Origin of the sequence: Cellulosimicrobium sp. NPDC057127, assembly GCF_042670945.1 — a bacterium.
Lineage (GTDB): Bacteria > Actinomycetota > Actinomycetes > Actinomycetales > Cellulomonadaceae > Cellulosimicrobium.
The window spans coordinates 1-195439 of record NZ_JBHUUP010000008.1 but is presented as its reverse complement, the minus strand read 5'-3'; the positions used below and the strand labels follow the sequence as shown (position 1 = coordinate 195439).

Annotated in this window: 167 protein-coding genes, 3 tRNA genes, 2 pseudogenes and 1 riboswitch; of the genes and pseudogenes, 76 read left to right on the top strand and 96 right to left on the bottom strand. The window is 74.0% G+C overall.

The window, feature by feature from the left end; translation table 11 throughout:
• Positions 1-67: 67 nt before the first annotated feature.
• On the bottom strand, positions 68-1567 hold the full coding sequence (locus tag ACFTZA_RS10320) for a dicarboxylate/amino acid:cation symporter (protein WP_378193777.1): 1500 nt from the start codon (positions 1565-1567) through the stop codon (positions 68-70).
• A gap of 256 nt (positions 1568-1823) precedes the next feature.
• Positions 1824-1895, bottom strand: coding sequence for a putative leader peptide (locus ACFTZA_RS10315; protein ID WP_366246654.1), 72 nt, complete (start codon positions 1893-1895; stop codon positions 1824-1826).
• Positions 1896-2091: 196 nt separating this feature from the next.
• Here ACFTZA_RS10315 and ACFTZA_RS10310 point away from each other — a divergent pair, with 196 nt between their 5' ends.
• Positions 2092-2391: a hypothetical protein gene (locus ACFTZA_RS10310; protein ID WP_378193775.1), complete on the top strand. Its 300-nt coding sequence runs from the start codon at positions 2092-2094 to the stop codon at positions 2389-2391.
• A gap of 54 nt (positions 2392-2445) precedes the next feature.
• Here ACFTZA_RS10310 and ACFTZA_RS10305 read toward each other — a convergent pair whose 3' ends face one another.
• From ACFTZA_RS10305 to ACFTZA_RS10280, 6 genes are all read right to left on the bottom strand, one after another.
• Entirely contained in the window at positions 2446-4410 is a 1965-nt protein-coding gene (locus ACFTZA_RS10305) for a penicillin-binding transpeptidase domain-containing protein (RefSeq protein WP_378193772.1), read from the bottom strand.
• A gap of 192 nt (positions 4411-4602) precedes the next feature.
• Positions 4603-7218, bottom strand: a complete 2616-nt coding sequence (locus ACFTZA_RS10300) for an MMPL family transporter (protein ID WP_378193769.1) — start codon at positions 7216-7218, stop codon at positions 4603-4605.
• A 17-nt stretch (positions 7219-7235) separates the two neighbouring features.
• Entirely contained in the window at positions 7236-7958 is a 723-nt protein-coding gene (locus tag ACFTZA_RS10295) for a TetR/AcrR family transcriptional regulator (RefSeq protein WP_378193765.1), read from the bottom strand.
• An 85-nt stretch (positions 7959-8043) separates the two neighbouring features.
• The gene (locus tag ACFTZA_RS10290) at positions 8044-9270 is read right to left on the bottom strand and encodes a MalY/PatB family protein (RefSeq protein ID WP_378193761.1); all 1227 of its coding nucleotides are present in this window, start codon (positions 9268-9270) and stop codon (positions 8044-8046) included.
• Positions 9271-9279: 9 nt separating this feature from the next.
• Positions 9280-10125: a hypothetical protein gene (locus ACFTZA_RS10285; protein WP_378193758.1), complete on the bottom strand. Its 846-nt coding sequence runs from the start codon at positions 10123-10125 to the stop codon at positions 9280-9282.
• 63 nt (positions 10126-10188) lie between these two features.
• Positions 10189-10953 carry a DedA family protein gene (locus tag ACFTZA_RS10280; protein ID WP_378193755.1) on the bottom strand — a complete coding sequence of 255 codons (765 nt, stop codon included), beginning with the start codon at positions 10951-10953 and terminating at the stop codon, positions 10189-10191.
• A gap of 119 nt (positions 10954-11072) precedes the next feature.
• Between ACFTZA_RS10280 and ACFTZA_RS10275 the strand changes: the two genes are divergently transcribed.
• Complete coding sequence (locus tag ACFTZA_RS10275; RefSeq protein ID WP_378193752.1) at positions 11073-11735, top strand: pentapeptide repeat-containing protein; 663 nt, start codon at positions 11073-11075, stop codon at positions 11733-11735.
• A 75-nt stretch (positions 11736-11810) separates the two neighbouring features.
• Here the strand turns inward: ACFTZA_RS10275 and ACFTZA_RS10270 are convergent.
• The 4 genes and pseudogenes from ACFTZA_RS10270 to ACFTZA_RS10255 form a co-directional block, all read right to left on the bottom strand.
• Positions 11811-12041: pseudogene (locus tag ACFTZA_RS10270) on the bottom strand (recombinase family protein); the annotation flags it as partial.
• A gap of 115 nt (positions 12042-12156) precedes the next feature.
• Positions 12157-14049 (bottom strand): hypothetical protein, encoded by a 1893-nt coding sequence (locus tag ACFTZA_RS10265; protein WP_378193749.1) that lies wholly within the window; start codon positions 14047-14049, stop codon positions 12157-12159.
• Positions 14046-14726: an ABC transporter ATP-binding protein gene (locus ACFTZA_RS10260; protein WP_378193747.1), complete on the bottom strand. Its 681-nt coding sequence runs from the start codon at positions 14724-14726 to the stop codon at positions 14046-14048. The genes ACFTZA_RS10265 and ACFTZA_RS10260 overlap by 4 nt, the downstream gene beginning before the upstream one ends.
• Complete coding sequence (locus ACFTZA_RS10255) at positions 14719-15261, bottom strand: PadR family transcriptional regulator (RefSeq protein ID WP_378193744.1); 543 nt, start codon at positions 15259-15261, stop codon at positions 14719-14721. The genes ACFTZA_RS10260 and ACFTZA_RS10255 overlap by 8 nt, the downstream gene beginning before the upstream one ends.
• A gap of 378 nt (positions 15262-15639) precedes the next feature.
• Here ACFTZA_RS10255 and ACFTZA_RS10250 point away from each other — a divergent pair, with 378 nt between their 5' ends.
• From ACFTZA_RS10250 to ACFTZA_RS10230, 5 genes and pseudogenes are all read left to right on the top strand, one after another.
• Positions 15640-16062: a hypothetical protein gene (locus ACFTZA_RS10250; protein WP_378193741.1), complete on the top strand. Its 423-nt coding sequence runs from the start codon at positions 15640-15642 to the stop codon at positions 16060-16062.
• A gap of 418 nt (positions 16063-16480) precedes the next feature.
• Complete coding sequence (locus ACFTZA_RS10245; RefSeq protein ID WP_378193738.1) at positions 16481-16708, top strand: hypothetical protein; 228 nt, start codon at positions 16481-16483, stop codon at positions 16706-16708.
• Positions 16701-16943, top strand: a complete 243-nt coding sequence (locus tag ACFTZA_RS10240) for a hypothetical protein (RefSeq protein WP_378193734.1) — start codon at positions 16701-16703, stop codon at positions 16941-16943. Before ACFTZA_RS10245 ends, ACFTZA_RS10240 begins: the two co-directional genes overlap by 8 nt.
• Positions 16944-17105: 162 nt before the next feature.
• Positions 17106-17309, top strand: coding sequence for a hypothetical protein (locus tag ACFTZA_RS10235; RefSeq protein ID WP_378193731.1), 204 nt, complete (start codon positions 17106-17108; stop codon positions 17307-17309).
• Positions 17310-17442: 133 nt separating this feature from the next.
• Positions 17443-17877: pseudogene (locus tag ACFTZA_RS10230) on the top strand (GNAT family N-acetyltransferase); the annotation flags it as partial.
• Positions 17878-18012: 135 nt separating this feature from the next.
• Here the strand turns inward: ACFTZA_RS10230 and ACFTZA_RS10225 are convergent.
• Positions 18013-18777 carry an SAM-dependent methyltransferase gene (locus ACFTZA_RS10225; protein ID WP_378193728.1) on the bottom strand — a complete coding sequence of 255 codons (765 nt, stop codon included), beginning with the start codon at positions 18775-18777 and terminating at the stop codon, positions 18013-18015.
• 300 nt (positions 18778-19077) lie between these two features.
• On the opposite strand from ACFTZA_RS10225, the gene ACFTZA_RS10220 reads away from it, so the two are divergent.
• The 3 genes from ACFTZA_RS10220 to ACFTZA_RS10210 are packed head-to-tail and all read left to right on the top strand — an operon-like array spanning position 19078 to position 21034.
• Positions 19078-19659, top strand: a complete 582-nt coding sequence (locus ACFTZA_RS10220) for a SigE family RNA polymerase sigma factor (protein ID WP_378193791.1) — start codon at positions 19078-19080, stop codon at positions 19657-19659.
• Entirely contained in the window at positions 19656-20786 is a 1131-nt protein-coding gene (locus tag ACFTZA_RS10215) for a hypothetical protein (RefSeq protein ID WP_378193725.1), read from the top strand. The genes ACFTZA_RS10220 and ACFTZA_RS10215 overlap by 4 nt, the downstream gene beginning before the upstream one ends.
• Complete coding sequence (locus ACFTZA_RS10210; RefSeq protein ID WP_378193722.1) at positions 20783-21034, top strand: DUF2510 domain-containing protein; 252 nt, start codon at positions 20783-20785, stop codon at positions 21032-21034. Before ACFTZA_RS10215 ends, ACFTZA_RS10210 begins: the two co-directional genes overlap by 4 nt.
• Positions 21035-21481: 447 nt before the next feature.
• On the opposite strand, the gene ACFTZA_RS10205 is transcribed toward ACFTZA_RS10210, so the two are convergent.
• On the bottom strand, positions 21482-22231 hold the full coding sequence (locus ACFTZA_RS10205) for a helix-turn-helix domain-containing protein (RefSeq protein WP_378193719.1): 750 nt from the start codon (positions 22229-22231) through the stop codon (positions 21482-21484).
• A 232-nt stretch (positions 22232-22463) separates the two neighbouring features.
• Here ACFTZA_RS10205 and ACFTZA_RS10200 point away from each other — a divergent pair, with 232 nt between their 5' ends.
• From ACFTZA_RS10200 to ACFTZA_RS10180, 5 genes are all read left to right on the top strand, one after another.
• On the top strand, positions 22464-23123 hold the full coding sequence (locus tag ACFTZA_RS10200) for a DUF4097 family beta strand repeat-containing protein (protein WP_378193717.1): 660 nt from the start codon (positions 22464-22466) through the stop codon (positions 23121-23123).
• A 95-nt stretch (positions 23124-23218) separates the two neighbouring features.
• Positions 23219-24049, top strand: a complete 831-nt coding sequence (locus ACFTZA_RS10195; RefSeq protein ID WP_378193714.1) for an ABC transporter ATP-binding protein — start codon at positions 23219-23221, stop codon at positions 24047-24049.
• Positions 24046-24810 (top strand): ABC transporter permease, encoded by a 765-nt coding sequence (locus ACFTZA_RS10190; RefSeq protein WP_378193711.1) that lies wholly within the window; start codon positions 24046-24048, stop codon positions 24808-24810. Before ACFTZA_RS10195 ends, ACFTZA_RS10190 begins: the two co-directional genes overlap by 4 nt.
• 260 nt (positions 24811-25070) lie before the next feature.
• Positions 25071-25493: a VOC family protein gene (locus ACFTZA_RS10185; protein WP_378193708.1), complete on the top strand. Its 423-nt coding sequence runs from the start codon at positions 25071-25073 to the stop codon at positions 25491-25493.
• The gene (locus ACFTZA_RS10180; RefSeq protein ID WP_378193705.1) at positions 25465-26418 is read left to right on the top strand and encodes an alpha/beta fold hydrolase; all 954 of its coding nucleotides are present in this window, start codon (positions 25465-25467) and stop codon (positions 26416-26418) included. Before ACFTZA_RS10185 ends, ACFTZA_RS10180 begins: the two co-directional genes overlap by 29 nt.
• Here the strand turns inward: ACFTZA_RS10180 and ACFTZA_RS10175 are convergent.
• Entirely contained in the window at positions 26405-30016 is a 3612-nt protein-coding gene (locus ACFTZA_RS10175; protein ID WP_378193702.1) for a LamG-like jellyroll fold domain-containing protein, read from the bottom strand. The two genes, ACFTZA_RS10180 and ACFTZA_RS10175, sit on opposite strands and share 14 nt — an antisense overlap.
• Positions 30017-30209: 193 nt before the next feature.
• Between ACFTZA_RS10175 and ACFTZA_RS10170 the strand changes: the two genes are divergently transcribed.
• Positions 30210-30935 carry a VIT family protein gene (locus ACFTZA_RS10170; protein ID WP_378193700.1) on the top strand — a complete coding sequence of 242 codons (726 nt, stop codon included), beginning with the start codon at positions 30210-30212 and terminating at the stop codon, positions 30933-30935.
• A gap of 47 nt (positions 30936-30982) precedes the next feature.
• Positions 30983-32401: a DNA polymerase IV gene (locus ACFTZA_RS10165; protein WP_378193697.1), complete on the top strand. Its 1419-nt coding sequence runs from the start codon at positions 30983-30985 to the stop codon at positions 32399-32401.
• Between the two features lie 161 nt (positions 32402-32562).
• Here the strand turns inward: ACFTZA_RS10165 and ACFTZA_RS10160 are convergent, their stop codons facing one another.
• Both ACFTZA_RS10160 and ACFTZA_RS10155 read right to left on the bottom strand, forming a co-directional pair.
• Complete coding sequence (locus ACFTZA_RS10160; RefSeq protein ID WP_378193694.1) at positions 32563-32973, bottom strand: UBP-type zinc finger domain-containing protein; 411 nt, start codon at positions 32971-32973, stop codon at positions 32563-32565.
• A complete protein-coding gene (locus ACFTZA_RS10155) occupies positions 32970-33662 on the bottom strand; it encodes a hypothetical protein (RefSeq protein ID WP_378193691.1) in 693 nt (230 codons plus the stop codon). The genes ACFTZA_RS10160 and ACFTZA_RS10155 overlap by 4 nt, the downstream gene beginning before the upstream one ends.
• Before the next feature lie 314 nt (positions 33663-33976).
• Here ACFTZA_RS10155 and ACFTZA_RS10150 point away from each other — a divergent pair, with 314 nt between their 5' ends.
• From ACFTZA_RS10150 to ACFTZA_RS10130, 5 genes are all read left to right on the top strand, one after another.
• Positions 33977-34120, top strand: a complete 144-nt coding sequence (locus tag ACFTZA_RS10150; RefSeq protein ID WP_378193688.1) for a hypothetical protein — start codon at positions 33977-33979, stop codon at positions 34118-34120.
• A gap of 164 nt (positions 34121-34284) precedes the next feature.
• Positions 34285-37224, top strand: a complete 2940-nt coding sequence (locus tag ACFTZA_RS10145; RefSeq protein ID WP_378193685.1) for an AAA family ATPase — start codon at positions 34285-34287, stop codon at positions 37222-37224.
• Positions 37225-37260: 36 nt separating this feature from the next.
• Entirely contained in the window at positions 37261-38094 is an 834-nt protein-coding gene (locus ACFTZA_RS10140; RefSeq protein WP_378193682.1) for a 2,3-bisphosphoglycerate-dependent phosphoglycerate mutase, read from the top strand.
• A gap of 118 nt (positions 38095-38212) precedes the next feature.
• Positions 38213-40456, top strand: coding sequence for a SpoIIE family protein phosphatase (locus ACFTZA_RS10135; protein WP_378193679.1), 2244 nt, complete (start codon positions 38213-38215; stop codon positions 40454-40456).
• Between the two features lie 65 nt (positions 40457-40521).
• Positions 40522-41649: a sigma-70 family RNA polymerase sigma factor gene (locus tag ACFTZA_RS10130; RefSeq protein WP_378193676.1), complete on the top strand. Its 1128-nt coding sequence runs from the start codon at positions 40522-40524 to the stop codon at positions 41647-41649.
• A 12-nt stretch (positions 41650-41661) separates the two neighbouring features.
• Here the strand turns inward: ACFTZA_RS10130 and ACFTZA_RS10125 are convergent, their stop codons facing one another.
• The 6 genes from ACFTZA_RS10125 to ACFTZA_RS10100 form a co-directional block, all read right to left on the bottom strand.
• Positions 41662-49362 (bottom strand): DUF5979 domain-containing protein, encoded by a 7701-nt coding sequence (locus tag ACFTZA_RS10125; protein ID WP_378193673.1) that lies wholly within the window; start codon positions 49360-49362, stop codon positions 41662-41664.
• A gap of 112 nt (positions 49363-49474) precedes the next feature.
• Entirely contained in the window at positions 49475-51364 is a 1890-nt protein-coding gene (locus tag ACFTZA_RS10120) for an alkyl/aryl-sulfatase (RefSeq protein WP_378193670.1), read from the bottom strand.
• Between the two features lie 34 nt (positions 51365-51398).
• Positions 51399-51881: a DUF1269 domain-containing protein gene (locus ACFTZA_RS10115; protein WP_378193667.1), complete on the bottom strand. Its 483-nt coding sequence runs from the start codon at positions 51879-51881 to the stop codon at positions 51399-51401.
• A gap of 53 nt (positions 51882-51934) precedes the next feature.
• Positions 51935-52282, bottom strand: a complete 348-nt coding sequence (locus ACFTZA_RS10110; protein WP_378193664.1) for an SHOCT domain-containing protein — start codon at positions 52280-52282, stop codon at positions 51935-51937.
• 49 nt (positions 52283-52331) lie between these two features.
• Positions 52332-52763 (bottom strand): DUF6325 family protein, encoded by a 432-nt coding sequence (locus tag ACFTZA_RS10105; RefSeq protein WP_378193661.1) that lies wholly within the window; start codon positions 52761-52763, stop codon positions 52332-52334.
• A gap of 66 nt (positions 52764-52829) precedes the next feature.
• Positions 52830-53237, bottom strand: a complete 408-nt coding sequence (locus ACFTZA_RS10100; RefSeq protein ID WP_378193657.1) for a hypothetical protein — start codon at positions 53235-53237, stop codon at positions 52830-52832.
• 138 nt (positions 53238-53375) lie between these two features.
• Here ACFTZA_RS10100 and ACFTZA_RS10095 point away from each other — a divergent pair, with 138 nt between their 5' ends.
• Entirely contained in the window at positions 53376-54647 is a 1272-nt protein-coding gene (locus ACFTZA_RS10095; RefSeq protein ID WP_378193654.1) for an AI-2E family transporter, read from the top strand.
• A 27-nt stretch (positions 54648-54674) separates the two neighbouring features.
• Here ACFTZA_RS10095 and ACFTZA_RS10090 read toward each other — a convergent pair whose 3' ends face one another.
• The gene (locus ACFTZA_RS10090; RefSeq protein WP_378193651.1) at positions 54675-55346 is read right to left on the bottom strand and encodes a GAP family protein; all 672 of its coding nucleotides are present in this window, start codon (positions 55344-55346) and stop codon (positions 54675-54677) included.
• A 90-nt stretch (positions 55347-55436) separates the two neighbouring features.
• Positions 55437-55934 carry a DUF1269 domain-containing protein gene (locus ACFTZA_RS10085; RefSeq protein WP_378193648.1) on the bottom strand — a complete coding sequence of 166 codons (498 nt, stop codon included), beginning with the start codon at positions 55932-55934 and terminating at the stop codon, positions 55437-55439.
• Between the two features lie 131 nt (positions 55935-56065).
• Here ACFTZA_RS10085 and ACFTZA_RS10080 point away from each other — a divergent pair, with 131 nt between their 5' ends.
• The 4 genes from ACFTZA_RS10080 to ACFTZA_RS10065 all read left to right on the top strand — a co-directional run bounded on the left by ACFTZA_RS10080 (position 56066) and on the right by ACFTZA_RS10065 (position 61432).
• On the top strand, positions 56066-57781 hold the full coding sequence (locus ACFTZA_RS10080) for a SulP family inorganic anion transporter (protein ID WP_378193645.1): 1716 nt from the start codon (positions 56066-56068) through the stop codon (positions 57779-57781).
• A 119-nt stretch (positions 57782-57900) separates the two neighbouring features.
• On the top strand, positions 57901-58596 hold the full coding sequence (locus ACFTZA_RS10075) for a hypothetical protein (protein WP_378193642.1): 696 nt from the start codon (positions 57901-57903) through the stop codon (positions 58594-58596).
• 80 nt (positions 58597-58676) lie between these two features.
• Positions 58677-60665 (top strand): sensor histidine kinase, encoded by a 1989-nt coding sequence (locus tag ACFTZA_RS10070; RefSeq protein ID WP_378193639.1) that lies wholly within the window; start codon positions 58677-58679, stop codon positions 60663-60665.
• Positions 60662-61432, top strand: coding sequence for a response regulator (locus tag ACFTZA_RS10065; protein ID WP_378193636.1), 771 nt, complete (start codon positions 60662-60664; stop codon positions 61430-61432). Before ACFTZA_RS10070 ends, ACFTZA_RS10065 begins: the two co-directional genes overlap by 4 nt.
• 130 nt (positions 61433-61562) lie before the next feature.
• On the opposite strand, the gene ACFTZA_RS10060 is transcribed toward ACFTZA_RS10065, so the two are convergent.
• Positions 61563-61943 (bottom strand): VOC family protein, encoded by a 381-nt coding sequence (locus ACFTZA_RS10060; protein ID WP_378193633.1) that lies wholly within the window; start codon positions 61941-61943, stop codon positions 61563-61565.
• Between the two features lie 176 nt (positions 61944-62119).
• Here ACFTZA_RS10060 and ACFTZA_RS10055 point away from each other — a divergent pair, with 176 nt between their 5' ends.
• Together ACFTZA_RS10055 and ACFTZA_RS10050 are read left to right on the top strand one after the other, a co-directional pair.
• On the top strand, positions 62120-63145 hold the full coding sequence (locus tag ACFTZA_RS10055) for a 5'-3' exonuclease H3TH domain-containing protein (RefSeq protein ID WP_378193629.1): 1026 nt from the start codon (positions 62120-62122) through the stop codon (positions 63143-63145).
• A gap of 92 nt (positions 63146-63237) precedes the next feature.
• The gene (locus ACFTZA_RS10050; RefSeq protein ID WP_378193626.1) at positions 63238-64647 is read left to right on the top strand and encodes an FAD-binding oxidoreductase; all 1410 of its coding nucleotides are present in this window, start codon (positions 63238-63240) and stop codon (positions 64645-64647) included.
• Here the strand turns inward: ACFTZA_RS10050 and ACFTZA_RS10045 are convergent.
• The 9 genes from ACFTZA_RS10045 to ACFTZA_RS10005 form a co-directional block, all read right to left on the bottom strand.
• Positions 64611-65600 carry a PfkB family carbohydrate kinase gene (locus tag ACFTZA_RS10045; RefSeq protein ID WP_378193623.1) on the bottom strand — a complete coding sequence of 330 codons (990 nt, stop codon included), beginning with the start codon at positions 65598-65600 and terminating at the stop codon, positions 64611-64613. The genes ACFTZA_RS10050 and ACFTZA_RS10045 overlap by 37 nt on opposite strands.
• Before the next feature lie 28 nt (positions 65601-65628).
• Positions 65629-65973, bottom strand: a complete 345-nt coding sequence (locus ACFTZA_RS10040; RefSeq protein WP_378193620.1) for a DUF3140 domain-containing protein — start codon at positions 65971-65973, stop codon at positions 65629-65631.
• Positions 65974-66086: 113 nt separating this feature from the next.
• Complete coding sequence (locus ACFTZA_RS10035) at positions 66087-66767, bottom strand: response regulator (RefSeq protein WP_378193617.1); 681 nt, start codon at positions 66765-66767, stop codon at positions 66087-66089.
• Positions 66764-68131 (bottom strand): sensor histidine kinase, encoded by a 1368-nt coding sequence (locus ACFTZA_RS10030; protein WP_378193614.1) that lies wholly within the window; start codon positions 68129-68131, stop codon positions 66764-66766. Before ACFTZA_RS10030 ends, ACFTZA_RS10035 begins: the two co-directional genes overlap by 4 nt.
• 29 nt (positions 68132-68160) lie before the next feature.
• Positions 68161-68979: a hypothetical protein gene (locus ACFTZA_RS10025; RefSeq protein WP_378193611.1), complete on the bottom strand. Its 819-nt coding sequence runs from the start codon at positions 68977-68979 to the stop codon at positions 68161-68163.
• An 11-nt stretch (positions 68980-68990) separates the two neighbouring features.
• The gene (locus tag ACFTZA_RS10020) at positions 68991-69893 is read right to left on the bottom strand and encodes a hypothetical protein (RefSeq protein WP_378193608.1); all 903 of its coding nucleotides are present in this window, start codon (positions 69891-69893) and stop codon (positions 68991-68993) included.
• Positions 69890-70834 (bottom strand): ABC transporter ATP-binding protein, encoded by a 945-nt coding sequence (locus ACFTZA_RS10015; protein WP_378193605.1) that lies wholly within the window; start codon positions 70832-70834, stop codon positions 69890-69892. Before ACFTZA_RS10015 ends, ACFTZA_RS10020 begins: the two co-directional genes overlap by 4 nt.
• 210 nt (positions 70835-71044) lie before the next feature.
• The gene (locus ACFTZA_RS10010; RefSeq protein ID WP_378193602.1) at positions 71045-71569 is read right to left on the bottom strand and encodes a hypothetical protein; all 525 of its coding nucleotides are present in this window, start codon (positions 71567-71569) and stop codon (positions 71045-71047) included.
• A gap of 46 nt (positions 71570-71615) precedes the next feature.
• A complete protein-coding gene (locus tag ACFTZA_RS10005; protein ID WP_378193600.1) occupies positions 71616-71807 on the bottom strand; it encodes a hypothetical protein in 192 nt (63 codons plus the stop codon).
• Between the two features lie 168 nt (positions 71808-71975).
• On the opposite strand from ACFTZA_RS10005, the gene ACFTZA_RS10000 reads away from it, so the two are divergent.
• The 7 genes from ACFTZA_RS10000 to ACFTZA_RS09970 all read left to right on the top strand — a co-directional run bounded on the left by ACFTZA_RS10000 (position 71976) and on the right by ACFTZA_RS09970 (position 76927).
• On the top strand, positions 71976-72338 hold the full coding sequence (locus ACFTZA_RS10000; protein ID WP_378193597.1) for a hypothetical protein: 363 nt from the start codon (positions 71976-71978) through the stop codon (positions 72336-72338).
• Positions 72339-72422: 84 nt separating this feature from the next.
• Entirely contained in the window at positions 72423-73523 is a 1101-nt protein-coding gene (locus tag ACFTZA_RS09995) for an RDD family protein (RefSeq protein WP_378193594.1), read from the top strand.
• 62 nt (positions 73524-73585) lie between these two features.
• On the top strand, positions 73586-74368 hold the full coding sequence (locus tag ACFTZA_RS09990) for a deoxyribonuclease IV (protein WP_378193592.1): 783 nt from the start codon (positions 73586-73588) through the stop codon (positions 74366-74368).
• Between the two features lie 5 nt (positions 74369-74373).
• On the top strand, positions 74374-74802 hold the full coding sequence (locus ACFTZA_RS09985; RefSeq protein WP_378193589.1) for a VOC family protein: 429 nt from the start codon (positions 74374-74376) through the stop codon (positions 74800-74802).
• A gap of 102 nt (positions 74803-74904) precedes the next feature.
• Positions 74905-75579 carry a YceI family protein gene (locus tag ACFTZA_RS09980; RefSeq protein ID WP_378193586.1) on the top strand — a complete coding sequence of 225 codons (675 nt, stop codon included), beginning with the start codon at positions 74905-74907 and terminating at the stop codon, positions 75577-75579.
• A 5-nt stretch (positions 75580-75584) separates the two neighbouring features.
• On the top strand, positions 75585-76130 hold the full coding sequence (locus tag ACFTZA_RS09975; protein WP_378193583.1) for a sigma-70 family RNA polymerase sigma factor: 546 nt from the start codon (positions 75585-75587) through the stop codon (positions 76128-76130).
• Positions 76127-76927 (top strand): anti-sigma factor family protein, encoded by an 801-nt coding sequence (locus tag ACFTZA_RS09970; RefSeq protein ID WP_378193580.1) that lies wholly within the window; start codon positions 76127-76129, stop codon positions 76925-76927. Before ACFTZA_RS09975 ends, ACFTZA_RS09970 begins: the two co-directional genes overlap by 4 nt.
• 30 nt (positions 76928-76957) lie before the next feature.
• Here ACFTZA_RS09970 and ACFTZA_RS09965 read toward each other — a convergent pair whose 3' ends face one another.
• Together ACFTZA_RS09965 and ACFTZA_RS09960 are read right to left on the bottom strand one after the other, a co-directional pair.
• Positions 76958-78853 (bottom strand): cation:proton antiporter, encoded by a 1896-nt coding sequence (locus tag ACFTZA_RS09965; RefSeq protein WP_378193577.1) that lies wholly within the window; start codon positions 78851-78853, stop codon positions 76958-76960.
• 56 nt (positions 78854-78909) lie between these two features.
• Complete coding sequence (locus tag ACFTZA_RS09960) at positions 78910-79641, bottom strand: DUF2306 domain-containing protein (RefSeq protein ID WP_378193574.1); 732 nt, start codon at positions 79639-79641, stop codon at positions 78910-78912.
• A gap of 221 nt (positions 79642-79862) precedes the next feature.
• On the opposite strand from ACFTZA_RS09960, the gene ACFTZA_RS09955 reads away from it, so the two are divergent.
• The 4 genes from ACFTZA_RS09955 to ACFTZA_RS09940 all read left to right on the top strand — a co-directional run bounded on the left by ACFTZA_RS09955 (position 79863) and on the right by ACFTZA_RS09940 (position 82275).
• The gene (locus ACFTZA_RS09955) at positions 79863-80282 is read left to right on the top strand and encodes a hypothetical protein (protein WP_378193571.1); all 420 of its coding nucleotides are present in this window, start codon (positions 79863-79865) and stop codon (positions 80280-80282) included.
• A gap of 1 nt (position 80283) precedes the next feature.
• Positions 80284-80520 (top strand): helix-turn-helix transcriptional regulator, encoded by a 237-nt coding sequence (locus ACFTZA_RS09950; RefSeq protein ID WP_378193568.1) that lies wholly within the window; start codon positions 80284-80286, stop codon positions 80518-80520.
• A 28-nt stretch (positions 80521-80548) separates the two neighbouring features.
• Complete coding sequence (locus tag ACFTZA_RS09945) at positions 80549-81526, top strand: NAD(P)-dependent alcohol dehydrogenase (protein WP_378193564.1); 978 nt, start codon at positions 80549-80551, stop codon at positions 81524-81526.
• Positions 81527-81759: 233 nt separating this feature from the next.
• Positions 81760-82275, top strand: a complete 516-nt coding sequence (locus ACFTZA_RS09940; RefSeq protein ID WP_378193562.1) for a DinB family protein — start codon at positions 81760-81762, stop codon at positions 82273-82275.
• 11 nt (positions 82276-82286) lie between these two features.
• On the opposite strand, the gene ACFTZA_RS09935 is transcribed toward ACFTZA_RS09940, so the two are convergent.
• From ACFTZA_RS09935 to ACFTZA_RS09895, 9 genes are all read right to left on the bottom strand, one after another.
• Positions 82287-84230: a zf-HC2 domain-containing protein gene (locus ACFTZA_RS09935; protein WP_378193559.1), complete on the bottom strand. Its 1944-nt coding sequence runs from the start codon at positions 84228-84230 to the stop codon at positions 82287-82289.
• A 150-nt stretch (positions 84231-84380) separates the two neighbouring features.
• Positions 84381-84758, bottom strand: a complete 378-nt coding sequence (locus tag ACFTZA_RS09930) for an SHOCT domain-containing protein (protein WP_378193556.1) — start codon at positions 84756-84758, stop codon at positions 84381-84383.
• Positions 84759-84788: 30 nt separating this feature from the next.
• On the bottom strand, positions 84789-85121 hold the full coding sequence (locus ACFTZA_RS09925) for an SHOCT domain-containing protein (protein WP_378193553.1): 333 nt from the start codon (positions 85119-85121) through the stop codon (positions 84789-84791).
• 30 nt (positions 85122-85151) lie between these two features.
• On the bottom strand, positions 85152-85649 hold the full coding sequence (locus ACFTZA_RS09920; protein ID WP_378193550.1) for a DUF6325 family protein: 498 nt from the start codon (positions 85647-85649) through the stop codon (positions 85152-85154).
• A gap of 116 nt (positions 85650-85765) precedes the next feature.
• Positions 85766-88129: an arylsulfatase gene (locus tag ACFTZA_RS09915; RefSeq protein ID WP_378193547.1), complete on the bottom strand. Its 2364-nt coding sequence runs from the start codon at positions 88127-88129 to the stop codon at positions 85766-85768.
• Positions 88130-88279: 150 nt separating this feature from the next.
• Positions 88280-90517 (bottom strand): AAA family ATPase, encoded by a 2238-nt coding sequence (locus ACFTZA_RS09910; protein WP_378193544.1) that lies wholly within the window; start codon positions 90515-90517, stop codon positions 88280-88282.
• Positions 90518-90569: 52 nt separating this feature from the next.
• Positions 90570-90908, bottom strand: a complete 339-nt coding sequence (locus ACFTZA_RS09905; RefSeq protein ID WP_378193542.1) for a carboxymuconolactone decarboxylase family protein — start codon at positions 90906-90908, stop codon at positions 90570-90572.
• Positions 90909-91000: 92 nt separating this feature from the next.
• Positions 91001-92383 carry a hypothetical protein gene (locus tag ACFTZA_RS09900; RefSeq protein WP_378193539.1) on the bottom strand — a complete coding sequence of 461 codons (1383 nt, stop codon included), beginning with the start codon at positions 92381-92383 and terminating at the stop codon, positions 91001-91003.
• 171 nt (positions 92384-92554) lie between these two features.
• Positions 92555-93424 carry a DNA/RNA non-specific endonuclease gene (locus ACFTZA_RS09895; RefSeq protein WP_378193536.1) on the bottom strand — a complete coding sequence of 290 codons (870 nt, stop codon included), beginning with the start codon at positions 93422-93424 and terminating at the stop codon, positions 92555-92557.
• A 169-nt stretch (positions 93425-93593) separates the two neighbouring features.
• On the opposite strand from ACFTZA_RS09895, the gene ACFTZA_RS09890 reads away from it, so the two are divergent.
• The 4 genes from ACFTZA_RS09890 to ACFTZA_RS09875 all read left to right on the top strand — a co-directional run bounded on the left by ACFTZA_RS09890 (position 93594) and on the right by ACFTZA_RS09875 (position 97285).
• Entirely contained in the window at positions 93594-93839 is a 246-nt protein-coding gene (locus ACFTZA_RS09890) for an acyl carrier protein (RefSeq protein WP_378193534.1), read from the top strand.
• Between the two features lie 181 nt (positions 93840-94020).
• On the top strand, positions 94021-95100 hold the full coding sequence (locus tag ACFTZA_RS09885) for an acyl-CoA dehydrogenase family protein (RefSeq protein WP_378193532.1): 1080 nt from the start codon (positions 94021-94023) through the stop codon (positions 95098-95100).
• Positions 95094-96518 carry a PIG-L family deacetylase gene (locus tag ACFTZA_RS09880; RefSeq protein ID WP_378193530.1) on the top strand — a complete coding sequence of 475 codons (1425 nt, stop codon included), beginning with the start codon at positions 95094-95096 and terminating at the stop codon, positions 96516-96518. Before ACFTZA_RS09885 ends, ACFTZA_RS09880 begins: the two co-directional genes overlap by 7 nt.
• A complete protein-coding gene (locus ACFTZA_RS09875; RefSeq protein ID WP_378193527.1) occupies positions 96515-97285 on the top strand; it encodes a glycosyltransferase in 771 nt (256 codons plus the stop codon). Before ACFTZA_RS09880 ends, ACFTZA_RS09875 begins: the two co-directional genes overlap by 4 nt.
• Positions 97286-97294: 9 nt before the next feature.
• Here the strand turns inward: ACFTZA_RS09875 and ACFTZA_RS09870 are convergent, their stop codons facing one another.
• Positions 97295-98266 (bottom strand): LacI family DNA-binding transcriptional regulator, encoded by a 972-nt coding sequence (locus ACFTZA_RS09870; RefSeq protein WP_378193524.1) that lies wholly within the window; start codon positions 98264-98266, stop codon positions 97295-97297.
• 152 nt (positions 98267-98418) lie between these two features.
• Between ACFTZA_RS09870 and ACFTZA_RS09865 the strand changes: the two genes are divergently transcribed.
• The gene (locus tag ACFTZA_RS09865; protein WP_378193520.1) at positions 98419-99270 is read left to right on the top strand and encodes a hydrolase; all 852 of its coding nucleotides are present in this window, start codon (positions 98419-98421) and stop codon (positions 99268-99270) included.
• A gap of 3 nt (positions 99271-99273) precedes the next feature.
• Here the strand turns inward: ACFTZA_RS09865 and ACFTZA_RS09860 are convergent, their stop codons facing one another.
• Together ACFTZA_RS09860 and ACFTZA_RS09855 are read right to left on the bottom strand one after the other, a co-directional pair.
• The gene (locus ACFTZA_RS09860; RefSeq protein ID WP_378193518.1) at positions 99274-100050 is read right to left on the bottom strand and encodes a DinB family protein; all 777 of its coding nucleotides are present in this window, start codon (positions 100048-100050) and stop codon (positions 99274-99276) included.
• A 100-nt stretch (positions 100051-100150) separates the two neighbouring features.
• Positions 100151-100810 (bottom strand): LysE/ArgO family amino acid transporter, encoded by a 660-nt coding sequence (locus ACFTZA_RS09855; protein WP_378193516.1) that lies wholly within the window; start codon positions 100808-100810, stop codon positions 100151-100153.
• A gap of 69 nt (positions 100811-100879) precedes the next feature.
• On the opposite strand from ACFTZA_RS09855, the gene ACFTZA_RS09850 reads away from it, so the two are divergent.
• Together ACFTZA_RS09850 and ACFTZA_RS09845 are read left to right on the top strand one after the other, a co-directional pair.
• Positions 100880-101815, top strand: coding sequence for an ArgP/LysG family DNA-binding transcriptional regulator (locus ACFTZA_RS09850; RefSeq protein WP_378193513.1), 936 nt, complete (start codon positions 100880-100882; stop codon positions 101813-101815).
• 130 nt (positions 101816-101945) lie between these two features.
• Positions 101946-102581 (top strand): putative glycolipid-binding domain-containing protein, encoded by a 636-nt coding sequence (locus ACFTZA_RS09845; RefSeq protein ID WP_378193510.1) that lies wholly within the window; start codon positions 101946-101948, stop codon positions 102579-102581.
• Positions 102582-102589: 8 nt separating this feature from the next.
• Here ACFTZA_RS09845 and arfB read toward each other — a convergent pair whose 3' ends face one another.
• Genes arfB through ACFTZA_RS09830 form a run of 3 tightly spaced genes read right to left on the bottom strand, consistent with a single transcriptional unit; the run spans position 102590 to position 104505 of the window.
• Positions 102590-103027: an alternative ribosome rescue aminoacyl-tRNA hydrolase ArfB gene (gene arfB / locus ACFTZA_RS09840; RefSeq protein WP_378193507.1), complete on the bottom strand. Its 438-nt coding sequence runs from the start codon at positions 103025-103027 to the stop codon at positions 102590-102592.
• 33 nt (positions 103028-103060) lie between these two features.
• A complete protein-coding gene (locus tag ACFTZA_RS09835) occupies positions 103061-103831 on the bottom strand; it encodes a hypothetical protein (RefSeq protein WP_378193504.1) in 771 nt (256 codons plus the stop codon).
• Positions 103828-104505 carry a SigE family RNA polymerase sigma factor gene (locus tag ACFTZA_RS09830; RefSeq protein WP_378193501.1) on the bottom strand — a complete coding sequence of 226 codons (678 nt, stop codon included), beginning with the start codon at positions 104503-104505 and terminating at the stop codon, positions 103828-103830. The genes ACFTZA_RS09835 and ACFTZA_RS09830 overlap by 4 nt, the downstream gene beginning before the upstream one ends.
• Positions 104506-104747: 242 nt before the next feature.
• Here ACFTZA_RS09830 and ACFTZA_RS09825 point away from each other — a divergent pair, with 242 nt between their 5' ends.
• Positions 104748-105374, top strand: coding sequence for a superoxide dismutase (locus tag ACFTZA_RS09825; RefSeq protein ID WP_378193498.1), 627 nt, complete (start codon positions 104748-104750; stop codon positions 105372-105374).
• 324 nt (positions 105375-105698) lie between these two features.
• Positions 105699-106589, top strand: a complete 891-nt coding sequence (locus ACFTZA_RS09820; protein ID WP_378193496.1) for a septum formation family protein — start codon at positions 105699-105701, stop codon at positions 106587-106589.
• A gap of 40 nt (positions 106590-106629) precedes the next feature.
• Here the strand turns inward: ACFTZA_RS09820 and ACFTZA_RS09815 are convergent, their stop codons facing one another.
• A complete protein-coding gene (locus ACFTZA_RS09815) occupies positions 106630-107373 on the bottom strand; it encodes an SDR family oxidoreductase (RefSeq protein WP_378193493.1) in 744 nt (247 codons plus the stop codon).
• Positions 107374-107538: 165 nt separating this feature from the next.
• Positions 107539-108249 carry a metal-dependent transcriptional regulator gene (locus tag ACFTZA_RS09810; protein WP_378193490.1) on the bottom strand — a complete coding sequence of 237 codons (711 nt, stop codon included), beginning with the start codon at positions 108247-108249 and terminating at the stop codon, positions 107539-107541.
• Between the two features lie 241 nt (positions 108250-108490).
• Here ACFTZA_RS09810 and clpX point away from each other — a divergent pair, with 241 nt between their 5' ends.
• On the top strand, positions 108491-109852 hold the full coding sequence (gene clpX / locus ACFTZA_RS09805) for an ATP-dependent Clp protease ATP-binding subunit ClpX (protein WP_378193487.1): 1362 nt from the start codon (positions 108491-108493) through the stop codon (positions 109850-109852).
• A gap of 164 nt (positions 109853-110016) precedes the next feature.
• Here clpX and ACFTZA_RS09800 read toward each other — a convergent pair whose 3' ends face one another.
• Complete coding sequence (locus ACFTZA_RS09800; RefSeq protein ID WP_378193484.1) at positions 110017-111846, bottom strand: lipase family protein; 1830 nt, start codon at positions 111844-111846, stop codon at positions 110017-110019.
• 71 nt (positions 111847-111917) lie between these two features.
• On the opposite strand from ACFTZA_RS09800, the gene ACFTZA_RS09795 reads away from it, so the two are divergent.
• On the top strand, positions 111918-112505 hold the full coding sequence (locus ACFTZA_RS09795) for an AAA family ATPase (RefSeq protein WP_378193480.1): 588 nt from the start codon (positions 111918-111920) through the stop codon (positions 112503-112505).
• On the opposite strand, the gene ACFTZA_RS09790 is transcribed toward ACFTZA_RS09795, so the two are convergent.
• From ACFTZA_RS09790 to ACFTZA_RS09755, 8 genes are all read right to left on the bottom strand, one after another.
• Entirely contained in the window at positions 112474-112902 is a 429-nt protein-coding gene (locus ACFTZA_RS09790; protein WP_378193477.1) for a (deoxy)nucleoside triphosphate pyrophosphohydrolase, read from the bottom strand. The two genes, ACFTZA_RS09795 and ACFTZA_RS09790, sit on opposite strands and share 32 nt — an antisense overlap.
• 75 nt (positions 112903-112977) lie before the next feature.
• Entirely contained in the window at positions 112978-113205 is a 228-nt protein-coding gene (locus ACFTZA_RS09785; RefSeq protein ID WP_378193788.1) for a LuxR C-terminal-related transcriptional regulator, read from the bottom strand.
• 436 nt (positions 113206-113641) lie between these two features.
• A complete protein-coding gene (gcvH, locus tag ACFTZA_RS09780; protein WP_378193474.1) occupies positions 113642-114019 on the bottom strand; it encodes a glycine cleavage system protein GcvH in 378 nt (125 codons plus the stop codon).
• Positions 114020-114099: 80 nt separating this feature from the next.
• Positions 114100-115299: a glycine cleavage system aminomethyltransferase GcvT gene (gene gcvT / locus ACFTZA_RS09775; protein ID WP_378193471.1), complete on the bottom strand. Its 1200-nt coding sequence runs from the start codon at positions 115297-115299 to the stop codon at positions 114100-114102.
• Positions 115300-115390: 91 nt separating this feature from the next.
• Positions 115391-118525 carry an aminomethyl-transferring glycine dehydrogenase subunit GcvPB gene (gene gcvPB / locus ACFTZA_RS09770; RefSeq protein ID WP_378193785.1) on the bottom strand — a complete coding sequence of 1045 codons (3135 nt, stop codon included), beginning with the start codon at positions 118523-118525 and terminating at the stop codon, positions 115391-115393.
• Between the two features lie 137 nt (positions 118526-118662).
• Positions 118663-118764, bottom strand: a riboswitch (glycine riboswitch).
• Between the two features lie 113 nt (positions 118765-118877).
• Positions 118878-119741: a formate/nitrite transporter family protein gene (locus tag ACFTZA_RS09765; protein WP_378193468.1), complete on the bottom strand. Its 864-nt coding sequence runs from the start codon at positions 119739-119741 to the stop codon at positions 118878-118880.
• Positions 119742-119932: 191 nt separating this feature from the next.
• Entirely contained in the window at positions 119933-121315 is a 1383-nt protein-coding gene (locus tag ACFTZA_RS09760) for a lactate dehydrogenase (protein WP_378193465.1), read from the bottom strand.
• Between the two features lie 19 nt (positions 121316-121334).
• Positions 121335-122255, bottom strand: coding sequence for a LysR family transcriptional regulator (locus ACFTZA_RS09755; RefSeq protein WP_378193462.1), 921 nt, complete (start codon positions 122253-122255; stop codon positions 121335-121337).
• A gap of 218 nt (positions 122256-122473) precedes the next feature.
• Between ACFTZA_RS09755 and ACFTZA_RS09750 the strand changes: the two genes are divergently transcribed.
• Positions 122474-122803, top strand: a complete 330-nt coding sequence (locus tag ACFTZA_RS09750; protein WP_378193460.1) for a hypothetical protein — start codon at positions 122474-122476, stop codon at positions 122801-122803.
• Between the two features lie 22 nt (positions 122804-122825).
• Here the strand turns inward: ACFTZA_RS09750 and ACFTZA_RS09745 are convergent, their stop codons facing one another.
• Genes ACFTZA_RS09745 through ACFTZA_RS09735 form a run of 3 tightly spaced genes read right to left on the bottom strand, consistent with a single transcriptional unit; the run spans position 122826 to position 126317 of the window.
• Positions 122826-123695 (bottom strand): endonuclease/exonuclease/phosphatase family protein, encoded by an 870-nt coding sequence (locus ACFTZA_RS09745; protein WP_378193457.1) that lies wholly within the window; start codon positions 123693-123695, stop codon positions 122826-122828.
• Entirely contained in the window at positions 123692-124882 is a 1191-nt protein-coding gene (locus ACFTZA_RS09740) for an aminotransferase class I/II-fold pyridoxal phosphate-dependent enzyme (RefSeq protein WP_378193452.1), read from the bottom strand. The genes ACFTZA_RS09745 and ACFTZA_RS09740 overlap by 4 nt, the downstream gene beginning before the upstream one ends.
• Positions 124883-124934: 52 nt before the next feature.
• Positions 124935-126317: a polysaccharide deacetylase family protein gene (locus ACFTZA_RS09735; RefSeq protein WP_378193449.1), complete on the bottom strand. Its 1383-nt coding sequence runs from the start codon at positions 126315-126317 to the stop codon at positions 124935-124937.
• A 9-nt stretch (positions 126318-126326) separates the two neighbouring features.
• Here ACFTZA_RS09735 and ACFTZA_RS09730 point away from each other — a divergent pair, with 9 nt between their 5' ends.
• Entirely contained in the window at positions 126327-127010 is a 684-nt protein-coding gene (locus ACFTZA_RS09730; RefSeq protein WP_378193446.1) for a DUF1992 domain-containing protein, read from the top strand.
• A gap of 27 nt (positions 127011-127037) precedes the next feature.
• On the opposite strand, the gene ACFTZA_RS09725 is transcribed toward ACFTZA_RS09730, so the two are convergent.
• On the bottom strand, positions 127038-127598 hold the full coding sequence (locus ACFTZA_RS09725; RefSeq protein ID WP_378193443.1) for a low molecular weight protein-tyrosine-phosphatase: 561 nt from the start codon (positions 127596-127598) through the stop codon (positions 127038-127040).
• Between the two features lie 151 nt (positions 127599-127749).
• On the opposite strand from ACFTZA_RS09725, the gene ppk2 reads away from it, so the two are divergent.
• Together ppk2 and ACFTZA_RS09715 are read left to right on the top strand one after the other, a co-directional pair.
• Positions 127750-128658, top strand: a complete 909-nt coding sequence (ppk2, locus tag ACFTZA_RS09720) for a polyphosphate kinase 2 (protein ID WP_378193440.1) — start codon at positions 127750-127752, stop codon at positions 128656-128658.
• Between the two features lie 78 nt (positions 128659-128736).
• The gene (locus tag ACFTZA_RS09715; protein ID WP_378193437.1) at positions 128737-129642 is read left to right on the top strand and encodes an SDR family oxidoreductase; all 906 of its coding nucleotides are present in this window, start codon (positions 128737-128739) and stop codon (positions 129640-129642) included.
• A gap of 365 nt (positions 129643-130007) precedes the next feature.
• Here ACFTZA_RS09715 and ACFTZA_RS09710 read toward each other — a convergent pair whose 3' ends face one another.
• Positions 130008-130835 (bottom strand): class I SAM-dependent methyltransferase, encoded by an 828-nt coding sequence (locus ACFTZA_RS09710; protein WP_378193434.1) that lies wholly within the window; start codon positions 130833-130835, stop codon positions 130008-130010.
• A gap of 204 nt (positions 130836-131039) precedes the next feature.
• Between ACFTZA_RS09710 and ACFTZA_RS09705 the strand changes: the two genes are divergently transcribed.
• Genes ACFTZA_RS09705 through ACFTZA_RS09690 form a run of 4 tightly spaced genes read left to right on the top strand, consistent with a single transcriptional unit; the run spans position 131040 to position 134342 of the window.
• A complete protein-coding gene (locus ACFTZA_RS09705; RefSeq protein ID WP_378193431.1) occupies positions 131040-132047 on the top strand; it encodes a WXG100 family type VII secretion target in 1008 nt (335 codons plus the stop codon).
• Positions 132044-132862, top strand: a complete 819-nt coding sequence (locus ACFTZA_RS09700; RefSeq protein ID WP_378193428.1) for a hypothetical protein — start codon at positions 132044-132046, stop codon at positions 132860-132862. The genes ACFTZA_RS09705 and ACFTZA_RS09700 overlap by 4 nt, the downstream gene beginning before the upstream one ends.
• The gene (locus tag ACFTZA_RS09695; protein ID WP_378193425.1) at positions 132859-133620 is read left to right on the top strand and encodes a hypothetical protein; all 762 of its coding nucleotides are present in this window, start codon (positions 132859-132861) and stop codon (positions 133618-133620) included. Before ACFTZA_RS09700 ends, ACFTZA_RS09695 begins: the two co-directional genes overlap by 4 nt.
• A gap of 29 nt (positions 133621-133649) precedes the next feature.
• A complete protein-coding gene (locus ACFTZA_RS09690) occupies positions 133650-134342 on the top strand; it encodes a hypothetical protein (protein WP_378193422.1) in 693 nt (230 codons plus the stop codon).
• Between the two features lie 7 nt (positions 134343-134349).
• Here the strand turns inward: ACFTZA_RS09690 and idi are convergent, their stop codons facing one another.
• Entirely contained in the window at positions 134350-134949 is a 600-nt protein-coding gene (idi, locus tag ACFTZA_RS09685; protein ID WP_378193419.1) for an isopentenyl-diphosphate Delta-isomerase, read from the bottom strand.
• Between the two features lie 107 nt (positions 134950-135056).
• Here idi and ACFTZA_RS09680 point away from each other — a divergent pair, with 107 nt between their 5' ends.
• Genes ACFTZA_RS09680 through ACFTZA_RS09670 form a run of 3 tightly spaced genes read left to right on the top strand, consistent with a single transcriptional unit; the run spans position 135057 to position 138189 of the window.
• Positions 135057-136178, top strand: a complete 1122-nt coding sequence (locus ACFTZA_RS09680) for a FecCD family ABC transporter permease (RefSeq protein ID WP_378193416.1) — start codon at positions 135057-135059, stop codon at positions 136176-136178.
• Positions 136175-137272, top strand: a complete 1098-nt coding sequence (locus ACFTZA_RS09675; protein WP_378193412.1) for a FecCD family ABC transporter permease — start codon at positions 136175-136177, stop codon at positions 137270-137272. Before ACFTZA_RS09680 ends, ACFTZA_RS09675 begins: the two co-directional genes overlap by 4 nt.
• Positions 137273-137304: 32 nt before the next feature.
• On the top strand, positions 137305-138189 hold the full coding sequence (locus ACFTZA_RS09670; protein ID WP_378193409.1) for an ABC transporter ATP-binding protein: 885 nt from the start codon (positions 137305-137307) through the stop codon (positions 138187-138189).
• 121 nt (positions 138190-138310) lie between these two features.
• Here ACFTZA_RS09670 and ACFTZA_RS09665 read toward each other — a convergent pair whose 3' ends face one another.
• The 9 genes from ACFTZA_RS09665 to ACFTZA_RS09625 all read right to left on the bottom strand — a co-directional run bounded on the left by ACFTZA_RS09665 (position 138311) and on the right by ACFTZA_RS09625 (position 161644).
• Positions 138311-140248, bottom strand: coding sequence for an OmpL47-type beta-barrel domain-containing protein (locus ACFTZA_RS09665; RefSeq protein ID WP_378193405.1), 1938 nt, complete (start codon positions 140246-140248; stop codon positions 138311-138313).
• A 35-nt stretch (positions 140249-140283) separates the two neighbouring features.
• Positions 140284-142539: a glycoside hydrolase family 127 protein gene (locus ACFTZA_RS09660; RefSeq protein WP_378193402.1), complete on the bottom strand. Its 2256-nt coding sequence runs from the start codon at positions 142537-142539 to the stop codon at positions 140284-140286.
• A 49-nt stretch (positions 142540-142588) separates the two neighbouring features.
• A complete protein-coding gene (locus ACFTZA_RS09655) occupies positions 142589-145759 on the bottom strand; it encodes a family 43 glycosylhydrolase (protein WP_378193399.1) in 3171 nt (1056 codons plus the stop codon).
• Positions 145760-146278: 519 nt separating this feature from the next.
• Positions 146279-150802, bottom strand: a complete 4524-nt coding sequence (locus ACFTZA_RS09650) for a TIM barrel protein (protein ID WP_378193396.1) — start codon at positions 150800-150802, stop codon at positions 146279-146281.
• Between the two features lie 386 nt (positions 150803-151188).
• The gene (locus ACFTZA_RS09645; protein WP_378193393.1) at positions 151189-155910 is read right to left on the bottom strand and encodes a discoidin domain-containing protein; all 4722 of its coding nucleotides are present in this window, start codon (positions 155908-155910) and stop codon (positions 151189-151191) included.
• Positions 155911-156226: 316 nt separating this feature from the next.
• On the bottom strand, positions 156227-158110 hold the full coding sequence (locus ACFTZA_RS09640) for a glycoside hydrolase family 127 protein (RefSeq protein WP_378193783.1): 1884 nt from the start codon (positions 158108-158110) through the stop codon (positions 156227-156229).
• A 236-nt stretch (positions 158111-158346) separates the two neighbouring features.
• On the bottom strand, positions 158347-159255 hold the full coding sequence (locus tag ACFTZA_RS09635; RefSeq protein ID WP_378193390.1) for a carbohydrate ABC transporter permease: 909 nt from the start codon (positions 159253-159255) through the stop codon (positions 158347-158349).
• Position 159256: 1 nt separating this feature from the next.
• Complete coding sequence (locus ACFTZA_RS09630) at positions 159257-160162, bottom strand: carbohydrate ABC transporter permease (RefSeq protein WP_378193388.1); 906 nt, start codon at positions 160160-160162, stop codon at positions 159257-159259.
• Positions 160163-160372: 210 nt separating this feature from the next.
• Positions 160373-161644 carry an ABC transporter substrate-binding protein gene (locus ACFTZA_RS09625; RefSeq protein WP_378193385.1) on the bottom strand — a complete coding sequence of 424 codons (1272 nt, stop codon included), beginning with the start codon at positions 161642-161644 and terminating at the stop codon, positions 160373-160375.
• A gap of 359 nt (positions 161645-162003) precedes the next feature.
• Between ACFTZA_RS09625 and ACFTZA_RS09620 the strand changes: the two genes are divergently transcribed.
• Complete coding sequence (locus tag ACFTZA_RS09620; RefSeq protein ID WP_378193382.1) at positions 162004-163035, top strand: LacI family DNA-binding transcriptional regulator; 1032 nt, start codon at positions 162004-162006, stop codon at positions 163033-163035.
• Between the two features lie 160 nt (positions 163036-163195).
• Here ACFTZA_RS09620 and ACFTZA_RS09615 read toward each other — a convergent pair whose 3' ends face one another.
• From ACFTZA_RS09615 to ACFTZA_RS09605, 3 genes are all read right to left on the bottom strand, one after another.
• Positions 163196-164554: a permease prefix domain 1-containing protein gene (locus tag ACFTZA_RS09615; RefSeq protein ID WP_378193379.1), complete on the bottom strand. Its 1359-nt coding sequence runs from the start codon at positions 164552-164554 to the stop codon at positions 163196-163198.
• Entirely contained in the window at positions 164554-164928 is a 375-nt protein-coding gene (locus tag ACFTZA_RS09610; protein WP_378193376.1) for a PadR family transcriptional regulator, read from the bottom strand. The genes ACFTZA_RS09615 and ACFTZA_RS09610 overlap by 1 nt, the downstream gene beginning before the upstream one ends.
• 166 nt (positions 164929-165094) lie before the next feature.
• Positions 165095-166678, bottom strand: a complete 1584-nt coding sequence (locus tag ACFTZA_RS09605; RefSeq protein WP_378193373.1) for a polysaccharide lyase family 1 protein — start codon at positions 166676-166678, stop codon at positions 165095-165097.
• A 291-nt stretch (positions 166679-166969) separates the two neighbouring features.
• Here ACFTZA_RS09605 and ACFTZA_RS09600 point away from each other — a divergent pair, with 291 nt between their 5' ends.
• Together ACFTZA_RS09600 and ACFTZA_RS09595 are read left to right on the top strand one after the other, a co-directional pair.
• Positions 166970-167341: a hypothetical protein gene (locus tag ACFTZA_RS09600; RefSeq protein WP_378193370.1), complete on the top strand. Its 372-nt coding sequence runs from the start codon at positions 166970-166972 to the stop codon at positions 167339-167341.
• A gap of 78 nt (positions 167342-167419) precedes the next feature.
• On the top strand, positions 167420-168007 hold the full coding sequence (locus ACFTZA_RS09595; protein WP_378193367.1) for a hypothetical protein: 588 nt from the start codon (positions 167420-167422) through the stop codon (positions 168005-168007).
• Here ACFTZA_RS09595 and ACFTZA_RS09590 read toward each other — a convergent pair.
• Entirely contained in the window at positions 167922-168857 is a 936-nt protein-coding gene (locus ACFTZA_RS09590; RefSeq protein WP_378193364.1) for a sigma-70 family RNA polymerase sigma factor, read from the bottom strand. The two genes, ACFTZA_RS09595 and ACFTZA_RS09590, sit on opposite strands and share 86 nt — an antisense overlap.
• A 116-nt stretch (positions 168858-168973) precedes the next feature.
• On the opposite strand from ACFTZA_RS09590, the gene ACFTZA_RS09585 reads away from it, so the two are divergent.
• Entirely contained in the window at positions 168974-170311 is a 1338-nt protein-coding gene (locus tag ACFTZA_RS09585; RefSeq protein ID WP_378193361.1) for an FAD-binding oxidoreductase, read from the top strand.
• Between the two features lie 27 nt (positions 170312-170338).
• On the opposite strand, the gene ACFTZA_RS09580 is transcribed toward ACFTZA_RS09585, so the two are convergent.
• Both ACFTZA_RS09580 and ACFTZA_RS09575 read right to left on the bottom strand, forming a co-directional pair.
• Positions 170339-170977, bottom strand: coding sequence for a hypothetical protein (locus tag ACFTZA_RS09580; RefSeq protein ID WP_378193357.1), 639 nt, complete (start codon positions 170975-170977; stop codon positions 170339-170341).
• A 282-nt stretch (positions 170978-171259) separates the two neighbouring features.
• Positions 171260-171343 (bottom strand) — tRNA-Leu (locus tag ACFTZA_RS09575).
• A gap of 275 nt (positions 171344-171618) precedes the next feature.
• Between ACFTZA_RS09575 and ACFTZA_RS09570 the strand changes: the two genes are divergently transcribed.
• From ACFTZA_RS09570 to pknB, 7 genes are all read left to right on the top strand, one after another.
• Complete coding sequence (locus ACFTZA_RS09570; protein ID WP_378193354.1) at positions 171619-172326, top strand: FhaA domain-containing protein; 708 nt, start codon at positions 171619-171621, stop codon at positions 172324-172326.
• 10 nt (positions 172327-172336) lie between these two features.
• Positions 172337-172837, top strand: coding sequence for an FHA domain-containing protein (locus ACFTZA_RS09565; protein WP_378193351.1), 501 nt, complete (start codon positions 172337-172339; stop codon positions 172835-172837).
• Positions 172838-172843: 6 nt separating this feature from the next.
• Positions 172844-174211, top strand: coding sequence for a Stp1/IreP family PP2C-type Ser/Thr phosphatase (locus ACFTZA_RS09560; protein ID WP_378193348.1), 1368 nt, complete (start codon positions 172844-172846; stop codon positions 174209-174211).
• Positions 174211-175797 (top strand): FtsW/RodA/SpoVE family cell cycle protein, encoded by a 1587-nt coding sequence (locus ACFTZA_RS09555; protein WP_378193345.1) that lies wholly within the window; start codon positions 174211-174213, stop codon positions 175795-175797. The genes ACFTZA_RS09560 and ACFTZA_RS09555 overlap by 1 nt, the downstream gene beginning before the upstream one ends.
• Positions 175794-177263, top strand: a complete 1470-nt coding sequence (locus tag ACFTZA_RS09550; RefSeq protein ID WP_378193342.1) for a peptidoglycan D,D-transpeptidase FtsI family protein — start codon at positions 175794-175796, stop codon at positions 177261-177263. Before ACFTZA_RS09555 ends, ACFTZA_RS09550 begins: the two co-directional genes overlap by 4 nt.
• Positions 177260-178762, top strand: coding sequence for a protein kinase (locus ACFTZA_RS09545; protein WP_378193339.1), 1503 nt, complete (start codon positions 177260-177262; stop codon positions 178760-178762). The genes ACFTZA_RS09550 and ACFTZA_RS09545 overlap by 4 nt, the downstream gene beginning before the upstream one ends.
• 118 nt (positions 178763-178880) lie before the next feature.
• Positions 178881-180968 (top strand): Stk1 family PASTA domain-containing Ser/Thr kinase, encoded by a 2088-nt coding sequence (pknB, locus tag ACFTZA_RS09540; RefSeq protein WP_378193335.1) that lies wholly within the window; start codon positions 178881-178883, stop codon positions 180966-180968.
• A gap of 134 nt (positions 180969-181102) precedes the next feature.
• On the opposite strand, the gene ACFTZA_RS09535 is transcribed toward pknB, so the two are convergent.
• The 4 genes from ACFTZA_RS09535 to ACFTZA_RS09520 are packed head-to-tail and all read right to left on the bottom strand — an operon-like array spanning position 181103 to position 183493.
• Complete coding sequence (locus ACFTZA_RS09535) at positions 181103-181753, bottom strand: aminodeoxychorismate/anthranilate synthase component II (RefSeq protein ID WP_378193332.1); 651 nt, start codon at positions 181751-181753, stop codon at positions 181103-181105.
• A complete protein-coding gene (locus ACFTZA_RS09530) occupies positions 181750-181980 on the bottom strand; it encodes a hypothetical protein (protein ID WP_378193329.1) in 231 nt (76 codons plus the stop codon). The genes ACFTZA_RS09535 and ACFTZA_RS09530 overlap by 4 nt, the downstream gene beginning before the upstream one ends.
• Positions 181977-182756, bottom strand: coding sequence for a class E sortase (locus ACFTZA_RS09525; protein WP_378193326.1), 780 nt, complete (start codon positions 182754-182756; stop codon positions 181977-181979). Before ACFTZA_RS09525 ends, ACFTZA_RS09530 begins: the two co-directional genes overlap by 4 nt.
• The gene (locus ACFTZA_RS09520; protein ID WP_378193323.1) at positions 182753-183493 is read right to left on the bottom strand and encodes a DUF881 domain-containing protein; all 741 of its coding nucleotides are present in this window, start codon (positions 183491-183493) and stop codon (positions 182753-182755) included. The genes ACFTZA_RS09525 and ACFTZA_RS09520 overlap by 4 nt, the downstream gene beginning before the upstream one ends.
• A 263-nt stretch (positions 183494-183756) precedes the next feature.
• Between ACFTZA_RS09520 and ACFTZA_RS09515 the strand changes: the two genes are divergently transcribed.
• Positions 183757-184011 (top strand): cell division protein CrgA, encoded by a 255-nt coding sequence (locus tag ACFTZA_RS09515; protein ID WP_378193320.1) that lies wholly within the window; start codon positions 183757-183759, stop codon positions 184009-184011.
• A 159-nt stretch (positions 184012-184170) separates the two neighbouring features.
• Here ACFTZA_RS09515 and ACFTZA_RS09510 read toward each other — a convergent pair whose 3' ends face one another.
• Complete coding sequence (locus ACFTZA_RS09510; RefSeq protein WP_378193317.1) at positions 184171-184995, bottom strand: rhomboid family intramembrane serine protease; 825 nt, start codon at positions 184993-184995, stop codon at positions 184171-184173.
• Between the two features lie 114 nt (positions 184996-185109).
• Positions 185110-185649 (bottom strand): peptidylprolyl isomerase, encoded by a 540-nt coding sequence (locus tag ACFTZA_RS09505; protein WP_378193314.1) that lies wholly within the window; start codon positions 185647-185649, stop codon positions 185110-185112.
• 146 nt (positions 185650-185795) lie between these two features.
• Here ACFTZA_RS09505 and ACFTZA_RS09500 point away from each other — a divergent pair, with 146 nt between their 5' ends.
• The gene (locus tag ACFTZA_RS09500) at positions 185796-186923 is read left to right on the top strand and encodes a hypothetical protein (protein ID WP_378193311.1); all 1128 of its coding nucleotides are present in this window, start codon (positions 185796-185798) and stop codon (positions 186921-186923) included.
• 67 nt (positions 186924-186990) lie between these two features.
• On the opposite strand, the gene ACFTZA_RS09495 is transcribed toward ACFTZA_RS09500, so the two are convergent.
• The 6 genes from ACFTZA_RS09495 to gyrB form a co-directional block, all read right to left on the bottom strand.
• A tRNA-Ala gene (locus ACFTZA_RS09495) sits at positions 186991-187066 on the bottom strand.
• A gap of 40 nt (positions 187067-187106) precedes the next feature.
• Positions 187107-187226 (bottom strand): DLW-39 family protein, encoded by a 120-nt coding sequence (locus ACFTZA_RS09490; RefSeq protein WP_378193308.1) that lies wholly within the window; start codon positions 187224-187226, stop codon positions 187107-187109.
• A 28-nt stretch (positions 187227-187254) separates the two neighbouring features.
• Positions 187255-187328, bottom strand: a tRNA-Ile gene (locus tag ACFTZA_RS09485).
• A gap of 152 nt (positions 187329-187480) precedes the next feature.
• On the bottom strand, positions 187481-188395 hold the full coding sequence (locus tag ACFTZA_RS09480) for a DUF3566 domain-containing protein (protein ID WP_378193305.1): 915 nt from the start codon (positions 188393-188395) through the stop codon (positions 187481-187483).
• Complete coding sequence (gyrA, locus tag ACFTZA_RS09475) at positions 188392-191034, bottom strand: DNA gyrase subunit A (protein WP_378193780.1); 2643 nt, start codon at positions 191032-191034, stop codon at positions 188392-188394. Before gyrA ends, ACFTZA_RS09480 begins: the two co-directional genes overlap by 4 nt.
• A 141-nt stretch (positions 191035-191175) precedes the next feature.
• Positions 191176-193416, bottom strand: a complete 2241-nt coding sequence (gene gyrB, locus ACFTZA_RS09470; RefSeq protein ID WP_378193302.1) for a DNA topoisomerase (ATP-hydrolyzing) subunit B — start codon at positions 193414-193416, stop codon at positions 191176-191178.
• A 408-nt stretch (positions 193417-193824) separates the two neighbouring features.
• Between gyrB and ACFTZA_RS09465 the strand changes: the two genes are divergently transcribed.
• On the top strand, positions 193825-195372 hold the full coding sequence (locus tag ACFTZA_RS09465; RefSeq protein WP_378193299.1) for a hypothetical protein: 1548 nt from the start codon (positions 193825-193827) through the stop codon (positions 195370-195372).
• Positions 195373-195439 lie beyond the last annotated feature (67 nt).

Below are 195439 nucleotides of genomic sequence, written 5' to 3'. Positions count from 1 at the left end.
CGTCCGCCCCGGGCGAAGGCGCGGACGTGGTGACGCCAGGCGTCATCCGGTCGCCACTTCTGCGCACTCAACGCCGGGTACTCGCGCCCGCCACCGGCTCGGTCCGGTCCGCGGCGTCCGGCGTCGTCCCCGCCTCGGCGGACGCGTCGCCCTCGACCGGGGCGTCGTCGTCCGCGAAGAGGTCCTCCGCCGACGCCGACTCGTACTTCTCGACGTCGAGGATGCCCTCGCGCTTGGCGACGATCGTCGGCACGAGCGCCTGCCCCGCGACGTTCACCGCGGTGCGGCCCATGTCGAGGATCGGGTCGATCGCGAGCAGCAGGCCCACGCCCGCCAGCGGCAGGCCGAGGGTCGACAGCGTGAGCGTCAGCATGACGACCGCTCCCGTGAGGCCCGCGGTCGCGGCGGACCCGACGACGGACACGAACGCGATGAGCAGGTAGTCCGCCACCGACAGGTCGATGTTGAAGATCTCCGCGACGAAGATCGCCGAGATCGCCGGGTAGATCGAGGCGCAGCCGTCCATCTTCGTCGTCGCGGCCAGCGGCACGGCGAACGACGAGTACTCGCGCGGCACGCCGAGATTGCGCTCCGTGACGCGCTCCGTGAGCGGCAGCGTGCCGATCGACGAGCGGGACACGAACGCGAGCTGGATCGCCGGCCACGCGCCCTTGAAGTAGCTGGCGATCTTCAGGCCGTTGGCGCGCAGGAGCACCGGGTAGACGACGAACAGCACGAGCGCGAGGCCGACGTAGACCGCGGCGGCGAACCACGCGAGCGAGCCGAGCGAGCCCCAGCCGTAGGTGGCGATCGCGTTCCCGATGAGGCCGAGCGTGCCGAGCGGCGCGAGGCGGATGATCCACCACAGCACCTTCTGGATGATGGCGAGCGCCGAGCGGTTGAACGCGAGGAACGGGTCAGCCTTGGAGCCGGACTTGAGCGCCGCGATGCCGATGACGAGCGCGACGACGAGGATCTGGAGCACGCTGAAGCTCACCGAGGTCTCGGCGGAGCCGGTGAGGGCGCCGTCGTCGCTCTGCTCCAGGCTCGTGCTCGCGCCGAGGCCGAGCACGTTGCCGGGGATGAGGCCGGTGAGGAAGTCGAGCCACGAGCCGGAGCGGCCGACCTCGGAGGCGTCGTCGAGCGAGACCGACGCGCGGTTGCCGGGCTGGAACAGCAGGCCCAGGCCGATGCCGACGGCGACGGAGATCGCGGCCGTGATGGCGAACCACAGCAGCGTCTGGCCGGCGAGGCGGGCCGCGTTGGTCACGGTGCGCAGGTTGGCGATGGACGCCACGATCGCGGTGAAGATGAGCGGCGGGACGATCGCCTTGAGCAGCGTGACGAACGAGCTGCCGATGGTGGCGAGCGTCGTCGTCAGGCCGTTCGGCGTCTCGTCCGGGCCCTTGCCCATGGCGAGCGCGATCCCGCCGAGCGCCACGCCCAGCGCGAGGCCGAGGAGGATCTGGGTGCTGAACGACGGGAAGCGGCGGCGCTTCTTCACGGGCGCCGACGTCGCGTCGGCGGAGGACGCCGGCGCGGCGGGCTTCGAGGGGTTCGAGGACACGGAGGGACCTTTCGGGTGGCGTGCGGGTGCACGGGCGCGCGGCGCGACCGGGCTCGGGAGAGGCTCTGCTGTCGTCGTGACCGTCGTCGTGTCGGCACGGCACGCCGCCGGAGCAGCGCGTGGTGCTGACACGCGCAGGCCGCGGCCGAGGTGTCAGCACCAGACACCACTCCGGTGGCGCGTGGTGCTGACAGGCGGCCGGGCGCGACGGCGCTACCCGAGTGAGGGCGGGCGCCGGGTCAGCGACGACGAAGGGTCAGCGACACAGAGCGCTGGCGACTCGACGGAGGTCGACGTCGCGGCGCTCGGTGAGGTACCACGTGGGCACGCTGACGGACACGGGTCTCCCGAGGGTCGCTGAGCGGATCGCTGGGCTCACGGGCACGATCGTCGCCCGCGGCACCCGATCTTACCCAGGTGGTCCCAACGCACCGTCCTGCCGTCTCATTCCCGGCGTGCGCGCCCGCGCCATCGGTCTAGGGTCGGCGGCACCGGCGCAGGACGTCCGTTCTGGAGGTGTGCGCATGCGCAGGAAGGTCACCGCGGCCGCCGTGGCCGCCACCGGGACGTGGACCGACCCCGACGGCGTCCGCATGCCCGCGGGCGAGGTGCACGCGTGGGAGCGGGGCACCAACCAGACGGTCTGCGGGCTCCAGCTCAGCCGTCAGGGTCTCGCGCGCTTCCCGCACGTGACGTGGGCCGACGTGCAGCCCACCACGGGCCGGGACGCGGACGCCGTCACGTCCGTGTGCCGCCGCTGCGCGGCGGGGACGGGCGCGCGGCGGGACGAGAAGCCGTGGCGGCGCGTCGACCCGCGGCCCTGACCTCGACCCGCGACGCGGACCTCGGCCCGGCACCGCGGCCGCACGTCCGGCGGCTCAGCCCTGGTTCGGGGCGTCGAGGAACGCGCGCATGAGCGGGCCCGCCGTCGTGGACCCGCCGTCGCCGGTCTCGACGAAGACCGCGACCGCGAGGTCGCCCTGGACCGCGATCATCCACGCGTGGGCCTGCGTCCCGTCGCCGTACTGGGCGGTGCCGGTCTTGGCCCCCACCTCCTCGGGCAGGTCCGCCAGGAGGTCCGCCGACCCGTCGGTGACGACCGAGCGCATGAGGCTGCGCAGCGTCGCCGCCTCCTCCTCCGTGAGGTCGCCGGCCGGCTGCTCGGCGGACGCCGGCTGCACGTCGGGGCGCACCATGACGGGCGCGACCCGGTGGCCCGCCGCGACGCTCGCCGCGACGGTCGCCATGCCGAGCGGCGACGCGAGGACGCGCCCCTGCCCGATCATCGACGCCGCGTGGTCGGTGCCGTCCGCCTCCGCGGGCACGTCGCCGAAGAACGCCGGCGCGCCGAGGTCGCTCTCGACCCCGAGGCCGAGCGACGCGGCCGCGTCGTGCAGCGCCTGCTGCGACACGGTGTCGCGCTGGCCGATCATCGCCGTGTTGCACGAGTTGGCGAACGCCGTGCGCAGCGGCACCTCGCCGAGCGCGTCCGCCGGGTAGCCGGGCACGTTCTGGAAGACGCGCCCGTCGACCGTCGTCTCGGGCGGGCACGCGACCGTCGAGTCGGGCGTGAGGCCCGCGCGCAGCATCGCGAGCGCGGACGCCACCTTGAACGTCGAGCCGGGCGCGTACTGGCCGGTCGTCGCCGTCGACATGCCCTCTCCCGCCGTGCCGCTCGCGGCGGCGAGGACCTCGCCCGTCGACGGACGGATCGCCACGATCGCGCTCGGCGACGCCTGCCCGGCGAGCACCTGCTCGGCGACGACCTGCATGTCGGGGCGCAGCGTCGTGCGCAGCGGCACGCCGGCCACCGGCTCGACGGCGAACACCTCGACGGGCTCCGCGTCCGGTGCGCCCTCCGCGGGCACCACCGAGACGGAGACGCCCGGGGTGCCGCGCAGCTGCTCGTCGTACTGGCGCTGGAGACCGGACAGGCCCACCGTGTCCCCGGCGACGACCGCGCCGTCGGACTCCTCGACGATCTCGGCCGTCGCCTCGCCGACGCGTCCCAGGATCGGTCGCGCGAACTCGCGCGTCGGTGCGAGCGGCAGCTCGTCGTCGAGCACCGCGACGCCGTCGATCTGGCGGGCGGCGTCGACGTCGATGCCGGCCGTGTCCTCCGTGCGGACCGTGATGGCCTCGACGAACGCCTTCCCGCCCGCGCCGGCGACGCGCTGCGCGAACTCCTCGGGGTCGATCCCCACGACGCCCGCGAGCGCGCGCGCCGCGCCGTCCCACGCCGAGGCGTCGACCCGGGTCTTGTCCACGCCGAGCCGGTACACCGGGCGGTCCGTGACGATCGGGGCGTCGTCGAGACCGACGATCTCGGCGCGCTCCGCGCGCACGCGCTCGACCGCGAGCCGGTCGTTCTGCCCCAGGTCCGGCACGAGCACGTCGGGCTCCCACGCCGCCTCCCAGCGGCCCGGCCCGTCCTCGCCCTCACCCGGCTCGGCGAACGTCAGGTCGACCGTCGTCGTGTACTCCCACGCGGCCTCGTCCGTGACGTCCCAGCGGTAGGCGAGCGTCGCCGTCGCGCGGCCCCCCGCGTCGTCGCCCTCCTCGTCGAGCGCGACCTCGTCCACCTCGACCGTGTGCGCGAACGCGGCGACCGGTTCCAGCACGGCCGCGAGGTGGCCCTGCACGGCGTCGGCCGTGCCGTTCGAGAACGCGACCCCGGCGACGTCACCGGCCTCGATCGCCGCGGCCAGCTCCGCCGCCGCGTCCTCGGGCGCGGGCCGCTCCTCGGAGCAGGCGGCGAGCGGCAGCGCGAGCGCCGGGACGAGCAGCGCTGCGGCCACGCGGCGCCGGACGGCGCGCGGACGGGTGCGATCGACGGTGGCCACGGATTCCCCCTGTTCCGGACGAGCGAGACAGGACGGACCGTATCCCACGCGACCCACGCCCCGGGCCCTGGTCGTCAGGTCGCCGCGCTCTCTTCACCCGGCGTCCGCGAACGCGCGCGGCGGGCGCGGGAGCCTCGCTCCCCCGCCCGCCGCACGCGTGCGTCGTGCCAGTCCAGACGCGGTCAGCGTCCGTCAGCGACCGGCGGTCCCGGAGCGCGCGCCCGACGTCGCGTCGTCCGCCCGCTCGGCCGGCGCCTCGGCGTGCGGGTGCTTGCGCTCGAGCGCGGCACCCTCCACGTCGACGTCCGGCAGGATCCGGTCGAGCCACCGCGGCAGCCACCACGCGGAGCCGCCGAGCAGGTGCATGAGCGCCGGGACGACGAGCATGCGCACGACGAACGCGTCGACGAGCACGCCGAACGCGAGCGCGAACCCGATCGGCCGGATCATCGCGTCCTCGGCGAAGATGAAGCCGCCGAACACGGAGATCATGATGATCGCGGCCGCGGTGACGACCGAGCGTCCGGCGCGGAAGCCCTGCACGACGGCGAGCCGCGCCGGTGCGCCGTGCGCGTACGCCTCCCGCATGCCGGAGCCGAGGAACAGCATGTAGTCCATCGCGAGGCCGAACAGGACGCCGACGAGGATGGTCGGCAGGAAGTTCAGCACCGGCCCGGGGCTGTCGACGTTGAACACCGACGACAGCCAGCCCCACTGGTAGATCGCGACGACACCGCCGAGCGCCGCGAAGTACGACAGCACGAACCCGGCGGTCGCGATGAGCGGCACGAGCAGAGACCGGAACACGACGACGAGGATGACGAGCGAGAGCCCGATGACGACCGCGAGGTAGAGCGGCAGCGCGGCCGACAGCTTCTCGGAGATGTCGATGTTGCCGCTCGCCGCACCGGCCACGCCGAGCTCGACCTCGCCGTCGACGGTGTCCACCGTCACGGGCGACAGGTCGCGCAGGTGGTGGACGAGCTGCTCCGTGGACTCGCTCGTCGGCCCCTCCGCGGGGACCACCTGGAAGGCGACGACCGTGCCGTCCTCCGACGCGGCGGCGGGCGCGACCGCGACGACGTCGTCCTGCGCGGCGAGCTGCTCGCCGATCGCGAGCTGGGTCGCGACGAGGTCGTCGTCGGCGACCGGCTGCGGCAGCTCGGCGACGACGAGCAGCGGGCCGTTGACGCCCGCGCCGAACTCCTCCGCCACCGTGGAGTACGCCTGGTACTGCGTCGAGTCCGTCGGCTCGGACGAGCCGTCGGGCAGGTTGATGCGCAGGTCCAGGGCGGGGATCGCGACGACGCCGAGCACCGCGACGCCGAGGACGACCCGGCCCACCGCCGCGACCGTGGACATCGGGCGCAGCGGCTTCCCGGCGGTCGCCGCCGGCGTGCCGTCCACCGGCCCGGCTGCGTGGGCGCCGTGCACCGGCACGAGCGCCGCCCGCTCCTTGCGGTTGAGGATGCGCGGACCGATGGCCGACAGCAGCGCGGGCGTCAGCGTCACGGCGACGAGCACGGCGATCGCGACGCTCGCGGCGCCGACCGTGCCCATGAGGCCGAGGAACGGGATGCCCGTGACGTTCAGCGCGAGCAGCGCGATGACGACGGTCGCCCCGGCGAAGACCACCGCGTTGCCCGAGGTGCCGTTCGCGAGCGCGACCGACTCCTCGACGTCGTAGCCCTCCTTGAGCTGGCGCCGGTGCCGATTGACGATGAACAGCGCGTAGTCGATCCCGACCGCGAGGCCGAGCATGAGGCCGAGCACCGGGGTGACGGACGACATCTCGACGACCCCGGAGAACGCGAGCGAGCCGAGCGCGGCGATGCCGACGCCCACGAGCGCGGTGAGGATCGGCAGGCCCGCACCGATGAGCGTCCCGAGCATGACCACGAGCACGATCGCGGCCACGACGAGGCCGACGACCTCGCCCGGGCCGATGATCGACGGGGCCTCCATGGAGATGTCGGACCCGAAGTCGACGTGCACGCCGTCGATCTCGGCGACGCCGTCCTCGATCGTCTCGATCACGGTGTCCTTCGTCTCCTGCGAGACGTCGAACTGGTCCTCGGTGAAGACGACGTTCGCCACCGCGGCGTCGCCGTCCTCGGACACGACGCGGATCTCCGCGGCGAGGTCGAGCAGCGCCGCGCCCTGCTCCGCCTGCTCCGCGCCCGCCTCGAGCTCGGCGGCGCTCGTGTCGAGCTGCTCCTGCTGCGTCTCGAGCTCCGCGAGCCCGGCGTCGATCTGCTGCTGCTGGGCGTCGAGCTGCGGCGCGGCGGCCTCGGCCTGGCCCGCCGCCTCCGCCTGCGCCCGTGCGGCGTCGAGCTGGGCCTGAGCCTGCTCGAGCTGCTCGCGCGCGGCGTCGAGCTGGGCCTGGCCCTGCTCGAGCTGCTCGCGGCCGGCGGCGACCTGCTGCTCGCCCTCGGCGAGCTGCGCGGCCTGCGCCTCGCGGTCCGCCTCGGTCTGGAACGGGTCGACGACGGTCTCGACGCCGTCGACCTCCGCGGCGTCGGCGAGCACGGACGACAGCTCCTGCTGCTGCGCGTCGGTGAACGCCTCGTCGCCGGTGGTGGTGAGGACGACGGTGCCGGTCCCTCCGGCGGCCTCGGGGATCTCGTCGGCGAGGCGGTCGGTGACCTCCTGCGTCGGCGTGCCCGGGATGGAGAAGCTGTCGGTCAGCGTGCCGCCGCCGACGGCGAAGCCGACGCCGGCGACGACGAGCACCGCGAGCCACGCCGCGATCACCGCCCGCACGTGCCGGGCGGCGCCGCGGCCGATGCGGTAGAGGAGCTCTGCCATGGTGTCCTTCCGAGGGATCAGTTCGAGCGGGGAGAGGTGTTCCCGGGACGGCCGTCCTGGGTGGGGGTGCTGTGGGGTTCGCCGGTGTCGACGCGGACGAGCATGCGGTCGAGCAGCGCGCTCCAGGCGGCGCGCGAGCGTTCGTCGTCCCCGCCGCCCGTCTCGGCGAGCCAGTAGCGGTGGAGCACGACGAGGCTGCTCATGAGCGCGCCGACGACGAGGTCGACGTCGAGGCGGTCGGCGCCGGGGTGCCGCCGGTGCAGCGCGGCCGCGAGGTCGTCGCTCGTCCCGGCGAGGGAGCGCATGAGGAGCATGACCTCGTGGGCGGGGATGTTCGCGGGGGCGTCGTCGTCGCACGCGGCCCAGTCGGCGAGGCCGAGGCCGCGCGTCAGCGACGAGAGGGCGGGCACGAGGTCCGTCGCGCGCAGCGCGCGTGCCGCGTCGTCGGCGACGGCGAGCTGTGGATGGTCGGCGCGCGGTGGCTCCGCCGCCTCGAGCGCCTCCACGACGCCGTGGAAGGCGTCGGCGAGGACGGCGGCGATCACGTCGTCCAGCGACGCGAAGTGGTTGAACACCGTGCGTCGCGAGACGTCGGCCTGGGCCGCGAGCTCGTCCACGGTGAAGTCGACGCCCCGGGTGGCGTGCATGAGCGCTGCCGCGGCGTCGACGATGGACCGCCGGGTGCGGGCCTTGAGCCGCGCGCGGCGGTCGCTGCCGGGGGCGACGGGGACGTCGGTCATGTCACGACACTAAGTGCAACGTTGCACCGAGTGCACCGTCAGGCGGTGAGGCGTGCGTCACGCGGGCGTGCCCGACGGCGGGGCGTCAGCCGGTGATCGAGGACCCCAGGCGCCCGACCGCCTCGGTGAGGACGTCGACGTTCGTCGCGAGGTTGAGCCGCACGTGCCCCTCCCCGCCGGCGCCGAACCGGCGGCCGTCCTCGAGCGCCACTCCCGCCCGGTCGAGGAACCACGCGCGCGGGTCCCGCCCGGCGTCGTCCGGCAGCGCGCGCGCGTCGAGCCACGCCAGGTACGTCGCCTCGCCGGGCCGGTACCGCACGGCCGGCAGGTGCTCGGCGAGGAGGTCGGTGAGCAGGTGGGCGTTGCGCTCGACACCGGCGAGCACGGCGTCGAGCCACCCCTCGCCGTGGTCGAGGGCGGCGACGTGCGCGATCACCGACACGTGCTGCACGCCGTGCCCGGCTTCCTCGGGGATGCGGCGCAGGTCGGCCGCGGCACCCGGCCCGCCGACGGCGAGCGCCGCCTTGAGCCCGGCGAGGTTCCAGGCCTTCGACGCCGAGACGACGGCGACCGCGTCGTCCGACCCCGGGACCGTGAGGAGCGGCCTGTGCGTCGTCGCCGGGCGCCCGTCGAGGCCGGGCCGCGTGACCGGTGCGTGGATCTCGTCGGCGACCACCCGGACGCCGTACCGCGCCGCGAGCGCCAGCGCCGCCTCGAGCTCGGCGGGCGTGTGGGCGGTGCCGGTCGGGTTGTGCGGGTTGCACACGAGCCAGACGGCGCGTCGTCCGCTCCCGGCGCCGCGGCCGTGCGGGGCCGCGCCGGTCGCGTCGGCGAAGGCGCGCTCGAGCGCGGCGAGGTCGAGGCGCAGGTCCGGGCCGAGGGGCGCGGCGACGACGCGGCGGCCCTCGTTCTGCGTGAAGCCGTAGAACGGCGGGTAGACGGGCGGGTTGACGACGACCGCGTCGCCGGGCGAGGTGAGCACGCGCAGCACCTCGACGATGCCGAGCATGACGTCGGGCAGGGTCCGCGCCGTCGCGGTGTCGGGCGACCAGCCCCACCGGCGCTGCGCGAAGCGCGCGTACGCCTCGGCGTACGCGCTGCCGTGGTCGTACCCGGTGTCGCCGGCGCGCAGGGCCGCCGTCACGGCGTCGACCACGGGCTCGCACGGGGCGGCGTCCATCTCCGCGACCCACAGCGGCAGGACGTCGGGCCCGAAGGCCTGCCACTTCACGGACGTCCTGCGCCGGAGCTCGTCGAGCGTGGGCACGTCGAGCGGGCTGGTCCGGGTGGTTCGCGTCGGCTCCGGGGTCACCCCGCCACCCTAGGTCGGCTCCGGGGCCGCGGCCTGCTCGCCGCCCGGCGGCGCAGGTTCCTCGGCGGCCGCGTTGGCGGGGCTCGTCGCGAGCGCGACGCAGCCCGCGACGGCGAGGGCGGTCGCGACGGCCGCCGGCACCGCCCAGCCGTCCCGGACGACGTCGCCCAGCACGAGGAGCCCGACGGCGCCGGGGACGAGCACCTCCACGACGGAGACCGTCGCCGCGACGGAGCCGACGCCGCCCTTCTCGAGCGCGCGCAGGTAGCCGAGCACGCCGGCGGCGCCAGACGCGACGATCGCGAGGGCGAGCGGTTGCAGCACCGTGTCGAGGAGGCCACCGGAGGCGTGCGCGCCGCGCGCCGCGATCGCCGCGACGGAGTACCCGAGGCCGCCGAGCAGCGCGAGGAGCACGGGGTGGCCCCGGCGGTAGGCGAGGCCGACGCCGGCCAGCAGCGCGAGCCCGGCGACGATCATCGCCGTCGTGAACCCCGCGGGCGGCTCGGTGGCGGGCTGCTCGCCGGCGGAGAGCGCCAGCACGACGAGCGCGGCGACGACGACGCCGATCGCGACGACGTCGGCGCGGCGCAGCGTCGCGCCCAGCACCAGCCGCGCGAGCACGACGACGGCCACGAGCGACGACGCCACGACCGCCTGCACGACGAACAGCGGCAGGTGGTCCAGGGCGAGCAGCGAGAGCAGCCAGGCCGCGCCGTCGAGCAGAAGGCCCCCGATCACCAGCGGTTGCGCCATCGCCGCGAGGCCGTGGGCGCGGCGCGTAGCGACCGCCTGCATGATCGTGCTCACCGCGTACGCGATCGCGGCTCCCACGGCGGCCGCGACCGAGAGGATCACCCTCCGATGATCCGGTGCCCCGTCGAGGACCGCTACCCCTGCGCGCCGGTGGTCGGCGCGGCGCTACGCGCGGGTGTCGCGCCCCTCGTCCTCGGGGGTCGACGGCCCGGGTGCCGGGCGCTCGTCGTCGGGCGCGACCGCCCCGCCCCGGCCGCGCGCGTGGGCCGGTGGTGAGTCGTCGTGCACCCACCGCCACACCCGGGTCACGACGAACCACAGCACCGCGGCCCCGACCACCACGATGACGACCGTCTGGAAGATGCCCGCGTACTGCTCGACCACGTGCCAGTTCTCGCCCAGCAGGTACCCGGCGACCACGAACAGCGTGTTCCAGATCGCGCTCCCGCCCGCGGTCAGCGCCGTGAACTTCCACAGCGGCATGCGTTCCACGCCCGCCGGGATGGAGATGAGGCTGCGGAAGATCGGGATGAAGCGGCCGAAGAAGACCGTGGCGCTGCCGTGGCGGAGGAAGAACTGCTCCGTGCGGTCGACGTCCTCGACCTTGACGAGGGGGATCCGTTCGGCGATCCACCGCGTGCGCTCGCGGCCGACCACCGCCCCGACGGCGTAGAGGGCGAGCGCGCCGACGACCGCACCGGCGGTCGTCCAGACGATCGCCTCGACGACGCCGAAGCTGCCCTGGCTCGCCGTGAAGCCGGCGAGCGGCAGGATGATCTCGCTGGGCAGGGGCGGGAAGAGGTTCTCGAGCGCGATCGCGATCGCCGCTCCCACGACGCCGAGCGTCTCCATGAGGTCGACGGCCCAGCCGGCCGCCCCTCCGACGGCAGGCTCCGACGAGGACGCGGCGACGAGGGGACCGGCAACCATGGTCGTCGAGCCTAGGTGAGGGTCCGGGTGCAGGCGCCCGCAGGGGTGCGGGATGCTGTGGAGGTTCGGTGGCGGTCGCCGACGCTCGCCACGCCTCGCCCGGAGAACCAGGAGACCTCGTGCGCGACACGACCCGCACCGCCCCGCCGTCGCTGGACCCCGTCGCGCTGGACGGCCTGACGCCGGGCGACGCGTACGACCTGGAGCCGGGTGCCGACCTGGAGGGCTTCGAGATCCTCGACCTCCGCCTCGGCGTCGTGGCCCTCGAGGGAGCGAGCGTCTACGCGTCGCGCCTCGCGGGGCTGCGCGCCGACGAGGCCGACCTCCGGCACGCGACGCTCGCGGAGGTCGTTCTCGAGCGCCTGGACGTGCCCGTGGTGCAGGGCGTGCGCGGCCGGTGGCGCGACGTCGAGCTCCGCGACGCGCGCCTGGGCTCGGCCGAGCTCTACGAGTCGACGTGGGACCGCGTGCACCTGGTCGGCTGCAAGCTCGGGTTCGTCAACCTCCGCGGCGCCGAGCTGCGCGACGTGCTGTTCACCGACTGCACGATCGACGAGCTCGACCTCGTCCAGGCGCAGGCCGCACGTGTCGCCTTCGCGGGCACGCGCGTGCGGCGGCTCGACGTCCAGGCGTCGACGCTCGCGGACGTCGACCTGCGCGGCGCCGAACTCGACGAGGTCGCGGGCGTGCGGTCGCTCGCCGGCACGACGGTAACCCCGGACCAGCTGGCTCGGCTCGCGCCGCTGCTCGCGGACGGGCTGGGCATCACGGTCGGCGACTGACGGCACGGCGTTCCCGGCGTCGGGGGCGGGTCGCTCTCTGCGCGCACCTGACCTCCCGCGAGTCACGCCGCGCTCGTCGAGGTCGCGCACGAGGCGGGCGACGTGGGCGGCTGACCTACCGAGCCGGTCAAGCTTCGTCACGACGAGGGTGTCCCCCTCGCGTAGCCCGGCGAGCAGTCGGACGAGCTCGGGCCGGTCCTCACGGCGCCCGGACGCCTTCTCCACGACGACGTCGCGTGTGCCATGGCCGCGACGGTAGCGAAAACCCCGGGACCGCGTTCTGCGACACCGGGGGTTTCCGGACACTAGTTCTGCGACATGTTCTCTCGGCGTGTCGCGGCGGCGGCCGCAGTGTCCGAGAAGCGGTCAGTTATGCGATGTCCGACAACGTTGTGGGAAGGCAACAACTAGTAGGCATCGGTCACTCGTGGCGCAGGTCGATCGCCTGAACCGCGGTGCGGGTCAGAGGCAAGGTCGCGAGGGAGATGGTCACGGCACCCGCGAGCACCGTGGCGAGCATCGCGGCGAAGACGCCCGGATCGATAGTAGCGTCGGTGGCAGCGATGTGGGCGTATGCGCTGATGCCGACCATTCCCAGGCCGCCCCCGATTCCGATGGCGATCAGCAGCGGGACGGCGTTGGCGATCCCTTGAGCTGTTCGCAGAAGCCTCGCAGGGACGCCGACGGCGACGAGCCGAGCCCGGGCGCGTCGGGTCGCGCGAGCTCGGTCGATCGTCGTCAACGTGTAGGTCAGCAGCGCCACGGTGACCGCGGCCGCTAGGACGCCCCACACGGTGGTCCGCGTCGAGACCACCCGTCGGTAGTCCCACATCTCCGGGAAGGACGACCACGCCTCGTGCTGGTCGGCGATGGCGTCGATCGCGGCTCGGGTCGCTGCGCCGTCCGCTGGGTCGACTTCGACCTCGAGCGACGTCGCCGGAAGACCCCATGTCTCTGCCACGGCGGCCGGGATAAAGACCTGGGCGTCTGGCGGCCACACGACTCGCTGCACGCTGGCTGCGACGTCGTGGGAGATCTCGCCGGGAAGGGCGACGGTGAACGTCTCCTCAGAGTCGCCGATCCGCAGGTCGAGCGCATCGACGCGAGTACCCGTCATCATCGAGTGACCCGAGTCGTTCGTCCGCTGAATCCACGCCGCCTCGTCCTCCCGACACCCCGTGGCCTGCATCGCGCGTGTGAGCTGGGCGCACGTGCCGATGAAGACCTGAGGGCAGTTCGGGCTGTCACCCTCCATGCAGGATGCGGCCCAGACCGGGTAGAGGGGACGCACGTCGAGCACGCCCGGCGTCGCGGCGAGTTCGCGCGCCAGCGCCGGATCGATCGCACCCTCGGCGCCGTCCGGCCCGACCGCGACGTGCTGAGGCCCTTCCTCTACCGCGCGAACGGCGTACTGCAGGTGGGGCGAGGACTGGAAGACACCGAGATATCCAGCGGCAGCGAAGACCACGAAGACCGTGACGCCGAGAGCGGTCACCCGGCGCCCTGCCGGCGCAGGTTGGGCCTGGATCTCTCGTCCGGCCATCAGCGTGGACATAGTGCCCGCGCGGGCCAGCAGCGTCGATACCCACGACGACACCAGCGGCGTCACGAGCGCGACGGCCAACCCTGACGCGGTCAGCCCAAGGATCAACACGACAGCTGTGCGAGCCGTGACATGCTCCGGCGGCGTCTGGAACATCGCGAGGAAGCAGCCAAGAGCCACGGGGACGGGCGCCAGGCGCCACAAGCTCGGCCGCTGACGCGGCGCTTCGGACACTGCGGCCCGTGGGGACCCGAGGCGAATCAGCGGAGTGAGCGCGAGGACGACGGACACGCCCACGGCAGCGATCGCGACGACGGCGAGCCGAGCCCCGCCGACGATCGGCTCCTGAAGTACGGAGGCGAGGCGATCGGTGAGGACCGGGCGCACCACGAGGAAGCCCGCGATACCGACGAGCGCACCAGCCGCAGCGGGAAGAAGGTTCTCGACGGCGGCGACGACAGCCAGGCGCGCTCGTCCGACTCCGAGCAGGTGCAAGGAACCGATCCGGCGGTCCCGCACAGACGACGAGAGCCGCCCGACGGCGAGAAGCAGCGCGGCGACCGGCGCGATGACCAGGGCGAGCAGTGTGGTGAGCACGCCGCGCTGCGGGTCCACCTCGTCGGGCGCGACGATCGGGTAGAGGGCGTCCGGCAGCGCCCACGCCAGGCCAAGGAGTGTCACGGCCACCGCCGTCCCCAGGGCAAGCGAGACCACTCGGAAGACGCCGCCGGCACGCACGAGACGCGCGCCGAGCACCACGAGCGCGGTCATCCGAGCGCTGCCGGGGTGCGCAGCGCACCATCACGCATCTGCACGTCGCGCTCGGCCCACGCAGCGACACTCATCTCGTGCGTCACCAGCAGCACTGCGGCACCCGTCTCCTTCGACGCGCCTACCAGCGCCTCGAGCACCTGCTCTCCCGCAACCGTGTCGAGCGCACCCGTCGGTTCGTCAGCCAGGACGACGGCCGGCTCGTGGACCAACGCGCGCGCTACCGCGGCGCGCTGGGACTGACCGCCGGAGACCTCGTGCAGGCGCCGATCACCCAGCTCGGCGATCCCGAGCAGATCGAGCAGGTCGGTCGCGCGTCGACGAGCCTTCGTTCGCGCCGTGCCCAGGAGGCGCAACGGCAGCTCGACGTTCTCCGCCACAGTCAGCTCAGGGACCAGGTCACCAAACTGGAACACGAACCCCAGGTCGCGCAGCCGTGCCCGGGCGCGCGCGTGCTCGCCCAACGTGTCGATGCGCGCCCCCCGCAACCAGACCTCACCGCCGCTCGGGCGCAGAAGGCCGGCAAGGACGTGCAGCAACGTGGACTTGCCCGAGCCGGATGGCCCCATGAGCGCCACCACCTCCCCGGCAGCGATGTCGAAGCTCACGCCCTTGAGCACCTGCTCGGCGCCGTAGGAGTGCTCCAGCTGACGCCCGCAGAGCACGACGTCACTCATCGCGCGCCCCGACCGTCGACGCGACCTCCGCGCGCAGGTCCGTCAACCGGGCACCGGCGAGCTCGATCCAACTCATGTCCGCCTCGAGGTGCGCGATCTCGAAGTCGGCCGCGAGACGGTCGATCGCATCCCCCGCGTTCCGCGTCGCCGTGAGCTGCCGCATCCGGGACAGGTACACAACGCGCTGCGCGTCCAGGATCGCCTCGACTGGCCGGCCACTGGCCAGAGCGAGGATCACTCGCGTGAACAGCTCGGCAGGCCGCCCTCCCGGGAGGAATGGCTCCTGCAACCACCGGTCGAGCTCAGCCACCCCGGACTCGGTGATCGCGTACACCTTGCGATCGGCCCCCTCCCCCGGCTCGATCCCGACCCCGTCGGCCAGCCCGTCCCGTTCCAATCGCGCGAGAGTCGAGTACACCTGCCCGTACCGCAGCTCGCTCGCCTGCCCGAGTAGGCCGTCGTACCGGCGCTTGAGCGCGAACCCGTGCGCCGGCGCACCATCCAGGAGAGCCAGCAAGGCCATCGGAACCGTCATGCCAGGAGTGAACCACGAGTGCACACTCGGTGTATACCCCGAGTGTGCACCGGTCGACGTTGCAATACCCCCCCGTTTGTCAGGCGCCGCACAACCTTCTTCTGCGACGCCTGACAAACGGTCGTTCGTGCGGTGTCCGACAATCTCGATCGAACTGCCGATGGTCGCCGCACGGGTGATCACGGCACGCTACGGTCGGCCGCATGCGACAGCTATTGAGCCAGCGGGCGCTCTCGCATTCAAATGCAAGTCGTACCACTTGACTGGCAGGGGTGCGTGCTCGGTAGGTGCGGGTGTTTAGTCCAGGACTCGCCACGGAGCACGGCCGCGGGCTGGGTGGCCATGACAGGATGCCTGAGCATGAGGCGACGAGGTTCCATGTCAGCGGCCACGCTCGGTGCCGTGTTGCTGGTGGCCACGGGCTGCGGGAGCAGTGTTCCGGCCGGACCGGAGGCCTGCGATACACCCAAGCTCATGTGGTCGGAAGACGCAGCGTCGCCGGGCGAGGTCGTGACTCTGCTCGGCTCCTCGATGATGACCGGGTGTAGCGGAGCGGCATCCGACGGCGCCGAGCCACAACCGTTGCGCATCACCGCAGCCGAGCTCTTTGTCGACCGCGAGGCCATGCCAGCACCCACGGTTGCCGAAGGGATCACCGCGAACGACGTGGGCGTTCTCGAGATGCAGCTAGCTGTACCCGACGGCGTTCCTGCGGGCTCTGCCCTGACGGTCGAGCTCACCGAGAGCGAGGGCGCGGTGATTCGTTCCGACGAACTCGTGATCGAAAGAGCAGGCACTTAGGCCCGCATATGAGTCTTGATCATTGCTGCCGCAGACCCGCGACACGACGCTCCGCGGCCGCGAGATGGCCGACCATGCCCTTCTCCAGCGCGCTCATCGACGCACCGGTCTACTTGTGCGACCCCGCAGCCCGTGGCAACGCGGCCCGAACGAGAACACCACCCGCCTCCTGCGCCAGTACCTCCCACGCCGCTCCAACCTCGCCGCGACGACCGACGACGGCTTCGTACGCATCCAGAAGCTGCTCAACCAGCGACCGCGTCGCGTCCTGGACTCGGCAGGCGTCACCCGACGAGCTGTTCCGGACGGCATCGCGACGACCCAGACTCAAGCCGGCCGGATCGGGAAGGCTGCACCCGGGCGCGCACCCCTTGCACCCCTGCTCGCGTCACGAGGATGATGCCGCCAGACTCGAAGAGTGATCCCACCGGAACAGTCCCGGACGCACTGGATTGCATGGCTGGGACTTCTCCTCGGCGGCGCCGGTCTCGTCGTCGACGTGCTCACCGACGGAAGTACCTGGCGGTGGTACGCCGGCCTAGCCGCCGGTTTGGGTATCGGTGCCTGGATTGATCACCGGATCGCGCGCCGGCGCGCGACACCACACCCGTCTGAACCGATCGAGGCGAGCAGCGTCGATGACTGAGCCGACGAGACACCAGCGCTGGATGGCCCGGCACAAGACAGCGCTACGTATCGGCACGCTCTGCGTCGCCGTCGTCGCCTGCGTGGCCGCGACATGGGTGACCCTTCGTGAGTCGGCCTGGTGGGTCTGGCTCGTCGCCGTCGGCGCCGTGCTCAACGTGATGTCGACGTGGAGTGCGACGGGCGAGGCCGAACGCGCCATGGCCAGCTCTCGCCACTCGCCCGAGGTCAGTTGACCCACATCGGAACTCGTCAGTCTCGAGGCAGAGCGCCATCCCTTCGCGTGGGACTCCAAGATCCTGGCATTGAGCTGCGCCAGTTCCTTCGCGAGCACTTGGTTCACGCGGCTCGTACCGTGGCTTTCGATCGGCAACGGCCGCCCCGGTAGGCACAGTGCCGTGCTCGTCTACGTCGATCCGATCGCACGAGAGCGGTTTGTCGAGCGCATGCGCCACCTCGACGGCACGTGGATCTCCAACGAGAGCGCAGCAGCGCTGGCCTCCACTGACTCTCTGGCGCTTGACGGCCGGGCCGTCCTGACCGTCGACGGCACACCCGTAGCACGGACCCATCCGCATGGCCGAACCATCGGACGGCTGTAGTCGCCGAGAGTCGTTCGGCCTTGCGTCCCTCCTCTTGCGCGAGCATGTCGCCGTGGCTCGGCAGATGACCTTGAGGAAGTTGCGACCGGAAGACGCTCGGGTTCTTGCGCAGTGGTAGACGGACCCGCGGTTCGCGGCTCATGCTGGGTGGCGCCCGACGTCCGAGGCCGCCGAGGGCGAGGGCTGGTGGCGCGGCAGTATCGCGAATCCTGACCCGCGTCTACTGCGCCTGGCGGTCACCGAATCGGGAGCGGTCGGCGGTTACGTCGACCTGTACGGTGACGGGCCAGATCAACGGGAGCTGGGCTACGTCATCTGCCCGTCCTCCCGATGGGGCCACGGCCTGGCGACAGCCGCGGCAAGAGCAGCCGTCGACCACGGCTTCCGCGAACTCCAACTGCGCCGCATCTGGGCCGAAGCCATAGCAGCAAGTCGTGCTTCAGTCCGCGTCTTGGAGAAGGCCGGCCTCCGCGCGATCGGCCCTGGCGAGGGCGAGTCGTTCCTGGGCATGGACTCTCACTACGAGAGGTTCGAGATCCTTCGCGCGGACGTTCACATCGACCCCTGACGGCCGCCGAGAGGGATCGGTTCCGGCGCCCGTGGCATCGACCGTCGGGAGTGGGGTCCGAGCCCAGCCGGTGGCGCGGCACGGTTCGGTCTGGGCGCGTCGGACGTCGGGTTCCCGCCACCGGGAGACAGGTCGTCAGGAACTCGTGACGGCCGCCCGGCCCGGGTGCAGGACCAGCGAGACGAACCCGAGACCGCCTCGGTACCCCCGGAGCCAGCCGTCGCGGTGCTTCTCGACCTCGGAGAGCACCTCACGCGCGTCAGGCTGGTCCGGGTTCTCGACCGCCCAGCGAGCGGGTGCCCCCGTCCACGCCCACTCGTAGTCGTCCCACTCCTCCTGCGTGCTGACGTGCCCGTGCAGCGTCGCCCACCCGTGCCGCGTCACGAGGTCGACGGTGCCGGGCAGGTCGAGGTACTCGTCCGCCGAGAGACCGCCGAGGCCGTCGAGGACGGCCGCTGTCGGAGGCGCAGGCCAGAAGCAGTCACCGAGCAGGAGCAGACCGTCGGCGGCGAGGTGGCCGCGCGCGGCCTCGAGCGTGGGCCCGAGGCCCCCGAACGCGTACGCCGCGCCCACGCTGAGCACCGCGTCGAACGGAGCCTCGCTCACGTACTCCCGGACGTCGCCCTGGACCAGGGTCAGCCGGTCCGCCACGCCCGCGGCAGCGGCCTTGGCCAGCGTCTCCTCGAACCCGACGTCGGACGTGTCCACCCCCACCGCGGTGAGGCCGGGTTCTCGGCCCAGCGCCCGCAGCAGCCACGTGCCGTCACCGCACCCGAGGTCGAGGACGCTCCGTCGGCCGCCCGTCGTCCAGTCAAGCAGGGCCTCGACACGGGCGTCGCTCAGCGGCGACGCGATCGGGTGCTCCGAGTGCGCCAGACGCACTAGCGTGGATCGTTCCACCCCCCGGACCCTATGCGAGGACCAACGGTCGGGGTACGGATCTCTCCCACAAGGGCGTGGCCGAAGATCACCGGCACGATCTGTCAGACAACACGCGTTTTTCAGACGTCGCGAAACCCGGTTCTGCGACGCCTGACAAACGGTCGGTTCTGCCTAGTCAACAACTTGGTCATGCTCTGGTAACTCCGAGGCATAGGGGTGGTTCTCGCGACATCGATCCGGCGGCTCTTGGACTTCCATGCCGTGGGGTGGAACCGGATGGTCCGGCGCTGCGTGTTGGGGGTATGAGGGTGTGGCGTGATGGTCGGCGTTGAGGTGGACGTCGAGGGGGAATGGCAGGCGGAGAGTGCCGTCGTCGAGGTGGTCGTCTCTGGACGGTCGCGCGATGGGGAGTTCGTCGCCTTCGTGTCTGAACACGGTGCGACGCTGCGACGGATCGCGACACTCCTCAGCGGAGACCCCCACCGCGCGGAGGAACTGCTGCAGGCGACGCTCGAGCGGACCTATCGCGCGTGGGATCGCGCCCGCGACGGCGACCCGCTGGCTTACGCCCGGCGGATCCTGGCGAACCTGCGCATCGACTCTTGGCGTCGCACGCGCCGCGAACTGCTGTTGAACGCGGATCAGATGCCCGACCGCGGTCAGGACGACAGGAGCAGCGACGTCGTGCTTCGCGACGAGCTCACGCGAGCTCTGCGATCCCTGCCCGTCAAGCAGCGGCGCGTGGTGGTGCTGCGCCATCTGCTCGACATGTCCGAGGCAGAGGTCGCTGCCGAACTTGGCATCCCCCGTGGGACGGTGAAGTCCGCCGGAGCGCGCGGGCTCGCCGGGCTGCGCCAGGCACTCATGGACCCCGCCGACCGAACGGAGACCACGCGGTGAGCGACGACTTTCCAGCACGCCTGCGAGAACTGGTCGACGACGCGTTGCCCTTGGCGCCGATCGATCCCGACGTCGCCCTCGGCGTCGTCCGACGGCGCACCCGCCGGACCCGCGCACGACGCACGGCGGCCTCCTTGGCCGTGGCCGCCGTCGCCGTTGCGGGCGGGCTGACGATCCCCGGCTTCATGACCGATAACTCGTCGCTCGTTGTCGCCGCCCCCACGAGCGTTGAACTGGCTCCGGGCATCAGGGCAGCCACTTCGATGGTGGCCTTCAAACGCGACGGCGGCGGGTCGGTCTACGACACCGGGATGTCCGCTTGGGATACGGACGCTCGCTTCCTGTTCACCACAGACGATCACCTCATCACAGGGGTGTACGTCGGCGGGGACGACGACATCGAGCAACTGCGCACCAACGAGGTCGAGGCTCGTGCCGAGCCGCCTACTTCTGCCTGGTCGCCGGACGCGTCCGTTCCGTCGGCAGATGCCGACGAGGTCGAGGCCATGCCGGGCCCATTGGGGACGACGCTCATCGTGCTCTCCTCCCCCGACGACTCATGGAGCCTGACCCTGGGCACCGGTTCGACAGAGTGGGCCTCGTCCGACAGGTCGACGCATCTCGTCGCCCGCGACCTGTTCACCGGTCCAGACGGAGCCCAGGTCTCGAGCGTGGTGCTGCCGGCAAACGTCTTCACACCGGCAGCGGACCCGGTGGACACCACGTTCTTCGCCGTCGTCGCGCACGACACGCGCGGAACGGTTCCATCCTTCGCCGGCGTTTTGAGTCAGACCGTCGAGAGCAGCAGCGGAATGGTCTACGAATGGGGCGCAACCACCTGCTCCGGTGAGGAGTGCACTACTGCGGTGACTTGGAGTCCGACGGCTGGCACCGCGACCGAGGAACGAGCACTCGACGCGACCACGACCGCGGTCCAAGAACGGCTCAAGGACCTCTCGGCCGACCCGGAGGTCTGGCAGCGTGGATGCGTCGAGATCCGCACACAGGCGGACGAGGAGCGGCACGTCGTCCGCACACAGTTCGACCGCGAGACTCAGTGCCGGTTCGATGCAGCACTCCGCTCGATGGACCTTGCTATCGAGCACTCGAACGAAGCGCCCTCATGAGCACCGCACCAGCAGGTTGGTATGCCGACGCCCAGCGCGACGGTCACGAGCGGTGGTTCGACGGCAGAAGCTGGACCGAGGAGCGACGTCCAGTCGGCATGCAGCAGACGAACACACCTGCCGGGAGGCTCGGGTGGCTACCAGCCGCCACAGCCTTCGTCGCATTACTCGTCGTCCTGTGCGGCGGGGCGCTCGTGCTCGCTGGCGCAGCTATCGACACGGTCGACAGCGTCGTCTCATCGGAGTAGGTGACCGCGGGAGCAGGCGTCATGGACGTCGCAGACCCTTCTTTCGCGACGCCTGACAAACGGTCGCTCCTGCGATGCCCGAGAGATTTGTTGGAAGTCAACGGAGGAGTGGGCCGAGATGTGTATGGCGTATGCCGGCCCAGGCGAGGGTTCGATCGCCGCCCGCCTATGAGGGCGGGGGGTCGGCGTTGTTTCTCGCGGCGTTGCCCTCCCGGCGGCGAAGCGCGCCGATGAGCGCGCACCGGGGTGAGCAGCAATGGGGCAGATCCCCATGACGAGCAACAGCACGCCGAGCACCCCCCTTGGCCGGAGCGCGACCACCAGCGCGGTGATCACCAGGGATACCGTCGTCGCTCGCGCCGCAGCGCTGGACCTCGCCGTCCGGCGCCCGACCGTCAGGGAAACAGCCCGGCTGGCCGGGCTCATCCCGTTCGCGGCGCGCACGGCTCAGGAGCGGGTGTCGCCCTCCCCCGGCGCAGCGCCGGTGGCAGCGGTTGGCGGGGTGAGGAGCTCGCGCGCCTGCTCGGCGGCGCGTGCGATGCTCTCGCCGACGAAGTCGAGGAAGCGCGCCATGTTCTCGAGCCGGGCGCCGGCCGGGGAGTCCGTGCCGAGCAGACGGACGCCCTGCCGCGCGGTCTCGGCCATCCGGGTGTTGTTCTGCGCGGCGGCGATCATCGACTGGAACCAGACGTCGCCGTCGGCGACGTAGCGCTCGCGCCGACCCTCGCCGCGCTCGCGCAGGACGAGACCGTGGCTCTCCAGGACGGGGATCGCCTTGGAGATCGACGCAGGGCTCACCTCAAGGAGCTCGACGAGCTCGGCAGCGGAGAGGCTGCCCGCGTCGGCCGTGTAGAGACACGCGAGCACGCCCGACGCGACGCGTGGCAGGCCCTGCTGCATGAACAGCGCGGTGAAGGTCTCCCGGTACTCGCGGACGGCTTCCCCGCGCGCGTCGGACCGCGTGGCCGTCGCCGTGCCGGGGACCTCCGTGGGCCTGCGACGGCGGGCTCGCCGCTCGGTGGCGTGCTGCGCCAGGTCCGGGCGGTAGGCGGTCGGGCCTCCGTTGCGCAGCACCTCGCGCGTGACCGTCGAGGTCGGACGGTCCAACCGGCGGGCGATCTCCGCGTACGGGATGTCGTCGGCCAGACCGAGCGCGATCTGCTGGCGTTCCTGCTTGGTGAGCCTGCCTCCCGGCATGGTGCTCCTCCTCCGTGTCACCGACCGGTCGAGAGTAGCGTTCAGCGACATCCGTTGCAACGCACAGGCTCGGCGGTGTTGCGTTGTGCACGTACTCGTTGCAACAGTTTCTGCGATTTGACGTGCGCTAACACCTGTTCATCGCAAAATATGCGTTGCCACGGTGCTGAACGCTCCGTAGCGTTTCCGTTGTCGGAAAGATCACGGAACACCAGCTCAGGAGCCGATCACCATGCACACCTTCGCCACCCCCACCACCATCTCCCTCTCGGTCGACGTCCCGGTGGGCCGGATCCAGGTCATCGCCGCCGACCGGACCGACACGACGGTCGAGGTCCGGCCGTCGAACCCCTCGTCGGGCCGCGACGCGAAGGCCGTCGAGCGCACCACGGTCGAGCTTCACGACGGCGCGCTGCGCGTCGCGACGCCGACGGTCACCGAGCTGTTCGGGCCGTCGGGCAGCATCGAGGTGACGGTCCAGCTGCCCGCCGGTTCTCGCGTCGAGGTCACGGGCTGCGGCGAGCTGCGCGGCGTCGGCCGCCTCGGCGACGTCGTTGCGACGGACTCCTACGGCGCGATCAAGCTCGACGAGGCCGCGAGCGTCCGGCTCGCGACCCAGGCCGGCGACGTGTCGGTGGGCCGCCTCGCCGGGGCCGGCGAGATCAGCACCGCCAAGGGTGACATCCGCGTCGAGGAGGCCGTGAGCGGCGCGCTCGTGCTGAGCACCCAGATGGGCGACGTCTCGGTGGCCGCCGCCGCCGGGGTCTCGGCCTCGCTGGACGCCGGGACGAGCCTCGGCCGGGTCAGCAACGCCCTGCGGAACGACGGCGCCGCCGAGCTCGAGATCCGCGCCACGACCTCGTACGGCGACATCACGGCACGCAGCCTCTGAACCGTGCGTCGCCCCGAGAGGTCGGGGCGCCGGACGAGGGCCAGGGCCACCACCACAGTCTTGACAGCAGCACGACCAGGAACGGAGTACCAGACATGAGCACGGAACAGCTCCTCGACCCGGCGGTCCGGGTGCGGGGTATCGAGAAGTCGTTCGGGGAGCTGCGCGTGCTGCGCGGGGTGGACCTGGACGTGGCCGCGGGCAGCATCTTCGCGCTGCTGGGGTCGAACGGGGCGGGCAAGACCACGCTGGTGCGGATCTTGTCGACGCTGCTCACGGCCGACGCGGGCACAGCCACGGTCCACGGGTTCGACGTCACCGCGCAGGCCGGTCAGGTCCGGGAGTCGATCAGTCTGACGGGGCAGTTCGCCGCGGTCGACGAGGTCCTCACCGGCAGGGAGAACCTGATCCTGGTCGCCACGCTGCGCCACCTGAAGAACCCCGGTGCCGTGGCGGACGACCTGCTGGCCCGGTTCTCCCTGACCGACGCTGGCACCCGCCGGGCAGGGACGTACTCGGGCGGGATGCGCCGCCGCCTGGACATCGCGATGAGCCTGGTCGGCGACCCGCCGATCATCTTCCTCGACGAGCCCACGACCGGTCTGGACCCGCAGGCGCGCATCGAGGTCTGGGACACCGTCAAGGACCTCGCCCGCCGCGGCACGACCGTGCTGCTGACCACGCAGTACCTCGACGAGGCCGAGCAGCTCGCGGACCGCATCGCGATCCTGCACCGCGGCACCGTCATCCAGAACGGCACCCTGGCCGAGCTCAAGGCGCTCCTGCCGCCCGCCCAGGTCGAGTACGTCGAGAAGCAGCCGTCCCTGGAGGACGTGTTCCTCACCCTCGTCGGCGAGACCGGCGAGGACCCCACGACCCCGACCACCGCCGAGGGCTCCCAGCCCGCCGGAGAGGAGCTCCGATGACCACCCACGTCCTGGCCGACACCCGCGTCCTGACCGGCCGGTCGCTGACCCACGTCCTGCGCTCACCAGACACGATCATCACGACCGCGGTCACCCCGATCGCGCTCATGCTGCTCTTCGTCTACGTCCTGGGCGGCGCGATCGACACCGGCACCGACGAGTCCTACATCGACTACATGCTGCCCGGCATCCTGCTCATCACCATCGCCTCCGGCATCGCCTACACCGCCTACCGCCTCTTCCTCGACATGCAGGGCGGCATCGTCGAACGCTTCCAGTCCATGCCCATCGCCCGCTCCAGCATCCTGTGGGCACACGTCCTGACGTCACTCGTGGCGAACATGGTCTCCGTGACGATCGTCATCGCCGTCGCACTCCTCATGGGCTTCCGCACCAGCGCCTCGCTCGGCGCCTGGGCAGCCGTCGCGGGCATCCTCATCCTGTTCACGCTCGCCCTGACGTGGCTCGCCGTCATCGCCGGGCTCTCCGCCAAGACCGTCGACGGCGCCAGCGCGTTCTCCTACCCCCTCATCTTCCTGCCGTTCATCAGCTCCGCATTCGTGCCGACCGACACCATGCCCGGACCGGTCGCGTGGTTCGCCGAGAATCAACCCGTCACCGCCATCGTCGACACCCTCCGCGCCCTGTTCGCCGACCGGCCCGTCGGCACCGACATCTGGGTCGCCCTCGCCTGGCTCCTCGGCATCCTCGCCCTCGCCTACGCCCTCGCGATCGCCGCTGACAAGCGCAAGCTGCGCTGAGCACCACCCACCCCGACGGACGCCCGTCACCTCGCCCAGGTGACGGGCGTTCGTCGCGCGCGAACCCGGGATCGAGCCGTGCCTGCTCACTTCACCACCCCGATAGACCTCGATGAGGCAGGGTGTCGATCCGCCCCGCCCGGACCTCGCCGGTCGCACGTGTCGCTCTTGCCCGCCGGCCGCACGACGCGCACGATGAGTCCGTGGCACGACGGCGGTCCACCCGTCGTCAGCACCGTCCGGAGCGAGGGAGCCCGACCATGACCGTGCAGCTCAGCCCGTACCTCACCTTCGGCGGCAACGCCCGGGAGGCCATCGAGTTCTACGGCGCCGTGTTCGGGGCCGAGCCCGACGTCGACACCTACGCCTCCGTGGGCCCGGTCGACGACCCGTCCCAGGCGGACAAGGTGATGCACTCGCAGGTCGATGTTCCGGGCGTCGGTGCCGTCATGGCCTCCGACGTGCCGCCGGGCATGCCCGTCTCCGTCAACCCGTCGATCGCCCTGTCCGGCGGCCCGGACGAGAGCGAACGGCTGCACGGCTGGTTCGCCGCGCTGTCCGACGGCGGCACGAACGCCATGCCGATCGAGACCGCGCCGTGGGGCGACGAGTTCGGCATGGTGACCGACCGGTTCGGCGTCGTCTGGATGGTCAATGTCGCCGGGTCTGCGTCGGAGTCCTGACCGGTCCCGGCACCGGGAGCGCGACGCCGGCGGCGTCGCGTGGGACGAGCGCGAGGTCGACGTCGCGGGCCACCCGGTGTTCGTCCGCGCCGGGCCGGAGGTACCCGGCAGCGTGCCGATGGTGCACGTGCACGGCTTCGCGATCTCCGGCGCGTGCATGCTCCCCACGGCCGCGCGCCTCGCGCACCGCGCCACGACGTACGTGCCCGACCTGCCCGGCTACGGGCGCAGCCCGGCGTGGGGCGCGGCGCTCGGCATCCCGAACCTCGCGTTCGCGCTCCTCGGGGTGCTCGACGCGCTCGGGCTCGACCGCGTCGTGCTCGTCGGGAACTCGATGGGCGGGCCGGTGAGCCTCGAGGTCGCGCACCAGGCGCCCGACCGGGTCGCCGCCCTGGTGCTCGCCTCCCCGGCGGGCGGTGTGCACAACCAGCCGTTCGCGCGGGCGGTGGCGCAGCTCGCGCGCGACGCGGTGCGCGAGAGCCCGGCCATGGCCCGCACCGCCGTCCCGGACTACCTGCGCTTCGGTCCGGTCGCGACGCTGCACCTGTTCAGCGAGCTCACGCGGTTCCCGTCGCTCGAGCGGATGCTGCGCACGCCCGTCCCGACGCTCGCCGTCGTCGGCACGCGCGACCCGCTGATGCCGCCGCCCGCACGCGTGCGCGAGGTGGGGCGGCTCACGCCGGAGCACGTCGACGTCGTGGTCATCGAGGGCGCGGCGCACGCCATGAACTTCAGCCACCCCGGCGAGCTCGCCCACGTCATCTCGTCCTGGCTGGACGGCGAGAAGATCGTCGACGATCCCGACTCGCCCGGCGTCGCCCGCGTGCTGCACCTGCGGCGCCCCGAGGCGGGGCCCTGGTCGGATCGGCCGGACCGGCCGGACCAGGGCCCCACCCCGCGGGACGCGACCGTCAGCCGCAGGTGAGCGCGTCGTACGACGCGTCGACCTCGGTGGTGACCGTCTCGCCGTCGACCTCGCCCGTCGCGGTGACGGTCGCCGAGCCGGCCTCGACCGACCCGGACCGGACCGCGAACGACTGGTACGCGTTCGCGCCCGGCTGCACGTCGGCCACGGTCTTGGAGCCGAACGGCGTGTCGAGCGTGACGTCGAGCGCCACGTCGCCGTCGTTCGTCGCCCGGACCGCGACGTAGGCCGTGCCGGCGAGGCAGCGGGCCTGCGCCGTCGCCGTCACGTCGAGCTCCGGCTCCTCGCCGTCGTCGCCCGCGTGGACCGCGGCGACCTCGTCGGCCGACAGCGCACGGTCGAAGACGCGCACGTCGTCGATCACGCCCGGCCAGTAGTCGACCGGGTTGCCGCTCCACTGGCCGCGTCCGATCGTCAGCGGACCGGAGGCGCTGACGCCGCCGCACACGCTGGCCTCGCCCACCTGCTCGCCGTTGAGGAAGAGCGTGATGGTCTGCGCGTCCGCGTCACGGACGCCGACCACGTGGTACCAGTCGCCGAGCACCGGCTCGACGACGTGCTCCGCGCGCGGACCGCCCTCGTACGAGAAGGCGAACCGGCCGCCGCCGCCGTACTGGAGGTAGAACGCGCTCGAGCCCGTGGCCGAGTCCTGCCCGACGATCGTCGACCAGTTGCCCGGGATGCGGTCGAGCTGCACCCACGCCGAGACCGTGTACGAGCCGGTCGTGTCGAGCACCGGTCCCTCGGTCTCGAACGCCTGGTCCTCACCGTTCAGGCGGATCGCCGAGCCCGCGTCGCCGTGGCCGGCCACCCAGGCGCCCGTGCCCGACGCCGGGTGGTCGCCCACCGAGTCCGCGGCGGTGCCGCCCTCGCCCTCGTCGAACGACCAGCGCCCGACGCCGGTGAGCCCGGGCGTGCCCGGGTCGGCCGGCTCGACGCCCTGGCGGGCCGCGGCGATGACGCGCTCGTTGACGTCCTTCACGCGCGCCGCGTCCATCTTCAGGACCTTGCGGTCGTACGTGTAGAAGCCGTTGAGCTCGTTCTCGACGTCGGAGATCTCCGTGTACACCGAGCCCGAGAGGTAGCACTGCGCGGGGCGCACGAGCTTCTCGGTGTTCTGCACGTACGCGTCGGTGAGCGCCTCGGAGTCCGCGACGCCGCCGTACGGGTTCGCCGACACGCCCGGCCACATGTGGCCCGGCACGCTGAGCGAGAAGCCGCCGTGCTCGCCGTCGATCGACGCGCGCGTGGCGTCCGGCTGCGGCGTCGCCGGCCCGGTGTACATGTGGTGGTCGATGATGTCGCCGGTCCCCGAGTCGCCCTTCGACGCGCAGCAGTTGTAGCCCGAGTGCGTGTTGAGGATGCGGCTCGGGTCGTACGCGTCGATCTCGTTGCCGATGCGCGTGGTCTCGGCGAGGTCCCACTCGCCCCAGCCCTCGTTGAAGGTCACCCAGCCGACGATCGACGGCACGGACCGGTGCTCGTCGATGATCTCCTTCATCTCGGACTCCCAGAAGTCGCGGGACTCGGGATCGGTGTCGCCGTTCGCGAACCAGCCGCTCGGGATGTCCTGCCACACCATCACGCCGAGACGGTCGGTGTGGTAGTAGAACCGCGCCGGCTCGACCTTGATGTGCTTGCGCAGCGTGTTGAACCCGAGGTCCTTGTGCGCCTGGATGTCGAACACGTACGCCTCGTCCGAGGCGGGCGTGTAGATGCCGTCCGGCCAGTAGCCCTGGTCGAGCGTCGACATGAGGTAGGTGAGCTCGCCGTTGAGGAGGATGCGGTTGACGCCGTTCACCTCGTCGACCTCGATCGAGCGCATGCCCGCGTAGGACTGGACGGTGTCCGTGGTGTCCCCGTCGGTGAGGGTCACGTCGACGTCGTACAGGTACGGGTCGTCCGGCGACCACAGGAGCGCGTCCGGGATCTCGACGACGAGCTGCTCGTTCGCCGCGCCCGTCGCGGTACCGACCTCGGCGCCGTCGGCGTCGCGGACCACCGCGGTCACGGTCGCGCCGTCCGACGCGCTCGCGGACTGCGCGGTGACGGCGAGGATGCCGGCCTCGATGTCGGGCGTGCTGACGACGGCGTCGATCGCGGCGGCCGGCACGGGCTCCATCCACACCGTCTGCCAGATGCCCGACGTCGGGGTGTAGAAGATGCCGCCCGGGTTGAGCGTCTGCTTGCCGACGGCCTGGTTGCTGCCGTCGGTCGTGTCGACGACGCGCACCACGAGCTCCTGCTCGGTGCCCGCGACGAGCGCGTCGGTCACGTCGAGCGAGAACGCGTCGTAGCCGCCGCGGTGCGAGCCCACCTCGGTGCCGTTGAGGTAGACGGTCGCCTCGTAGTCGACGGCACCGAAGTTCAGGCGCAGCCGGTTCGTGCCGTCGCCGCCCACCGACCAGTCCTCGGGGACCGAGATCGTGCGGCGGTACACCATGTCGTCCTCGCGGCGCTCGATGCCCGACAGCGCGGACTCCACGGCGTAGGGGACCACGATCTCCTCGGCGAGCTCCTCGCCGGAGGCCGGGACCCAGTCGTCGCCCGCGTCCTCGGGAGCGGCCTCGAACTGCCAGACCCCGTTGAGGTTCTGCCACGCGTCGCGCGTCATCTGCGGGCGCGGGTACTCGGGCAGCGGGTTCTCGGGGTCGAAGTCGTCCGCCCACGGCGTGGCGAGGCGGTACTCCGAGCCGTTCTCGACCGGGAGGTTCAGCGATCCGACGGGCTCGCCGCCGACGGTGAGGTCGCCCTCGCCGTCGTACGTGAGGCGGACCGACGACGCGCGGTCGACCGGTGCGCCGATCGTCACGCCGAGGACGTCGCCCTTCGCGGCCACCTCCGCGACGGGCCACGAGAGCGCGTCGACCTGGACCTTGAGGTGCTCGGCGAGGGTCTCGTCGACCCCGCCGACGGTGTCCGCGAACGTCACGTTGAGGCTCGTGCCGTCGCTCTCGAGCGCGGCCGCGGCGGGGAAGACGACGAAGTCGTCGGGGTAGGCGAAGGCGTCGGTCGGCACGATCTCACGGTCCTGCGACGGGCTCTGCCACCGCAACCGGAGGTTCGAGCCGCCCGTGTTCTGGAACAGCTCCATGCGGAACTCGTACGCCTGCCCGGCCTCGAGCTGGACGGGGGCGGACGTCTGCTCGACGTCCCAGTCGTCGACCCAGTGGTCGATGACGAGCTGGTCGTCGATCCACAGGCGGAAGCCGTTGTCGCCGATCGCGGAGAACGTGTACGCCTCGCTGAACTCGGGCGTGATGGTCCCCGTCCAGCGCGCCGCGGTGCGCTCGCCGCGCCCCGTGAGCTCTTGGAACATCGGCACGAGGTTCGGGAACTCGATCCGCTCGTCCGGGATGGTGGCGCGCAGGTCCTCCAGCGGCCAGGACGGCCCGCCGGACAGGAAGTACTCCCCCTTGAGCCCGTGCTGGAGCTCCGGCTCGGCGGCGGCGGGCTCGTCCGCCGGGGCCTGCGGGAGCGCGCCGGCCGTCGTCGCCGAGACGGCGGCGAGCGGGACGGTGAGCGCGGCGGCGAGGGCGGCTGCCAGCAGTCTCTGCCGCCGCCCCCGTCGCGGTGATATCGCTGTCATGCGATGCATTGCGTGGTCCTCCTCGTCGAGTGATCACTGTGCGAGCGGCACGCCGGGGACCGCCGTGGTCCGATGTCCCGGTCGTCGTCGGCCGGGACGCGAGCACCGCTCCCCAGAATCAAACATCTTCCACCACAGATGCACAACACCTGATCGCTCCGACTTCCACGCGGCGCGCTTGGCGGCGCCCTACCGTGTGCGCATGAGCGACGCCACGCACCCGGTTCCCCACCCCGGCGAGCCGCACCCGGCGAACGGCACCGGGTCACGCCTCAACCGGCTGCGCGCCGGGGTGCTCGGCGCGAACGACGGGATCGTCTCGACGGCCGGCGTCGTCGTGGGCGTCGCCGCGACGAGCACGTCGATCCCCGTCGTCGCCACGGCGGGCGGCGCGGCGCTGCTCGCCGGGGCCCTGTCCATGGCCGCGGGCGAGTACGTGTCCGTGAGCACGCAGCGCGACACCGAGCGGGCGCTGCTCGCGACCGAGCGGCGCGAGCTCGCGGAGATGCCCGAGGCCGAGCTCGACGAGCTGACCGACATCTACGCGGCGAAGGGGCTCACGCCCGAGCTCGCGCGCGAGGTCGCGGTCCAGCTCACGCGCCGCGACGCGCTCGCCGCGCACGCCGACGCCGAGCTGCACCTCGACCCCGACGCGCTGACGAGCCCGTGGGAGGCGGCCGTCGCCTCCGTCGTGTCGTTCACCGTCGGCGGGCTGCTGCCGATGGCCGCGGTCCTCCTCGCCCCCGCGGGACTGCGCATCCCCCTGACGTTCGTCGCCGTCGTGCTCGCCCTCGTCCTCACCGGTTGGGGCTCGGCGCGGCTGGGGAGCGCCCCCACGCGACGGGCGACCGTCCGCACGGTCCTCGGCGGCGCGATCGCGATGGGCGTCACGTACGCCATCGGGTCGCTGCTCGACGTCGACGTGTAGCCGGCGCCCGGCCCGCGCGTGTCGGCCCCGCGGGGCACAGTGGTGCGGTGAGCCTCGACCGCGTGCCGCGCGCCCCGGTGCTGCGCGCCCGGGCGACGGTCGCGCACCTCGACGCCGACGCGTTCTTCGCGAGCGTCGAGCAGCACCAGCGCCCGTCCCTGCGGGGCCGTCCCGTGCTCGTCGGGGGCGTCGGCCCGCGGGGCGTCGTCGCGACGGCGTCCTACGAGGCGCGCGCCCACGGCGCGCGCTCGGCAATGCCCATGGAGCTCGCGCGACGGCTGTGCCCGCCGTCCACCGCGGTGCTCGTGCCGCGGTTCGCGGCGTACGCCGCGTACTCCGCGCGCATCATGGCCGCGCTGCACGAGGTCACGGACCTCGTCGAGCAGGTGAGCATCGACGAGGCGTTCGCCGACCTCGACGCCGCCGCGGTTCCCGGCACCGACCTGGAGGCCCTCGCGCGCGGCGTCCGGGAGCGGGCACGCGAGCTGAGCGGCCTGCCCGTCTCGCTCGGCATGGGCCGGTCGAAGCTCGTCGCGAAGCTCGCGTCGGAGGACGCCAAACCCGGCGGCGTGCGCGTGGTGGCGCCGGACGACGAGGACGACTTCCTCCTCGCGATGCCCGTGCGGGCGCTGTGGGGCGTGGGGCCGGTGTCCGCCGCGCGCCTCGACGAGCTGGGGGTGCGCACGGTCGCCGACCTGCGCCGCCAGCCGCTCGACACCCTGCTCATGGTCGCGGGCGAGGCCGGTGGCACGAACCTCTTCCGGATCGCTCGCGGCTGGGACGACCGCCCGGTGACCACGGTGCGCGAGCGCAAGTCCGCGGGCGCCGAGCACACGTTCGACACGGACCTGCACGGGCGGGCCGCGATCGCCCGGGCACTCGACCGGGTGGTCGACTCCGCGCTCGCCCGGCTCGAGAGCCACGGGACCGCCGCACGGACCGTGGTGGTGAAGGTGCGCCTCGCGTCGTTCACGACCCTGACGCGCTCGGTGACGCTGGCGCGACCGACGTCGGACGAGGGCGCGCTGCGGGACGCGGCCCACCGGGCGCTCGTGCTCGCCGACGTCACCGAGCCCGTGCGGCTCCTCGGCACGTCGTTCCACGGCCTGTCCGAGCACTCCCAGCTCATGCTGCCGCTCGACGAGGAGGCCTCGCGCACCGAGAGCGCGGTGGTGACGGCCGAGCCGGTCCCCGACGCGCCGGTCGGCACCGGGCCGCGGCGTGCGTCGGCGCGCGACGTCGCACCCGGGCTCGACGTGGAGACCGCGGCCCACGGCCGCGGCTGGGTGGTGCGCGTGGGCGACGACGGTCGCGTCGCGGTGCGGTTCGAGACCCTGCGCACCGGGCCGGGCCACCAGCGCTGGGTGGACCCCGAGGCCGAGGAGCTCCTCCTCGTCCCGCCGCTCGGGCCGGACGGCGAGGTGGTGCGCGGCGCGCAGGACGGGGACGAGCCGCCGGGGACATGAAGAGGCGCCCTCGTCCGCAGGGGGGTGGACGAGGGCGCCGACGGCGATGCAGGGGCTCACCGTGTGCCTCAAGCGTAGGTGGCACCTGGACGACCGTCCAGGTGGGCGGCGGGTGAACTCGCGCGGCGCCGCCGGGCACCGCGAGAGCACCGGTCGCCGGGTCAGGCGTGGATGAGCTCGCGCCAGTTCGACGGCATGCGGTCGACAGGCCCCGGCGACTCCTGCTCGGGCGGTCGGGAGAGCGGCGCCGCGAGGTGCGGGCCCTCGAGCACCTGTTCCGTCTCGTAGTCCCAGAACCAGTCCTCGCCCGGCTCGAACGACCGGACGAGCCGGTGGCCCGTCGCCTCGTAGTGCCGTGTCGCGTGCTGCTCGGGCGAGGTGTCGCAGCACCCGACGTGCCCGCACGACGCGCACCGGCGCAGGTGCACCCACCAGCCGCCCGCGGCGTCGCACTCCGCGCAGACGTTCCCGCTCGGGCGGACGTGGGGACGCACGGCCGACTGCAGCGCCGCCGCGAGGGCGGGGTCGTCGAGCCCGTCGCCGTTGACGTTCGGAGCCCGGTCGGCCGTCATCTGGCGCCCGCGCCCGCGGCTCTCACGACAGCCGTCCAGACCTCGGGCTCGAGCTCCGGTGCCGGCGCGGCGTCGGACCAGGCACGGCAGTCGTCGATGGTCGCCGTGAGCACGTCCCGCAGCCGCTCGTCCGGGTTGGCCACGCACGCCTCCGCGATGCCCTGGACGGCCGCGGAGATGATGCTGGGCGCGGCGTCGCGCACGAACCTGCTGGGGCGCAGCCGGGCGCCCTCGCAGAACCGCTGCGCCCAGCGCGCCGTGCGCGGGCAGGTGGCGAGCGCGTCCGCCGACTCGGCGCTCAGCGTGCCGGCCGGTCGCTCGTCGAGGACGTCGAGCATGCGCTCCGCGCCGATGATCGCGACCGCGAGCGTCTGCTGACGCTCCGCCGGCGAGATCGGCAGCGCGGTCTGCGCCGCCCGGAGCGCGATGCGCACGTCCCAGTGCGGGTCGTCGCTCGTCAGCCCGATGACGGACGGGATGAGCGGCGCGAGCTTCGGTCGCTCCGGGTCCACCGTCAGGTCGTTCACCGCGCGGGCCAGCATGGCGAGCAGCGGGTGGGTGCACCGGGGATGGTCGCTCCAGCGCTCCCCCGCGAGATACGACGCGAGCTCCATGAAGCACGCACCCTTCTTCGGGTTGCGGTGCTTGCCACGGCCCAGCATCGGCAGCATGTCGTAGGTGTCGGTCACGAGGTCACCCCCAGGTCGCCCCACACGGCGGGTCCGGTCACTCACAGTCTGCGCCGGGGCCCCGCCGTTGGCAACGGGAACGTGACCTGGACCACAGATTGGTCGCGCACGACGTCGCGAGGCGGCTCGACCGGCCGCTCCGGGGCGCCCGGGGCGCGCGTCTGAGGTACCTCAGACACCTCGGACGGCGAGGGCGCGCCCCGTCTGAGGACCCCTCGCCCGAGATCCTGCCCGGTCGACCGATCCCCGCCCGGTGGGCTCAGGACGATCGTGGCCGTCAGGCAGGCACGGAGCCTGCGGAACAGGGGACCACCATGAGCATGCAGTTCGGCCCGGCCTTCGAGGCCGAGCTCTCCTACCGCCAGCAGCGGCTGCGCGAGGACTACCAGCGCGACGAGCCGGTGCTGCTGCACTGGCTGCGCAGCCGTCGGCACCGGTCGCACGGCACGGCCCGGTGACCGGCACGTCGGTCGGCACCGACCGACCGGCCGGCACCGACCCGGGACGGACCCAGCCCCCGCACCCTCACGCCGCCGGCGGTGGATCGTCCACCGCCGGCGGCGTCGTCGTCCTCGCACCCGCCCCTGGTCCGGTGTCGGTGCGCGCTGGGAGGATGTCGTCCGTGCCCCGACCTTCCGCGCGCACGCCGTTCGTGGCCCGCGGTGCCGAGCTCGACCAGCTCGCCGCCGCCCTGGACCGCGCCCGACGGGGCGAGCCCGGCGTCGTCCTCGTCGGCGCCGACGCCGGCGTGGGCAAGACGCGCCTGCTGACCCGGGCGGCCGAGGCAGCCGCCGGCCAGGGCGCGGCGGTCGTCTGGAGCCACTGCGTCGACCTGGGCGAGGTCGGCCTGCCGTACCTGCCCTTCACCGAGGCGCTCACGACGCTGCGCGCCGCGCACGAGGCCGTGGACGCGACGGTCGCCGCCCGCCCGGCCCTCGCACGCCTGCTCGACGCGACGCTCCCCGCGGACGACGAGCAGAGCCAGGGCGAGCGCCTCCAGCTGTTCGAGTCGATCGCGGCGGCGCTCGCCGCCTCCGGCTCGGCGGACGCGCCCCTCGTGCTCGTCGTCGAGGACCTGCACTGGGCGGACCCGTCGAGCCGTGACGTGCTGCGCTTCGTCGTCGCCCGCCTGCGCACCGAGCACGTGCTCGTCGTCGCGAGCTACCGTACGGACGACCTGCACCGGCGCCACCCCCTGCGCCCCGTCCTGGCCGAGCTCCGCCGGCACCCGCGCGTCGAGCACGTCGACCTGCAGCCGTTCACCGCCGCGGAGCTGCGCGACTTCACGACGGCGGTCGCGGGCGGGCGGCTCGCGGAGGCGGCGTTCGAGTCGGTCCGCACGCGCTCCGAGGGCAACGCGTACTTCGCCGAGGAGCTCGTCGAGGCGGGGCCGGACGGCGAGCTGCCCTGGTCGCTCGCGGACGTCCTGCGCGCCCGTCTGGAGACCCTCGACCCCGCCGTCCAGCACCTCGTGCGCGCCGCGTCCGTCTCCGGCCGCCAGGTCTCCGAGCCGCTGCTGCGCGCCGTCCTCGCGGAGGACGCGGCGTTCGACGACGACCCGGGCGCGTTCGACCGGGCGCTGCGCGAGGCCATCGCCCACCACGTCCTCGGGATCGAGGGGGACCCGGCGGCCGGCGGCCGCGACACCGTCGTGTTCCGGCACGCGCTGCTCGCCGAGGCGGTCGCGTCCGACCTGCTGCCCGGGGAGCGCGTGACCGTGCACCGCACCTACCTCGGCGCGCTCGAGCGCGACCGCACCCTCGGCTCGCCCGCGCTGCGTGCCCACCACGCGCTCGCCGCGCACGACCTGCCCGCCGCCCTCACCGCGTCCCGCGCCGCCGCACGCAAGGCCGCGCGCGTGCTGGCGCCCGCGGAGGAGCTGCGCCACCTCGAGCAGGTCCTCTCGCTGTGGGAGGCCGTGCCGGACGCCGCGGGGCTGCTCGGCGAGGACCGCGTCGACGTCGCCCTTGCCGCCGCGGGGGCCGCGAGCCGCGCCGGCAACCCGGACCGCGCCGTCGCGCTGGCCCGCAGGGTCGTCGACGCCACCGCGGACGACCCGCTGCGCCAGGCCTCGCTGCGCCACGTGCTGTCCCGGTACCTGCTCGGCACCGAACGCGTCGAGGAGGTGCTCGCGCACACGGAGGCCGCGCTGGCCATCCTGCCCACCGACCCGCCGTCGCTCGACCGCGCCTGGACGCTCGCGATGCGGGCGCGCGCCGCGCTCAACGCCGACCAGGACGAGCTCGCGGAGGAGGTCGCGGCGCAGGCGCTCGCCGAGGCGCACCGCGTCGACGCGCCCGACGTCGAGGCCGACGTGCTGACGACCATGGCGGTCCTCGAGATCGAGGACGACGACCGGGCCGCCACGCTCCTCGCCCAGGCCCGCGAGCGCGCCGTCGACGCGGGCGACATCCTCACCGAGCTGCGGTGCTGGTTCAACCTCGGGTCGAACCGCTACTACGCCGGCCGGCTCGACGAGGCGCTGCGCATCACGCACGACGGTCTCGACCGCGCCCGCGCCACCGGGCTGGGCTGGAGCATCTACGGCGTCGAGCTGCGCCTGTTCGTCGACCTCGTGCGGTACGTGCTCGGCGACCTGACGCCCACGCCCGCGTCGGGCGAGACGGTCCCGGAGGGCTCGGCGCCCACGCTGTCGTGCGTGCAGCTCTACGCCGCCGTCGCGCGCGGCGACGCGGACGCCGTGGAGCGCGGCACCGCCCTGCGCCGCGACTGGTTCCGGGACGGGCAGATCGCGCTGATCTCCGGCGGCTGCTCCATCGACGCCCTCACCTGGGCCGGCCGGTACGAGGAGGCCGTCGACCTCGCCGTCGAGCTCGTCGAGCACCTCGGGCGCACCTGGAGCGACTACTTCCTGGGACGCATCTGGATCTCCTCCCTCGCGCTGGCGGCTCTGGCCGACGCGGCGGACGGTGCGCGCCTGCAGGGCGCCGCCGGCTCGCCCGCGCTCGCCGATCTCGTCGAGCGCGGGCACGTGCTGCTCGACGCCGCGCGCACCACCGCGGAGCGCGGACGGCCCCGGGGCGGCCGGCTCGGACCGGAGGGCATCGCCTGGCTCGAGCGCGCCGCCGCCGAGCACTCGCGGCTGACCGGCGAGAACGACCCCGCCCTGTGGGAGCGCACCACGCGCGCGTTCGACTACGGCTACCGGTACGAGACGGCACGCTCACGGTTCCGCTGGGCCGAGGCGCTGTGCGCGGCCGGTGACCGCACCGCCGCGGAGGTCGAGGCCGCGCAGGCGCTCGAGGAGGCCGAGGAGATGGGGGCGGTACCGCTCGTCGAGGCCGTGCGCGCGCTCGCCCGCCGTGCACGGCTCGACCTCCCCGGGCTGCGCCGCCCGACGACGGCGGTCCTCACCGAGCGGGAGGAGGAGGTGCTGCTCCTGGTCGCGCAGGGCCTGTCGAACCGGCAGATCGGCGAGCGCCTGTACATCTCCGCGAAGACGGTCAGCGTCCACGTGTCCAACGTCCTCGCCAAGCTCGGCGCCTCGGGCCGCGCGGAGGCGGTGTCCCTCGCGCACCAGCGGGGGCTGCTGGAGGTCTGAGAGGCTCGCGCCCCGTCCCGCGGCTACGCTGAGCGCGTGCCCGACGACGACGCCGACCGCGCAGTCCCGGCCGCGCGCGGCGCCGCGAGCGGACCCGGCATCCTCGTCCTGCTCCGGCACGGGCAGTCCACGTACAACGCCGAGGACCGCTTCACGGGGCTGCTCGACGTCCCGCTCTCGGAGCGCGGTGTCGACGAGGCGCGACGCGCCGGCGACCTGCTCGCGCACGCAGTGGCCCGGCACCCCGAGCTCGCGCCGCGGAGCGTGCTGACGTCGCCGCTGGTGCGGGCGTCGCGGACGGCCGAGATCGTCGCCGCGGCGCTGCCCGGCCCCCCGCCCGTCGAGATCGCGTGGCGGCTCGTCGAGCGCCACTACGGTGCGTTCACGGACACCCCGCGCGAGACCGTGCGCCGCGACCACGGCGAGGAGGCGTTCTGGCGGTACCGCCGCTCCTACGCGCACCGCCCGCCGCCGCTCGGGACCGACGCCCCGGCCCGTGCGGCCGTCGACGCCGTCCTGTCCGCCCTGCCCGACGACGCCCGCGCGCAGCTGCGTCCCGACACCGAGTCGCTCGCCGACGTCGTCGACCGGCTGCGACCGTTCTGGGACGAGACCCGCGTCGCGCTCGTGCGCGGCGAGACGCTGCTCGTCGTCGGGCACGGCAACTCGCTGCGCGCCCTGTCCGTCCTCGTGGACGGCCTCGCGCCCGAGGAGGTCCGCGACCTCGACGTGCCCACGGGACACCCGCTGGTGCGCAGGTTCCTGCTCGACGGCGCACGGCTCGTCCCTCTCGTGCGCGGCGGGACGTACCTCGACGCGGACGGCGCGGAGCACGCGATCGCCGACCTGCGGTCCCGCGGTGGCACCTGAGGGGCGTTCGCCCTGATCGGAGGCTCACGACCCGACCATCCTGACATTTCACCCGCCCCCGTGTCCGGTTCCCGGCATGGGGATGCGGTGGGACGGTCGAGCCTGCAAATAATGGTCCATGACCGAGGCGCAGGCACTCCGCGAGCTCGTCGACGCGGGCCTCACCACGCCGTCGGCCGACGAGTCGTTCGACCGCTTCGCGCGGCTCGTGCAGCGCCAGCTGGGCGTCTCCGCGGCGCTCGTCACGCTGGTCCTCGACGACCGGCAGCTCCTGCCCGGCGCGGCCGGCCTCCCCCAGCCGTACCAGGCGCAGCGCAGCACGCCCCTCGCGCTCTCCTTCTGCCGGTACGTGGTGGAGGACGGTCAGCCGCTGGTGGTGACCGACGCCCGGGAGGTCCCGCGCCTGGCGGACAACGGCGGGATCGACGAGCTGGACATCGTGGCCTACGCCGGGTTCCCCATCCGCGACCCGGAGGGCCGCGCCGTCGGCGCGCTGGCCGCGGTGGACGGGCAGCCGCACGCGTGGGTCGAGGCCGAGCTCGCGACGCTCGAGGACCTGGCCGCCGCCTGCACGGCGGAGCTCGGGCTGCGCCTCGCCCACGACCGCGCCATCGCGCTCGAGCGGGTCGCACGGACCGCCACCCGGCGTGCAGGCCTGCTGCTCGGCCTCTCCGAGGCCTTCGCCGCGGCGCAGTCCGTGGAGGACGTCGCCGAGCAGCTCGCGGCCGTGGTGCGCGCGATCGGTGCGCGCTACGCCGGGCTGGCGCTCCTCGACCCGGGCGGCACCCGCCTGACCTACACGACCCTCGACCACCTGGAGCCGGGCCTGCCGGCGGCGTTCCGCCGGATCCGCCTCGAGGAGGAGCGTGGTGCCGCGGCCGCCGTGCGTGAGGACACGCCGCTGTTCTTCCGCGACCACGCCGCCTACGCCGAGGTGTTCCCGGCGGCCGCCGGGCTCATCGCCGACGACGGCGTCGAGGCCCGGTCCTTCCTGCCGGTGAGCTCCGGCGCCGCCGTGCTCGGCGTGGTGGCGCTCGCGTGGGAGAGGCCGAACGACTTCGACGACGACGCCCGCAAGATCCAGACGACGATCGCGTCGTACGTCGCGCACGCGCTGGACCGGGTACGGGTGCTCGACGAGCGGCACCGGGTCGCGGCGACCCTCCAGGCGGCGATGCTGTCCGAGCTGCCCGACGTGCGCAGCGCCGAGCTCGCCGCGACCTACGCCTCGGCACGGCGCACCGACCAGGTGGGCGGCGACTGGTACGACACGGTCGTGCTCGACGAGGACGCGTTCGTGGTGATGATCGGCGACGTCACGGGCCACGACATGGGCGCGGCCGCGCAGATGGGGCAGCTCCGGTCGATGCTGCGCACGTTCGCGTGGTGCCAGGACGAGCCGCCCGCCGTCCTCCTGCGCCTGCTGGACCGCGCGAACCGCGGCCTGGCGCTGCACGCGAGCGCGACCGCGCTCGTCGCGCGGCTCGACCGTCGCTACGACGGGTTCGACGTCACGTGGGCCAACGCCGGTCACCCCGCGCCGCTCGTGCTGCGCGCGGACGGCATGGTGGAGACGCTCGACACGGAGGCGGACCTCATGCTCGGCGTCATGCCCGGCGTCCGGCGCCACGACCACCGCGCCCACCTGTACCCGGGCGACACGCTCCTGCTGTACACGGACGGGCTGGTCGAGCGCCGTGGCACGTCCTACGGGGAACGGCTCGCGACGCTGCGGGCGGCGCTCGCCGCCCACGTCGGCACGGCGACGAACGCGCTCCCGGACGCGCTCGTGCGCGGCCTGATCGGCGGCGGGCAGCGCGACGACGTCGCCGTGCTGGCCCTGCGCGCGCGCCACACCGTGCCGCACCAGCCCCGGCCGGGTCGACCCGCGAGCGCACGGCGGTCGGTCGCCCACACGTCGGCGGCGATCGGACCGGCCCGGCGCTGGGTGGACGACGTGCTGGAGAGCTGCGACGTGTCCCCCGCGGTCCGGCGGGTCGCGATGCTGCTCACGAGCGAGCTGCTGAGCAACGCGGTCCAGCACGCGAGCGGGCCCGTGGACGCCGAGGTGGAGGTGGGGCACCGGACCATCCGGGTCGGGGTGCGCGACGGGTCGACGACGCCGCCGCACCTGCGCTTGCCGGAGCCGCACGAGCCGGGCGGGCGCGGCGTGCTGTTCCTCGAGCGGTGCTCGGCCCGGTGGGGCGTCGAGCTGCACGACGGGGTGGCCGGCACGTCGGCCGACGGGTCGCCGGACCACGCGGCGCCGGACGGGTTCGCCGCCGAGCGCGAGGGCAAGACGGTGTGGTTCGAGCTCGCGGTGGCCGACCCGGCCCTGGGCACTGTCGGGACCCGGCGGTAGCGTGTGGTCTGGGCCACACGTCGCGGCCCGGACGTCCCCACCGCTCCCCCGGAGAGGCAGCCGCCATGACCGACGTCGTCCTTCCCGTCGACCGCCCTGCGAGCACCCCCGCGGCGACCGACTGCGCACCCCCCGCCGCGGACCTGCCGGCACGCGACGAGCTCGACGCCGCCCTCGCCGGCTACCGCCGCGAGCTCACGGGCTACTGCTACCGCATGCTCGGCTCGGCGTTCGAGGCCGACGACGCGGTGCAGGAGGCGCTGCTGCGCGCCTGGCGTTCGTACGACCGCTTCGAGGGCCGTTCGTCGCTGCGCTCGTGGCTCTACCGGATCACGACGAACGTGTGCTTCGACATGCTCGCGGCGCGCAAGCGCCGGGAGCGGCCGATGGGGCTGGGCGGTCCGCAGCCGGCCGAGGTGGAGAACCTGGGGCAGGTGCTCCCCGAGGAGACCTGGGTCGAGCCGGTCCCGGACGACCGTGTGCTGCCCCATGACGGCGACCCGGCGCAGGTGGCGGTCGGGCGCGAGAGCATCCGCCTCGCGTTCGTCGCCGCATTGCAGTACCTCCCGCCGAAGCAGCGCGCCGTGCTGCTGCTGCGTGAGGTCCTGCGGTGGCAGGCGAGCGAGGTCGCCGAGCTGCTCGACACGACGGTGGCGTCGGTGAACAGCGCGCTCCAGCGGGCGCGGGCGACGATGGCGGCGCGCGCGCACTGGGACAGCTCCGGGGTCGACGACGGGTCGGCAGGTCCCGACGGCTCCGCGCCCGGCGGCGCGGGCGTCGGTCCCGCTGCCTCCGGCGGGCAGCAGCTCGGCGCCGAGGAGAAGCTGCTGCTCGAGCGCTACCTCGACGCGTTCGAGCGGTACGACATGGACGCTCTCGTCGCGCTCCTGCACGAGGACGCGACGCTGTCCATGCCGCCGTACCCGCTGTGGATGCGCGGCACCGACGACATCGTGCGCTGGATGGTCGGGCCGGGGTGGGAGTGCGAGGGCTCGCGCCTGGTCCCGGTCGCGGTCAACGGCACCTTCGGGTTCGGCCAGTACCGCCGCGCCGAGGGCGGCGGCTACGAGCCGTGGGCGCTGCAGGTGATCGAGACCGAGGGCGGGCGCGTCGTGGCGATCAACGCGTTCCTCGACACGGCGGCATGGTTCCCGCTGTTCGGGCTGCCGCCGCGGCTCGACGAGCGGGCCTGACCCGACGCCGCCTCACGGCGACGTGCGTCGGCGGAGGGCCACGAGCATCGCGCCCGCCGCGAGCAGGAGGACGGCCAGCGCGGTCGCCGCGACCACGGTCGAACCCGTCCGCGGCAGCCATCCCCCGCCGCCGGTGTCCGGCGGGACGTCCTCAGCGGCGAACGTGTTCATCACGGCCACGTCGACCCGCGCGTCGTCGCCAGCGGGGACGACGAACGTGGGGGAGGTCGGGACGCCGTCCGCCGGGTCGGTCCGCACCGACGCGCCGTCGACGACGATCTCGACGGACTCCGCGTCGCCGGAGCCGGTCTCCGCGAGGGCGCACGTCGCGCCCTGCGGCACCAGCTCGTAGACGGCGGTCCAGCCGTCCGCGGCGGAGAGCGCGCGCTCCGCGCCACCCGGGATCACGACCGGGGTCTCGACACCGTCCACGTCCTGCGTGCACGCGAGCGCGACGACGAACGTGTCGTCCTCGTGCGCCCCCGCACCGGCACCGTCGAGGATCTTGCGCACGACGACCTGCCCGGCCTCGAACGTGTTCGTCACGACGACCTCGACCGGCTCCTGGAGCGTGGCGGTGCCGTCCACCACGACCGGGTCGGGCTCGACCGACACGGCGGTCGCACCACCGGTCTCCGTCTCGGTGACGGTGCACTCGTCGCCGTCCTGCAGCCCGAAGTACACCGCGGGGACGCCGGGGCCGAACCGCCGCTCCGGACCGCCCGGGATCGTCGTCACGGGCGTGCCCAGCGCCGTCGTGCACTCGATCGAGACCGCGTAGGGGAGCTCGGCGAACGGCACCGTCGCGAGGAGGTCCTCGACCTCCTGGAGGAGCCGCGCGAGCTCGGCGGGGTCGACCGGACCGTCAGGGACCTCGGGCAGCGGCGGCAGGTCGGGCATCGCCGGGGCGAAGGTTGCCCCGGCGCCGTCCACCACCTTCCGGACCACGAGCGGGGCCGTGAGGAACGTGTTCGTCACGGTGACCGTCACGGTCGTCGGCTCGCCGTCGTCGGCGGGCGGCACCACGACGTCGTCCACGGTGGTCCCCTCGACGAGCTCGCCGCCGTCGACGGTGATCGTCGTGGACGAGGCCCCGAAGGTGTCCGTCTCCGTCACGGCGCAGACCGACCCGACCGGCAGGCCGTCGTAGAGGACGGGGTCGCCCGGGACGAGCTCGCGCGTCCCGCCGCCCGGGATCGTCAGCGCGACGTCCTCGTAGGTGCACGCGAGCTCGACCTCGAACGGGCCGGGGCCGTACAACGCGCCGAGCCCGGCGAGCTCCTTGTCCACCTCGACCGACCCGACGTCGAACGTGTTCGTCACGACGACCTGCGCCGGCTCGTCCGCGTCCACGGTGATCGTCGACGGCACGACGACCGCCCCTGTCGCGCCGGCGTCGTCGGTCTCCGTGACGTCGCACTCCGCCCCCGCAGGCAGGTTCGCGACCTGCGCCGTGAGCGGGCCCCCACCGCCCAGCACCACGGTGCTGTCGTAGACGGTGCGGGGCTCCCCAGGACCGTCGCCGTCGTCGTCGAACGTGCACACCACGTCGATGGGGAACGGGCCCTGCCCGTACGCCTCGGCCCCCTCGCCGTCGACGATCTTCAGCAGGTCGAGGACGCCGACGTCATAGGTGTTGGTCAGGGTGACGGCGTTGCGCGGGACGCCGACGACGTCGCTCGCGAGGGTCAGCCCGGCGCTCGTGCCGTCGGTGACGACCGGCTCCTGCTGACCGTGCTGGACGGTGATCGTGGTCGACGACGCGTTGCCGGTGCCCGTCTCCGTCACCGTGCACTCGGAGTTCACGGGCAGGCCCGTCAGCTCGACCGTCTCGCCGTCCTCGATGGTCACGACCATCGGGTCGAGGGGGCCGTACCCGTCCGCGTAGACGGGCTCGCCGAGGAACGTGCACTCGACCGTCGCCTCGAACGGCCCGAACGGCACCGGTTCGCCGTCCTGGTCGACGGCGTCCGTCACGACCTCCTTGGACAGCTCCATGCTCGAGAGGCTGTAGACGTTGACGGCCATGATGGTCGTCGGGTCCTCGTCCACCGTCTCGCTGTCGATCGTCACCGGGTCGACGAGGAGCGCGGTCTGGCCCGCGCCCGCGTCCTCCGTGAGGGTGCACTCGGCCCCGTAGGGCAGGTCGGGCACGGTCACGGGCGTCCCCGGCACGACCGTGACCGGGATCGGGTCGAGGACGGTCTCGACCCACGTCCCCACGGCTGACGTGCACCGCACGGTCAGGTCGAACGACGCGGGCGCGTACCCGGCTCCCTCGCCGATCACGGCCTTGTCCACCTCGAGCGGGCCGGACGCCGTCGCGACGCCCACCTTGACGCCCTCGGTGGGCAGCAGCTCGAACCGGACGCCGGCCTGCGACAGCGCGACGCCCGACGCGGCGGCCGAGTTCCACGCGAGGGCCCGGTCGCCCGCCTCGGGGATCTCGGGAGGGGTCGTCGTGGTGCCCTCGAGCGCGATGAACTGACCCGGCCGGAAGAGAGCGTCCTCGGCCATGACGACCACGGCCTTGATGGCGGTGATCTGCGCGTAGGTCTCGTCGCTCGTGCCGGGGACGAGCTCCGCCCACCCACCGGCGGCCGGGTCGTCCGAGCACGGCTCGGTCATCGGGAGCCCGATGTCGTCCATGCAGTAGTCGTCCACGGTGGTGTAGTAGAACGTCGTCGTGCTCCCGGCCGGGGCGTTGACGAGCTGCGGCGGCGGGTCGTTCGTGAGGATCGGCGCCCACTGCGAGCCGCGCGGCGACGGCTCCTGGCCCTCCTGGACGTACGAGGAGACGTCGCCGGGCGTCGGCAGCCGGTCGTAGACGACGACCTTGTCCAGCGGCAGGTTGCCCACGTTGTCGACGCGGATGCGCCACGTCTCGTCGTGCCCCGGGACGATGACCGGCGCGCACGGGTAGGCGTAGAAACCGGACTCGTCCGGGACGCAGTCCTCGGGGTCCGCGCCGCCCGGCGCGTCCGGGTCGACGACGAGGCCGAGCTCGTCGTCGTCGGTGGCCTTGACGGACTTGGACTGGGCGAGCACCGCCGACGGGATCGGCGTGACGTCGGCGTCCGCCTCGCACGCGCCGCTCTCCTCGTCGAGCCGTCCGTCCACGGGTTCGTCCAGCGGACCCGTCTGGCACACGTCCCACGGCCGGTCCCCGGTCACGCCGGCCGTGTTCTGCACGACGGTGTTCGCGGGCAGGGTCACGCGGAACTGCACCATGACCGTGATCGTGTAGCTCTGGTCGACCTCGAGGACGGTGCCCTCCGGGAAGGTGAACGTCAGCGCCGAGAGGTTGCCGTCGGCGTCGACGACCACCTGGTCGGCCGTCCCGGCGTCCGTGGTCGGCATCGGTGTGCCGTTGGGGACGTCCGGGGTCCTCTCGCCGTCCGACAGCGCGTAGGAGTACACCTCCTCGACCCCATCGGCTCGACGGAGCTGCGGCCCGTCGGCGTCGGAGGGCATCGGGTCGTCGACGACCACCGGGTCGTAGACCGGCCGGTTGCCGACGTTCGTCACCGTGATGTTCAGGGGGAACACCGCGTCGGGCGACTGCGTGCCGCCGGTCACCACGCCGCCGAAGTCCTTGACGATGTTCACACCGTTCTCGGTGTGCTGGTACGTGATCGACGACGTCGCGTCGGCCTCGCTGGTCACCGGGGCCGGGTTCTCCGGGTCGTCCGGGTCGGGCACGAGGTCCGCTCCCGTGACGGTCGAGGTCACGTCGTTGGTCGCGATGCCCGGTGCGTCCTCTCCGGGCGCCGGGGCGTTCTCCGCGAGGTCGCTGGGCACGGGCGTCGACGGGTCGGAGCGCAGGGTGTCCCGCACCTGGACGGTGAGGGCCACGGGCTGCGTCGGGTTGGCCGGGTTCTCCCAGATGGCGCCGTCCTCGCGGGTGAACGTGAAGCGCAGCCCCGTGACGTCGGCCGCGTCGACGCCGGCGGGCAGGGCGAACGTGCCCGCCGGCTCGCCGTCGGTCCAGGTGCAGTCGGGGAACGAGTCGGTCGCCTCGTCGTAGGTGCCCCCGGTGCAGGCGTCCACCTGCACCTGGTCGATCGGGGTGACCAGGGCCGAGCCGTCGAGGTCCACGAGGTCGTACTGGTTCCAGAAGCTGCCGTCGACGTCGGTCAGGGTCATCTCGACGGCGCGCGACGGTCCGGTCGGCCGGCCGGTGATCGTCAGGACGGAGGTCGGGTTCGTCTCGGCGTCGGAGCCGGGCTCGACGATCGTGGCCGGGTCGAAAGACTTGGTCTGCTCGAGGGAGATCGCCGCGTCCTGGAGCTCCATGGCGGCGGTGTCCCAGGCCTGCGGGCTCTGTTCCGCCGTGCCGCCCGGGTCGGCGACCTCCGCACCGGCGCTGTTCGGCACCGGCGAGTCGTCCACCGTGATCCGCTCACCGGTGTACCGGTCGAGCTCGCGCAGCAGGAGGGTCAGGTCGAGCACGCCCTCGCCCTGAGAGACCACGCGTCCGTCGAACTCCACCTCCACGCCGACCACGTCCTCGAGGTCGGCCGGGGTGAGTGCTTCCGCCTCCGCCTCCGTGAACGTGTCGACGCCGCCGCCCACGGACGTCAGCGTGACGGTGGTCGTCACGGTCCCCTCCGGCGGGGCGATGTCGACGGCGGTGAGGGTGAACGCGTCGAACGGCCGGGTGCCGTCGGCCGTCTCGGGCGCGACGACGCCGCCGTCGTTCGCCGTCGACGGCTCGGCGATCCGCACGGTGTCCACCCGCGCGACCGAGTTGTTCACCCCCGTGACGACGACGTGCGTCGACGGGTACGCCGAGTCCGGCGTGCCCTCCGGCGGGACGGACAACGGGCCCCCGGTCCACTCCTTGGTGATGCCGACGTTGATGGGCGTGTCGAGGATCAGCACGTCGTCGGCGGCGGTGTCCGTGCGGTCGGTTCCCTGGAAGGTCGCCGTGGCGCGGGCGGTGTCGTTGACGAGGCCGGGGTCGTCGGTGTTGTACAGCGTCCCGTTCTCGACGCCCAGCACCGGGGAGCCGTCGCTGCGCTTGTCGTCGCGGAGCCGGAACGTGAGGTCCAGGTGCCGCCCGTCCGACAGCGTCGAGCGGGCGACGCCGTCCCCCTGCGCCGGCTGCGTCGGGTCGGCCGGGAACTCGGCCCGGGTCGGGGACTCGGTGTAGGTCAGCCGCACCGAGGTCGCGCTCTCCTGCTCGTCGGCCGTCAGGGTGTACCCCGGGAACGACGTCGTGCACGGCGCGTCCACGCTGCACGGGTCGCCCGTGGCGTCGACCCACGCGCCGTCCACGAAGAGCTCCACCCCGGTGACCGCGTCGTACACCATGAGGGGGTCCACCGACGGGTCGATCGCCTCGACCCGGGTCAGGTCGAAGGCGTCGTAGAACGAGCCCGCGATCGCCGGGTCGTCGGCCGCGACCGGGTCGGCGGTGTCGCTGATCACCATCGGGTCGACACCGGTGAACCCGTTCGTCGACCAGGTGATCTGCGCGGTGATCGTGTCCTGCGTCCGGGCCCGCAGCGTGTACGGCTCCTGCTCCTGCCCCGGGGGCGCGAGGAAGTCCTTCGCGACGAGGTCCAGCTCACCGGGGCCGGTCGGCACCGGGAACGGGTCCACCACGGCGCAGCCCTCGGCCGGCTCCGTGGGGGGCACCGTGCCGGAGGAGGCGCTGGAGGCCCCGCAGTTGGTGTAGGGCGCGTCCCGGTCCTCGGCGCCGTCGTAGGTCGCGACGACGTTCGGCGCGAAGCTCGTCCCCGGCGGGATGCCGTCCTCCGTCGTGCTGTCGTAGACGAACTGGACGCCCTGGGCGTCGTCGGGCAGGTCGCAGTTGACCGTCGCCGCGCCCTCGACCGGGCTGCCGCAGCCGGGCGCCTCGACCCACGCGGTCCCGTCCCAGTAGTTGACGGTCAGCTCCGTCCCGCCGGGCACGTCGGTGGACCGGACCGCCGTCGCGGTGAAGTCGTCCCAGAACTCGTCCGGGGCCGCCGGGTCCGTCGGGTCCTGGACGACCACCTGGTCGGCGCCGGTGGTCGACCCGTCCGGGCCGAAGGGCAGGAGCTGGGTCGGGAGCGCCACGACGACGCTCTGTCCCGGCAGCGCGGGGACCTCCGACGGCGAGATCGACTTGGTCGTCACGGTCGCGAGGCGGTCCGTCAGCGTCGTCAGGTCCGCGGAGGCCGTCGCGCTGTCGTTCGGGATGACGGCGGTGATCTCGTTGGGGTGGACGACGTCGTCCTCGGCCTGGTCGGCGTCGGTGTCCGCGGTGAACGGGATCGTCGCCGTCGCCCCGGTGACGACGTCGCCCGTGAACTCGACCGAGAACCCCACCACCGTGCAGCCGGCAGGGGGGTCCGGCAGCGTGTCCGGCGCCGTCGCGGCGATCGGGTCGGTCGTCGTGCCGTCCGCGCACGTGAACGTGACGGAGGCCGCGTCGGCGTCCGCGGGCCACACCACCCCGGCGCCCGCCCCGTCCGTGCCCCAGCCCGTGAACGTGAGCGGGTCGTCGCCCTCGAACGGGCTGTCCGTCCCGGGCGACGGCTCCGTGATCGTGAGCGACGTGGTCGGGTCGCCGTCGTTCGTCGCGCCGAGGGTGACCGTGGTGGGTTCACCGGCGCTCACGGTCGCGGGGCTGAACGTCTTCGTCGGGGTGACGCTGTTGTTCGGGGGCGTGATGACGTAGGTGTCGGACGCCGTCGTCGGCGTCGACGGGTCGACGCCCGCGTGCGTGACGTACGACGACGCGTCGTTGGTGACCGTCGTCGGCCCGGTCAGCGTGGTGACGGCCTCGCTCTGCACCACGTCCACCGGCACGCTCGCCGTGGCGCCGGGCTGGATGTCGCCGCTGAAGGTGTAGCGCACGCCCTGGACGGCGGCGGGGTCGACGCTGTCGTCGAGCGGCTCCCAGGAGTCGCCGTCCCAGTACTCCTCGACGACCGTGTCCGCGTTCGGCGGGTACGTGATCTCGCCCGTGCCGGCGTACGTGAGGTACGTGAACGGGCTCGGGTCCGCCGTCGGGTCGACCGGGTCCTGGACGACGAGGGTGTCGACCGGGTCGTTCGACGTGCTCGTGCTGCCGAGCGTGATGGTCGCGGCCGTGCCCGGGCTCGCGATCGCGGTCGGGGGCTCGATCTCCTTGGTCGTGCTCGACCCGATGACGAGCGGGACCTCCGGGGTGACGGCGTCCGACGCCGACTGCTGCGCCGCGTTGTCCGAGACCACCGTCGCGGTGTTGGTGATCGGGACGCCGTCCTGGCTGTACGGCAGGTCCGGGTCGACCTGCGCCGTGACGAGGATCTGGACCTGGTCGCCGTTGGGCACGCCGTCCGCCGTGTACGTGACCGTGTCGGTCTCCGTGTCGGCGACGAGCTCCCCGCCGGTCGCGCCGCCCTGGCTCTGGATCGACGCGGTCACCAGCTCCAGACCGTCCGGCAGCGGGTCGGTGAGCGTCGTCGGGACGCACGGGTCGGCGTTCGGGTCCGAGCACGAGACGGTGACGGCCCACTGCACGTCCTCGCCCGGCTCGTACGGCCCGACGCTGACCTCCGTCTTCTGGATGCCCCACGAGGCCGCCGCCGCCGGCGCGGCCGGGACGAGCGCGAGCGGCAGCGCCAGCGCCGCGGCGCCGAGCGCGGCCCACCCGCGTCGCTGACGACGCGCGTGCCGTCGGTGCCGCGTCTGCGCAGCTCGAGTCGTGCCGTATCCCGTCGCCCGTCGATGCGCCATCGAGGTGCCTCTCGGTCACATGCCCCTGCCGGCGCACGCCCTCGTGCACCGCGCCGTCGTCTCGACAGTGCCACAGGCTCCGGCAGACGTCGCGGCGAACGGCGGTCCTCGTCTACGGCGTGACGATGGCGAAGTCGGGGTCGCCCGGGTCGAGCACCGCGCCCAGCCGGTCGAGCACCGAGGCGTCGCCGTCGACCTGGATCCCCACGCCGGCGAGCCGTTCCGGCGAGAGGTCACCGAGCGCGAGGACCGGTAGCGCGCGCCGCGGCGCCGTGAGCGTCGCCTGGGCCTCCCCGCGCTGGGGTGCCGCGCTGTGGGTGAGCACGCCGTTGCGCAGGCGGACCCGGTAGCGCTCGTCCGAGTCCGTCAGCACGACGTCGACCGTGATGTCCGCGTCCCACGCGCGCGGGCCGTCGACCTGGACGGCGAGGGCGTCGAACAGCATCGACGGCGACAGCTGGCCCACCATGTCGGGCGAGCTCGTCTGCGTCGGCGTGCCGAACGGCCCCTGCCGGAGCTCGGTGGCCCCGGACAGGTAGAAGTTGCGCCAGGTCCCGTTCTCCGCGCCGTAGCCGAGCTGTTCGTACGTGTCCGCGAGCGCGTCGCGGGCCGCGGCGTGGTCGGGCTCGGCGAAGACGACGTGGTTGAGGAGCTCGGCCGCCCAGCGGTGGTCGCCGTCGTCGGCCGCCGCGCGCGCCGTCTCGACGACCGCGTCGGCGCCTCCGCCCAGCGCCACGTAGCGCCGGGCCCGCTCGACCGGGGGGTGCTCCCACAGGTGCGCGGGGTTGCCGTCGAACCAGCCCATGTAGCGCTGGTAGATCGCCTTGACGTTGTGGCTCACGGACCCGTAGTAACCGCGGGCGTGCCAGGCGTTCTCGAGCACCGGCGGCAGCACGAGCTGCTCGGCGATCTCCGTGCCGGTCAGCCCCTGGTTGAGCATCCGCAGCGTCTGGTCGTGCAGGTAGGCGTACAGGTCGCGCTGCAGCGACAGGTACTCGACGGCACGCTCGTTGCCCCACGTCGGCCAGTGGTGCGACGCGAAGACCACCTCGACGTCCGCACCCCACAGGTCGATCGTCTCGGTGAGGTAGCGGGCCCAGACGTTGGGGTCGCGCACGAGTGCGCCACGCAGCGTCAGCAGGTTGTGCAGGGTGCGGGTCGCGTCCTCCGCGGCGCACAGGGCCTTGTGGTCCGGGAAGTAGAAGAGCATCTCCGACGGCGCCTCGGTGCCGGGCGCCATCTGGAACACCATGCGCACGCCGTCGACGACCTCCTCCTGGCCCGTCGTCGTGATCTCGAGCGTGGGCGGGACGAGCGTCACGGTCCCGGTGGACGTGGTCTGTCCCAGGCCGGCGCCGACCTGGCCCTGGGGGCCGCGCGCGAGCGCGGCGCCGTACATGTAGCCGGCGCGGCGGGCCATGGCCGTGCCCGCGTACACGTTCTCGGCCACGGCGTGCTCGACGAACCCGGCCGGCGCGAGCACCGGGACGCGACCGGCGTCGACGTCCTCCTGCGTCGTGACGCCCTTGACCCCGCCGAAGTGGTCGACGTGGGAGTGGGTGTAGATCACCCCCGTGACGGGCCGGTCCCCGCGGTGCTCCCGGTAGAGCGCGAGCGCCGCCGCGGCGGTCTCCGTGGAGATCAGCGGGTCGATGACGACGACGCCCTGGGTGCCCTCGACGAACGTGACGTTCGACAGGTCGAGCCCGCGCACCTGGTAGATGCCCTCGACGACCTCGTACAGGCCTTGCTGGGCGACGAGCCTCGACTGGCGCCACAGGCTCGGGTTGACGGTGTCCGGGGCGTCGCCGTCGAGGAAGGCGTACGTGTCGCCGTCCCACACGACCGCGCCGTCGGCGCCTGTGACGGTGCCCGGCTCGCGGCGGGCGACCAGGCCGCGCGCCGCGTCGTCGAGGTCCTGGGTGTCGTGGAACGGCAACCGGTCCCGCAGCTCGTCCTGCTGCCGGGCGATCGCGGGGCTGGCGGGCTTGGTCGTCGACATGCGTGCCTCCCGGCGGGTGGTGGTCGGTCCGTGCTCAGCCGAAGGTCTCGAGAAGGGTGTGCCGCTCGGCGTCCGTGAGGTTGGTCGCGACGAGCGTCCCGCGCACCCCGTGGAAGCGCTCGCCGACGGCGTCGAGGTCGCCGTCCTCGGTGACGACGAAGAGCGCGGACGTCCCCGGGGTGACGCCGGCGCGGATGCGGTCGAGCTGGTCGGCGTCGATGCCGACGGCCGCCATGGCCTTCGACGCCGCGCCGACCGCCGCGCCCGCCGCGGCGCCGACGAGCGGGACGAGGAAGAGCGTCCCGAGGAGCAGTCCCCAGAACGCGCCCCAGCCCGTCCCGCGCCACTCGTCCTGGTGGCCGTGGCGGGTCGTCGGCTTCGCGGCGCCCTCGGGCCACGAGACGACCGCGGTGTCGACGAGGCGGACGTGCCCCGCCGACGCGGCGTCGTGCAGGATCGCCGACGCACCGTCGGCACCCTGGGGCGTGTCGAACTTCCAGACGGTGAAGGTGGCCATCGTGCTCCCTCGTCTCTCGGGCCGCGTGTCGCGGGTGTGGTGGGCGCGCGGCGTCAGCCGAGCAGCTTCGCCTTGGCGGCGACGAACTCGGCGTCGGTGAGGACGCCGGACACGTGCAGCTGGCCGAGGCGCTCGAGCTGAGCCAGGAGGTCGTCGCCGCCTCCCGGGGCGGGCGGTGGTGCGGCTGGCGGGGAGTACTGCGCCGCCTGCTGGGCGGCGGCCTGCAGCCGAGCCTGCTCCTGCTGCGCGGCGGCCTGCTGCTGCTCCCAGCTCTGCTGGGCACGCGTGGCCTGGCGGCGCTGGACCGCGCCCGCAGTGGCCTGGGCGGTCCCGGCGATGACGGCGGTCCGGGCTGCGGTCCCCAGCAGGCCGGGCCGTCCGACGCGACGGACGAGTGGCATGGACGTGTCTCCTTGGTGGTCGAGAGCGGCAGGTGGGTGCGGCCTGGCTTCAGTCCTGAGCGGCCGCGAGGGCGGCGACCTCGTTGACCACCTCGGCGGGAATGCGTTCGCTGAGCAGCACCACGCCGCCCGCGTCACGTGCCGCGCCGAGGACGCCGCGCGCCCACGTGTGCTCGACGACGAGCACGAGCGCGTTGGTCCCCGGCGCCAGCCCTGCCGCCACCTCGTCGAGGTCCTCCTCGCCGGCGAGCCCGGCACCGGGGAGCACGACGTCGGTCAGCGCGACGTGGTCACCGAGGTCGGCGAGCTCCAGGACCTCGACGTCGCCGCTCTCCGCGCGGCGGACGACCGCGAGGTCGAGGAGGGTGACGGTGCCGGCTGCGAGGACGTCGCGCACCGCGGTCTGGACCTCGGCCGGGACCCGTTCGGCCGGGAAGGCGAGGACGACGATCTCGACGGGGCCGAAGGACGAGCTGGCCATGCAGGGCTCCTCGGGTCTGAGCGGTACGGACAGGACCGGTGGGCTCACGGCACCGGTGCGGCGGACTCAGCGCGCCGCGCGCTCCGCCTCGTCCCCGTGGACCACGAGCGCCCACAGCACGAAGACGTCGAGCAGGATCGTGACGATCGACCACCAGGGGGTGAGCTGGAGGGTCGTGAACTGGGCGATCGCGTTGAGGACCACGAGGACGATCGCGACCATGCGCGCCCAGCCGCGGCCCGACAGCAGGGCGAATCCCGTGATGACGAGGAGGATCCCGATGACGAGGTGGATCCACCCCCACGTGGAGACGTCGAGCACGACGACGCCCGCCTCCGTCACGCCGACGAGGCTGTTCGGCGAGAACACGGCCACGAGGCCGCTGATCGCGTTGAAGAAGCCGATGGTCACGAGCACGATGCCCGCGAACCAGATCCATCCCACCCAGCCGGTGACCTGCGACGTACGGACCATGCGACCCTCCCGGGGTCGAGCGGACGATTCGGTGCGAGGTTGCGCCTCGATGGTGGCACCGCTCCCGCAGGACGGCATCCGGAGCGCGGCGGCACGCCGACCGCCCGGACGAGCGGTCGGCGCACTACGTTTCTCCTCATGACGACGCACGACGCGCCTGGCGAGACCCAGCACCGCCCGCCGGACCCGTGGGCCGGCGTGCCGGACGGCGGCACCCGCCCCGTGCAGCACGACTCGCGCCGCCCGCCGCGGTGGTTGCCGCGCGCGCTGGTCCTCGCGGTCGTCACCGTGTTCGTCGGCATCTTCGCCTGGTACGCGCTCGGCGCCCTGGAGGGCCTCGGCGTCAACCTGCTCATCGCGTTCTTCGTCGCTCTCGCGCTGGAGCCGATCGTCGTGTGGCTCGTGCGGCACGGCTGGCGCCGCGGTGTCGCCGCGGCGGTCGCGCTCCTCGGGTCCCTCGTCCTCATCGCCGTGGTGCTCGCGCTGTTCGGCAACCTCTTCGTGCAGCAGCTCGTCCAGCTCGTCGAGAACGTCCCCGAGCTGTACGCGAGCGCCCAGGGCTGGGTCTCGCAGCGCTTCGACGTGCAGATCCCGGACTCGGACGACCTCCTGCGCCAGGCCGCGACGCAGTTCGGCCAGGACGTCGCCTCCGGAGCGATCCTCGTCGGGTCGACCATCCTGGGCGGGATCTTCGCGACGCTCACCATCCTGCTCGTGACGTACTACCTGCTCGCGGCGGGCCCGCGGTTCCGCGCGGCGGTGTGCCGCTGGCTGACGCCGAACCGGCAGTCCGAGGTGCTCCGGCTGTGGGAGATCACGCAGGTCAAGGTCTCCGACTTCATCAACTCGCGCATCGTGCTCGCAGCGCTGTCGACCGCGTTCACGCTCGTCTTCCTGCTCGTCCTCCAGACGCCGTACGCGGTGCCCCTGGCCGTGTTCGTCGGCGTCGTCTCGCAGTTCGTCCCGACGATCGGCACGTACATCGGCGGGGCGCTGCCCGTCGTCGTCGCGCTCACGTCGCAGGGGGTGCCGCAGGCGGTCGGCGTGCTCGCGTTCATCATCGGGTACCAGCAGCTCGAGAACCTCTACTTCGCGCCCAAGGTGTCGGCCCGTGCCCTGGAGATGAACCCGGCCGTCAGCTTCGTCGTCGTCATCGGGTTCGGCGCCGTGTTCGGCCCGCTCGGCGCGTTCCTCTCGCTCCCGATCGCGGCGACGATCCAGGCCGTCGCGAACACGTACCTGCAGCGGCACGAGCTCGTCGAGTCGCACATGCTGCACGACCCCGGCGAGGAGGGCGGGCGGCCCGGCGCGCGCGACCCCCGCACGTCGGACCGTCGCCGCGCGAACCTCCGGGCCACTCAGGAGGCGGCCGACGAGGTCGACGAGCGGCGCGCCGAGGGGATCGACTGACGCCCCGGGACCACCGACGCGACGGGATCACAGCGCCGTGAGGCCGTCCCCGATCATCTTCGCGCCCAGGACCAGCAGCAGGACGGTCATGATGACGGCGTCGTTGCGGACCATCCACGTGCGCAGACCGGCGAGCAGCGACTCCGCCCGGGGTCCCGTCGTCAGGTAGACGACGACGGGGGCCGCCACGCCCAGCGACGCGACGAGCGCGAACACGAGCGCGGCGACGACCGCCGCCGTGGTGTCGCCGGGCGCCGCCGAGCCGATCGCGGCGCCGCCGGACACCGCGAGCAGCAGGTTCTTGGGGTTGACCGCCCCGAGCAGGAGGGCGAGGCCTGCCGCGCGCGCAGGCGTGAACGCGTCGATCGCGGCCATCCACCGCGGGGTCGCGGGCTCGGCGCCCTCGCGCGGCCGGCCCTGCCACTTCCGCAGCGCGAGCAGCAGAAGGAGGACGCCGAGGACGAGCTTGACGACGCCGACCCAGGTGGGCGGCCCGGCGTCGTCCGGAGCTGCGGCACCGGTGAGCAGGGCGACGGCGAGCACGAGCGCCCCGACGGCGACGAACCAGACGACGACGAAGGCGGTCGCGTTCGCGCGGGCGCGCCCGCTGACGAGCATGAGCACGACCGCGACGATGGGCAGCGGGCTGACGAGCACGCCCACCGCGACGGGCAAGGACTGGCCGATCGCCGCGCCCACGGCGCCTCCTCGGACTCAGGACGAGCGCGACGCGGTGCCCGGTACCGGTCCTCGGGCGCCGGGCACCGCGTCACGCGGGACGGTCGTCGGTCAGACGTTCTCCTCGAACGCCGCGCGGAGCTTCGACTCCTCCTCCGCGGAGAGGTTGGTCTGGATGAGCTCGCCGTGGATGCCCTGGGCCTGGAGCTGGTCGTGCACGCGGTCGATCACGGCGCCGGACGTCATGACGAACAGCGCCGAGGTGCCCGGCGTGACCTTGCTGCGCACCGAGTCGATGAAGTCGTCGTCGATGCCGACGTCCGTCAGCGAGCCGGCGATCGCGCCGGACGCGGCCCCGATCGCCGCGCCGAGCAGCGGGACGAAGAAGATGAGGCCGAACAGCAGGCCCCAGAACGTGCCGCCGAGCGCGCCGACCGCGGTCGTGTTGTTGCCCTGCCGCGTCCTGGGCTTCTTCTTGCCCTCCTCCCAGGACACCGTCGCCGCGTCCTGGACCTGGATGAGCTCCTGCTTCTGCAAGGCGAGCAGGGCGTCCTCGGCCCTCTGCGCGCCGTCGGGGGTGTCGAACTTCCACACGGTCAGCGTTGCCACGTCATACCTCTTCCGCTCGTACTTCCGTCGTACCGGTCGATGGTGCGCAGTGCTCCCGCTCCGTCGCGGGCGCCTCGACGGTATGGCCGCGTCGTCGTGGCTGCCACCGGAACCGAGATGCACCTCGTGGGATGCCGTGGTTCTCTCCTCGTGTGCCTGGGGACGCGCGACCCGACCGCTCCGCCCGCCGGCGCCGACTCGGGCGGCCGCGGCGGTCCGACGTCGTCTCCGGCATGGTCACGGGCCTGTTCTCGATCCCCGAGGGGATGGCCTACGCCGCGATCGCGGGGTTCAACCCCGTGGCCGGGCTCTACGCGGGCGTCGTCCCCGCGATCGTCGGGTCGCTGACGGCGCGGACCGTCCTCATGGTCACGACCTTGACGAGCGCCATCGCGCTCACGTCCCAGAGCGTGCTCGCCGGTGCGGGCCTCGACCCGACCGACCCGGCGAACGTCGCGACGCTGACGATCATGGTCGGGCTGGCGATGCTCCTCCTGGGCGTCCTGCGGCTGGGCGCCGTGCTCAGCTTCGTGTCGAACGCCGTCATGGTCGGCTTCTCCACCGGGATCGCGCTGCAGATCGTCACGGGGGTCCTCGGCGACGCCACGGGCTACGAACCGCAGGGCCACAACCGCCTCTACCAGCTCGGGGACTGGCTCGTCCACGTCGGGTCGTGGGACCTGACGACGACGCTCGTCGCCGTCGCCACCGTCGCGACATGGGCGCTCGCCCGCTCGGTGCGGCGACTGGTGCCCGTGGCACTGCTCGTCGCCATGGTCGTGGTGAGCGCCGTCGTGGTCGCCACCGGGCTCCAGGTCCGGCAGGTCGCGGACATCGCCTCGATCCCGGCCGCGCTGCCGAGCCTGTCCTTGCCGGACGTGTCGGTCGCGCCCTCGCTCGTCGGGGGCGCGTTCGCCGTCGCGCTCGTCGCGCTCGCCCAGGCGGCCTCCATCGCCCCCTCCCTCCCCAACCCCGACGGCTCGCGGTCGGACGCGAACGCCGACTTCCGGTCCCAGGGATGGGCCAACGTGGCGGGAGGCTTCTTCCAGGCGCTGCCGAGCGGCGGCTCGATGTCGCGCACGGGCGTCGCGGCCGAGGCGGGGGCCAGGACGCGGTGGGCCGGTGTGGTGAGCGGCGCGTTCCTCGCACTCGTCGTGCTCCTGCTCGGCGGCGTCGCCGAGCTCATCCCCATGGCCGTGATCGGCGGGCTCATCCTCGTCGTCGGAGGCGAGCTCATCTGGGGGAAGCGACGCGAGATCCTGCTCGTCCTGCGCACGTCGCCGCTGTCCTCGGCCGCGATGGTGCTCACGTTCCTCGCGACCACGCAGCTCCCGCTCCAGCAGGCGATCGTCCTCGGGGCCGTCCTCTCGCTCCTGCTGTACTGCGTCCAGGCCGCGCGGCAGGCACACCTGCGCCGGCTCGTCCGCGGGCCCGACGGCCGGTGGACCGTGTCGAGCACGCTCCCGACGACCCTGCGGTCCGGCGAGGTCACCGTGCTCGACTTCTCGGGGACGTCGTTCTTCGCCGCGCTGCCCCGCATCGAGAGCGCCCTCCCCCGGGGTGACGGTGCGCACGGCGCCGTGCTCGTCCTCGTGCTCCGGACGTTGCCGGACATCCCGTCGTCGGCCGTCGTCGAGCTGCTGCACCGCACCGCCCGACGGCTGCGGGACCAGGGGAACCGGCTCGTGCTGGCAGGCGTGACCCCCTCGATGCGGGCCGTCCTGGAACGCACGGGGACGGTCACGCAGCTGGGCGAGGACGCCGTCGTCGACGCGAGCACCGAGCTCCTCGGGAGCCTCGACCGGGCGCTCGACGACGCCGAGCGCTGGGCCCGCGAGCGCAGCTGAGGTCGCCCGGGAGATCGGGTCGACCGCCCCTGGCGCCCGGGACACGTCCCGCACGAGCCTTCCCCTCGTCACGGACACCCGGCGCGGGACCACCGCGCCCGACCAGGAAGGCCCCTCCCATGCAGGACAGCCCGCTCACCACCACGGCGCCCGTCGCGGGCGCACCCTCCCGCCGCGGCCGCGGCGCGCCGTCGCGCGCCTGGGCGTGGACCGGCGTCGTCGCCGGCGCCCTCGGCCTCGTCTCGATCGAGGCGTCGATGCGCCTCGGGCAGAACTGGGAGGAGACCGCCGGCGACGCCGACGCCATCGTCGCCGACCTCGCCGGCCGCACGAGCACGATGATCGTGTTCCACACGGCGGCGATCGCGTGCGCGCTGCTCGTGCTCGTCTTCGCCGCGGGGCTCAAGCGTCGTCTCGACGCGCAGGCGCCCGCCGGGTCCCTCCTGCCGACGGTCGCCGGCTGGGGGCTCGTGCTCGTGTCCGTCGCCGGGCTGCTCGGCACCGGGCTCGACACGCAGTTCATGTTCGGGTTCGCCGAGCCCGAGCTCCTCGTCCCCGAGTCCGGCGCGTTCTACGCCGACTGGGTCGCGACCATCCCGTGGCTGTGGGTCGGCGCCGGCGTCAGCGGCGTCGCGCTCGGCGTCGCGGCGCTGCGGCACTCGGCCGCGCCGCGCTGGATCGGCGTCGTCGGCCTCGTCCTCGGCGGGCTCGCCCTGCTGACCGGCGTCTCCCCGCTGCAGTACATGGCCGGGTTCGTCGGGCCGGTGTGGCTCGTCGTCACCGCGCTCGGCTTCGCGCTCGGGGACCGGCGCTGAGCACGCGGTCCTCGTACCCCGTGGGTGATGTGCGCGCCGGGCCCTTCTCGCAGGGCCCGGCGCGGCCCTACCGTGAGCCCGTGGCCGAGCCCGGGCCCGGCCCCGCCGGGACCTCCCGCACGAACTGGACCATCGGGGCGACCGTCGCGGTCGTCACCTGGTTCCTCGGCGTGTCCGCCCTCCTGCTCCAGCTCACGTCCGGCGTGCCGCTGCTGCTCGGCGACCTGCTGTTCGTCGTCGTCGACGCGACCGTCGCGCTCGTGTACGGCACCGTCGCGGCGGTGGTCCTCGCACGTCGCCCGCACGTCGTCGGGTGGCTGACCGCCCTCGCGGGGATCGGCGCGGGCGTGGCCGCGCTCGGTGGCGGCTGGCGCAGCTACGCCTCGACCCACCCGGCGCTCCCGCCGCTGACGCCCCTCGCCGACGCCTACGGGTGGGCGTGGATCCCCGGGACCGTCGGCCTGTTCGTGCTCGTGCCGTGGTTCGTGCGTTCCGGACGGCTCGGCGCGGGCGACTGGTGCGGCGTCGTCGCCGGCGCGGCGTCGATCGCGTTCTTCCTCCTGGCGCCGACGGACGACCCGCGCCCGGCGATCGGCGCGATCGTCGCCGTCGGGCTCGTCACCGCGACGGCGACGGCGTGGCGCTGGCGTCGGGGCCCGGTCGCGGACCGGCGCGGGCTCGGGCTCCTCGCGCTCGGCACCGCGCTCATGGCGCTGTCGTTCGTGCCGCTGCTCGGTACCTGGGCCGACCCCGACGTCGTGCTCGCGCTGCCGCTCACGCACCTCGCGTGCCAGGCCCTGTTCCCCGCGGCGATCCTCGTGTGCGTGCTCCGCAACCGGCTGTGGGGCCTCGACCTCGTGCTGTCGCGCGCGACGGTGGCCGCGATGCTCGCCGTCGGGCTGGCGCTCGTCTACGGCGTGGTCGTCGTGGTCGCGGCGACCGTCGTCGACGGCCCCGCGGCGCAGATCCTGGCCGCCGTCGGCGTGGCGGTCGCCGTCCAGCCCCTGCACGCCTGGCTGCGCCGGCGCGTCCACGTGCTCGTGTACGGCGACGGCGGCGACCCCGGGCGCGCGGCGCTCAGCGTGGGGCGCCACCTGTCCACCGCGGCGACGGCCGACGACCTCGTCGCCGGGCTGGCGGTCGGCGTCCGCGAGGCGCTCCGCCTGGAGTCGGTGACGGTCGAGTGGCCCGTCGCGGGACCCGGTGCCGGCACGGACGGCGTGCGCGACGTCGAGCACGGGGGTCGTGTGCTCGGCCGGGTGCACGTGGTGCCGCGCGCGGGCGAGCGGCTCGACGCGCGCACACGAGACGCGCTCGACCAGCTCCTGCCCGTGCTCGGCGCGGGCCTCGCTCTCGCGCAGGGCGCGCGCGAGCTCGAGGCCGCCCGGGACGCGACGACGCGCGCCCGCCTCGCCGAGCGGCGCGTCATCCGCCGGGAGCTGCACGACGGCGTCGGGCCCTGGCTCACCGGGCTGCGCCTGGGACTCCAGGGCGCACGCAACGTGCTCGACACCGACCCGGCCGCGGCGGCGGCCATCCTCGACGCGCTCGGCGCCGAGGCGGAGCAGCGCGTCGAGGACGTGCGCGCCCTCTCGCGCAGCCTCCTGCCGCCGTCGCTCGACGAGCTCGGGCTCGAGGCCGCCCTCGGGGAGCTCGCGGGCCGGCAGGCGGTGGCGGGCTTCGTCGTCGACGTGCGGTGCGACCCGAGCGCCGGGCTCGACCCGCGCGTCGCCGCAGCCGCGTACGCCATCGCGAGCGAGTCGGTCGTCAACGCGGCACGGCACTCGGGGGCCGCGGAGTGCCGGCTGGACGTCGAGGTGCTCGACGACGCGCTCGTCGTCACGTGCGAGGACGCCGGGGTGGGCGTCGCGCCCGGGACGCGGTCCGGCGTCGGCTCACGGTCGGTACGCGAGCGCGCCGAGGAGCTCGGCGGCCGCGTCGAGGTCACGCCCCTGCGACCCGGCGCCGCGCGGCCGGGCACGCGCGTGCGCGCCGCCCTGCCGCTCGTACCAGGCGGCGCTGCGTTCCGGCCGCGGTCCGTGACGACCCCGGACGAGGTCGTCGCATGACCGCGGCGGACGACGCGGTGCGCGCGGTCGGCGGGAACGCAGCGCTCCCCGCGGCCGAGGAGACGCGGACGGTCGACGTCGTCGTGGTCGACGACCACCCGCTCTACCGGCTCGGCCTCGTCGCGCTGCTCGGCTCGCTCGACGGCGTGCGCGTCGTCGGGCAGGCCGCGTCCGCGGCGCAGGCGCGGGCCGTGCTGGGCCTCGACAGCTCCGACGGCCGGCCCGGGGCCCCGTCCACGGTGCCGCCCGCGACCTCCGCCGCGCAGCCCGACGTCGTGCTCATGGACGTGGACCTCGGCGACGGCTCCGGCGTCGACGTCACGCGCGACCTCGTGCGCGCACGACCCGGCGTGCGCGTGCTCGTCGTGACGATGCACGAGGACGCCGACGTCGTCGTCGCCGCGGTGCGCGCGGGCGCCCGCGGCTACCTCGTGAAGTCCGCGAGCCCGGCGGAGGTCGAGCGCGCCGTGCGGTCCGTCGCCGACGGCGCGATGATCCTCGCCCCGGCGGTCGCGGAGCGCGCGATGGCGTACGTGGTCGGGGGGCGGTCCGCCGCGCGGGTGCCCTTCCCGCAGCTCACCGACCGTGAGCGCGAGGTGCTCGACCTGGTCGCCGCGGGGCTGGACAACACGTCGATCTCGCGGCGGCTCGTGCTCAGCCCCAAGACGGTCCGCAACCACGTGACGAACGTGCTGACCAAGCTGGCCGTGCGCGACCGCGCCGCCGCGATCGTCCGCGCACGCGAGGAGGGTCTCGGAGGGGCGTGAACGGCTCGGCGCGGGCTGCGGCGGCCCGCGCCGAACCCCGGCTTGCCGGGCACCGCCGCCGCCGAACCCCGGGTCGTGCGTCACCACTGTCGCTCCGTGGCGCACAAACCCGGGTTCGGCGCGGGACCGGTCAGGCGTCGTCGTCCTCGATGACCGAGAGCACGTTGCCCGCCGGGTCGGTGAACCAGGCGATGGGCGGGCCGCCGCCGCGGAACACGAAGTCGTCGTCGGTCTCGACGGGCGTGCCCGCGTACCGCTCGAACTCCACCCCGCGCTCGCGCAGGTCGGCGACGGCGGCGGGCACGTCGCGCACCGGGAAGTTGAGCACCGTGAACGACGCCGGCTCGTGCGCCTCGCCCTTCGGGTACACGAGGACGCCCGTCGTGCCGGGCACGTCGAGCCACAGCATGTCGTCGCCGCTGCGCACGCTCAGGCCGAGCACGTCGCCGTAGAACGTCCGGGCCGCGTCGACGTCGTCGACCGAGAACCCGCTGAACGCCTTGTCGAGCATGTCGCCTCCTGGAGCCGGGCGGGGCCGGTCCCCGCTCCCAGGGTCGACCGCGGTGGCGCCGCACAGTCATCGGTCGAGCGATGCACCCAGGCCCGAGCGATGCACGTGGAGGTGCATTGCTCGGGCCCACGTGCATCCCCCGAGGTCCGTCGGCGGCGTGCGGCAGGATGGCGGGCATGACCGAGAGCACCGACGCGCCGGCGAGCGACGGCGCGGCCAGCGACGGCACCGCAGGCACCGACCTTCTCCTGCTGGACACCGCGTCCCTGTACTTCCGCGCGTTCTTCGGCGTCCCCGACTCGATCAAGGCGCCCGACGGCACGCCGGTGAACGCTGTGCGCGGACTGCTCGACATGATCGCCACGCTCGTCACCGACCGCCGTCCCGACCGCCTCGTCGCGTGCTGGGACGACGACTGGCGGCCGGCGTTCCGCGTCGAGGCGATCCCGTCGTACAAGGCGCACCGGGTCGCGCGCGAGGAGCCCGGCACCACCGGTGTCGAGGAGGTGCCCGACAAGCTGACGCCGCAGGTCCCCGTCATCGTGGAGGTGCTCGCGGCGCTGGGGATCGCGCGCGTCGGGGCGCCGGGGTACGAGGCGGACGACGTCATCGGCACGCTGACGGCGCGCGAGGTCGCGCGGACCGCAGAGGGCGACGGCGCGCCCGTCGGCCCCACGGACCGGGCGCGGGTCGAGGTCGTCACCGGGGACCGCGACCTGTTCCAGCTCGTCGACGACGCGGCCGGCGTGCGCGTGCTCTACCCGTCCAAGGGCGTGAAGCACCTCGAGCTCGTCGACCAGGCGCGCCTCGCGGAGCGGTACGGCGTGCGCAGCGGCGCCGGCTACGCGGACATGGCGGTGCTGCGCGGCGACCCGAGCGACGGCCTGCCCGGCGTCCCCGGTATCGGCGAGAAGACCGCCGTCGCTCTGCTCGACCGGTACGGCGACCTCGCGGGCGTCCTCGCCGCGCGCGACGCGGGCGACGCCGGGCTCACCGCGACGCAGCGACGCCGCCTCACCGAGGCCGCCGACTACCTCGCGGTCGCCCCGAAGGTCGTGCAGGTGGCCCGCGACGCCCCCGTGGGCGACGTCGACGACGCGCTGCCGGCCGCACCGGCCGACCCCGAGGCGCTCGACGCGCTCACCGAGCGGTGGGGCCTCGGCTCCTCGGTCCGCCGCGTGCTGGAGGCGCTGTCCCGCTGAACCGCTGACCTGCGATGTCACAGGGACGGCTCGGGGCCGTCCCTCCGGTGTGGGCGTCCATGAGGCGCCGGCACACCGACCGGAGGTATCGCATGTCCAGCACCGTCTCGTCCGCATCCGCGACGACCGCACCGCTGCCCGACGACGTCGCCGGGCTCCGCACCCGCGTCACCGGTACCGTCCTCGCCCGCGGCGCGGGTCCCGACGGCGGCGGCCGCACGCCCGGCGAGGCCGTCCCTGCGCACAGCACGCTCGTCCTCAACGATCCTCAGATCGCCGTCCTCGCGGCGTCGGAGCGTGACGTCGTGGAGAGCGTCCGCTTCGCCGCGGAGCACGGCCTCGCCGTCCGCCCGTACGCGACCGGGCACGGCGGCGCGACGCCGATCCTCGACGGCGTCGTCGTCGACACCGCGTCCCTCGCGGGGGTCGAGATCGATCCCGGCACCCGCGTCGCGCGCATCGGCGCGGGCACGCGCTGGCAGGCCGTGATCGAGGCCGCCGCCCCGCACGGGCTCGCGCCGATCACGGGCTCGTCGACGCACGTCGGCGTGGTCGGTTACACGCTCGGCGGCGGGCTCGGACCGCTCGCGCGCAGCCACGGCGCCACGTCCGACCGGGTGCGCGCCTACCGCGTCGTCCTCGCGGACGGCTCCGTCGTCGAGGCGACCGCCGACACGGACCCCGACCTGTTCTGGGCGCTGCGCGGCGGCAAGGGCGGCCTCGGCGTCGTCACGCGCGTGGACCTCGAGCTCGTGCCGCTCGCCACGCTCTACGGGGGGTCGTTGACCGTCGACACCCCGCACGTCGCCGACGTGCTGCGCGGCTGGGCGCGCTGGACGGCGACCGCGCCCGACGACCTCACGACGTCCGTCGTCGTGCTCACGCTCCCCGACCTGCCGTTCGTGCCCGAGCCGATGCGCGGGCGCACGGTGCTGACGCTGCGCTTCGCGTACCCGGGGGACGCGGCCGAGGGCGAGCGGCTCGCCGCGCCGCTGCGCGCCCTCGCGCCGGCGCTGGTCGACACGATCGGCGAGATGCCGGCGTCGGAGGTCGGCGCGATCCACGCCGACCCGGAGGACCCGGGGCCGTCCTGGGTCGCCGGCGCCGGGCTGCGCACGCTGGACGACGCGTTCGTCGACCACTACCTCGGCGAGTTCGGCCCGGGCGGGGACTCGCCGTTCCTGGGCGCCGAGATCCGTCACCTGGGCGCGGCGGTCGCGCGGGACGTGCCCGGCGGGTCCGCCGTCGGCGGGCGCACGGCCGGGTACCTGTTGACGTTCGTCGGCATGAACCCGCCGCTCGTGCCCGCCATGGTCGCGAGCTTCACGGACTTCGTCGACTGGTCGGCGCCGTGGGCGGCGAGCGAGACGAACGTCAACTTCCTCCCCGCGCCGTGGACCCCGGAGCGGCTCGCCCGCGCGTGGTCGCCCGACACGCTGGCGCGACTGGCTGCCGTCCGCGACCGCTACGACCCCGCGGGCCGCTTCCCGTTCGGCGCCTGACGCGGCGACGCCGCACCGGTGCGCGCCCGGTCGGCGCGCTCCCGGACGGTCGCGAGGTCGAACTCGGGGCGTCCGCCGAGCGTGCCCACCGCGAGGACGGCGGCGGCCGACGCCCACCACGCCGCCTCCTCGGGCGTCCGCCCGTGCAGCAGACCAGCCGCGAGCGCCGCGGTGAAGGCGTCGCCCGCACCGGTCGGGTCGACGACGTCGCCGTCCAGGAGCGGCATGACGACGTGCCCACCGTCCCAGACGACCACGTTCTCCTCCTGGCCGGCCGCCAGCGCGACGAGCACCGGACCGCGGGAGCGCAGCTGGTGAGCCGCCTCGACGGTCTCCTCGACCCCGACGGGGTCGCGGCCGACGAGGGCGGCCGTCTCCGCGGCGTCGGCGCGCAGCACGTGGGCGTGCGCGACGAGCTCGTCGCGCACGTCGTCGTCCGGCGGGGCGCCGTCGGCGACCACCAGGGCCCCGGCACCCGCCACCCGCAGGCCTTCCAGCACCGCGGCGCGCGGCTGCTGGAGCTGCAGGAGCACGGCGTCCGCCGACCCGATCCGGGCCGACGACGCCCGCACGTCGGCGGCGGTGAGCAGCGTGCCCGCCGGCACGTCCTCGAGCAGGCGGCGCGTGCCGTCCGCCTCGACGACGTCGGTGAGCAGGGCCGTCGGAGAGCCGTCGCGCCGGACCACGCCGTCGACGTCGATCCCGTCCGCGCGCGCCTGCGCCAGCACGTCCCGACCCGCGCCGTCGTCGCCGACCACGCCCACGACGGCCGCGCCGAGGCCGAGCCGCAGGCACGCGAGCGCCTGGTTCGCGCCCTTGCCGCCGAGCAGCTCACGGCGGTCACGCACCGCCGTCGACGCGCCGCCGTCCGGCAGGGCGTCGACGGCGAGGACGAGGTCGCGCGCGACCTGCCCGAGCACGACGGCGCTGCGCGACCGTCCCGGTGCCGTCACGCGCGCTCCGTCCGCCGGAGGGACGAGGTCAGGCGTCCGGGTCCTTCAGCGGGTCGTGCCCGAGCGACATGAGGCTGTGCCGCCACTGCGCGTCGCCGGCCGTGGGCTCCTCCGCGGAGCCGCGGATCTCGGCGATCCGCTCGACGACGCGCTGCATGACCTCCGCGTCCGCGGGCGTGAGGTCCGTGCGGCGCTTGCCGAGGATGTCGAGGACACCGCGGGACAGGTCGCTGCCCGCCTGGTCGGGGAGGGCGTCGGAGCGCGGCCCCGACGCGTCGGTCGCGAGCCAGTCCCGCAGCTCGCGGGACGTCATGTTGACGACGTCGTGGAACTCCTGCCACAGGTCGCCGGCGGTCTCGTCGGTGCTGGTCATGCTGTCTCCTCCCGGTTGGCCCGATGGTCGGCCGGTCCTCCGGCTCTCCCGACCGTAGGCACGTGTCGGCGCACCGGCACCTCGGGACGTCGCCGGTGCGGCGGGCCGTCTCCTCAGCGGCGGTCCGAGCCGACGAGCCCGCTCTCGAAGGCCACGATGACGGCCTGGACCCGGTCGCGGACCCCGAGCTTGGCGAGGACGTTGCCGACATGGGTCTTGACCGTCGTCGGGGACAGCACGAGCCGGTCGGCGATCTCCGCGTTGGACTCGCCCTGCGCCATGCCGTGCAGCACGTCGAGCTCGCGCGGGGTGAGGCTGCGCAGGCGGGGGTCGAGCGCGTCGCCGGTGGTGGGCGCGTCGCCGCGGTCCGGCAGGTGGTGGGCGAACAGGTCGAGCATGCGCCGCACGACGCGCGGCGCGACGACGGAGCTGCCCGACGCCACGGTGCGGATCGCGTCGACGAGCTCGTCGGGCCGGGCGTTCTTCAGCAGGAAGCCGCTCGCCCCTGCGCGCAGGGCCGCGAACGCGTACTCGTCGACGTCGAACGTGGTGAGCACGAGCACCCGCACGGACGGGTGCTCGGCGACGACGCGACGCGTGGCCTCGATGCCGTCCGTGCCGGGCATGCGGATGTCCATGAGCACGACGTCGGGGGCGAGCGCCGCGACCTGGTCGAGCGCGACGTCGCCGTCGGACGCCTCGCCGACCACCTCGAGGTCGGGCTCCGACTCGAGGACGAGACGGAAGCCCATGCGCAGCAGCGCCTGGTCGTCGACGAGCAGCACCCTCGTCATCGCGCACTCCCCGCCGTCGCGTCCTGCGACGGCAGCACGACGTGCACGCGCCAGCCCCCGCCGGACCGCGGTCCGGCCTCGACGTGGCCGCCGAGCAGGGCGGCGCGCTCGCGCATGCCGAGGACCCCCCGGCCGGACCCCCCGCCGGTCCCCGGGCGCGCGCTGCCCGTGTCGAGGACGTCGACCTCGAGGCCCGCTGCGGTGCGCCGCACGGCGACCTCGGTCGTCGCGCCGGGCGCGTGCCGCAGCACGTTGGTCAGCCCCTCGGTGACGATGCGCACCACCGCGAGACGCACGGAGGTGTCCGCCGGGTGCAGGGCGTCGAGGCCGGTCGCGGTGACGGGTACGCCGGCGGCGCGGAAGCGCTCGACGACGGTCTCGAGGTCGCTCCCCGTCGGACCGGCCAGGGTCTCGCCGGTCCCGTTCTCGCCGCCCGCACCCGGGTCCAGCGCACCGAGCACGCCCTGCATGTCCGCGAGCGCCGAGCGCCCGGTACGGGACAGCTCCCGCAGGGCCTCCCGCGAGCGGTCCGGTGCGCGGTCGAGGGCGGCACCCGCGCCGTCGGAGAGCGCGACCATCACCGAGACGCTGTGGGCGACGACGTCGTGCATCTCGCGCGCGATGCGGGCGCGCTCGGCGGCGCGCGCGAGCGCGGCGCTCTGGTCGCGCTCGCGGGCCATCGCCGCGTACCGCTCCACGAGGTCGCGCGCGTGCAGCCGGCGCGCCCGCACCCCCGAGCCGGCGGCGACACCGAGCAGCAGGAGCGCGAGCAGGAGCGACACCGACGCCGACCGACGCCCGCCGGAGAACGCTGGTTCGACGAGCTGGTGCGGCGGGTCCTCGATCTGGGCGAGGGTCGGGTCGCTCCACAGCAGCATCTCGGCGAGGCCGATGTCCTGCCACCACCACAGCGCGACGGAGACGACGCCGAACACGGCCGCGCACGCGATCCAGGCCGTGCGTGCCGGGCGGGTGGCCGCCACGGTGTAGACGGCGCACGCGAGGCAGACCCCGACGACGCCGAGGACGCCGGCCGTGGCGAGCGAGACGACGGCGAGGACGGTGAGCACCGCCGTGGTGGCGAGCGGCCACACGCGCCGGACGCCCAGGAGCGCCGCGCCGAGGCCGGCCCCGGCGAGCCACGCCGTCATCACGGTCGTGGCCACCGGCGCGTCGCGCGGGAACAGCCCGAGGCCGGTGGACCCCTCGACCGTCATGAGCGCGAGGCTCGCCGTGACGAGGCCGAGGAGCAGCACCCCGACGGCGAGCGCGACGTCGGCGACCCACGGACGGTCGGCGACCAGCCGTCCGACCGGCCCCCGCCGCCGCACCTGCGTCTCGGTCAGTGCCGGGGCGGTCGTCACGGCCCTACTCTCCCACTGCACGTCGCGGATCACGGGACGTCGTGGTGACGCAGCCGGTGCGTCGCGGCGGCGAGCACGACGGCGACCCAGGCCCCGAGCACGACGCCACCGCCCCACGTCCCGAGGTCGGGACCGCTGCTCGTCGCGTCGAGCAGGGCGAGCTGGGCGTCGTCCTGGGCGAGCCGCGCCCCGGCCCCGGGCAGGAGGGCGCGCGCCGTGTCGGTGAACCTCCCGGGGTACGCCATCAGGACCTGGTCGAGGACGACGAGCAGCACCACGCCGGTGAGGACCGCGGGGGTCGCGCGGCGCAGCAGCGCCCCGAGCGCGAGCCCGAGCAGCGCGACGCCCGCCTGGTAGAGCACGAACCCGGCGAAAAGTCGCGCCGTCTCCCCGTCGGTGACGTCGACCGGCCCGACGACGGCGCGGCGCCCGGCCGTGACGAGCAGCGACGCGAGCAGCGCCCCGACCGCCGTGACGACGGCGAGGGCCACCGTGACGAGCAGCTGGGCCGCGAGGACCGGCAGCCGCCGGGGCACGGCGGTGAACGTCGCGCGGTACGTGCCGGTGCTGTACTCGCCCGTGCCGACGAGCACGCCCTGGACGAGCGCGCCGAGCTGGGCGAGCGCGACGCCGGAGACGGCGAGCGCCGCCCAGGACCGCTCGTCGCCCGGGCGCACGAACATCCCGAGGGCGTAGGCGAGCGCCGCTGCGGCGGCGACGGTCCCGAGGGCTGTCCACAGGGTGGCGCGCAGGCTCGTGAGCTTGGTGCGCTCCGCGGCGAGCACCCGGGGGAACGTGGGGCCGGGCCGTGCCGGGCCGGCGGTCGGGGTGCGGGTCGTCGGTGCCACGGCGGGCGTCCTCAGGCCAGGTCGCGGACGCGCAGGCGCGCCGCGGCGACGACGAGCGGGACGACGACCCAGGCCGCGAGGACGAGCCCTCCGCCCCACGGGCCGAGGTCCGGCGCGCCGTCGAGCCCGGTGGTGCCCGGCGTCATCGTCAGGAGCTGTCCCGCGCCCGCGGGCAGGAGCGTGACCACGGTGTTCACGGCCGCCTGCTGCGCCGGGACGTCGCCCGCAGCGGGCGCGGCGGCCATCGGGTCGGTCCCGATGTCGCCCGCGAGCACGAGCACGACGGGCAGGACGAGCACGAGGACGACGGCGACGACGATCGCCGGGACGGGGCGGCGCACGAGCGCCCCGAGCGCGAGGCCGAGCAGGGCGGTGCCGGCGAGCAGCGCCGTCGTGCCGGCCAGGACCTGCGGCGTCCCGTCCCCGGCCAGGTCGAGGGCGATGTCCCGCGACGCGGCCGCCGGCAGCACGCCGACCACCGCCGCGGCGACCGCGAGCACCGCGACCAGGAGCGCGAGAGCCCCCGTGACGACCGTCTGCGCGAGGAGGACGGGCACGCGCCGGGGGACGGACGTGAACGTCGTGCGGAACGTCCCGGTGCTGAACTCGCCGGTGCCGACGAGGACGCCCAGGACCAGCGGACCGATCTGCGCCAGCGCGACGCCTGCGGTGAGGGAGCCGCGAGGGTCGAACCCGGGGTCCCCCGACGAGGCGTTCGCGGCCAGGAACGTCAGGACCCCCGACACCACGACCGTGGCCGCGGCGACCGCGTACGACGAGCGCAGGCTCGTGAGCTTCGACCACTCCGCGGCGACGACTCGCGGGAACGTCGGGCCGCGGCGGCCGGAGGACCCGCGTCCGGCCGGCGCGGGTGCGCGGGTCGGGACCGACGCGGCGGTGGCCGGCGCGCTCATCGGGCACCCCCGGCGTGCGCGAGGCCCGTCGCGCCGTCGCCGCCGCGGTACTCGACCGCGTCGGCGGTGAGCTCCAGGTAGGCGTCCTCGAGCGACCCGCCCTCGGTCGCGAGCTCGAGCACCGTCGCGCCGCACCGGCGTGCGGCGGCGCCGACGTCGTCCACGGTGGTCCCGCGCACGTGGAGCACGCCCGGCTCGTGCGGCACGACGTCCGCCCCGAGCCCGAGCAGCGCCGTCGCGAGGGCTTCCGGCTCCGCGGTCCGGACACGGACGACGCCGGCGCGCTCGGAGCGGGCGACGATCTCCGGCACCGACGCGTCGGCGAGCAGCCGCCCACGGCCGATGATGACGACGCGGTCGGCGCACAGCGCGAGCTCGTGCATGAGGTGCGAGGACAGCAGGACGGTGCGCCCCTCGGCGGCGAGGTCGCGCACGAGGCGGCGCACCCACAGCACGCCGTCGGGGTCGAGCCCGTTGACCGGCTCGTCGAGGATCAGCGTCGCCGGGTCGCCGAGCAGCGCGCCCGCGATGCCGAGGCGCTGGCCCATGCCGAGCGAGAACGTCCCCGCCCGGCGGCCCGCGACGGACTCCAGCCCGGTCGCCGCGATCACCTCGTCCACGCGCGACCGCGGGATCCCGTGCGTGCGGGCCTGCGCCAGCAGGTGCCGGAAGGCCGTGCGCCCGGGGTGCACCGAGCGGGCGTCGAGCATGACGCCGACCGCGTGCAGCGGGGCGGCGAGATCGGCGTAGCGCCGGCCGTCCACCGTCGCCGTGCCGGACGTCGGACGCTCGAGCCCGACGATCATCCGCATGGTCGTCGACTTCCCCGCCCCGTTCGGGCCCAGGAACCCCGTCACGCTCCCCGGTCGCGCCGTGAACGTCAGCCCGTCCACGGCGGCCGTGGAGCCGTAGCGCTTCGTCAGCGCCTCCACCTCGATCATGGGTCCTCCCGTCGTCGTCGGACGGTGACCCGCTGGCCGGACCGTCCGCGTCGACGCTACGGACGGCTCCGAGGTCGTCGGCACCTTCCTGCGGCCGAGATCGGCGACGGCGCCGCCTCCTCCTCGAGGAGGAGGTGGCCACCCGGAGCGGCGGAGGTCCGCGCCGGCCGCGGTGGCCCGTCGGGCTCGGGCCGCGGTGGCCCGTCGGGCTCAGGCCGCGGCGTCGCCGCTGCGGGCGTCGGCCCGCTGCGTCGCGAGCTGGCGGAGCGCGGCGGCGGCGTCGAGCGCGTTGCCGACCTCGCCGTCGCGCGCTGCGACGAACCCGCACCACACGAGCTGGCGAGCGAGCGCCTCCTCGTGCTCGGCGAGGCTGAGCGTCGTCGCGGTGCGCATGGCCCGCACGAGGGAGGCCAGCGCGAGGTCGTGCAGGGCGAAGAGGTCCGTCTGCGGGGAGTGCTCGAGGACGCCCGTGGTCCGCACGTCGATCGCCGTGCGCAGCGCCTCCCGCAGGCGACGCTCGCCCGTCCGGGCCGTCGGCCGGCGCAGCGCCCCGGGGCGTGCGCGCAGGCGGCGGTGGAACTCGGCGAGCTCCTGCGGCGACAGGACCGGGGGGAGCACGGTGTCGACGCGCCGGGTGCTGCCGCCCTGCGGCAGGGCCGGGTGGCTGCGGCGCGTGAGCGTGGCGTAGCCCCAGAGCGTGGGCAGGACGACCTGGTGGACGGATGTGCGGGTCACGGCACGACCTCCGTTCGGGGCACGGGCGCGGCGGGGCCGCGGGGGGTCAGGGGGCGCTGGCGGGGAAGGCGTCGGGGACGGGCGCGGACGACGTCGGGTCCTGCGCGGCGGGGTCGAGCTCGACGGCGGCGTCGGGGTCGGCGACCACGTCCGACGTCCGGGGAGCGGCGGACGACCGGTCGTGGCCGTGCCGACCGTGCGCGTCGGCGCCACCGATCGCGCTCGCGGACCAGCTCACGTGCATCTCGTCTCCCCTTCGGCCGCCCGTCGTCCCGCTGGACCGGCGACGTCCTTCCTCGGACCCGCCGCTGCACGACGGGTCAGCGCCCCCTATGCCTGCGCCCCGGCCGACAGCCGTACGCGTCGCAACAGGAACGAAACGCGGTCGTCGACCAGGGGAAACGTCGTGGGCGGAACATGGCTGGTGCGCCGGGCACCGGCCCGGCGCACCAGCCACCGTCGGCCCGGCGCACGCCGCCGGGCCGACGGCCGGTCCGCCGGCCCGACCACCCCGGAGGCCCTCGTGCCCGACCACCGCCCGCTCTTCTCGTCCCCCGGCGCCGTGACCGCGCCGTCGGCCACCACGATCTCCCGGCCGGCTCACGCGGCGCGGAAGGTCGACCTCGGCCTCGAGGTGACCGCGGAAGGACGCCGGCAGGCCAATCCCGGCGACGAGCTCACGGTGGACCCCGCGGACCGGCGCCGCCGCGCCCGGGCGGCCCTGCTCGACCTGCGGCGCGACGTCGTCCGGCGCAGCGCGGGATACTGACGCCCAGTCACGCCGCTGACCCCGTCACGGTCGCCGCATGACGCACGCTCGACCGCTGGTTGACCTTCTGCCAGGATGAACGGCGTGACGCAGACGGCGACCTCCGTACCGGCCGGCCCGGACGGTCCCGCCGTCGCCGCGCCCGGCACGTCCCCGGCTCCCGTGGACCCGTGGTCGCCGCCCTGCGCGTCGTGGTCGCGCCGCGTCGTCGGGACGCTCCTCGACGGCGCGATCCTCACCGGCGCGACGTGGCTCGCGCTCGGCGACGACGGCAGGTCTCCCACGCTCGCCCCTGGCATCGGCGAGACGACGACGAGCTCACCGACGGAGCCGTGGACGTCGAGCCCGTGGCTGCTGCTGGTCGTCGTCGTGATGCTCGCGCTCCAGGGCTACACCGGGGCCACGCCGGGCAAGCGGGTCGCGGGGGTCGCCGTCGTGCGCGCCGACACGCTCCTGCCCACGGGCTTCCTCGCCGCGGTGCTGCGCGTCGTCGCGCACGTGGCGGACGCCCTGCTGCTCCTCGTCGGCTACCTCCGCCCGCTGTGGCACGCGGAGCGCCGCACGTTCGCAGACTCGATCGTCGGCACCGTCGTCGTCCAGACCCGCGAACCCCCGCCGCACCCGTGGTTCGCCCGCTTCCGGCACGCGCCCGACGTCGCCCGCTCGACCGTCGTGAGCGTCGCGGCCGGACTCGTCTGCGTGCTCGGCGTCGGCTTCTCGACGGCGGTCACGTCGAGCGGAGGATCGGTCCTCGCCGTCGACGCGGGCTGCACGTTCGAGGACCCCGGCGCCGGCATCACCCCGACCGCCGCGGGCATCACCCACGACGAAGGCTGGTCCACGGAGTCGAGGCTGTGGGTCACGCGGGACATGCCCACGTCCCCGAGCCCCGTCGACGCCCGCTGGGAGTGGTCCGACCCGCGGCCGGGCACGCAGCTCGTCCGGCTCGAGGCGACCATCACCGACCGGCAGGGGCAGGACCCCATGACCTTCGTGCAGGAGCCCGCGCAGCCGGCCGACTGGTCGAGCAGCGGTCAGGTCGCTCCCGACACGGCCCGGGTCCCGGCCGAGACGGTCGCGCGGTACCCGGACGGGTGGACGCTCACGACGCGCATGCTCGTCGACGGGGCCGAGGTCGCGGCGTGCGCGACGACGTACGACGGCGTCGCCCCTCAGCGCCCGTAGCGCACCGCGCCCGTGCGCCGGTGGGTGATGCTCGTCCCGCACGACCGCGTAGGTTGGGGTCCATGCGGATCGGAGCGCACCTCGACCAGTCGGACGTCATCGCGCAGGCGCGCGCCCTCGGGGCGGACGTGGCGCAGATCTTCCTGGGCGACCCCCAGTCCTGGAAGGGCCCGGAGTTCACGTACCCGGGCGGCGCCGAGGCGCTGAAGGCGGACGCCGCGGCGGCCGACCTCCAGCTCGTGGTGCACGCGCCGTACGTCATCAACGTCGCGTCGACGAACAACCGGATCCGCATCCCCAGCCGCAAGCTCCTGCAGCAGATGGCCGACGGTGCGTCCGCCGTGGGCGCCACGGGCCTCGTCGTCCACGGCGGCCACGTCACCGCGAAGGACGACCCCGCCAAGGGGTTCGACAACTGGCGCAAGGCGATCGACGCGCTCGAGACCGACATCACCGTCTACATCGAGAACACGGCGGGAGGCGACTTCTCCATGGCGCGGCGGCTCGAGCGCATCGAAGGTCTCTGGGCCGCGGTCCAGCAGGCCGACGGCGCGGAACGGGTCGGCTTCTGCCTCGACACGTGCCACGCGTGGGCGGGCGGCATCGACCTGACGACCGCGGTCGAGCAGGTCCGGGCGATCACGGGACGCGTCGACCTCGTGCACCTCAACAACAGCCGCGACGCGGCGGGCTCGGGCGCCGACCGGCACGCGAGCCTCACGGCCGGGACGATCGAGCCCGAGCTCCTGCTCGGCGTCGTCAAGGCGGCGGGCACGTCCGTGGTGTGCGAGACGCACGCGGACGTGCCGGCCGACGTCGCGTGGCTGCGCGAGACGGTGGGCTGAGCGCGATGAACCAACCCCACCCGCCCACGGGTCCCGCGATCCCGATGCCGCTGCGCAACGTGACGGTCGACGCGCGCGACCCGCGCGCCCTCGCCGAGTTCTACCGGCGCCTCACCGGCTGGGAGTACACGCCCGGCCACGAGACACCGGACCCCGAGGGCGACGACTGGCTCACGCTCGAGTCCCCGGGCGACGGCCCCACGCGGCTCGCCTTCCAGCGCTCCGACGCGACCGTGCCGCCGTGGCCCGGCGGCGCGCGGGTGCACGTCGACCTCCGCGTGCCCGACCTCGACGCCGCGCACGAGCACGCGCTCGCGTGCGGGGCCACGGCGCTGACCGGCACGCCGGAGGAGGAGGGCCACCCCGGGGACCCGTTCCGCGTCTACGCCGACCCCGAGGGCCACCCGTTCTGCCTCTGCGCACCGCTGCTCTGAACCCGGTGCGCCCCGGGTGAACCGGAGCGCGCCCCACCCCGTCTACCGGGTGAGAGGCGTCGCGCGCAGGGGTGCGGCGCACCACGACGGAGGGAGACGCACGTGCGCACGAGGACGACGGTCCTGCTGGGGGTCGGCGCGGCGGTGGTCGTGCTGGGAGGTGCCGCGGTCGCGTTCGGACCGGGGCTGTACGCCGACTGGTCCGAGGACCGCGCGGCCGCCGCACCCACGCTCGACGCGACCACCGGTTCCACGCTGGACGCCGCCGCGCTCGACGGGACGTGGGACGTGAGCACCGGCTCGTACGCGGGGTACCGGCTCGACGAGATCCTCAACGGCGAGGACGTGACGGTCACGGGCCGCACCGAGGACGTCACCGGCTCCGTGACGCTCGCCGACGGGTCGCTCACCGACGCCGAGGTGGTCGTCGACATGACGACCGTCGCGACCGACGTCGCCAACCGCGATGCCTACTTCCGCGACACCGCGCTCCAGGTCGCGGAGCACCCGACGGCGACGTTCGTGCTCACCGAGACCGTCGAGGTCCCCGACACGGCCGGGGCGGTCGAGCTCGCGGGCGACCTGACGATCCGTGGCGTGACACAGCCCGTGACCGTCGACGCGCAGATCGGCGCGACCGGCGACGACGTCCAGGTCGTCGGCGAGATCCCCATCACCTTCGCCGACTTCGGCGTCGAGGCGCCCAGCCTCGGGTTCGTCGAGGTCGAGGACACGGGCAGCGTCGAGTTCAGTCTCGCCCTGACCCAGGCCGCCTGACCGCGGTGGTCACGGACGACGGTCCCGGCACGGCGGCCGGCCCCGCGGGGCCGGTCGCCGACGAGCTGCTGCGTGCGGTGCACGACGCGCACGGCACGGCGCTGCACCGGTACGTCGCCCGCATGACCGACGACGACGCCCGCGCGCAGGACGTGGTGCAGGAGACGCTCCTGCGGGCGTGGAGCCACCCCGAGGTGCTCGAGCGCCCGGAGGGGTCGGTCCGGGCGTGGCTGTTCACGGTCGCGCGCCACCTCGTCGTCGACGACCTGCGGCGCGCGCACCACCGGCGCGAGCTCGCGAGCCCGCAGCTGCCCGAGCACGGCGAGGACGACGCGACGCAGGCCGTCCTCGACGCCTGGCTCGTCGGGGACGCGCTCGTCGCGCTCTCGGCCGAGCACCGCGCCGTCGTCGTCGGGGCCTACTACCGCGGTCGGTCGGTCGCCGAGATGGCGGCCGAGCAGGGGGTGCCGCCCGGGACGGTCAAGTCCCGCATGCACTACGCGCTCCGCGCGCTGCGCCTGGCGCTGCAGGAGAAGGGAGTCACGTCATGACCGCCACCCCTCCCCCGGACCCGTACCGCGAGTGGGACGCCGCCTACGTCCTCGGCGCGCTCGGCCCGCAGGACCGCCGCGCGTTCGAGCAGCACCTCGCGACGTGCGCGGCGTGCCGCGAGTCGGTCGCCGAGCTCGCCGGCATGCCGGGGATCCTCGGCATGCTCACGGCCGAGCACGCGGCGGCGCTCGACGGCGCCGCCCCTCCCCGCGGCCCCGGTCCCGGCGGGCGGACGGGCACGCCGGTCCCGGGGGCGGGGCCGGTGGGCGACGGCGCCGACGTCGTCCCGCTCGCGGCGCTCGCGACCGGTGCGCGGCGGCGTCGGGTGCGACGTCGGGGGCTGCTCACCGCCGCGGCGGTCGCGCTCGTCGTCGCCGGGGGCGTCACGGGGGTCGCGCTCGGCGGGGCGCCGGGCGGGACGGCGCCCGGCGACGGGACGCCGGTCACGCCCTCACCGCTCGCGGAGGCAGGCACGACCGTCGAGCTGCTGCCCGTCGACGACGCCGACGTCCGTGCCGAGCTCGTGCTCACGCCCGTGGCGTGGGGCACGCGGCTCGACTGGTCGTGCTCGTACCCCGCCGACGCGGGCGCGGCGGGCGGCACCTACGAGCTCGTGCTCGTCGACGAGCGCGGGAGCCGGGAGGTCGTCGCGACGTGGTCCGCGACGAAGGCCGGGCGCTCGGAGGGGCTCGGGGCGTCGTCGGCCGTCCCGTTGGACGGGATCGCACGGCTGGAGCTCGGCGTGACAGGGCTCGACCGCCCGCTGGCGGCCGCGGACGTGCGCGCCACCGCGTGACGACGCTCGCGGCCCGGGCGGGCCTGGTCGTCAGCCGTCCTCGACGACGGGGCCGCGGCGCAGCTCGAGGTCGATCTGCTCGGCGTCGAGCAGGTCGAGCGCGTGGCTGAGCGCCTGCGAGCTGTAGACGCCGGACGCGCGGGCGTCGAGCAGCACGTCGCGCTGCGCGGCGATCGTGCGCAGGCGCAGCTCCTTGTACTGGGCGAAGACGTCGGCCGACGTCGCGGCGTCGGTGTCGCGCGTCTCGAGCTCGCGCACGACGTCGCGCCGCACGCGCGACACCACGCCGGGGTCGAACGGACGCCCGTCGGCGCGACGCAGGTCGGGCGCGTCGACGACGGCGGCCGCCGCCGTGTCGAGCTCGATGCGGACGGCGCGCTGGTCGAGGTCCCCGGGCGAGACGCCGCCGGCGAGGCCCAGCCGGCGCACGACCCACGGGAGGGTGCCGCCCTGGAGGAGCAGGCTCCCGGCGGCGACGGTGAACGCGACGAGCACGAGGAACGACCGGTGCGGCGTCTCCGCAGGCAGGGACTGCGCGGCGGCGACCGTCACGACGCCCCGCATCCCCGCCCACACGAGCAGCACGCCCTCGCGCGGGCCGAGCGGCTGCTCGCGCAGGTAGTCGATGTCGGCGGTCCGTCGCCGCAGGATGCTGCGCACCCGACCCACCCGTTCCTGCGGGTCCGAGCCACCGCGCGTCGACCGGCCCAGCGCGCCCCGCAGCCGCGGGACAGCGGCGGGCCCGTGCGGGTCGATGGCGCGCATCTGGGCGGTCACGCCGGTGCTCGCGTCGCCGGCCGGGTGCGCCGCGGGGTCGCGCGGGGCGCCGTCGGGCCCGTACTTCTCGTCCAGCCGGCGCTGGATCCCGCTGATCGCACCACGCACCTGCTCGCCGCGCTGCGCACGGCGCCGCGCGGACCGCACGAGCGGCAGCACATACGCGGCGCGCACGAGCAGCACCGCGACGATCGTCAGCGCGGCCACCCCGACGGCGCCCCACAGGTCGCCCCGCTCGTCCACGACGTCCTCGACGAGGGCGAAGAGCTCGAGCCCCATGAGCAGGAACACGCCGCCCTCCAGGAGCAGCTCGACCGTCCGCCAGTTCGACGCCTCGGAGATGCGGTCCTGCGGCCGCAGGTGCTTCGCCGCGCCGTGGCCGGTGACGAGCCCGGCCGTGACGACGGCGACGAGCCCGGACGCCCCCAGCCGCTCGGTGGGCAGGTACGCGAGGAACGGGACGACGAACGAGACCGCGACGCTCAGCGACGGCCGGGCCAGCCGTGCGCGCACGAACAGGCCCACGAACCCGACGGCGAGGCCCACCGCGACGGCGACGACGACCGCGAGGAGGAAGTCCCCGGCGACGGACCACAGGGACACGCTGGCGGCCGTCGCGGCGATGGCGGAGCGCAGCAGCACGAGCGCGGACGCGTCGTTGAGCAGGCTCTCCCCCTCGAGCACCGTCACGGCTCGCGGCGACGCACCGAGCCGCTTGACGATGGACGTGGCGACCGCGTCCGTGGGGCTGACGACCGCGCCCAGCGCGATCCCCGTCGACAGCGGGATGCCGGGGACGAGCACGGTGAAGAGCAGGCCGAGCAGCACCGAGCTGACGACCACGAGCGCGACGGACAGCCCGCCGATCGCCGCGAAGTCCCGGCGGAAGTCCATCGTCGGCATGCTCACGGCGGACGAGTAGAGCAACGGCGGCAGGACGCCCGCGAGGATCCACTCCGGCTCGACCTCGATCGCGGGCACCCAGGGCAGGAAGCTCACCCCGATGCCCAGCAGCACGAGCGCGAGCGGCGCGGCGACGCCCGCCTTCGGCGCCAGCACGTTCACCGCGACGATCGCCGCGAGCGCCGACACCGCGAGCGCGATGAGCGTGAGGATCTGGTCCTCCGTGAGCTGGAACGGGAACTCCATCCGACCCTCCGTGCGGGTGCTCGCCGGGCCGGGCCGCGCGCCCGGCGTGCTCCAACCTACCGAGGCGGGTGCCCGACGGCGCCCGGTCGCTCCCGGGCCCGGCGGCGTCGCCTCACGACGAGCTCCGCGACGACGAGGTTCGGCACCCACGAGAGGAACGGCACGAGCGCGTACGCGCGGTCGAACGCGGCGTCGGGGGAGACCGCGTCGCCGAGCACGAGCGCCTGGGCGGCGACGAGTCCCGTCGTCCACAGCCGGAGCGTGACGCCCGCGTACGTGAGGGCGAAGCTGCGCGTCATCCAGTCGCGGTGCGCGCCGACGTCGTGCGCGCGGACCGCGCGGTATCCGCGCCACGTCGTCCACAGCCAGAGCACCGCCAGGGCGCCGAAGCCGAGCGCGCCGACCAGGCCGGCCTGGTTCACGGGCGCGAGGACGAGGCCGGAGGTCCCGCCGACCGCGACCGCGACGACGTACGTCCGGCCGACCCACCGGTGCACGCGCGGACGCCCGCGCCGCAGACCGGCCCAGAGCTGGAGCGGCGCGCAGACCAGCGCGAGCCCGCCGGCGACGACGTGGACGTAGAAGGCGGCGAGGACGAGCGGCGGCGCGCCGGCGTACCCGGCGGCGAGGCCGACGTCGTCCCGTGCCAACGTGTCGAGCGAGGAGGTGAGGTACGGCAGGACCGCGAAGGCGGCGACGGCGAGCGACGTGAGGGTGAGCACGGCGACGGCGGGACGACCGGCGCGCGCGCCCGGCGCGGCGGGTCGCAGGGACAGTTCGGTCGGCATGACGGCAGACCACCACGACTCACGGACGCGGCGGATCGGGGGACTCCCCGGTCCGTGCCCTGGTCGAGCCCTGATGCCGGGTCCCGGAGTCACCGGCAGCGAGGTGGACGACGTCGGAGGCAGGGTCGTGATGTCGAGAACTCTTGACATCGTGTCGGCTCCGGCTTACGTTGCAGAGGTCAAGGATTTTTGACATCCATCCGGCCGGAGAGGGCGTACGCATGTCGTACGAGGAGAAGGGGACGTGGGTCTACCTCGTCGTCAGCGTGGTGGTCTACGCGGCCTACGTGGGCGTGCTGCTGGCCCGTGCCGGCGGCGCGCCGCTCGCCGAGGTCGAGTACGTCGCCCCGATGCTGTGGGCGATCGGCGCAGCGATCGCTGCGGGGATCGTCGTCCGGGTCGCGGTCGAGATCATCCGGCCGAGCGAGAGCTACCGCAGCGACGAGCGCGACCGCGAGCTGGCGCGCCGCGGCGTCGCCGTCGGGTGGTGGGGTGTGGTCGCGGGCGCGCTCGGCGCCCTCGTGCTCGCGCTCGTCGAGGCCGACTACTTCTGGATCGCGAACGCGGCGTACCTCGGTTTCGTCGTGTCCGCGGTCCTGTCGTCCGTGACGACGATCGTCGCCTACCGGCGGGGGGTCTGACGTGAAGGGGAGGCCCACGCGCGTCACGAACAACATCCGCGCCCTGCGGTTCGCGCGCGGAGAGATGACGCAGGCCGAGCTCGCGGAGCGTGTCGGCGTCACGCGGCAGACCGTCATCGCGATCGAGCAGGGTCGCTACTCGCCGTCGCTGGAGACGGCGTTCCTCGTCGCCCGCGCGCTGCGGGCCCCGCTGGACGAGGTCTTCGGATACCCCGACGGCAGCGACGACCACGTCTGACGCCACGGTCCCTCGAGAGGACAGCCCGATGAGAGCAGCAGTGTCCACCACCTACGGCCCGCCCGAGGTGGTGCAGGTCCAGGAGGTCGCGGGGCCCGAGCCAGGACCGGGCGAGGTCCTCGTCCGGGCACGGGCCAGCACGCTCGAGGCCGCGCTCGTCGCCGCGCGGGCCGGCACGCCGTGGTTCGCACGGCTCGCGTTCGGGCTGCGCCGGCCACGGAACCCGGTGCTCGGCGGCGCGGTCGCGGGCGAGGTGGTCGCCGTGGGGCCGCGGGTAACGCGGTTCGCCGTCGGCGACCGCGTCGTCGGGGTCACGCGCATGGGAGCCGGCGCGCACGCCGAGCTCGTCGTGCTCCGCCAGGACGGCGTCGTCGAGCCGGTCCCCGCCGGGCTGAGCGACGTCGACGCCGCCGTGCTGGCCTCCGGGCCGCTCACCGCGCTGCCCTTCCTCCACGTGCACGGCCGTGTCGCGCCGGGGCAGTCGGTGCTCGTGATCGGTGCGTCGGGCTGCGTCGGCACCGCTGCGGTCCAGGTCGCGGCGTACGCCGGAGCACGCGTGACCGCGGTGTGCGGACCGCGCGGCGTCGACGTGGTGCGCGAGCTGGGCGCGGCGGAGGTGGTCGACCGCACCTCCGAGGACTTCACCGCGCGCGGGGCCCGGTACGACGTCGTGCTCGACGTCGCGGGCGCGAGCTCCTACCGGCACTGCCGCCGTCTGCTCACGGACGACGGCGTGTACCTCGTGACGGTGCCGTCGCCCGCGATCCTCTGGCGGACCGTGTGGACGAGCCGGCGCGCGCGCGGCCGCCGCGGCGTCGTCGCCTTCACCGGGCTGCGGTCCGAGGCGCACAAGAGCGAGGACCTGCGCACCGCGCTGCGCCTCGGCGCCGAGGGTGCGCTGCGTCCCGTCGTCGACACCGCGTACCCGCTCGACGACATCGCCGCGGCGCACCGCCACGTCGAGCACGCGCACAAGGCGGGGACCGTCGTCGTCACGTTCGGCTGAGGCGGGCGGCTCGTGGCGAACACCGCGGTCGTCGAACCCCGGGTTGCGCGCCATCAACGGCTCCGATGGACACACAACCCGGGGTTCGGCGGACACGGTGGCGCACAAGCCCGGGCTCGGCGGAAGCGACGGCGCACAACCCGGGGATCGGCCGGGTCGGCGGCCCGGGTCGCGGCGCCGCGCGGTGGCGGCGAGGCTGCACGAGGAAGCGACCGACCGACGAGAGGTGAGACGTGGACGCGCGCGCACTGCTGGAGGACCTGTTCGGACGCATCGGACCGACGGCCGACCGGGCGGTCGAGGGCCTCGAGGAGGACGCGCTGACGGCGCGCCTCGACCCGGGGGCGAACACGATCGCGTGGCTCGCGTGGCACCTCGCACGCGGCCAGGACGCGCAGGTCGCGGACGCCGTCGGGCGCGACGAGGTGTGGACGCGCGACGGCTGGGCGCGGCGGCTCGACCTGCCCTTCGACGACTCCGCGTCGGGCTACGGGCAGTCGCCGGACGAGGTGGCGCAGGTCCGCGCGAGCGCGGACGACCTGATCGGGTACGTGCACGCCGTCCAGGCCGAGTCGGCCGCCGTGCTGGCGACGCTCACCGACGACGACCTCGACCGCGTCGTCGACGAGGCGTGGGACCCGCCCGTCACGCTGGGCGCGCGCCTCGTCAGCGTCGCGGTGGACAGTCTCGAGCACGCGGGCCAGGCGGCGTACGTGCGTGGCGTCCTCGAACGCACCGGGCGGGCCTGACCGCGGACGCCTCAGGGCGCGACGACCGTGAACGCCACGGTGACCGTCGGTCCGTGCCCGGGCCCGACGGCGTGCGGGTCGACCACGCGCAGCCCGAACGTGTGCTCGCCCGGAGCGAGGCCGCGCACGCGTCGCACGAGGGGCGCGTCAGCGAGCGTGTGCAGGTTGCCGGTCGAGCGGCCGTCGACGAACGCCTCGACCAGGAGGCCCGGCGTGCCGCCCAGCACCACGTCCGTCCCGAGTCGCGGCGGCTCCCACGACCAGCTCTCGAGCTGCCCGACGACGACCCCACCCGCCACGGGTGAGAGCACGCGCGGCGCGTCGAAGACGTAGGGGCCGAGCGTCGTCGCGGGGGCCGCGGTGGTGCTGCCCGTCTCCTGGACGAGCTCCAGGGTGTGCTCGCCCGACGCGGCCAGCGCCGTCACGGCGACCTCCCAGGCGCCGTCCTCGCCGACCGTCGTCGAGGCGACGACGTCTCCGCCGCCGTCGGTGACGCGCACGAGCGCACCCGGCTCGCCCGTGCCGCGCACGAGGGGGAAGACGGTCAGCGTGCCCGCGCGCGGGGCCGAGGTCACGACGAGCGGTTCGGCCTCCGGCACCTCCGGCGGGACCGACGGATCCGGCTCCGGCGAAGTCCCGGGCACCGGCGGAGGCTCCGGTGCCGGCTCCGGTGCCGGCGTCAGCTGGGCGGCGGGCTCGTCGGACGGCGCCGGCGCGTCGGGCGTCACGGGGACCGGAGCGGTCGGCTCCGAGCCCGGCGACGGCGCCGTCGTGGGTTCGGGCGCAGGCGACGGCGCGCCGACGGCCGGTGCCTCGGGCGTGCCGTCCTCGATCACGTCGACGTCCGGCGGTGCGGGCAGGGTGACCGACGGCTCACCGTCCGCCGCACCACGGTCCGCCGGCTCGGCCGTCGCGACCGCAGCGGGTGGCGCGTCGGGCGTCCCCGCCGGCTGCGAGACGGCGACGACGCCCACGCTCACCGCGACGGCGACCGCGACGAGACCGGCCACGAGCGCACCGGGGGTGGCGAGCACGCCGGCCACGCCGACCAGCACCGAGGCGGACGACACGGCCGCCGTCGCGGCCCCGGACGTCAGCGCGGCGACCCCGGACGCGGACGTCGCCAGGACGGTGGAGCCCGACGTCGTCACGGCCGCCGACCCGGACGTCGCGGCAGCCGGGACGGGCACGCCGACGACGCCCAGCGCCACGGGCACGCCGAGCACGAGCGGGACGAGGACGAGGCGCAGCTGCGACGCGACGTCGCGCACCTCCTCCGCGAGCGCCGTGCACGACACGCACCCGGCGAGGTGCTCCTCGACCCGCTCGCGCGCGGCGCGCGGCAGCACGCCGCGGGCGTGGTCGCCGAGACGCTCGACCGTCCAGCGGCAGCCGGGCGCCGCGGCGTCGGCGTTGAGGTGGGACTGGAGCCAGGCGCGCCGCAGCCCCTCGCGGGCCCGGTAGGCCAGCGCGGCCGTGGCGCCAGGCGTGAGGCCGAGCAGGCGGCCCGCCTCCCGGGAGCCCATGCTCTCGACCTCCGTGTACCAGAGCACGGACTGCCACCGCTCGGGCAGCTCCCGGAAAGCCTGCACGGTCATCGACCGGTCGAGGAGCTCCGCGGGCACGTCGGTGTCGTCCGCGACGTCGGGGACCTCGTCCACGGGGACGGGTGCGGGCGTGCGCGACCACGTCGCGACGACCGTCCGCAACGTCGAGTAGAGGTAGGGCCGGAACGGGCCGGTGGGCCCGGAGCCCAGCTGGAGCGACCGCAGGACGCGCAGGTAGGCCTCCTGGACGACGTCGTCCGGGTCGTACGTCGAGGTCAGGCGGCGCGCCGCGGCGCGTCCGGCTGCGGCGTGCCGCTCCCAGAGCACGGTGAACGCGTCGACGTCGCCTGCCCGGACCGCGTCCGCGAGCTCGACGTCGCCGAGCCCCGTGAGGTCCTGGGTGGGCATGCGTCCTCCGACCGGGTCGCGCGACCGTCGCGCCGACCCCTCGCAGAGGAGACGGTCGGCGACCCGCGTCATGACGCGGATTCGAGGCCCTTCGGCTCGGCATGTCGCACGTCACTCCCGCCGGGGTGACGCACCCGTCGTACGGGAGGACTACGCGAGCGCCTTGGCCTTCAGGGTCGCGAACTCGCGCTCGTCGATGGCGCCGGAGTCCAGCAGCGCCTTCGCGTCGGCGATCTGCGACGCCGGGGACGCGCCGGCGACGTCGCGGATGTACGCGTCGGTGTCGGCCCGGGCACGCTCCAGCCGCTCCGCGTGCCGCTCGGCCATCCCCCGGCCACGCGCGATCAGGTAGACCAGCGCGGTGAGGAACGGCAGGAAGACGAGCGCGACGAGCCACAGCGCCTTCCACCACCCGCTCAGGTGCCGGTCGCGGAAGAGGTCGCCGATGATCTGGAACAGGATCACCAGGTACATCACGAAGAAGAACCACCAGACCATGAGCCAGAACCAGTCCCAGAAGCTGTCCATGTCCCTGCCTCCCGTCGTGAGGGCTCGCCGTCAGCCGGCGAGGATCCGCGCCTTCTGCGCGTCGAACTCGGCGGGCGTGAGCACGCCCTGGTCACGCAGCGCTGCCAGCTGGGTGAGCTGCTGGATCCGTTCGTCGGTGCTCGACGACGCGGCGGGCGGCGGGGCGTACGCAGGCGGCGCCTCGTACGCCGGCGGTGGCGCGGCGTACGTCGGCGGTGGCGCGGCGTACGTCGGCTGGGGCGCCTGCTGAGCCTCCTGGGCTGCCCACCGCCCGGCCTGACGACGCGAGACACGGTTGGAGACGGCGGTGGCCGTCCCGGCGACGACGGCGGTGCGCGCGACACCGCGCAGGAGTCCTGGCACGGGGGTGTCCTCTCTCTCGTCGGCCGGACGTCAGGCGCCCTGGCCGGTCTCCGGCTCCGTCTCCGACTCCATGGCGTCGAGCGACGCGAGGAGCGCCTGGACGGGGATGCGCCCGCTCGCCACCAGCTGGGCGCCGTTGCGGCGCAGGGCGGTCGCGAAGGGTGCGGCCCAGGTGTTCTCGTAGACGAGCACGACGGCGGTCATGCCCGGGTCGACGGCGTTGGCCGCCTCCGTCAGGTCGTCGTCGTCGAGCAGCCCCGAGCGGGCGCCCGCGAACACCGCGAGCTCGGTCGACCCGTCCCCGAGCTGCTCCAGCTCCAGGCCGGTGACGCTCCCGTCGTCCTCCTTGCGGATCACCACGAGGTCGAGGACCCGGATGATGCCGCGCTCGACGAGGTCGACGAGCAGGGGGAACGCGACGTCGCCCGTCGCCCGCTCCGTCGGCAGCTCGACGACGAGGTAGTCGACGGGTCCGCTCTCGAGGTCGTCGAGCCCGCCGCCGAGCGCTCCGTCGAGTTCCTGCGTCATGGTCGCCGTCCTCTCGCGTCCGGTCCGCCCGCGCCTCCCGCAGGCGTCCCCCGCCCAGGGTGCCGCCCGGGCCGTGCCGTCGTCCTCATGCAGAACGCATGAAGTCCCCCGGCGGCTCACGCCCTCCCGTCGTGCTGCTGCGGCAGGTACGCGACGTGCACGTCGTCGATCCGCCCGTCGAGCGCGAACGGCATGCGGTCCGCGTACTGCCGGGACACCGCGCCGCCGTACGCGCGGCCGACGTCGAGGCAGTCGTTCGCGGTGAACAGGAGCGGCGCGCTCACCGGCACGGTGCCCTCGGCGACGTCGGCGCCGTCGACGCGCAGCACGACGCGCAGCGGCCCGGCCGGGCGCGTCTCGACGTACGTCGTCTCCACCTCGACCGTGCGGTCGCCGGCCGCGACGGGCTCCGCCGTCGCGACGACCGTCCGCTGGACGAGGAACAGGTTGTACTCGTAGGTGAGGACGCCGTCGAGGAGGAAGCACGTGAGGCCACCACCGACCCCGCCGAGCTTGTAGAGCACCCCGTTCGCGCGCTCCGGGAGCGACACCCGCATCGTCACCCGGTTGGGACGGTTGCCGAGCGCCGGCGCGCAGAACTCCGGGATGCGCACGGTGTCCCCGGACAGCCGCCACTCGCTGTACGGCGGGGAGATGCGGTCCTCGGGGTGCATCACGGGGACCCAGAGGCCGCCGCCGATCGGCAGCGCGTCGTTGCGCGCCGCCTCGATCGCGAACAGCTCCTTGAGCTCGGCGAGCTTCTCCGGGTGCTCGGCGGCGAGGTCGCGCGCCTGGCTCCAGTCCTCGTCCAGGTGGTACAGCTCCCAGCGGTCCTGGTCCGGCGTCCACGTCCGGATCCCCTCCGGGACGCCCGGGACCCACGGCAGCCGCGGGCCCGTCGCCGACGCCATCCATCCGTCCGCGTAGACCGAGCGGCTGCCCATGATCTCGAAGTACTGCGTACGGCGGCGCCCTTCGGCCTCGGCGTCGTCGAGCGAGTACGCCAGGCTGATGCCGTCGATCGGGTCCTGCGGGATGCCGTTGACCGTCTCGGGCGCGGAGATCCCCACGATCTCGTAGATCGTCGGCACGAGGTCCACCACGTGGTGGAACTGCGTCCGTGGGCGCGCGTCCGGCCGGATGCGTCCCGGCCAGCTCACGAACATCGGGTTCCTCGTGCCGCCGAGGTGCGACGCCAGCAGCTTCATCCCCTGGTACGGCGACGAGCCCGCCCACGCCCACGCCGCGTGGTACATGTTGTCGGTGGCGGGGGTGCCCAGCGCGTCGAGCCCGCCCAGCTCCTCGAGCGCCGCGATGTGCTGGTCGACCGTGGTCGGGATGCCGTTCTGCGCGAGCAGCTCGCTGATCGTCCCGTTCTGCCCCTCGCCCGACGAGCCGTTGTCCCCCCAGATGTAGACGACGATCGTGTCGTCCCCGTACCCCAGCCGCTCGACCTCGTCCAGCAGCCGCCCCGCCTGCACGTCGGCGTGCTCGCCGAACCCCGCGGCCACCTCCATGAGCCGCCGCTGGAACGGCTTCTGGTCCTCCGGGATGTCGTCCCACGCCGCCAGACCGTCAGGCCGGGGCGTCAGCTCCGCGTCCTGCGGTATCCACCCGGCCGCCTTCGCCCCCTCGTGCGCCCGCTCGCGGTAGACGTCCCAGCCGTCGTCGAACACCCCGGCGTAGCGGTCCGCCCACTCCTTCATGACGTGGTGCGGCCCGTGCAGCGCCCCCGTCGCCCAGTAGACGAAGAACGGACGGTCGGGCGCGTTCGCCCTGTGGTCGCGCAGCCAGCGCATCGCGTCGTCCGCGATGTCCTCGCTGAGGTGGTACCCCTCCTCGGGCGTGCGCGGCGGCAGCACCGGCGTCGTGTTGCGCACGAGGTGCGGCTCGTACTGCGACGCCTCCCCCGCGAGGAACCCGTAGAAGTACTCGAAGCCGTACCCGGTCGGCCACCGGTCGAAGGGTCCCGCCGCCGTCGTCTCCTCCGCCGGGGTGTTGTGCCACTTGCCCCACGCCCCTGTCGCGTACCCGTACTGGCGCAGCACCTCCGCCATCGTCGCGCTGCTCTTCGGGATGTGGCCCGAGTACCCGTCCCAGTCGTTCGCGAGCTCCGCGATCTGCCCGTTGCCCACCCGGTGGTGGTTGCGGCCCGTGAGCAGCGACGCGCGCGTCGGCGAGCACATCGCCGTGGTGTGGAACCGGTTGTAGCCCACCCCCGACGCGCGCACCCGGTCGAGCGTCGGCGTGCGCACCGCGCCCCCCAGCGTCGTCGGCAGCGCAGGCCCCGCGTCGTCGATGAGGATCACGACGACGTTCGGCGCGTCGGCGGGAAGGTGCCGCGCCGGCGGCGTCGGGCTGTACGTCGACTCCTGGATCGTCCGGCCGGCGACGCTCGTCGACCGCTTCGGAGGGAACGGCAAGGTCCTCTCGGGCGGCAGCGGGGAGCCCACCACCGTGCGGGTCGCGTCCGTGTCCATGCTCCGCGCTCCTGTCTCGTGCCCGGCCGTCGGGACGGCGGGGCGCCGGAGGGGTGACGCCGTCACGCTACGGGCGGGCCGCGACGGCGGGCATCACGCAGATCGCGCGAACCGCGGTCCACGTCCTACGCCCGAACGCCCGCGCGCCGCTCAGTCCCCGAGCAGTCCGAGCGCCACCGCGCGCTCGACGGCGCTCCCCCGGGTGCCCGCGCCGAGCTTGCGGTAGATCGAGCCCACCTGGGAGCTCACCGTGTTCCGGGACACGAACAGCCGGCGGCCGATCTCCGCCATCGTCAGGTGCGTCTGCAGGTACGGCAGCAGCCGCAGCTCGGCCGGCGTGAGCGGCGGCGCCCCCGACGACGCGGCGACCCCCGCGAGGCGCTCGCGGAACGCGGAGATCTCGTCGGCGAGCAGCCCGACGCGCGGTCGCCGGCGCAGGATCTCGTCCATCTCGTGCACGAGGTGCCGCGCCGTGGTGCGGTCGCCGAGGGTCGCGAACGCGTGCGCGAGCTGCAGGCGCGTCCGCAGCGCGAGGTACGGCAGCACGTACGTGCACGGCACGCGCGCGCGCATCGCGCGGGCCAGGTAGCGCTCGCCGGCCGTGGTCTCGCCGCGGTGCAGCGCCACGCGCGCGGCCGCGGCGAGCCCGAGGGCTGTCGTGCCGTACCCCTCCATGTGGTGCGCGTCGACGGCCCGGACCGCCGCCCGGGCGTGCTCGTCGGCCGCGGGCCACCGGCCCTCGCCGATCGCGACGACGGCGAGCTCCGCCTCGCTGAGGATGACCGAGTCCGCGTTGCCCGCCACGGCGGCGGTCGCGGACGACTCGGCGAACGCGTCCTTGGCCGCGTCGACGTCGCCCACGAGGAGCGACGTCGCGCCGAGCAGGTGGAGGGCCTGGTCCCGCCACGGGCTCCAGGCGGGCTCGTGCGCGACGGCGAAGCGTGCGCGCTCGACCGCCCGCTCCGCACCGTCGACGCACATCGCCGCGCGGATCTGGCAGCGCGCGGACTCGATCGCGTCCCGGTCGTCGGCGGACGCCCCGCTCGTGCCGAACCGCTCGACGACGGCCGCCCACCGCTCGGCGTCCGCCGACTCGCCCAGCAGGAGCGCCCTCCACGTCGCGACGACGGCGAGCAGGGGGGAGGTCTCGACGGCGGCGTCGCCGAGCTCGCCGAGCCACCGGGAGACGACCGCCACCTGGCCCCGCTGGTACGTCGGCAGGGCCAGCCCGGCCACGAGGACCGCCGCGCGGTCGCGTTCTCCCGCCGCGAGCAGGTGCTCGACGGCGCGCGCAGGCAGCCCGTGCGCCGCGAACCAGTCGGCGGCGCGCCGGTGCAGGGCGGGGACGGCACCGTTCTCGGTGCGCCGTAGCTCGGCCTGGAGGAACTCTCGGAAGAGCGCGTGGTAGCGGAACCACCCGCGACGGTGGTCGAGCGGGACGAGGAAGAGCCCCGCCGTCTCGATCTCGCGGAGCCGCGCACCGGAGTCGGTGCCGTCGAGGACCGCGTCGCACACGTCCGCGGAGAGCTGGTCGAGCACGGCCGTGCAGCGCAGGAAGTGCTGCACCTCGGGCGCGAGCCGCGCGAGGCACTCGCGGTACAGGTAGTCGGCGACGAACCGGTCGTCGCCCGCGAGCGCGGTGACCGACCCGCCGTCGCGCACGACGAGCGCGCACAGGAGGATGCCGGTCGGCCACCCCTCGCACCGCTCGACGACGGCGGCGAGCTCGGCGTCGGAGGCGTCGGCGCCGACACCTGCGAACACGGTGCGGGCGCCGGCGACGTCGACGCGCAGGTCGTCGGGCCCGACCTCGAGCACGTCGCCCTCGACGCGGCGGCGCGCGAGGTAGGCCTGCTCGTGACGGCTCGCGACGACCACCTGGGACCCTTCCGGGACGCCGCGGAGCACGATCCCGAGCGCGTCCTGGCACGCCTCCGTGTCGGCCTCGTGCAGGTCGTCGACGAACAGCACGAACGGTGCCGGCGCGCGGGCGAGCGCGGCGGCGAGCAGCGGGGCCGACCGTCCGAGCAGCGTCGGCCCCGTGCCGCGCATCTCGTCCGCGACGGCCGCGACCCCGGGCGACACCGTCGAGCACGCGAGCGCGAGCAGCGTGAGCAGGGCGGCGGGGTCGTCGTCGAGCGGGTCGACGGTCGCCCAGGCGACGGGCCGGTCCTCCGCCTCGGCCCACTGGGCGAGCAGCGTCGTCTTGCCGTACCCCGGAGGGGCGGTGACGCCGACGACGCGCGCGTCGCCGTCCCGCGCCTTCTCGACGAGCGCACGACGGCTCACCGCGCCGCGGCGTACCCGCGGCGCGCTCACCTTGCCCGCGAGCAGCGCGGTGCTCAGGTCCGGTCCGTCGACCGCGGTCTCGCGGTCCTGCTGGGACACGGCAGCAGCCTAGGAGCGGTCCCCCGAGCCCTCAACAGGTTGCCCCGGGCGCTCAGCGCGGCGACGGGTCTGCGTCCTCCCAGAGGCCCTCGACGGGTTCCAGCCCGAGCGCGAGCGCGAGCTTCGGGGCGGCCGCCACGACGTTCGGGAGCCCCACGATGGGGATCACGGCGCACAGCACGTCGACGATCTCCGCCGCGGACGCCCCGGCGCCGACGGCCGCGTCGACCTCGGCCCCGTAGGTGGGCTCGACGCCGCCGACCGCGACGAGCGCGGCGATCCGGACGAGCGCGAGCGACCGCGGGTCGAGCTCGCGGGGATCCAGCCCCCGGCCCTCCTCGATCCGCGGGTCGTTGACCGTCAGGCGCTGCAGCCGCTCCACGTGGTCCACGTCGACCGCCTCCCCTCTCCCGCACCGCGCGTGCCGGCGCCCTGGTCTCGAACGACCGGCCGCGCGCGGCGCTCCCAGTCGACACCTGCCCGTCAGACGCCCGCATCATGCCGATCGCGTGAGACGCGCGGAGGGTCGCCGAGAGGTCGCGCCAGGAGCTCGACGACGAGGACGAGCGCCCCTGCCACGAGCGCCGTGCCGACCACCAGGGCGGGCGTCGGCTGCCCCGAGAGCAGGAGGACGAGCACCGCGACGGCGACGACGGCGACCTTGACGGGACGTCCGTGCAGGCCGAGCCACGTCCCGACCGGTCCTGTCGTGACGCCACGTCCCTCCGCCCCGGTGCGCAGCCGGTCGATCCCCCGGCCGACGCCGCCGCGCAGGCTGCGTGCCGACGCGCTCGGCCCGGCGAGGAACGCCACGAGCGCGACGACGAGACCGAGCACCCCGACGGTCCGCAGCGTGACGCGCAGGAAGGCGACGAGCTGGTCGAACACGACCTCGGCGGCGTCGAGCCGCAGCACCCGCCCGGTGAGCGCGTCGAGGTACAGCCCGCGCGCGACGGCGAGCGCCGCGCCGAACGTCACCATCGCGAGCGCGAGCGCGAGTCCCGCACCGACGAGCGCACGCGCCGGCCGCACGGCGACGAGCACGCCGGCGGCGTACAGCCCGAGGACGATCCACGGCAGCCACGTCCCGAGCGCGACGACCTGCGCGTACCGGTTCTGCGCCTCCACGAGCTGGGTGGACTGCGCGACCGTGAACGACGCGTCGACGCTCGGGATGCTGGCCGCGACGTCGAGCCCGCGTGCCACAAGACGCTCCTTGAGCAGGTCGATGATCCCCGCGAGCTGGATCGTCACCTGTCCGTCCTGGCCGATCTGCACGACGTCGCCCTGGCCGCCCTGCATGACGGCGACGAGCTGCTGGTGGGCCACGCGGTGGGCCTGCTCCCACGCGGCGGCGAACGCGTCGCTCTCCACCACCTGGTCCGCGGCCCGGCGCACGAACGACTCGACGCCGCTCGTCAGGGGCGCCTCCAGCGCGGACAGCGCGGCGGTCGCCCGCGGCGCGACGTCGCGGTCCTCGAGCTCGCCGACCGCCTGGTCGAGGATCGCGCCGACGTCGATGCGCGCCATGACCTCCTCGGTGATGCGCCCGGCGACCGCCGACGTCACGGTCGGGTCCTCCGCGAGCGGCGCGACCGTCGCGACGTACCGGTCGGTGTCCGTCAGGGTGCGCTCGGCCCATGCCGCGACGACGGCGACGGGCGCGAGCAGCGTCGCGAGGACGATCAGCGCGACGGCGGCCGTCGCACGCCCGGGCCGGCGGCGCGCACGGGCGGGGCGTCCGTCGTCGGGAGGTGCGCCGGCGGCGACGAGCCGCCGCAGCTCGGCGTTCTCGCGCTCGAGCGCGGCGAGGCGAGCGACGGCGTCGCCGGTCGCCGGGTCGCGCTCCTGGTCGGGTCCGTCCATGGCACCTCCGCGGGGCGGGTGGGCCGTGCGGCCCGCACGGCCAGGATGCCGACCACCCGGCGGTCGGGTCGTCACGCAGAACGTGTGACGCCTGCGAGCGCTACGACACCGGCTGGGAGGTCGTGCGCGCGCCGTTCGTCACCGCCGCCGGGTGAGACGACGGCGCACGGCTCAGCGCAGCCGCACGTCGCCGGGGGCGGTGAGCTCGCTCCACGCACCCCGGTCCGGCGCGCCCGACGGCACCACCCCCGCGGGCGCGAGCACGTCGGCCGCGGGCAGCGGACCGAGGTCGAGGCTGGTCAGCGCGGCGACGTCGGCGACGGGCACCTGGAACGTCCGGAACGGGCCGAGCGGCGGCACCTCGTCCGCCGCGAGCACCCGCGCCGTCGCGTCCCGGAGCCCGACCACGTCGAGCTGGGGCGACTGGTCGAGCACGAACGCGGTGGCGGCGAGCGCGCGGCGACCCGCCCGGTCGGTGCCAGCCCCGCCGTCGGTCGCGCCGTCGGTCCACGCCACGACCTTCCAGTACAGCCGTGGGATGCCCACGCCCCGGTAGACCGGGTCGTCCGGCGCGAGGACGGGACCGGTGAGCACGCACAGCCGCAGCCGCCACGCCTCGGCGTGCTCGAGCACGTGGTCCTCGAGCCCGTTCCACAGCTCGCGGGACTGGTTGAACGACGCGGCCTGCGGTGCGGCGTTCGGGTACGCGAAGGTCTCCGCGCTCGCGCGGCGCGCCTCCGCGGCGCTCCCCCACACCGGGTCGCGCCGCCGCACGAGGTGGCCCCGGTCGAGGTCGTTGCGCGCGTAGAGCGCGGGCCCGGCCTGCTCGGAGGCGGGGACGCGCGGGTCGAGGTACCAGTCGTCCTCGCGCGGGACGTCGCGCAGGCGGGCGCCGTCGACGTCGACCACCGTGGCGGCGGCGAGGCGCCGTACCGGGTCGAGCTGCACGGTGAAGTGCGTGGACGGGAGCTCGCGCAGCGGGCGGTCGGCACGCGGCAGCGGGACGGGAACGCCGAGGAAGCCGGGGTCGTGGCCGGTCACTGGGCGAGCCAACCACGCCCGGCGTGGCCGCGCCGGGCGACGAGACCGCATCACCTCGTCCGGCACCGCTTGCGAGCGGCCGGAACCGCTCCGAGTGTGGAGCGGGTCAGGAGAGCGGCCCGTCGTCCGCGACGGGAACCGCAGGCACCGACCGCACGGGAGGTTCACCATGGCCACAGGAGAGACCGGGTTCGACGACGTCACGTTCGACCTCATCTCGGTGCAGTACCACTCGCTCAAGGCCGGGCACGACTACGGCCAGTACGTGCGCGACGCCCGCAACGCGGGCAAGGAGGACATCGCCACCTTCTTCGAGAAGATCATGGCGGAGGACTCCGACCGCGCGCAGCAGTGCCACCAGTTCCTCGCGGAGCTCACGAAGCACGGGACCGCCGCGACGTCGCCCCAGGGCTGACCCGCCGGGCGCAGAGGCCCGGACCCACACGCACGACGGCTGCCGCCCCGAGGGGGCGGCAGCCGTCGTCGCACGTCAGGAGGCCCACCCGCCAGGGGCTACCGCGCGACACGCGCCCCGCCGTCGCCGATGCTGGTCGCACCACCGCGGGACCCGAGCCCGCCCGTCCCCGGAGGCGCCCGTGCCCGTCCTGCCCCTGCCCGCCGTCACCACGCTCCGCGCGACCGGGCCCGAGCCGGCGGAGGACCCGGGCGGGGTCCTGCGCCCCGGCGACCTCGCGGTCGTCGCGCAGGTCGGCACGGACGTGGGGGCGACGCTGCGGTGGGTGCAGGACGTCACGCCCCGGCTCCCGCTGCCCGGGTCGGGGCGCACGGACGCGCTGTGGTCGGCGCTCGCGTCGGTCGCGGCCATGGACGTCGCGGTCGCCCGGATGCTCGAGCCGCACCTCGACGCGCTCGCGATCCTCGACCAGGTGCCCGAGCCACCGGACCTCGCCGCGGTGGGCGCCGGACCGGGGAGCACGTGGGGCGTGTTCGCGGCCGAGGGCCCGGGCGTCCGGCTCGACGCGACGCCCGCCGACGGACGGTGGACGCTGACCGGCACGAAGCCGTGGTGCTCGCTCGCCGCCGACCTGTCGCACGCGCTCGTCACGGCGTGGACCGACGACGGCCGCCGCCTGTTCGCGGTGGATCTGCGTCCCGCGTCGGTGGAGCCCGCCGACGGCCCGTGGGTCCCGCGCGGGCTGCCGCAGGTCGTCAGCGCGCCCGTACGGTTCGACGGCGCGCCCGCGGTCCCCCTGGGCGCCGCCGGCTGGTACCTCGAGCGGCCCGGGTTCGCGTGGGGCGGGATCGGCGTCGCGGCGTGCTGGTGGGGCGGCGCCGTCGGGCTCGCGCGGACCCTGTGGGACGCGCTCGGGCGGCGCGTGCCCGACCAGCTCGCGCTCGCCCACCTGGGCGCGGTCGACGTCGCGCTCACCGGCGCGCGGGCCACGCTCGCGGAGGCCGCGAGCGCCGTCGACGACGGGGTGACCGGACGGGCGTCCGCGGTGCTCGCGCGGCGGGTGCGGACGGCGGTGGCGGTCGCGGTGGAGGAGGTCCAGCGGCGCTGCGCGCACGCGCTCGGGCCAGGGCCGCTGACGACGGACGAGTCGTTCGCGCGCCGCGTCGCCGACCTCGGGCTGTACGTGCGCCAGCACCACGCCGAGCGTGACGAGGCGTCGCTCGGCCGCGACCTCCTCGCGGCCGGGGAGCGGCCGTGGTGAGCTTCGACCACCGCGAGCCGGGCACCTCCGAGGACGCCTGGGTCGCGGCCGGGGTCGGCGACCGCCCGCAGCCCCTGGACCTCGAGGGCGTGGACGCGCTCGTCGTCCTCGCGGCGCACCCGGACGACGAGTCGCTCGGCGCGGGCGGGCTCGTGCACCGGCTCGGCGCGCGCGGCGTTCCCGTGACGGTCGTCGTGGCGACCGACGGCGAGGGGTCGCACCCGGGGTCGGCCACGGCGCCGGCCGAGCTGCGTGCCGTGCGGCGGCGCGAGGTCGTGGCGGCCGTCGGGGAGCTGTGCCCGACAGCGCGTGTGGTGCTGCTCGGGCTGCCCGACGGGGGCCTGCGCGAGCACCGCCCCGAGCTGGACCGCGGCCTCACCGCCGCGCTCGACCTGACCGGCGGCGAGCGCCCGCTGCTCTGCGCGCCGTGGCGCGGCGACGGGCACCGCGACCACCGGATCACCGGCGAGGTCGCGGCGGCGCTCGCCGGGCGACGCGGCGTGCGGCTCGTGGAGTACCCGCTGTGGCTGTGGCACTGGGGAGACCCGTCCGGGGACGCCGTCCCGTGGGACGACCTGCGCGGGCTCGCGCTCTCGGCCGAGGAGTCGGCGGCGAAGGGGAAGGCCGTCGCGGCGCACGCGAGCCAGGTGCGGCCGCTGTCGTCGGAGCCGGGTGACGAGGCGGTCGTCGGGCCCGAGATGCTGCGGCACGCCGCCCGACCGGTCGAGGTGCTCGTGGAGGCGCGGACAGACGGCGACCGGGCCGAGCACGTCCGGTCGCACGGCCGGTCGCCCGGTCGATCATCGGGCCGCGCGCCGGACCGGTCGCTGGGCCGCGACTTCTTCGACCGCTTCTACACCGGCCGCGACGACCCGTGGGGCTTCGAGACCCGCTGGTACGAGGAGCGCAAGCGCGCGGTCCTGCTCGCGAGCCTGCCGCGGCCGCGCTTCCGGTCCGGCCTGGAGCTCGGCTGCTCGACGGGCGTCCTCACCGCCGGTCTCGCCGCGCGCTGCGACCGCGTCACCGGGGTCGACGTCGCCGAGGCCCCGATCGCCGCCGCGCGGCGCCGCCTCGGCCCCGACACGGAGCTGCTGCGCCTCGACACGCCGCACGACTGGCCGGACGGCGCGTTCGACCTCGTCGTGCTCTCCGAGGTTCTCTACTACTACGGCCGCGAGGACCTCGACCGGACGCTCGACCGCGTGCTCGGCTCGCTGACCGAGGACGGCGTCGTGGTCGCCTGCCACTGGCGCCACGACGTGCCCGAGTACCCGCTCGGCGGCGACGAGGTCGCGGAGCGCGTGCGCGCGCGGCCCGAGCTGGGCGTCGTCGCGCACCACGAGGAGGAGGACTTCGTGCTCGACGTCCTCGCGCGCCGGCCCGTGGCGTCGGTCGCGCGCGCGACGGGGCTCGCGTGAGCGCGGCCCGTGCTCGCCCCGGCCGTGCGGCGCGGCTCCGGGCGGTCCTCGTCGTCGTGCCGGTGCACGACGAGGAGGCGCTGCTGCCCGCGTGCCTCGCGGCCCTGCGGCGCGCCGTCGCCCGGCTCGCGGCCGAGCGCCCGGAGCTGGAGGTGTCCGTGTCGGTCGTCCTGGACGGGTGCACGGACGGGAGCGCCGAGGTGGTCCGCGCGTCCGGTCTCCCGTCGCTCGTCACGCCCCGCCTCGGCGTGGGGGCGGCCCGGGCGGTCGGCGTCGACGCGGCGGAACACGGGCTCCCGGAACCGGCCGTGCACGGCCAGGCCTGCCGGCCGGGCACCGCACGCACGTGGCTCGTGTGCACGGACGCCGACTCGGAGGTCCCCGAGCACTGGCTCGTCCGGCAGGTCGAGCTCGCCGAGGCGGGAGCGGACGTCGTCGTCGGGACCGTGCGCCCGCGGGTCGAGGACCTCTCCCCCGGCCGGGCCGCGGCGTGGCTCGCGAACCACGAGCCCGGGCGGGCGAACGGCCACGTCCACGGCGCCAACCTCGGCGTCCGGCTGTCCGTCTACCGGGCGACGGGCGGCTTCGCGCCGCTCCCCGAGCACGAGGACGTCGCGCTCGTCGAGGCGGCCCGGCGCGCCGGGGCGCGCGTCGTGCCCGACGCCGCGGGCGAGGTCCTCACGTCCGCCCGCCTCGTGGGGCGCACCCCGGGCGGCTACGCGCGGCACCTGCGCGAGGACCTCGTCCCCGACGACCGGACGGCGTGAGCCCTCCCGTCACGCGGTGGCGCGCGCCACGACGTGGGACGGGAACGTCCGGCTCTCCGCGCGTCGGCGCCCGAGCAGCTCGGCGGTCGCCGCGGCGGCGATCTGCTCGACCGGGTGCGTCGCCGTCGTGAGGCCCAGGCCCGCCTCGCGCACGAGCGGCTGGTCGTCGAACCCGGTGACCGCGACGTCGTCGGGCACGGTGACGCCGTCCTCCGCGAGCGCCCGCAGCGCCCCGAGCGCGAGGGTGTCGCTCATGGCGACCACCGCGTCGAGGCGCGGCCAGCGCCTCCGTGCATCGCGCGCGCCGACCGCGCCGGCCCCCGCCGTGAGGTCGGCCGTCACCACGCGTCGCGGCTCCCCGGCGGCGGCGACGACGGCGGCGTACGCGTCGACGGCGCGCCGCGTCCCCGGCAGCCACGCGGGTCCGGCGAGCATGACGACCTCGCGGCGTCCGCTGCCGAGCACGTGCCGCACGAGCGCGGCGATCCCTGCGGCGGCGTCGACGTCGAAGGCTCGCACGCCGACGTCGGCGGGGCCGATGGCGGCGACGCGGGGTGCGAGCGCGCGCGGGACGAGCGGCGGCACGTGGGCCGCGTAGTCCACGAGCAGGACGCCGCCGACTCCCGGGTCGCGCGCGAGACGGTCGAGCTCGGCGCCCGGCGCGCCTCCGAGCCAGCGCAGCGCGACGCCCGTGCCCTCGGCGTCCGCGACACCGCCGGCGGACGCGACGACGCGCGCGACGTACGGGTCCGCCAGGAGGTCCGGCGACGGCGAGCCCACGGCGACGACGATCCGCTCGCCCCGGCCGCTGGCGAGCGAGCGCGCCCCCGGGTGCGGGACGTACCCGAGGCGGTCCGCGGCGTCGAGCACGGCACGGCGGGCGTCGTCCGAGACGGGCCCGGCCCCGCGCAGCACGCGCGACGCGGTCGACCGGGACACGCGCGCCGCGGCGGCGACGTCGTCGAGCGTCGTCGTGGTCATCGGGCCTCCTCGGCGGTCGGGCGGGAGTGCCCTGAGGCCACGGTACGGCGCTTTCCCGCGCCGTGGAAGCGTTCCCACGCCCGTACCGGCGCGCCCTCTCGGCATAGCGGGACCCCTGGCGCGTCGCCGGTCGCCCGCGGTAGAACGTGCCCATGTCGACGACGCCTCAGCACGCCCCCGTCCCGGACGACGCCTGGTGGATCTGCGCGACGTGCGCCGTCGAGCACGCGGAGCGGCCGCCGGTGTGCGCGATCTGCGCCGACGAGCGGCAGTGGGTGCCGGCGTCCGGGCAGCGGTGGACGACGCTCGCCGAGCTGTCCACCCAGGGCGAGCGCGTCGTCGTGCGGGAGCTCGAGCCCGGACTGCATGGCCTGACGAGCGAGCCGAGCATCGGGATCGGGCAGCAGTCGAAGCTCGTCACCACCCCGGCGGGAGCCGTCCTGTGGGACCCGCTCGGGTACGTCGACGACGCGGCGGTCGCCGCCGTCCGCGAGCTCGGCCCGGTCGTCGCGATCGTGGCGAGCCACCCGCACATGTTCGGCGTCCAGGTCGCGTGGAGCCGCGCACTCGGCGACGTGCCGGTGCTCGTGGCCGAGGCCGACGCCGGGTGGGTCGCCCGGCCGGACCCGGTGATCGAGACGTGGTCGGGCGAGCGCGAGCTGCTGCCCGGCGTGACGATCTTGCAGCCGGGCGGCCACTTCCCCGGGAGCGCGGTGCTGCACTGGGCGGACGGCGCGGACGGACGCGGCGTGCTGCTGAGCGGCGACACCGTCATGGCCAACCCGGACCGCACGTCCGTGAGCTTCATGCGGTCCTACCCGAACCGCATCCCGCTGTCCGGGGCGGTCGCGCTGCGCGTCGCCGAGCACGTGGCCCGGCGCCCGTTCGAGCGGCTCTACAACAACTTCGACGGCGTCGTCCCGGCCGACGCGCGAGAGGTCGTGCTTCGCTCGGCCGAGCGCCACGCGGCCTGGGTGCGCGGTGACTTCGACCACCTCACCTGACGGTCACCCGGACGACGTTCGCTCGGTCACGCCGCGCGCCTCGATCAGGTCCAGGTCACGCACGGCGAAGCGGTGGTGCTCCCACTCCTCCTCGAGGATCACGTGCACGCACGACAGGGTGGTCTCCGGGTAGTCCGGGGCCCACGGGTTGGCGCGCACCACCGCCAGCTCCTCCGGCGTGACGGCGGCCAGGAGGTCGCGGACCATCGCGACCCGGTCCGCGCGCGCCTCGCGCACCCGGGCGAACGCCGGGGTACCGGTCTCGAAGACCGACAGGTCGAGCCCGTCCTCGGCGGCCTGCGGGCCGGGCTGACCGAGCGGGTGGAACGGCTGCTCCAGACCCAGGACCGCGCGCCCCAGCCAGGCGTCCGTCGCGAGCACGAGGTGCCGCAGCGTCTGCGCGAACGACCACTCGCCGTCGACCGAGACGTCGACCGTGCCGTCCGGCATCGCGGCGACCCGCTCCAGGGTGGCCGCCCAGGTCGAATCCAGCGCCGCCCACGCCGCACGCAGCCCCTCGGGGTCCGTCGCCCGGCGCAGGTCGCGGCCGGGGAAGCGGCGGTCGAGCTCGGCCTCGACGTACGGCGTCACGTCCACGCCGTTGACCCGGAAGGGCGCGCCGCCGTCGGGCAGCCAGGGCGCGTCGACGTCCATCCCTTCGACCTGGACGCCGCGCATCACCACGCCGGACAGGTCGGACTCCACGAACCGGGCACGGTGCAGGTCCGCGCCCTCGAACGTCGCGCCGCGCAGGTCGTCGGAGCGGGTGAACCGAGCCATGGGGCCTCCTCGAGCACGTGCGGGGGCGGACGCTGGCACCGTACGCCGCGCGGGCGGGCCCGCACCAGGGTCGCCGCCCGCGACGCCGCGGACGGTGACGTCAGGCCCCGACGAGGAGCGAGACCGCGATCGTCGCCATGACGACGGCGATCGCGCCGTCGAGCACGCGCCACGCCGTCGGCCGGGCGAACACGGGGCCGAGCAGCCGCGCACCGAAGCCGAGCGCCGCGAACCACACGACGCTCGCGAGGCACGCACCCGCGCCGAAGAACCAGCGGACGGCGTCCGGACCGAGCGCGCCCACCTCGCCGGCGTGCGCGGCCGCGTACCCCGCGGCGAGCGTGCCCAGCAGGAGCACCGTGTCGAGGTAGACGTGGGGGTTGAGCCACGTCAGCGCGAGCGACGTCCCGACGGCGGCCCGCGCCGACGTCGACCGCCCGCCGTCCCGCGCCTCCAGCGTGCCGGGCCGCAGCGCGCGTCGGGCGGCGAGCACGGCGAGGACCAGGAGGAAGACGGCGCCGACCCAGCGCACCGCGGTGAGCAGGCCGGGAGCTCCGGTGACGAGCGCCCCGAACCCGGCCGTGCCGGCGGCGATGAGCACGAGGTCGGACACCGCGCACACCAGGACCACGGGCAGGACGTGCTCGCGCCGCAGCCCCTGGCGGAGCACGAACGCGTTCTGGGCGCCGATGGCCACGATGAGGGACAGCCCCGCACCGAGACCGGCGGCGAGGGGTGGGACGACGGCGAGCAGAGGCACGGCGTCGACCGTAGGCGGCGCAGATGCCTCAGTACAGCAAATGTTTCTTCGGATCCGTAAGATCCTCTCATGGTCGACCTCCAGCCGGACCAGCTGCGCGCGCTCGACGCCATCGCCACGACAGGGACCTTCGACGCGGCCGCGCGGCACCTCGGGGTCACGCCGTCGGCGGTGAGCCAGCGCATGCGTGCGCTCGAGGCCGCCGTCGGGCAGGTGCTCGTGCGCCGCGGCCGCCCCGCGGAGCTCACGCCGCCGGGCCAGGTGCTCGTCCGGCACGCACGGCACCTCGCCCTCCAGCAGGCCGACGTGCTCGCCGAGCTCGGCATCGCCGACCGTGGCGCGGCCGCGGGGTCCGGACCGCCCGACGGCGGACCCGCCGCGCCCCCGCTGCCCGAGATCACGCTCGTCGTCTCAGGCGACGCCCTCACCACGTGGGCCCTGCCCGCGCTCGCCGAGGCCTCGGCGTGGGCGCGGCTCGAGGTGCTGCGCGAGGACGAGGACCACTCCATCGGCCTGCTGCGCGACGGCACGGCGGTCGCGGCGGTGACGTCCGTCGCCGAGGCCGTCCCCGGGTGCCGCTCGACCCTGCTCGGGACCATGCGCTACCGGCCCGTGGCGAGCCCGGCGTTCGTGGAGCGCTGGTTCCCCGACGGGCCGACGCACGAGGCCCTCGCCGTCGCGCCGGTCCTCGCGTTCGACCGCAAGGACGACCTCCAGGACCGCTACCTGCGCGCCCGCGCCGCCGGCGGCCCGGCCCTCGACCCGCCGCGCCACCACGTCCCCGCGTCGAACGAGTTCCGTCGCGCCATCGAGCTCGGGATGGGCTGGGGCATGCTGCCCGACCTCCAGAGCACGGCGTCCCGGCACGCCGGGCGGCTCGTCGGCTTCGACGACGCGCACGCCGTCGACGTCGCGCAGCACTGGCAGCAGTGGCGCCTGCACTCCGCGTCGCTCGACCGGGTCGCGGGCGCCGTCGCCGCGGCCGCCCGCACAGCCCTGTCCTGAGCCGACCACGACCTTGGTGCCGTATCCGGGCCGTTCGCGTCACCGAAGTCATGGTCGACGGCGAGCACCAGCGTGGTCGGCGAGCCACACTGGGGGCGTCCGATCCACCGACGACGGCGGGAGACGGCTCGTGACGAACACACCCACCACCCGGCACGTCGCCTGGCGCGGTTGGGACGACGACCCCGACCGGCTCGAGGCGGCGACCGTCGTGCTGCACGACGACCACCTCGACGCGCTGGGGACGTCCCGGGCGTCGGGCTACGTCACGGCGTGGTCGCTGACGACCGGGCCCGGCTGGGTGACGCGGCGCCTGGAGGTGACGGCGCGCGGCGTCGGCTGGGCGCGGCACCTCGAGCTCGTCCGCGGGCCCGACGGCGCATGGCAGGTCCGCACGGACGCAACCGGCACGGTGCCCGACCACCTCGCCGCACCGGGCGTCGACGCGCCCGACGCGCTCGACGGCGCCCTCGACTGCGACATCGCGCTGTGCCCGGTGACGAACACGATGCCCATCCGGCGCCTCGGCCTGCTCGGCGACGACGCGCCCGCCGGCGAGACGACGCTCGTCATGGCGTGGGTCGACGTGCCCTCGCTGCGCGTCCTGCGCAGCGACCAGGTCTACGCCGCGCGGTCGCCGCTCGACCCCGCCACCGGGCGCGCCCTCGTCACGTACACGAGCGCGACGCGCGACTTCACCGCCGACCTCACCGTGGACGCGGACGGACTCGTCGTCGACTACCCGGAGCTCGCACGGCGCACCTGACCGCGCGCTCAGTCCTGCGGTGGCCGCCGCAGCCGCTTCGTCCCGGAACGCTGCTTCTTCGCGTCGAGGCGTCGCTGCACCGAACCCCGGGTCGGCCGCGTCGCCCGACGTCGCGGCCCGGGCGGGGCGAGCGCGTCGGCGACGAGCGCGGCGAGCCGCGCCCGGGCGGCGTCCCGGTTCCGCAGCTGTGCCCGGTGCTCCGACGCCGCGACGGTCAGCACTCCCCCGACCACGCGCCGCCCCAGCCGCTCCGTGACCCGCGCCCGCTGCACGGCCGTGAGGACGGCCGAGCCCGCGACGTCCCACGACAGCTCGACGCGCGAGTCCGCCGTGTTCACGCCCTGACCGCCTGGCCCTGACGAGCGCGAGAAGCGCCACGACAGCTCCGCCTCCGGGACGACCAGGGCGGACGTCACGCGCAAGCCGGGGCGGGCGTCGTCGGGCACGCGACCATCATGCCTGTGGCACGCCCCGGCTCGTCAGTCGTCGGCGAACGACAGCGAACCGAGCAGTCCGCGCACGATCTCCTCCCCGCGCACCGTGTCGGGGACGGACAGCACGAGGCCGTACCCGACGCCGCCCGCCTCGCGGACCTGCACCTGCACCTGGACGCCCGGCGTGCCGTCGACGACGAACGGCGTGCGCTGCACCACGACGTAGTCCGCACCCGGGACGGCGGCCGTCTCGACGGTCGCCTCCCACGTCCCCGCCGCCTCGGCGAGGTAGGCGTCGTCGGGCACCTGCCACGTGGCGTACCCCGTGCCGACCGAGACGTGCGCGTCCCCGGGCGTGCCAGGAGCGACGGCGTCGTCCGGGCCGGAGACCCACGCCCGGTAACGGGGCTGGTCCCGTGCTGGGTCGCTGTGCGGCCGCCACGACGACGGCAGCGCGTACAGGAGCCCCGCGAGCTCGTGCTCCTGCCACCCCTCGGGCACGCCGGGCACGACCCCGTCGACGCGCGGCAACTCGTCGGTGAGGACCTCGTCGCCGGCTCCCGTGGACGGCACGGGCGACGGCGCCACCTCGGCGGGGAAGGTCGTCAGCGGCTCGCGGACGCGATCGCCGACGCCCGGCGCGAGCACGACGGCACCTGCCAGGACGACCGCCGCGAGCGCGCCGCCGGCGGCAGAACGCCGCCGCCGTACGGTGCGGACGGCATGGCCCGCCATGCTCTCGGCGTCGAGCTCCGGGACGTCCACGTGCGCGGCCGCGTCACGCAGCCGGTCCACGAGCGGATCGGTGCGGGTCATGACGGTCTCCTCTCGGCGGTGGTCGTCCGGGACATGCGGGCGGTCGTACCACGGTCGGCGCCGGACGCCTCGGTGCGACGCCCGTGCGAGCGGGGCGCCTCGTCAACCGGTCCCCCGAGTGCGGCCCGCAGCCGGTCCAGCCCTCGCGCGGACTGCGACTTCACCGTCCCAGCAGGCACGCCGAGGGTCTGCGCGGTCTCCGCCTCGCTCAGGTCGAGCAGGAAGCGGAGCACGACGACCCGCCGCTGCTTCACGGGGAGCTCTGCGAGCGCCCGTACGACCCGGTCGCGGTCGGCCACGTGGGCGTCGGACGCCGGGGCCGTCCGCGCACCGGTGCCCCGCGCAGTGGGGTCGCCGGTGAGCTGCACGAGGTCGTGCGGGTCGACGGCGTGCTCGCGGCGCGTGCGGCGCCACGTGTCGACGCGCAGGTTCACGAGGACCTTCCGCGCGTACGCGAGCGGCGACCCGTCGCGGACCTTCCCCCACGAGCGGTACGTGCGCTCGAGGGTCTGCTGGACGAGGTCCTGCGCACGGTGCTGGTCGCCGCAGAGCATGTACGCGACGCGGTACAGGGTCGCGCCGTGCTCCCGCACGAACGCGGTGAACTCGTCGCGCGACGTCGCCCGGTCGCCACCGGGCACTACGACGACGTCGACCCTGCTCGCGTCGCTCACAGGCTCGCCGTCGGGATGGGTGTCATGACGACGTAGACGCAGCGGGCGTCGCCGAGGTTCCGCACCGGCCGGATTCTCCACCCGACGGGTTCGGCGGCGGCCGGGCAGCGGGGCTCGGACGGACCACGACGGCGAGCGCCGCACCGGTCCCGACCTGCGAGATCACACCGCGTCGCCCTTGACCTCGACCGTGGTCGAGGTCCTAGCGTGGCAGGACACCGACGGAAGGAACCTGAGGAACCATGCCTGCTTACACGCTGCCCGACCTGTCCTACGACTACGGTGCGCTCGAGCCGCACATCTCCGGGCGCATCATGGAGCTGCACCACTCCAAGCACCACCAGGCCTACGTCACCGGCGCCAACACCGCCCTCGACAAGCTCGCCGAGGCCCGCGAGTCCGGCGACTTCGCCGCCATCAACCTCCACGAGAAGAACCTCGCGTTCAACCTCGGCGGCCACGTCAACCACTCCGCCTTCTGGACCAATCTCTCCCCCGAGGGCGGCGGCGAGCCCACCGGCGAGATCGGCGCCGCGATCGACGAGCACTTCGGCTCCTTCGACGCCTTCAAGAAGCAGTTCGCCGCCGTCGCCGCCGGCGTCCAGGGCTCCGGCTGGGCCATCCTCGCCTGGGACTCCATCGGCCAGAAGCTCGTCACCGTCCAGCTCTACGACCAGCAGGGCAACATCGCCCTCGGCCTGACCCCCATCGTCCTGCTCGACGTGTGGGAGCACGCCTACTACCTCGACTACCAGAACGTGCGCGCCGACTACGTCACCGCCTGGTGGAACCTCGTCAACTGGTCCGACGCCGAGGCCCGCCTCCAGCGCGCCCGCACCCAGACCGCCGGGCTCATCGTCCCCGCCTGACACCCCGCCCCCGCACGCCCGGCCGTCGGAACGGGCGCGCAGCATCCCGGCACGACCGCCGAGCCCCGGGTTGTGTGCCGTTCGAGGCCTCGTACGGCACACAACCCGGGGTTCGGTGCGCCCGGTGGCGCACGACCCGGGGTTCAGCGCGCCCGGTGGCGCACGACCCGGGGTTCGGCACGTCCGGGGGTGAACATCGAGCGGTCCGGCGTCCCCGGCGGCCGGTGCCGTCGCCCGGTTCTGGTACAAATGCGTCGCACCGACGCCGCGCCTTCGGGACGAGCGCGTCCGCGCACCCGAACCCGACCACGAGCCGAGGCCAGCGTGACCGCACCCGATCCCGACCCCAACCCCTTCTCCCCGCCGCACGCGCCCACGGGCTCGGACGCGCCGACGGCCGCCGCACCGCGCCCGACGCCGCTGCCGCCCCCCGCGCCACTGCCGTCGCCGTCGCCGTCGCCGTCGCCGTACGAGGCTGCCGCTCCTCACCCCGGCGCCGCGCCCCGCGAGCCGTCGACCGGCTCCGGCTGGGTCATCGCCGCCTTCCTGCTGTTCTGGCCGCTCGGCATCCCGGCGCTGCTGGCCTCCCAGCGGGCGGCCCGTGCACTGGGCGCGCAGGACCTGCAGACGACGCGTCGGGAGTCCGAGCGGGCACGCTCCTGGGGCGTCGGCGCGGTCATCGTCGGGGCGGTGGCGTACGTCGGCTCGTGGGTCACGGTGGTGGTCCTGCTCGCGTCCGGGATCTTCGCCGTGTCGACCTTCTCGGAGACGGCGACCACGTCGGTGATCGACCTCGGCGCTCCGGGGTCCACGACGCCCGACGGCTCCGGCGTGGACTCGGCCCCGGAAGCGCTCGACACGGACATCCTCGACCTCGCGGTCGGCGACTGCGTCAGCACCACCGACCTCCCGGACACCGTCTTCACCGTTCCCGTCGTCCCGTGCGCGTCCGACCACCAGGCCGAGGTGTACGCGATCACCCACCTCGCGGCGGGCGACTTCCCCGGCGACGAGGGCGTCCAGGCGCTCGCCGAGGACTTCTGCTTCGAGGCGTTCGAGTCCTACGTCGGGCTTCCCTACGAGGACTCCGAGCTGTACGCCTGGTGGTTCTCGCCGACCGAGGAGAACTGGACGTGGGGCGACCGTTCGGTCCAGTGCTTCCTCGAGCCGCTCAGCGGCACGGTGACCGGGACGCTCGAGGGCGCCGCCCGCTGACCGGTGCACGGCCACCGCGCGACGCCCTCGGCGCGCAGGCTCACGCCTCTCGGGTCGCCAGCCACTGCGCGAAGGTCTGCGTGCCGAGCCGCGCGTCGGGACGGGGCAGCAGCGCGCCGCCCGCCATCGCGCGACCGAACGCGCCCGGGAACCGGAGCTCGAGGACGCGCTCGCGGCGTCGGTGGGCGGCGAGGTAGGCGCGCACCATGGCGGCGAGCCGCTCCTCCTGCGGACCGGCGATCTCGCCCGCGTCGCCCACGGGCTGCCCGAGCGCGACGTCGACGAGGGCGGCCGCGAGCTCGCGCGTCGAGACCGGCTGGGTGCGCATCCGCGGGACGAGCACCACGGGGCCGACCGCCGTCTGCTGCACGGTCTGCGCCGCGAACTCGTGGAACTGCGTCGCGCGCACGATGCTCCACGGCAACGGCCCGCCGCGCACCGCGCGCTCCTGCGCCAGCTTGCCCGCGTAGTAGCCGCCCGGCGCGGCGTCGACGCCGACGATCGACAGCGCGACGTGGTGGCGCACCCCGTCGCGACGTCCCGCCTCGAGCAGCGCGCCCGTCGTCGCGCCGAAGAAGGCCCGGGAACGGCGAGCCGACAGCGTCGTGACGTTGCCGACGTCGACCACGGCGTCCACACCGCGGAGGTCGAGACCGGTGCCGGCCACGAGGTCGACGCCGCGTGAACGACTGAGGACGAGCGGCTCGTGCCCGAGCTCGCGCAGCCGCGCGACGACGTGCGACCCGACCGTCCCGGTGCCGCCGGCGACCGCGACGCGCGTCATGCGGCCACGTCCGTGGCCGAGGTCGTCCCGCGCGCGCGGGACGCGGCGGCGAGGCCTCGAGCGGAGCCCGTGGGCGCGGGTGGCAGGGGCGTGAGCAGAGCTGATGTGGTGGTCATGCACACTCCGACAAGACAGCGCCCCCGGACGTGACACCCGTGTGAGCGGTCAGTCCACCGTCACGAAGAGGTGGCGCGCGACGTCGTCCGGGAGGTCGAGCACCGTCGCGGCACCCTCGCCCGACACCGTCGCACCGCCGAGCGCCGGCGTCACGACGAGCGGGCGGTGCGGGAAGACCCCGGCCTCCGCGAAGCGCGCGAGGAGCTCGTCGTCCACCTGGATCGGCTCGGCGATGCGCTGGAGCACGACGCGCGTCTCCTGCCCGACCGGGATGCGGTGTGCCGCGAGGTGGTTCGGCAGGGACGCGACGCCGTCGAGGTACTGGACCTCCGGCAGGTCCTCGCCCAGCTCGCGCAAGCCCGGGATCGGGTTGCCGTAGGGGTCGTGCGCGGGGTGGTCGAGGAGCTGGATGAGGCGCCGCTCGACGAGGTCGCTCATGACGTGCTCCCACCGGCAGGCCTCGTTGTGCACGTGCTGCCAGTCGAGCTTGATGACGTCCGTGAGCAGGCGCTCGGCCAGGCGGTGCTTGCGCATGACCCGCACGGCCGTCTGCTGGCCGAGCTCGGTGAGCTCGAGCTGGCGGTCGCCGCCGACGACGACGAGCCCGTCGCGCTCCATGCGCGCGACCGTCTGGGACACCGTGGGGCCCGAGTGCCCGAGGCGCTCGGCGATGCGCGCGCGCAGCGGCGGGATGCCCTCCTCCTGGAGCTCGTAGATCGACTTCAGGTACATCTCGGTGGTGTCGATCAGGTCGGTCACGAGGCCTCCCGGCGGCGCGCAGGTGTGGTGAGACATCTTCTCTGGAACGGTTCCAGTCTATCGGCTGCGCGGACGCCCGACGTCGCCCGCGAGGCACGTGCAGCCGGTGCGTCGCGCAGGGTCGGGCACGGGTGGGTGAACGCCTCGCGGCACCGGCGTGCCGCGCCCGGCGGTCCACCGGCCGTGGGGGCGGCGGAGGCTACGATCGGCGCTCTCGGTACCGACCCGACCGGAGGTTCTCGTGGCACCCACCGACGGCAGCGGCCCGAGCGGCGACCGCCCTCGCCGCCCCCGCGCCGCCGAGACGCTCACCTGCTCGTTCTGCGGCAAGTCGCAGAAGCAGGTCAAGCGGCTCATCGCCGGCCCCGCGGGCGTCTTCATCTGCGACGAGTGCGTCGCGCTCTGCCTCGAGATGATCGAGGAGGACCGCGAGCCGGAGACGACCGACGTCGCCGCCGGGGACGGCCGCCTGCCCACGCCACACGAGATCTTCGCCCACCTCAGCACGTACGTCGTCGGTCAGGACCCGGCGAAGCGCGCGCTCGCCGTCGCCGTCCACAACCACTACAAGCGCATCCGCGCCGCCGCGGCCGCCGCGGAGGCCGCCGAGGCCGGGGACGGCGCGCCCGACGACGGACTCGACGACGTCGAGCTGGCGAAGTCGAACATCTTGCTGATCGGTCCGACGGGGACGGGTAAGACGTATCTGGCGCAGACGTTGGCGCGGATGTTGAACGTGCCGTTCGCGATCGCGGACGCGACGGCGTTGACGGAGGCGGGGTACGTCGGTGAGGACGTGGAGAACATCCTGCTGAAGCTGGTGCAGGCGGCGGACTTCGACGTGAAGAAGGCCGAGCAGGGCATCATCTACATCGACGAGATCGACAAGGTGGCGCGCAAGGCGGAGAACCCCTCGATCACGCGGGACGTCTCGGGTGAGGGTGTGCAGCAGGCGTTGCTGAAGATCATCGAGGGCACGAGCGCGTCGGTGCCGCCGCAGGGTGGGCGCAAGCACCCGCACCAGGAGTTCATCCAGGTCGACACCTCGAACGTGCTGTTCATCGTGGCGGGGGCGTTCGCGGGGTTGGACGACATCGTGGCGGCGCGGGCGCGCAAGCGGGGTGTGGGGTTCGGGGCGCCGATCGACACGGGGGCGGGGGAGGACCTGTTCGCGCAGGTGCTGCCCGAGGACCTGCACCGGTACGGGTTGATCCCGGAGTTCATCGGGCGTCTGCCGGTGATCGCGTCGGTGGGGGCGTTGGACCGTGACGCGTTGGTGCGGATCCTGACACAGCCGAAGAACGCGCTGGTGCGTCAGTACCAGCGGATGTTCGCGATCGACGGGGTGGAGCTGGAGTTCACCGAGACCGCGGTCGAGGCGGTGGCCGAGCAGGCGCTGCTGCGCGGGACCGGGGCCCGGGGGCTGCGCGCGATCATGGAGGAGGTGCTGCAGCAGGTCATGTTCGACGTGCCGTCCCGTGATGACGTGGAGAAGGTCGTGATCACCCGCGAGGTCGTGCTCGACAACGTCAACCCGACCCTGGTGCCGCGCACCACCACCACCGCCGCTCGCTCCCGCACGCCGCGGGAGAAGTCCGCCTGACCCGTCCGCACCGAGCACGACGTCGGTGCCGTTCTGCGTGCGATCACGGCACCGAGGTCGTGGTCGACGGCGAGGAGTCGCGTGGTCGCGTCCGGTCGTGTCGAGGACGAAGTGCCGGACGACCGGGATCGTCGCAGCCATGGGACCCAGCGCGCCGTGCCGGCTCAGCTCGCGCACGTGGGCGTCGGGGCCACTCCCGCGAACCGGTCCTCCGTCCAGCGCAGCAGCTCGGAGACGAGCGGCGAGTCCGCCTCCACGAGGCCCACGTGGTCCCGGCCGTCGTACCGTCGGTAGTCGACCGGCTGCCCCGTGGAGCACCGCGTGCCGACGTACGCGTCCTGGGCGCCGGGAAGCACGAGCGGATCGGCGCTGCCCTGGGCGATCAGCAGGGGCGCCGGCACCGGGCCGGTCGGGACGTTCTCGGCCAGCCGGTCGCCGAAGGCCCCGGCCGTGGGGTCGCCCGTCCACAGGGGCTGGTCCATCGCGAGGGCCTCCGCCACGGAGACGAGCGCGCCCGGCTCCGCGAGGCACCGGGTCGCCATCTCGCGCACGACCAGCCGCCCTCCCGGGCGCACCAGCCCGTAGGGATCGGTCTCCGGGTACGTGGCGTCGTACGCGGCGAGCACGTACGACGCGAAGATGCTCCCGCCCTCTACACTCTCGAGCGTGCCGACGAGGCCGGGCAGGTCGCTCGCCGGGGCGAGCGCGGCGACGCCCCCGAGCGGGACGTCCGGCGCGTAGTCCGGCGCGAGCTGCCCCGTCCACAGGGCGGCGTGACCGCCCTGCGAGTGACCCCAGACGACGGTGCGCTCGTCGAGGGTCAGGTCGTCGAGGTCGCGCGCGGCACGGACCGCGTCGAGCACCGACCGCCCCTCCCCCTGTCCCACGAGGTACGGGTGCGGGCCCGCGGTGCCGAGGCCCACGTAGTCGGTCGCGACGAGCGCCCACCCGCGGGCGAGCACGTCGTCGAGCAGGAAGAAGGCGCCGGACTCGAACGGCTCGTCGAGCACCGACGGTGCGCAGCCTCGCGCGTACCCGGTGGTCCCGTGGGCCCACGCGATCACGGGCGGGGGCGCGGCGTCGTCGGGCAGGTCGGGGACGACGACGATCCCGCTGGCCAGCGCCGGGTCGTCGTCGCCGCGCGTCGTCGTGTGGAGGATGCGCCACGCCGTGGCGCCGTCCGGGACGGCACGGGTGAACGGCTCGGCGCGCACCAGCCGCCCGGGTTCGTCGGGCACGGACGCGGGCGGGTCGTAGAACGCGTCCGGACGGGGGACGCCGCGCTGGATGCCGGCGCTGACGACGGCGAGCGACGCTGCGAGGAGCAGCGCCCCGGCGGCCCCGAGGACCGCGCCTCGACCCCGCCGTCGGACGCGCGGCCGCTCGGCGCCGGCGAGCTCGTCGGCGTCGGCACCGCGGCGACGCAGCCCTGCGACGACGAGGCGCACGCCGAGCAGGACGAGGCGGACGCCGAACGCGACCGCGACGACGAGCACGGTGACGTCGGGCCAGGCGAGCGCGAGGAGCCCGAGGACGACGCTCGCGACCCCGAGCAGCACCGGGACCCACCGGTCGGCACCGCGCTGCAGCAGACCCTCGGCGACGTCCAGCGCGCCGGCGACCACCAGGCCGAGGCCCACGAGCACCGTCACGACGACGAGCGACGGCCCGGGCCAGACGAGCACGGCCACGGCGAGGGCGAGGAAGGCGAGGCCACGCGCCCCGCGGAACCGGCGGCGCCGGCCGGTGCCCTCGGCGGGCGGGGCCTCCCCCGTACGCGTCGGCGAGGGATCGCCGACGAGCTCCGCGACGCCGAGCACCGCCGCACCGACCACCACGACCGCGACGAGGAGCGCGAGCGAGGCGAAGGGCCGCAGCACGACGACGGCGCCCAGGACCGTGCAGACGACGCCGAGCGTGACGGGCACGGCCGGAGGGACTCGCTCGTCGGCGTCGCGCAGCCAGGCGCGCGCCCTGTCGGCGAACCGGCTCACGCGGCGAACGTAGCGGCCGGGCACGGCGGGCGCGCGCCGAGACCGCCGCGGTCCGGCGATAGGGTTCCGCGGTGACCGTTCTCGGACCGGACGACGACGTCGTCGCCCAGCTCGGCCTCGTGCCCCGTCGCGTCGCGGTGGCCGGGGTCTCCGGCTCCGGGAAGACGACGCTCGCCCGGCGCCTCGCAGAGCGGCTCGGCATCCCGCACACCGAGATCGACGCGCTCTACCACGGACCGGGATGGGTGCCGCGGCCGGAGTTCCTCGACGACGTGCGCGCGTTCGTCGCGCGGGACGCGTTCGTCACGGAGTGGCAGTACAGGGCGGCCCGGCCGCTCGTGCTCGCGCGCACGGAGCTCCTGATCTGGCTCGACCTCCCGACGCACGTGACGATGCGGCAGGTGACGGGGCGCACGCTGCGGCGTTCGGTCACCCGTGAGGAGCTGTGGAACGGCAACGTCGAGCCACCGATCTGGCGGAACCTGCACAAGCCCGCGGAGGAGAACATCGTCCGGTGGGCCTGGGAGAAGCGCCACGCGTACCGCGGCCTGCCCGAGCGGGTGGCCCGCGAGGCCCCGCACGTCCTCGTGGTGCGCCTGCGCTCCCGCGCGGAGACGCACCGGTGGATCAGACGGCTTCCGGCGCGACCTGGCGCGTGAGCTCCTCGACGATGGGCACGTCGGCGTCGAGCCACGGGACGTCCAACCACTCCCCCGGCGCCAGCCACGCCAGCTCGTCGTGCTCGACCAGGGGCTGCGGGTCGCCGTCGACGACGCGCGCGAACCACAGGCGCATGACGTGCCGGTCCGTGATCGCCCAGGTTCCGTGCTCAGGCCCGCCGATCTCCGCACCCAGCTCGACGCGCACGCCGAGCTCCTCGTGCAGCTCGCGGTGCAGCGCCTCCTCCGGCGTCTCGCCCGGGTCCACCTTCCCGCCGGGGAACTCCCACCGGCCGGACAGGTGCAGCGGGCGCGTCCGCCGTGCAGCGAGCAGCATCCGCGGCGACTCGAGGTCGTCCACGATCGCCGCCGCCACGACGAGTCTGCGCAGAGTCATACGCGGAGTCTCGCACGTCGGCCTGCCGCGCCGGCGTGGTGCCCGAAGCCAGGCTGGGCGTGGTCGGTCGGGTGGTCAGCGCAGGCCGGCGGCGCGTGCCCAGGCGACGGCCTCGGCGCGCGTCGACACCCCGAGCTTGCGGTAGAGGCTCCGCACCTGCGACTTCACGGTGTTGCGGGTGACGAAGAGCTTGCTGGCGATCTGCTCGAGGGTCACGTCCTCGGACAGGTTCGACAGGACGACGCGCTCGCGGCGGGTCAGCGGGGCCAGCGGCGTCGGCGCCGACGGAAAGGGGACCGCCATGGGGCGGACCAGCTCGATGGTGCTCATGTTCTCCTCCTGGTGCTCTCCGGTCACGTCATCCCCTCGTGGCGAGATCCGGTTGGTGCTACTGGAAGAGATGGGTGCGGGTGAGATTCATGACGCGACTTCGCGTCACGACCTTCGCGCGGGCCGCACATCGCACGCTCGGCGCGGTGCCACGACACGTCTGCCCAGGTCAGCGGGGTGGCCGGCGCCCACGGTTCGTCTCGTCGACGGACAAGGACGCGTCGGGGTGAGCGCGGATGACGCGAATCCGGGGGTGTGATCTACGTCACACTCTGCCTTGCGGTCGCCCGTCGTCAGGGTCGGTTCAGCGGCCCACGAGGTGCACGTCCGCGCGACCCGGCGTCGTCGCCGGGCCGGCGAGGCCGGTGGAGACCCGTGGTGCTCACGGGCCCCCCACCGGCCGGGAGGGTCACTCCGCGACGAGCGCCGCGTACTGCTCGGCCGTCAGCAGGTCACCCGTGGAGGTGACGTCGACCTTGAAGAGCCAGCCGTCCGTGTACGGGTCGGAGTTCACGACGGCCGGGTCGTCGACCGCCGCCTGGTTCACCTCGACGACGGTCCCCGTCACCGGGGAGAACAGCTCGGACACCGACTTGGTCGACTCGACCTCGCCGATCACGCTGCCGGCCGCGACGTCCGCGCCGACCTCCGGCAGCTCGAGGTACACGATGTCGCCGAGGGCCTCCGCAGCGGTCGAGGTGATGCCGACGACGGCAGGGTCGGACCCGTCGACCCACTCGTGCTCGGCGGTGTACTGCAGGTGCGACGGGAACTGGGCGTCGGTCATGACGGGCTCCTTCAGGGGCGGTCACCGGACGGCGGGAACCGTGGCCGGCGACGTGGTCGGGGGACGTGGGCTGGGGACGGTCAGGGGCGCTGAGGACGACGGTAGAACGGGAGGGGCACGACCACCACGGGCTCGAGGCGGCCACGGACGTCGACCGCGAGCTCCGTGCCCTCGGCCGACAGCTCCGGCGTCACGTACGCCATGGCGATCGGGTACCCGAGCGTCGGCGACGGAGCCCCCGAGGTCACCGATCCCACGCGCGGCGCCTCTCCCCCACCGCGCGGCAGCACCACCCCGTAGCCGGCACGGGCCGGACGACGGCCCACGCCCCGCAGCCCCACCAGGACGCGCGGGGGCGGCGACGCCTTGCGGGCGGCGAGCGCGTCCCGGCCGACGAACGGCAGCGGCGCGCCGTCCGCCGCGGTCTTGTCGAGCTTCACGACGCGCCCGAGGCCCGCCTCGTAGGGCGTGGTGGTGGTGTCGAGCTCGTGCCCGTACAGCGGCATCCCGGCCTCGAGCCGCAGCGAGTCGCGTGCCGAGAGGCCGGCAGGGACGAGCCCGTGCGGGCGGCCCGCGGCGAGCACCGTGCGCCACAGCGCGGACGCGCGACCCGTCGGGACGAACAGCTCGAAGCCGTCCTCCCCCGTGTAGCCCGTGCGGGCGACGAGCGCGTCCAGCGCGCCGTCGTCGACCGTCAGCGTGACCGTCGCCGCCGCGTAGTACTTCATGTTCCGGATCGTCTGTACGCCACCGGCCTCACCTGTGGAGTCCTGTCTCCGCTCGACCAGCGCCGCGACGATCTCCTCCGCGAGGGGCCCCTGAACCGCGACGAGCGCGGTCTCGCTCCCCCGGTCCGTGACGACGGCGTCGAGACCGGCGGCGCGGTCGACGAGCTCGCGCGCGACGAGGTCCGCGTTGCCCGCGTTCGCGACGACGAGGAAGCGCTCGTCCTCGAGCCGGTAGACGACGAGGTCGTCGAGCACGGACCCGTCCTCGGCGCACAGCATGGTGTACCGGGCCCGGCCGACCGCGACCGCGGAGAGGTGCCCGACGAGCGCGCGGTCCAGCGCGGCAGCCGCCTCCGGGCCGACGACCTCGATCTCGCCCATGTGGGACAGGTCGAAGAGGCCGGCGGCCTCACGCACCGACCGGTGCTCCGCCAGGTCGGAGGTGTAGCGCAGCGGCATCTGCCAGCCGCCGAAGCTCGTGAGGTGCGCGCCGAGCGCGACGTGCTCGTCGTGCAGCGGGCTGAGCCTCTCGGCCGTGGGCTCGGTGGTCATGCGAGGTCCTCTCTGGACTTGTCAGCGCCGTACGTCGTCCGGGTGACGCACGGCGCTGACACGGTGGGACGTGCGTCGGGGTGTCAGCAGCTCAGGACAGCAGGACGGCCTGTGGCGCTGACACGTAGGACTCGATCGGCGGGCACGAGCACACGAGGTTGCGGTCGCCGCGCGCGCCGTCGATGCGACGGACCGGCGGCCAGTACTTCGCCGCGCGGAGGCTCGCGACGGGGTAGGCCGCGAGCTCGCGCGAGTACGGCTTCTCCCACGTGTCCGCGGTGAGGGCCGCAGCGGTGTGCGGCGCGCCGCGCAACGGCGACTCCTCCACCGACCACCGGCCCGACGCCACCGCGTCGATCTCGCCGCGGATCGCGACGAGCGCGTCGACGAAGCGGTCCAGCTCGGCGAGGTCCTCGCTCTCCGTCGGCTCGACCATGAGCGTGCCCGCGACGGGGAACGACAGCGTCGGCGCGTGGAAGCCGTAGTCCATGAGCCGCTTCGCGACGTCCTCGGCCGTCACGCCCGTCTCCGCCGTGATGCGGCGCAGGTCGAGGATGCACTCGTGCGCCACGAGCCCACCCGGGCCCGTGTACAGGACCGGGAAGTGGTGGCGCAGCCGCGAGGCCACGTAGTTGGCGGTGAGGACCGCGACCTTCGTCGCCTCCGTCAGCCCGTCAGGGCCCATGAGCGCGACGTACGCGTACGAGATCGGCAGGATGCCCGCCGAGCCGAACCGCGTCGCCGAGACGGGCGTGGCCGACGGCGCCGCGGCGAGCGGGTCCCCCGGGAGGAAGGGCACGAGGTGCTCGGCCACCGCGACCGGCCCGACGCCGGGCCCGCCGCCGCCGTGCGGGATGCAGAACGTCTTGTGCAGGTTCAGGTGCGAGACGTCGCCCCCGAACTCCCCCGGCCGCGCCAGCCCGACGAGCGCGTTGAGGTTCGCACCGTCGATGTACACCTGCCCACCGGCCTTATGTACCAGGTCGCACACCTCACGCACGTGCTCCTCGTACACGCCGTGCGTCGACGGGTACGTGATCATGATCGCCGCGACCCGCGGGCCGTGGTCCGCCAGCTTCGCGCGCAGGTCGTCGAGCAGGACCTCGCCGTTTGGCGCCGTCGCCACGACCTCCACCTTCAGGCCGGCCAGCGCCGCCGACGCCGCGTTCGTCCCGTGCGCCGACGCCGGGATGAGGCAGACGTCCCGGCCGTCGTCACCGCGCGACACGTGGTACTCGCGGATCGCCAGCAGGCCCGCGAGCTCGCCCTGCGAGCCCGCGTTCGGCTGCACGGACACCCCCGCGTAGCCCGTGATCTCCGCCAGCGCCGACTCCAGGCCGTCGATCAGCTCCGCGTACCCCCGCGCCTGGTCCGCCGGCACGAACGGGTGCAGGTCCGCGAACCCCGGCCACGAGATGGCCTCCATCTCCGCCGTCGCGTTGAGCTTCATCGTGCACGAACCCAGCGGGATCATCGTGCGGTCCAGCGCCAGGTCCTTGTCCGACAGACGGCGCGCGTAGCGCAGCATCGCGGTCTCGGAGCGGTGCAGGTGGAACGTGGGGTGCTGGAGATACGTCGTCGTGCGTGTCGCCCAGGTCGGGAGGCTCGTGTGCGTGGTCGCGGCGGCGGGGGAGGCGACGTCGGTGCTCGGGCTGGCCGCGCCGTCGCCTCCCGCCGTCGGCTGTCCGTTCGTCCGCGCGGCTTCTACGCCCTTCGCATCCGACGTCGCCTCCCCCACCTCGTCAGCCGTCTCGCCGTTCGCCGCCGTCGCGGCGGCGGGCGCGACGCCGAAGGCCTTCAGGACCCTGGCGAGGGTCGCGGGGGTGGTGGTCTCGTCGCAGGCGATCTGTACGTGGTCGGCGTTCGGGTTGTACAGGTTGACGCCGGCCGCTGCCGCGGCCTCCACGATCGCGGTGGCTCGGCCCGGGACGACCGCGCGGACCGTGTCGAAGAAGACGTCGTGCTCCACCGTGACGCCACCCGCGCGGAGCGCCGCGGCGAGGCTCGTGGCGTGGGCGTGGATGCGCTCGGCGATCGCGCGCAGGCCGTCGGGGCCGTGGTAGACCGCGTACATCGACGCGACGATCGCGAGGAGCGCCTGCGCCGTGCAGATGTTGCTCGTCGCCTTCTCGCGGCGGATGTGCTGCTCGCGCGTCTGCAGGGCGAGGCGGTACGCCGTGTCGCCGTCCGCGTCGACCGAGACACCCACGAGACGGCCCGGCAGCGACCGCTCCAGTCCCTTGCGGACGGCCATGAACGCGGCGTGCGGGCCGCCGTAGAACAGCGGCACGCCGAAACGCTGCGCGGAGCCGACCGACACGTCGGCGCCGAGCTCCGCGGGCGACGTGAGCAGGGTCAGCGCCAGCAGGTCCGCCGCGACGGTGACGAGCGCGCCCGCCTCCTTCGCCTCGGCGACGACCGGCGCCCAGTCCACGACGCGGCCCGACGCCCCGCACTGCTGCACGACGACGCCCACGAGCGCCGCTTCTTCCGCCACGTCCGCAGGGAAGCGGCCCGCGCCGCGCGCCGCGTCCAGGCCGGCCGCGAGCCCGCCGGAGAGGTCGGCGACGACGACCGGCAGGCCGACCGCCCGCGCACGCCCCAGGGTGACGGCGAGCGTCTGGGGGAACAGGTCGGCGTCGACCACCACGTAGCCCGTCTTCGCGCGCGACGCGCGCCACATGAGCGCGACGGCCTCGGCGACGGCCGTGGCCTCGTCGAGGAGCGAGGCGTTCGCGACGTCGAGGCCGGTGAGGTCCTCGACGACCTGCTGGAAGTTGAGGAGCGCCTCGAGGCGACCCTGCGAGATCTCCGGCTGGTAGGGCGTGTACGCCGTGTACCAGGCGGGGGACTCGAGGACGTTGCGGCGGATCACCGGGGGAGTGACGGTGCCGTAGTAGCCGAGCCCGATCATCTGCGTCTTGACGACGTTCTTCGCCGCGAGCCCGCGCAGGTGGTCGAGCACCTCCGACTCGGTGCGCGCGGCGGGCAGGTCGAGCGGCCGGTCGGTGCGGATCGAGGCGGGCACCGCCGCGTCGACGAGCGCGTCGAGGGACTCGTGGCCGAGCTGGTCGAGCATGACCTGGATCTCGCGGCCGCGCGGTCCGACGTGGCGCGGGGCGAAGGCACCCGTGGCGGCGGCGTGCGGGGCGGCAGGATCGAACGACTGGGTCACGGGGACCTCCGGTGGCGGGGGACGACGGCGGGTCCCTCCCCGCTCTGTCATCGGACGCACGCGTCGACCTGAGAGTTTTGCCGGTCCGCCATGCCCTCGTGAGGGCCGGGGCGCGCCGGCTTGCACCGTCGGTGGGGCGCACGGGGCTGCCCACAGGGCAGACGGGTGCGACCGCTTTCCAGAGTTGCCTCGCCGCGACGGTACGTGGGCCTGAGAGATTCCCGGGGAGGACTTGCTCCTTCGGCGCCACCCCGGTCGTGGACCGGGGCGAGCTCTCCCGTCGTGGTTCGGGCGGCACGGTGGCCCGCCCGTGCGAGGACGGACGGACCACCGGTGAAGCGTGAAGTTGTGCGGCCATCCTACCGGCGGCGGGACGTGGCCGCGGCGGGCCGCGCGGCCGCCGTCAGACCCGGTCCCCGACGAGCTCGCGGGTCTCCGGCACGGCGTCGGTCGGGGCGGCCGCGGACCGGCGCGCGTGCGGCCGCCCGTGGGTGAGGTAGAGCGGGAGGCCGGTGAGCAGCAGCCCGCCCACGAGGTTGCCGAGCACGGTCGGGATCTCGTTCCACACGAGGTAGTCCATGACCGTGAACTGACCGCCGAGCAGCAGGCCCGACGGGAACAGGAACATGTTGACGATCGAGTGCTCGAAGCTCATGAAGAAGAACAGCATGATCGGCATCCACATGGCGATCGCCTTGCCCGGCACGTCCTTGGCGATCATCGCCCCGACGACGCCCATCGACACCATCCAGTTGCAGAGCATGCCGCGCACGAACAGCGTGAGCATGCCCGACGCCCCGTGCTCGGCGTAGCCGACGGTGCGCCCCTCACCGATGTGGCCGATCGCCTGCCCGACCTCGTTCGGCGGGGTGTCGAAGCCGTACGTCACGACGATCGCCATCATCACGGCGACGGCGAACGCGCCGAGGAAGTTCCCGACGAACACCAGGCCCCAGTTGCGCAGCAGCGCCCGCAGCGTGACGCCGGGGCGCTTGTCGAGCCACGCGAGGGGGCCGAGGACGAACATGCCGGTGAGCAGGTCGTACCCGAGCAGGTACAGCATGATGAAGCCGACGGGGAAGAGGATCGCGCCCAGGATCGCGTGCCCGGTCGTGACGGTCACGGTCACGGCGAACGCGGCGGCGATCGCGAGGATCGCCCCGCCCATCGTGGAGCGGACGAGCGTGTCGCGGGTCGACAGCAGGACCTTGCTGGCGCCGGCGTCCACGAGGGTCGGGACGAGCTCGGCGGGCTTGACGTAGGACATGGGCACGGCTCCGGGGGAGAGGTCGACGGTGGCCAGCCGCGGTGCGGCGTCGTCGACGCTAGGGGTCGGCCGTTTCCCCGCCGTGTCCCCGTGCGCGCCGTCGCGTTACGGTCTGCGCTCAGGGGCCCGGGCCTCGCTGTGAGAACGGCGCACGCCGCTCGTGCACGCGCCACCCGCGCGGCTGGTGCTGGTCAGGCCTCGCGCACGACGACGGAGCGCACCGTCGCGAGGCGGCCCACCGCGCGCTCGAGCGCGCGGGTCCGGCGCCCGGTCGCGCGGAAGGTGACGTCGATGCGGCCGACGCGGCCGCCGTCGTCGGCCGGGGTGGTGGCGAGCGAGTCGAAGCTCACGCCGCGCGTGGAGAAGACGCCCGTGAGCGCGGTGAGCGTGCCGGGCTGGTCGAGGCCGTGCACGGTCGCGACCCAGTCGCGCTCGCCGCGCGCCGCGGTGCCGGTGCCTGACGGGGACGCCTCGGGCTCCGCACCCGCCGCCGGGGCGGTCGCGGAGAGCATCCGGCCGACGCCGTCCGCCGCCTCGGCGAGGCGGCGCGCCTCGTCGTCGGGCAGCTCGTCGAGGAGCACGCGCGTCCAGCCCTCCGGGCCGAGCACGAGCGGGACGCCGAGGACGCCGCGGAACGGCGACGGCTCACCACCGCGGCCGTCCGCGAGCGCGACCTCGCCGTCGAGCGCGACCTGACCGGCGACGACGATCTCGCGGCCGTCGAGCACGGTGTCGACGAGGTCGACCGTCGCGCTCGCCGTCCCCGCCGGCGTCTTGGCGCCCGACTGGTGCGTCATCCAGGGGCGCGTGACGGCCCGCAGGTCGGGGGGCCACGTGTCGATGAGGTCGAACGCGGCGCCCATGTCCTCCACGGCGACGGCCGCCAGCTCGCGCTTCGCGGCGGCGATCTCGGCGGGCAGCGCGTCGAGCGTGCGGCCACGGCGCAGCGTGTCGACGGCGCGCCGGCGTTCGCTGAGGTCGAGCCCGCTGACCCGGACGGTGGACCAGAGCGGCACGGCGTCCTCCCCGTGCTGACCGGCGACGAACCCGCCCACGCGGTGGCGCCGCACGCCGAGCTCGAGCGCGACCTCGCGCCGGAACCGCAGCGTGTCGAGCCAGGCGCCCATGCCGATCACGCGGCGACGGCCGAGGCGCTCGGCCATGACCGCGACACCGAGCTCGACGGGGTTCGTCACGACGATCACGACCTCGTGGCCGGACCCGTGGCGGGCGATGGCGTCGGCGTGCTCGGCGAGGACGGCGCGGTTCGTCTCGGCGAGAAGGCGGCGGTCCGGGTCGGCCCCGGCGCGCGCGGGGGCGGTGATCCCGGCGGCGACCACCACGACGTCGGCCGCGACGTCCGCGGGGGAGTGGGCGACGTCGAGCAGCGGGGCGTGCTCGTCGTAGGCGTCGACGAGGTCGGCGCGCAGGCCGTGGACGGCCCGTGCCGACGCCCCGCCCGCCCGTCCCACGAGCTGGAGGCGCGACGTGGGCGGCAGGACCTGCCGTTCGACGAGCTGCGTGCACACCTGGCGGCCGACGTCTCCCGTCGCGCCGATCACCGCTACGTCCACCCCGGCAGCGTACGACCGGTCAGGCGAACGTGATCTCCGCGGCCGCCTCGACCATGGCGTCGAGCACGGCGCCGACGACCGGCCGCGGCTCGTGGCGGGTCGCGCGGTGGCGGGCCACGAGCCGGCGGGAGCCGAGGCCGGGGAGCCCGACGACGGTGACCCCCTCGGGCACCTCGTCGGCCGCGCCGCCCTCGACGGCGAGCGCGGGCAGCATCGCCACGCCGAGCCCGGCGGCGACGAGAGAGAGCGCGACGTCGAAGTCGTAGTAGAGGTGCTGGGTGCGCAGCGAGCCGCCGAGGCCGTGCGCGAGACGGCTGAGGGCACGCGCCGCCGCGGTGTGGGGCTGGGCGGCGAGCCAGACGGCGTCGCGCACGTCGTCGAGCCGCGTGGGCGTCGGCATCGTGGCGGGCACGACGAGGCGCCACGGTTCCTCGAGGAGGACGACCTCGTGGGTGCCGCGGGGCGCGGGGGTCTCCGCGGCCTCGAAGTCGCGCTCCAGCAGCACGACGTCGAGCTCGCCCGCCCGCAGCAGCCGCAGCGCCTCGGCGGGCTCGCGCTCCTGGATGCTGAGCTCGACGCCGGGCGACTCCTCGGCGATGCGCAGGGCGACCGGCGCGACGACCGCCCGGATGGCGGACTGGAACGCCCCGAGCGTCACCCGGCCCGTCACCTCGTCGCCCAGGGCGGCGAGCTCCTTGCGCGCCTCGACGAGCTCGGTCTCGATGCGTTCGGCCACGTCGGCGAGCACGCGGCCCGCCGGTGTGAGGGTCACGCCGCGCGGTCCGCGGTCGAGCACCGTCACCCCCTCCTCGGCCTCGAGACGCTGGATCTGCTGGGACACCGCGGACGGCGTCACCGATAGGAGATCCGCGGCCGCGAGCACACCTCCACCGCGGTGGACGGCAAGGAGAAAGGCAAGCCTGCGTGGGTCCGTAGCCATGTAGCCATACTAAACGGCCACTCAAGAAACGTTCGATTGTGCTGAACGTCGGGAAGCCCCACACTGGTCGTGGCGCCGATCGGCACTCCTCCAACCGTGGGGTCGGCGCCAGACCGACGTCCCACCCCCGCGCCACCAGCCACGTGCCCGGAGCGCACAGCCACCGCAGCGTCGCGGAACCCTCTCCACCCACCCCTTCGTTGCACCCGGAGTTCGCTGTGCTCATCACCCTCGACACCTTCGTCATGATCCTCGGTTGGGTCGGCGCCGGCGCCGGCGTCATCGCCTACGGCATGGTCAGCCGCGGCCGCTGGACGCCGTCCTCGGCGCACTTCCAGCTCACCAACCTCGGGGCGGCCGGCCTCATGGGTCTCGTCGCCGCGACGAACGGCGTGTGGCCGTCGGTGTTCGCGAACCTCGTGTGGATCGTCATCGGCGTGCAGGCCGTCGTCCTGCTCGTCCGGGCCCGCCGTCGCCGCCTCGCGGAGGTTGTCGAGGTCGCCGACGTCGCCGAGCCCGCGCTCAAGGACGTCGAGCTCGCCGCCTGACCTCGCGCTCGGGCCGAGGCCGTCAGCCCTGCTCGCCCACCGGCTCCACGGCGACGTCCACGACGAGCGCGCGGTGGTCCGACAGTCCCGTGTCGACGGCGACGGCCGGGCCCGCCAGGACGAACCGAACGCCAGCCCCCGGGTCCGCGAGCACGTGGTCGATCTGGCGCACCGGGTCGTCGACCGGGTGCGTGAGGGCGTCGGCGAGCGGGGTGAACCCGCTCAGCTCCGCCGGCTCGGGCGCCCGGAGGTTGAGGTCGCCGAGCAGCACGAGCGGGCGCGGCAGCCCGGCGCACGCGTCGACGAGCGCCCGGTACTGGTCGGCGGTGAACTCGGGGCGCGACGTCGTGTGCGTGCCGACGACCGTCAGAGGCCCCCACGGCGTGGCGACGCGGGCGGCGAGCGCCGTGCGCGGCTCGTCGGGGACGACGCGCACCGGCCACCGCGTGCCGGGCTTCCCGCGCCGGACCCGGGAGCGCCACGGCATGCGCGCGAGCTCGTGCCGCGTCCACCGCTCGACGGGGAACCGGCTGACGAGCCCGATCCCGTACGTCGGCACGCCGGTGACGCGCGGTGCGCCGCGGCCGCGCCGGGCGGCGCCGCGGTACGCGCCCAGGACGCCGCGCAGCGTGGGGGCGAGGTGCCAGTCGTCGGCGCGCATCGCCTCGGCGGCGACGGCGACCAGGTCGGCACGGTGGGAGCGGGGCGTGTCCCGCTCGACCTCCTGGAGCGCGAGCACGTCGGCGTCGAGGTGCGCGACGGCGCGCGCGAACCGCTCGACGTCGACGAGGCCGTCGAGCGACGAGCCGTGCCGCACGTTGTAGGTCGCGAGGCGCAGGGTGCCGGGCGTGCGCGGAGGGAGCGCGGAGGGATCGGTCGCCGGGTGGGTCACCGAGGCAGCGTGGCACGCCACGCGACGATCCGCTCGACGGCCTCGGCGACCGTCGTCGGTGCCGCGGCGAACGACAGGCGCACCCAGTCGCGGCCCGCGACGCCGTCGAAGTCGGTGCCGGGCGTGAGCGCGACCCCGGCCTCGGCGAGGAGCCGCTCGCACCACGTGACGGAGTCCATGCCGTCGGCGGAGACGTCGGCGTAGACGTAGAACGCGCCGTCGGCGGGCGCGACGCGTGACCAGCCGAGGTCGTCGAGGCGCGACAGCACGAGCTCGCGCGACGCCGCGTAGCGGCCGACGTTCTCCTCGGCGGCGGCGTAGCCCTCGGCGGTGAACGCCGCGACGCCCGCGTGCTGCGCGAGCGCGGGGGGCGACAGCGCGACGTTGCCCGCGAGCGCGTCGACCGGGGCGACGAGCTCGTCCGGCAGCACGAGCCACCCGAGGCGCCAGCCCGTCATCGCCCAGTACTTGGAGAACGAGCTGACGACGACCGCGCCGTCGCCGATGTGCCGGGCGGCGGTGGGCAGCGAGCGCTCCGCGTCGCCGTAGGCGATGCCGTGGTAGATCTCGTCGCTCACGAGACGCACGTCGTGCTCGGCGCACCAGCGGGCGACGGCGTCCAGCTCGTCGGGCAGGATCATCGTCCCGGTGGGGTTGGCGGGGCTCGCGACGACGAGACCGTCGAGACCGCCCTCGTAGTAGGCGCCCATGAGCTGCGACACCGTCGGCTGGTAGCGGGTGTCCGGGCCGCAGTCGAGCTCGACGACCTCGCAGCCCAGCGCGGCGAGGATGTTCTTGTAGGCGGGGTACCCGGGACGGGCGAGCGCGACGCGGTCGCCGACGTCGAACGCCGCGAGGAACGCGAGCAGGAACCCGCCGCTGGACCCGGTGGTGACGGCGACGCGCGCGGGGTCGACCTCGACGTCGTACCAGCGGCCGTAGTGCGCGGCGATCGCGCGCCGCAGCGCGGGCACGCCGAGCGCCTCCGTGTACCCGAGGTCGCCGCTCTCGAGCAGCTCGATCGCCCGCCGCCGCACGACGTCCGACGCCCCCGTCGCCGGCTCGCCCGCGCACAGGTTCAGCACCGACGCCCCCGCGTCGCGCAGGCGGTTCGCCTCGGCGAGCACCTCCATGACGGCGAACGGCGGCACGTGCGAGCGGCGGGAGACCTTGAGACGACGGCTCATGCGCCCATCATGCCGCCGCCATGCTCGCGGGCCACGCCCTCCGGCCGCGAGCTCAGGGCACGAGCAGGTCGACGGTGACGAGCCGGTAGCCCTGCTCGCGCAGGTCGTCGACGATCCCCGCGACCGCGTCGACGCTGGACGCGTGGATGTCGTGCAGGAGCACGACGCTGCCCGGCTCGACCTGCGCGGCGACGCGGCGCCGCGTCTCCTCCGCGTCGCGCGTGCGCCAGTCCTGGGTGTCGACGTCCCACAGCTCCACCCGGAGGCCGGCGCGGGTCGCGATCGAGCGCACGCGGTCGTCGACGTCGCCGTAGGGCGGGCGCAGGAACGTCGGCGTGGCCCCCGTCGCGTCCCGGATCGCGGTCTGGGTCCGCTCGAGCTGGTCGTCGATCTCGTCGTCGTCGAGGGTGGTGAGCCGCGGGTGGTCCCAGGAGTGGTTGGCGACGAGGTGGCCGCCCGCGACCACGGCCGCCGCGACCTCGGGGCGAGCGGCGACGTTGCGCCCGACCATGAAGAACGTCGCGGTCGCGCGCTTGTCGGCGAGGACCTGCAGCAGCCGTTCGGTCTCGTGGTCGGGCCCGTCGTCGAACGTGAGGGCGACGCACCTCTCCGCGGCGCAGTCGACGCCGGACGCCCGCCCCTGCGCGCGCCGCTCGGCGAGCGTGCGGGCGAGCCGGTCCGCCCAGACCGCCTCGGTGGCGGCGACGACGGCGTCCCGCAGGGCGACCGCGTCGGCGACGACGACGCCTCCGGCACCGGCGTCGAGCACCGCGTCCGCGTCCGCGAGCGCCGCGTCGAGCGCAGTGCGCGTGCCCTCGTCCGCGACGAGCCCGGCCGACTCCGTCAGGACCGGTCGGCCTGCCGTGACCGCGGTCTGCAGATGGTCGTAGGCCCACTGCCGCTGCGCGACGACGACCGCGGCCGACGACGCCGCGACGGCCTCCGCAGCGGCCGCGAGCTCGTCCGGTGCGGGCGTCGAGCCGGTGACGAGCACGAAGGAGCGCTCCGGTCGCGAGCCGGGGTGGAGCGGGTTGGGCCGCGTGAGCCCGTCCACGGTGCGCTCCTGGGTGGTCCACCCCGGCTCGGTGGTGCGGAGCCGCTCGCCGTCGTCGACGGCGTCCGCCAACGTCTCCCGCACGGCCGGGTCGGCCACCTGCCCGTCGCTCGCCGCGAGCACGGCACGGCCCTCGTCGAGCGCGCCCGTGAGCGCGGCGAGCGGCGCGACGAGCTCCTCCTCGGCCCGGGCACGCGCCGCCTCGGCACGCGCCGCCTCCTGCGCGACCGCGTCCTCGTAGCGCTCCACCGCGGCGACCCAGGTGCGGTGCTCGGCGCGCGCGACCAGCACGAGGGCGACCGCGACGAGCGCCACGACGACGGGGACGGCGGCCCACCACCACCGTCTCCGGTTCCGGCCCACGACCCGCGGGGTCGTCATGCTCCGATCGTGACGCAGCGCCCGGTGCCCGGCGAGCGCGCCACGCCGCAGGCCTGCCTACGCTGGGTCGACGACGCCGCACGACCGACCGGACGGGAGGTACCGATGTTCGGCAGGCGACGCCAGGAGCCCGACGACGACCCGGTGCGGCGCGCCGCGCAGTACCGCGTGGACCGCGAGGTCTCGCGGGAGGCCGCGGAGCCTGCGGGCGCCGCCGGTCACGACGACGCCGGTCACGACGACGCCGGTCCCGCGACGGCGGACCGCGCGGAGGAGGAGGTCGTGCGCACCCCACCGCGCGTCGCACCGGAGGACCGCGCGCGCTACGTGGACACGGTGATCGACCAGGCGATCCGGCGCGGCGAGTTCGACGACCTGCCGCTCGCCGGCAGGCCCATCCCCGGCCTCACCGGCCGCCACGACCCGGACTGGTGGCTGAAGAGCGTCATCGAGCGCGAGCAGCTCACCGGTCTCGGGCCGCCCGCGATGCTCCTCAAGCGCGAGGACCGCGAGCTCGACGCCCGGCTGGACCGCGAGCTCGACGAGACCGCCGTGCGCGAGATCCTCGAGGACTTCAACGCGCGGGTCGTCGACGCGCGCCGCCAGCTCCTCGGCGGCCCACCGGTGGTGACCCCGACGCGCGACGTCGACGCCGAGGTCGTGCGGTGGCGTGCACGGCGCACCGGCCGCTGAGGCTTGCCGTCGCGCGGTCGGCCGCCGTCAGCCCGCCGCCCGGACCTCCAGCTCGGACCGCACGTGGTCGACGATCGCGTCGGCCGCCGCCTCGACCTCGTCGAGGCACTCCTCGAAGTCGCGCGGGCCGCCGTACCAGGGGTCGGCGATGTCGAGCGTGCTCTCGGGGTCGCCCGGCGCGACGCGCGGGCCGTCCGGGTCGAACGAGCGGTACATCCGCACGCGGGCCGCGACGTCGTCCCCGCGGCCCGCGCCGGACCGGCCGGCCCGCCCGTCGACGAGGCGGCGCAGCGCCTGCGCGTGCTGCGCCGTCATGGCCAGCACGAGGTCCCGCTGGGCGACGTCGTCGTGGCCGACGCGGCGGGCCCGGTGCAGGTCGTCGACGTCGTACCCGCGAGCCACGAGCGCCGCACGGGCCCGCGGGTCGATCGGGTGGCCGCGCTCCTCGTCGCTCACCCCGGACGAGTCCACGACCACGCGGCCGCCCAGCCCGGCCGCCTCGAACCGGTCGCGCAGCACGACCTCTGCCATGGGGGAGCGGCAGATGTTGCCGGTGCACACGGTCATGACGCGGTACGGCTCGCTCATGCGGCCATTGTGCCCGGCGTCGGACGGCACGTCCGCGTGATCGTGTCGTCCGGTGGCGTCCGTGCGACGGAGCGTCCAGGTTGGGACCTGGGCGGACGTCGTCGCGACGTCGCGTCCGCGCAGCTGCGCGCCGACCACCGAGGAGACCGGCATGACCGTCGTGAACCCGCCGAGCGATCTGCGGGAGTACATCGAGTACCTCCGTGACAGCGGCTACACGGTCCGCGACGGGCACACGCCCGACCCGGACCTGATCGACCCGGAGGGGAACCCCGTCTACACCTGGCAGGAGGGGTACCCGTACGACGAGCTCATGGACCGCGACGAGTACGAGGTGGAGAAGTACCGGCTCCAGGTGGAGCTGCTGAAGTTCCAGTACTGGCTCGAGGACAACGACCGTCGCGCGATCATCCTGTTCGAGGGCCGCGACGCCGCCGGCAAGGGCGGGACGATCAAGCGGTTCACGGAGCACCTCAACCCGCGCACAGCGCGCGTCGTGGCGCTGTCGAAGCCGAGCGACCGCGAGCGCGGCCAGTGGTACTTCCAGCGCTACGCCCAGCACCTGCCGACCGCGGGCGAGATGGTCCTGTTCGACCGGTCCTGGTACAACCGCGCGGGCGTGGAACGGGTGATGGGGTTCGCCTCCGACGAGGAGTACCGCACGTTCATGACGCAGGCGCCCGCGTTCGAGCGGATGCTGGTCGACGCCGGCATCCACGTCACCAAGCTGTGGTTCTCCGTGTCCCGCACCGAGCAGCGCACCCGGTTCGCGATCCGCCAGCTCGACCCGGTGCGCCGCTGGAAGCTGTCGCCGATGGACCTCGCCTCCCTGGACCGCTGGGAGGACTACACGGCGGCCAAGGAGGAGATGTTCCGGCGCACCGACAAGCGGTACGCGCCCTGGACGATCATCCGGTCGAACGACAAGAAGCGGGCGCGGATCAACGCGATGCGCTTCTTCCTCAGCCGCTTCGACTACGAGGGCAAGGACCACGACGTCGTCGGGACGCCCGACCCGCTCCTGGTCATCCGGAGCAAGAACGAGCCGGCCGACGAGTAGCCGGCCAGCCACCGGCGGGTGCCCGGCGCACGACCGGCTCACCGGGCACCGGCGCCCGCCCGCGCCTACGGTGAGGTCATGACGATCAGGGCCGGCGGCGGCCGTGTCGCGGTGACGGGGGCGAGCGGACTCCTCGGGTCGAAGCTCGCCTTCCGCCTGGCCGCCGAGGGAGCGCCCCAGCGGCTCGTGGTCCGGGACGCCGAGCGCGCCCCGACCCTCGGCGACGACCCGCTGCCGGAGTCGGAGGTCGTCGCCGTCCGCGGCTACTCCGACGCGCCCGCCATGGTCGAGGCGTTCACCGGCTGCGACACCGTCTTCCTCGTCTCCGCGCACGAGTCCGCCGACCGCGTCGGCGAGCACCGCGCGGCGGTCGACGCGGCGGTCGCCGCCGGTGCGCAGCGGCTCGTCTACGTGTCCTTCGTCGGCGCCGCGCCCGACGCGGTGTTCACGTTCGCGCGCGACCACTGGCACACCGAGGAGTACGTGCGCAGCACCGGGCTGCGGCACACGTTCCTGCGCGACAACCTCTACCACCGCGGCCTCGCGCTCATGGTCGGACCCGACGGCGTGCTGCGCGGCCCGGCCGGCGAGGGCCGCGTGGCGTCCGTGTCGCACGACGACATCGCCGACGTCGCGACCGCCGTCCTGCTCGACGAGAAGCCGCGCCGGCACGACGGCGCCACGTACGACGTGACCGGCCCGGAGGCGCTCACGCTCCACGAGGTCGCCGAGCGGCTGTCGCGGGCGACGGGCCGGTCGATCACCTACCAGCCGGAGACCGTCGACGAGGCGTACGCGTCCCGGGCGTCGTACGGCGCCCCGCGGTTCGAGGTCGAGGGCTGGGTGTCGTCCTACGAGGCCATCGCCGCGGGCGCGCTCGCGCAGGTCAGCGACGTCGTCGAGCGGTTCACCGAGCGCCCCGCCCAGTCGTTCGCGGAGTGGCTCGACGACTACCCGGCGGAGTGGGCGCACCTGCGCCGCTGACCGTGCCGGTCCGGGCACGGCCCGGGCGAATCCTCCCTGCGCGAAATTCGGTGGTCGGTCCGCGCGGGCGGACGTACCGTCGTCGTACACGAGAAGGGAGGTGATCCGAGAAGTGAATTCTCTTCGGACCCGTGAGGTGGTCGCGCGCTAGTCGTCGCGCGACCGATTCGTATCTGACGGACCGGACGCGGTGAGCCCGTGAACCGGGCGGCGCCTCCCGACCGGGAGGTGTCCGACGGCGAGCGAGTACCACGCGACCACCGGGGCCCGCGGGCGTCGTGCCCTCGTCCAGCACGACAGGAGGAACCCCTCCGGCCCGCGGGCTTCTCCGTGCCCGCGACCACCGGTCGACGGCGTGCGCCGGGTCAGTACGAGGCGCGCGCCACCACGAGGAACCGCGGCGCCTCGTCGACGAACTCGTGACCGGCCGCGAAGTGCAGGTGCAGGGCGCGCAGCGGCGCCTCGAACCGGGCCACCGCCTCCGGCGTGAGGGGCGCGAGCTCCGGGACCGGCGACGCCGTCGTGCGCAGCGACCCGAGCAACGACCCGAGGTCCCGGTACCGACGCAGCCCCTCGTGCTCACGAGCCACGTCGACGACGAACCCCGCCCCGCGCAGCACGTCGACCGCGCCGTCCAGGGTCACGGAGTCCGGGTCCCACGGCAGCTCCGCGCCCAGCGCCGCGCACACGCGGATCCCGTCACGGCTGTCGAGCTGCTCGGTGACGAACACCCCGCCCGGGCGCAGGACACGACGCACCTCGTCGGGGTCGAACTCCTCGTGCCGGGCCAGCACGACGTCGAACTGCCGGTCGAGGAAGGGCAGCACCTGGTCGTCCCCGCGCCCCGTCGCCCGCACGTCGACGCCCAGCGGACCGAGTCGGCGCCGGGCCACCGGCAGGTGCGGCGGCCACCCCTCGGTCGCGGCCGAGCCCGCCGGCAGGGGCGCGAACGACGCCAGCAGGCCGCCGCTCCCCGTGCCAAGGTCGAGCACCGGTCCCCGACCGCCCGCCACCAGCTCGCGCGCGAGCGCCGCGTAGTCCCACGGCACCGCGTCCTCCAGCACCCGGCCGACCACCCGTCCCTCGACCGCGCCGCGGTCCGGCACGGTCAGCGGCACCGACCGCGCCCACACCACGTGCGTCTCGAACGGCGCGCCCGGGGCGGGCAGGGCGAGGGGGACCGCGGCGTGCATGCCCTCGATTCTCGCCCGGCACCCTGGCCGTTCGCCGGGAGGACGTCCCTCCCCGCGCGTCGCGGCCCGGGCCCGACGGGGACTCCTCCCCATCGCCACGTCCCGACCGCGCGCGATAGCCTCCCGGGGCACGCGCCGTCGGCGCGCGTCGACGGCCCTCCAGCGCGAGGTGCCGCCGAGGACCGGACCGGAAGGCGGGGGCGCGTGAGCAGCGGTCTCTGGGGAGCGGACGTCAACCAGCTGCGGGCGCTCGCGGAGTCGTTGCAGTCCGCGTCCGAGCAGCTCGGCACCACGACGGCGCAGGTGAGCAGCCTCCTCGAGTCGTCCACGCGGTGGACGGGCGACGACGCGTCGCAGTTCCGCAGCGAGTGGGGCGGTTCGTCCGTGGCGCTCCTGCGCGGCGTGAGCCAGACCCTCGCCGACGCGTCCCAGGCCGTCCTGCGCAACGCGCAGCAGCAGTACGACACGAGCACCGAGGGCGGCAGCATCCCGTCCCCCGGCGTCCCGGCGCCCGGCGTGCCGACGGGACCGGGCGGCGGCCCCCTCGGCGGGAGCCCCGGGCTCCAGGGCTCGATCTGGGACGTCGGCCAGGTGGCGTGGGGCGGCATCTCGCTCGCCCTCGCGGGGATGAAGGGCTGGAAGGTCGGCACGGCGCTCAACGGCTTCCTCCAGGCGAGCCGCCTCGCGGACGTCTCCGACGCCGCCGCGAGCGCCTCCGTCTTTGCGCGCGGCATGGTGCTCGACGACGCGATGGGCATGCTCGGCGGCCTGGGCACGGCCGGGCGCCTCATGGGCGGCGCGGGCGGCCTGTTCGGCGTCATCGGCGGCTTCGACCAGATGCTCAACACCCAGTACGACGGCCTGCGCGGCGGCGTCGACCGCGTCATGGGCGGCGTCTCGGTCGTCGGCGGCGCGGGGACGATGCTCATGATGGCCGGCATGCTCACGAACCCGGTGGGCATCGGGATCGTGGTCGGCGCGGGCGTCGTCGCGGGCGCCTGGGCGCTCGGGAACCTCGTCGTCGACAACTGGGACTCCATCACCGGCTTCGTCTCCGACCCGGGGCCGTACCTGGCCGACGGGTGGAACAACGTCACGGACTTCGCGGGCGACGCGGTCGATACCATCGGGGACGTCGCGTCCGACGTCGGGGACGCGATCGGCGACGGCCTGTCCGCCGCCGGTGACTTCGTCGGAGGGCTCTTCTCGTGACCCAGCAGACCATGCGGTGGTCGGCCGCGGACATCGCCGCGGCCGAGCAGACGCTCGCGCGGTCCACCGCGGGGGAGGTCACGCACGTCGTCACGCTCACGGACGAGGAGGTGACGATCCTCGACGGGCTGCAGAACCCGCAGCTGGTCGTGCTGCCGTGGCTCGACGCCCAGGAGGGCGCCGACCGGTCGCTCGTGGGCCGGGTCGCGCTGCGATCGCTGCTCGCGCGCGGCCTCGTCGTCCCGACGGAGGAGCAGCCCGCGGGACAGGCCGGCGCCGACGGCGCGCCGGAGGTCCGGATCGAGGCGGTCCCCGAGGTCACCGGTCCGCTCGTGCTGCGCCGCACGGCGACCGCGATCCTCTCCGCCGAGCGCACGACGTCGCTCGGCAAGCACTGGGTGTACCTGTACCTCCACGAGGACGACCGCGTGCTCGAGGAGGAGGTCGGCCCGAGCGGTCACCACTCCTTCAGCGTCTACCCGCTCGCCGAGGTCGCCGGGCGCGTCGCCGTGTTCGCCGACCCGGCCGCCAAGGCCGTCCTCGACGGCCGGTCGCGGACCTTCACCCCGGACGAGCTCGCCGCGCAGGCGCCGACGCTGCCCGAGCTCGCGGACGCCGTCGCCGTGACGACGCTCGCGGGCGTCCGCGCCGGGTCGGACGTGCTCGTCCAGGTGAGCGTCTACGCGACGCCCGACGGCGTCTACGTCGTCCGCGGCACCGAGCACGGGGAGGACGGCGCGCCCGTCACCCTGACGCTGTCCGAGGTCGGGCCCGCCACGGTGCGTCGCCTCCCGCTCGAGCTGCTCGGCCGATGAGCGCGGGACAGCTCGCGCGCCCGACCGGTGACCGCGTCACGGCGAAGGTCCGCCAGGTCGCCGCGGAGTCGGGCCTGGGCGAGATCCGCCACGTCTCGGCCGCGACGCTCAACGGCCCGGCCTGGACCGTCCTCGTGCTGGTCGTGCTCGTGTTCTCGTTCGGCCCCGCGCTCGTCGGCAACGCGTCGATCGCGACGGCCGCCGCGCTGCTCCCCGTGTTCGCGCTGCTCGCCGCGCTCCTCGTCTGGTTCCTCGGCTCCGAGAAGGTCGTCGTGCTGGACCGCGGGCTCCTCGTCGGCTCGTTCGCGCCGTCGCGCCGCCCGGTCCCGCTCCCGTTCCCGGCGGTCGACCCGCGGACCGTACGCGCCGTCGTCGCGAACCAGCGCACGCTCGGCCTGCTGCTCGCCGACCGCGGCGTCAACGCCGGGTCGCGCACCGTCCCGTGGTCACGGCGCGCCGTGACGTTCGTCGGGGTCGCACCGGCTCTCGCGAGGCGCGCCGCCGCCAGGCGCGAGCCGCTGGACCTCGCCACGGCGACGGGCGTCGAGCTCTGGGTGTGCTCCACCCGGGACCCGCACGGCCAGGAGTCGCTCGTGCGCGCGCTCGGCACCGCGATGCGGTCCGCCGGGGCGCCCGGCGCCGAGGACGTCGAGGCGCTCGCCCTCCCCGCCCTCCCGGTCGAGGTCTCGCCCGACAGCGCGGACCGGCTGGCGATCCCCGAGCGCTTCCGCGCGCCGCGCGCGCGGCGCACGCGCTAGTTGTGGGTCCGGGCCGCGCGACCCGCAAGGTGCGTGCCACCGTCCAGCGCTACCCCGAGCTCGGCGCCCTCCTCCACGTCGAGGCGAACACCCCGCCGGCGAGCGCCTACGTGGTGACCGCGGTCGTGATCCTGGCCTTCACCGTCGGCGTCGTGCTCGGCAACGGCGACGTCGTCGACGCGCTCGCCGTCGCACCCGCCTGGGTGGCGATCGCGGCGGTCATCCTGTGGTTCATCGGCTCGGAGAAGATGCTCGTCCTCGAGCGGGGCGTCGTCGTCGGCTCCTTCGCGCCCTTCCTGCGCCCGTACGTCGTGCCCTTCGCCGAGATCGACGCGTGGTCGGTCGGCGCGGTGGACAAGGTCGTACGCCTCGGGCGCATGACGGCGAGCCAGGGCGTCTCGTCGACGGGCCGCACCGCGCTGTGGTCCCGGTACGCCGTCGTCTTCGTCGGCCCGTCGGCGGTCGTCGCGCGCCGGCACCGCGCGCACGTCGCAGGAGTGCTCGACGTGTCGGAGCGCACCATCCGCGGCGGGACCCTCTGGTGGTTCGCGACGCGCGGACGACCCGATCGCCTCGTCCACGCGCTTGCCGGTGCCCTCCTTGCAGCGGGCGTGCCGGGGGCGGACGGGGTCGTGGCGCGAGCGCTGCCGCCCACCGTCCTGTCGGGCAGGCCGGAGGACGCGGCCGACCAGCTCCCCGGCCTCCAGCCCCGCACGCGCTGACCGGGCCTCAGCCCTCGCTGGGCCGTCCGAGCGCGGCGACGAGCTCCGCCGTCGGGCCGACGTCGCCGGCCGCCGCGGCGCGCAGGGCCTCGAGCTGCAGGACCATCCACGGGCTGAAGGCCCACGGCGTCGCGTCGACGGACCGCACCACGTCGCGCGGGTCCGACCAGGCGAGCTCCATGACCTCGTCCGGGTTCGGCACGACGTCGCCCGCCGCGCGCGCCACGTAGACCGGGCAGATCTCGTTCTCGACGACGCCCGACGCGTCGACCGCGCGGTAGCGGAAGCCGGGGACGGCGACCTGGAGGTCGGCGAGCCCGAGCCCGAGCTCGTGCTCCGCGTGGCGCACGACCGACTCCTCGGACGTCTCGGACCAGCGCGTGTGCCCGCAGAACGAGTTCGTCCACACACCGGGCCACGTGCGCTTCACGAGGGCGCGCCGGGTGAGGAGCAGGCGGCCGGCGTCGTCGAGCACGTAGCAGGAGAAGGCGAGGTGCAGGGGCGTCTCGGTGGTGTGCACGGCCGAGCGCGCGAAGGTGCCGGTGCGGCGGCCCTCGTCGTCCACGGTGACGACGTGGTCGGCGGCCACGGGGACGTGGGTGGTCATGCCGTCACTCTCGCACACCGGGCACGGACGCGGTGCCGGGGCGCCGACGCCGGTGAACTAAGGTGAGGGTAACCTGCACGACCTCCCCGACCCGTGAAGAGCACGAGATGGCCCCGCACGCCTCCACGACGGACGCCGCCCCGGCGGCCGCCGGCGGACCCGAGGACTCTCCGCGCGCCACGCGCGAGGACCGGCGTCCCGGCGTCGTCGGCTCGCTCGGCGGCCGGACGCTCGGGCTCCTCGTCTCCCTGCTCGTGCTCGTCGTGGCCGTGGCGCTCAGCCTCGCGGTCGGCTCCCGGTCGGTGCCGCTCGGCACGGTCGTCGACGCGCTCACGGCCTACGACGCCAGCGCGGAGCACGTCGTCGTGCACGACCTGCGGGTGCCGCGCACGGTCCTCGGGCTGCTCGTCGGCGCGGCGCTCGGCGTCGCGGGCGCGCTCATCCAGGGCATGACGCGCAACCCGCTCGCCGACCCGGGCATCCTCGGCGTCAACGCGGGCGCGGGGCTCGGCGTCGTGCTCGGCGTCGCGCTGCTCGGTGTGGCGGACGTCGGCGCGTTCGTGTGGTTCGCCTTCGGCGGCGCGGTCGTCGCGGCCGTCGCCGTGTACCTCGTCGGGTCGGCGGGGCGCGGCGGTGCGACGCCCGTGCGGCTCGTGCTCGCCGGCATCGCGCTCGGCGCGTTCCTCAGCGGGCTGACGCTCACCCTCACGCTGCTCGACCCGGCGTCGTTCGACCGGCTGCGCGCGTGGGGCGGGACGTCGGGCGCGTGGGGGTCCGGGTCGATCGCGGGCGCCACCCCCGACACCGTCGGCGACGTCACGCCGTTCATCGTCGGCGGCCTCGTCCTCGCGCTGCTCGTCGCGCGCCCGCTCGACGCCGTCGCGCTCGGCGACGACCTCGCCCGCTCGCTCGGCGCCCACGTCGGGCGCACGCGCGTGCTCGTCGGCGTCGCCGTCACGCTCCTGTGCGGCGCGGCGACCGCCGCTGCCGGCCCCGTCGCGTTCGTCGGGCTCATGGTCCCGCACGTCGCGCGGTGGGCCGTCGGGCCGGTGCAGCGCTGGATCGTGCCCTACTCGGCCGTGCTCGGCGCCGTCCTCGTGCTCTGCGCCGACGTGCTCGGACGCCTCGTCGCGCGCCCCGGCGAGGTGCCGGTCGGCATCGTCACGGCGTTCGTCGGGGCGCCGGTGCTCATCGCGCTCGTGCGCCGCACCCGGGCGAGCGGCCTGTGAGCGCGCCGACCGCCCGCGCGGACATCCACCCGGCCGAGCGCCGGACCGACCGTCCGGACTTCGGCCGCCCCGTGCGCGTCGTGCGCAGCCGCGACGGCCGGTTCAGCCGTCGTCTCGACGTGCGCACAGCCGCCGTGTGCGCGGTCCTGCTGCTCGTCTCGCTCGCCGTCGGTGTCGTCGCGCTGACGACCGGGGACTACCCGCTGAGCGTCGGGCAGGTGCTCGGGGCGCTCACCGGCGCCTCCGAGGGACCGGTGCGCATGGTCGTCGTCGAGTGGCGGCTGCCGCGCGCGCTCCTCGCGCTCGTGCTCGGCGCCGCGCTCGGCGCGAGCGGCGCCGTCTTCCAGTCGATCACGCGCAACCCGCTCGGCAGCCCCGACGTCATCGGGTTCAACACCGGCGCGTACACGGGCGCGCTCGTCGTGCTCATGGTGCTCGGCGGCGGCTACGGCGGCGTCGCCGTCGGGGCCCTGATCGGCGGCATCGGCGCCGCCGTCCTCGTCTACGTGCTCGCCTACCGGCGCGGGGTCCAGGGGTTCCGCTTCGTAGTCGTCGGCATCGCGGTGTCCGCGATGCTCTCGGCGGTCAACGGGTGGCTCGTCATCACGGCCGACCTCGAGACCGCGATGGCGGCGACGCTCTGGGGCGCCGGCTCCCTCAACGGCACCACGTGGGAGCAGGCGGCACCGGCCACCGTGCTCGTCGTCGTGCTCCTGCTCGCGCTCGTGCCGCTCGTGCCCCGCATGCACCTGCTCGAGATGGGCGACGACGCCGCGACGGCGCTCGGCGTGCACCGCGAGCGCGTGCGGCTCGCGCTCGTCGGCGTCGGCGTCGCGCTGATCGCCGTCGTGACCGCCGCCGCGGGACCGATCTCCTTCGTCGCGCTGGCCGCGCCGCAGCTCGCGCGCCGCCTGACCGGAGGAGCGGGCGTCCAGGTGCTGCCCGCCGCGGCGATGGGTGCGCTGCTGCTGTCGGCGAGCGACCTCGTCGCCCAGCGCCTGATCCCCTCGACCCAGCTGCCCGTCGGCGCCGTCACGGTCGTGCTCGGCGGCGCGTACCTCGTCTGGCTGCTCGTGCGCGAGGCGCGTCGATGACCGAGCACCCGACCCGTCCCGGGAGGACCCGCGTGACCACGACCGACCGCTCCGCCGGCACCACGGGGGCGCACGGCCGCGCCGCGGCGGCCGCCGCCCACGAGCACGCCGCCGTACAGGAGGGCGCCGACCGCCTGTACGCCGCCGGCGTCACGCTCGGCTACGACGAGCGCGTCATCTCGCGCGGCCTCGACGTGGCGATCCCCGACGGCTCGTTCACGGTCATCGTCGGGCCCAACGCGTGCGGCAAGTCCACGCTCCTGCGCGCGCTGTCGCGCCTCCTGCGACCCGCTGAGGGCCGGGTCGTGCTCGACGGGCGCTCGATCTCGGCGATCCCCGCGAAGGAGGTCGCGCGCCGGCTCGGGCTGCTGCCCCAGTCCTCGATCGCGCCCGAGGGCATCACCGTCGTCGACCTCGTCGCGCGCGGCCGGTACCCGCACCAGAAGCTCCTGCGGCAGTGGTCGCGCGAGGACGAGACGGCGGTCGTCGAGGCCATGGACGCCACGGGCGTGACCGAGCTGTCCGGCCGGCTCGTCGACGAGCTGTCTGGCGGTCAGCGCCAGCGCGTGTGGGTCGCCATGGTCCTCGCGCAGGAGACCCCGATCCTGCTGCTCGACGAGCCCACGACGTTCCTCGACATCGCCCACCAGGTCGAGCTCCTCGACCTGTGCGCCGACCTCAACCAGGAACGCGGGCACACGCTCGTCGCCGTGCTGCACGACCTCAACCACGCGTGCCGGTACGCGACGCACCTCATCGCGATGAAGGACGGCGCGGTCGTCGCCGAGGGCGCGCCGTCGGACGTCGTGACGGCCGAGCTCGTCGAGGACGTCTTCGGGCTGCCGTGCCGAGTCATCGACGACCCCGTGACCGGCACCCCGCTCGTCGTGCCCGAGCGCCGCCCGCGCCGCGCCTGACCGCTCCGCGCCTGAACGCGCGGCGGCGAGCGGCAAGCCGGCGGGCCCACGGACGCCGACGGGCCCCGGGAGCGGGTGCTCCCGGGGCCCGTCGACGTTCAGCGCGCGGCCGGCCGGCGCGTCAGCCGCACGCCCGCGCGGCGTGCTCGACCAGCTGCTCGCTCGTGACCTCCTCGCCGTCGACCGTGGCGGTCGCGGTGACGGTCACCGCGCCGGCGTCGAGCGACGAGGCACGGACCGCGAACGCACGGTACGCGTTCGACCCGGGCGCGACGTCGGCGAAGGACTTCTCGCCGTAGGCCGTCGACAGGACGACGTCGACCGGCACGTCCTCCCCGTTCGCCGCCCGCACCGCGAGGTACGCCGTGCCCGCGAGGCACCGCGGCGAGACCTCGACGGCGACGTCGAGCGCCGGCTCCTCGGACAGCGCGGGCAGCACGACACGGCCGCGCTCCTCCTCGTTGCCCGCCGCGTCGGTCGCCGCGAACTCGATGACCTGCTCGGTGTCCGTCAGGGCACGCGTGAACGGCTCGGTGTAGGTGCCCCAGAACGTGCCCGGGCCCTCCCACTGGATCTTGTCCACGCCGGATCCGGCGTCGGCTCCCTCGAGCGTGATCTCGACGCTCGTGCCGAGGTCGCGGACCGTCGCCGTCGTGACCGGCGCGACGGTGTCGACGCGCAGCTCGCGCGCCCCCTCGCCGACGTTGCCCGCGGCGTCCGTCGCCCGGGCGGCGACCGTGTGCGTGCCGTCCTCGAGCGCGAACGGTCCGTCGTAGGCGACCCACGCCCCGCCGTCGACCGCGACCTCCACGGCGGGCGCGGCGTCGCGGTTGTCCGTGGCGGTCACCGTGACGGTCGGCGGGTCGGTGTACCAGCCCGACGTCGCCGGGCCCGGCTGTGCCGCGACCACCACCGTCGGCGCGATCGTGTCCTCGCCGTCGTCGGGCGCCACGACGAAGACGACGGCCTCCGCCGCGAGGTCCGTGCCCTCGACGTCGCCCTCGACGAAGAACAGCCCGTCGGGCTCGGCGTAGTCGGCGGGGTCGACGTCGTCCCACGTCACGGGGATCCGGCTGTCCATCGACGCGTCCTCGTACTCCGCGGTGACGGTCGCGGGCAGCGCCGGGGCGGTCCCCGCGAGCGTCACGACGCTCACGTAGTCGACGAACGTGATGGCTCCCGGCTCGCCGTCGCGCACGTGCACGGTCCCGGAGAACGGCTCGACGAGCTCGGGCGACGTGCCGACGACGTCGAACGACCCGGCAGCGGCCACGTCCTCGGCCGTGACCTCCTCCCAGTCGGCGTCGACCGTCTGCACCCGCCCGTCGGCGAAGATGGCGTCGATCTCCGCGGGCAGGTCGGGCAGGACGCCCACGTCGGTCGGGATGTGGACGGGGGAGTGGTCGATCGGGCCGTTCGGGTCGACCGGGTCCGGTTCCTCGACGCCGCCCGTGCCCCACAGCTCCCACTCGGACACGCCGACCGCCGAGTAGGTCGGCGTCGTCGTGCCCTGGAGCGCCTGGAACGTGGCGCGCACGCGCGTCGTGGTGACCGGGTCGAACGTCGTCTCGTTGGTCTCGAGGCGCTCCGTGCCGAAGCCGCTGGGGTTCGGTACGTCGACGAACGCGCCCGCGTCCTCGTCCCAGTACTGGAGGGTCCACGACGCCGGGACGCGCACGTTGTCGCCGTTCGCGTCGGTGCCGTCGGACCAGAACCGGATCACCGACCGGTCGATCGTCACGGGCGCCGGCCACGTGTACTCCAGCCACTGCGACGCGGGGCGGTCGCCGCTCCACGTCGCCCAGGTCGCGTCGTGCGCGCCGCCCGTGCTCACGCCCGCGCCGTCGTTGATCGCCTCGACGCGGTTCCACGGCGCCGTGTAGCTCGCCTCGGGCGCACCGACCAGGGCGACGTTGCCCGGCTCCGCCACGGCGGCCGACACCGCCGCCGGTGCCTTCGCGGTCACGTCGGCCAGGGCAGGGCCGGCGGACGCCGTCGCCGCCAGACCCAGGACCAGGGCGGCCGCGGCGATCCCCGCGACCGGACCTCTGCGCTGCATCCTCGTGCTCTCCCGTCGGTCCGTCGTCCGTGCGCTCATGCGATCCTCGCCTTCCCAGCCGTGACCAGGACCTTCTGCCCGTCGCGACGGCTGAGCAGACCCTCCGCGACGAACTGCTCGACGGTGCGCTGCACCTTCGTCAGGAACGCCGCGCGGTCCGCGAAGCCGCCGTCGCCCCACACCACGTCGAGGAACGACGTGCCGTTCGCGCGCACCGCGTTCGCCACCCCGCTGTCGCGGCCGGCGAAGACGACGCGCGGCTCGGACCGCTCGACGTACATGTGGTACTGGGTGTCGTCGCCCGACCACGCGGGCTCGAACGTGAGGTCGCCGAGCCGGTAGTAGCCGTCGCCGAGGTCGGTGAACGCGCCGTCCAGCGTCCCGTCGAGGCCGAGGTGCGCGTACAGCGACAGCTTGAGGTACTCGCGCGACGCGCTGCGCGCGAGGAGGACCGTCGGCCCGTTCTCGATGCTCTGGATCGCCGGGTTGTCGATCGTCGGGACGGCGCGGATGCTCAGCGGCATCGTCACGTCCACGACGTCGCCGGGGGACCACGACCGCGCGACGCTCACGTAGGTGCCGGGCACGGCGTCGATCTCCTGGTCGAGCCCGTTGACCGCGACCGTGAAGCCCTTGCGCACCCAGCCGGGCACACGCAGCCGCAGGTCGAGCTGCCCCGACCCGTTCACCGTGATCCGGCTCGCGCCGACCTTCGGGTACTGCGTCTCCTGGACGACCTCGAACCCCTTCTCCGCCCACGTCAGCGTCGACGCGAGGTAGAGGTTCACGTACAGCGCGTCGCCCTCGACCGTCCGGAAGTAGATCGAGTCGCGGTACTTCACGTGGTTCTCGAGGCCGGTGCCGCCGCAGCACGTGCCCGTGTTGCCGTACTCGCGGCGCGTCCCCGGGTTGACGCCGTACATGTACGTGACGTCCGGCGACGTGTCGGACTGCGTGTCCTCCTTCGACCCCACGATGTGGTTGAGCAGGCCACGCTCGTAGTACTCCATGTACGTCGGGTCGAGCGTGTGGAAGAACAGCAGGCGCGAGAGCTTGAGCATGTTGTACGTGCCGCACGTCTCCGCGTTGCGGGCGCCGATGTCGCCCGCGACGGTGTTCGGCGGACCGAACAGCTCGCCCTCGCCGTGGCCGCCGTGCGCGTACGTGCGGCCCGGCACGACCATGCCCCAGAAGCCCTCGACGGCGCGCCGGTAGCGCTCCTCGCCCGTGAGGTCGTAGACCTTGAGGTACCCGGGGAACTGCGGGATGTGCTGGTTGGCGTGCTTGCCGTTGAGCGTGTCCGTGCCCGCCGCGCTCGCGTCCACCAGCGTGTTGAGGTCGAACAGCTTCGCGGTCGCGACGAACGTGTCGTCTCCGGTGATCGACGCCAGATCGGCGAGCACCTCGTTCATGCCGCCGTACTCGCCGGCGATGTAGATGCCCCACATGCGGTCGAGCTGCGCCTGGGGCAGCACCGAGAGGCGGCTGTGCACCCAGCGGGCCATCGACGTCGCGATCTCGAGCGCCTGGTCGGACCCGGCGAGGCGGTACGCCTCGAGCAGACCCGCCATGATCTTGTGGCACGTGTAGTACGGCGCCCAGATCTCCCCGTACGGCGCGTACTTCTCGAGCTGGCTGAACTGCCACTCGCCGTACGCCGCGAGGAATCCCGGGTGGCTGAACCGGCCCATGGCCGCGAGCGCCGTCTGGACCTCGCCGAGCCCTTCGACGATCTGGTTCACCTTGTCGGCGAAGACGGCCTCGCCGGTGCTCGCGTACGCCAGGGACACCATGGACAGGAAGTGCCCGCCGTAGTGGCCGCGCAGGAGGTTGGCGGTCTGGGTGTTCGCACGGCCCGGGTAGTCGTCGGGCCCCCACGGCTCCTCGTTGGCGTGGCCGAAGCCCTCCCAGCCGCCGGGCGCGCTCGCCCCCCGCGTGTCGAGCCCGGCGTTGCGCCGGAACACCGCGAGGACGCGGTCCACCGGGTAGACGCGGGCGAGGTGCAGCATCTGGTCCTGCGACCGCGTCGCGACGCTCGGGGCGAGCGCCACGTCGGACATCGGGAACGGTTCGGCCGTCCAGCCGTCGAGCGTGATCGAGCGGTCGAGCGACCGCAGGAAGGCCCGGCTCACGGGCGGTGCTGCCGGGACGGCCGCGCGGGCGGGGGCGGGGGCGGCCGCGAGGGCGCTCCCGCCGCTCGCGAGCGCGACCGCGCCGGCCGTGGCTCCCGCGGCCAGCGCGCCGAGGCGCAGGACGGACCTCCGGGAGTACGTCGAGTCGTGCAGGGTCATGCGAGTTCTCTCCTTCACTCGTCGTCGAGCGAGACGTGTACGGCGGTGCTCAGGCGCAGTCGGTCGCGCCGAACGGGACCGCGAGGTCGGCGGACACCTCCTCGCCGGCGACCGTCGTCGTCCCCGTCACGGTGACGGTGCCCGCCGCGACCGACGCCGCCCGCACCGCGAACGCGTGGTAGGCGTTCTTCCCGGGCGCGACGGCCGCGAACGAGCGCTCGCCGTACGGCGTGGCGAGCGCGACGTCCAGGGGCGCGTCCCCGTCGTTGGTGGCCCGGACGGCCAGGTGGACGGTGCCGGCGAGGCACCGCGCCTGCGCCGTCGCCGTGAGCGGCAGCTCCGGCCCACCGGTCCCAGGGTCGTCCGCGAACGCGCGCCACTCGGTGACGGCGACCGCGGAGTACGTCGACCCGTTGCCGTTCGCCGTGAACGTCGCGCGCAGGCGCGAGGTCGTCACGGGATCGAACGTCACGGTGTTGAACGCGGTCGTGCTCGTGCCGTACCCGGACGGGTTCGCGACGGGCGACCACGCCTGCGCGGCGTCGTCCCAGTACTCCAGGACCCACGAGTCCGGCGCGTTGACGCCGTCGCCGCTGCCCGGCGCGGAGTCGCGCCAGAACTTCAGCTCGGTGCCCGTGAGGCGGATCGGCCGCGACCAGTCGTAGCGCACCCACTGCGTCGCCGGGCGGGTGCCCGACCACGTGCCCCAGATCTGCGCCTGGCTCGGGCTCGCCGGGTCGGCGCCGTCGTTGAGCGCGCCGACGCTGTTCCACCCGGCCGTGAACGACGCGGTCGCCGTGGCGATGGGCGCCACGTTCCCGCTGAGCGGCCCCGAGATGTCGGCAGGGATCGTCACGACCTGCGGCGTCCCGACGTTGCCGGCCGCGTCGACGGCTCGGAACGACACCCGGTGCTGGCCCGCGTCCGGCGCCGCGACGGGCCCGTCGTACACCTGCCACGCGCCCGTCCCGACCGCGTACTCGACCCGGGCGACGCCCGACGTCGCGTCCGTCGCCGTGACCGCCACGGTCCGGGCGGACTCGTCGAGGGCACCGGTGCTCACGGGCGCGACGCGGTCGATCCGGACGTCGAGAGCCTCCTCGGCGGACGTGTTGCCCGCACGGTCGGTCGCCGTCGCGACGACGCGGTGCTCGCCGTCGCCGGTCACGGGGACCTCGGTCGTGCGCACGTGGTCGGTGGCGACGGCCTCGCCGTCGTCCACACGGGTCGTGAGGACCACGCGGCCGCCCGAGTCGTCCGTCCCGTCCACGCGGACGCGGACGTCGGACCGGAACCAGCCGTCGCGGCCCGCGCTGCCGAGCGGGGTGAGCGTGACGTCGGGCGCGGTGTCGTCGCCCTCCGCCGCCTCCGCCGGGACGACGGTGACCTCGGCGCGCACGCGCCCGCCCGCGTACCCGAGCACGGACCCCTCGACCGTGAACGTCCCGGGGGATGCGACGTCGTCGGCGCCGACCTCGTCCCAGAAGGCCGGGACCTGGAGCGTCTCGCCGCCGGGGAACGTCACCGGGACGGTGCCCGGGAGCTCCGTCTCGGCGACCTCGACCGTCACCGCGGGCGGTTCGACGGCGTCGGGCTGCTCGGCGAGGACCTTCCACTCCTCGACCGCGACGGCCGAGTACGTGCTGCCGTTCGTCGAGGCGTCGAGGACGGCGCGGACCTGCGTCGTCGTGACCGGGTCGAACGTCGTGCCCTGGAAGCCGCTCGTCGCGGTGCCGTACGCGCTGGGGTTCGCGACGTCGACCCACGAGCCGCCGTCGGACGCGTCCCAGTACTGGATGCGCCACGACGCCGGGGCGGCGACGCCCACGCCCGTGCCCTGCGGCTGGTCGTTCCAGAACTCGATCTGCGAACCGGACAGGCGCATCGGCTGGTCCCACGTGTACTGGACCCACTGCTGGGGCGGGTTGCTGCCCGTCCACGTGCCCCACATGTCCGGGGGCAGTGGGTTGGGGCGGACGATCTCGTCGTTGAGCGCCTTCTTCCAGTACTGCGTCGGCACGGGCTCGTTGGAGACCGTGACCGTCGCCTCCTGCGCGACGTTGGCGCGCGGCGTCGTGTCCTTCGCCGGGGCCGGGGTCGTCACCACCTGCTTCATGCGCGGCGGCGTCTGCGAGTCGTCCCACTCGACGCGGTCGATCGCGACCGAGCGCCGGAAGTGGTTCCCGCCCTCCGCGTCGGCCGTGTGGTACGCGATCCACCACTCGCCGTCGAGCTCGAGGATGCCCGGGTGGCTCGTCGTCGACGACACCGGCGCGAGGACCGTGCCGCGGTACGTCCACGGGCCCTCGGGCGACGGCGCCGTGCCGTACGCGATGCACGCGTGGTAGTTGGCCGGGGTGCACGACGACGTCGGGCCGGCATCGTTCCCCGCGTACGCCATGTAGTAGGTGCCGTCCCGCTCGAACGCCCACGCCGCCTCGAAGAAGCCCTTGAGGCCGCGCACGGTCTGCACGTCCCCGGTCGTCGTGCGCATGTCCTGCTCGAGCTCGACCATGCGCAGGTTCCCGAAGCTGCCCCACCACAGGTAGACCTGCGCCTGGTCGCCCTCGCCGTCGACGAGGACGGTCGGGTCGATGTTGTGGATCGTGTTCGGCGTCGGGAGGGACTGCGAGACGATCGGGCCTCCGGCGTGGTCCGTCCACGGCCCCGTGGGGGAGTCCGAGACCGCGACGCCGATGCCGAACTTGTCGCTCGCGGTGCTCGCCGCCTCGTGGACGGGGACGTACCAGTAGTAGCGGCCGTCGACGCCCTGGACGACCTGGCCGGCGTACGCACGGCCCGGCGTCGCCCAGTCGAAGACCTGCTCGGGGCGCATGAGCGACGGGTGGTGCGTCCACCCGCCCGCGTCGACGTCGTCGGTCACGAACGCGCCCCACTCGTTCATGATGAAGTCGTTGGTCGTCGGCCCGGCCTCGTCGTGGCCCGTGTAGACGTAGAGCTGGTCCTCACCGGTGGCGTTCCCCGGCGCGCCGGCCGGCACCACGAGGGGCGCCGGGTCGGCCGAGTAGTAGCTGCCGTCGTCGAGGATCGGGTTCTCGGTGCTCGTGAAGGTGTACGGGTCGGCCGCGGACGCGGGTCCGGCCGTCACCGCGACCGTGCCCAGCGCGAGCGCCGCGCCGAGCACAGCGGCGAGAGGTCTCGTGAGCGCTCGATCGCGCCCGTGCGCCTGCGCCCGCGAGCGCCTGCCCTGCGTGGTCATCTGGTCTCCTGACGGTCGGCGCGGGACGACGCTGTCTCCTCGCGCGCTTCGGCGGTCCCGGGACCGCGCCGGTCGTGGCGGTGACGTCCCTGCGCTCCGGGTGCAGGGGTCGGACACGTCACCGCCGCCGGCGCGGCACCGTCGTGCTGCTCGGCCGGACGGGAGGTGCCAGGTCGCGTCGCGCTCGCGTCGTCACGGGCGTGCACCTCTCGTCGTCGAGATGGCTTGCCGGATCAACGTTCCACATCAGAAAGGCGAACGCAATGGTTTTCGGTCGGTGAGGACGACCTTTCGACCAGGCGTGCCTCACAGGCGGCCCTACTGGTTGCCGGATCGTTGCGACTCTGCGGGCGACCGGGCGTCGCGGGGGCACGTCACGGACCGCGTGCCCGAAACGCACCACGGGAGTTTTCGGTCTCGGACAGCGGTGTGCCCGCCGCGGTCGTCGACCGTGGCGGGCACACCGTCCCGGGCGGGTGAGGCGGAGTCGGACCCCGCCTCACCCGTCGTCAGGGGACGTCAGCCGCAGCTGGAGGCTGCGTACTCGGACTCGACCGTGGCCGTCCTCCCCTCGGCGTCCGTCGCCGTCACGGAGCTCGTGCCGGCCTCCACCTCGTCGGCCCGGACGGGGAACGCCTGGTAGGCGTTCTTGCCCGGAGCCACGTTCTCGACCGTCTTGCTGCCGTACGGCGTGTCGAGCGTGATGGTGAGCGGGACGTCCTCGTCGTTCAGCGCACGCACCGCGAGGTACGCGTTGCCCGCGAGGCACCGGACCTGCGTGGTGACCGCGACGGTCCGCTCGGGCTCGCCGGCCTCCATGCCGGTGAGGTACTCGAACCCGGTGGTGACGAACTCCTCGCCCTCAGGAGCACGGTCGTACTCCATCACGTAGAGCTCGACGCCGGCCTCCTGAGCCGCGGCCAGGATGTCCTGCAGCGGCACGTCGCCCTCGCCGAGGTTGGTGAACGTCGGACGACCACCGCTGTTGAGGTTGACGGCGTCCTTCACGTGCAGCAGCTCGATCCGGTCGCCGTACTCCTCGATCAGCTCGACCACGTCGACACCGGCGTGGGCGGCCCACGCGACGTCGAGCTGGAACGTCACGTACTCGGGGTTCGTCTCGCGGACCAGGATCTCCCAGGCCGTGAGGGTCTCGCCCTCGTGCTCGTACGTCGTCGTGAACTCCTGGTCGTGGTTGTGGCCGAAGAACTTCTCGAAGCCGGCCTCCACGGCCCGCTCACCGAGACGGTTCATCGCCTCCGCCGTCGCCAGCGTGTTCTCGTACGTGCCGATGCCCGGCTGCGGCCAGCCGCCCGAGCCCACGTACTCCTGACCCAGCGTCCCGACGTACTCCAGGGTCTCGTCGAACGTGTCCTCGTTCACGTTGTAGTGCGACGACTTCACGCTCAGGCCGTACGAGTCGGCCAGCGCCTTGAACTCCTCGGCGGTGTAGCCCGAGAAGTTGCCGCCGAACGGCTCGATGTTCTCGAAGCCGATCTCGCCCAGACGCTCCAGCACGGCCGGGAGGCCGACCTCGTTGACCCACGGGATCAGCGAGAACATCTGGACCGAGACCTGCTCGACCGGAACCGTGACAGGCTCCTGGGGCTCACCGGCCGGGAGACCGGTGAGGTACTCGTAGCCGGTGACGGCGAACTCCTCGCCCTCCGGGGCGACGTCGTACTCCATGACGTAGAGCTGGACTCCCGCCTCCTGCGCCGCGGCAAGGATCTCCTGCAGCGGCACGTCACCCTCACCGAGGTTGGTGAACGTCGGACGACCACCCGCGTTGAGGTTGACGGCGTCCTTGACGTGCAGGAGCTCGATGCGGTCGCCGTACTCCTCGATGAGCGCCGGGACGTCGACACCCGCGTGGGCGGCCCACGCGACGTCGAGCTGGAACGTCACGTACTCCGGGTTCGTCTCACGGACCAGGATCTCCCAGGCCGAGAGGGTCTCGCCCTCGTGCTCGTACGTGGTGCGGAACTCGCCGTCGTGGTTGTGGCCGAAGAACTTCTCCAGGCCCGCCTCGACCGTGCGCTCACCGAGACGGTTCATCGCCTCGGCCGTCGCCAGCGTGTTCTCGTACGTGCCGATGCCCGGCTGCGGGAACCCGCCCGAGCCCACGTACTCCTGACCCAGCGTCTTCACGTACTCCAGCGTCTCGTCGAACGTGTCCTCGTTCACGTTGTAGTGCGACGACTTCACGCTCAGGCCGTACCTGTCCGCCAGCGCCCGGAACTCCTCGGCCGTGTAGCCGTTGAAGTTCGATCCGAACGGCTCGATGTTCTCGAACCCGATCTCGCTCAGACGCTCGAGCACGGCCTCCAGGCCGACCTCGTTGACCCACGGGATCAGCGAGAACATCCCGATGGACACCTGGTCCACCGGAACCGTGATCGGCTCGACCGGGCCCTCGCCGACGGCGAAGGAGAGCTGGTCGACGTCGACGCCGCCCGTGCTCGTCACGACGATCGAGCCCGAGCCCTCGGGCACGCTGCTCAGCACCTGCGTGACGTCCTGCCAGCCCTCACCGGTGAACTCGAACTCGGCGAGCGCCTCGGACGTGTCGGTGCCCTCGGCCGTCCAGCCCAGGGAGACCGTGCCCTCGCCGCTGCCGCGGACGGTGATCTCGTTGATCGCCTCACCCGTGACGGCGTGCTGCAGCGCGATCGGGGAGTAGGAGAACGAGTCGCCCGCGTCGAGCGACGTCACGTAGCCGCCGGCACCGGCGGCCGCGTCGTCCACGACCTCGACGCCCTCGGCCGCGTCGTACCACTCGGCCTGCTGGACGTCGGGCTTGAGGATGTGCGTCGCCTCGCCGGTGATGGCGGGGACGTCGCCCTGAGCCTGGTCGGTGTACCGGACGACGAGGGTGCCGAAGATCTTCTCACCCTCACCGTGCTCGACGGCGTCCGGGCTCGTCTGGATCGTGAAGCCGCAGCCGGCCTCGGTGTCCGCGGCCCGACCGCTCACCTCGGGGTGAGCGTGTGTGTTGTGACCGAGACCGAACGTGTACTGGATGTTGCGGCACGTCGGCTGGTCGCCGTCCTCGGCGTCGTTCACCGAGACCGTGTACGGCACGGCGTCGCCCCAGTCGAAGATGGCGCCGTCCGGCTGGCTCAGCGTGATCTCGGGGGCGGTGTTGCCCACCGTGATCCGCTGGATCGCGAGGCCGAAGTTGCCGGCGGGGTCCGTGACGCGCAGCTGCACGTTGTACTGGCCCAGGTCGGTGAACGTGTGCGTCACCGTCTCGCCCTGGGCGTCGTACTCACCGTCGCCGTCGAAGTCCCAGTCGAACGTGAGCTCGGCGTTGGGCGTCTCCGCGTCGGCGGTCGCCGACGCGTCGAACGTCACCTCGAGCGGCGCGGTGCTGCCCGAGATCGGGTCGGCCGAGATGGCCGCCCGCGGCGTCGTGTCGTCCGAGCCGTAGGTCACCTTGTACAGGCCCGCGTCCGGGTTCTGGCGGAAGAAGCCGTCGCCGTACTCGAGCACGTAGAGGGCACCGTCAGGACCGAACTCCATGTCCATGACGTTGTCCCAGATCGGCTGGTTGACCGTCTCGAGGTGGCTGTTCGGCAGGAAGTTCTCCACGTGGGTGACCTCACCGGCGGACGAGAGCTCGTCCATGGTGAAGGCGACCACGTAGTCCTGCGAGAACTCGGCCATGAAGGGGTGCCCGTCCCAGTACTCCGGGAACTTGACGTCCGAGTCGAGGTTCTCGTCGAAGCGGTAGATCGGGCCGCCCATGGGCGCCTGACCGCCGCCGCCGAGCTCGACCAGCGGGTCGAGCACCTCGGGCTGGTCGCCCGGGTTGTCGCCGTAGTAGACCTGCGGCGCCGTCACGGGCGGGACCTGGTCGAGACCCGTGTTCCAGGTGGAGTTGTTCTCCGGCCCGGCGTCGCAGTCGAAGAACTGCTCGCCCGGCGTACCGGTCGCGTAGTCCCACTCGTTGTACGCCGCGTTCGGACCGTGGCAGTACGGCCAGCCGCCGTTCATCGGCTCGGTCGTGAGCTGCCACTCGACGTAACCCATCGGGCCGCGGTCGGGCTGGGCAGAGCCGGCGTCCGGTCCGTAGTCGCCCCACGACAGCGAGGCGGACTCGATGTCGTAGTCGATCCGGAACGGGTTGCGCACGCCCATGACGTAGATCTCTTCGCGCACGAGGTCGGGGTCGGCGTCCGTGCCGTCGAACAGGTTGCCCTCGGGGATCGTGTAGGTGCTCCCCGGGCCCACCTCGGTGTCGGCGGCGAGGTCCTCGATCGGGTTGATCCGCAGGATCTTGCCGCGCAGGTCGTTCGTGTTGCCGGCGCCGCGGCGCGCGTCGAAGCCGGGGTTCATGCCCGGCGCGTTGTTGATCGGCGCGTAGCCGTTCGCGCCCGGGGTCCCGGCCGGGGTGTTGTCACCCGTGGAGAGGAAGAGGTTGCCGTCGGCGTCCCACGCCATGTCGGCACCGACGTGGCAGCACTGGCCGCGCTGCGCGTCGACCTTGATGATCTCGCGCTCGGTGGACAGGTCGATCGAGCTCGTCGCCGGGTCCCACGTGAAGCGCGAGAGCTGGTTGTAGCCGAGCCACTGGTTCCAGTAGCTCTCGTCCTCGCCCTCGGGCAGGCTGTTCGGCGCGCTGCCCTGCGGCGTGGTCTCGGGGTACTCCACCCCGGTGGGCGACGTGCCCTCCATCACGCGGGGCGCGTAGACCATGTAGACGTAGTTGTTCTCCTCGAAGTTCGGGTCGAGGGAGATGCCCTGGAGCCCGTCCTCGGAGTTAGCGTAGACGTCCAGCTGCGCGATCTGGGTGGTCTGCCCGGTGGCGGTGTCGGTGAGGCGCACGACGCCGTCGCGCGCGGTGTGCAGGACCCGCGAGTCCGGCAGCACGGCGAGGTCGATCGGCTCACCGGTGTTCTTGCTGAGCAGGACCTTCTCGTAGTTGTTCCAGTCCGTGGCCTCCTGAGCAGCGGCCGGCGGGTCGACGACGTCCTCGCCGTGACCGGGGTGGGCGCTCGCGCCGCTGATCGAGAGTGGGACGAGAACCGCGGCGGACACCGCCGCGGCGACGCTTCGGGTCAGCCATCGCCGGCCCGTGGGTGGTTGGTGCACAACGTCCTCCTTGACGCAGATCGAGGAGCCGGCGGTCCCCGAGCGGCGACGAACGCCGTCACCGTTGCCGGCTGCTCGACGTCGTGCAGATCGGTGGACCCCCGTTGGGCTGGGAGCGCTCGACATCGAGCCTCCCGTGCGACGGAGGACGTGCGCCCTCCTTCACCCGCCCGAGGCTACAGACGACTTTCGTCGATGCCAATACGAAAGTTGAAAGTTCATCGTCCAGTTGCGGGATCCGCCAGGTGGGGATAAAGGCCCCCGGGCAGCACCACGGCCGGGTGCGCAGGGCCCGCGCCCTGCCCCACCCGGCCGTGGTCCTCACCCGCGCGTCAGCCGCAGCTGCGCGCGTCGTACGGCTCGGTGACCGTCCTCGCTCCTCCCTCGGCGTCCGTGGCCACGACGGTGACCTCACCGGCCTCGACGCCCGCCGCACGGGCTGCGAACGCGTAGTACGCGTTCTTCCCCGGCTCGACGTCCGTCACCGTCCTCGACCCGAAGGCCGTGTCGAGACGCACCGTGAGCGGGCCGTCGTCGTCGTTGGTCGCGCGCACCGCCACGTAGACCTTGCCCGCGAGGCACCGGGTCTCGGCGGTCAGGCTGACCTCCGGGCCCGTCGGGACACCGTCGCCCACGGTCAGCGTGAGCGTCGTCGACGTCGTGCCCGCCGTGCTCACGTAGTCCGGCAGCACGAGGTCGCCCTGGATCACGTGCACGCCGGGCTGCTCGACGACGGACGCGTCGTAGTCCCACTCGACCCCGATGGCCTGGTTGTCGCGGGACCCGTCGTTGTACGACACCTCGACCGTGGTGGGCAGCCACGGCTGCTCGCCGACGTCGACGGACTGCTCGAACTGCTCGGCGCCCTGGATGGAGATGCCGCCCTGCGAGCTCTCCGGACGCACGTAGACCCGCGCCTCGGCGATGAGGCCGTACGTCGTGTTCGTCCCGTAGACGACGAAGGGCTCGACGTTGGTCTCCGCGACCATGGCCGCCGTGATCGGCTGCCACGTGAAGTCGACCGTCCCGCGGCGGCCGCTCGAGTACACGACGTCGAGCGACGTCGGGAGCTCGGGCACCTCGCCGGTCACGGTGCGCACGAGGACCGGGGCGTCGACGCTGTCGACCGTGTCCCCGTTGACGCGCCAGCGCAGCACGCCCGTTCCCGCGCCGCCGCCCTGGACGCCGGTGATCCGGATCCGCAGCTGGGCGGCCTCGACGGGCTCGAACTCGAGCCGGTTGTAGGTGTCGCGCTGCAGCGCACCCGCGTAGGTCGACCCTCCGGTGAGGGTCACCGGCGTCCACGTCTCGCCGTCGGTCGAGTGCTCGACGACGTACGTGTCCGCGCGCGGCATGCGCGTGCCGCCGTTGTCGTCGTACCAGTAGATCTCCGTCGACGCGACGAGCACCGGCGACTCCCAGGCGTACCGGATCGACGCCGCGGTCGCGGCGCTCGTCCCGTTCGCGGGCTGGCCCCACGTCCCCCAGCCGTTGCCGGCGCCGGGCGCCGAGCTGGCGGGCGTGCCCGCGTCGTTGACGCGCTCGGGGTTCTCCCACGGCGCGGACCCGCTCGTCGAGATCGTCGCGAGCGCGCCGAACTCGGCCGAGGTGGCCTTCTCCGTGATCTCGACCTCGACGTCGCGCTCGGTCGTGAGCTCGCCGTCGGACGCGGTCAGCCGGAGGACGTAGTCACCGGCCACCGTGCCCGTGACCGACGTCGTCAGCGCGCCCTCGTCGCCGAAGATCACGCCTGCGCCGTCGGGAGCCGAGACGCTCGACCAGCCGTAGGTCAGCTCGCCGTCCTCGGGGATCCCGTCGTCGGTCACCGTGCCGACCAGGGTGGTCGAGAGGTTGCCGTCCTTCGAGCGGTCCACGCTCACCGCCACGGTCGGCGGGTCGTTGACGACCTCGGGGACGTCACGACCGGAGTCGAACACCTGGATCTCCGAGATGGCCGTCCAGTACGACGGCGTGTTCGTGAACGTCACCCGGACGCGGTCCGTCGTGACGGTCTCGAAGAGCGCCTCGTTGAACTTGGCCGCCGGGATCTTCGGGGCCTTGAACGCGTCGGGCACCGTGGTCCAGCCGCCGGAACCGTCCGGCACCTGGATCGAGTAGCGCAGCGGCTGACGGTACCCGCCCGCCTGCCGGTCGCTGACGAACCACACCTTGACGTTGTCGAACGACGTCGGCTCGCCCAGGTCGAGCTCGACGTACCCCGTGTCGCCCTCGGTGCCGTGGTTGCCCCAGTAGGGCTCGTTGACGGTCGTGCCGTCGTTCACCGCGTCGAGGGACACGGGTCGCTCGGTCGTGCTGATCGCGCCGGGCGTGTAGTTCATCGATCCGGTGCTCCAGCCGGGCGTGTGGAACTCGCGCCACGGCGTCGGGCGCGGACCCTCCTGCGTGGCCGACGACGACAGGGCGGCACCTGCCGCCAGGTTCGGCGCGTCCTCGGCGACGTCGATGCCCGCCGTGCGCAGGTAGGACGCCACCCGCTCGTCCTCGATCGGGGTGTCGACCGCCGTCGGCAGGTCGGCGCCCGTGTCGTCGTGGACGGTGACCCCGAGCCCCTCGTCGGACTCGACGACCTCGTTCGCGGCCGGGTCGTAGACGAAGCGGCCGAGCGCGTCGGCCGACGCCTTGCGCTCGCCGTCCACGAACAGCGAGTAGCCCTCGCCGAGGCCGTAGTGCGACCCGTCCTCGTCCCAGACGATCGTCACGTCATGCCCGTGGTACCGCAGGTTGTTCACCATGAAGTGGTCGTAGCCGAGGTCGATCGGCCAGAGCTCGATCTTGTCGTCGCTGCGCGGCTGGATGCCGCCCATGTCCTCGACGTAGATGTAGTTCATGTTCCCGAGCATCACGTGGTTCGGGTTGTTGCGGTTGTACGTCTGCGTGGCCGGGTTCCAGCTCGAGTAGTACTCCGCCTGGTTCGGCGCGCGCAGGTCACCGCCGGGGTAGACGCTCCACGCCATCCAGTCGAGCAGGCGGGCGGCGTACTCGGGCGTGACGTACTTCTGCTCGGGGTCGTAGTGCCGCAGCGCCGAGCGCACGGCCCGGTACTGCACCGTGAAGTTGATGTTCGAGAAGTTGTTCGAGCCGCCGATCTGGTACTTCGTCTTGTCGTACTGGTTGGCGGTGTAGAACGGGAAGATGGGGAAGTTGTCCCCGTAGCGCAGGAAGCGGAACCCGTCCTCGTACGTCGCGGCCTGGTCGAACGGGACGAGGTTCTGCGCGTAGACGTCGTAGAGGTTGGACTCGCGCGCCGGGATGAGGTCGCGCTCCCCCTCGGGGAGCGGGTTGGCGGCACCGTTCGCCGTCGGGGCCGACTGCGCCCCGTGGGACGTGCCCGCGAGGAACATGCGGGCCGACTCGCTCCACAGCCGGTCGAGGACCGACGTCTGGATCTCGTCCGCTTGGGCCTGCATCTCGGCGACCTTCGCCGCGTCGGCGCCGGCCATCTCGTACAGCTGCGCGGCGGCGTCGAAGTCGCCCCACACGTAGGCCGACTCCGGGCGCTCGATCGTCCGCGCGCCCGGCGCTCCGCCGTTCACGCGCGGGAACCCGAACGAGATGGCGTCGGAGTCGTTGCCCGGCATGTAGTTGGTGTCGTAGGCGATGAGGCCGTCGTCGTTGCCGTCGTAGTGCTCGAGCTGGCCCTTGCCGTCCCACTCGAAGTAGTACGCGAACCGCTCGGCGAGGTCCTCCCCGCCGCCGTGCACGTTGAACGCCTCGAGACCGGCCGTGCCGAGGTACTGCGAGTAGTGGTTGTTCCAGCTCGTGTGCCCGGGGCTGTCGAGGAACGCCGACGAGCCGGACAGCTCGCCGATGTTGAGGATCTGGCCGTACCCGAGGTAGGGGTTGCGGATCCACTTGGTGTCCTGCAGGTGCATCGGCTGCGTCAGCGCGACCGAGTTCTGGTACAGGTTCACGCCCTCGATGGTCGTCGGGTACTGGTACACGTACCCGGGCTCGTTGGCGTCGAGGCTGTTGTAGCGCTCGCCCCACCAGCGGTAGACGATCGCCTTCTCGACGCCCGGGCTCGGCACGTCGATGTACGGGATGTCCTGCGCCCAGCGGCGGTTGAACTCCGTGACGCCCTCGCGGAAAGCGTCGGCCGGGGCCAGCGCCGCGTACTCCTCAAAGCTCGCGCGCGAGCCGGGCATCGTGTCGCTGTGCAGCACGCCGACCACGGAGAGGTCGACCGAGCCGCCCGCCGGCACCGTGACCTCGCGGTCGAGGTTCGTCCCGTCGCGCTCGAAGCCGTCCGCCGTGAGCCCGACCGTGACGGTCGACCACGGGGTGTCCACGAGCCCGTTGTTCGACCCGCTGGTCAGCGTGCGCGTCCCGGTGAGCTCGTCCGCCGCGTCCGTCGACGTGGTGGCGAGCGGCGAGGCCGCCCGGACGGTGAACGTCGCGTCGGTGGCACCCGGGTTGGTGAACGTGATCGCCGTGAGGGCGACGTTGTCGTAGGTGATGAGCTTCTTGAGGTCGGCGGTCACCCCGGTCGTGCCGACGGTGTACCGCGCGGCCGCGTGGCTCGGCGCGTTGAAGCGCTCGGCGCCGACCTCGGTGATCGTCTGGCCGGGGACGGTGACCGTGTAGAGGTTGCCGAGGTTGTTCGGGCCGCCCGCGAACGCCGACCCCGCGAAGCCCATGACGTTCCAGTTGCTGTTCCCGCGCATGTAGAGCGTGCGTCCGCGCGTCTGCAGCACGCCGTTGCCCTGCGTGCCCTGCACGCCGAGCACACGGTCGAGGTAGTAGTCCGTGCCCCCGGCCGCGAGGTCCTTCTCGAAGATGGAGCCGTGCATCGAGCCGGCGGTCCACGGGACGCCGGGCTCGAGCGCCGCGGCCGCGGCGTCCACGCCCGTGTACGTCGGGTCACCGATGTCCATGGAGTCGGTCTCACCGCTCGTCCAGACGCCGACGTCGCTCTCGTTCTCCGGCAGGACCGGGTCCGCCCAGGCCGCAGCGGGCACGAGGGCGACGCCGGTCACCGCCAGCGCGCCCGTCATCGCCGAGGCGACGACCCTTCTCAACGTTCTTCCCGACATCACCAAGTCCTCTCCATCGAAAACCGGAAGCGGCGCCGGCGGGTCCTGCGTCCTTGGGGACCCTCTCGACGACGAGAGCGCCGACGGCACGAGTCAACCAGGACGCCGTAGTTATCGCAATGGTTTTCGGTACTGCGCAGCCGCCGCCCGTCCCGGCTGGTCGGGGTCGGACGGCGGCTGAATGCACGAGGAATGGTGGTCTAGCAGCGGCGGCGGTCTCGCAGTGCTCGACGGAAGGGTGGCGCGGCCGCGAGCCATCTCGAAACGTGGCATCGCGTGGTTTTCGGGAAGACGGGAGCGGTGGGGTCCGGATCCGTCAGCGCGTCGGCATCCAGACGCGCATGGTCGACGGTCCCCGGTTCGCCCAGTCGTGGTACGGCACCAGGGCGATGTCGTGGACCATCCCGTCGCCGCCCGCGGGGGCGCCGACCGGCTCCCGCGCGTCCGCGTCGTCCACCGGTACGTACGGCCACGTGCGCACGCGGTGGTCGACGACGACCCCGCGCACGACGACACGCCCGTCCGCCTCGCGCGGCGGCACCGACGGGTCGACGCGCAGGTCGGCGACGTCGTGCCCGTCCGGCAGGTCGACGGACTCCACGCACAGCACCTCGGGCCCGCGCTGGACCGCGACGCACCCACGCACCGCGTCGATGCGGTCGTCCGGGTGCAGGAACCGTGGGGACATGTCCAGGTCGAGCTCCACGACGCTGCCCGCCCGCAGGTCCGGCACGGCGACCACGCCCGCGGGGACGCGGCGCTCCACGCCGCCGTCGACCCGCAGCGAGGCGGTGGGCGACCAGGCCGGCACGCGCAGCGTCAGCGCCCAGCGCGACCCGGGCGCCTCCACCACCGTCACCCGCACCCGCCCCTCGGTCGGGTACCGCGTCTCGACGTCGACGGCCACGCGCTCGCCCGACGGCAGCGCCGCCCGGATCTCGCTCGACGCGTACTGGTGGAGCTGGAGCCCGCCGTCGTCGACGGTCGCGAGGTAGCCCGCCAGGCTGGCGAACGTCCGCGCGACGTTCGGGGGGCAGCAGGAGACGTCGAACCAGGGCGCCCGCAGCGACGACTCGGCGCGCTTGCTCACGGCGTCGGGCGCCGGCGTCTCGCCCGGCACGCGCTGGTGGAGCGTGTTCGCGTAGTAGAACGCGCGGCCGTCGTGCGCGGGTGACGTCGCGACGACGTTGAACAGCGTGCGCTCCACGGCGTCGGCGTAGCGCGGGTGGCCCTGCGCGAGCAGCAACCGCCAGGCGACCATGACGGAACCGACGCCCGCGCACGTCTCCGAGTACGCACGGTCCGGCGGGAGCACGAAGTCCTCGCCGAACGCCTCGTCCTGGTGGTGCGAGCCCTGGCCGCCGGTCACGTAGGTGCGCGCCGCGTGCGTGCGGTCCCACTGCCGCGCGACCGCGGCGACGAGCGCGTCGTCGTCCGTCTCGACGCCGACGTCGATCGCCCCGGCCGCGAGGTAGTTCGCGCGGACGGCGTGCCCGCGGAACACCTCGGCGTCGCGCACCGGCACGTCGTCCTGGTAGTACGAGCGGCCCCACTCGATGTCGGCGAGCGTGGCGTGCCCGCGCCGCTCGACGAAGAGCGCCGCCTGCCGCACGTACCGGGGCTCGTCGAGCACGCGCCCGAGCTCGGCCAGCGCGACCTCGACCTCCGCGTGGCCGCACACGCCCGGGTTGCCGTCCGGGCCGAACGTCGCGCACACGTGGTCCGCGGAGCGGCGCGCGACCCGGACGAGCAGGTCGTCAAGGTGCCCGGTGCGGGCCCGCGCGACCGCGGCCTGCATGAGGTGTCCCTGGCAGTACAGCTCGTGGCCCCACTCCAGGTCGGAGTAGCGCTCGCCCTGACCAGGGCGGCCGAACATCGTGCTCACGTAGCCGTCGGTCTCCTGGGCGGCGGCGACGCGGCGCACGATCGCGTCGAACCGGGCCTCGAGAGCCGCGTCGGGCTCGCGGGCGAGCTCCCACGCCATGGCCTCGAGCAGCTTGTAGACCTCCGAGTCGCTGAACTCGCGCCCGCGGCGGCCCTCGGGCAGCCCGCCGTGGACGGCGAGGTCGAAGTTCGGCAGCCACCCCTCGCGCTCGAGCCAGTGCTCGATGTGCGCGAGCGTCGCGGACGCGTTGGTCTCCTGGCGCTGCGCCCAGAAGCCCCCGGTGATGCGCACCTCGTCCAGCCCGAGCGGGCGCAGCCGGCCGTCGCGCGGCGCGACCGGCCGTCCGCCGTCGGACCGTGCGGCACCGGACCGGTCTGCCGGCGAGGCGGACGAGGCGGACGAGGCGGACGGGGTCGCCGCGCGCGCGGCCGGGGAGAGGGTCACGGTGCTACCTCCGGGAGCGGCCGGGCCGCGTCGGTGATCGGGGACGCCCGCGGGCGTCGGGGTGGGGCGGGCCGTGCGGCCCGGGGTCGCGCCGTCGTCCGACGTGCTCATCCCTTCAGCGCCCCGGACATGAAGCCGCGCACGTAGTGGCGCTGGAGCAGCAGGAACAGCACCACGCACGGCAGCGCGAGCACGACGACGCCGGCCTCGGTCGCGCCGTAGTCGACGATGCCCATGACCTGCTGGCGCATGTTCGCCACGGCGAGCGGCAGGGGCGCCTTGCCGGAGTCCGTGATGAGGATCAGCGGGGCGATGAAGTCGTTCCACGCCGCGAGGAAGGCGAACAGGCCGACGGTGATCAGGCCCGGCTTGACCGCGGGCAGCAGCACGCGGCGCAGCGCGCCGAAGGCGGAGCACCCGTCCACGAGCGCCGCCTCGTCGAGCTCGCGCGGCACCGACTCGAACGAGATGCGCATGAGGAACGTCGCGAACGGCAGCTGGAACATCGTCATCACGCACGCGAGCCCGAGCAGCGAGTTCTGGAGGCCGATCGTGTTGAGCAGCACGTACAGGGGGATGAGCAGCGTCGCGTACGGGACCATGAGGATCGCGAGGGTGACGAGGAAGAGCACGTCGCGCCCCGGGAAGCGGAACCGCGCGAAGGCGTAGCCCCCGAGCAGCGAGATGACGAGCGTGAACAGCACCGTGAGCCCGGAGACGATCACGGAGTTCGCGAGGTGCTGCCCGATGCCGGCCTGGTACGCGGCGAGGGTCTCGTAGTTGCCGAAGCCCCAGCCGTCCACCTGGGCGCTGCCCGGCTGCGGCGACACCGAGGCGACGCCGGCCCAGACCAGCGGGAACAGGAAGATGATCGCCAGCGCGCCGGTGAACACCCAGTAGGGCGTGCGCAGCGCGAGCCCTGCGAGCCGCGTGCGAGGGGCGCGCCGGGCCGTGCCGGCCGCCGGGTCGCCGTGGGGCGCGGGCGCGTGCGGGGCGGGAGAGGTCGTCGTCGTCATGTCACTTCTCCTCGGGTGCGCGCATGCCGCGCAGCTGGACGACGTTGATGAGCACGAGCGCGCCGAGGACGATGATCGACAGCGCCGCCGCGACGCCGAGGTCGTTCTGGCCCTGGAACGCCACGTTGTAGATGAGCTGGACGACCGTGATGGTGCTGTTGTCGGGACCGCCCTTGGTCAGGATGAAGAACTGGTCGAACGCGAGCAGCGACCCGGTGACGCACAGGATCGTGCACAGCGCGAGCGAGGGGCGCAGCAGCGGCAGGGTCACGCGCGAGAAGGTCTGCCACCGGCTCGCACCGTCCATCCGGGCCGCCTCGTAGACCTCGTGCGGGATGCCCTGCAGGCCGACCATGAGCAGCAGCATGTAGAACCCGGCGAACCGCCAGACGATGAGGAACACCGTCGACCACAGCGCGCCGTCGGGCGAGCCCAGGAAGGAGATCGGCTGGTCGACGATCCCGAGGCGCTCCAGGAACGGCGAGATCGGGCCGCTCTGCGGCGAGTACAGCGCGTAGAAGAGCAGGGACGCGGACGCGAGGCCGAGCGAGCTCGGCACGAGGATCGACGTCCGCAGCAGGTTCGTCCAGCGGCTCGACTCCTGCACGAGCATCGCCAGGCCGAGCGCGAGCCCGATGAGGAGCACGGTCGTGATGACCGTGTACTTCAGGGTGAACACCACCGAGTCCCAGAAGAACCGGTTGTCGACCGCGTCGGCGAAGTTCTCCGGGAAGTTGACGCCCTGGTTGCCCGACAGCAGCGGCCAGTCGGACACCGACATCTGGCCGACGAGCAGGACCGGCAGGATGAAGAAGACGAGGACGAACACCGCGGTCGGGGCGGCGAAGGCCCAGCCACGGAGCGCGTTGCGCCGACCGGGGCGCCGACGGCGGGGGGCCTGGGCCACGGCGGCGTCCGCGCCGATCGGGACGTCGGCTCCGCCGTCGGGCAGAGGACCGACGGGGCGCGGGGCCGGAGGCGAGGGGTGCGCTGACTGCACCGGCATGGGACTCTCCTGGGCTGTCCGGAACGAGCTGGTCGAGGTCGGTGGCCCCGGCCGGGGCGCCCGCGCGGCACGAGCCGCGGCGTCGCGCCCCGGCCGGAGCCGGGCGACGGTCTACTGCTGGAGCACCGCCGTGATCTCCTCGTTGTCCTCCTCGATGCTCGAGGCGTCCTCGAACACCGCGTTGCGCACCAGCGTCAGCCACGGGCTGTTCGGCGCGTTGAACGCCTGCTGGAAGTTGCGGGCCACGGGGGTGCGGCCCTTGCTCGCGACCTCGTTGATCGTCACGACGCGCGGGTCCGCCGACGTGTACTCGTTGTCGATGAGGTCGGCGCGCGAGACGACGTCGCCGTTCTGCGCGAGCACCTCGACCTGCGCCTCCTCGGACATGAGCCAGGAGAGGAAGTTCCACGCCTGCTCGGAGCTCTCGGAGTCCTTCGAGATGCCGATGCCGTCACCGCCCACGAACGTGGACTCGCCGCCGTCCGGGCCGGGGATCGGCGCGACACCGACGTCCACCGTCTCGTCCGCGGTCGACAGCAGCGTCGCCGGGTACGGCATGACGCCGACCTTGCCCTCCTGGAAGGGGGCGACCCAGGTCGCGCCCGTCTCGTCGCGCGTGCCGGCGCCGACGGCGTCGGAGTCGACGAGGTCCTTGTAGACGGAGTAGACCTCCTGCGCCGTCTCGCTCGCCAGCAGCGACTCGGTGCCGTCCTCCGTCATGACGTCCTCGCCGGCCGCCCACACGGACGGGAACCAGGTGAAGACGAGGCAGCCGCCGCAGTTGCCGCCGAAGAACGTCCCGTCGACGTCGCCGCCGAGGGCGTCGACCGTCTTGGCGTGCTCGGCGAACTCGGTGAGCGACGTCGGCGGCGCCTCGGGGTCGAGGCCCGCCTGCTCGTAGAGGTCCTTGTTGTAGAACATCACCGAGACGTCGAGGACGAACGGCAGGACGTGCTGCTTGTCGTCGTAGGTGCCGGCCTCGAGGTGGCCGGGGTTGATCTCCTCCGCGAAGTCGAGCTGGTCGATGCGGCCGGTGAGGTCCTGGAACAGGCCCTGCTCGGCCCAGTTCGGCACGTAGACGATGTCGGCGGCGAAGAGGTCGGGCAGCCCGTCGCTGCCCGCGGCGGCCCCGACCTTGGCGACGTAGTCGTCGTTCGGCACGATGGTGAGCTCGACCTGGTTCTCGTGCGACGCGTTGTACGCGTCGACGAGCAGGTTGGCCTGCTTCTCCAGCGGCGCCCGCGTCCACAGCGACAGCGTGGTGCCGTCGTCGACCCCCTCGGGGCTGCCGCCCGCCTCGGCGGTGCTCTCCGGCGCGTCGGACCCGCCGCCGCACGCGGCGAGGCCGAGCGCGGTGAGGCCGATCACCAGCGTCGAGGCCACGGCCCTCGTCACCGACGTCCTGCGGTGGTGTGTCATGTCGCGTCTCCTCGTACTCGTCGTTGAGCTGTGCGCACCGCGGCCGACGCAGCGCCAGGCTGCTCGAACCGTTTTCGGTACGGATGTCGTCGGCGACCAGCTGGTCTGGCCGTCCGACCTCACCGGGGGCTACTCTTTCGAGACTCCGGAGTCGCCGGGCGACCTCGCCCGACCGGTCTCCGCTGACCGAAAGCAACCGAAAAGGTTTTCTGAATCTAGGGCAGTCGCATCGCCCCGTCAAGCATCCTGGCGGGTTACAGTTCGATCACGGAACCCGGCCGACGACGTCGGCGTCACCGGACCGGGAGAGGGGGCACGGCCTCATGACCACCCAGAGCGGGAGCGCCACGCAGCGCGCCGCGACGCTCACCGACGTCGCACGCCTCGCCGGCGTGTCCATCGCGACGGCGTCCAAGGCCATCAACGGGCGCGACCAGGTCAAGGCGGAGACGCGCCTGCGCGTGCTCGAGGCCGCCGAGCGCCTCTCGTTCGCGCCCAACGCCCTCGCCCGGGGCCTGCTCAAGGGCCGCACCGGGACGGTCGGTCTGCTCACGAGCGACCTGGAGGGCCGGTTCTCGATCCCCGTGCTCATGGGCGCGGAGGACGCGTTCGGGGCCGGGCGCGTGTCGGTCTTCCTGTGCGACGCCCGGGGGGACGCGATCCGCGAGCAGCACCACGTGCGCGCGCTGCTGTCGCGCCGCGTCGACGGGCTCATCGTCGTCGGGTCGCGCACCGACCCCCGCCCGCCGCTGAGCGGCGACATCCCCGTCCCGGTCGTCTACGCGTACGCGCCGTCCGAGGACCCGTCCGACCACTCCATCACGGCGGACAACGTCGGGGCCGGGCGTCTCGCCGTCGAGCACCTGCTCGCGTGCGGGCGCCGCCGGGTCGCGCACGTCTCGGGCGACCCCGGCTACAAGGCGGCGCAGGACCGCGCCGCGGGGGCGCACGCCGCACTCACGGCCGCCGGCCTCGAGATGGTCGGCGAGCAGACGTACTTCGGCTCGTGGAGCGAGGGCTGGGGCCGCGGCGCGGCGCGCATGATCGTCGAGCAGCACCCCGACGTCGACGCCTTCTTCTGCGGCAGCGACCAGATCGCCCGCGGCGTGCTCGACGCGCTGCGGGAGCTCGGTCGCGACGTCCCCGGGTCGACGTCGGTGATCGGGTTCGACAACTGGGAGGTGCTGACCACGAACGCCCGCCCGCAGCTCACGAGCGTCGACATGAACCTCGAACGCCTGGGCCGCGTCGCCGCGCAGCGCCTGTTCTCCGCGATCGACGGCCAGGTGCGTCCGGGCGTCGAGGAGCTGCCCTGCCGCGTCGTGACCCGCGCATCGAGCACGCCGGTCAACTGACACCGCGCCCCCAGGGCGTGCCGCGCCGAGCCCCGGGTTGCACGCCACCCGACCCGCCGAGCCCCGGGTTGCACGCCACCCGACCCGCCGAGCCCCGGGTTGTGCGTCGTCGTGAGGCCTGTGTGGCACACGACCCGGGGTTCGGCGGGCCGGCGGCGACTCAGACGAAGCCGAACAGCGGCGGGAACGCGACGACCACGACGGCCGCCCACACCGCGTAGACCGGCAGGAACCGGGTCTGCCACCGCACGAGCGCGTCGAGCGGGCGACGGCGCAGGAACCGCGCCGCGAGCACCGCCGAGCCGACGAGGTGCACGAGCAGCAGGAGGTTGAGCCCCAGCGCCGCCGCCTTGTTGGGGCTCACGCCGAACTCGGCGATGCGCGTGAGCATCGCGGTGAGCGCGACCGCGTCGACCGCGAGCGCAGCGACGACGAGGACGAGCTGGAGGCCGTCGAACAGCGTCGGCGGGGCGAGCGGGTCGCGCGCGGAGACCGAGTACAGCAGCAGGCACAGCACGAGCACGAGGATCGCGTCCATGAGGATGAGCAGCTCGCGGTCCACCGCGGCGAGGTCGCCCGCGGTCGCGAGGACGGCGAACAGCGCGACGAGCATGACGACGGTGAGCGGCGTGAACACCTTGGTGAGCACGGGGGCGATGTTCTCGACGACGTTCTGCTTCGCCTCGACGAGCCACGCCGCGACGACGAGCGCGCCGGGCACGCAGAACGGGAGGATCCAGTCCTCGAGCCAGGGCTCGAGATCGACGTCGGCGAGCGAGAAGACGCCCAGCGTGAGGCCGATCAGCACGCCACCGCCGAGGGCGAGGAGCGTGAAGTACACGGCCAGCTCGCCCGTGAAGCGGGCGAAGTCCATGCGCCCGGCGTCCGAACGCCAGCGCCCGGCGACGTAGGCGACGCCCACGAGCGCCCACAGGACGACCGGGGCGTGGATCGCGGCGAGCACCTCCGTCGACCCGATCGGCGCGAACGGGTAGGCGTTGAGCGCGACCGCGAGCACCACGAACGGGACGAGCAGCGTCAGGCCGTCCTGCCACGTGAGGCGCCGCTTCCACGCGAAGTAGCCCGCGAGGAAGGGGAAAACGAGGAGCCCGACGTTGCGCAGCAGGACCTCCTCGGCCGGCACGAGCTCGGTCGCGACCTTGACCGCGACGCCCGCTCCGACGGCGAGGGCGAGCACGACGACGAGCTCGCGCCACGTCCGCGTGCCGTCCTCGGGCGCAGGGCGGACGAGGACGAGCTGCTTCCACAGCCGATCCGAGTGCTCGCGGGCGAACTCGCGCGACACCGCGTCGAGGTCGCCCATGCGCTTCACGGCGACGAGGAAGGCCTCCTCGTCGTCGAGGCCGGTGGCACGCAGGTCCTCGACGCGCTCGCGCAGGTGGTCCTCCATCTCGTCGACGTCGGCCGCCGAGATGGCCTCGCGGCGTCGCACGTAGCCGCGCCACTGGTCGATCTGGATCTCGAGCGCGGCGTGCGGCCCTGCCGTCGGGGAGGCCATCAGGCCCACCCCTCCGCGAGGCGGGGCGGCAGGCCCGGCTGCTCCTGCGCCGTCCGCCACACCTGGGCGAGCGCGTCGGCGACGACACCCCACTGGTGCTGCCGCTCGGCGAGCGCCGCGCGGCCCGCCGGGGTGATGGCGTAGTGCTTGCGCCGCCGCCCGACGTCGGAGGTGCCCCACGACGCCTCGACGTGCCCGAGTCGCTCGAGGCGGTGCAGCAGGGGGTAGAGCATCCCGTCGGTCCACTGCATGCGGCCGTCCGAGAGCTCGTCGACGCGCTTGAGGATCGCATAGCCGTACGACTCGCCCTCGCTGAGGATGCCGAGCACGAGCGGGGTGGCCGAGGCGGCCACCAGGTCCTTGTCGATGCGCACGCGCGCCTCCCCTATACCTCGGTGATCTAGGGTCCGTACCCTAGCAGCACGAGGCGTAGAGGTGCGAGGGTGCATATCCGCGCGCGACGCCGTGCGCACGCGTCGCGACCCCCGGCCGCTGGTGCGGTCGGGGGTCGCGGCGCGCCGACGCGGCGTCGACGGCTCGTCAGCCGGCGTAGGTCTCCAGTTCGGCGATGCGCGGCGTCCCCGTCGCGCTCGTGATCTCGAGGTCGATCTTGCGCAGGGACGTCGCGGGGAACGTCACGGTCCCCGGCGAGCCGCTCCCGCTCCGCAGGACGGCGCCCGTGTCGTGGTCCACCACACGCCACGACCCGATGGCCCCGCCGCCGGACGCCTCGCGGACGACGACGCGCGACACCGTGGTGTCCGAGCCCCACTTGACCGAGACCCGCCCCGTGGAGCCGGCCGGCGACCAGTAGGTGCTCGTGTCCCCGTCCCGCACGTCCCCGTAGCTCGTCCCGCTCGCCTTGCTCGAGCCGTCGCTGCCGGCCCCGAGGCTGAGGTTCGTCCCACCCGGCTCCGGGTCGGGCTCGGGCTCGGGCTCGGGGTCAGGTTCGGGCTCCGGGTCCGGCTCCGGGTCGGGGTCGGGGCCGGGTCCCGGCCCGGGGTCGGGGTCCTGCGGCGTGCACGAGCCGTCGGAGGTCCGCAGACCCGTGTCCGCCCCCGCCGTCCGGCTGACGACGTCCGGCACGCAGCTCGCGGCGTCGGGCGAGTACGCGTAGGGGATCGCGACCGTCGTCGTCGACGTCGGGTTCGGCCCGGCGGGCCGGTCGTCGCCGCTCGGGCTCGACCACGTCACGTCGTCGAAGATGTTCCCGGCGACCTGCCAGTACCCGGCCTGGTCGGTGTAGAAGGTGCCGAGCACGTCCTTGGAGTCCTCGAAGTAGTTGTTCTCCACCTTCGCCCGGGCGCCGGCGCGCGAGTTGATGCCCGACTCGTTGAGCCTCACGTAGTGGTTGTTGTAGATGTGCGCGATGCCGCCGCGCAGCAGCGGTGCGCGCGAGTCGATGTTCTCGTACAGGTTGTGGTGGAACGTGACGAAGCCGTTCGAGCGGTCGCTCTCGCTCGACCCGATGAGGCCGCCGCGACCCGAGTTGCGCAGGACGCTGTAGGACAGCGTCACGTACTGGACACCGGCCTTCATGTCGAACAGGCCGTCGTAGCCCTCGGACTCGCCACCGGACGCCTCGAGCGTCACGTGGTCGACCCAGACGTTGCGGACGTCGCTCTCCATGCCGATCGCGTCGCCGCCGTTGGACGTCGGCGAGCCCGACTTCTTGACGTTCCTGACCGTCACGTTCTGGATGATGATGTTGCTGGCCTCGCGGATGTGGATGCCCAGCTGGTCGAACGTCGCTCCGCTGCCGACGCCGACGATCGTCACGTTGCTGACCTGCTTGATCTCGATGACGCCGGCCGCGGTGTTGCAGCTGTCGCCCGAGACCTTGCTCGTGTTCCCGTGGTCGATGGTGCCCTCGACCTCGATCGTGATCGGGGTGTCGCTGCTGGCGCGGTTGCACAGGGCCGCGTGGATCTGCGTCCCGGTCGTGGCCCGCACGGTCTGGCCGCCGGCGCCACCGGTGGTACCGCCGTTCTGCGTGGCGTAGCCCGTGGGGCTCCCCGTCACGGCCACGGCGGTGGTGGCCGTCATGGCGGTCGCTCCCAGGGCTGCCGTCAGTGAGATCGCGGCCCCCGCCGCGACGAGCCGTCGTACGGCTGGTCGTCTCATCGTGCCTCTCCTTCGTCATCGAATCGGGGCAGTGCTGCGCTGCGTGCCGCGTCAGGGCCCTGGCGCGGCACGACGGTGGATCCGACCCGAGGCCCGCACCCCGCATCATCGCGAGGAGCGCTCGGGTAACCGGTTTCCCGATACTAGGGAACCGGTTTCCCGAGCGCAACCCTCAGGCGCGCGGCGCCGCCGGGCGAGGCACACCTGGTTGCGAGCGGCTCGAACGCGACCAGAGTGAGGACGTCAGCACGAAGCCGCGGACGGACCGTCCGCCGTCGAGAGGAGAACCGGATGACCGTGCCGGTGAACGACGACCAGGGGCCGATCGCCGCCGCCCACGCGGGCATGACGGTCGTGGACAGCAGCGGGGAGGAGGTCGGCACCGTGGAGGACGTGCGCATGGGCGACGGCGGCGTGACCACCGGGAGCCAGCCGCAGGACCGCGGCGCCGTCGACGACCTCATCGGTGCCGTGCGCGACGCCGTCACGACCGGCGACGGTCTCCCCGAGGCCGAGCGGGCGCGCCTGGAGCGCGCGGGCTACCTGCGGATCGACGGCGCGGGCTTCCTCAGCGGCAACCGGTACGCGTCCGCGGACCAGCTCGCGGCCGTGGAGGGCGACGTCGTGCGGCTCAACGTGCCGGGCGCCGATCTCGTCGGCTGAGGCTACATACCGCCTGACCGCGTTCCTCGCACGTCGAGGCTTACCGAATCGCCCCAGCTCGTCGTAGTGTTCTGCGTCGTGAACGTCTACGTCGTGCTGTCGCGCAGCCGGACCGTGCTGTCCCGGACGATCGCCCTGGCGACGCGCGACGAGTTCACGCACGCGTCCCTCGCGCTCGATCCCGGGCTCGAGCTCATGTTCAGCTTCGGGCGGCGGCGCGCGGGCAACCCGTTCGTCGGGTGCTTCCGCCGCGAGCGTTTCGACGACGGGCTGTACCGCGGCATGGACACCGTCCCGGGCGTCGTCGTCGAGATCCCGGTGACACCGGCGCAGCACGAGGCCGTGTGCACCCGGATCAGCGAGTTCCTGCTCGACTCGCACGCCTACTCCTACAACGCCTCCGGCCTGGTGAACGTGCTCATCGGACGGGGCGCGGCAGACGACACGCGGTTCTTCTGCTCGGAGTTCGTCTACCACGTGCTCCAGGGCGCCGGGGTCTGCGACCTCGGCGTCGAGCGCTGGCAGGTGCGCCCGCAGATGCTCGCCGAGCTGCCCGGCGAGGTGGTCTTCCGCGGCGACCTCAAGGCGTACGCCGCCCGGCACCGTCCCGGGGGTATGCGTGCGGGCCTGACGGTCGACGGCGCAGGTCTGCGGCTGCTGGCCTGAGACGCTCCGCGTCCGACAGGATGTCGATGCCGACCACCCGGCCGCCACGCACCGTGAACGCCAGCACGGAGTAGACCGTCCCGTCGTCGAGCACGGTCACCAGGCCCGGTGACCCGTCGACGAGCGCGAGGCGCGAGTACCGCGCGGTCCCGAAGTGCGCCCGCGCCTGCGCGGCCACGTCGCGCGCGCCCCGCAGCAGCCGCGACAGCTCTCCCGGGCCGCGGTCGACGCGCACCGTGACGTCCGGGTCGAGCAGCGCGAGCAGGGCATCGAAGTCCCCGGCCTGCGACGCGGCGAGATAGGCGGACACGACCTCCCGGCGGCGCGCGACGTCGTCCTGCGCGGGCACCGCGTCGCGCACCTTGCGCCGCGCCCGGCTCGCGAGCTGCCGCGTCGCGGCGGGCGACCGGTCGACGATGGCGGCGACGTCCTCGAACGGGACCGAGAACTGGTCGTGCAGCACGAACGCGACGCGCTCCGCGGGGGACAGCGTGTCCAGCACGACGAGCAGCGCGACCCCGACCCGGTCCGACTCGACCGCCCGCCCCTCGGGATCCGCCTCCGGGTCGTCGAGGGGCGACACGAGGAGGTCGGGCACGTGCGCGTCCCAGGAGGTCTCCCGGCGCGTGGAGCGTGACCGCAGCAGGTTCAGCGCGACCCGTGCGACCACCGTCGTGAGCCAGCCCCCGAGGTTCTCGACGCCGGCCGTGCCGGCCGCGTGCGCCCGCACCCACGCCTCCTGGACCGCGTCGTCCGCGTCCGCCAGGGAACCCAGGACGCGGTACGCGACCGAGCGCAGGTGGGGCCGCAGACTCTCGAACTGCTCCGCCGTGAGCTGGTCCGTGCTCACCGGTCACACTCCTTCGCCGGGCCGTGTCAGAGAGGTGACAGCACGCGCTGCCGGGGCCCACGCAAGCACGGACCGCCGACACCGGCCGCGCGCCGACCGACGCACCAGGAGCCCGCATGACCTCCCTGACCTCGACCGACACCCTCGCGCGCGGCCTGACCGGGCGCCTCCTGCTCCGCGGCGACGACGGGTTCGACCGTGCCGCGACCCCGTGGAACCTCGCCGTCCGGCAGCCCGTCGCAGCCGTGGTGGAGGCGGCGGACCCCGACGACGTCGCCGCCGCCGTGCGCTGGGCGCGGTCCGCCGGCCTCGCCGTCGCCCCGCAGTCGACCGGTCACGGCGCGTCCGGCGACGTCGAGGGCGCCGTGCTGCTGCGCACGGGCGCGCTGGACGACGTCGCCGTGGACCCGGAGCGCCGCGTCGCACGGGTCGGCGCCGGCGCGTCCTGGGGCGCGGTGCAGGCAGCCACCGCGCCGCACGGCCTGACCACGCTGCTCGGCAGCGCCCCGGGCGTGGGCGCCGTCGGCTACACGCTCGGCGGCGGGCTCGGCTGGTTCGGCCGCGCCCACGGCCTCGCGGCCGACCACGTGCGGTCGTTCGACGTGGTCGACGCCGCGGGCGGCCGCGCGACCGTCACGGCGGAGTCCGACCCCGACCTGTTCTGGGCGCTGCGCGGCGGGGGCGGGGACCTCGCCGTGGTGACCGCGATGGAGGTCGACCTCGAGCCGGTGCCGGCATTCTCCGGCGGCCGTCTGGCCTGGCCCGCGGAGCGTGCGCTCGAGGTGCTCGACGTCTTCCGCGCCGTGACCGCGACCGCCCCCGACGCCCTCAGCCTCTGGCTCAGCCGGGTCGAGGCGCCGGGCGCGCCGGCCGTGGTCGTCGTGCACGCGGCGTACCTCGGCGACGCCGACGGCGCGCGCGACCTCCTGCGGCCGTTCGCCGCCGTGCCGGGCGTGCTGGGTCCGGGGCTCGGCGCCGCGATCGGGCCCGTCGGCCTCGCCGACGTCGGGGACATCACCGCGGACCCGACCGACCCGGCCGCCGGCAGGTCGCGCGCCGAGCTCCTGGCCCGGGTCGACGACGAAGCGGTGGACCGGCTGTTCACGTCGCCGACCGCACCGCTGCTCGTGCTCCAGCTGCGGCACCTCGGCGGCGCGCTCGCCTCGCCGGGGGACGACGCGGGCGCGCTCGGAGCGATCACCGAGCCCTACCTGCTGTACGGGTTCGGTCTGGCGTTCGAGCCCGGTCTCGCGACCGCCGTCGGGAACCGGCTCGCGGAGCTGCCGACCGAGCTGCGCGGCCTCGCCACCGGCCGCAAGCCGGCCACGTTCCTGTCTCCCGGCGAGAGCGCGTCTGCCGCGTACGACGAGGGAGCCCTCGCCCGCCTCCGGGACCTCAAGCGGTCGCGCGACCCGCGGGGTACGGTCCGCGGGAGCTACCCGCTGCTCGGCTGACGCGCGCCGCGACGGCAGCGCACAGGGCTACGGTCCCTGCAGGACCCCGGTGGGGACGACGAAGACCTCCGGCACGACGTCGGCCGGCATCTCGCCGAAGGTGTGCGCGACGAACTGCGCCGTCGCACCAGGCGCGACGACCTCGTAGATCCCGGACGTGGCCACGTGGACGATGGCGCCGCCCGGGTCACGGAGCACGGCGATCACCTCGGGGTCCCTCTGCTCCTGCGTGAAGCGCGAGACGGCGCTGCCGACGACGGCCGGCCGGCCCTCACCGTCGGTGGACACCTCCGCGTGCTGGACCTCAAAGAAGCCCACCGACCCCGGGTCGACGATCGTGGCCGTCTCCGGGACCTGGACGGTGATCGTCTGCGCCCCGAGCCCCGTGAGGTCGCGGAAGCTGCCGACGAGCGCGGCACGCCCTCCCGGCGCGACGGTGGAGTACGTGGTGCCCGTGTCCAGCACGGTGCCGTCGGCAGTGACGGCCTGGACGTCGAAGGCGTCGGAGAAGTAGGCGAGCTCGTCCGACGGGTTCTCGACGACGGCGACGTACGTCCACTGGCCCGTCCCGTCGGGCCAGGCCTGTCCTTCGACTACCCGCAGCTCCTCGTGAGGCTCGGGAGCCCGCGCGTCGGGGGCGGCATCGCCCTCCGCACCTCCCGTCACCGGAGCGGCCGGGCTCTCGGCACCCGGACCCGGGGTCCCGGTCGTAACGCTCTCCCCCGAAGCCTCCGGTGCCTCCGTGCTGCAGGCGACCGACCCGAGGGCCACTCCCGCCAGCGCCGCGAGACCGATGATGATCCGCCCAGCCCGCCTCATACGACGCCCGCCCTCTCCCGGCTGTTGATGTGCCGGAGGCTACTGCATCCTGGGGAAACGACGAGACCCCCGGTCGGATCAACCGACCGGGGGTCTCGGGACGGGCGTCCCCGCATGGACATCCTCACGTGCGCGAGGGGGGAGTTGAACCCCCACGCCCTTTCGGGCACACGGACCTGAACCGTGCGCGTCTGCCTATTCCGCCACTCGCGCGTGCCGCAGAAGACTAGCACGCGCGACGGTCCGCGCCGGAACCACCGTCGGCACCACCGCCCACCGCACGCACCGGTGAGACCGCGCGTGCCCGACGTTCACACCCTCCGCCCCGAAAGCGCCAGATCCGTCCCGGAATCTCGCGACGTTTCGGGCCGGGGCCGCAGACGCGGTCGATACGATCTAGGTAGTGTGCCTGGACGTGGGTCGCCGACCTGCGCAGGCAGTCACGCCGCGCGAGCGGCGCCGAGCAGCACGCACCGGGAGGAGGTGGCATGGGAGTCCTGGACCGCTTCGAGAAGGGCGTGGAGCGCGTCGTCAACAACGCGTTCGCCAAGGTCGGGCGCAGCGAGGTCAAGCCTGTCGAGCTCGCCAGCGCGCTGCGCCGTGAGGTCGACGACCGCGCCGCCGTCGTGGACCGCGAGCGCACGGTCGTGCCGAACGAGTTCACGATCGAACTCTCGGTCGACGACTTCGCCCAGGTCGAGGGGTGGGGCGCGGAGACGCTCGCCGACGAGCTGGCGTCGAACGTCACCCAGTACGCCGCGTCGCAGCACTACGCGTTCGTCGGCCCGGTGAGCGTGAGCTTCGAGCAGGACGACTCGCTCGACACCGGCCGGTTCCAGCTCCGCTCGGCAAGCGTGCGCGGCAACGTGGCGCCCGCGACGTCGGCGTCCCCGAGCACGCGCCACCCGCTCGTCGACATCGACGGCCAGCGCTACCTGCTGACCGGGCCCGTCACGGTGATCGGGCGCGGCTCGGAGGCCGACATCGTCGTCGACGACCCGGGCGTCTCGCGTCGCCACCTGGAGATCCGCGTGACGCCCGACGGCGTCATCGCGTCCGACCTCGGCTCGACCAACGGCCTGTTCGTCGAGGGCCACCAGGTCCCGGCCGCGACGCTCCTGGACGGGAACTCCCTGACCATCGGCCGCACCCGCATCATGTTCTGGACCGGCGCGTCCGACGACGAGGAGTGGTGATCCGGCCGCGATGACCGATCTCACGTTCACCCTGCTGCGGCTGGGCTACCTGGTGCTGCTCTGGGTGTTCGTGCTCTCCGCGATCGGGGTGCTGCGCCGCGACCTCTACGGCACGAAGATCACGCCGCGGCGCGGCAAGCGGTCCCCGAAGGCCGAGCAGGCGCCCGCGGCGCCGGCGCAGTCCGGCGCCGCGGCCCCTGAGCCGCCGCGCGCGTCGTCGGGGCCGAACCGGCTCGTCGTCACCGCTGGTCCGCTGCGCGGCACGACGGTGCCGCTGACGACGTCGTCCATCCTCATCGGCCGCGCGCCGAGCTGCACCCTCGTGCTCGACGACGACTACTCCTCGTCGCGCCACGCGCGGATCTTCCCCCAGCACGGCAGCTGGTTCGTCGAGGACCTCGGGTCCACGAACGGCACGTACGTCGAGGAGCAGCGCATCTCCCAGGTCACCCCTCTCGGCCCGGGCACGCGCGTGCGCATCGGCCAGTCCGTCGTCGAGCTGCAGAGGTAGCCGGTCGTGAACATCGCCCTGCGCTACGCCGCGCGCTCCGACGTCGGGCTCGTGCGGTCCAACAACCAGGACTCCGGGTACGCCGGTCCGCACCTGCTCGTCGTGGCCGACGGCATGGGCGGCCATGCCGGTGGTGACGTGGCGTCCTCCATCGCCGTCGCCGCGCTCGCGCCGCTCGACGGCGAGTCCCACGGCCCGGACGACGCCCTCGCCGAGCTCGAGCAGTCCATCGACCACGCACGCCAGGACCTCGTCGAGCGCAGCGTCTCCGACCCCGAGCTCGTCGGCATGGGCACGACCGTCACCGCGATCCTGCGCGCCGGCAACAAGCTCGCGATGGCCCACCTCGGCGACTCGCGCGCCTACCTGCTGCGCGACGGCGAGCTGAACCAGGCCACGACCGACCACACGTTCGTCCAGCACCTCGTCGACACGGGGCGCATCTCCGCCGACGAGGCCGAGACGCACCCGCAGCGCAACGTCGTGATGCGCGTCCTCGGCGACTTCGACATCGACCTCACCCCCGACATGTCGGTGCGCGAGGCCAAGCCGGGCGACCGGTGGCTGCTGTGCTCCGACGGCCTCTCCGGGTTCGTGTCCCACGAGACGCTCGAGCAGACCCTCCTCGACACGCCCGACGTCGACGAGTGCGCGGACCGGCTGCTCCAGCTCGCGCTGCGTGCCGGCAGCACGGACAACGTCACGGTCGTCGTCGCGGACGTCGTCGACGTCGACGCGCTGCCCGACGGCGGTGCGCCCACCACGCGCGCGGAGATCGTCGGTTCGGCCGCCGTCGACCGCGACGCCCCGAGCGCGGCGTCGGACTCCCCGGCGGCCCGGGCGGCGGCGCTCGGCGCGGCGACGGAACCCGACGACGACGCCACGGACGCCGGTACGTCAGGTGGTGACGGCGACGACGACGTGCGTCCTGGGCGCGCACCCCGCCGGTGGGTGACGGTCGTCGCGGTGGCACTCGTCGTCGTCGGCCTCGGGGTCGCGGTGTGGGCGGGCTACCGCTGGACGCAGGCCCAGTACTACGTCGGCGTGGCCGACGGCCAGGTCGCCGTTTTCCGGGGCATCCCCGAGAGCGCCGGCCCCGTGACGCTCTCGACGCCCGTCGAGCTCACCGGGACGCGCGTCGAGGACCTGCCCGGCTACGTCGTCGACCGGCTCGAGACCACCATCCCCGCGCAGTCCCTCGTCGACGCGCGGGCGCGCGCCGACCGCCTCGTCGCCGAGGTCGCCGCCGACGAGGGCGGCCAGGACGCGACGACCGGCACGACGGACGCACCCGGCGACACCACGAACGACGAGGGCTCCGACAGCTCGCCCGGTCCCACCCCGACCGTCACGACCACCGGCACGGGCGCCTGATGGCGACGGTGGAGACCACCGACGTGCGCCGGGGCCGCGGCGTCGAGCTCGTGCTGCTCGTCGTGGCCCTCGCGCTGGGGATCGGGGCGTACGCCCTGGTGGGGCTGCAGCTCACGGGCGAGCTCCCCGGCAGGTTCTACCTCTACTCGGGCGGCATGGTCGTGCTCGCGGGAGCGGCCCACGTGCTCCTGCGCCTGCGCGCGCCGTTCGCCGACCCCGTCATCCTGCCGGTCGCCGTCGCGCTCAACGGCATCGGCCTCGCGATGATCTTCCGGCTCGACCTGGGCTCCCAGCTCACGGGCGGCTCGCAGGACCTCGCGCCGCGCCAGCTCCAGTGGACGGCGCTCGGGATGGTGTGCGCGTTCCTCGTGGTGTGGTTCCTGCGCGACCACCGCACGCTGCGCCGCTACACGTACACGGCGATGATCGCCGGCATCGTGCTCGTGGCGCTGCCCCTCGTCCCGGGGCTGGGCACGCGGATCAACGGCGCGCAGATCTGGATCAGCGTCGGCGGGTTCTCGCTCCAGCCCGCGGAGTTCGCGAAGATCGCGTTCGCCGTCTTCTTCGCCGGCTACCTCGTGACCAACCGGGACACGCTCGCGCTCGCCGGACCCAAGGTGCTCGGGCTCCAGCTGCCCCGCCTGCGCGACCTCGGCCCCATCATCATCGTCTGGCTCGTGTCGCTCGCGATCCTCGTGTTCGAACGCGACCTCGGGACGTCGCTGCTGTTCTTCGGCCTGTTCGTCGCGATGCTCTACATCGCCACCGAGCGCGTGAGCTGGGTCGTCATCGGCCTGCTGCTCTTCGCCGGGGGCGCCGTCCTCGCGGCGACGACCTTCGGCCACGTCCAGGCACGCGTCGACGTGTGGCTCACGCCGTTCGCGCCCGAGATCTTCGACCGCGACCCGGGCGGCTCCGGCCAGCTCGTCCGTGGCCTGTACGGCATGGCGAACGGCGGGCTCTTCGGCACCGGTCTCGGCGAGGGCTACCCGCGCCTCGTGCCGTACGCGTTCTCCGACTTCATCTACGCCTCGCTCGGCGAGGAGCTCGGGCTCACCGGTCTGCTCGGCATCCTGCTGTGCTACCTCGTGCTCGTGGAGCGCGGCCTGCGCACCGCCGTCGGCGTGCGCGACGGCTTCGGCAAGCTCCTCGCGGGCGGCCTCGCGTTCGTCATGGCGTGGCAGCTGTTCGTCGTCGTCGGCGGCATCACGCGCATCATCCCGCTCACCGGCCTGACCATGCCGTTCGTCGCGCAGGGCGGCTCGTCGCTGCTCGCGAACTGGCTCGTCGTCGGCCTGCTCCTGCGCATCAGCGACGACGCCCGCCGGCCCTCGTCGCTGCCGGTGCGCGGCCAGGTCGCCGCCGGCGGCGTGCGCGCGCGCACCGACAGCGACCCCGTCCCGGTCGTCGCCGGCACCGGGGCGATCCCCGTCGGCGCAGCGCCCGACGACGCCCCCACCACGGTCGGCGGCGTCCACGCGCCGGTGCCGGGTCCCGAGGACCCGCACCCCGTCCCGGACGACTCGCGCACGGAGGTCGTCCGACGACCGCTCGACGGCGACGACCCGCGCGGAGGTGCCCGGTGAACGTCCCCCTGCGCCGCGTCGCGAGCGTCGTGCTCGTCATGTTCCTCGCGCTCATGGTCTCGACCACCTACATCCAGGTCTTCCAGGCCGAGCAGCTCAACACCGACCCGCGCAACGTGCGCACGATCTACCGCGAGTACGGCAACTTCCGCGGGCCGATCGTCGTCGGCGGGGAGGCGGTCGCGTCGTCGTCGCCCGTCGACGACCCCTTCGGGTTCCAGCGCGCCTACGCGAACGGTCCGCTCTACGCGCCCGTGACGGGGTACTTCTCCGTGGTCAACGGCACGTCGGAGATCGAGCGGGCCGAGAACGAGTTCCTCAACGGCGAGGCGAGCTCGCTGTGGCTCGAGCGCCTGAGCGCCCTCTTCACCGGCGAGCAGCCGCAGGGTGCCTCCGTCGAGCTGACCATCGACCCGGCCGCGCAGCAGGCCGCGTGGGACGCGCTCGGCGACCAGCGCGGCGCCGTCGTCGCGCTCGAGCCGAGCACGGGCCGCGTGCTCGCCCTCGTCTCGAAGCCCAGCTTCGACCCGAATGCGCTCGCCTCGCACGACACCGCCGCGGCGAGCGCGGCGTTCCAGGAGCTGACGAACGCCGACGGCAACCCGATGAGCAACCGGGCGATCCGCGGCAACACGTACCCGCCGGGATCGACGTTCAAGCTCGTCACGGCGGCCGCCGCGATCGAGAGCGGGCAGTACACGGCGGAGTCCGTCGTCCCCGCACCGGACACCTACCAGCTCCCGCAGTCGTCTTCGGTGATGGAGAACTTCGGCGGCACCCGCTGCTCGCCGACCGGCGAGATGACCCTGGCGGACGCGCTACGGATTTCGTGCAACACCGCGTTCGCCGACCTCGGCGTGACGCTCGGCGACGACGTCCTTCGGGAGCAGGCCCAGGCGTTCGGGTTCGACGACGGCGGTCTCCAGATCCCCATGGACGTCACGGCCAGCCACTTCCCGACGAACGACACGGACGAGTCCTCGCCGCCGCGCACGGCCCTCGCCGCCATCGGCCAGGGTGACGTGAAGGCGACGCCGCTCCAGATGGCGATGGTCTCCGCCGCGATCGCGAACGACGGCGTCCTCATGGAGCCGTACACCGTCGAGACGATCCGCGACTCCGACCTCGACGTGATCCAGCAGACGGAGCCGCAGCGCCTCGGCACGCCCGTCTCGCCGTCCACCGCGGACCAGCTCACGCAGATGATGGTCGGCGTCGTGCAGAACGGCTCCGGCACCGCGGCGCAGATGTCGGGCGTCCAGGTGGCCGGCAAGACGGGCACCGCGGAGACCGGCACGGACGCCGCACCGCACGCGTGGTTCACGAGCTTCGCCCCTGCGGACGACCCGCAGGTCGCGGTCGCCGTCATCGTGGAGAACGGCGGGTCGATGGGCAGCGAGGCCACCGGCGGCGCGGTCGCCGCGCCGATCGCGCGCGCCGTCATGGAGGCGGTGATCAACCGATGAAGCCCGCGCGCGGGCTGCGGCTCGGCAACCGGTACCACCTCGTGCGGCGCATCGCCGTCGGCGGCATGGGAGAGGTCTGGGTCGCGTCCGACGACGCGCTGGGCCGCGAGGTCGCGGTCAAGGTGCTGCGCTCGGAGTACGCCGGCAACGAGGACTTCCTCAACCGCCTGCGCACCGAGGCCCGCAACAGCGCCGCGCTGTCGCACCCGAACATCGCGCAGATGTACGACTACGGCGAGCAGGAGCGCTCTGGGTACCTCGTCATGGAGCTCGTCGTGGGCGAGCCGATGGCCGACCTGCTCGAGCGCGAGCCCGTCCTCCCGCCGATGCGGCTCCTGCCGATCCTGTCCCAGACGGCGCGCGCGCTGCACGCCGCGCACGTGGCGGGCGTCGTGCACCGCGACGTCAAGCCGGGCAACATCCTCATCGACCGCGCCGGCGTCGTGAAGATCACCGACTTCGGCGTCTCGTTGGCGGCCAACCAGGTACCGATGACGGCGACCGGGATGGTCATGGGCACGGCGCAGTACCTCTCGCCCGAGCAGGCCGTGGGGCAGGCCGCGACGGGCGCGTCCGACGTCTACGCGCTCGGGATCGTCGCGTACGAGTCGGTCGTCGGGAACCGTCCCTTCACCGGGTCGACGCCGGTGGACATCGCCGTCGCGCACGTCAACGAGCCGGTGCCCGCGCTCCCGTCGTCCGTGGACCCCGAGCTCGCCGGGCTCATCATGGCGATGCTCGCGAAGGAGCCGACCGCACGGCCCCGCACGGCCGCCGCCCTGGCGCAGGCACTCGACGAGATCGCCGGCCGCCTCGCGTCCGACCCCTGGTCCGCGCGCGTCGCCGCGCCCACGCGCCGTGCACGGCGAGCGCGGCCGGAGTCCGAGCCCGACGACACACCCCCCGCACCCGAGCCGGAGCCGCGGCACGACCCGCAGGACGTCGCGCCCGTCATCACCCCCATCGTCATCCCCACGACGGTGCGGGAGAACGACGAGACGCCGGACCCGTCGGCGACGCGGCGGCCCGCCGGAGGTCCCGCGCTGCCCTGGGAGCGTCCCTCCGCTCACGACCCCGCCCACGACACCGCGCACGAGGCCGCCCCGTCCAGCGACGACGCCCTCCCGCGCGCCTACCCGCCGCGGCGCGAGATGCACGGCGCGACGCGGGGACGTCGTCCTGCCGGCCAGCGCGTCGCCGGACGACCGGCGACGACCACGCCCGCCGGTGCCCCCTCGACGCGTGCCGAGATGCGCCGCCAGGCGCAGGAGTCGCCCGCCCGGCCGGCGGGCGGGCGCCGCACCTCGACCACGACCGGGCAGCGGCTGGGCGGGATCCCGCGGGGGATGACGTGGCCGCTCGTGGCGCTGCTCGGACTGCTGCTCGTGGTGCTCGTCGCCACCATCGTCACCGGCGGCGGCGGGGCCGACGACTCCGCCGGCACCACCGCTCCCGCGCTCGCCGCGGCGGTCGGCGCGGTGACCAGGACGGTCGGGTGACATCGTGACGACATCGTTGCCTGCACCGCCCGCCGGAACCCCCGCGGGTGGGATGATTGCGCCAGATGTGCCGCGCGCGGACGCGCCCGCGGCTCCGACGACTCCGAAGGACGAATGAGTGGTGGACAACGCTCCCCGAGTGCTTGCCGGACGCTACGAGGTCGGTGAGCTCATCGGCCGCGGCGGCATGGCCGAGGTGCACATCGGGCACGACACCCGGCTCGGCCGGACCGTCGCCGTGAAGATCCTGCGCTCGGACCTCGCCCGCGACCCGTCGTTCCTCGCCCGCTTCCGCCGCGAGGCGCAGGCCGCCGCCTCGCTCAACCACCCCGCGATCGTCGCCGTGTACGACACGGGCGAGGACGTGCACACCGACACGCAGGGCGCGTCGGTGCACGTGCCGTTCATCGTCATGGAGTACGTCGAGGGCCACACCGTCCGCGACATCCTCCGCGACGGCCAGGCCGTGCCCATCGACGAGGCGGTCGAGATCACCGCGGGCGTGCTCGCGGCGCTCGAGTACTCCCACCACGCGGGCATCGTGCACCGCGACATCAAGCCGGCGAACGTGATGATCACGCCCACGGGCGCGGTCAAGGTCATGGACTTCGGCATCGCGCGCGCCGTCGCGGACTCCGCGGCCACCATGACGCAGACGCAGGCCGTGATCGGCACCGCGCAGTACCTGTCGCCCGAGCAGGCGCGCGGCGAGACCGTCGACGCCCGCAGCGACCTCTACTCGACCGGCTGCCTGCTGTACGAGCTCCTCACGGGGCGTCCGCCCTTCATCGGCGACTCGCCCGTCGCCGTCGCGTACCAGCACGTGCGCGAGGCCCCCGCGACGCCGAGCGCCGTCGCGCCGGACGTCCCCGACGTGCTGGACCGCATCACGCTCAACGCGCTCGCCAAGGACCGCACCGACCGCTACTCGAGCGCGGCCGAGTTCCGCGCCGACCTGGAGAACGCGGTGCGCGGCGGGTCCGTCACCGCGCCGGCGCTGGGCGTCGCGGCCGCTGCTGCCGGTCTCGGCGCCGGTGTCGCGGCCGCCGACATGCGGCCGACCATGGTCGAGTCCGCCACCCAGGTCATGAGCCCGACCGGTGCGCCCCCGTCGCCCTGGGCGACCGCGGCGGCACCCGCCGTCCCGTCCGACGGCGGCGCCCCCGGCGAGCCGGAGGAGGAGAAGAAGAGCCGCAAGGGACTCATGTGGACCCTCATCGCGGTGGGCGTGCTCGCCGTCGCGGCCATCGTCACGCTCTTCCTGCTCAACCGTCCGCCGGCGGAACCGGACACCGTCACGGTGCCCACCGTGCAGCAGGGGATGACCGAGGAGGAGGCGCAAGCGCTCTTCGAGGGCGTCGACCTCGAGTTCAACCCGCTGCTCGAGCAGAGCGACTCGATCCCCGAGGGTCAGTTCATCCGCCAGAGCCCCGCGGGCGGTGACGAGGTCGAGCCCGGCGAGACGGTCGACGTGTTCTTCTCGACCGGCCCGGACAGCGTCGAGGTCCCGGACGTCACGGGCAGCACGCAGGACGAGGCGCGCCAGGCGCTCGAGGCCGCCGGTCTCCAGGTCGGCACCGTCACGCCCGAGGAGTCCGCCACCGTGCCCGAGGGCGACGTGACGAAGACCGAGCCCGCTGCGGGGCAGGCGGTGGCGTCCGGCTCGGCGGTCACGCTGTTCATCTCCAACGGGCTCGTGCCGCTCCCCGACCTCACGTCCATGAACCGCCAGGAGGCCGAGCAGACCGTCCGCGACCTCGGGCTCAACCCGGTGATCGAGGAGACCGAGTCGGACGAGGCCGAGGGGTCCGTGCTGTCGCAGCGCCCCAACGCGGGCAGCGTGCCGCAGGGCTCCGACGTGACGATCGAGGTCGCGATCCCGCGCGAGGCGGAGACCACCCGGGTCCCGAACAACCTGGCGGGCATGACGGAGGACCAGGCTCGCGAGGCTCTCGGTGGCGCCGGGTTGAACCCGGGCCAGCGGCAGACGCAGGCGTCCGACCAGTGGCCGGCCGGCACCGTCATCGGCTCCGACCCGGGCGGTGGCACCGAGGTCGAGGTCGGCACCGACGTGTCGCTCATCGTCTCGACGGGTCCCGGGCCGGGCAACGGCAACGGCAACGGCAGCGGTGAGGGCGACGAGGGCGCTCCGGGCAACGAGAACAACAACGGCGGTGGCAACGGCAACGGCAACGGCAGCCCCTGACGTCGCCTCGCCGGTCACGCACGACGGCCCCGCACCTCTCGTGAGGTGCGGGGCCGTCGTCGTCCACCGCGACCCTGTCAGCGCCGTAGCGCACCAGGGGCGCTTCCCGTGCTGACAGGCCGCGACAGGGCCGGCTACCGCCTCACGAGCGGTGCCATGCCGGCCGAACGCTCGACGGCGCCCTCGAGCCCGCACGCCTCGAGCCAGTTGGCGAGGAGCCGGTGGCCGCCCTCGGTGAGAACCGACTCGGGGTGGAACTGGACGCCGTGCAGCGGCAGCTCCCGGTGCTGCAGCCCCATGACGACGCCGCCGGCGGTCTGCGCGGTCACCACGAGCTCGGCGGGCACGGTGTCGCGCACGACGGCGAGCGAGTGGTACCGGGTCGCCGTGAACGGTGCGCCGAGACCGGCCATGACACCGGCGCCGTCGTGCTCCACGAGGCTGGTCTTGCCGTGCATGAGCTCCGGGGCGTGCGTGACGGTCGCGCCGAACACCTCGGCGAGCGCCTGGTGACCGAGGCACACGCCCAGCAACGGGGTGCGGGCCTCCGCGCACGTCCGGATGACCTGCTCGCTCTCGCCGGCCTCCTGCGGCGTGCCGGGCCCGGGGGAGACGAGCACGCCGTCGAACGGCACGCCGTCGGCGTCGCGGTAGACGCCGTCCGCCCCGGGCGCGGGCACGGCGTCGTTGCGCACGACGACCGTCTCGGCCCCGAGCTGGTCGAGGTACCCGACGATCGTGTAGACGAACGAGTCGTAGTTGTCGACGACGAGGATGCGCGTCATGCCAGCACCTCCGAGGGCTCTGCCGCGTCGCGGGCGACGGGGCCGGCGGGGAGGGCACCGTCGGTGCCCGTCTGGACGTTGGGGTCGTTGAACGGCATGTGCTCTGCGACGACCGGGAACAGCCACTCGAAGCACGCGAGGACGACGGCCGCCGCGAGCACGAGCAGCGTCAGCGCCCGCACCCACGCGGGACCGGGCAGCGCCCGCCACAGCGCTCCGTACATCATGCGCCTCCCTGGTCCGGTGCGGCCTGGCCCACGAGGTCGGGCGGCGTGCCCTCCTCCACCGGGAGCCAGTAGTCGAGCGTCGCGTTGACGATGAACCGCTCCTGCAACGAGTTGAGGCCGATCGGGTGGCACGTCGTGAGCGTGAGGTAGCGCTCCGTCGGCTCCACGCCCGGCTGCCAGGGCACCGGGGCGACGGCCTCGACCTGGTTCGGCTCGACGACGCGCGTCTCCGTGACGCGGTAGACGTACCACGTACCGTCCGCCTCGACGACGAGCGGGTCACCAGCCTGGAGCTCCTCGGCCCGGTGGAAGACCGCTCCGTAGGTCATGCGGTGGCCGGCGACGGAGAAGTTGCCGACGTCGCCCGGCATGACCGTCTCCGGGTAGTGGCCGGCCATCGCGCGGTCGAGGACGGCGCGCTTGTCCGTCCCCTCGGCGAGCGGGATCACGGCGTCGTCCCAGCGGGGGACGTGGAGCGTGCCGAAGACCGACTCCGGCGCGGGGGCCGCCATCACGGGCGGCGCGTCCCGGCGCAGCTCGACCGCGACGTCGGCGGGGTCGGGCTCCGGGGCGTCGAGCTGCTCGAGGACCTGCGCCTGGTCACGCTCCGCGATGACGTCGGTCCACCACAGCTGCCAGACGACGTAGAGGCCGAGCAGCACACCCAGCGTGATGAGGATCTCGCCGAGCACCCCGACGGCGGCCGCGACGGGGCCGCCGCGCCCACCGGCGCGTGCGGACCGGTGCCGCACCGTCCTCGGCGGCGCTGCGGTCACGACGCCACCTGGGCGGGCCGCGCGTAGTCGAGCTCGAGAGAGCCCTCGTAGCGGGGCATCTCGATCTGGTCGTGCTCCTCGACGCCCCAGCCGAGGTTCACCGCGTCGACGTACTGCTGGTAGATGTCGATCCGCTCGGAGCGGTCGAGCGCGGCCTGGAGGCGGTCCGGGTCGCCGACGGCCTCGACGACGTACGGCGGGGAGTACACGCGGCCGTGGAGCAGGAGGATGTTGCCGGCGCAGCGGAACGCGGACGTCGCGGTGACGCGCTGGCCCTGGAGCGTCATCGCCTCCGCGCCGCCGGCCCACAGCGCGTTGACGACGGCCTGGATGTCCTGCTGGTGCACGACGAGGTCGTCGGGACGGATCGACGCCGGGTAGGTGGCGTCCTGCGGCGCGTCGTCCAGCATCACGGAGACCCCCGGACCGCTCACGGCCACGGTCCCCGCGGCGACCGCCGCGCGCCGCTCGAGGTCCTCGTCGACGCCGGGTGCGGCCGGGTCGGGGGCCGACAGGCGCGCGATCTCGTCGTCGAGGGCGTCCACCTGGCTCGCCAGCTCGGCGTTGCGCTCCGACTCCCGGTCCACGAGCTGGGCGAGGTCCTGAGGGTGGCGGCTCTCCTCGCCCTGCGCGAGCCGGGCGTTCGCGGTGAAGAGCAGCCCCGCGAGCACCAGGACGAACGCGACCGAGAGGGACGCGCGGACGCGTCGCGCGCGCGAGGTCGCCTCGGGGCTCACGCGCCCTCCCTTCCTGCGCCCGGACGGCCGGGCCGTCGTGACCGGGTGACACCGCCTATTGTGCGCGACGACTACGCTAGACGACGAACGCCGTCCACGGACGGGGCGAGCGCCGTGACGGGGGAACCTCCCACGGCTCCCGTCCTGGTCGTCGACGACGCCCACCCGAGCCACGCACGGTTCCTGCACGACGACGGCAGCCACCCGCACCCGCGGACGACGCGTCGTCGGGCGGAGGACCCCACAGGACAGGAGCCACCCTCGTGCCCGAGTCGAAGTCCCGCAAGAAGCCGGCCAAGCCGGTCCGCGAGCCGCGCCAGCCGAAGGCCGAGGCCGGCAACCCGCGCTGGCTCGTCCCCGTGATGCTGGGACTCATGCTCGTCGGCCTCGCCTGGATCGTGCTCTTCTACCTCAGCGGGTCCGCCCAGCTCCCGATCCCGCCGCTCGGGGCCTGGAACCTCGCCGTCGGCTTCGCGTTCGTCATCGCGGGTTTCGCGCTCACGACGCGCTGGCGCTGAGCAGCTGGCCCGGGTGCCCGCACTCCGGGCTCCGGGCGCGCCGGTCCCCGTGGCACGACGTCGTCCACAGGCTGACCGGGTGAAGGCCGCATAGAGGGGAATGGCACCGGTGTAAGTCGTTCCACACCTGTGGACAACCCTGGGGACGACGGGCTCCGGTCAGCCGCCGGGACCCACGAGCGGTGCGACCCCCTGGTACGCGACCTGGTACGTGAGCCACGCCGCGACGACCAGCGCGAGCGCGACGGCCACCGTCGCGGCCACCGAGACGAGGGTCCGGCTGCTGCGGGGCGCGTACGCGTACGCGAGCCCGAGAAGCGCGCCGACGACGAGGCCGCCGAGGTGCGCCTGCCACGCGATCCCGGGGAAGAAGAAGCCCAGCGCGAAGTTGATGCCGAGGAGCACGACGATCTGCATCGCGTTCCGGCCGGTGCGTCGCAGCACGAGCAGGATGGCGCCGAACAGCCCGAACACGGCGCCGGAGGCCCCGACGACGGGGGTGTACCAGGCGTCGGCGAGCGGGCCCCCCGCGAGCACGAGGTACCCGACGGACCCACCGAGCGCCGACAGCAGGTACAGCGCGGCGAAGCGCCACCGGCCGAGCATCTGCTCGAGGAACGGTCCCGTGATCCACAGCGCGTACATGTTGAACAGGATGTGGACGGGGCTCGTGGCGTGCAGGAACGCCGCCGTGAGGAAGCGGTACGGGTCCTGCTCGCCGACGAACGGGGCGAACGCGAAGAGCCGGGTCCAGTCACCGGCCGTCACGAGCTGCAGCACCCAGCTCACGACGCACAGCCCGATGATCGTGAGCGTGACGACCGGCGGGCCGCCCCGGACCCGGGCGCCGAGCTCGGTGCGCGCCGTCGGCGCCTGCCGCGACGCCTGCCGCACGCAGTCGACGCACTGCACGCCGACGGCCGCCGGCCGCTGGCACTCCGGGCAGGTCGGCCGGCCGCACCGCTGGCACCGCACGTACGACACGCGGTCGGGGTGTCGCGGGCACACCGGCGGGGCGGCGGGACCGTCGTGCGGTCCCGCCGTCCCGTACGGCGGCTGCCCGGGGGTCCCGGGCGGCACCGGAGGCTGCGAGATGGGTCAGTCCTCGATCGTCACGGAGGTGATGACCACGTCCTCCTGCGGGCGGTCGCCCGGACGCGTGGGGGTCGCCTCGACGGCGTCGACGATCTTCTTCGACGCGTCGTCCGCCACCCGGCCGAAGATCGTGTGCTTGCCGGTGAGCCACGGCGTGGCGACGGTCGACACGAAGAACTGCGACCCGTTCGTGCCCTCGGTCGCGCCCGTCACCGGGTTGCGCCGCACGCCCGCGTTCGCCATCGCGAGCAGGTAGGGCTGGTCGAACGAGAGCTCGGGGTGGATCTCGTCGTCGAACGTGTAGCCGGGGCCGCCCGTGCCGGTGCCGAGGGGGCAGCCGCCCTGGATCATGAAGTCCTTGATGACACGGTGGAAGATCAGGCCGTCGTAGAACGGGTCGGTGCGCTCCTCGCCCGTGCGGGGGTCGGACCACGCCTTGGTGCCCTGTGCGAGGCCGACGAAGTTCGCCACCGTCTTCGGGGCGTGGTTCGGCAGGAGCTCGATTCGGATGTCACCAGCGGTCGTGTGGAGGGTTGCGAACATGCGCCCATCCTCCCACGATCACCGCGCGCGGCCCGTCCGACGACGAGCGCCCGGACGCCTCGCGGCGTGCGCGCGGTGGTGGCAGAGTGGGCGGAACGTCACCTTCCACCACCGTCCGCGTCGGACGACGAACCCGAGGAGCGCGCATGACTCGTTCTCGCTCAGGGACCAGCACGGTCAAGGGCACTATCGGATCGCTGGACACCGAGAAGATGAAGGACCAGGCGGCGGACGCCGTCGCGACGGCGCAGGGCGCGGCGATCCACCTCGCCGGCCAGGCCAAGGACGCGGCCGCCCACGCCAAGGAGTGGGGCACGCCCAAGGCCGAGGCCTTCCGCGAGTGGCTCCAGCCCCGCGTCGAGAAGGCGTGGCAGGACGGCATCCAGGCGGCCGCGCCACGCGTCGAGCAGGCCGCGGACAAGGCCGCCCCCGCGATCGACACCGCGCACGACAAGCTCGTCGACGAGGTGCTGCCGAAGATCGTCGCGAGCTTCAACGAGGCCGCGCAGCGCGCGGCCGAGCACGCCGCCGGCGCCACGGGTGCCACGGCGGCCGTCACGGCGGGGACCGTGGCCGCGGGGAGCAAGAAGGCGCACAAGCTGTCGAAGAAGGCCTCCAAGGCCGCCGCCGAGCGGGCGAAGAAGGGCTCGGGGCGCGCCGGCAAGAAGGCGGGCAAGGCCGCCGACAAGGCCGCCCGGAAGCTCGCCGAGGCCGCCGACAAGGCCGCGAAGAAGGCTGCCAAGAAGGAGTCGTCGGGCGGCGGCAAGGCGGTCTGGTGGGTCGTCGGCGGCGTGACCGCCGCAGGCGTCGGGTACGTCCTGTACCGGCGCGCGCAGCCTCAGACGGACCCGTGGGCCGAGCCGTGGGAGCAGGAGCAGCAGCAGGTCCGCTTCGACGACGTCGTGGGCGACGCGCGCCACGCCGTCGGCGACGCGGCCGAGCAGCTCGGCGAGGCGGCGGGTTCGGCCGTCGCGCGCGGACGCGAGGCGACGGACAAGCTCGCCGAGCGCGCCGCCGGCGTCCGCGAGGACGTCTCCGACCGCGTGAACGAGGCCGTGTCCGACGCGCGGGAGACCGCGAAGAAGGCGACCAGCCGGTCCCGCAGCGGTGGCACCGCGAAGAACGCGACCGGTCAGCAGTCGGCCGTACCGGCCGACGAGACGGAGAGCTCTGCCGGCACGGACGCCGACGCGGCGGCCGCGCACGTCGAGCACGCCGCGCGCAAGGCGGAGGAGAAGAAGGCCGACGGCGGCGACACGCCGGCCGGCGCCTGACCGGACCTGGCGACGCGACGACGAAGGCCCCGCACCGGACGGTGCGGGGCCTTCGTGCTGCTGACGATGGTGGAGCCAGGGGGACTCGAACCCCCAACCCCCTGCTTGCAAAGCAGGTGCGCTACCAATTGCGCCATGGCCCCTGGAGATCCGGCGGGAAGCCGGAGGTGCGAGGGGTGCGAGTCACTCGAACGTGTCGGTGACCTCTGCCCACAGGTCGCGCTCGGCCGCGTCCTCGGAGTACTTGCGCCACACGAGGTAGCCGGCGCCGGCGGCGAGAAGCAGGACCACGAGCTTCTTCATCACGTTCCCCCTCGGTGGGTGTCGACAGTGGGCCTAAGAGGACTTGAACCTCTGACCTCTTCCTTATCAGGGAAGCGCTCTAACCGTCTGAGCTATAGGCCCGTGCACGCTTCTGCGCGGCTGTTCCGACCCACTCGCCAGAGGAAGGCCGTACCGCACGCAGGCAGCGCTTGAGGTTACCCCACGCGGGCCCGCTCACCCAAACCGGAGCGGGCCCTCCCGACCGGCCGGGGCCGCGGGGGACGGTCCGCGCGTCAGTCGTCGGTGAGCGTCAGGTGCACCCCGCCCACCAGCGCGGCGACGATGTTGTAGAGGAACGCCATGATCGTCGACAACGCGGTGATGATCACCACGTTGACCACGCCCAGCAGCGTTGCGAGCGAGATCACGCGACCGAACTCGACGAACTGCATGATGTCGACGTCGCTCTCCTCGCCGGCGATCTGCGTGACGAAGTCCTGGATCTTCTGGAACACCATCATGCCGTCGAGCACGTACCAGACCACGGCCGTCGCGACGACCGTCATGATGCCGATCGCCACGGCGAGCAGGAAGCCCAGCTTCATCGCCGACCACGGGTCGACGCGCGACACCGACAGGCGCACGCGCCGCGGGCCGTCACCGCGGACGGCGGGCGTGGAGCCCGTCGCCGTCGAGGCCACCGGCACCGAGCCGGTCAGCGCGCTGGCCGTGCCCGTCACGCCGGCGGCGGAGTAGTGCATCGTGGACGCGTCGGGAACCGTGCCCGCCTCCGTGCCCGCTGCTGTGGCCATGCGCCTCTCCGTCCAGTGGTCGGTGTCCTGCTCCGCGCCCTCCGGAGGCGCTGCCGGCGCGGAGGCCGAGACCTTCTTGGCCGCCGACCGGGCGGCCGCGAGAGCTGCGGCGGCGGCCTTGACGGCACCCGCACGAGCGACGGAGACGCGGCTCTCGCCGGACGCGGTCTCCATGCCGTCGTCCGGTCCGCCGGGCGGGGGAGGCGGAGGAGGCGGCGGGGTACCCGTGCTCGTCCCGCTCGGGTCGTGCCCGTTGCGCGACGCGTCCGCGCGGCCGTCCGGGGCCTCGTCCTCGTCGCGGTTCTTCGGCCTGGCCGCGGTGCGGGTGCTCGTGTCCGGGCGCGGCACGGCCGACTCCGGCGTCACGCTCGGGGGTGCGTTCTTCTCGCTGCTCATCTGGTTTCCTCGGTGGTTCCGGGGGCCGGCTCGGTCCCACCGGCCTCCTCGGCCGTGGCGCTCTGGTCGGAGTCCGGGGCAGTGCTGGACGGCGTGTCCTCGTCGCCCACGGTATCCCGATCGGCACCGAGACGACGTTCGACGTTCCGGGCGACCGCGATGATGCGGTCCCCCTTGTCGGGCTTCGCGAACGTCACGCCCTGGGTGTTGCGACCCGTGACGTTGACCTCACCGACGGCCGACCGGACGATCTTGCCGCGTTCCATGATGACGAGGACCTCGTCATCGGCCTCCGTGACCAGAGCCCCCACGAGATCTCCACGCGCCTCCACCAGGTTGGCGACCTTGATCCCCAGACCGCCACGCCCCTGGACGCGGTACTCGTCGATGCGCGTGCGCTTCGCGAACCCACCCTCCGTGACGACGAACAGGTCGGCACCCGGCGCCACGACGTCGGCCGCGAGCAGCTCGTCGTCCTCGCGGAACTTCATGCCGGTCACGCCCGACGTCGCACGGCCCAGCGGGCGGATCGACTCGTCGTTCGCCTGGAACCGGATCGACTGCCCCTTGCGCGAGACGAGGATGAGGTCGTCGTCCGCGTCGACGAGGCGCGCCGACACGAGCTCGTCGGGGATGCCGTGCTCGTCCTCGCGCAGGTTGATCGCGATGAGCCCGCCCGAGCGCGGGGAGTCGTACTCCGTGAGGCGCGTCTTCTTCACCAGGCCCCGTCGCGTCGCCAGCACCAGGTAGTCCGCGGCGTCGTAGTCGCGCAGGTCGAGCACCTGCGCGATCTGCTCGCCCGGCTGGAACGCCATGAGGTTCGCAACGTGCTGGCCCTTCGCGTCGCGCCCGCCCTCGGGGAGCTCGTACGCCTTGGCGCGGTACACCCGGCCGAGGTTGGTGAAGAACAGCAGCCAGTGGTGCGTCGTCGTGACGAAGAAGTGGTCGACGATGTCGTCCTCGCGCAGCTGTGCACCGCGCACGCCCTTGCCGCCGCGCTTCTGGGCGCGGTAGCTGTCGCTGCGGGTGCGCTTGGCATACCCGCCGCGCGTGATGGTGACGACCATCTCCTCCTCGGCGATGAGGTCCTCGACGGACACCTCGCCGTCGAAGGGCAGGATCGTCGTCCGGCGCTCGTCGCCGTACCGGTCCACGATCTCCCGCAGCTCGTCGCCGACGATCTGACGCTGACGCTCCGGCTTGGCAAGGATGTCGCGGTAGTCCACGATGCGCCGCTCGAGCTCGTCGTGCTCGTCGGTGATGCGCTGCCGCTCGAGGGCGGCCAGACGGCGCAGCTGGAGGTTGAGGATCGCGGTCGCCTGCACCTCGTCGACGCCCAGGAGCTCCATGAGCCCCGAGCGCGCGCCCTCCACGTCGGGGGATCGGCGGATCAGCGCGATGACCTCGTCCAGCGCGTCCAGCGCCTTGAGGTAGCCGCGCAGGATGTGGATGCTGCGCTCGGCCTCGTTCAGCAGGTAGCGCGTGCGGCGCTGGATCACGTCGAGCTGGTGCGTCGTCCAGTGCCGGACGAACGCGTCGAGGCTCAGCGTGCGGGGCACCCCGTCCACGAGCGCGAGCATGTTCGCGCCGAAGGAGTCCTGCAGCTGCGTGTGCTTGTACAGGTTGTTCAGCACGACCTTCGCGACCGCGTCGCGCTTGAGCACGACGACGAGGCGCTGACCGGTACGCCCGGACGTCTCGTCGCGGATGTCCGCGATCCCCTGGACGCGGCCCTCCTTGACGAGGTCCGCGATCTTCGCGGCGAGGTTGTCCGGGTTCACCTGGTACGGCAGCTCCGTGACCACCAGGCAGATGCGGCCCTGGATCTCCTCGACGTTGACGACGGCGCGCATCGTGATCGACCCGCGGCCCGTGCGGTACGCCTCCTCGATGCCCTTGTGGCCGAGGATCGTCGCGCCCGTGGGGAAGTCCGGTCCCTTGATGCGCTGCAGGAGCGCCGCGAGCAGCTCCTCACGGCTGGCCTCGGGGTGCTCCAGGTGCCAGTGCACGCCCGCGGCGACCTCGCGCAGGTTGTGCGGCGGGATGTTCGTCGCCATGCCGACGGCGATGCCCGCCGAGCCGTTGACCAGGAGGTTCGGGAACCGCGCCGGCAGCACGGCCGGCTCCTGGGTGCGACCGTCGTAGTTGTCCTGGAAGTCGACCGTGTCCTTGTCGATGTCCCGGACCATCTCCATGGCCAGCGGGGCCATGCGGCACTCGGTGTACCGGGGCGCCGCCGCCGGGTCGTTGCCCGGCGAGCCGAAGTTCCCCTGGCCCGCGACGAGCGGGTACCGCATCGACCAGTCCTGCACGAGACGCACGAGCGCGTCGTAGATCGCGCTGTCGCCGTGGGGGTGGAACTTCCCCATGACGTCGCCCACGACGCGCGAGCACTTCGAGAACGAGCGGTCCGGGCGGTAGCCGCCGTCGTACATCGCGTACAGCACACGGCGGTGCACCGGCTTGAGGCCGTCGCGCACGTCGGGCAGCGCGCGCCCGACGATGACGCTCATCGCGTAGTCGAGGTACGACCGCTGCATCTCGAGCTGCAGGTCTACCTGCTCGATGCGCCCGTGGTGCACCGCGACCGCCGTCCCGTCGGCGTGCACGACCTCCTCGGTCGGGCCGTCACCGGGCACGGCGGGCTCGGTCTCGGGGTTCTGCTCGTCGGTCACGGTCTACCTCGTTCGTTCGTCTCTTCGTGCTCGCTGCTCGTGCTGGCCACCGCACGCGGCGTGGTCGTCCCGCGGGCCGTCGCCGCCCCGGCGGGGGCGTGCGGCTCAGATGTCAAGGAACCGCACGTCCTTGGCGTTGCGCTGGATGAAGCTGCGGCGCTGCTCGACGTCCTCGCCCATGAGGACGGAGAAGATCTCGTCCGCGGCGGCGGCGTCGTCGAGCGTGACCTGGTTGAGCGTGCGGTGCTCCGGGTCCATGGTCGTGTCCCACAGCTCGGAGTAGTCCATCTCGCCCAGACCCTTGTAGCGCTGGATCCCGTTGTCCTTGGGGATCCGCTTCCCGGCCGCCTGGCCCGCCGCGAGGAACGCGTCGCGCTCCCGGTCCGAGTACACGTAGTCGTGCGGTGCGTTCGTCCACTTGAGCCGGTACAGCGGCGGCTGCGCGAGGTACACGTGCCCGTTCTCGATGAGCGGCCGCATGTAGCGGAACAGCAGCGTGAGCAGGAGCGTCGCGATGTGCTGGCCGTCGACGTCGGCGTCGGCCATGAGGACGATCTTGTGGTACCGCAGCTTCGGGAGGTCGAAGTCCTCGCCGATGCCCGTGCCGAACGCGGTGATGATCGACTGGACCTCCTGGTTGGACAGGGCCCGGTCGAGGCGCGCGCGCTCGACGTTGAGGATCTTGCCGCGGATCGGCAGGATCGCCTGGGTGTTCGGGTTGCGGCCGCGGACCGCGGAGCCGCCCGCCGAGTCGCCCTCGACGATGAAGATCTCGCACTCGTCGGGGCGGTTCGACTGGCAGTCGCGGAGCTTGCCGGGCATGCCGCCCGACTCGAGGAGCCCCTTGCGGCGCGTGGCCTCGCGCGCCTTGCGCGCGGCGATCCGGGCCTGCGACGCCTGGATCGCCTTGCGGATGACGTCGCGGCCCTCGTTCGGGTGGGAGTCGAACCAGTCGACCAGGCGCTCGTTGACGACGCGCTGGACGAACGTCTTCGCCTCGGTGTTGCCGAGCTTCGTCTTCGTCTGGCCCTCGAACTGCGGCTCGCCGAGCTTCACGGAGACGACGGCGGTCAGGCCCTCGCGGATGTCGTCGCCCGTGAGGTTGTCGTCCTTGTCCTTGAGGATGCCCTTGTCGCGCGCGTAGCGGTTCACGAGCGACGTCATGGCCGCACGGAAGCCCTCCTCGTGCGTGCCGCCCTCGGTCGTCGAGATCGTGTTCGCGTACGTGTGCACGGACTCGGAGTACGCGCTGGTCCACTGCATCGCGATCTCGACCGAGATCTTGCGCTCGGTGTCCTCCGACTCGAAGTCGATGACGTCCGGGTGGACGAGCTCGACCTTCTTCGCGGAGTTGAGGTGCTTGACGTAGTCGACGAGCCCGCCGTCGTACTTGTACGTCACGGTGCGCGCCGTCGGGGCGTCCGGCGAGGCCCCGGCCGTCGTGCCGTCGGAGACCTCGGCGACGGCGTCGTCCGCCGTGGCCGAGGTGCCGTCCCCGCCCGTCACCTCGTCGCCCGTGTCGAGGTGCGCGGGGCGCTCGTCCGTCAGCGTGATGCGCAGGCCCTTGTTGAGGAACGCCATCTGCTGGAAGCGCGCGCGCAGCGTCTCGAAGTCGAAGTCGGTGGTCTCGAAGATGTCCGGGTCGGCCCAGAACGTCTGGGACGTGCCGGTCTCGGTCGTCGGCTCCCCGCGCTCGAGGCCGCCGACCGGCTTGCCGCCGTCGGCGAACTCCTGCCGCCACGCGTAGCCGTCGCGGCGCACCTCGGTGACCACGCGCGTCGACAGCGCGTTGACGACGGAGATGCCCACGCCGTGCAGGCCCCCGGAGACGGCGTAGCCGCCGCCCCCGAACTTGCCGCCCGCGTGGAGGATCGTCATGACGACCTCGACGGTCGGCTTGCCCTCGGTCGGGTGGATCGCCACGGGGATGCCGCGGCCGTTGTCGACGACGCGCACGCCCCCGTCGGCGAGGAGCGTCACGTCGATGGTGTCGGCGTGGCCGGCGAGCGCCTCGTCCACCGAGTTGTCCACAACCTCGTACACAAGGTGGTGAAGTCCCCGCTCGCCGGTGGACCCGATGTACATGCCCGGACGCTTGCGGACGGCCTCGAGCCCTTCGAGGACGGTGATGTTGCTGGCGTCGTAGCCACCGCCCGCAGGGGGTGTGCCGTCGGCTGCTGCCGCGCTCAGGGGCTGGGCGGTGTCGGTGTGGTCTGCCACGGGCAGGACTGCTCCTCGTCGTCGTGCACACGACGGCTGCCGCTGCAGGCACGGGTCCGGATCCGGCCCGGTATCTGGCCCGGATCCGGCCGTTCCTCCCACGCTGGACGGTCGTCGACGGCTCATAGGTTCCGGGCCCGCACCGTCAGGTCCGCGCGTCCCTCGACGCCCACCCGGGCGCGGTCGGCAGGAGGCCGGACGCGCCGGGCGCGAGAGCTGCGGGAAGGGCGGTGGCACGACCCGGAATGACCGTCCCAGTCTACCCGGAACGAGCCGGAATCCGCGGATCTGCGCGTGCCCGGTGAGGTCCGGTCGTGTGCCTCGCGGCGCTCCTCCCCTCGTTCTCCACACCGTTGTCCACAGGCCTGTCCACGAGCGCTCCCGATGTGTTACGTCCCTATTGGTGCGCACTGTGGGCTTCTCGGGGGGTATCGGCTTTTCGTGCCGATGATGGTTGGATGGCCCGGTCAATCCACATTCGTGCCGGCCGTCAGGGGGCGGCGGTCGGCCCTGCCTCGAAGGGACCCCTCCCCCGTGAAGAGACTTCTCGCGAGCACCGCCACCGCGGTGCTCGCCCTCGGCGCCGCACTCGTCGCGACCGCCGCACCGGCCTCGGCCCACACCCCGGTCGTCGAGGCCGACTGCTCGTCGGTCGACGTGCGCCTGTGGGCGTACGCGGACCGGGAGCCCAACCGGATCACCGTCACCGTCGACGGGGAGGTGGTGGAGGAGCAGCGGTTCGGGAGGGCCGCGGAGGTCTCCGTCGCCCTGGACGCGTCGAGCGACCACACCTGGGAGGTCGAGGTCGACGCGGCCGACGACGACCGGTACGACTGGAGCGACGAGGGCACGACGACGGCGTGCCCCGGCGACGGCGACCTCGGTCAGGTGGGCGTGTACGTGTACCCCAAGCTCGACGCGGCGCAGCCCGCCGCCTGGGAGAACTCGGGGCCGCAGCAGATCGTGACGGGCACCGAGACGGAGCTGCCGGACGACCCGTGGGCGATGACGTGGACCGTCACGCCGCTCGACCTCGACGCGGTGCGCGACGTCGTGGGCGAGGACGTCACGGACGAGGCCCTCTGCACCGCGTGGGGCGTGCAGCAGGACCTCGTCGACCTGTCGGCAGGGGAGTACGAGCTGCCCGCCGAGATCGAGTACTCGGCCGACGGCCACCACAAGGGCGACTTCCCCGCCGGGAGCCTCGTCGCGTGGGACCACCAGGACCTGCGCGACCTGCTCCCCGACGGCGCGTGCGCACCCGGCCGCCCGCAGGCCGCGCCGCCCGCACCCCCCGCGCAGCTCCTCGAGGCGACGCCGGTCGCGCCCGCCGCGGCCGCGGTCTGCGGTGCGACGATCGAGGACGTCGTGCTGCCCGAGGACGGTGGGCGCGTGCGCTACACCGCGACGGCCGAGGGCGTCGTCGCGGAGGCCGCCGCCGGCGTGACGTTCACCGACGTGCCCGCGGGCTACGTCGTCTCGGAGGACGGCAGCCGCGCCGTGCTCCCCGCCGAGATCGTCCTGCCCGCCGCCGAGGACTGCGCGCTCGTCCCGGGCGCGATCCAGGCCGTGTGCGAGGCCGACGTCCCGTACCTGGGCTACGAGGTCGCCCTGCCCGAGGGCGTCGAGGCCGACGGGGACACGCCCCTGACCATCACGTTCCTGCACCCGCGCGGCGGCGAGGACTACGTCGTCGGCGACCAGCCGCTGGACGGCCGCGTCCTGTGGCCCGGCGCCTCGGCGTCCGAGCCGAAGCAGTGGCCCGGGTTCGTGCGCAACGAGGACGGCTCGTACACGCAGACCGAGGGCAACTACGCGTGGACCCGAGAGGGCGTGCAGGTGCTGTTCGAGGTCAACCCGTCGTACTCGACGGTCGTCGACTACCCGCCGGCGTCGAGCGAGTGCGCCAACCCGCCCGTCGCCCCGATCGCCGCGGAGGACGTGACGCTCGTCAGCGACCAGGCCGAGGGCTCGCAGCTCGCCTCGACCGGAGCGACCGTGGCCGGCGCCGCGGCGTTCGCCGTGCTGCTCGTCGGCGGCGGTGCACTCGTCGTCTGGCTGCGTCGCCGCGTCCAGGCGTGACGACGGCGGGCCGTCACCTCTGACGTGCCGGCACCGAGGGGCCGGTCGCGCGATCGCGCGACGGGCC

Coding starts and splice junctions, on each gene's coding strand:
- ACFTZA_RS10310 (WP_378193775.1), top strand. CDS start 2,092: ATGCGCAGGAAGGTCACCGCGGCCGCCGTGGCCGCCACCGGGACGTGG.
- ACFTZA_RS10300 (WP_378193769.1), bottom strand. CDS start 7,218: ATGGCAGAGCTCCTCTACCGCATCGGCCGCGGCGCCGCCCGGCACGTG.
- ACFTZA_RS10295 (WP_378193765.1), bottom strand. CDS start 7,958: ATGACCGACGTCCCCGTCGCCCCCGGCAGCGACCGCCGCGCGCGGCTC.
- ACFTZA_RS10280 (WP_378193755.1), bottom strand. CDS start 10,953: ATGGTTGCCGGTCCCCTCGTCGCCGCGTCCTCGTCGGAGCCTGCCGTC.
- ACFTZA_RS10265 (WP_378193749.1), bottom strand. CDS start 14,049: ATGACCGCGCTCGTGGTGCTCGGCGCGCGTCTCGTGCGTGCCGGCGGC.
- ACFTZA_RS10260 (WP_378193747.1), bottom strand. CDS start 14,726: ATGAGTGACGTCGTGCTCTGCGGGCGTCAGCTGGAGCACTCCTACGGC.
- ACFTZA_RS10255 (WP_378193744.1), bottom strand. CDS start 15,261: ATGACGGTTCCGATGGCCTTGCTGGCTCTCCTGGATGGTGCGCCGGCG.
- ACFTZA_RS10250 (WP_378193741.1), top strand. CDS start 15,640: ATGTCAGCGGCCACGCTCGGTGCCGTGTTGCTGGTGGCCACGGGCTGC.
- ACFTZA_RS10240 (WP_378193734.1), top strand. CDS start 16,701: ATGACTGAGCCGACGAGACACCAGCGCTGGATGGCCCGGCACAAGACA.
- ACFTZA_RS10220 (WP_378193791.1), top strand. CDS start 19,078: ATGGTCGGCGTTGAGGTGGACGTCGAGGGGGAATGGCAGGCGGAGAGT.
- ACFTZA_RS10210 (WP_378193722.1), top strand. CDS start 20,783: ATGAGCACCGCACCAGCAGGTTGGTATGCCGACGCCCAGCGCGACGGT.
- ACFTZA_RS10205 (WP_378193719.1), bottom strand. CDS start 22,231: ATGCCGGGAGGCAGGCTCACCAAGCAGGAACGCCAGCAGATCGCGCTC.
- ACFTZA_RS10200 (WP_378193717.1), top strand. CDS start 22,464: ATGCACACCTTCGCCACCCCCACCACCATCTCCCTCTCGGTCGACGTC.
- ACFTZA_RS10195 (WP_378193714.1), top strand. CDS start 23,219: ATGAGCACGGAACAGCTCCTCGACCCGGCGGTCCGGGTGCGGGGTATC.
- ACFTZA_RS10190 (WP_378193711.1), top strand. CDS start 24,046: ATGACCACCCACGTCCTGGCCGACACCCGCGTCCTGACCGGCCGGTCG.
- ACFTZA_RS10185 (WP_378193708.1), top strand. CDS start 25,071: ATGACCGTGCAGCTCAGCCCGTACCTCACCTTCGGCGGCAACGCCCGG.
- ACFTZA_RS10180 (WP_378193705.1), top strand. CDS start 25,465: ATGTCGCCGGGTCTGCGTCGGAGTCCTGACCGGTCCCGGCACCGGGAG.
- ACFTZA_RS10175 (WP_378193702.1), bottom strand. CDS start 30,016: ATGCATCGCATGACAGCGATATCACCGCGACGGGGGCGGCGGCAGAGA.
- ACFTZA_RS10170 (WP_378193700.1), top strand. CDS start 30,210: ATGAGCGACGCCACGCACCCGGTTCCCCACCCCGGCGAGCCGCACCCG.
- ACFTZA_RS10160 (WP_378193694.1), bottom strand. CDS start 32,973: ATGACGGCCGACCGGGCTCCGAACGTCAACGGCGACGGGCTCGACGAC.
- ACFTZA_RS10150 (WP_378193688.1), top strand. CDS start 33,977: ATGAGCATGCAGTTCGGCCCGGCCTTCGAGGCCGAGCTCTCCTACCGC.
- ACFTZA_RS10135 (WP_378193679.1), top strand. CDS start 38,213: ATGACCGAGGCGCAGGCACTCCGCGAGCTCGTCGACGCGGGCCTCACC.
- ACFTZA_RS10130 (WP_378193676.1), top strand. CDS start 40,522: ATGACCGACGTCGTCCTTCCCGTCGACCGCCCTGCGAGCACCCCCGCG.
- ACFTZA_RS10125 (WP_378193673.1), bottom strand. CDS start 49,362: ATGGCGCATCGACGGGCGACGGGATACGGCACGACTCGAGCTGCGCAG.
- ACFTZA_RS10120 (WP_378193670.1), bottom strand. CDS start 51,364: ATGTCGACGACCAAGCCCGCCAGCCCCGCGATCGCCCGGCAGCAGGAC.
- ACFTZA_RS10115 (WP_378193667.1), bottom strand. CDS start 51,881: ATGGCCACCTTCACCGTCTGGAAGTTCGACACGCCCCAGGGTGCCGAC.
- ACFTZA_RS10110 (WP_378193664.1), bottom strand. CDS start 52,282: ATGCCACTCGTCCGTCGCGTCGGACGGCCCGGCCTGCTGGGGACCGCA.
- ACFTZA_RS10105 (WP_378193661.1), bottom strand. CDS start 52,763: ATGGCCAGCTCGTCCTTCGGCCCCGTCGAGATCGTCGTCCTCGCCTTC.
- ACFTZA_RS10100 (WP_378193657.1), bottom strand. CDS start 53,237: ATGGTCCGTACGTCGCAGGTCACCGGCTGGGTGGGATGGATCTGGTTC.
- ACFTZA_RS10095 (WP_378193654.1), top strand. CDS start 53,376: ATGACGACGCACGACGCGCCTGGCGAGACCCAGCACCGCCCGCCGGAC.
- ACFTZA_RS10080 (WP_378193645.1), top strand. CDS start 56,066: ATGCCGTGGTTCTCTCCTCGTGTGCCTGGGGACGCGCGACCCGACCGC.
- ACFTZA_RS10075 (WP_378193642.1), top strand. CDS start 57,901: ATGCAGGACAGCCCGCTCACCACCACGGCGCCCGTCGCGGGCGCACCC.
- ACFTZA_RS10065 (WP_378193636.1), top strand. CDS start 60,662: ATGACCGCGGCGGACGACGCGGTGCGCGCGGTCGGCGGGAACGCAGCG.
- ACFTZA_RS10060 (WP_378193633.1), bottom strand. CDS start 61,943: ATGCTCGACAAGGCGTTCAGCGGGTTCTCGGTCGACGACGTCGACGCG.
- ACFTZA_RS10055 (WP_378193629.1), top strand. CDS start 62,120: ATGACCGAGAGCACCGACGCGCCGGCGAGCGACGGCGCGGCCAGCGAC.
- ACFTZA_RS10050 (WP_378193626.1), top strand. CDS start 63,238: ATGTCCAGCACCGTCTCGTCCGCATCCGCGACGACCGCACCGCTGCCC.
- ACFTZA_RS10040 (WP_378193620.1), bottom strand. CDS start 65,973: ATGACCAGCACCGACGAGACCGCCGGCGACCTGTGGCAGGAGTTCCAC.
- ACFTZA_RS10035 (WP_378193617.1), bottom strand. CDS start 66,767: ATGACGAGGGTGCTGCTCGTCGACGACCAGGCGCTGCTGCGCATGGGC.
- ACFTZA_RS10020 (WP_378193608.1), bottom strand. CDS start 69,893: ATGAGCGCGCCGGCCACCGCCGCGTCGGTCCCGACCCGCGCACCCGCG.
- ACFTZA_RS10015 (WP_378193605.1), bottom strand. CDS start 70,834: ATGATCGAGGTGGAGGCGCTGACGAAGCGCTACGGCTCCACGGCCGCC.
- ACFTZA_RS09990 (WP_378193592.1), top strand. CDS start 73,586: ATGCGGATCGGAGCGCACCTCGACCAGTCGGACGTCATCGCGCAGGCG.
- ACFTZA_RS09985 (WP_378193589.1), top strand. CDS start 74,374: ATGAACCAACCCCACCCGCCCACGGGTCCCGCGATCCCGATGCCGCTG.
- ACFTZA_RS09970 (WP_378193580.1), top strand. CDS start 76,127: ATGACCGCCACCCCTCCCCCGGACCCGTACCGCGAGTGGGACGCCGCC.
- ACFTZA_RS09965 (WP_378193577.1), bottom strand. CDS start 78,853: ATGGAGTTCCCGTTCCAGCTCACGGAGGACCAGATCCTCACGCTCATC.
- ACFTZA_RS09960 (WP_378193574.1), bottom strand. CDS start 79,641: ATGCCGACCGAACTGTCCCTGCGACCCGCCGCGCCGGGCGCGCGCGCC.
- ACFTZA_RS09955 (WP_378193571.1), top strand. CDS start 79,863: ATGTCGTACGAGGAGAAGGGGACGTGGGTCTACCTCGTCGTCAGCGTG.
- ACFTZA_RS09945 (WP_378193564.1), top strand. CDS start 80,549: ATGAGAGCAGCAGTGTCCACCACCTACGGCCCGCCCGAGGTGGTGCAG.
- ACFTZA_RS09935 (WP_378193559.1), bottom strand. CDS start 84,230: ATGCCCACCCAGGACCTCACGGGGCTCGGCGACGTCGAGCTCGCGGAC.
- ACFTZA_RS09930 (WP_378193556.1), bottom strand. CDS start 84,758: ATGGACAGCTTCTGGGACTGGTTCTGGCTCATGGTCTGGTGGTTCTTC.
- ACFTZA_RS09920 (WP_378193550.1), bottom strand. CDS start 85,649: ATGACGCAGGAACTCGACGGAGCGCTCGGCGGCGGGCTCGACGACCTC.
- ACFTZA_RS09915 (WP_378193547.1), bottom strand. CDS start 88,129: ATGGACACGGACGCGACCCGCACGGTGGTGGGCTCCCCGCTGCCGCCC.
- ACFTZA_RS09900 (WP_378193539.1), bottom strand. CDS start 92,383: ATGGACGGACCCGACCAGGAGCGCGACCCGGCGACCGGCGACGCCGTC.
- ACFTZA_RS09890 (WP_378193534.1), top strand. CDS start 93,594: ATGGCCACAGGAGAGACCGGGTTCGACGACGTCACGTTCGACCTCATC.
- ACFTZA_RS09870 (WP_378193524.1), bottom strand. CDS start 98,266: ATGACCACGACGACGCTCGACGACGTCGCCGCCGCGGCGCGCGTGTCC.
- ACFTZA_RS09865 (WP_378193520.1), top strand. CDS start 98,419: ATGTCGACGACGCCTCAGCACGCCCCCGTCCCGGACGACGCCTGGTGG.
- ACFTZA_RS09860 (WP_378193518.1), bottom strand. CDS start 100,050: ATGGCTCGGTTCACCCGCTCCGACGACCTGCGCGGCGCGACGTTCGAG.
- ACFTZA_RS09850 (WP_378193513.1), top strand. CDS start 100,880: ATGGTCGACCTCCAGCCGGACCAGCTGCGCGCGCTCGACGCCATCGCC.
- ACFTZA_RS09835 (WP_378193504.1), bottom strand. CDS start 103,831: ATGACCCGCACCGATCCGCTCGTGGACCGGCTGCGTGACGCGGCCGCG.
- ACFTZA_RS09825 (WP_378193498.1), top strand. CDS start 104,748: ATGCCTGCTTACACGCTGCCCGACCTGTCCTACGACTACGGTGCGCTC.
- ACFTZA_RS09815 (WP_378193493.1), bottom strand. CDS start 107,373: ATGACGCGCGTCGCGGTCGCCGGCGGCACCGGGACGGTCGGGTCGCAC.
- ACFTZA_RS09790 (WP_378193477.1), bottom strand. CDS start 112,902: ATGACTCTGCGCAGACTCGTCGTGGCGGCGGCGATCGTGGACGACCTC.
- ACFTZA_RS09785 (WP_378193788.1), bottom strand. CDS start 113,205: ATGGCGGTCCCCTTTCCGTCGGCGCCGACGCCGCTGGCCCCGCTGACC.
- gcvH (WP_378193474.1), bottom strand. CDS start 114,019: ATGACCGACGCCCAGTTCCCGTCGCACCTGCAGTACACCGCCGAGCAC.
- gcvT (WP_378193471.1), bottom strand. CDS start 115,299: ATGACCACCGAGCCCACGGCCGAGAGGCTCAGCCCGCTGCACGACGAG.
- gcvPB (WP_378193785.1), bottom strand. CDS start 118,525: ATGACAGAGCGGGGAGGGACCCGCCGTCGTCCCCCGCCACCGGAGGTC.
- ACFTZA_RS09765 (WP_378193468.1), bottom strand. CDS start 119,741: ATGTCCTACGTCAAGCCCGCCGAGCTCGTCCCGACCCTCGTGGACGCC.
- ACFTZA_RS09755 (WP_378193462.1), bottom strand. CDS start 122,255: ATGGCTACGGACCCACGCAGGCTTGCCTTTCTCCTTGCCGTCCACCGC.
- ACFTZA_RS09740 (WP_378193452.1), bottom strand. CDS start 124,882: ATGAGCCGTCGTCTCAAGGTCTCCCGCCGCTCGCACGTGCCGCCGTTC.
- ACFTZA_RS09735 (WP_378193449.1), bottom strand. CDS start 126,317: ATGACGACCCCGCGGGTCGTGGGCCGGAACCGGAGACGGTGGTGGTGG.
- ACFTZA_RS09725 (WP_378193443.1), bottom strand. CDS start 127,598: ATGAGCGAGCCGTACCGCGTCATGACCGTGTGCACCGGCAACATCTGC.
- ppk2 (WP_378193440.1), top strand. CDS start 127,750: ATGACCGTCGTGAACCCGCCGAGCGATCTGCGGGAGTACATCGAGTAC.
- ACFTZA_RS09715 (WP_378193437.1), top strand. CDS start 128,737: ATGACGATCAGGGCCGGCGGCGGCCGTGTCGCGGTGACGGGGGCGAGC.
- ACFTZA_RS09710 (WP_378193434.1), bottom strand. CDS start 130,835: ATGCACGCCGCGGTCCCCCTCGCCCTGCCCGCCCCGGGCGCGCCGTTC.
- ACFTZA_RS09695 (WP_378193425.1), top strand. CDS start 132,859: ATGAGCGCGGGACAGCTCGCGCGCCCGACCGGTGACCGCGTCACGGCG.
- idi (WP_378193419.1), bottom strand. CDS start 134,949: ATGACCACCCACGTCCCCGTGGCCGCCGACCACGTCGTCACCGTGGAC.
- ACFTZA_RS09680 (WP_378193416.1), top strand. CDS start 135,057: ATGGCCCCGCACGCCTCCACGACGGACGCCGCCCCGGCGGCCGCCGGC.
- ACFTZA_RS09665 (WP_378193405.1), bottom strand. CDS start 140,248: ATGCAGCGCAGAGGTCCGGTCGCGGGGATCGCCGCGGCCGCCCTGGTC.
- ACFTZA_RS09660 (WP_378193402.1), bottom strand. CDS start 142,539: ATGACCCTGCACGACTCGACGTACTCCCGGAGGTCCGTCCTGCGCCTC.
- ACFTZA_RS09655 (WP_378193399.1), bottom strand. CDS start 145,759: ATGACCACGCAGGGCAGGCGCTCGCGGGCGCAGGCGCACGGGCGCGAT.
- ACFTZA_RS09645 (WP_378193393.1), bottom strand. CDS start 155,910: ATGTCGGGAAGAACGTTGAGAAGGGTCGTCGCCTCGGCGATGACGGGC.
- ACFTZA_RS09635 (WP_378193390.1), bottom strand. CDS start 159,255: ATGACGACGACGACCTCTCCCGCCCCGCACGCGCCCGCGCCCCACGGC.
- ACFTZA_RS09620 (WP_378193382.1), top strand. CDS start 162,004: ATGACCACCCAGAGCGGGAGCGCCACGCAGCGCGCCGCGACGCTCACC.
- ACFTZA_RS09615 (WP_378193379.1), bottom strand. CDS start 164,554: ATGGCCTCCCCGACGGCAGGGCCGCACGCCGCGCTCGAGATCCAGATC.
- ACFTZA_RS09605 (WP_378193373.1), bottom strand. CDS start 166,678: ATGAGACGACCAGCCGTACGACGGCTCGTCGCGGCGGGGGCCGCGATC.
- ACFTZA_RS09600 (WP_378193370.1), top strand. CDS start 166,970: ATGACCGTGCCGGTGAACGACGACCAGGGGCCGATCGCCGCCGCCCAC.
- ACFTZA_RS09585 (WP_378193361.1), top strand. CDS start 168,974: ATGACCTCCCTGACCTCGACCGACACCCTCGCGCGCGGCCTGACCGGG.
- ACFTZA_RS09570 (WP_378193354.1), top strand. CDS start 171,619: ATGGGAGTCCTGGACCGCTTCGAGAAGGGCGTGGAGCGCGTCGTCAAC.
- ACFTZA_RS09565 (WP_378193351.1), top strand. CDS start 172,337: ATGACCGATCTCACGTTCACCCTGCTGCGGCTGGGCTACCTGGTGCTG.
- ACFTZA_RS09555 (WP_378193345.1), top strand. CDS start 174,211: ATGGCGACGGTGGAGACCACCGACGTGCGCCGGGGCCGCGGCGTCGAG.
- ACFTZA_RS09545 (WP_378193339.1), top strand. CDS start 177,260: ATGAAGCCCGCGCGCGGGCTGCGGCTCGGCAACCGGTACCACCTCGTG.
- ACFTZA_RS09535 (WP_378193332.1), bottom strand. CDS start 181,753: ATGACGCGCATCCTCGTCGTCGACAACTACGACTCGTTCGTCTACACG.
- ACFTZA_RS09530 (WP_378193329.1), bottom strand. CDS start 181,980: ATGATGTACGGAGCGCTGTGGCGGGCGCTGCCCGGTCCCGCGTGGGTG.
- ACFTZA_RS09505 (WP_378193314.1), bottom strand. CDS start 185,649: ATGTTCGCAACCCTCCACACGACCGCTGGTGACATCCGAATCGAGCTC.
- ACFTZA_RS09500 (WP_378193311.1), top strand. CDS start 185,796: ATGACTCGTTCTCGCTCAGGGACCAGCACGGTCAAGGGCACTATCGGA.
- ACFTZA_RS09490 (WP_378193308.1), bottom strand. CDS start 187,226: ATGAAGAAGCTCGTGGTCCTGCTTCTCGCCGCCGGCGCCGGCTACCTC.
- ACFTZA_RS09480 (WP_378193305.1), bottom strand. CDS start 188,395: ATGAGCAGCGAGAAGAACGCACCCCCGAGCGTGACGCCGGAGTCGGCC.
- gyrB (WP_378193302.1), bottom strand. CDS start 193,416: ATGAGCCGTCGACGACCGTCCAGCGTGGGAGGAACGGCCGGATCCGGG.